The organism is Pseudomonas imperatae, from assembly GCF_057128625.1.
This window is the reverse complement of record NZ_JBSKHP010000009.1, coordinates 26214-236318: the sequence shown is the minus strand read 5'-3', so window position 1 is coordinate 236318 and position 210105 is coordinate 26214. Positions and strand designations below refer to the sequence as shown.

Sequence of the window (210105 nt, the reverse complement as noted above, 5' to 3'; positions counted from 1 at the left end):
CGTCTCCCTCGGCTCCGCCGAGGCCCGCTTGATCAACGCCTCCGGTCGGCCCGGGCGCTTAACGGGGCCAAGATCAAAGTCAAAAGCTAGATCAAGATCAAAAGCACATCAAAAGCCAGATCAAAAGCAGATCAAAAGCAGATCAAAAGCTGTTGGATACGAAAAAGCCCCGGGTTCTCATCGAAGCCGGGGCTTTTTCTTGCAGCTTGCAGCTGCTGTTACTTCACCGCCTGCATCCGCATCTGCAGGTAATCCTTCTTGTCCACTTCCTTCGCATCACGCTTGCCCAGGTCCGCCATCGGAATCCGGTAGGTTTCCTTGGCCGCGTAGGCCGCGAGGGCTGCGATGATGGTGATGCCGAACGCCATTGCACCCACTGTCATCGGGATGTTGTCCGAGCCGGGCGGGGCGATGGCGGCGAACAGGGCCGGCAGCAGCGCGGTGATCATGGTGCCCACGTTCTGCGAGATGGCCATGGCCGACACGCGGTAGCGGGTCTGGAACAGTTCCGGGTAGAAGCTTGGGAAGATCGCGTTGTAGCCCTGGTAGACCACACCCCACATCAGCAGCGACATGGTGAAGGCCAGGGGCACGCTGTGGATGCTGATCGCGTACAGGTAACCGAAGGCCAGCAGGCCCGAGCCCAGGGCGCCACCCATGATCATCGGGCGACGGCCGATCTTGTCCGACCAGTTGCCCACGAACGGGATCACCACCACGGCGACGATGTTGCCGATCACCGGGATCCACAGGTACACGCTCTTCGAGAAGCCAATGCCGTAGGCCGGCTGCACCGCGTACGCCGCACCGAAGATGGTGGCCACCACCGGGATCACGTTCATCAGCGCCATGCAGGTCACCAGGCACATGTTGCGCCAGTTATTCTGGAAGGCCTCGACGATCGGGGCTTTCGGCAGTTCGGTGCTGGCTTCTTCCTTGACGAAGGCCGGGGTCTCGTGGACCTCTTTACGGATGATGTAGCCGGCGATCAGCACGATGGCGCTGAGCAGGAACGGAATCCGCCAGCCCCAGCTGTTGAACGCATCGTCAGGCATGAAGTAGGCCAGTGGCAGGAAGATCGCCGCGGCGAAGATCTGCCCCGCCTGCACGCCCTGCAGGGTGTAGCTGGCGTAGTAGCCCCTTCTGCCGAAGGGCGCGTGCTCCATGATCATGGAACTGGCCCCGGAGATCTCACCGGCTACCGCGAAGCCCTGGATCAGGCGCAGCACCACCAGCAGGACCGGCGCCAGCATGCCAACCTGGCTATAGGTAGGCAGCAGGCCCACGGCCATGGTCGCGAAGCCCATCAGGAACATGCACAACAGCAGCACGTTCTTGCGGCCGCGGGTGTCACCCCAGTGGCCCAGGAACGCGGCACCGATCGGACGGGCGATGTAACCCACGCCATAAGTAGCCAGCGAGGCGACGATAGCGATCTTGGGGTCGGTGGACGGGAAGAAGATTTGCGGGAATATCAGCGCCGCAGCCTGGGCGTAGATAAAGAAGTCATAGTACTCGAGCGCCGAGCCAATCCAGCCGCTGGCGGTCGCTTTCTTGGTCTGCTTTGAGCCGTGGGACTCGGTGGATACTTGATCCATGGGTGTCTCCGTTGTTTTTATTATAGAGCAATATCATTTTAGGTAACGCTGGCCGTCAGCTGGGGTCGAAACCAAAACTAACTGGATAGTTAACAAATATCAGCCGCCATGATCTGTGTCAATACGGCAACCCGGTGGCCCATGCGAACCTGTGCGATTGCCGGTCATTATTATGACACCAGTGAAAAAGTTTGTGCAGCGAATGGCATCAGTGGTGCGTCTGGCGCAAGGGTTGGCGCCCGGTTGGTCTGACAGAGCTTGCCTGAAGTAGTGGCACCGCGCTATATCTTCGTCTGGCCCTGCCGATAAGGGGTTCTGCGACTGTCCGTTCTGTTGGAGCACCTTCTTGAACTTCCCCGTTTTGCCCGATGACTCACGCCTGCCGCCGGGCGAACAGACGGCCGCGTCGATTGAAGTGGTGCTGGCCGGCGCGCGCGCCTGGCCCAAGGCTTGCGCGTGGGTGTGGTACCGGGATGGCGAGCCCATGCACCGGGCGGCCCAGGGCGGCGCCTTCTGCCAGTGGCCTGCGACACTGGCAGCTGACGACCTCGACGCGTTCTGCCGCACCGAGGGCTTGCATCGCTGGCCCACCGGCCAGGGCGAGCGTGCCCTGGGCTGGCTGCTGGCGCCACGCAGCGAGGCGCACAACCTGCAGTTGGCCGAGCTCGCCCGGGAGCTGGGCACGCGGGTGCAGAGCGAGGCCCTGGCGCGGGCGCAGATCACCCAGCGGGTGCTGTACGAAATCACCTACCTGGCCAGTTCCACCCGTGACCGGGCGGCGTTCCTCGAAGGCGTGCACCGGCACCTGGCCACGCTGATCGACGCCGAGAACTTCTACCTGGCGCTGTACGACCCGCAGCACGGCAAGGTCTCGTACCCTTATTACGTGGACATCATCGACGTCGATGCCATCGAGGCCGAAAGCCACGAATACCTGGACCCCGAGTGCCTGTCGCTGACCGGCTACGTGCTGATCAGCGGCCAGCCGCTGATGGTCGACGCCGTGGGCATGCGCCGCGCCGAGCAGGAAGGGCGCTTCGCCCCCCTGGGCCATCGCCCCGAGTTCTGGATGGGCGCGCCGCTGAAGAACGCCTCGGACGAGGTGTTCGGCATGCTTGCCATGCAGGTCTACGAGGTGTCGCGCATTTATAGCGCCGAGGACCGCGAGTTGTTCCTGGTGGTGGCCCGCCACGTGGCCATGGCCCTGGACCGCATCCTGCACCGGGTCGACCTGGAGGAGACGGTGTCGCGGCGCACCCAGGAGCTGTCCGAGCTCAACGATGCCCTGCGCCAGGAAGTGGTCGAGCGCGAGCGCGCCGAACACCTGCACAGCGCACTGTTCCAGATTGCCGAGCTGTCCAGCCAGCCGGGGGACATGGCCGAGCTGTTCCAGAGCCTGCACAGCATCGTCGGCGACCTGCTGTTCGCGCGCAATTTCTACATCGCGCTGTTCGAGGTGATGACCGGCGAGGTGACCTTCCCCTATTACATCGACGAACAGAGCGCCGCCGTGCCGCCGCCACGCCGTGGCCGCCGTGGGCTGACCGAGTACGTGATCCGCCAGCGCCGGCCGTGCCTGATCGACTACGACGACGCTACCGAGCTGATGGCCAGCGGCGAGATCACCCACAACCCCGGGCCGATCCGCTCGCAGTCGTGGCTGGGCATCCCGCTGTTCGAGGGCACCCAGGTGCGCGGCGTGCTGGTGGTGCAGAGCTATTCGCCGATGATCCGCTATAGCCAGCGCGACCAGGAGTTGCTGACCTTCGTCTCCCGGCACATCGACACCGCGTTGTCGCGGCGCAGCGCCGCCGAGGCGGTGCACGCCGCCAACCTGATGCTCGAGGCGCGGGTGCAGAGCCGCACCCGCGAACTGGACCACGCCAACGCCAAGCTGCAGCATGAAAACGCCCACGACGCCCTGACCGGGCTGCCCAACCGCAGCCACCTGCAGCAACGCCTGCAGCAGGCCTGGGAGGATTTCTGCCGGCAACAGCGGCCGCTGGTGGTGATGTTCATCGACCTGGACCGCTTCAAGATGGTCAACGACAGCCTCGGTCACCATTTCGGCGACCTGCTGCTGACCCAGGCCGCCACCCGCCTGCGCAACTGCCTGCGCCAGGACGACCTGCTGGCGCGCCTGGGCGGCGACGAGTTCGCGGTGCTGGCGCCCAGCGCCGACCTCGATGTGGCGGTGGACCTCGCCGAGCGCATCCTGCTGGCCTTCGACCTGCCGTTCAACATTGACGGCCACGGGGTGTTTTCCTCGTGCAGCATCGGCATCGTCAGCGCCGACGGGCAGTTCCACCATGAGCCGGCGGACCTGCTGCGTGACGCCGACACCGCCATGTACCGGGTCAAGAACGCCGGCCGCGACAGTTTCGCGGTGTTCAACCAGCAGGTGCGCCGCGAGGTTACCGACCAGATGGAGCGCGAGGGCGCCTTGCGCAACGCGCTCAAGCGCGACGACGAGCTGCTGGCGTATTTCCAGCCCATCGTCAGCGTCGAAAGCGGTGCGGTGGTGGCGCTGGAGGCGCTGATCCGCTGGCGCCAGGCCGACGGCCGCATCACCGCGCCAGGGCAGTTCCTGCCGGCGCTGGAAGGCCTGCGGCTGATTGGCCGGCTGGACCTGTACATGCTCAACCGCATCGCCGAAATCCTCGCCCGGCCCGAGCACGCGCACTGGCCGCCGGTGCACGTCAACTGTTCCAGCTACAGCATCACCCGGCCCGAGTTTGCCAGCGAAGTGCTGGCGCTGCTGCAGCGCCACGGCATCGACGCCCACCGCCTGTGCCTGGAACTGACCGAAGGCGGCCTGGTGGCCGAGCCCGAGCGCGCCCGGCAGACCATGCAGCAACTGGCCGAACACGGCCTGAGCGTGATGCTCGACGACTTCGGCGCCGGCTTCTCGTCGCTCAGCTACGTGCACCAGTACCGCTTCAGCGGCCTGAAGATCGACAAATCCTTCATCCTCGAACTGACCGCCAGCGAACGCAGCCGCGCCATCGTCCGCGCCATCGTGCGCATGGCCGACTCGCTGGGGCTGCCAGTGGTGGCCGAAGGCGTGGAAGACGAGGCCACCTTGCAGCTGCTCAAGGAGATGGGCGCGTCGCAGGCGCAGGGGTATTACTTTGCGCGGCCGATGGCGATGGAGTTGCTGGAGTTGCCGCAGTGAGGCAGTTACGGATGGTAGACTGCCAATACCGAGCCGACCAAAGGACCGATTGTCATGCGCCCATCCGTTGCCCTTCTTAACAAGGAAGCTGCTGTCCGTGAGGTCGTGGGGCGCTTCCGCACCGCCAATCCTCGGGTTTTTGGCTCGGTACTGCAGGGTACCGACCAGGATGGCAGTGACCTGGACTTGCTGGTAGACGCGTTGCCTGGTGCAACACTGTTTGACTTGGGTGGGCTGCAGGCCGAATTGGAAGACCTGTTGGGGGTAGCGGTCGATGTGCTGACGCCGGGTGATCTTCCGATCAAATTCAGGGAGCGGGTCGTCGCTCAGGCGCGCCCGGTATGACGGAGCAACGGCTTGATGACTACCTGGCGCATATCCGCGAGGCTGCCCAGGATGCCCTTGTCTTTGTCGAAGGGCTTCAGATCGAAGAGTTTCTCGAGGATAAGCGCACGCAACAGGCGGTAATCATGAGCCTCGTCATTCTTGGCGAAGCATCGACCAAAGTCATGGATAAATATCCTGAGTTTGCTGCGGCACATCCAGACGTTCCTTGGCGCAGCATGAGAACCATGCGCAACCGAATTGCTCATGGGTATTTTGACATCAACCTCGAAATCGTCTGGCAGACGGTGAAATCCGCGCTGCCCGATTTGCTTGGCGTGCTGCCTTCGCAAACCCAACGCTGACTCAGCCTTCGGCACGCGCTCCCTGTAGCAGCGGCCGCCAGGCCGCGTCAGGGGCGCCGCAGTTGACTGGGGACGCAGCCTGCGGCAGCTGCTACGGGGGTTAGATGACCGAACCGGGCACGCTGGCCTTGACGTGGTGGCGGGCGTCCACTGCGCCGGCCACGGTGAGGGCGTCGGCCTCGGCCTCGGTGATGGGCACACGATGGCCATTGAGCTCGGCGATGGACATGCGCAACTGGTCGTCGGTGGTGATGCGCACGTCGGTCGCCAGGCCTTCGCAACGCCTGTCGGCGTCGACCAGGGTGCAACGTTGGGTCTGGGCATTGATTTCCACGGGCATGGCTCCTCTCCTTGTTCTGTTGGGCACTCAAGGGTTGGACAACAGCCATGCGGCGCGGGCCCTTCGCGCTGATCAACGGTCGGCCGATTAAAGGTTCTTCAGGCTACTCCTCACAAACGTTTGCCGGGCCTACACTGATCCGGCGTGTGCCTGGTGGTGGCGTCCTGTCCTGCGTACGGAACAAACCCGATGCTTGGAATTGTGCGTGTCGCGCTGAACCGGCCCTATACCTTCGTGGTGTTGGCCATTTTCATCCTCATCGTCGGCCCCCTGGCGGCGTGGCGGACGCCTACGGACATTTTTCCGGAAATCCGTATTCCGGTCATCGCCGTGATCTGGCAATACACCGGCCTGCCGCCCGACCAGATGGCCGGGCGCATCACCTCGCCGTTCGAGCGGGTGCTGACCACCACGGTGAACGACGTGCGCCACATCGACGCCGAGTCGCTGAACGGCTTCGGCATCGTCAAGGTGTACTTCCAGCCCAACGTCAACATCAGCACCGCCAACGCCCAGCTGACCTCGGTAGCCCAGGTGATCCTGCGGCAGCTGCCGCCGGGTACCACGCCGCCGCTGATCCTCAACTACAGCGCTTCCACCGTGCCCATCGTGCAGCTGGCGCTGTCGGGCCAGGGCCTGAGCGAGCAGCGCCTGGGCGACCTGGGCCTGAACAGCGTGCGCCTGCTGCTGACCTCGGTGGCCGGCGCCGCCATGCCGTACCCGTTCGGCGGCAAGAGCCGCCAGGTGCAGATCGACATCGACTCCGCTGCCCTGCAGGCCCGCGGCCTGTCGGCCCAGGACGTGGCCAACGCCCTGGCCGGGCAGAACCTGATCACGCCGGTGGGCACCGAGAAAATCGGCCGTTACGAATACGTCATGCAGCTGAACAACGCGCCCTCGGCCATTGCCGACCTGGAAGCCCTGCCCATCAAGGCCGCCGACGGCACCACGGTGCTGATGCGCGACGTGGCCAGCGTGCGCGACGGCGCGCCGCCGCAAACCAACATCGTCCACGTCAACGGCAGCCGCTCGGTGCTGATCACCGTGCTCAAGACCGGTTCGGCGTCCACCCTGGGGGTGATCGCCGGCATCAAGGACAAACTGGCCGAATCCAAGGCGGCCTTGCCCGACAACCTCAAGATCGATTTCATCGGCGACCAGTCGCTGTTCGTCCGCGCCGCCATCAGCAGCGTGGCCCGCGAGGCGGTGATTGCCGCAGCGCTGACCAGCCTGATGATTTTGCTGTTCCTGGGCAGCTGGCGCTCGACGGTGATCATCGCCGTGTCGATTCCCTTGGCCATCCTGGCTTCCATCGCCACCCTGGCGGCGCTGGGGGAAACCCTGAACATCATGACCCTGGGCGGCCTGGCCCTGGCCGTGGGCATCCTGGTGGACGATGCGACGGTGACCATTGAAAACATCAACTGGCACCTGGAGCAGGGCAAGCAGGTGCGCGAAGCGATCCTCGACGGCGCGGCGCAGATCGTCACCCCGGCGTTCGTGTCGCTGCTGTGCATCTGCATCGTGTTCGTGCCGATGTTTTTCCTCGACGGCATCGCCCGCTTCCTGTTCGTGCCGATGGCCGAGGCGGTGATGTTCGCCATGATCGCCTCGTTCATCCTGTCGCGCACCCTGGTGCCGACCATGGCCAACTTCCTGCTCAAGCCCCACGAAGCGCACGAGGAAGGCGTGCACAAACAGCCCTCGCGCAACCCGTTGGTACGCTTCCAGCAAGGCTTCGAGGCGCGTTTCGAACAGATACGCGAGGGCTACCATGGCCTGCTCGAACGGGTGCTGCACCGGCGTGGATTGTTCCTGCTGGCGTTTTTCGCCTTCGTGCTGCTGTCGTTCGGGCTGGCGCCGTTCCTGGGGCGGGACTTCTTCCCCAGCGTCGACTCCGGGCAGATCCTGATGCACGTCCGCGTGCCGGTGGGCACCCGCATTGAAGACACCGCACAGGTGATCTACCGCGTCGAGCAGGCCGTGCGGGGCATCGTGCCCGCCGAGGAGCTGGGCGCGGTGGTGGACAACATCGGGCTGTCGGTGAGCGGCATCAACACCGCGTACAACAACACCGGCACCGTCGGTTCCCAGGACAGTGACGTGCAGATCTCGTTGAACGAGGGCCACCGCGCCACGGCCGACTATATCCGCCAGATGCGCGAGCAACTGCCCCAGGCGTTCCCCGGCGTGGTGTTCTCGTTCCCGCCCTCGGACATCGTCGGGCAGATCCTCAACTTCGGTTCGGCCGCGCCCATCGACCTGCAGGTGTCGGGGGCCAACCTGGCCGGCAACTTCGCCTACGCCAACAGCGTGCTGCGCGAGATTCGCCGGGTGCCGGGGGTGGTGGACGCGCGGCTGCAGCAGTCTCGGCAATTGCCCAGCTTCAAGATCAACGTCGACCGTACCCGCGCGCAACTGGTGGGCATCACCGAGCGCGACATCACCAATAGCCTGGTGGTGAACCTGGCCGGTTCCAGCCAGGTGGCGCCCACCTATTGGCTGAACAACGCGAACGGCATTTCCTACCCCATCGTGCTGCAGACGCCGCAGTACAAGCTGGACACCCTGGGCGCGCTGCATGACCTGCCGCTGAGCGCCAGCGGGCAGGGTGCCAACGGGCAACTGCTGGGCGGCCTGGCGACGTTCGAGCGCAGCCAGAGCAATTCGGTGCTGACCCAGTCGGACATCCAGCCGGTGGTGGAGGTGTACGCGTCGATCCAGGGGCGCGACCTGGGCGCGGTGGCGGCGGATATCCAGGCCATCATCGATGCCCACGGCAAAGACCTGCCCAAGGGCTCCAAGGCTACGCTGCAGGGCCAGGTGCAAACCATGAACAGCGCGTTCAACGGCATGTTCTTCGGCCTGCTGGGGGCGGTGGTGCTGATCTATCTGCTGATCGTGGTCAACTTCCAGTCCTGGCTCGACCCGTTCGTGATCATCACCGCCCTGCCGGCGGCCCTGGCGGGTATTGTGTGGATGCTGTTCGCCACCCACACCACGCTGTCGGTGCCGGTGCTGACCGGGGCCATCATGTGCATGGGCGTGGCCACCGCCAACTCGATTTTGGTGGTGAGCTTCTGCCGCGAGCGCCTCAACGAACATGGCGACTCGCTGAAAGCCGCCCTGGAGGCCGGCTACACCCGGTTCCGGCCGGTCTTGATGACGGCCCTGTCGATGATCATCGGCATGGCGCCCATGGCCCTGAGCCTGGGCGAGGGCGGTGAGCAGAACGCACCCCTGGGCCGGGCGGTGATCGGCGGGCTGGCCTTCGCCACCTGCGCCACGCTGTTCCTGGTGCCGGCCATTTTCAGCATTGTCCATGCCCGTGACGGGCGCGAGGCCGTTGCCCAGCGCAGCGGCCAGGAGGCCTGACATGTCAGCGCAGCATTCGGCAAGCTCCCGGCGCGACCGCCTGGCACTGATCGGGGGGGTGGTGCTGGTGATTGTGGTGGTGGTCGCCGGGGTCAGCACTCGCGCCACCGAGTCGCGCAACCTCAAGACCTGGACCGACACCCAGGCCATGCCCACGGTGGTGCTGATCGCGCCGAGCCGGCCGGACAAGGGCCCGGTGCTGAACCTGCCGGGGCGCCTTGAAGCCTGGTCGCGGGCCTCGATCTTCGCCCGGGTCAGCGGCTACCTGAAATCCTGGACCGTGGACATTGGCGGCAAGGTCAAGGCCGGGCAGTTGCTGGCCGAGATCGATGCCCCGGAGCTGGACCAGCAGTTGCTGCAGGCCCGGGCCCAGTTGGCCACCAGCCAGGCCAACGCGCAACTGGCGGCCACCACCGCCCACCGCTGGCAGGTGATGCTGGCGTCCGATTCGGTGTCGCGCCAGGACGTCGATCAACGCGTCGGTGACCTGGCGGCCAAACAGGCCGAAGTCGCCTCCGCCAAGGCCAACGTCGATCGGTTGCTGGCCACCAAGGGCTTCCAGCGGCTGGTGGCGCCCTTCGATGGCGTGGTCACCGCGCGCGCCACCGACGTCGGTGCGTTGATCAACGCCGGCAGCGGCGGCACCGGGCCGGAGCTGTTCGCGGTGTCCGACATCAGCCGCCTGCGCGTGTACGTGCAGGTGCCCCAGGCCTTTGCCGCGCAGGTGCGCGAAGGCACCAGCGCCAGCCTCACCGTGCCCGAATACCCCAAGGACAGCTTCCAGGCCAAGGTGGTGGCCCGTGCGGACGCCATCAACCCGGCCTCAGGCGCCACCCTGGTGCAATTGATGGTCGACAACAAGGCCGCGCGGCTGATGCCGGGGGCGTTCGCCAACGTGCGCTTCGACCTGCCGACCCAGGCCGACACCCTGCGCCTGCCGGCCAGCGCGCTGCTGTTTGATGACCAGGGGCTGCGCGTGGCGACCCTGGACGGCAACGACCACGTCAAATTCAAGACCGTGACCATCGCCCGCGATTTCGGCGACACGGTGGAGATCGGCTCGGGCCTGACGCCGAATGACCGGGTCATCGACACCCCGCCCGATGGCCTGGCCGACAACGACGCGGTGAAGATCAGCCCGCCGCCCCAGCAGGGCAGCAACCATGGTTAAGCGCCTTGCGGCCCTGTGCCTGGCCGTGTTGCCCTGTGCCTGTTCGCTGGCGCCGCCTTATAAAGTGCCACCCATCGACACCGCGGCGCAGTACCGCAACGTCGGGCCCTGGGCGCCGGCGCAACCGGCCGACCAGATGAACCGCGACGGCTGGTGGACGATTTACCACGACAGCCGCCTGAACGCCCTGCAGCAGCAACTGGCCGCCAACAACCCCGACCTCAGCGCCGCCGTCGCCCACTACGCCCAGGCCCAGGCGTTCCTGGCCCAGGTGCGCTCCGACCTGTTCCCCACGCTCAAGGGCTTTGCCAATCCCCAGCGTATCCGCCAATCCGACACCCGCCCACTGCGCGCCACCGGTGGGCCCAGCGACTACAACTCGGTGACCGTGGGCGTGGAGCTGGACTACGAGGTCGACCTGTGGGGGCGGGTGCGCAACTCGGTCGACGCTGGCGCCGACGAGGCCCAGGCCGCCGTTGCCGACCTGGCGTCGGCACGGCTGAGCCTGCAGACCCAGCTCACCGACGACTACATTCGCCTGCGCGGGCTGGACCAGCAGACCCAACTGCTGCGCGCCACCACCGACGCCTTCGCCAAGGCCCTGAACCTCACCGAAGGCCTGCATGGCGGCGGCATCGTCTCCGGCCTGGACGTGGCGCGGGCGCGCACCCAGCTGTCGTCGGCCAAGTCGCAGCTGTCGCAGAACCAGGCCCAGCGGGCGCTGATGGAGCACGCCATCGCCGCCCTGGTCGGCGCCCAGCCGGCCCAGTTCAGCGTGCCGGTGGACACCGCGCGCATCGAACTGCCGGTGGTGCCCGCGGGGGTGCCGTCGGCGCTGCTGCAACGCCGCCCCGACATCGCCGCGGCCGAACGCCGGGTGGCCGAGGCCAACGCCAAGATCGGTATCGCCCGCGCCGCCTATTTCCCCACCATCACCCTCAGCCCGCAAATCGGCTACCAGAGCGACCAGTACGCCGGCCTGCTGGCGGCGCCCAACCTGTTCTGGTCCATCGGCCCCTCGCTGGTGGCCACCCTGCTCGATGGCGGCAAGCGCAAGGCCGGCGTCGACGCCGCCCGCGCCGCCACCGACGAAGCCGCCGGCCACTACCGCAGCACCGTGCTCGGCGCCTTCCAACAGGTGGAAGACAACCTCACCCTGATCGCCGGCCTGGGCAGCGCCCTGCAGGACCAGCGCGACGCCGCCAGCGCCGCCCACGACTCGGAAAACCTCGCCCTGTCGCGCTACAAGGACGGCGCCGTGGGCTACCTCGACGTGGTCGAGGCCCAGACCGCCGCCTTGCAGGCGCAAAGCGGCGTGCTCGACCTGCAGACACGGCAGTTGAGCGCCAACGTACAGCTGGTAAAAGCCCTCGGCGGCGGTTGGAGCACAACCCTGTAGCAGCGGCCGCAGGCCGCGTCCGGGCTGAACGCGGTGCCCCAGGCATGGCGGCGGCGTTTGTGACGCGGCCTCTGGGCCGCTGCTACACGGAGTGCTGCCCGTAGCAGCGGCCGCAGGCCGCGTCCGGGGCCGAACGCGGTGCCCCAGGCATTCCGGCGGCGCCTGTGACGCGGCCTTTGGGCCGCTGCTACGGGGCCTTCCAATTCGTAGGCACGGCGAATGCCGGAGAAGCCTTGGTTGCCAAGGCAGGTTGAACCCAACGGCAGTTGCCCCTATCGTTCGGCCCTTCGCTGCACCTGCAGCGGTGTTCAATGGCGGCTGTGCGCGGGAGACCTTCGGGTCTGCCGGGTTTTCTAACTTACCGGTTCGCCAACCTGCGTACAGCTGCCACCCATTCGTTTGGCGACGAAAGGGTGGTTTGTTCAACCAAGTTAGGAATTCACCATGACGCAATTTCTTGCCGTAAAAGCTGGCTCCGCCGATTTTCCGGTCCTTCACATCGACACCGACGCCCCTTTAACCGCACTTGCGGATTGTGCAATGCACAGGATCGGCGCTGGCACCGGTCTGCTCGATAGCCTGCTATCCCTGAAGGTGGAAGGTGTCGACGATATTGATCTGAAGCGGATCGGCACCGCAGCGTATCTGTTGTGCCAGGACGGGATGGATGTGCTGGCGGTCATGCGCCACCGTCTCGGCTAGGCCGTCGATCCCGTAGCAGCGGCCGCAGGCCGCGTCAGGTGTTGAACGCGGTGCCGCAGGCATTGCGGTGGCGTTTGTGACGCGGCCTTTGGGCTGCTGCTACGGGGCGGTGTTACTGACGGGTTCGCGCTTGGTTGCGACTTCAGCGTTTTCTCCAAAAAAACCAGCTGTTCATCTTTTCATGTCGGGGGAACGACGCGGCCTGGAAAAAAATGCTGATAAACGCTACCCATTTAACCAAGTCATTATTTTCCAGGGCAACAACGGGGCTGAGAGAAAAGAGAAAGCTGCCATTGTCCGATACGCTCAACTGGGATGCGCACCAAAGCACCGAGAGCGCCACATGGGGCCACACCCAATGCTTCAATTTTTCAGAGCCGGAAATCTTTTCAGCAGCAAGCCGAAAAAGAAGGATTACACCGAGCGAAGTGAGGGCGTAAAGCGCTGCCACTATGGCGGTACTACTCATCATGTTTCTTTGCGTCGGTGTACAGTGTCTTTAGGGTGGCGGTGCCTGCCGCAGCATCCAACCCCAGCGCTAGGCCGCTTGACTGCCGGTAGCTCCTGACGTAATCAGCCCGCACATACCTGAACAGACGCCAGGCCTCAGGCCTTCGGACAAGTCGGGCTACTCCATAAATCGACATTCCCACATCCACTGCCCCGTATGCCATATTTCCTTCAAGCTCGCCGGCGCCCATGAACCGTGCGGCATGTTGATAAACCTTGCGCACAGGACCTTGTGTGCTCGATTGCCCTTGCAGCAGGTCTCTCCCATTTTCGTACACATTGTTCGCTCCGTGTAGCATCAGGGGAATTCCAAAAGTAGGACACAACCAACCAGCAGAGCCATAACAGATTCCAACGCCTGCCCCGACCTGAAACGCCCCCGCCAGCGCACCCACTCCTTTCAACGCAATAACCTTCGACTGCGCCAGCAAATCGCGCTGTTCTTCTTCCAGCACCTGCAAGCCTTGCGCAGGTGAGATTGTTGCGGCCTTCACCTGCCGAACGATATCGTCGACGTGATCGGCCATCTCGCGGTCAAACCCGCGTCGCAGGGTGGTGTCCCTCACGTGTCGGGCACTCAGCAGGCAGGCCTGGCTGGCCAGCAGGCGCGCGGCCTGGGCTACGTCCAGGCAGTCGCAGTGCTGGCGTTTGTGCGGCTCGATCAATGGCCTCATGGGCAGGCTTCCCGTCCTGTGCAATGAACGGCGCAGGGTAGAAACCGCAGCCGCTGCCGCGATAGCAGCCGTTTCCTGTAACGCTGTAGGAAAAGTCTCTGCTGGAGCTGCCGCATCCTTCGTAGCAGCGGCCGCAGGCCGCGTCAGGTGCTGAACGCGGTGCCCCAGGCGTTGCGGCGGCGGCTGTGACGCGGCCTTCGGGCCGCTGCTGCACGAAGTGCCGCCCGTAGCAGCGGCCGCAGGCCGCGTCCGGCGCTGAACGCGGTGTGCCAGGCATGGTTGCGGCGCCTGTGACGCGGCCTATGGCCGCTGCTGCGGGCACTTCCCGGGCGGGGGGAGGGTCAATAGCTCAAGTTCCCCCGTGAAGGCCCTTGCAATGAACGCCTGGTGGCATGAAGCCTGGAACACCCTGGTCGCCGAATTCGCCGACATCACCGACGCTTCGCAACTGACCCGCGTCGCCGTGCGCCTGCTGATGGCCGGGGTGCTGGGCGGCATTCTCGGTTTTGAACGCGAGCACAAGGGCAAGGCGGCCGGGGTGCGCACGCACATGCTGGTCTCCCTGGGCGCCGCGCTGTTCATCCTGGTGCCGCAAATGGCCGGTGCCGACCCCGCGGCCATCAGCCGGGTGGTGCAGGGGCTGGTGGCGGGCATCGGCTTTCTGGGCGCGGGGACGATTCTCAAGGGCCATGCCGAGGATGCCCATCACGTGAAGGGCCTGACCACCGCGGCGGGCCTGTGGATGACTGCCGCCATCGGCGTCGCCGCCGGCATGGGGCGCGAGGCCACGGCGTTGCTCAGCACGCTGCTGGCGCTGGGCGTGCTGGCAGTCATGCCGATCGTGGTGGGGCGCTACGAAGCCAAGGACCCGTCACCCCGCGACCCGTAGCAGGAATGTCTTGTGGGAGCTGGCTTGCCAGCGAGCTTTTATGGCCCCAACAGCTCGCTGGCAAGCCAGCTCCCACAGGACGCAGCCTGCGGGGGAGCGCGTTGTCGGGAAAAATTTCATGACCCTAGAGTCACGCTTATTCCCGGCGCATCTATGCTCTCTAGTCGCTATCGCGAAAAAATCCGTTCATGTCCGTTCACAGCTGCGCCGGCGGCTCCTGGCTGGGTGGATCGCCCACGGTAGGCGGCACGGTGGGTTTCACCGGCAGCTCGTCCGGGTCCACGTTGGGGTCGGGCGGCGGCAGGGTCGGGTCGTCGATGTTGGGGTCCGGCGTTTCGGCGGGGATAGGGATATTCATGGGGTTCCTCGCAGTTTTCGGGGTACTCAGGGATCTGGACAGCAGGCAGCCGCCGATGACTCCCGGGCATCACTGCTGCTGAACTTTCAGCACCCCCATGGCTCGGAACTTAAGTCAGGCGTTGGCACCCCTGTGCCGGCGTTAACGGTAATGGATGAGCGTCCTTGGGGCGTGGAGGAGATGCTCGATGACCGCGGATCAACCCTTCGAAACCGGCCAGGCGGCCGAGCAGAGCAATGAACAGGCGCTGAGCCTGTCCCAGGCCCTGCTGTTGCCACGAATCGTGATCGAAAACACCACGCCCGCCATCGACGGCGGCCAGTTTGCGGTGAAGGCCGTCACCGGCCAGACCCTGACGGTGAACAGCAAGGTCTACGCCGACGGCCACGACAAGCTGGCCGTGGTGCTGCGCTGGCGCGCCCTGGGCTCGGACAGCTGGCACAGCGTGGGCATGAAGGACCTGGGCAACGACAGCTGGCAGGGCCACTTCAGCGTCGGCCAGGTGGGCCGCCATGTGTTCAGCATCGAGGCCTGGATCGATCACTTCGCCAGCTACCGCTACGAGCTGGAAAAGAAATACGCCGCCGGCGTGCCCATCGGCCTGGAGCTTGAAGAAGGCCGCCTGCACCTGGTGCACAGCGCCGAGAAAAGCGAAGAGGGCTTGCGCCGCCAACTGCTGCACCTGCACGATCAGTTCCAGGGCCTGGACCCGGACGGCCAGGTGGCGCTGCTGCTGCAGAAGGACACCGCCGCGCTGATGAGCCTGGCCGACCCCCAGGCCTACCTCAGCAAGAGCCAGCTGTTCCCGGTGGAAGTGGAGCGCGAGCGCGCCCAGTTCGCCAGTTGGTACGAGCTGTTCCCGCGCTCGATCACCGATGACCCGGCCCGCCACGGCACCTTCAACGACGTCCACGAACGCCTGCCGATGATCCGCGACATGGGCTTCGACGTGCTGTATTTCCCGCCCATCCACCCCATCGGCCGCAAGCACCGCAAGGGCCGCAACAACTCCCTGGAGGCCGGCCCGGACGACCCCGGCAGCCCGTACGCGATCGGCAGCGCCGACGGCGGCCACGACGCCATTCACCCGCAGCTGGGCAGCCGCGAGGACTTCCGCCGGTTAGTGGCCGCTGCCGCCGACCACGGCCTGGAGATTGCCCTGGACTTCGCCATCCAGTGCTCCCAGGACCACCCCTGGCTGGTGGAACACCCGGGCTGGTTCAGCTGGCGCCCGGACGGCACCATTCGCTACGCGGAAAACCCGCCGAAGAAATACCAGGACATCGTCAACGTCGACTTCTACGCCGCCGACGCCATTCCCAGCCTGTGGCTGGCCCTGCGCGACGTGGTGGTGGGCTGGGTGGAGCAGGGGGTGAAAATCTTCCGCGTCGACAACCCGCACACCAAGCCGCTGCCGTTCTGGCAATGGCTGATCGAGGACGTGCGCCGCGACCATCCAGAGGTGATGTTCCTCGCCGAGGCGTTCACCAAGCCGGCGATGATGGCGCGCCTGGGCAAGGTCGGTTACTCCCAGAGCTACACCTACTTCACCTGGCGCAACACCAAGGCCGAGCTGACCGAGTACTTCACCCAGCTCAACCAGCCGCCGTGGGCCGACTGCTACCGGCCGAATTTCTTCGTCAACACGCCGGACATCAACCCGTTCTTCCTGCATGAATCCGGGCGCGCCGGCTTCCTTATCCGCGCCGCCCTGGCCACCATGGGCTCGGGCCTGTGGGGCATGTATTCGGGCTTCGAGCTGTGCGAGTCGGCGCCCATTCCCGGCAAGGAAGAGTACCTGGACTCGGAGAAGTACGAGATCCGCCCGCGCGACTACACCGCGCCGGGCAACATCATCGCCGAGATCGCCCAGCTCAACCGTATCCGCCGGCAGAACCCGGCGCTGCAGACGCACCTGGGCCTGCAGGTGCTGCAGTGCTGGAACGACAACATCCTCTATTTCGCCAAGCGCACCGCCGACCGCCGCAACTACATCCTGGTGGCCGTCAGCCTCGACCCCTACAACGTGCAGGAGGCGCACTTCGAACTGCCGCTGTGGGAGTTGGGCCTGGACGACAACGCCGCCACGTCGGGCGAGGACCTGATGACCGGCCACCGCTGGACCTGGTACGGCAAGACCCAATGGATGCGCATCGACCCCGGCTACCAGCCGTTCGGCATCTGGCGCATCAGCGCGGCGCTCTGAAAAGGACCTGACCCATGGCGAAGAAACCCCGCACGGCCGCGTTCATCAACGACCCCCTGTGGTACAAGGACGCGGTGATCTACCAGGTGCACGTGAAGTCGTTCTTCGACTCCAACAACGACGGCATTGGCGACTTTCCCGGCCTGATCGAGAAGCTCGACTACATCGCCGAGCTGGGCGTGAACACCATCTGGCTGCTGCCGTTCTACCCCTCGCCGCGCCGTGACGATGGCTACGACATCGCCGAATACAAGGCCGTGAGCCCCGACTACGGGACCATGGCCGACGCCCGGCGCTTTATCGCCGAGGCCCACGAGCGCGGGCTGCGGGTGATCACCGAGCTGGTCATCAACCATACCTCCGACCAGCACCCCTGGTTCCAGCGCGCCCGCCACGCCAAGCCCGGCTCGCGGGCGCGGGACTTCTACGTGTGGTCGGACACCGACGACAAGTACGACGGCACCCGGATCATTTTCCTCGACACCGAAAAGTCCAACTGGACCTGGGACCCGGTGGCCGGCCAATACTTCTGGCACCGCTTCTACTCGCACCAGCCGGACCTCAACTTCGACAACCCGCAGGTGATGAAAGCAGTGCTGGGGGTGATGCGCTACTGGCTGGACATGGGCATCGACGGCCTGCGCCTGGATGCCATTCCTTACCTGATCGAGCGCGACGGCACCAACAACGAGAACCTGCCCGAGACCCACCAGGTGCTCAAGCAGATCCGCGCCGAGATCGACGCCAATTACCCCGACCGCATGCTGCTGGCCGAGGCCAACCAGTGGCCCGAGGACACCCAGCTGTACTTCGGCGACGTCAAGGGCGACGACGGCGATGAATGCCACATGGCCTTCCACTTCCCGCTGATGCCGCGCATGTATATGGCCGTGGCCCAGGAAGACCGTTTCCCCATCACCGACATCCTGCGCCAGACCCCGGAAATTCCGCGCAACTGCCAGTGGGCGATCTTCCTGCGCAACCACGATGAGCTGACCCTGGAAATGGTCACCGACCGCGAGCGCGACTACCTGTGGAACTACTACGCCGCCGACCGCCGCGCGCGCATCAACCTGGGCATCCGCCGGCGCCTGGCACCGTTGCTGGAGCGTGATCGGCGGCGCATCGAACTGCTCAACAGCCTGCTGCTGTCCATGCCCGGCACGCCGACGCTGTATTACGGCGACGAGATCGGCATGGGCGACAACATCTACCTGGGCGACCGCGACGGCGTGCGCACGCCCATGCAGTGGTCCATCGACCGCAACGGCGGCTTCTCGCGCGCCGACCCGGCCAGCCTGGTGCTGCCGCCGATCATGGACCCGCTGTACGGCTACCAGTCGGTGAACGTCGAGACCCAGTCCAACGACCCTCATTCGCTGCTCAACTGGCACCGCCGCCTGCTGGCCGTGCGCAAGCAGCAGAAGGCCTTTGGCCGCGGCACGTTGAAAATGCTGTCGCCCAGCAACCGCCGCATCCTGGCCTATATCCGCGAATACACCGGGCCCGACGGCAAGACCGAGCTGATCCTGTGCGTGGCCAACGTCTCGCGCGCCGCCCAGGCGGCCGAGCTGGACCTGTCCCAATACGCCGGCATGGTGCCGGTGGAAATGCTCGGCGGCAGCGCCTTCCCGCCCATCGGCCAACTGAACTTTCTGCTGACGTTGCCGCCCTATGGTTTCTACTGGTTCTTGCTGGCGTCCGCCGCGCAGATGCCCAGCTGGCATGTGGAACCGGCGCAGCCGTTGCCCGATTTCCTCACCCTGGTGTTGAAGAAACGTATGGAAGAGCTCCTGGAAGAACCGTCGCGCAGCAGCCTGGAAACCAGCGCGCTGCCCCAATACCTGCCTAAACGCCGCTGGTTCGCCGGCAAGGACAGCGCCATCGAACAGGTCCGCATCGCTTACGGCGTGCGCTTCGGCACGCCTTCCGCCCCGGTATTGCTCAGCGAGATTGAAGTGCGCAGCGTCGGCACCGTCAGCCGTTACCAGTTCCCCTTCGGCCTGCTGGGCGAAGACCAGCCCAGCAGCGCGTTGCCGCACCAGCTGGCGCTGTCGCGGGTGCGGCGCAACCGCCAGGTGGGGCTGATCACCGACGCCTTCGTGCTGGAAAGTTTCATTCGCGCGGTGGTGCAGGGCCTCAAGGCCAACACCGTGCTCACCTGCGACGAGGGCGAGATTCGCTTCGTGCCCACGCCGGAGCTGGCGCGCCTGAACCTGGCGGACGAGCCGGAGATTCGCTACCTGTCCGCCGAGCAGTCCAATAGCTCGGTGGTGGTGGGCGGCAGCATGGTGCTGAAGATGATCCGCAAGGTCAGCGGCGGCATCCACCCGGAACTGGAGATGGGCGCCTACCTGACGGCCGCCGGCTTCGCCAACATCTCGCCGTTGCTGGGCTCGGTCAGCCGCGTGGACCCGGAAGGCCTGCCGCACCTGCTGATGATTGCCCAGGGCTACCTGAACAACCAGGGCGACGCCTGGGCCTGGACCCAGAACAACCTGGAACGCGCGGTGCGCGACGACATGGCCATGGCCCGCTCCGACCAGGAACAGCACTACAACGCCCTGGGCGAGCTGGCCGACTTTGCCGGCCTGCTGGGCCAGCGCCTGGGCGAGATGCACCAGGTGCTGGCGGCGCCCACCGACAACCTCGACTTCAAGGCCAGCCCCAGCCGCAAGGCCGACGGCCAGGCCTGGAAAGCCAGCGTCGGCGGCCAGTTGAAGCGCGCGTTGCAGCTGCTGGAGCAGCATTACGACGAATTGGTGGAAGACGACCGCGGCCTGGTGGACGACCTGCTCAAACAGCGTGAGTCGCTGCTGGCGCACATCGAGCACCTCAGCCAGCAAGCCGTGGGCGGCCTCATCATGCGCGTGCATGGCGACCTGCACCTGGGCCAGGTGCTGGTAGTGCAGGGCGACGCCTACCTGATCGACTTCGAGGGTGAACCGGCGCGGCCGCTGGAAGAGCGCCGGGGCAAATACAGCCCCTACAAGGACGTCAGTGGCGTGCTGCGCTCCTTCGACTACGCTGCCGCCATGGCCATGCGCGGTGCCGAGGAAGTGGACGACTCGGTGGAAGCCGAACAGGCCCGCCAGCGCGTCGCCAAGCGTTATTTGCATGAAGCCCGTCACGCCTTTATCGAGGCCTACGGGTTGGCTACCGCCAGCCTTGCCCATGCCTGGCAGCACAGCGACGGCGAACGCGCCGCGCTGGAGCTGTTCAGCCTGGAGAAGGCCTGCTACGAAATCGCATACGAAGCCGAGAATCGCCCGAGTTGGCTGGCCGTGCCTTTGCATGGGCTATTCGGGTTACTGAGCACCAGGGGAGAGTAGTCAATGAACGCGCACAAGGAACAGGGCAAGGTCGGGGCTTTTCCGCACAAGGCGGACATCGAGGCGCTGATCCGTGCCGACCACCGCGACCCGTTCGCGGTACTGGGCCCGCACCCGGACGGTGCGGGCGGGCAATATATCCGTGCCTACCTGCCTAATGCCCTTAGCGTGCAAGTGCTCGACAAGGACAGTCAGCAGGAACGTGGCGCGCTGGAACAGGGCGAGGTGCCCGGGTTCTTCGTCGGCCATTTCCACGACCAGCGCCCGTACCTGCTGAAGGTGCAATGGGCCGGCGGTGAACAGGTCGCCGAGGACCCCTACAGCTTTGGCGAGCTGTTGGGCGAGATGGACCTGTACCTGTTTGCCGAGGGCAACCACCGTGATCTGAGCAGTGCGCTGGGGGCCCAGTGCGTCACCGTGGACGGCGTCGACGGCGTACGTTTTTCGGTGTGGGCGCCGAACGCCCGGCGCGTGTCGGTGGTGGGTGACTTCAACGTCTGGGACGGCCGCCGCCACCCCATGCGCCTGCGTCATCCGTCCGGGGTGTGGGAGATTTTCGTGCCGCGCCTGCAGCCGGGCGAGACCTACAAGTACGAGGTGCTCGGCCACGACGGCGTGCTGCCGCTCAAGGCCGACCCGCTGGCGCTGGCCACCGAGCTGCCGCCGTCCACCGCCTCCAAGGTGGCGCGCCCGCTCAGCTACCACTGGGGCGATGACGACTGGATGCAGCGCCGCGGCGAGCACCACGGGGTCAACAAGCCGCTGTCGATCTACGAGCTGCACGCCGGTTCCTGGCAGTGCGAGGTCAACGAAGAGGGCGCCATCCGTGCCTACAACTGGCACGAGCTGGCCGAGCGCCTGGTGCCTTACGTGCAGCAGCTGGGCTTCACCCACATCGAGCTGATGCCGATCATGGAGCACCCGTTCGGCGGCTCCTGGGGCTACCAGCCGCTGTCGCAGTTCGCGCCGTCGTCACGCTACGGCTCGCCGGAAGACTTCGCAGCTTTCATCGACGCCTGCCACAAGGGCGGCATCGGCGTGATCCTCGACTGGGTGCCGGCGCATTTCCCTACCGACACCCACGGCCTGGCGCGCTTCGACGGCACCGCACTGTACGAATACGACAACCCCCTGGAGGGCTTCCACCAGGACTGGGACACGCTGATCTACAACCTGGGCCGCACCGAGGTGCACGGCTTCATGCTGGCCTCGGCGCTGCACTGGCTCAAGCATTTCCACGTCGACGGCCTGCGCGTGGACGCGGTGGCCTCGATGCTGTACCGCGACTATTCGCGCAAAGCCGGGGAGTGGATTCCCAACCGCTACGGCGGCCGCGAGAACCTGGAAGCCATCGACTTCCTGCGCCACCTCAACGACGTGGTGGCCCTGGAGGCGCCCGGCGCCCTGGTGATCGCCGAGGAGTCCACGGCCTGGCCGGGCGTGAGCCAGCCGACCCAGCAGGGCGGTTTGGGCTTTGCCTACAAGTGGAACATGGGCTGGATGCACGACACGCTGCACTACATCCAGAATGACCCGATCCACCGTACCCATCACCACAATGAAATGAGCTTCGGGCTGATCTACGCCTATTCCGAGCATTTCATCCTGCCCATTTCCCACGACGAGGTGGTGCACGGCAAGCACTCGCTGATCGACAAGATGCCCGGCGACCGCTGGCAGAAATTCGCCAACCTGCGCGCCTACCTGACGTTCATGTGGGCGCACCCGGGCAAGAAACTGCTGTTCATGGGCTGTGAGTTCGGCCAGTGGCGCGAGTGGAACCACGACACCGAGCTGGACTGGTACTTGCTCAAGTACACCGAGCACCTGGGGGTGCAGAAACTGGTGGGCGACCTTAACCGGCTGTACCGCGAGTACCCGGCGCTGCACGAGCAGGACTGCGTGCCCCAGGGCTTCCAGTGGCTGATTGGCGACGACGCGGCCAACAGTGTGTTTGCCTGGTTGCGCTGGAGCAAGTCGGGCGAGCCACTGCTGGTGGTGGCCAACTTCACCCCGGTGCCGCGCGAGGGCTACCGCATCGGCGTGCCGTTTGCCGAGCGCTGGGAAGAGGTGCTCAACAGCGACGCCGAGATCTACGCCGGTTCCAACGTCGGCAACGGCGGCGCGGTGGCCACCGAGCCGGTGCACAGCCATGGGCAGCCGCTGTCGCTGTCGCTGAATTTGCCGCCACTGGCGGTGCTGATCCTGCGTCCGCAGGTGTCATAGCGTCGACCCCATCGCGGCCAAGGCCGGCTCCTACGCCAATCGTGGTAGGAGCCGACCTTGGTCGCGATGGGCACAACGCGGCATCTCCCGCGTCACCAGCGCACCTTCACCCCCAGGTCACCAATCAACCCGTTCAGGTCATTCTGGTCGCTGGGGCTGCTGTAGTCGGCCGTCACGAAGAAACTCACCGTGGGCGTCATCCGCGCCACCAGCCCCAGGCCCACTTCCACGGTGGACGAGTTGCGGCTGCTGGTGATCTTGTCCACCGGCGCCAGGGCCACCGGGCTGTCGTTGCTGAAGGTGTAGGTCAGGCTGGTGCGCACGAACGGCTCGACGCTGGTGCTGCCCAGTTGGTAGTGGCCGGCCAGCCGCGCGCCTACCCGGCCGCTCCAACTTGGCTCGCTGTCGTCGCTCAGCAGCCGCGGCCCTTGCCCGGCGGCCCCTGGCACCAGTTGCTGGTTGATCAACTGCGCCTGGGGCTCGAACGACCAGTTTTCCCCCAGCACGAACGCCACGGTGCCGCCCAGGGCCACGGCCATGGCGCGGGCGTTGTCCGGGCGGCCGCTGTCCTGCACCTGGGAGCTGACGCTCCAGGCCACGCCCATGCCCTTGGCGAACACGGTGTACTGGCCGGCGTTGCTGGCCGGGTTCGACACGCCGGTGCTGGTGAAGGTGCGGTTGCTCAGGTCCAGCGGCCCGAGCGGGTCTTCTGCGGGCTCCGCCGCTACCGCACGGGCGGGGGCGGCCAGCAGCAGGGAGGCGCAGGCGGCGAAGAAGAAACGCTGTTGGAAGGTGTGCATGGCGTGGCTCCAGTGTCGTGGGTCTGGCAGGGGAGTCGCCGTGTGCGTCGCATCAAGGGCAGGGCAGCCGAAGCCAGCGCCCCAGGCTCTGCTGGGCGCGCTGAAAGGCGCGGAACAGAGGCTTGGGGCGGTGTTTTTTTGTTGTGTTGTGTTACCTGTAGCTAAGGAGAGGAGGGGGCCAGCGTCAAGAAAGCGGGGTTTTTCCTTAGCCAGCTAATTAGCACTGGCAAGTGTTTGAAAAACAGCCGCTATTGAAATTGCTAAGCAGCTGAATATCTATGCGCGCGCCGCGCTATTCCAAAACAATCCCTACAGATGCACTTCCACCGTCAATGGCAGATGATCGGACAGATGCGTCCAGGGCTTGTTGCCCAGGATTACCGGCTCATGGCTGGTGGCGTTGCGCAGGTACACCCGGTCCAGGCGCAGCAGCGGGAAGCGCGCCGGGTAGGTGCGCGCCAGGCTGCCATGGTGCTGCTCGAACGCCTCGTGCAGGTCCTGGGCGCGGGTGAGGGTAGCGTTGCCGCGCAGCTTCCAGTCGTTGTAGTCGCCGGCGATGATCACCGGCGCGTCCTCGGGTAGCGAGTCGAGCAGCTGGCGCAACAGCCCCAGCTGCTGCTGGCGATGGCTCTCCAGCAGCGACAGGTGCACGCAGATCGCATGCACCTCGTCATGCCCCGGTACCTGCAACACGCAGTGCAGCAGGCCACGGCGCTCGGGGCCGGTGATCGACACGTCGAGGTTGCGGTAGCGCAGAATCGGGTATTTCGACAGCAGCGCGTTGCCGTGGTGGCCGTCGGGGTACACCGCGTTGCGGCCGTAGGCGTAGTCGCTCCACATGCTGTCGGCGAGGAACTCGTATTGCGAGGTCTGCGGCCAGTTGTGGTGGCGCTCGGCGTGGCCGTCGTGCTCGCCCAGCACCTCCTGCAGGAACACCAGGTCGGCGCCGGTGCTGCGCACCGCTTCGCGCAGCTCGGGCAGGATGAAACGGCGGTTGAAGGCGGTGAAGCCCTTGTGGGTGTTGACGGTCAGGATACGCATCCGGTGCACCGCCAGCGGCTGCTCGGGGGGGCGGTTGCGGCGGGCCTGGCCGGTGGGGTCGGCGGTCACGGTCACTCCTTGGATCGGTGGGGCTTATTGGTTGGGACCGATGGCGTTCCTGCTCGGTTCCCCTTGCGCCACCGCGGCGCCTGCGGACGCGTTGTTTTACCCGCGTAGCAGCTGCCGAAGGCTGCGTCCGGGCGCCGCCGCGGTGTGTCTGGGCGAGCGCGGCGCCTGCGGACGCGGCCTGCGGCCGCTGCTGCGGGGGCGCGTTGTTTTACGCGCGTAGCAGCAACTGTCTTGAAATGGCGTCGTCTGCATCGCGACTAAAGTCGGCTCCTACACTATTCGTGGTAGGAGCCGGCCTTGGCCGCGATGCAGGCGACGCGGTCTATGGGGTATCCGCATTCGCGTAGCAGCTGCCGCAGGCTGCGTCCGGGCGGCGCCGCGGTGTGTCTGGGTGATGCGGCGGCTGCGGACGCGGCCTGCGGGGTTATCGCAGGCCTTGGTGCTCGGCCACCGACATCGGGTCGCGGCTCCACAGTTGCAGCACGAAATCCTTTTCGCGGTGTTCCAGCAGCGCGGTCATGCCCAAGCCCTCGTCCAACTGCCGGTGCACGCCGTCGCCGTCCAGGCTGCAGCCATCAATGGCGGCGCGCCAGTGGCAGGCCAGCAGCTGGCCGTCGGCGGTGAGGCTGTGGCGGCAGGCGCGGATCAGCTGGGCAAGGTCTGCCGGGTCGAGGTAGTAGCACAGCTCGTTGAGCACGATCAGGTCGAAGCGCTGGGCGGGCCATTGGGCGGGCAGGCGCCATTGTTCGACGCGGGCGTGGGGGGCGTCGGCCAGTTGCTGGCGGGTGAGGGCCACGGCGCGGGCGGCGGTGTCGCAGCACAGCAGGCGGTCGCAGCGGGCGGCCAGCATCGCGCTGGTGGCGCCGTTGGCGCAGCCGGGTTCGAACACGCTGGCGTAGCGGGCGCGTGGCAGGCAGGCGGCCAGCAGGGCGCGCTTGCGTTGTTCGTACCAGCGCTGGTGCATGGCCCAGGGGTCGTCGTTGCCGGCGAACAGCTGGTCGAAGACGCTGTCGTCGACGCTCACAGGAACACCACTTCAAAGGGCTGCAGCAGGCGCTCCAGCACGTCGGGCGGCAGCACCGGCGCCAGGCCGATGGCGGCGTCGCCTTCCAGCTGGCTGGTGAACGCCTGGGCGGCGTGGCGCTTGCGCGCGACCATGGCCGGGCTCAGGGCGATCTTGCGTGCCCGTTGCCAGGGCACTCGCGGGTCCTGGGGGCGGGCCCAGTGCCAGGTCCAGATCGGCACTTCGTGGCAGCAGGCGCCCACGGCCTCGGCGGCGGCGCGGCTGGCCTCGCCCACGGCCTCGTGGTCGCAGTGGCCGTCGTGGCGCCAGGTGGCGAACACCACGTCGTCGGGTTGCAGGTGCGCTTGCAGGAAGGCCTGCAGCTGAGTGCGGGCGGCGGGGACCTGACTGTCGTCCAGGCCCACCCGCAGCCAGCTCAATTGTTCAGTGTCGGCGCCCAGGCGGCGCAGGGCCTCGGCGCTTTCCAGCGGGCGCTCGGTGCCCAGCCGGGCCACCGGCCAGCGCTGCGAGCCGGGGTGGCTGGCGGTGCCGTCGGTGACGGCGACCAGCAGCACCGGCCGGCCCAGGGTGATCAGGTGCTGCAGCAGGCCGCCGCTGCCCAGCACTTCGTCGTCGGGGTGCGGCGCGACGATGACGGCCCGCGCGCCGGTCGGCACCAGGCGGTCCACTTCGATGCGCGGCAGTTGTGCCAGCAGCGGGCAGGCCTGCCAGGCGGCCAGCGGCGTGCCGTGGCCGACAATGGGATTGGCGTTCATAGGTTCCACTCGCTGGACAGGGCGTGGCGGGTCAGTTCGCCCAGGGCCGCCAGGTCACGTTCGGCGTGGCTCTGGCGCAGGAACACCGGCAGGTCGGCGGCCAGCCGGGCGAAGTGGCCGTCCTTGCAATAGGGGCTGGCGCCCAGGGCGCGGCCGACATGGCCCAGCACCTGTTCGCAGCCGTGTTCGATGACGGCGCGCGCGCGGCGTGCCAGCCATTGGCAATCGTCGGTGGGAGCGGTGTCAATGGTGCTGGCAGCCTGCTGCAGCACCGCGCGCATGGCCGCCAGGGCCGTGTCCACCGCACCCAGGTGCGCCAAGGCATGCGGGTCATCGCGTTGCAGGCAGTGGCCGTGCAGGCGCTGGGCCAGTTGCTGCGCGGCGCCGTACCAGCAGGCGGCAATGCCGATGCCGCCCTGCCAGAAGCCCGGCCGGGCGATGTATTGGCCGGGCGCGCCCACCGGGGTGCCCTCGGCCTGCTCGAACAGCACCTCGACGCTACCCGTGGCGGCCATGCCCACGGCGTCCCAGCCCAGGTCGGTGACGGTGACCCCCGGTTGCCTGAGGGCCACCGCCACCAGTTGCTGTTCACCGCCTTCGTCCCAGGCCGTGAGCAGCGCATGGCTGAGCTGGCTGGCGCCCGAGCACCAGGCCTTGCGCCCGTCCAGCCAATAGCGCCCCTGATGATGCCGCACGCTCAGGCGCGCGCTCGGCGGTTCCGCCGCCCACATGCCCCAGGTGGTGTTGGGCGCCGGTTGCAGCGCCGCCAGCTCGGCAATGATCGCCAGGGCGTCGGTGTGCCCTTCGTACAGCTTGCACAGCCCCAGGTCCTGCCCGGCCACCCAGGCCAGGCAGCGCCAGCGCTCCAGGGTGCGACCCGTGCCGGGGCGCGGCAGCTGGTCGAGGCCCTCGGCCACCAGGGCGGCGAGGGCGTGGTGCAGGGCACTGGCGTCGGGGTAGCCCCCGGGCGGACGCTTGAGCGTCGCCGCCAGCACCCGGTTCATTCCTCCACGTCCCGGTGCAGTTCGAACAGCAGCAGCGAGCGGCCGGTGACGAGGAAGTCACTGCCGAACGGCAGTTGCTCGCGCTCACGCAGTTCGGGGCGGTTGGTGTCGATCAGGCACGTCCAGTATTGCCCTTCCGGCACCTCGGGCAGCACGAAGTTGACCACGTCGTGGTGGGCGTTGACGATCAGCAGCAGGGTGGCGTCGGCCCCCGGCTTGCGGATGCCACTGGGTTGCGCGCGGCCGTCGAGCAGCATGCCCAGGCAGCGGCCATGGCTGTCGTGCCATTGCTCGGTGGTCATCTCGCTGGCGTCCGGGGCCAGCCAGGTGACGTCCTTGACGCCGATGTCCTCGTTGTAGGTGCCCACCAGGAAACGGTTGCGGCGCAGGATGGGGTAGGACATGCGCAAGCGGATCAGCCGGCGCACGAAGCGCAGCAGGCCCTTGCCGTCCTCGTCCAGGTCCCAGTTCACCCAGCCGATCTCGCTGTCCTGGCAGTAGGCGTTGTTGTTGCCGTTCTGGGTGCGGGCGAACTCGTCGCCGGCGACGATCATCGGCGTGCCCTGGGAGAACAGCAGCGTGGCGAAGAAGTTGCGCATCTGCCGCAGGCGCAACTCGACGATCTCGCGGTCGTCGGTGGGGCCTTCGACGCCGTGGTTCCAGGACAGGTTGTTGTTGCTGCCGTCCTGGTTGTTCTCGTCGTTGTCCTCGTTGTGCTTGTCGTTGTACGACACCAGGTCGCGCAGAGTGAAGCCGTCGTGGGCGGTGATGAAGTTCACCGAGGTGTAGGGGCGGCGGCCGCGCTGGTTGAACAGCTCGCCGGAGCCGGTCAGGCGCCCGGCGAAATCGGCCAGCTGGCCGTCGTCGCCTTTCCAGAAGGCGCGGGCGGTGTCGCGGAAGCGGTCGTTCCATTCCGCCCAGCCGGGGGCGAAGCCGCCCACCTGGTAGCCGCCGGGGCCGCAGTCCCAGGGCTCGGCGATCAGCTTGACCTGGCGCAGCACCGGGTCCTGGCGGCAGGCCACGAGGAAGCTGTGGCGTTCGTCGAAGCCCTCGTGGTAGCGGCCCAGGATGGTCGCCAGGTCGAAGCGGAAGCCGTCCACGTGCATCTCGGTGGCCCAGTAGCGCAGCGAATCGGTGACCATCTGCAGCACGCAGGGGTGGCTCAGGTCCAGGGTGTTGCCGGTGCCCGAGTCGTTGATGTAGAAGCGCTTGTTGTCGGGCATCAGCCGGTAGTAGCTGGCGTTGTCGATGCCGCGCATGGACAGGGTCGGGCCCTGCTCGTTGCCTTCGGCGGTGTGGTTGTAGACCACGTCGAGGATCACCTCCAGGCCTGCGTCGTGCAGGTGCGCGACCATCTCCTTGAACTCGGCGATCTTGCCATTGGCCAGGTAGCGCGGGTGCGGGGCGAAGAAGGTGATGGTGTTGTAGCCCCAGTAGTTGTTCAGGCCCTTCTGCAGCAGGTGCTGGTCGTTGACGAAGCCGTGGATGGGCAGCAGCTCGATGGAGGTCACGCCGAGCTTTTTGATGTGCTCCACCACGTCCGGCACCATCAGGCCGGCGAAGGTGCCGCGCACGTCCTCGGGCACCGAGGGGTGGCGCATGCTGATGCCGCGGGTGTGGGTCTCGTAGAAGATGGTCTTGTCCCACGGCACGTTGACGCGCTGGTCGCGGCCCCAGGTGTAGGCGGGGTCGATGACCCGGCACTTGGGCACGAAGGGCGCGCTGTCGCGTTCGTCGAAGCTGAGGTCGCCGTCGGGGTGGCCGATGGTGTAGCCGAACAGTGATTCGGACCATTTAAGCTCCCCCACCATCTGCTTGGCGTAGGGGTCGATCAGCAGTTTGTTGTGGTTGAAGCGGTGGCCGTTTTCCGGGTCGTACGGGCCGTACACGCGGTAGCCGTAGGTCAGCCCCGGGTGGGCGTCGGGCAGGTAGCCGTGGAAGATCTCGTCGGTGTATTCGGGCAGTTCGATGCGTTCCAGTTCGTGCTCGCCGCTGGAGTCGAACAGGCACAGCTCGACCTTGGTGGCGTTGGCCGAGAACAGCGCGAAGTTGACCCCCAGGCCGTCCCAGGTGGCGCCGAGCGGGAAGGGCAGGCCTTCGCGAATGCGGGTCGGGTCGGTACCTGGGGCGGGGGTAAAGGCTTTTTGGCGGGTCATGAGAAGGTCCTTGCACTGCGAATTCAGGGCGATAGCGGGCCGTGCCGGTACAGAGCCCGGTGAACGGGGGCGTTGAAGAGGTGGTGCACACGGGCACCCCGGGCAGCGCGTGGGCGCTAGCCGGGGGCCGGGAGCGTTGGTTGGATCAGCTGGCTGGCGGCTTTTTCGCCGCGGCCCGGGGCTTTTTCTCGGCCGCAGGCTTGTCGGCGGCGGCCTTCACCGCGGGCGCAGGCTTGGCTTTGGGCGCGGCGGCGGCAGCGGGTTTTGCAGCGACCGGCTTGGGCGCGGCAGCAGGCTTGGCCTTGGCCTCGGTGGCGCTGCCAGCCTTGGGCTTGGCGGTGGCGGCCTTGGCCTTGCCCGGCTTGGTGGGGGCCAGGGCTTCGGCTTCGGCGAGCTTGCGGGCCATTTCCCAGTGGCGCTCTTCATGCCCTTCGGGTTTGCCTTCCGATTCCCATATCTGGTAGGCGAATTCACGTATACGTTTGTCGTCAGCACTCATTTCAACGCTCCTGATCACAAGTCACTTTGTACTAAGAGATTGACCGGAAAATCCTTCAGCGCAGCGTTCAGCCACACTTCCTTATTGGGTGTGACTGCTACGTCCGAAAAAAGTCCCTTAAATGTAGGCAGAGTGTAGTTAGTCGGTAGCACCACGCGGGTATCTCCCCACTTGGGTGCCTCGATGAGCGGCTGGGCAGTGTCCCCCAGCAGCTCGCTGGCCAGGCGTGGCACGATGACGATGGCCAGTTCACCGGCATGAATCCGGGCGAAGGCCAACACGCGGTCGGCCTGTTCGCCCTGCACGGGCAAGGGTTGGTAACGGCCGCGGGCGAACAGCTCGACGTGTTCGGCGCGGCGGCGCAGGGTGCGGGCAATCAGTTGCTGCTTGATATGGCCGTTGGCCCACTCCTGCACCAGCTGCGCCGGGCTGGGGTTGGCCTGCAGGGCCTGCTCACGGGCAGCGTAGTCCACCGGGCGGCGGTTGTCCGGGTCTACCAGGCTCAGGTCCCAGAATTCGGCGCCCTGGTACAGGTCGGGAATGCCCGGCACGGTCATGCGCAGCAGGGTCTGCACCAGGCTGTTCAAGGCGCCGGTGGGGCTGATGCGCTGCACCGCGGCCACCAGCGAGGCGCGCAGCTGCTGGCATTGCGGGTCCAGCAGGAGCGTTTCCAGGTAGGCCTTGCAGGCCTGTTCGTAGGGCTCGTTGGGCGCGCTCCAGCTGCTGGCCAGCTTGGCCTCGCGCAGGGCTTTCTGCTGCCACTGGTACAGGCGTTCGGCATAGGCCTCGAGGCCTTCACGGTCATCGGCAGTGAGCCCCAGCGGCCAGCTGCCGAGCAGCGCCTGGAACAGGATCAGTTCATCGCCAGGGCTGGGCGCGGGGTTGTCGCCGACGCTGCCACGCAGCGGTTCGGCCAGCTCCAGCCAGTGGTTGACGCGGCCGGGGTACCAGCTGCTGCGCTCGCTGAGCACGGCCAGGCGCGCGCGGCTGTCTTCGCCGCGCTTGTGGTCGTGGGTGGCGGTGGCCAGCAGGTTGTCGGGGAAGTGCGCCAGGCGCTGCTCGCAGGCCTGGTGGAAGACCTGGGGCGGGGCGCTGAAGTGTTCGGCGTCGAAGCCCACGTCGTTGCGCGACAGCAGCACCGCGGAGCGATAGAACGCGGTGTCTTCCACGGCCTTGGCGGCGGTGGGCGAGGTCAGCTGCTGGAAGCGCACGCAGGCATGGCGCAGCAGCTTGCGTGGGCGCCCCGGCGGCAGGTCGCGCCAGGGTTCGCCGCCGAGCCAGCGCGCCAGGTAGTCGAGCACCGGCCAGTCGGCCTCGCTGAGGCTGGCGCGGGCGCCTTCCAGCGCCTGCTGGAAGAAACCCTCGTCCTGTGCGGGGCGCCCGCAGGCGTTGATGTAGGTGCGGTACACCGGGTAGTGCACCACCAGCGCCTGCAGGGCGCGGCGGATGGCGCCCAGGGTCAGGTCGCGGCTCATCAGGTCGCCACGGGCGACCTGCAGCAGGGCCTGGGCCACCGACTCGCAGTCGCCGGCCAGGGTGCCATTGATCACCAGGTGGCGGGCGGCGTGGGCCTCTTCCTCGAACACCGCCGGGCGCCCGCTGAGGCTGCTCCACAGCTCGGCCAGGGGCTCGGCGCCGGCCGGGTCGTGTTGCAGGCGCGAGACCTGGTTCATGAATTCGTAGCCGGTGGTGCCGTCCACCTGCCAGTCGCGGTGCAGCTGCTCGTCGGCGCCGAGGATCTTCTCCACGTAGATGGGGAAGTGCGCCAGGGCGGCCTCCGGCGGGCGCGCCGCCAGCAGCCCGTCGACCCGTCGGCGCAGCTTGCGGCAATAACCGCGCGGGTCGGCCAGGCCGTCCACGTGGTCGATGCGCAGGCCGTCGATCAGGCCCTGCTGCACCAGTTCGAAGATTTTCGCGTGGGTGGCGTCGAACACGGCCGCGCGTTCCACGCGCAGGCCGCCCAGCTCGTTGACGTCGAAGAAGCGCCGCCAGTTGATGTCATCGGCGGCGGTGCGCCAGCTGGCCAGGCGGTAGTGCTGTTTCTCCAGCAGCCGGTGCAGGCGCTTGAAGCCGTCCTCGGTGGTGGCGTCGAAGCGTTGCAGCAGGGCGTCCAGCGCGGCCTTGTGGCTGTGGCTCAGGGCCGCCAGTTCGCCGCGCAGCTCGATGGCCTTGTCGTAGGCGTGCGGGTCTTGCTCCAGGGCCCCGAAGCGGCCGCCCAGGCTGCTCAGCACCGGGTCGTCGGCGGGGCTGAGCAGGTCGGCATAGTCAGGCGGCGACACCGGGAAGCGGTGTTCGTAGTGCTCGATGTAGAACTGCCCCGCGCTGGCATCCAGGCGCACCGGGATCTCGCCGGCCTGCAGGCAGGCGCCGTAGTCGTTGCCCAGGAACGGCAGCAGCAGCTGGCCTTCGAGCAGCGGGTCGGGGGAGTGCCACTGGATGTCGAAGAACTCGGCGTAGGGGCTGCGCCGGCCCCATTCCAGCAGGTCCAGCCACCAGGGGTTGTGGCCGCCGCCGACGGCCATGTGGTTGGAGACGATGTCCAGCACCAGGCCCATGTCATGGGCGCGCAGGGTCTGCACCAGCCGCCGCAGCGCCGGCTCGCCACCCAGCTCGGGGTTGATGCGGGTGGGGTCGACCACGTCGTAGCCGTGCATGGAGCCGGGCCGCGCCTTGAGGATGGGCGAGGCGTACACGTGGCTGATGCCCAGCTGCTTGAAATACGGCACCCGGGCCGCGGCGTCGTCCAGGGTGAAGTCCTTGTGGAACTGCAGGCGAATGCTGCCGGTCATGGCCTTCATCGGTCACGCTCGCTGGCTTGTTGGCGGGCGCAGGCCAGCAGCTCCAGGCGCCGGGCGGCGTCTTCGTCGTCGAGCAGCGCCTGGCTGTCGCCGTTGAAACGCCGGCGCCAGTTGGGGTGGCTGTCGATGGTGCCGGGCAGGTTGGGCTGTTCCTCCACGCCCAGGGCGTCCTCTACCGGCAGTAGCACCAGCGGCGCGCGGGTGTGGCCGAGGAAGCGCACGCAGGCGTCGATGACCTGGTCGGTTTCTTCGCCTTCACCGCTGAAGTTCTGGCTGTCCTGCGCCAGCACATGGCGCAGGCCGCGGCGCTCGTGCTCGCGGGTTTCGCGCCAGTGGCGCTCGGTGTGTTCGTCGATGAGGTTGAGCTTGTGGTTCCAGTCGATGTCACGGGCCTTCCACCAGCCATGCAGGGTCGACAGGTCGTGGGTGGTGCTGGTGGCCAGGGCGTTGTCGGGCCAGTGCAGCACGGGGTGGAAGTGGCCGGGGTGAGCCTGTTCGAACAGCAGCACGCGCATGCCCAGCATGTGCCGGGCGCTGAGTTTTTCGCGCAGGCCGTCGGGCACGGTGCCCAGGTCCTCGCCGAGGACGATGGCCTGGTGGCGGTGCGATTCCAGGGTCAGCAGGCGCAGCAGGTCGTCGATGGGGTAGTGCAGGTACGCGCCCTCGCTGGGCAACGAGCCCATGGGGATCACCCACAGGCGCTGCAGGCCCATGACATGGTCGATGCGCAGGCCGCCGGCGTGGGCGAAGTTGGCCCGCAGCATTTCGATGAAGGCGCGGAAGCCGTTGCGCACCAGGCCTTCGGGGCTGAACGCGGAGATACCCCAGCCCTGGCCGGAGCGGTTGAGGATGTCCGGTGGCGCGCCCACGGTGAGGTCGGCCAGCAGTTCGTCCTGGCGGCTCCAGGCCTGGCTGCCGGCGCCGTCGGCACCCACGGCCAGGTCGGCGATCAGGCCGATGCGCATGCCGCTGGCCCTGGCGGCTTTTTGCGCGCGTTCCAGGCTGCGCGCCACCAGCCATTGGCAGAAGGCGTAGAAACTGACCTGGTCGCTGTGCTCGCGGGCGAACTCGGCGATGGCGGGGTTTTGTGGGTCGTGCCACTCGGCGGGCCACTGGCGCCAGTCCTGGCTGGCACCGCGCGCTGCGCAGTCGGCTTGCAGGGCCTCGAACCGGCAGTGGTTTTCCAGGGCTTCGCCGCCAGCGTGGCGGAAGCTGGCGAAGTCGGCGGTCAGCGGGTGGTCGCCGTGGCTGAAACCGTTGTACAGCGACCGCAGCAGGGCAAACTTGGCATCGGCGGCCGCCGGCCAGTCCACCAGCGGCAGCTGCTCGAGGTGGCCGAGGGTTTCCGCCAGGCCGGTGTCATCCAGCGCCACGCGCAGCGCGCGCTCGCCCAGAATGGCGCCGGGCGCGGCGTACAGGCAGTTGAGGAACAGCCGGCTGGACGGCGAATAGGGGCTGTAGCGGTGGGCGTCGCTGCTGAACATGGCGTGCATGGGGCTGATCGCCAGGGCGTCGCAGCCACGTTCGCCGGCGCTGCGGGCAAAGGCTTCCAGTGCCTGGGTGTCGCCGAAGCCGCCGTCGCCGCTGCGCCGCAGGCTGTACAGCTGCACGCTGAGGCCCCAGGCCCGCGGCGCGGCTTCGCCCACAGCGTCGCCGACGCTGTAGCAGCGCTGCGGGGCCACGGCCAGGGTGAACTGCTGGCCTTCGATGCGCACGTCCTGATAGCCGGGCGGCAGCAGGCCGGGCAGGGCGGCGTGGGCGTCCAGGCGCAGGTCCAGGGTGGCGCCGTCTTCCAGGAACACCTGGCACGGGGTGTGGGCCGGGAAGTAGCGGCCCAGGTCCAGGGGCTGGCCGTGGTCCACGGTCAGCAGCGGCGGCAGGTGCGTGTCGCGGCGCACCCGGTTCAGGTCTTCAAGGCTGGCCGCCACGGCCTCGTCGGTGTCGGCAGGGTGGCCGAGGCCGGCCAGCACCTTGCGCAGCACCGGGTCGGCCACAGTCTGTGGCCGGCCGTTGGCGTCGGTCCAGTGCACGGCCAGGCCAGCGTGTTGCGCCAATGTCCGCAGTCGCTCATCAGTCATGCATCATCTCCGGCAGGGGTCAGGCTGACCAGGGCGCTATAAGGGGGAAGGCGGTTTGTCGGGGCCGATTCGGCGGCTGCCAGGCGGCTGTCGAACAGGCGATGGCGTGGGTCGGGCAGTTCGGCGGCCACGGGCTCGGCGCTCAGGTTGAGGTCGATGCGCAGTTCGCTGCCATCGTTGAGCTGCCAGCGCGCGCTGACCGCGCCTTCGGCGAGCACCTGCGCGCCCAGCGAGCGGCTGCCGGGCAGGTGCTCGGTGAGGTACTCGCGGCGCAGGCCCAGCAGGGTCCGGTAGAGCACCGGCCAGGGCGCGTCCGCGTCGGGGACGCTGGGGCGCGAGGCGGCGAAGGTCTGTTCGGCGTTGGGGTCGGGGATGTGTTCGCGTTTTTCTTCGTCGGCGAATACCGCGAAGCTGGCGAATTCGTTGCGGCGCCCTTCGCGCACGGCCTTGGCCAGCTCGCCGTGGTGGTCGGTAAAGAACAGGAACGGCTCGCTGGCCGCGCCTTCGTCGCCCATGAACAGTAGCGGCACCATGGGCGACAGCAACAGCAGGGTGGTGGCCGCGCGCAGGGCGTCGCTGCTGCACAGCTGCGACAGGCGTTCGCCGAAGGCGCGGTTGCCGACCTGGTCGTGGTTCTGCAGGAACAGCACGAAGGCGTTGGGCGGCAGGTGGCCGCTGGGCTCGCCACGCGGCTCGCCGTGGCGGTTGCGCTCGCCCTGGTAGATGAAGCCCTCGCTGAGGCAGCGCGCCAGTTTCTGCGTGGGCTGCTCGGCGAAGTCGCCGTAATAGGCCTCGGTCTCGCCGGTCAGCAGCACGTGCAGGGCATTGTGGCCGTCGTCGTTCCACTGCGCGTCGTAGCCTTCTTCCAACAGGTGCGCCTGGTTCAGCTCGTTCTCCAGGGTCAGCCACACGTGGCGCGGGGCGTCGACCTGCTGGCGAATGCGCGCGGCCATCTGCTTGAGGAAACCGGGGTCTTCGATGGCGTGCACGGCGTCGAAGCGCAGGCCGTCGAAGCGGTATTCCAGCAGCCACATCAGCGCGTTGTCGATGAAGAAGTCACGCACCTGCGGGCGGCGGAAGTCGATGGCGTCGCCCCACGGGGTCTTCTGGTCGTGGCGGAAGAAGCCCTTGGCATAACGGCCCAGGTAATTGCCGTCAGGCCCGAAGTGGTTGTACACCACGTCGAGGATCACCATCAGGCCATGGCCGTGGGCGGCGTCGATCAGGTGCTTGAGCTGCTCGGGCGTGCCGTAGGAGGACTGCGGCGCGTAGGGCAGCACGCCGTCATAGCCCCAGTTGCGGGTGCCGGGGAACTGCGCCAGGGGCATCAGTTCGATGGCGGTCACGCCCAGCTCGGCCAGGCGCGCCAGGTGTTTCTCCACGCCGGTGAAGCCGCCCAGGGCGCCCACGTGCAGTTCGTAGATCACCGCCTCGTGCCAGGGGCGGCCGGCCCACTCGGTGAATTGCCAGGGGTAGGCGTTGGGGTCGACCACCAGGCTGGGGCCGTGCACGTCGCCCTGCTGGGCGCGGGACGCCGGGTCGGGTACGCGCAGTTCGCCGTCGATCTGGTACTGGTAGGCCGTGCCGGGTGGGCAGTGCGCCTTGATCACGAACCAGCCGTCGTCCTGGGGCAGCATGGGCAGTGACTGCCCATCCCCCAGTTCAACGCTGACGTGGAAGGCGTCGGGCGCCCACAGCGCAAAGCGCGTGAGGCCCGAATCCAGAAGCAGTGCACCATGTGACCAGGTTTCAGGTGTCGGTAGCGGCATCGATGAAACCTCTTCCGTTAGTGTCTACCTGATACGGCCACCGATTTGTGCACGAGTTCCGAGTAAAGCTTGGCGTAGGGTTCCACCGCCTGGCTCCAGTTGAACGGCTGGGTCATGGACAGGCAGCGCATGGCATTGAGCAGGTCGGGCTTGCTGAACACGTAGAAGGCCCGGCTCAGGGCTTCTTCGTAGCTGGCCACGGTGGACTCGTTGAACAGGAAGCCGGTGACGCCGTCCTCGATGGTGTCGGCCAGGCCGCCGGTGTTGCGCGCCACCGGCAGCGAGCCATAGCGCTGGGCGTACATCTGGCTCAGGCCGCAGGGCTCGTAGCGCGAGGGCATCAGCAGGAAGTCGCTGCCGGCGAACATGCGCCGGGCGTCGGTCTCGTTGAAGCCGATGCGCACGCTGATCTTGCCCGGGAAGCGTTGGGCCAGTTCGCGCATGGCCTGTTCCTCTTCCGGCTCGCCGCGGCCGATGATCGCGATCTGGCCACCCTGGTTGACGATGTACTCGGCCACGCCCTGGGTCAGGTCCAGGCCTTTCTGGTACACCAGGCGCGAGACCACGGCGAACAGCGGGCCGTCGGAGTCGTCCAGCTCGAACAGCTGGCGCACGTGGTCGGCGTTGACCTGCTTGCCTTCCCAGTCATTGAGGCTGAAGGGGCAAATCAGGTGCGGGTCGGTGGCCGAGTCCCAGCTGTCGTCGATGCCGTTGGGAATGCCGCCCAGCAGGCCCTGGTAGGCCTTGCTGCTGAGGAAGCCGTCGAGGCCGCAGCCAAATTCCGGGGTGGTGATTTCCTCGGCGTAGGTGGCGCTGACCGTGGTGATGTGGCTGGAGTAGGCCATGCCCGCCTTGAGGAACGACAGCTTGCCATAGAACTCCATGCCTTCCTGCTGCAGCGCATGCTCGGGCACGCCCAGCTCGGGGCAGCAGGCACGGCTGACCACGCCCTGGTAGGCCAGGTTGTGGATGGTGAACAGGGTCGGGGTGCTCAGGCCGCGCCAGTGCATATAGGCAGGGGCCATGCCAGCGGGCCAGTCGTGGGCGTGCACCAGGTCGGGCTTCCAGTGCACCATGCCCAGGCCGGCGGCGATGTCGGCGGCGGCCAGGCCCAGGCGGGCGAAGCGGATATGGTTGTCCGGCCAGTCGCGGCCGTTGTTGGCGCCGTAGGGGGTGCCGTCGCGCTCGTACAGCTCGGGGCAGATCAATACGTAGATGACCAGCCCGTCCTTGAGGTCCATGCGCCCGATCTTGCACGGCGGCAGGGCCGCGTGGCCGCCCAGTTCGCCAACGATGTGGATGGGGTTGTCACTGTTGAGCACTTGCGGGTAACCGGGGATCAACACCCGCACATCGTGCAGGGGGCTCATGGCGCGGGGTAGCGCCTGGGAAACGTCACCCAGGCCACCGGTCTTGACCAGATCAGCGATTTCCGACGTGACGAACAATACTTTCTGGCGCTGAGAATCATGACGTGCTTCGGGTAGAAGTACCTTGCCCGTCGATGCGATCTGCGCCAGTTCAGTCGGTTCGCTTTCCTGCTGTTTAAAACGCTCTCCATGGATTTCGACAGCGGCACTGATCATTGTTCTCTCCCGTGCATTAATGCATGTGTGGCAAGCACCTGATTTTGATCCAGCGACCCCACGGCCAAGCGCACAAGCGCGACGCACGCCGGCGATCCTGCCGGTGGCGAATTGACGGGGTGGGGTTGGCCAGCCGCTGAAATGCACTCCATATCCGCGGCCTACCTTTAACCTGACCTGCCGCTAATACGGAAGTTTCGACTTTTTACGGTCGCGCCTCCCGAGCGGTGTGCGGGCTGAGTTTTGAGTGTAGGAAAAAATTCAGACTCCGTGGTCACGGCACGACTGACGGAAGGTCGGGATGCTGTTGTGGGGTGGAGCGGTTGGGGGCGGGGCCTTGAAATACGCGGGTTTGGCGGGGTGGCGGGGTTAGAATGAAATTTCTAGAAACACATCAGAACGTTGGGTTGTACGACGTTGTTGTGGGAGCTGGCTTGCCAGCGAGCTGTTGAGGCCCTAAAAGCTCGCTGGCAAGCCAGCTCCCACAAAGACATCAGCCCTGGGGCATCAGTGACGAATGATGGCTGCCGATCAGCCACTGCTTGCCGTCCCAGTCCCAGGTGTAGCTGTAGCGCGCCTGCACGGTTTCGCCGGTGGCGGCGAAGGTGAACTCGTAGACCCCGGCGTCCAGCAGCGTGTCGCACTGGCTGCGTACGCTGCGGCTGATGACGCGGCCGCTGGGGCGCTTGTGCAGGAAATGCTGGAAGTACTCCAGCCGTTCGGCCGGGGTCAGGCGCACCTGGTTGGACAGGGTGGGCAGCAGCACCGCGTCGATCTGGTAGGTGGCTGCCACCAGGCCAGGGTCGCCGCTTTGCAGGGCGCTGTTCCAGCGCTCGAACAGCTGCGCAGCGTCCGCCTCGCTGGCGGTCTGGCAGGCCTGGGCGGCAACCGGGGTCAACAGCAGTGCAACCAATGCGAATCCTTTCACGTACCAATCCTCTGCAGCTGGCGGCCGCCGAATGCGGCGCGCCGGGGCCAGGCACTCTAGGTGCGGGGCAGGCAGGGTGGGTAGCGGGAAAGGGTTCCAGCGTTGGCCGGCAGGGCGAAACCCTGCCGGGACGAGGAGGGACAGCGAATCAGGCGATCTTGGCCTGGGCGCCACCGGCAAGGCCGGTGTCCTGCTGGGACTGCAAGAGCATCATGGTCAGGTGGGCGACCTTTTTCTGCAGCTGGTCGCGTTCTTCTTTCAATTCGCGCAGTTCGTCACGACGCACCGTGACATAGAGGGTTTGGGGGGGTGTTGCTGGCAGTAAAGTTCCCATTGCTCACCTCGCAAATGGCATGTCTCACAGTGAGGATAGCCGACCTTGAGCGTTTGCCAGGCCTGTCTGTACCTCTGTCGGCGCGGATTCTGATTTCTTTCACGCGCCAAGGGAACTTTTTTATTTTTCATGGTCGGCGTGTCTTTTTCTTCATGTGCCGGCAAGTGCCCGCAGGCGTTGAAGAACGCTTGATGACAGTGGGTTTGAAGAAAAAAGTGCAGCGACGAACGGCTAAAGTCGAAACTAACTCTGGCAACCCTGTACTAAGCTTTGAGACCATTAGCGCTTTGAAGGTGTGACACACCTATTTACGCATCAGTGGAGCACCGGCATGCAATTGGGAATCGTGGGACTGGGCCGCATGGGCGGCAATATTTCGAGAAGACTGATGCGCGGAGGCCATCAGACCGTGGTCTGGGACCGCGATCAGTCTTCCGTGGCAAAACTGGGTGAAGAAGGCGCCGTGACGGCGACTGACCTGGCAGACCTGGTGCGTCAGATGGACGCACCTCGTGCCGTCTGGGTCATGCTGCCTGCGGGCGCGCCAACCGAGGACACCATCCAGCAGCTGGCTGACCTGCTGGAGCCCGATGACGTGATCATCGACGGCGGCAACACCTTCTACAAGGACGACATCCGTCGCGCCAAGCAATTGGCCGAGCGCCAGCTGCACTACGTCGACGTCGGCACCTCCGGCGGCGTGTGGGGCCTGGACCGTGGCTTCTGCATGATGATCGGTGGCGAAGCCGCGATCTTCCAGCGCCTGGACCCGTTGTTCGCCTGCCTGGCCCCCGGCGTGGGCGACATCCTGCGCACCAAGGGTCGCGAAGGAGAGCACAACAACGCCGAACATGGCTACATCCACGCAGGCCCGGCCGGTTCCGGCCACTTCGTGAAGATGATCCACAACGGCATCGAATACGGCATGATGCAAGCCTTCGCCGAAGGCTTCGACATTCTGAAGACCAAGAACAGCACCGCGCTGCCGGAAGACCAGCGCTTTGACCTGAACCTGGCCGAGATCGCCGAAGTCTGGCGCCGCGGCAGCGTGGTCTCCTCCTGGCTGCTGGACCTGACCGCCGACGCGCTGGTCGGTGACCCGGCGCTGGATGGCTACTCGGGCTCGGTGTCGGACAGCGGTGAAGGTCGCTGGACCATTGACGCGGCAGTGGAGCAGGCAGTACCGGTACCGGTGCTGGCAGGTTCGCTGTTCGCACGTTTCCGTTCCCGCCAGGAAAGCACCTACGGCGACAAGCTGCTGTCGGCGATGCGCTTTGGTTTCGGCGGTCATATCGAGGTTCCTAAATGACACGGGCAAAGTCCAAGGTAGACGCAGCACCCCCCACCACGCTGTTTCTCTTTGGCGCCCATGGCGACCTGGTCAAGCGCCTGCTCATGCCGGCGCTGTACAACCTGAGTCGCGACGGTCTGCTGGACAATGGCCTGCATATCGTCGGTGTCGACCACAACGAGGTCAGCGATGCTGACTTCGCTGCCAAGCTGCACGATTTCATCATCGAGCAGGCCCGCGCGAAAAACCCGGAGGGGGCCGACAAGGCCCTCGACCCGGCGCTGTGGGCCAAGCTTGCCAAGCGCATCAGCTACATCAGTGGCGATTTTCTCGACGATGGCACCTACCAGGCGATTGGCGAGCGCATAGCCGCCAACCGCACCGGCAATGCCGTGTTCTACCTGGCCACCTCGCCGCGCTTCTTCAGTGAAGTGGCGCAGCGGCTGGGCCATGCCGGGTTGCTCCAGGAGCAGCCCGACGCCTTCCGCCGCGTGGTGATCGAAAAACCCTTCGGTTCCGACCTGCCCACCGCCGAGGCCCTCAACGCCTGCCTGTTGAGCGTCATGAGCGAGAAGCAGATCTACCGGATCGACCACTACCTGGGCAAGGAAACCGTCCAGAACATCCTCATCAGCCGTTTTTCCAACGGCATCTTCGAGGCCTTCTGGAACAATCACTACATTGACCACGTGCAGATCACCGCGGCGGAGACCGTCGGGGTGGAGACACGGGGCAATTTCTACGACAGCACCGGCGCCCTGCGCGACATGGTGCCCAACCACCTGTTCCAGCTGCTGGCCATGGTCGCCATGGAGCCGCCGGCCGCCTTTGGCGCTGATGCGGTGCGTGGCGAGAAGGCCAAGGTGGTGGGTGCCATCCGCCCCTGGTCCAAGGCCGACGCGCTGAAGAACTCGGTGCGCGGCCAGTACACGGCGGGCGAGGGCGGCAAGCCCGGCTACCGCCAGGAACCCAAGGTCGACCCGGAAAGCCGCACCGAGACCTTCGTCGCCCTCAAGGTGATGATCGACAACTGGCGCTGGGTGGGCGTGCCGTTCTACCTGCGCACAGGCAAGCGCATGAGCGTGCGCGACACCGAGATTGCCATCTGTTTCAAGCAGGCGCCCTACGCGCAGTTCCGCGATACCGAGGTGGAGCGCCTGGCGCCCAACTACCTGCGCATCCAGATCCAGCCCAACGAGGGCATGTGGTTCGACCTGATGGCCAAGCGGCCCGGGCCGGCGCTGGTGATGGAGAACGTCGAGCTGGGCTTCGCCTACAAGGACTTCTTCCAGATGCAGCCGTCGACCGGCTACGAGACGCTGATCTACGACTGCCTGACCGGCGACCAGACCCTGTTCCAGCGCGCCGACAACATCGAGAACGGTTGGCGTGCGGTGCAGCCGTTCCTGGACGCCTGGCGCGACGGCGGCAAGATCGACACCTACGCTGCCGGCGAGGACGGCCCGGAGTCGGCCGAGGAACTGCTGGCCCGTGATGGCCGCTCCTGGCATAGCCTGGGATGAGTGACGCGCCGAACGACCTCATCCGCCTGGTGCTCAGCGACATGGACGGCACCCTGTTGCTGCCCGACCACAGCGTCGGCGACCGCGTGCTGGCCGCCGTCCGGCAACTGCGCGAGGCGGGCATTGCCTTCAGCCTGGCCAGTGCGCGGCCGCCGCGGGCCATGCTGGCGATCGTCCAGCAGTTGGGTATCGACGTGCCGTTCGCCGCCTTCAACGGCGGCACCCTGGCCAACCCCGACGGCAGCGTGGTGGCGCAGCACTGCGTCGACCGCCGCGCCGTGGAGACCAGCCTGGCACTGTTCGCCCAGCACCCGGTGGCGGTGTGGCTGTTCGCTGACGACGAGTGGTACCTGACCAACCCCGACACCCAGTACCTGGGCAAGGAACTCGATGCCCTGGGCTACGGCTACGTGCAGGTCGATGACTTCACCCCGTACCTGGACCGCGTCGACAAGATCGTCGCCACCTGCGCCGACTTCGACCTGCTGGCGCGGCTGGAGCAGCAGCTCAGCGGGCTGATCAAGGGCCAGGCCCTGGCCGCCCGCTCGCAGAACTACTACCTGGACGTGACCGCGCTGCTGGCCAACAAGGGCGAGGCCCTGGCCGAACTGGCCGAGCACCTCAAGGTGCCGCTGGCGCAGACGGCGGTGCTGGGTGATGGCGGCAACGACGTGGCGATGTTCAAGCGCGCCGGGCTGTCCGTTGCCATGGGCCAGGCCGAGGACGCGGTCAAGGCCCACGCCGACCACGTCACCGCCAGCAACCGCGAGCAGGGGGTGGCCGACGCCATCCGTGACCTGATCCTGCCGAGGGCGCCGCACACCCGCTGAATTCTCCCGCACAAGGTTGACCCCACCATGGCCGCATTGATTGAAGACTATGCCTTGCTCGGCAATTGCAGGACTGCCGCGCTGGTCGACAAGCAGGGCTCGCTGGACTGGTTGTGTTTCCCCCGTTTCGACGCCCCGGCCTGCTTCGCCGCGCTGCTGGGCGATGAGCACAACGGCCGCTGGCGCCTGGCGCCCAGCGAGCCGTTCGAGGCCAGCCGCGCCTACCGCGACGGCACCCTGGTGCTGGACACCACCTTCACCACTGCCAACGGCCAGGCGCGGCTGATCGATTTCATGCCGCCGGGCGAGCACAGCAGCGTGGTGCGCATCGTCGAAGGGCTGAGCGGCGAGGTGGCGTTCGACATGGAGCTGATCATCCGCTTCGACTACGGCAGCAGCGTGCCGTGGGTGGAGCAGGCCCATGCGCAGATTCTCACCGCCGTGGCCGGCCCGGAAATGCTCGTGCTGCACAGCGCCACGGCGCTGGAGGCGGTGGATCACGCCACCGGCAGCCGCTTCAGCGTGGCCCCTGGCGAGCGCCGGGTGTTCGTGCTGACCTACCAGGATTCCATCCTGCCGGTGCGCGAGGCCTTTGACGGCGAGGCGGCGCTGGCGGAGACCGAGGCGTTCTGGCGCGCGTTCTCCGACCGCTGCCCCGACGTGGGGCCCTACACCGAGCAGGTCAAGCGTTCGCTGATTGTGCTCAAGGCGCTGACCTTTGAGCCCACCGGCGGCATCGTCGCCGCCGTCACCACCTCGCTGCCGGAGTTCCTGGGCGGCGAGCGCAATTGGGATTACCGTTTCTGCTGGCTGCGCGACGCCACCATGACGTTGCTGGCGTTCATGAACCTGGGCTATTTCGAGGAGGCCAGCGCCTGGCGCGAATGGCTGATGCGCTCGGTGGCCGGCAACCCGGAGCAGATGCAGATCATGTACGGCCTGGGCGGCGAGCGCCGCCTGCCCGAATACACCCTGCCATGGCTGAGCGGCTATGAAGGCTCGCAGCCGGTGCGCATCGGCAACGCGGCGGCCACCCAGCTGCAGCTGGACGTGTACGGCGAGGTGGCTGATGCCTTGACCCAGGCCATTCGCGGCGGCCTGCCACGGCACCCGCGCAGCCGGGCGATTTTCCAGGTGGTGATGCCGTACCTGGAAAGCATCTGGCAGCAGCCCGACGAAGGCCTGTGGGAGATCCGCGGCGAGCCGCAGCACTTCGTGCACTCCAAGGTCATGGCCTGGGTGGCGTTCGACCGCTCGGCGAAGCTGCAGGCCGGTGACGGCGGCGATGCCGAGCGCAGCCAGCACTACCGGGCGGTGGCCGACCGCATTCATGCCGACGTCTGCGCCAAGGGCGTGGACCCGCGGCACGGCGGCTTCGTGCAGGCCTACGGCTCCGGCCAGACCGATGCCAGCCTGTTGCAGATCGCCCTGACCGGCTTCCTGCCGGTGGACGACCCGCGCTTCCTGGTCACCCTGGCGCAGATCGAGCAGCGGCTGATGCGCAATGGCCTGCTGCTGCGCTACGACACCGCCACCGGCTGCGACGGCCTGGAGCCGGGCGAGGGGACCTTCCTGGTCTGTTCGTTCTGGTTGGCCGACGTCTACGCCATGCTCGGCCGCATGGACGACGCCCAGGCGCTGTTCGCACGCCTCAGCGGCCTGTGCAATGACCTCGGCCTGCTGGCCGAGCAGTACGACCCCCATGGCGGGCGCATGCTGGGCAACTTCCCCCAGGCGTTCAGCCACATCGGCATTATCAATACTGCGCTCAACCTGCACCGTGCCCAGTGCCCGGCCCAGGAGCGCGCCAAGGCCTCGTGAGCCCAAATGTGGGAGCTGGCTTGCCAGCGAGCTGTTGAGGCATTCAAAAGCTCGCTGGCAAGCCAGCTCCCACAACAGGGCATTTCGGCCAACCTGTGGAGCACGCTTTTCCTGACGCATTGTCTTGGTATAGTCCTACCCATCAATAACAAAGGACGCCCGCCATGACCGAGTACCAGGCCTTCCACGTCGAACTCAAGGGCCACGTCGCCCACGTGCAGATCAACCGCCCCGACAAGGTCAACGCCATGAACGCGGCGTTCTGGCGCGAGATCATCGAGATCTTCCAGTGGGTCGACGACACCGAGGCCGTGCGCGTGGTGGTGCTCAGCGGCGCCGGCAAGCACTTCTCCGCCGGCATCGACCTGAGCCTGCTGGCCTCGGTGGCCAGCGAACTGGGCAAGGACACCGGCCGCAACGCCCGCGCCCTGCGGCGCAAGATCCTCGAGATGCAGGCCTCGTTCAACGCCGTGGACCGCTGCCGCAAGCCGGTGCTGGCGGCGGTGCAGGGCTACTGCATCGGTGGCGCCATCGACCTGATCGCCGCCTGCGACATGCGCTACGCCGCCGCCGACGCGCACTTCTCGATCAAGGAGGTGGACATGGGCATGGCCGCCGACGTCGGCACGCTGCAACGTTTGCCACGCATCATCGGTGATGGCATCCTCAGGGAATTGGCCTACACCGGGCGCAAGGTCGATGCCGAGGAAGCGCGCAGCATCGGCCTGGTCAACCGCGTGTACCCCGACACCGCGAGCCTGCTCGATGGCGTATTTGCCATCGCTGCCGACATCGCCGGCAAGTCGCCTATCGCCATCGCCGGCACCAAGACCATGATCGGCTACATGCGCGATCACAGCATTGCCGACGGCCTGGAATACATCGCCACCTGGAACGCGGCGATGCTGCAGAGCACTGACCTGCGCGTGGCCATGGCCGCGAGCATGAGCAAACAGACACCGCAGTTCGATGACTGACATTCGATAAGGAGCCCCTGATGTCTCAACGCTGGACCACCGCTGTACTGGATACCAGCCTGCCCGGGGGCTGGGCCGTGGCCCGCTGCGCCCAGGGCTTTGCCTTCGACGCCAACGGCGTGCTGTTCCCCCGTGAATGGCTGAAGAAACAGGGGCTGGACCTGCTGGCCGAGCACGGCATCGGTCACTTCGACGGCGAGCCGGTGTACCTGCTGGAGCTGCACGGCCCCGCCGACATCGACGGCGTGCAGTGGCAGGGCCTGCGCCAGTTCATGCTGCAGGGCGACTTCGACACCTACAAGCTGCTGGCCTACGCCGCGCAGATCGGCACCTGGGCCCGCGAGCACCGCTTCTGCGGCAGCTGCGGCCAGCCCATGAGCCAGATCCACTGGGAACGCGCCATGTACTGCCAGCCGTGCGACCTGCGCAGCTACCCGCGCATCTCGCCGAGCATGATCGTGCTGATCACCCGTGGCGACGAGATTCTGCTGGCGCGCTCACCGCGCTTCGTCACCGGCGTCTACAGCACCCTGGCAGGCTTCGCCGAGCCGGGCGAGTCGGCCGAGGACTGCGTGCGCCGCGAGGTGATGGAAGAGGTGCAGGTCAAGGTTCGGAACATCCGCTACCTGGGCAGCCAATGCTGGCCGTTCCCGCACTCGATGATGCTGGGCTTCCACGCCGAGTATGAAAGCGGCGAGATCGTGCCCCAGGTCGACGAGATCGAGGACGCCCAGTGGTTCAACGTGCATGAACTGCCGCCGTTGCCGGCGTCGCGGTCGATCGCGCGGTACTTGATCGACCACTACGTGGCAGAGCGTTTAGGCCTGGCTGAACCAGTGCTGCCAGGCTAGGCGCACGGTCAGCCCCAGCACCACGGTAATGAACACCGGGCGAATGAACTTCGCCCCACCGCTGATGGCGCTGCGCGCGCCAAAGAAGGCACCGACCATCAGGCAGGTGCCCATGCTCAGGCCGATCAGCCAGTCCACGCTGCCATTGATGATGAACACCGCCAGCGCCGCTGCGTTGCTGACGAAGTTCATGGTGCGCGCCACGCCGCTGGCGCGGACCAGGTCGATGGGGTACATCAGCATCGAGCTGACCGTCCAGAACGCGCCCGTGCCCGGGCCCGCCACGCCGTCGTAGAAGCCCAGCGCCAGGCCTTGGGGCACCTGGCGTTTCTGCTTGATCTGCGCGTGGCTGTCCACCGGCCCCTTGGGCGTGCCGCCGAACAGCAGGTACACACCGCAGGCAAAGACGATCACCGGCAGCATCTTGTTCAGCCATTCCGAGGGCATGTAGTGCGCCGCCACGGCGCCCAGCAGCGAGCCCACCAGGGTGAAAATGATCGCGGGCCACCATTCCTTGGGGTGGAACAGCTTGCGGCGGATGAAGGTGAAGCTGGCGGTGGCCGAGCCGAAGGTGGAGCTCAGCTTGTTGGTGCCCAGCACCAGGTGCGGCGGCAGGCCAGCGGTCAGCAGGGCAGGGGTGGTCAGCAGCCCGCCGCCGCCGGCGATGGCGTCGATGAAGCCGGCCACGAAGGCAACCACGGCAAGGATGGCGAGGGTGGTGGGGTCGGTGCTCAGTTCGAAAGGCATGGGGCAGATCGTTGTTTTTGGCAGGGCGCGCATTTTAGCCCTTTGAGTCCCAAAAAGCTCGCTGGCAAGCCAGCTCCTACCTTTGTGGGAGCTGGCTTGCCAGCGAGCTTTAACAATCTGAAGCACAACCGATGTTTCCCGCACCAGGCACCTGTGGTTACCGTTGCCATTTTTCCCAAGGAGGCAATGGAATGCCTTGTTCAGTGATATTACGCAAAGGCCGCTTTTCAGGAGAGGGGCAAATCTACGTCTTGACTACCAATACCTTTGACCGCGAAGCGTTCTTCGCTGATTGGCGGGTGGGGCGACTGGTAGTGCGTGAGCTGATGCGAACCGAGGAAGAAGCGTGGCTGGATTCTTTGGCATGGGTGGTGATGCCGGACCATTTTCATTGGCTGGTTCAATTGCGTACAGGCAGTTTGGCGGCAGTCATGCGCAGGACTAAGTCACGATCAAGCCAGGCTGTAAATCGATTGCTGGGTCGCTCGGGGCAACTTTGGCAGCAGGGGTTTCATGATCGGGCTATTCGCAAGGAGGAAGATCTGCTGGCTTTGGCACGGTACATTGTCCGAAATCCAGTGCGGGCGGGGCTCGTGAGTCGCGTTGGGGACTACCCGCTGTGGGACGCGGTGTGGGTTTAAGAGCTCGCTGGCAAGCCAGCTCCCACAAGGGCCAGTGCAGCCTGCTGGTCTGGTGTGAATGATTGGCTCGCAGGATAGCTCTCTTACCAAGGCCAGTGCAGCCTGCCAGTTTGATGTGAAGCGCTCGCTGGCAGTGCGCCCATGTGGGAGCTGCTTGCCAGCGAGCTGTTGGGGTCAGGACAGGAAGCCGCCGTCCACGTTCAGTGCCACGCCGGTGGTGTAGCTGGAGGCGTCGCTGGCCAGGTACAGCACGGTGCCGGCCATTTCGCTGGGGGCGGCCACGCGCTTGAGCGGGATCTGCGCCAGGGCGGTGTTGAGGATGGCGTCGTTCTTCACCAGCGCCGAGGCGAACTTGGTGTCGGTGAGGCCCGGCAGCAACGCGTTGCAGCGGATGCCGAACGGCGCGCATTCCTTGGCGAACACCTTGGTCATGTTGATGACCGCCGCCTTGGTGACCGAATAGATGCCCTGGAACACGCCCGGCGACACGCCGTTGATGGAGGCGACGTTGATGATGCTGCCACCGCCGTGTTCGCGCATCAGCTTGCCGGCTTCCACCGACATGAAGAAGTAGCCGCGGATGTTGACGTCCACGGTCTTCTGGAACGCGCCCAGGTCGGTGTCCAGCACGTTGCAGAACTGCGGGTTGGTGGCCGCGTTGTTGACCAGGATGTCCAGGCGGCCGAACTCTTCGCGGATGCGGCTGAACACCTGGTGGATCTGCTCCATCTCGCCGATGTGGCAGGCGATGGCGGTGGCCTTGCCGCCGTCGGCGATGATGGCGTCCGCCACCTGCTGGCAGCCGTCCAGCTTGCGGCTGGAGACGATGACATGGGCGCCCTGTTGGGCCAGCAGTTTGGCGATGGCCTCGCCAATACCGCGGCTGGCGCCGGAAACGAAGGCGATCTTGCCGTCGAGGTCGAACAATTGCGTCTTGGACATCTCGGTTTCCTTACAGGGTGGAGTGCTTGATGACGTTCAGGCTCATCTGTTCCAGCAGCTTGTTCATGTGGATGAACTGGGCGAAGCGCTTGTCCTGGGTCTGGCCGTGGAAGAAGCGGTAGTAGATCTGTTGCACGATGCCGGCCAGGCGGAACAGGCCATAGGTGTAGTAGAAGTCGAAGTTGTCGATGCGGATGCCCGCACGCTCGGCGTAGTAGTCGACGAACTCGCGGCGGGTGAGCATGCCCGGCGCGTGGCTGGGCTGGCGGCGCATCAGTTGCACCGGCGCCGGGTCGTCGGCCTGCACCCAGTAGGCCAGGGTGTTGCCCAGGTCCATCAGCGGGTCGCCGAGGGTGGTCAGTTCCCAGTCCAGCACGCCGATGATCTGCATCGGGTCGCGGGCGTCGAGGATGACGTTGTCGAAGCGGTAGTCGTTGTGGACGATGGCCGGCTTGGCGTGGTCGGCCGGCTGCTTGTCGGCCAGCCAGGCCTTGACCGTGTCCCAGGCCGGCGCGTCAGGGGTGCGGGCCTTGTCGTAGCGGTCGCTCCAGCCGCTGATCTGGCGGGCCACGTAGCCCTCGGGCTTGCCCAGGTCACCCAGGCCGCAGGCCTGGTAGTCCACCTGGTGCAGGTCGACGAACTTGTCGATGAAACTGTGGCACAGGGCGCGGGTCTTGCCGGCGTCCAGGCCCAGTTCGGCGGGGATCTCCGAGCGCAGGATGATGCCGTTGACCCGCTCCATCACATAGAACTCGGCGCCGATCACTGCCTCGTCGGTGCAGTGCACGTAGGCCTTGGGGCAGTACGGGAAGCCGGCGTTTAGCTGGTTGAGGATGCGGTACTCGCGGCCCATGTCGTGGGCCGACTTGGCCTTGTGGCCGAACGGCGGCCGGCGCAGGACGAATTCCTGTTCGGGGTATTTCACCAGGTACGTCAGGTTCGACGCGCCACCGGGGAACTGGCTGATCACCGGTGTGCCGGCAAGGCCGGGGATGTGCGCCTTGAGGTACGGGTCGATACGTGCGGCATCGAGCTCTTCACCGCTGCGCACGGCAGTGGACTGGTCGGTAAGCGCCATGGTTATCCCTTTTGCTTATTCTGGAGGCGTCAGATCATTGAACAATCTAATGCGCGGCAGGGCAGCGGACAAGGGGAGGAGGGCGTTATAGGCGGGGGTGTTGCAGGGGGATCAGTAAGGCAGATTGTGGGAACTGGCTTGCCAGCGAGCTTTTCAGGGTCAACTAAAAGCTCGCTGGCAAGCCAGCTCCCACAATGGCCCCTGCCCAGAGGGAGGGGCCGGTGCAGGGCTTAGTTCAGGCCCAGCTTGCCACGCAGGGTGGACAGGTCTTCGGCCAGGGTGTTGACCGGGCCGATCAGCGCCTTGCGGTCAGCGTCCTTGACCTTGTCATAGGTCTCGTAGCCGCCGTCCTTGGTCTTGTACTTGGCCAGGATCTTGTCCACGGTGGCGAAGTTCTTGTCGACCTTGCTCACGAAGGCCGCGTCTTTCTTGGCTACTTGTGGGCGGAACAGGTCGAAGATTTTCTTCGCGCCGTCAACGTTGCCCTGGAAGTCGTACAGGTCGGTGTGGCTGTAACGGTCTTCTTCACCGGACACCTTGGTGGCCGCCACTTCTTCCATCAGTGCGGCAGCGCCGCCCACGACTTTCTCAGGCGGGAAGGTCAGGCCGGCCACACGGGCCTGCAGGTCCTTGACGTCGGTGTTCAGCTTGTCGGCCAGGCCTTCCAGGCCCTTGGTGGTCTTTTCCGAGTACAGGCTGTATTCCAGGCGGTGGAAGCCGGTGAAGTCTTCGGCGGTCACGCCTTTCTCGTGGTCGTCGACGCGGGAGTCGATCGAGGCGTCGAGGTCGCTGAACAGCTCGGCGATCGGCTCGATGGACTCATAGTGCACGCGAGTCGGGGCGTACAGCTTCTTGGCCGTTTCCAGGTCGCCTTTCTTGATGGCGTCGGTGAACTTCTGGGTTTCGGCGCCCAGTTTGTCCAGCTCTTCGGTCACGTAGATCTTGTAGTCCGAGATCGGCTGAACCAGGTCCAGCGGGGAGTTGTCGGCGGCGAAGGCCGAGACCGGTGCGTGGAGCAGGCCAAGCGACAGCAGCAAAGCGAGTGGCGACTTCTTCATGAAAGGGATCCCCGATGGTGTCAAAGACTTAAGCGTTTTTGGTTTTGGTAGCTTGCAGCAGCGAACGACCGATGTAGTCCTGGTCGTCTTTTACCCCCGGCAGGGTGAAGAAATAACCGCCGCCCATGGGCTTGAGGTATTCCTCCAGCGGCTCGCCGTTGAGGCGGGTCTGCACGGTGATGAAACCTTTTTCCAGGTTGGCCTGGTAACAGATGAACAGCAGGCCCATGTCCAGCTGGCCGTTCTTGTTCACGCCGTTGGAGTAGTTGAACGGGCGACGCAGGATCAGGTTGGCCTGGGACTCGGGGGTGCGCGGGTTGGCCAGGCGGATGTGCGAGTCCAGGCGCGTGAGCTTGCCGGCCGGGTCCTTGTGGTAGTCGGGCACGTCGTGCTCGGTGGCGCCGTCGAACGGTGCACCGGTGGTCTTCTTGCGGCCGAAGATGCTTTCCTGTTCCTGCAGCGGGGTGCGGTCCCAGCGCTCGACGAAGTTGCGGATCAGGCGCACGGCCTGGTAGCTGCCGTTGGCGGCCCAGGCCGGCTCTTCGCTGCCCGGTTGCACCCAGACAATGGCGTCCATGGCCTTGTTGTCGTTGGAGTCGGGGTTGGCCGAGCCGTCGCGGAAACCGAGGAAGTTGCGCGCGCTCTCGGCGGGCGCGTCGGCCTTCTTCGGCGCCTGCGCAGGCACGGTGCCTTCTTGCTTCCAGCGCACCAGCAGCAGGTCGGGCATGTTCTTGACGATGTCACGCAGGGCGTGGATGTTGGTGTCCGGCGTGTTGGAGCAGAACTGCAGGGTCAGGTCGCCGTGGCACAGGCCCGGCTCCAGGGCGTCGTTGGGGAAACCGACCATCTGGATCAGGTGCTTGGGCTTGGCGTGTTCCAGGCCGAAGCGCTCGTCGAACAGCGAGGCGCCCACCGACACGGTGATGGTCAGGTTGTCCGGGGTCACGACCGGGCCAAGGATGCCCGAGTCCACCGGCGGCAGCTTGGGGTCTACCTGCTCGACTTCGCCGCCGGTCATCAGGAACTTGATGCGGCTGTCCAGCAGCTTGAACATCCGCTCCAGGTCCTTGCGGTCGCTGGCCAGCACGTCGAAGGCCACCATCATGCCAGCTGCCGGGCGCGGCGTGACGATGCCGCTCTGGTGCTGGCCATGGTAGTCGTGGCGGTCCTGGGTCTTTTCGCTTTTCGGCGCTTCGGCCACCTGCGCCTGGGCGGCGGCCATGGCCGGGCAGCTCAGGGCGCTGCCGGCCAGGGCGACGCCGGCGGCGCCCATGCCCATCAGCACGCGACGGCGTTGCGCGTCGACCGGGGTGTTGCTGTTCTTGGTATCGCTCATCAGTGTCGTCGTCTGTCTTTACAGGGCCGAAAGGCCGAGGGCGGGATCGATTCCGTCGAGTGCGTCGGCCAGTGCCTTGGCCTTGTCGGCGATCTGCTTGCGCTGATCCGGGCCGACCTTGTCATACGAGAGGTAGCTGTCGCCGTCGCGCAGGCTGGCCAGCTGGCTGTCCAGGTCAGCGGAAGCGGCGTCAATCTTCACCAGCAGGTCGGCGGCGGACTTGGCCAGCACCGGGCGTAGCAGGTCGACCACCTTGCGGGCGGCAGCCAGGTTGGCGGCGAAACCGTTCAGGTCGGCGTGGCTGTAGCGCTCTTCCTCGCCGTTGGTGCGCACGTCGGCCAGGCTGTGCAGGTTGCGCGCAACAATCCCGACAAGCTGCTCTGGCGGCAGGTTCTGCGCCAGCAGCTGGGTTTTCAGCTCGGCGACGTCGCTGGCCAGCTTCTGCGCCACCGGCGCCAGGCCGTCCAGGCTCTGCTGCTGGAACAGGCCGTATTCAATGCGGTGGAAGCCGCCGAAGCCTGGGTCCTGCTCGCGTTTCTCGTAGTAGTCGGCGCGAGCGTTGATGCCGTTGTCCAGCTCGGAGAAGCGCTGGGAGGCGGCAGCCAGGCCCTGGTAGGCAACGCGGGCCGGCACGTAGGCGGCGCGGGCCGCGGCCAGGTCACCGGCGGTAATGGCCTGGTTCAGGGTGTCCACGGCGCGCACCAGGGCGCTACCCTGCAGGCTCAGGTACACGCGGAATTCAGACAGCGGGCCGACGAACGCCACCATCGACGGACGGGCCTTGGCGTTGGCGTCGGACTCGGCGGTAGGGGTGACCTTGAGGGTGCCGCGCGGGTTGCTCAGCAGGCCGCAGGTGATGGCGTAGTCGCCGGGCGCCAGGTTGGCGTTGATCACCTGGCTCATGCCCGGGGTGATGTTCTCGCGCTCTTCCACCACCAGCACGCCGTCGAGGATTTCCCATTCCACGGCGCGTTCCGACTTGTTGACGATGCGGAAGCTGGCGCGGCCGGCCGGCACGGTCAGGGCGTTGGGCTCGCAGCTGTGCGGGTGAATGTTGACGACGATTTCGTCATGGTTGGCCTGGCGCTTGGACGAGGCCACCTGGGAGGCGTAGTAGAACAGTGCGCCGGCGGCGAGCATCACCACCACGGAGCCGGCCACGGCCGCGCGCAGGACGCGCGGCGACAGGCCTGGGGCTTGATTGGACATTGACTGAAAAAGCCTTAGGAGTGAGTAGCGGGAGCTGGCTTGCGGCCCACGGGGGCGCTGGCCGGCAGGAAGAAGATCACCAGGGCGAAGACCAGGTAGAACAGGTAGGCGCCCAGCACGCTGACGGTTGGCGCGTCCTGGTAGCCGAACATGCCGGCCAGCACCGAGCCGGTCGGGCCGTCCATGGGCAGGATGGCGCTGATGTCGAACACCACGTCCTGCAGGTGGTTCCACAGGCCGGCCTCGTGCAGCGAGCGCACCGAGTTGGCGAGGATGCCGGCGGCCACCACCAGGATGAACAGGCCGGTCCAGCGGAAGAACATGGCCAGGTTCAGGCGCATGCTGCCGCTATAGATGGCCATGCCCACGGCCACGGCGACGATCAGGCCCAGCAGTGCGCCCAGCGGCGCGCCGGCGCCTTCGCTCTGCTGGAACACGGCCAGCAGGAAGAACACGGTTTCCAGCGATTCACGCGCCACGGCGAAGAACACCATGGCGATCAGGGCGAAGACCTGGTTGTTGGAGCCGGCCAGGGCCTGGTCCAGGGACTCGTGCAGGGCGTGCTTGATGGAGCGGGCCACCTTGCGCATCCAGAACACCATGGAGCTGAGGATGGCCACGGCCACCAGGCCGACCACGCCTTCGAACAGCTCCTGCTGCTTCTGCGGGAACTCGGCGCTGACCATTTCCAGGCCGCCGCCGACCAGCAGCGCCAGGGCGGCCGCCAGGAACACGCCGATCCACACGGCAGGCATCCACTGACCGCGACCGGTCTGCTTCAGGTAACTGGCAATGATGCCAACGATGAGCGCGGCTTCAATCCCTTCGCGCAGCATGATCAAAAATGGAACCAGCACTTCGCACCACAATCTTAAGAAGGATGCTAACTTGTAACATAATGAGACTTATTATTGAATACAGGGGCCATCATTTTGGATAGTTTTCCCCGAAAATTTATCTCCGCAATTGGCAAAGCCCTTGCATTGAAATGCGCCCCGTAACAGCTGCCGCCAGGTGGCGTCTGATCTTTTTTGCGCCCTGAATATCGGGGTGAGGCGCTGGAGGGCGACGCAGCCTGCGGCAGCTGCTACGCGGTTGTGGCGGGCAAAAAGAACCCGGCTATTGAGCCGGGTGCTTTTTTGTTACCAGAGATGTATCAGCCTGGAAACAGTTCGCTCAGTTTCATCGCCAGCATCATGTCGCCTTCGGCGCGCAGCTTGCCGCCCATGAAGGCCTGCATGCCGTCGGTCTCGCCGCTGACGATGCCCTTCAGGGTTTCCTCGTCCATCACCAGGGTCACCTGGGCGTCAGGGTTTTCGCCCTGCAGCAGTTGGCAGGTCTTGTCCTTCACCACCAGCGAGAAGTTCTTGGTGTCGTCGATGCGGAAGCCGAAGACCAGGTCCAGGCCGGCAGCGGCGGACGGGTCGAACTTGGCCTGCATTGCTTCTTGGGCTTTCTCTAGGGTGCTCATGCTTCGATCCTTTTTCTCAATGGGGCTAACGACAGGTATTGCAGTGGGCCGGGCTCATCGGTAGGTAATGAACTCCGGCGCCTTCAGCAGTTGCAGGTGAGTGTGACTGTTGAAGGAAGCCAGGGCTACCTCGCGGCCGCGGAATTTCAGCTGGCTGAGCGAGGTGTTGACGATCTGCCAGTTCAGCTCGAAAGCCTGGGCGGCAGACACGCCGGTAATCAGGTGCAGCAGGGCGGCGATGGTGCCGCCCGAGGTGAACACGGCGATGTTGGTGCCGCTACCGGCCTGGGCCAGCAGGCGCTGCAGGCCGGCCTCGACGCGGGCGACGAAGGCCGCCCAGCTTTCGGTTTCCGGGGTGGGGTGCTGGCCGCCGTGCCAGCGGCCCATCAGCAGCGCGAACAGGCGCTGGAACTCGCCGCGGTTGTGCGCCGCGTTGCGCAGGATGTGCAGCGCCTCGGGCTCGTCGGGCAACAGGTCGGGCAGCAGCGCGCGGATCACCGCCTCGGCGTCGAATTCGTTGAAGGCCGGGTCGGTCTCCACCACCAGGTCGGCCACGCCCATGGCTTCCAGCGCCAGGTGCGCGGTGGCCTGCTGGCGCCGCAGGCTGCCGGCCACGCAGCGGTCCAGGTGCAGGCCCAGGTCGGCCAGGTGCGCGCCCAGGACCTGCGCCTGGCGCATGCCCAGCGGCGACAGCACGTCGTAGTCATCGGCGCCGAAGCTGGCCTGGCCATGTCGAATCAGATAGATGCTGCCCACGTCCGCGTCGTCCCGGTACGTTGAAAGTGCCTTGGAGGTTATGAGGATGCCGGGGGCCTGTCAATGAAAAAACATACGCTTGTTTGAATTGCCATTCTGCAGCCCCTACGCCAGGCAATCAGAGGCGGCGAAGGCAATGCCACGGGCATGACTGGCCCGAAACAAACGGTAGGAGCCGAGCTTGCTCGCGATGCGCCGCGTGGGCGGCGCTCGATCTTGAGATCGCCACCACAACATCGACAGGCACCTCTGGAACCCTCCGTCGACGGCAGTGCCGACAGGCTGCACGTCTTGGGGGTGGTCGGCGCTCTCGAGACCGCGCGCCGCCCGCGCGGCGCATCGCGACCAAGGTCGGCTCCTACGGTCTGTTTCGGGCCAATCCATGCCTGTGGGATCACCTCGTACGCCTTTGATTGTCCGAGCGAAGATTCGCGTCGCGACCACCTGATTCCAAGAGTTAGACACCCGCCAGATCCTCCCCGTAGAATGACCCTTTGAAGCCTTTGAGGTACCCCCCGTGGAGTTTCTCTCCGAGTACGCGAGTTTTCTCGCCAAGACCGTCACCCTGGTCCTGGCGATCATCGTGGTGTTGACCGCCATCGCCGCCCAGCGCGGCAAGGGGCGCCGCAAGACAGCCGGCCAGTTGCAGGTGAGCAAGCTCAACGATTTCTACAAGGGCCTGCGCGAGCGCCTGGAATCGACCCTGCTGGACAAGGACCAGCTCAAGGCCCTGCGCAAGCAGGAAGCCAAGGCCGAGAAAAAGGGCAAGAAGAAAGCCGAGGCCAAGCCGCGGGTGTTCGTGCTCGACTTCGACGGCGACATCAAGGCCTCCGCCACCGAGAGCCTGCGCCACGAGATCACCGCGCTGCTGACCCTGGCCACGGCCAAGGACGAAGTGGTGCTGCGCCTGGAAAGCGGCGGCGGCATGGTGCACAGCTATGGCCTGGCCAGCTCGCAACTGGCGCGCATCCGCCAGGCGGGCGTGCCGCTGACCGTGTGCATCGACAAGGTGGCCGCCAGCGGCGGCTACATGATGGCGTGCATCGGCGAGAAGATCATCAGCGCGCCGTTCGCCATCCTCGGCTCGATTGGCGTGGTGGCGCAGTTGCCCAACGTCAACAAGCTGCTGAAGAAGCATGACATCGACTTCGAAGTGCTGACTGCCGGCGAATACAAGCGCACCCTGACCGTGTTTGGCGAAAACACTGAGAAGGGCCGGGAGAAGTTCCAGGAAGACCTGGACATCACCCACCGCCTGTTCAAGAACTTCGTGGCCCGTTACCGCCCGCAGTTGCCGATCGACGAAGTGGCCACCGGTGAAGTGTGGCTGGGCGTGGCGGCGCTGGAGAAACAGCTGGTGGACGAACTCAAGACCAGCGACGAATACCTGGCCGAGCGCGCCAAGCAGGCCGAGGTGTTCCACCTGCACTACGCCGAGCGCAAAAGCCTGCAGGAACGCGTAGGCCTGGCGGCGAGCCATTCGGTCGAGCACGTGGCGGGGAAGGTGTGGGAGAAGGTCAGCCAGCAGCGGTTCTGGTAAAAGTCCGCTTGTGGTAAAGCCGGCCTTGGCCGCGATGTGCGCTTACGGGCGTCATCGCGGCCAAGGCCGGCTCCTACCGGGGGTGTTGCGGTTAGCGACGACGGAACAGCGGCAGCGGTTCGTCAGTGGCGGCCTGGTAGGTCACCGAGAAGTCTTTCAGGCTTTCCAGCGCCTCGTACGGGTCTTTGTCCGCGCGCAGGGCGAAGGCATCGAAGCCGCAACGGGCCAGGTAGAACAACTGGTCGCGCAGCACGTCGCCAATGGCGCGCAGCTCACCCTTGAACTGGTAGCGGTCACGCAGCAGGCGCGCGTTGGAGTAGTTGCGCCCGTCGGTGAAGGCCGGGAAGTTCAGCGCGATGACCTGGAACTGGTCGACGTCCTCGCCGATTTCCTCGGCTTCTTCATCGCTGTCCAGCCACACGCCCAGGCCGCCGTCGCGGGCCTTGAGGGCGTGAGCGTGCTCGCGCCACAGGGCCAGCGGCACGATCAGGTCGTCGCAGTTGCTGATGCCGTCCAGCGTCGCGTCCTTGGGCAGCAGGTGCCAGGTTTCGTCGACGACGGCGTTGTTCTTAATGATTCGCTGCATAGACGCGTTCCTTGAACAGATCGATACCGATGCGCTGGTAGGTGTCGATGAAGCGTTCATCTTCAGTGCGTTGTTCGATGTAGACGTCGATCAGCTTGCTGATCACGTCGGGCATGGCTTCCTGGGCGAACGAAGGGCCGAGGATCTTGCCCAGGCTGGCGTCGCGGCTGGCGCTGCCACCCAGGGACACCTGGTAGAACTCCTCGCCTTTCTTGTCCACGCCCAGGATGCCGATGTGGCCCACGTGGTGGTGACCACAGGCGTTCATGCAGCCGGAGATGTTCAGGTCCAGCTCACCGATGTCGAACAGGTAGTCCAGGTCGTCGAAGCGGCGCTGGATGGATTCGGCGATCGGGATCGACTTGGCGTTGGCCAGCGAGCAGAAGTCGCCGCCCGGGCAGCAGATGATGTCGGTCAGCAGGCCGATGTTCGGCGTGGCGAAACCACCTTCGCGCAGTTCCAGCCACAGTGCGTGCAGACGGCTCTGCTCGACGTCGGCGAGGATGATGTTCTGCTCGTGGGAGGTGCGCAGCTGGCCGAAGCTGTAGCGGTCGGCCAGGTCGGCGACGGCGTCCAGCTGCTTGTCGGTCAGGTCGCCAGGGGCAACGCCGGTTGGCTTGAGCGACAGGGTCACGGCCACGTAGCCGGGCTTCTTGTGCGCCAGGGTGTTGCGCACGCGCCAGCGGGCAAAGCCTGGGTGCTCGGCATCGAGGGCGCTCAGTTCGGCGGCGAAGTCAGGCAGTGCCTTGTACTCGGGGTCGACGAAGTGCTTGGCCACGCGTTGCAGTTCGGCTTCGGTCAGCGTGGTGCTGCCGCCGCGCAGGTGTTCCATTTCGGCATCGACCTTCTGGGCAAACACCTCGGGGGTGAGGGCCTTGACCAGGATCTTGATGCGCGCCTTGTACTTGTTGTCCCGGCGGCCATAGCGGTTGTACACGCGCAGGATGGCGTCCAGGTAGCTGAGCAGGTCTTGCCAGGGCAGGAATTCGTTGATGAACGAACCCACCACCGGGGTACGGCCCAGGCCGCCACCCACCAGCACGCGGAAGCCCAGTTCGCCGGCTTCGTTGTGCACCGGCTCAAGGCCGATGTCGTGCACTTCGATGGCGGCGCGGTCGCTGCTGGCGCCGTTGACGGCGATCTTGAACTTGCGCGGCAAGTAGGCGAATTCAGGGTGGAAGGTGGTCCACTGGCGGACGATTTCACACCATGGGCGCGGGTCGATCACCTCGTCCGCGGCGACGCCGGCGAACTGGTCGGTGGTGACGTTGCGCAGGCAGTTGCCGCTGGTCTGGATGGCGTGCATCTGCACGGTGGCCAGCTCGGCCAGGATGTCGGGGATGTCTTCCACCGCCGGCCAGTTGAACTGCACGTTCTGGCGAGTACTGATGTGGGCGTAGCCCTTGTCGTAGTCGCGGGCGATCTTGGCCATCATGCGCGTCTGGCGCGAGGTCAGCTGGCCGTAAGGCACGGCCACCCGCAGCATGGGCGCGAAGCGTTGGATATAGAGGCCATTTTGCAGGCGCAGCGGGCGGAACTCTTCTTCGCTGAGCTCCCCGGCCAGGTAGCGTCGGGTCTGGTCACGGAACTGCTTGACGCGGTCCTCGATGATCCGTTGATCGTACTCGTCGTAAACGTACATAGGTGTCCTGTTCTCAGGCTGCTTACAGCAAATCTGCGCGCACGGCCGCGCACTCCCAGCGGAGCCGACGAAAGATACCAGTTTCGGGTTATGCGCAAAAGTGATGTTTGAATATAAGGAAAGAACCAAAAGTACTAACCTTAGTACTTTAGTCTCAAGTCCTTACTTGCCGTGGGGGCAAGGCTGAACTTTACTGCACAAGCGTCCTGATAAAAATCATAAAGAGGCGAACGCACCATGAGCAACCCCGTGAAAAGCCGCAAACCCGACAGCAGCGTCGATGCCTGGGCGATTCTGTTTTTGATTATCCTCGTTGTTTCTGCCGCCGTGTTCTGGGTCAGCCACCAGTAACTTCCCCGTAGCAGCTGCCGCCAGGCGGCGTCAGGCCCCGGACGCGGCCTGGCGGCCGCTGCTACGTGGCCAGGTGGATGACCAGCTTTACCAGGCCGAACAACGCCAATGCGAACACCGCCGTGCAGACGATGCCCAGCGCAATGAAGTGCGCAGGCTTGCCGTGGGTGAAGTCGCGTTCGCGGTTCTTGTGGCTCTGCACGCCGAAGGCGGCAGCGATGATGCTGTGCAGCATCTGCCAGAGGGTAGGGGGCTTGGAGTCGGCCATGACGGGCATTCCCGGACGGATATGCCCAAGCGTAGCAGCAACTCTCCTGTGGGAGCTGGCTTGCCAGCGAGCTTTTAGGGCCTCAACAGCTCGCTGGCAAGCCAGCTCCCACACCTGTAGCAGCTGCTACAGGGGAGCAGGGCTTACGCGTCGTAGCCCAGGTTCGGCGACAGCCAGCGTTCGCTGATGGTCAGGTCCTGGCGCTTGCGCGCGCTGTACGCCTGCACCTGGTCCTTGTCGACCTTGCCCACGGCGAAGTACTGCGCCTGCGGGTGGGCGAAGTACCAGCCGCTGACGGCCGCCGCCGGGAACATGGCGAAGTGCTCGGTCAGTGTCACGCCGCTCTGGCCGTTGTGGTCCAGCAGCTCGAACAGGGTGCCTTTCTCGGTGTGATCCGGGCAGGCCGGGTAGCCCGGGGCAGGGCGGATACCCTTGTACTGCTCCTTGATCAGCGCCTCGTTGTCCAGCGCCTCGTCCTTGTCGTAGCCCCAGTGCTCCTTGCGCACCTGCTGGTGCAGCCACTCGGCGCAGGCCTCGGCCAGGCGGTCGGCCAAGGCCTTGACCATGATCGAGTTGTAGTCGTCGCCCTTGTCCTGGTAGGCCTTGGCCACTTCCTCGGCGCCGATGCCGGCGGTGGTGATGAAGCCCCCCACGTAGTCGGTCACGCCGCTGTCCTTGGGCGCGACGAAGTCAGCCAGGCTGAAGTTCGGCTTGCCGTCGGGCTTGATGGTCTGCTGGCGCAGGTGGTGCAGGCGTGCCAGGGCGCGGCCGTCGTCGGCGTACACTTCGATGTCGTCGTGGTCCACCTGGTTGGCTGGCCAGAAGCCGAACACCGCGCGGGCGCTGATCAGCTTCTCGTCGATCAGCTTGCGCAGCATCACCTTGGCGTCCTCGTACAGGGCCGTGGCCGCTTCGCCCACCACCTCGTCTGTGAGGATGCGCGGGAACTTGCCGGCCAGGTCCCAGGAGATGAAGAACGGCGTCCAGTCGATGTATTCGGCCAGCACGTTGAGGTCGATGTCATCCAGCACCTTGGCACCGGTGAAGGTCGGCTTGACCGGCTGGTAGCTGGCCCAGTCGAAGGTGGCCTTGGCGGCGATGGCCTGTTCGTAGCTCAGGCGCTCGGTGCGCGCGCTGCGGTTGGCGGTGCGCTCGCGCACGTCCACGTAGTCCAGGCGGGTGCGCTCGACGAAGCCGGGCTTGAGTTCCTTGGACAGCAGCTGGGTGGCCACGCCCACGGCGCGCGAGGCGTCGGTGACGTAGACCACGGCGTCGTTGCTGTACTTGGGCTCGATCTTCACCGCGGTGTGCGCCTTGGAGGTGGTGGCGCCACCGATCATCAGCGGCAGGTGGAAGCCCTGGCGCTGCATCTCGCGGGCCACGTGCACCATCTCGTCCAGCGACGGCGTGATCAGCCCGGACAGGCCGATGATGTCGCACTTCTCTTCCTTGGCCACTTGCAGAATGCGTTCTGCCGGCACCATTACGCCCAGGTCGACGATGTCATAGCCGTTGCAACCCAGCACCACGCCGACGATGTTCTTGCCGATGTCGTGCACGTCGCCCTTCACCGTGGCCATCAGGATCTTGCCCTTGGCTTCGGGCTTGTCGCCCTTTTCCGCTTCGATGAACGGGATCAGGTGCGCCACCGCCTGTTTCATCACGCGGGCGGACTTGACCACCTGCGGCAGGAACATCTTGCCGGAGCCGAACAGGTCGCCGACGATGTTCATGCCCGACATCAGCGGGCCCTCGATCACCTCGATCGGGCGCTTGAACGACTGGCGCGACAGCTCGGTGTCTTCGACGATGTGGGTGGTGATGCCCTTGACCAGCGCGTGTTCCAGGCGCTTGTTGACGTCCCAGGTGCGCCACTCTTCGGTCTCGGCTTCCTTGACGCTGCCGTCGCCCTTGTACTTGTCGGCGATGGCCAGCAGGGCGTCGGTGCCTTCCGGGGTGCGGTTGAGCACCACGTCTTCCACGGCGTCGCGCAGTTCCTGCGGGATCTGGTCGTAGATTTCCAGCTGGCCGGCGTTGACGATACCCATGGTCAGGCCATTGCGGATCGCGTACAGCAGGAACACCGAGTGAATCGCCTCGCGCACCGGGTTGTTGCCACGGAACGAGAACGACACGTTGGACACGCCGCCGCTGCTCAGGGCATAGGGCAGCTCGTCACGGATGAAGGCGCAGGCGTTGATGAAGTCGACGGCGTAGTTGTTGTGCTCCTCGATGCCGGTGGCCACCGCGAAGATGTTCGGGTCGAAGATGATGTCTTCCGGCGGGAAGCCCACCACGTCCACCAGGATGTCGTAGCTGCGCTTGCAGATCTCTTTCTTGCGCGCCTCGGTGTCGGCCTGGCCGGCTTCGTCGAAGGCCATCACCACCACGGCGGCGCCGTAGCGCTTGCACAGCTTGGCGTGATGAATGAAGGCCGCTTCGCCTTCCTTCATGCTGATGGAGTTGACGATGCCCTTGCCCTGGATGCACTTGAGGCCGGCTTCGATCACTTCCCACTTGGAGGAGTCGATCATGATCGGCACGCGGGAGATGTCCGGCTCGCCGGCGATCATGTTGAGGAAGGTGACCATGGCCTTCTTCGAGTCCAGCATGCCCTCGTCCATGTTGATGTCGATCACCTGGGCGCCGGCTTCAACCTGTTGCAGGGCCACTTCCAGCGCCTCGGTGTAGTTCTCCTCGCGGATCAGGCGGGCGAACTTGGCGGAGCCGGTGATGTTGGTGCGCTCGCCGACGTTGACGAACAGCGAGTTGCGATCGATGGTGAACGGCTCCAGGCCCGACAGGCGGCAGGCCCGCGGAATCTCCGGAATGGCGCGCGGCTGGTGCTTGGCCACGGCCTCGGCGATGGCCTGGATATGGCCCGGGGTGGTGCCGCAGCAACCGCCGATGATGTTCAGGAAGCCGCTGGCAGCGAACTCCTCGACCACCACGGCCATCTCGGCCGGGGTCTCGTCGTACTCGCCGAAGGCGTTCGGCAGGCCGGCGTTGGGGTGCGCGGAGACGTGGGTGCCGGCCTTGGTCGACAGCTCTTCCAGGTACGGCCGCAGGTCCTTGGCGCCCAGGGCGCAGTTGAGGCCCACCGAGATCGGGTTGGCGTGGCGCACCGAGTTCCAGAAGGCCTCGGTGGTCTGGCCCGACAGGGTGCGGCCCGAGGCGTCGGTGATGGTGCCGGAGATCATGATCGGCAGTTCGAAGCCGATTTTCTCGAACACGCCCTGCACGGCGAAGATCGCCGCCTTGGCGTTGAGGGTGTCGAAGATGGTCTCGATCAGGATCAGGTCGGCGCCGCCCTCGATCAGGCCTTCGGTGGCCTCGGTGTAGTTTTCCACCAGCTCGTCGAAGGTGACGTTGCGGTAGCCGGGGTCATTCACGTCCGGGGAAATCGAGCAGGTGCGGCTGGTAGGGCCGAGCACGCCAGCGACGAAGCGCGGCTTGTGCGGGGTTTCCAGGGTCTTGGCGTCGGCCACTTCACGGGCGATGCGCGCGCCTTCCACGTTCAGCTCGTACACCAGCGATTCCATGCCGTAGTCGGCCTGGGACACCTGGGTGGCGTTGAAGGTGTTGGTTTCGAGGATGTCGGCGCCGGCGTCCAGGTAGGCCTTCTCGATGGCGGCGATCACGTCCGGGCGGCTCAGCAGCAGCAGGTCGTTGTTGCCCTTGACGTCGCTGGGCCAGTCGGCGAAGCGCGTACCACGATAGTCGGCTTCCTCCAGGCGGTAGCTTTGGATCATAGTGCCCATGCCGCCATCGAGAATCAGGATGCGCTCTTTGAGGGCTTGCTGAAGTGCTTGGAGACGAGCGCTGCGGTCAGACATAGGGCTACCTGTCAGGACAAAAACAAAAAGAAAGCGGATAGATAAGGTGCGAAATCATAACAAACCTGCGCGCTTTTAAACGCTTCTACCTTTTACATGAATTCGGCTCATGTTGAAGGGGCGCCGCCACAGGTAGAATTGCCACTGCTATTACACAATCAGGACACCGCCACATGGTGCATCGCCTCCTTGCCGCCGCAGTCATCTTTTTTGCCTGCCTGACTGCCCACGCGCAAGCCCCCGTCGCCAGCCCGGCGATTTCGTACACCCGTGACATCCAGCCTATCCTCACCGAAAAGTGCGTGGCCTGCCACGCCTGCAACGACGCCGCCTGCCAGCTCAACCTGGGCAGCGCCGAAGGCGCCACCCGTGGCGCCAGCAAGGTGCCGGTGTACCAGGGCGACCGCAGCACGGCCGTGGCGCCGTCGCGGATCTTCTATGACGCCCAGGGCGAGGAAGCGTGGCGCCGCAAGGGCTTCTATTCGGTGCTCGACGCCCAGGGCAGCCAGGCCGCGCTGATGGCGCGCATGCTGGAGTTGGGGCACAAGAACCCGCTGCCGGCCAATTCCAAGCTGCCGGACAACATCATGCTGGGCCTGAACCGCACCAACATGTGCCCCATGCCCGGCGAGTTCGACGCCTACGCCGCTGCCCACGTGCACGAAGGCATGCCCCTGGGCGTCACCGGCCTCACCGACGCCCAGTACGCCACCGTGCAGCGCTGGATCGCCGCCGGCGCGCCGGTCGACCAGCAGGCCGTGAAGGCCAGCCCGAAAGAGGCCGCGCAGATCGCCGAGTGGGAAGCGCTGCTCAACCGTCCCGGTTCCACCGAGGCCCTGGTGGCCCGCTGGCTGTATGAACACCTGTTCCTGGCGCACATCTATTTCGTTGGCGGCGAGCCTGGTCACTACTTCCAGTGGGTGCGCTCGCGCACGCCCAGCGGCAAGCCCATCGACCTGATCGCCACCCGCCGCCCCGACGACGACCCCGGCGCCGTCTTCTATTACCGGCTGATGGCGGTGCAGGGCGTGATCGTGCACAAGACCCACATCACTTACCCCATGGGCCCGGCCAAGCTGGCGCGGGTCAAGCAGCTGTTCTACAGCGGCGACTGGCACGCCACCTCGTTGCCCGGCTACGGCCCGCGCCACCGCGCCAACCCGTTCGAGACCTTCCAGGCCATCCCGGCAGTGGCGCGCTACCAGTTCATGCTGGATAACGCCGAATACTTCGTGCGCACCTTCATTCGTGGCCCGGTGTGCCGCGGGCAGATCGCCACCGACGTGATCCGCGACCACTTCTGGGCGCTGTTCCAGGAGCCGGCCCACGACCGCTACGTCACCGACGCCGTGTACCGCGCCAAGGCCACGCCGTTGCTGGAGATGCCGGGCCAGGACGACAACGTCGGCAGCATTTTGTCGCTGTGGCTGGCCTACCGCGACAAGCGCAACGCCTATGAAGACCTGCGCCGCGACGCCTACGCCGACATGCCGCCGCCCAGCTGGTCGACCCTGTGGGCCGGCAACGACAACGCGCTGCTGACCATCTTTCGCCACTTCGACAGCGCCTCGGTGAACAAGGGCCTGATCGGCGACGTGCCGACCACGATGTGGCTGTTCGACTACCCGCTGTTGGAGCGCACCTATTACCAGCTGGCGGTGAACTTCGACGTCTACGGCAACGTCGCCCACCAGGCGCAGACCCGGCTGTACTTCGACCTGATCCGCAACGGCGCGGAAATCAACTTCCTGCGCCTGATGCCGGCCGACAAGCGCGGCAAGCTGCTGGACAGCTGGTACCAGAACAGCGGCAAGGTGAAGATGTGGCTCGATTACCAGAAGATCGACACCAGCACGCCTAGCGCCATGAAGCTCAGCGAGCACGACCCCAAGCGTGATTTCGGCCTCAAGCTGATCCAGCGCGCCGGCAGCCTCAACGCCAGCCCCGACCCGATCAACCGTTGCACCGGCGCCTACTGCTCGCGCGAGGGCATCAGCGAGGAGTTCAAGAACGTCGAGCAGTCGCTGAGCCGCCTGGTCTCGCGCCCCGAGGCCGGCCTGCCGGTGATCGAGCGCATGCCCGAGGCCACCATGTTGCGCATCCAGGGCAAGAGCGGGCGCATGGTCTATAGCCTGCTGCGCAACCGCGCCCATACCAACGTGGCGTTCCTGCTGGGCGAGGCCTACCGCTACATCCCGGGGCTGGACACCCTGACCCTGTGGCCCGGCGTGCTGAGCAGCTACCCCAACTTCATGTTCAACGTGCCGGCCGACCAGGTGCCGGCGTTCGTCGATGCCATGCAGCAGTCCAGGGACCAGGCCAGCTTCGACAAGATCGTCGAGCGCTGGGGCGTGCGCCGCACCAACCCGCAGTTCTGGGATTTCTTCCATGACCTGACGCGCTACATCCAGGAGACCGAGCCGGTGGAGGCGGGGGTGCTGGACATGAACCGCTACGAGAACCTGTAACGTCTTGAAATCGCGTTGCCTGCATCGCGACTAAAGTCGGCTCCTACGCCGTCCGTGGTAGGAGCCGGCCTTGGCCGCGATGCAGGCGACTCCATTTCAGGGCAGTTGCTGCTCCGGGGATGGTGCAGACCGCCCGTCAATCCGGATGACCTTTGCCCCTTTTTTGAAGTCCGACCCTTTGAGAGTGCACCGAAAGTGCGCACGGTCAGGTTCCAAAATAGGCGGTAAACAATGCTGATTTCGCTTCAAGCCCTCCGGGCACTGGCAGCCTGGACGGTTGTCTGCCATCACTTCATGCAGATTTTCTTCGACTTCCATGCCAGCGGCCCCATCGGCCAATTCTTCGTTGATCGCGGCGCCGTGGGCGTGGACATTTTCTTCGTCATCAGCGGCTTGGTGATCTACCTCTCCACCCAGGACAAGGACATGCCCGCCGGGCGTTTCCTGCTCAATCGCGCCATCCGCATCGTCCCCGCGTACTGGTTCTACACCCTGCTGATGGGGCTGATGATCGTCGCCGTCGGCCAGCAGATGCCGCACCAGGTGGTGGACCTGCCGCATTTCATTCTGTCGCTGCTGTTCATCCCATCGGAGAACCCCGGCGGCTACGGCCTGTACCCCACGCTGAACGTCGGCTGGACCCTGAACTACGAAATGTTCTTCTACCTGATGTTCTCGCTGGTGTTCGTGGTGCCCAAGCGGCATCGTCCTTTAGTCGTAGGCCTGGCGCTGTTCGCGGTGTGCGAAATGGTCAGCCACTATGGGGTGCTGAGCCGCTTCTACGCCAACAACATCATCTATGAATTCCTGCTCGGCATCGCCATCGGCTGGGCCTACCGTCGCGGCTGGATCGCCCAGGCGCTGTGGGTGCCGCTGCTGGTGATCGGCGCCTCGCTGGTGGCCATCTACAACCTGCCGGCCAGCGACCGGCTGTTGAACTGGGGCGTGCCCAGTGCCTTGATCGTGCTGGCCTGCGTGGCCATGGAGCCGTGGTTCAAGGGCAATCGCGTGCTCAAGACCCTGGGCGACTGCAGCTACTCGGTGTACCTGATTCACGTGATGGTGCTGTACACCGGCTGGTTCGCCAGCGAGCGCCTGAACATCAATCCGTACCTGGTTTTCGCCGTTTGCGTGCCGGTCATCGCCCTGGCTTCGTGGGCCAGTTACGTGTGGATCGAGACCCGCCTGTACCGCCGCATGAAGGGCTGGGCGGAGGCGCGCCTGGCGCCGGTGGAACGCCCATCCATAACCTGACAAAAATACTGGGACTTTGTGCCGCGCCCGGTTTGGCGTAAACTGCCGGCAAGTCTGTGAGGAACTTACATGAGCGCCATAACGATTACCGACGCGGCACACGATTACCTGGCCGATCTGCTGGAAAAGCAGAACACCCCGGGTATCGGCATTCGCATTTTCATCACCCAGCCGGGCACCACCTACGCCGAGACTTGCATTGCCTACTGCAAGCCGGGCGAAGAGAAGCCGGAAGACACCGCCATCGGCCTGAAGAACTTCACCGCCTGGCTGGACGCGGTCAGCGTGCCGTTCCTGGAAGATGCCGTGGTGGACTACGCCACCGACCGCATGGGTGGCCAGCTGACCATCAAGGCGCCGAACGCCAAGGTGCCGATGGTCAATGAAGACAGCCCGATCAACGAGCGCATCAACTACTACCTGCAGACCGAGATCAACCCCGGCCTGGCCAGCCACGGCGGCCAGGTGACGCTGATCGAAGTGGTCGAGGACGGCATCGCCGTGCTGCAGTTCGGTGGCGGCTGCCAGGGCTGCGGCCAGGCCGACGTGACCCTGAAGGAAGGCATCGAGCGCACCCTGCTCGAGCGCATCCCGGAACTCAAGGGCGTGCGCGACGTGACCGACCACTCGCAGAAAGAAAACGCCTACTACTAAGGCGTACGCTGCGAACCAGAAAAACGGCGCCCCGTGAGCGCCGTTTTTGTTTCCTATCTATCTGATTTAAAAGTAAAAAAATTACTCATTTGATCCCTGCCCATACTTTGGCCCATACCCTGGCGGCGCGCTAGAACCCGTTTGCGATGCTGAATTCTTCAGACAGGTGGTCATCTGGGGCCTAGTTGATCTTTGTTATTTCCTGGGTAAGGGGGTTTTCAGTCTCTGCGAGGACGCTCTCCCTCCAACCCACTCTTCTCAGAATAAATGCGTGAGGCGGCTTGCTCGGTTCGAAACGTGGGATAGCGATTTGCCCTGGAGAGGAGGCGCGTTCCTGCAGTGTGATACCGCCAGGCCGGTTAGGATCATGCAGTGCATTCAGAGGCTCGGCTGGAAAAGGCGGGGCGAGCGTCGTCGCTTCTCGGAGGTGATCAAGGACCGTAGATGCAGTTTTGGGCGAGATAGTGAATTCTACTCATATGGTGATGAAGAGAGGGACACGCGAGCGCAATATTGGGTACATGCACACAGCGCGTGTGGCATTTCCATTTCCACCAGGTCCCAGACATTCCTGAGGGGCTTACGAGAGGGCGAAATGCCTTTTGTCTGGAACGCATTTGGCACGATTGCTTGCGACGCCGGCGCCATTGGTACAGCGACCAAATCTGAATATTTCGCTTGTTTTCAAGGTCCAGGGGGGATGCGGGCTGGATTTGAACTCTATAGAACGTTCAAGACGGATGCGGCTGCAAACCGAAAGCTGCTGGCTGAGGAAGGCTTGCTCCGTATCCTTGTGCTGGCGATCTCTGGAAAATCGAGCGCGTTCGCTCCGATCATGGAGGGCATGATGAAGGAGCTCGCTCAGTCTGTAACTTTCACCGTGATCCCGCGATCAGGCCATTGGATACCAGAGGAGAACCCGTTGGAGCTTGTGGCTGAATTGGTGGCGTTCGACTCTGCCATTGCCATGAATAGTCGATGCTTACCTTAGACACGAGGATGGTGCTCGCCAAGGGCACCGCTTCATTTGTTCTCAGCATGGAGGTTAGCCTTGATTGGAGTCTTGTTATTATGAGTAGTTTAGCCGGCCACATCCGGCATCCCCCCAAGCGCACCGAGCACCAACACGGTGGGAGTCGCCGGCTTTTTTGATCGGCAGCCGATGGGCGAAGAGTATCCCATCCAAGTCGAGTCACGCTTGAAGGACGGTCGAGCGGGCTCGCAGAAAAGTAAGGCCCCAGCTAACGATTTGGCTCAAAACCGCGGCAGATCGACGATATGGCCAACGTGCTGGTAGACACGACATGAGGTGCATCCGGATTGCGCCACCGAAACAGATCTCACCTCTGCTCGGTGCACGCAGGGAAGCATTCAGTGGATCAAGCCGGCTCGACGGCGACGATGAAGTTGTCGCTGAGCAGGTCGTCGATAACATCGAAAGGCTCCTACAGGGGAAGCCGCTCTTGAACCAGGCCGAGGCTTCTGGAGGGCACTAGGTTCGGTAACGCATAAACACCTTCACACCAAGTGCTTACGGGCGGCTGTGGGGGGAGGGCGTCACCACGTCTGCGGCTTCCCAGGGCCTTCATTTTGAAGCCAAAGCGATGAGTCGCCAAATGAACAAAAGCTTTAGTCCTGCATGTCGACTATGAATGCAGAACCCTTTTCCTCGGCAGGCCTGAGGGGCAAGCCCTCCCATCTGTGACGCAAGGTACAGTGTGCGGTCGTCTGTTTTTCGAGGATGGCACTCTGTTATCATTGCAGCGCTGAAAATTGGATCACATGTTGCGAGGCAATGGTTCGGGTGATGAATAATGCAGAATCAAACACGGTTCACGACGCGACGCCGGCCGCCTTGGGATTTTACTATCAAAGTCAGTTTGCTCTGCTGACTCTGATGTCCCACAGCGGTGATGAAGTTGGTGTGGCCGTGGAGAGACTGGACGATGTGGAGCTCAGGGCTAACGGACAGACCCTGCTCTTTCAGCTCAAGCATTCCGTGCAAGACAATCCCCCGCCAGTAACGCTAGCTTCCGTATCGCTGTGGAAGACGATTAAGGTATGGATTGATGCCTTACCGCTGGTCTCTCTGGCCGATACGACCTTTCACCTCGTTTCGGTAGGGAAGGTACCAGACAAGTCCCCGTTGGTGGCGCTATGCGATTCGAAAACGGATCGCGATTCGCTGCTCAAGGCGATGGTGGAAGAGGCCACCCGGGTGCTTGACGAGCGCGCCAGTGCAAAGGTTGCTAAGACCAACCTCCCCCATGCGGCACGGGCCCAAGGCTGTGAGGCGTTCCTGGCTCTCGATCCTTCGCTAAGGTTGAGTCTACTACGACGAATTTGCATTCAGCAGGACAGCATCACTATCGATCGAATCCCAGAAGCAGTCTCCAAGCGGCTGCATCTGCTACCCAAGGAACACCGCGGTAAGGCCGCAGAGCGCTTGTTGGCATGGTGGGATCAGCAAGTCGTCTACACGCTGTGCGATAAGCGCCCTCGGGTCATCCATCGAAGTGAGATGGAACACTCCATTTCTTCAATCATCGCACAGTTGGAAGAAGACAGGCTCGTAGCCGACTTCGACTCGGAGATGCACCCTGAGGACTATGAGGCGGACGGCATGTTGTACCGCCAGATAGCGTTGGTCGAGGGAAGACCATCGGACGTGACGAAGGCTGTTCGCGAGCAATGGCGCGCGAAGGAACAGCGGTCGAAGTGGATCATCGACAACCCCCAAATGCGTTCGAAGATTGCAGGTTACGACACCAAGCTCATCGAGTTTTGGTCAGACCGGCATGAGCAAATGGTCGAGGTCTGCGACGATCTGGACGACGCACAAAAGCGGGCCAAGGGGCTGGAGCTTTTACGGTGGACTCACGATTTAGCACCTAACCAGGTCGAGCCTATTGCCCCCAGTTGGCAAGGGCACTACTACGTTCGAGGCACCTACCAGGTACTGGCTATCGACCTGCAGGTGGGCTGGCACGCGCAATACCGCTCGCGACTCAAGGAGTAGAGCATGCCCATCGCTCATGACATTTTTGCCGAAACCAATCCCGCCTATTGCGCTGCGCTGTTGGCCTCCTTCGTGGAGGCTTACCGTTCTCGCGCAGGGGTCGATCCAGATTTTGTTCTTTGTTACGCAGCCCTGCCGCTGGCGTTGTCTGGCGACCTGGCGGCCACGTTCGGTGGTACCGACCGCCGGACAGGTTTGCTGGAATGGCTTAGGCGAAGTCCGGGTATTCAGATCCGATTGGCGGATCGCGTGAATGGTTCTCTGGATATCGTGACAGAGGCGATTCGGTTTGCCTGTTTGAGCCAGCTCCTGACGATCAGTGACGCAGGCCGAGTGATTCCTGGTTTGTCCGCCGCGCCAAAGCATCTCACTAAACAGCTGAGTGAGAACACGCAGCAAACTTTTAAGAACATCGACCGGCTGGGCAGCTGGCTTGCTTTGGCAGGCTCAACAAAGACGGTATTCGACATGATGGGGCTGGAGTTATGAGCCGCTGGAACATTTCAAGCATTTTCTTCATTGGCGAAGGCGGACGTATTCGCATCCTCGATCTGAAGCCCGGTGAGGTAAATATCTTTACCGGTGCGTCCGGTACCGGTAAGTCTACTTTGATCAAGGCCATCGACTATTGCTTGGGTTCAAGCAAGTGTGAGCTTGCAGCTCACGTCAAGCGTCACAGCGTTGCCGTGGGGGTGAAGTGGGTGTTGGGTGACGCTCAGATGATCACCGGAAGGCTCATCCCGCCCGTGGGGCAGGGGACAAGTACCCGAATGTTCGTGAGTGCCGGGCGCGACCTTCCCATCCCGAACACCGTGGAGCGATTCGAGGGCGCGACGACGCTTGAGGCTGGCAAGTCCTTCATTGAACGCGCATTTGGCATCGGTGGAGTGCCGGATGCTTCCGATGACAAGACGGCGCGTAAGTGGCGGCCAACGGTACGTCATTCAACGGCCTACATGTTCGTCCCCAAGGATGTCATCTATAACGAAACTGCCTTGCTACATGGGCTGGATAAGGCTGATGAGGCTCCGGCGATCATCGAAACGATGCCCTACTTCCTGGGGGTTGTAACCGAGGATACCGTGCTGCAGGAGCGCAGGCTGCGTGAGCTTCGCAAAAAGCTTGAGCGTGAAGATCGACAGTTGCGCACTCGCCAAGCTGCGGGCACCGATTACAGGAAACATGCGATGCGGCTGCTTCTGGATGCCCACCGCAGCGGCCTGTGCGACCTTCCATTGGACACCGCCTCCGAAAGTGATCTTCACTTCGCGTTGGCGCGGCTCAAGCAGCTCAAGGCCAGCTCTGCCAAGAATCCAAATGAGATCGAACTCTCCAATCTGTATACGCAGCGGCGTAGCTTGCTGTCCGACATTGAAAGGGCACGTCGTAAGTCGCGTGCGACCCGGACTGCTTTGCAGGATATGAGTGGCTTTGAGGGGGCCGTGCGGCGTCAATATGACAAGCTGAAAATCGCGGAGCACCTCCAACCAGTAAGCCAGGTCTGTCCCGTATGCGAAACTCCCACTGAGCGCGGGGCTGCGATATCCGAGGCTATCCGTCACTCAATGAGCATCATTCGGGCGGAAAGCGTGGCAGTGGAGCACGTGCGGCCACGCCTGGTGGAGCATGAGGATTCGTTGCAGATCGAGCTCTCTCGGCTGAACCTCAAACTCAACGAGGTCGATGAGCGCATCAAAACGTGGGTTCGGCAGAGTGACGAAATCAAGCGACTGGACAGCCTGGCCCAGTATCACACCCACCTGTTGGGCAAGGTGTCCCAGTTCATTGAGATGAACCCGGTAACGCCTCAGCCCGGCCCTGATCTGAACGTGTTGCGTGATCAGATCCAGGGGCTGGAAGCGCTCGTTGACAGTGAGGCCAAGAAAGTACTGCTCTCTCGTGCTGAGCGTAAGGTATCCCAGTACTTGTCGGAGGCGTTCGGCAAATTACCCACCGGTGAACCTTGCATCGGTGCTGACTTGGAGTTTTCGTCCAAGCCTCCGGCAGTCGCGATTATCGAGAAGGATTCCGGGGCAGTGTTGCGGCTACCAGACGCGGGATCGGATGAAAATTATTTGGCAATCCACATCGCGTTGTCTTTCGCGCTCCAGAAGTACCTGAAGGAAATCCACGCCCCGGTACCTGGTTTTCTCGCCTTCGACCAAATCAGCCGTCCTTACTACCCGCAGCGCGGGGATGACGAAACGAATATTGGAGAGAACGAAGAGATCTTGGCGGTGCGCCGGCACTTGAACTTCCTGTTCAATGAGACAGCAGCGCAGCAAGGGCTCCAAGTGCTGCTGATCGAGCACGCCTACTTCGCGGACGACTCCCGTTACGTCGCTGCAACCCGCAAACGCTGGAACAAGCAGTCCGGGGACGCGCTGATACCAAGAGATTGGCCGAGGAGGGTGGATACCCAGTAATGCATCGGCCTAAGTCCCACCGCTTTCTGCGGGTTCGGAGCTAAAGCTGGTTCGGACCGTTTCGTTGATCACGAATCGCTGAAGGATCCTCTGCGCCTTTGGTACCCGAATGTGAGGCGAGCTTAGTGTTCGCCTCTTTTTTTTGCACGTACGTCGCACTGGAGCTTTGAGGCTTAAGGGCCGCTCTGACAATGAGTTTTATCCACCCCCTCACTACCATTCTCCCCACTTGCTCCCCGTCCGGCTAGGCTCGTAGCCACGAGCCTAGCCGGACGGGGAGCAAAGCGCCAGCACTTTCGTACGTACATTACCCGTACCTATTGACAACCCTCCAACCTAGCGCTATCGTATGCCTTGTACGGCTGATGTACGTATGAAATTGACGAGTAAACAAAGCCGATACTCAACCACAGATGCTATTAACCACGAAGGAGTCGTAATGGAAACTACCCAAGAAGGAGCTCAGCTCGTAGAGAGCTGGACGTAAACCAGAAGAAGGAAGCGCATCACTTTATATATCGATACACACAGAGGAAAGCACTATGTCTTTTGTAGCAGAGACACTACAGGGTGCAAAAACTGCAAGACTTGATCTTAAAACCACAGAATTCGCAAAAGAATTTATACGTAAGGCAGCGACAATTTCCGGTTTGGATATGACCTCTTTCATATTGGCATCGGCTTTCGAAAAAGCTGAAGCAGTTATGGAAACATACCAACGAATTGAACTTTCGGAGAAAGCCTTTGCTCGAGCGCACGAACTAAGTCGAGCAAGCTCCGAAGCCCCGAAAGCCCATAAAAATCTAGTAAAACTATTGAGGAGTAAAAATGAACGATCCAGACCTAACATACGCCCAGGTGAATCTCAATGATGCGTTGGAGGATGTAAAACTTCCGAAGAAATTTAGTTGCGGGGACTCTATCCTCGACAAATATGTAAATTCGGGCAATCTCAAACGTGCGATTCAGTCTGAGAATCTTCACGCAACCGGCATGTTTGATGAGACACAAGAACTCATCGGCTTCATGACGGTGGGTTTTGCGATCTTAGATAAGACCCGGGTGAAGACATTCACTAAAGGAAACCAGCCTCCACAGCTTCCTGTGGCGAAGGTCATCATGATCGCTGTTGATGAGCGCCATCAAGGTCGTGGGCTTGGCACAGACCTGATGCTGGAAGCGTTCACCAAAGCAGTTACCGTGCACAAAACGATACCGTTGAAGGGCGTTTACCTTGATGCAGCCCCTGGCAAGGAAACGTTTTACTCTGAGATGTTTGGGTTCGCCGCACTTGAAGGGCCAGGCCCCGCCGGTAGTACTCCGATGTATATCCCGATTGAGGACGTCATCGCCGCCCTTTTGGAGGCCGACGATCCCGAGTAATGAGACGAGGCCATGCCCAGCTCACCATAATGGCTAGCAGTAAATCTGCTAGCCATTTTTTTCTGCTTGCCTATCTTAATTAAATGACGAGCAACTCAAGGTGCTGCCGCGTCAATTTTAGCACGCAGTAGCTTTGCGTACTTGATTCTACGCCTATCCTCCCAGTATCCAAAGCCAACTGTGGTCGCCATGACTAAAACGCAAAAGCCACCAAATCGTTGCATATCTACGGCTGAGGCGATGTAGTCATCATGACGACCCGAAATCAGGTCACAGGACACTTTTTTATCCCAAGGGTCTTGGAATGGATACTGTGACTTCACGAGTAGGCATACTTGTCTATCCAGCTTCCAATGGCCGGAGGCCGAGTTGAGACCAAACGCTGGCGGATTGAAAGAGAGCGCTGTGTCACTGGTTACCCACATAAGAGTTTGAGTTTTCTTTACAGTAATAAGTGCGAATGGATTGGCCGCTGTGGCAAGCCCGAACAATGCGAAAACAAACAGGCAAATTTTTGCTATTTTCTTAAGCCAAGAGCGACGCCTCTCTGGAATGTTAAGGTGAAGTGTTTCTGGATGGAAATGTGGGCGAGCTCTCCGCGCATCGTGGAGGTTGATGTCATAGATCTTCGACCACATATGAATATCGAACATGGCTTTTGTTGTTTTTATTCCAAGTCGATACCTGATATTGAAAGAGTTAAGATCATCTTCTAGCTCGGCTTGCTTCTGTAGGCGGAGGTCGTTAAATTTCCGTCGCGTACCTATTTTGTCGTGGATGCGATCTCGCAATACTTGCGTCGAGCGTGTATGACCCCAAATGCTGATGAGCGTCCCAGCAACTGCGAAAAATCCTATGACCTTCTGAAACGACTTCAGCGACTGGGAAAGGGCGCTGATTAAATGTTCTTCCATGAGTTATTCCTGGTCTTCCTCAAGTGATAAAGTTGAACGCTGTTCTTGCGGTATCGCGTGGATTTTAAACCGGCCGAATGTAATGGGGCACCCAAGAAAGCATGAGCGGCAGACTGGGACAGAATAAATGCGTAGCCAATGATTTCACCTCAGATCCGGCTCGCACTCAGCGCGAGATCTAGGGCTAGTAGAACGCTGCCTTACTAGTCTCGTTGTTACCTATCAGCACCTTCACATTAGCATCAAACTCAGGTGCCATCGATGCGAATTTGTTGGAATTATGTAGCGCTACATTCTTGATGGCAACCCACCATAGGCATAGCCCCTAAACCGGTACCGGACAGCCTAGGGCTAGCACCAAAGTGGTGTTGCCGTCCATCCTCGAAAAGGTGAAGGAAGCTTTGCTCGGCGATAACATAGTTCTTTATTTTAAAGTGAGAAATGGATTGTTCGCCGGTAGTTGCTCCGCAATCACCGTTGCGGCACTGAGCAGGTAGCCATTCAACTCAGCGCTCTTGCGCGGGCCTTGCACGCGGCAGACCCAGATATTCTGGCCGTTGGCACTGCGCTGGTGGAGGTTGAGTTTCTCGAAGGCCTTCTGTACCGACAGCCAGTGTTCGACGTTATCTGTTGAGGGATGCCGGGGCGGGTGCTCCTGGGCGAACGATTGGAAGATACCTGGGGTGACCAGGAAGAAGGTGCCGTTGACCGTGTGCACCTTGGCCCGGCTGTCGTTGATGATCAGCCTGTGGTCCGTTATTCCCGCACGCAGCCAGTTCACGAAGTGTTCGCCCAGGTTGTTGGGGATATTGGTTTCGCTGGGCGGCGGGGCGGACGTTGTGGGTTCCTGCTCGGGGGCTGCAGGCGGTGCAACCGGTTCAATCCAGTCCAACAAGGTGCTGAGGTAGTCAGCGGCGTCAGCCTCGGAAGGGGTAACGCATGCTGGGTCCGCTGGGTCCGCTGGGTCCGGAGGGACGGGCGGTGCTGCGCAGCCGTTGCGCGTGGTGGTGTTAGGGGCCGCTGCGGTATCCGTTGTGGCGTCTGGCCCACCTGGTTGGCTGTCGTGCTGTTCGGCGTTGACGACGTCGACGGTCCCGCTGAAGGGCTCGGGGCGCACCTCATCGGCCCAGATCAAGGCCGGCTGCAGGCGCAGGAAGGAAAAGCGTTGCTGCCAGTCGCCGTCGGTGACCGTGGCGCTCCAGATCGCCTTGTTGGCGGCGGTCGCCTCGACCAGACCGTGCGATTGCAGTTCATCGAACAGGGCGATATTGGACGACGGAATGCCGTCCACCGCTTGCGCCAGCAGGTAGGCGCGCAACTGGTCGGTGGCGGTCTTGCTCACCAGCCACAAGGCCTGGTCGGTGAGCCAGCCGGCGGCCCCGGGCTGGTTGAGCTTGAACTGATGCTTGACCAGGTGGCGCAGGCCCATCAGCAGGTGGTGCTGCAAGCTGTGCACCGGGGCCTGCGACGCTTTGGCCGGGTTGGCGCCGATGTTCTGCGCGGTGGAGATGCGGTCCGCCTGCAGCACCAGTTCGCCGAGCAGGCCGGCGTGCTCGTAGTGGTTGGCCAGCAGATAGAGCAGGGCGCTCCACAGCGGTGGGTACTGGCTGAGCCAATCGAGCAGGGGGGTGTCGAGGATACGGGTGTACAGCAGCCCCGCCGCGGCGCCGTGCAGGTGGTAGTCGCGGCCGGGGCGATAGCGGCAGCGGTAGGGCTGCTCCAGCGGGCCCTGCCAGGGATGCCAGGTCTGGCCATCGAGGCCTTCGACCTCCAGGTCCACGGCCAGCTTGCCGATGTCGTGCAGCAACGCCCCGTAGGCGATGCCCGCGCTCCAGGCATCGGCCTGGGCGGCCTGGTCTTCGGGGGCGGCGCCACTGGGTAGCAGGTAGGACTGACGCAGCTTAAGGCTGCAGGCGACCAGTTCCAGGCCATGGTCGAGCATGCCGCCGGGGTAGGCGTGGTGATGGCTTTCGCTGGCAGGCAACAGCTGCACGTAGCGGGCGTAGCGCTGCAGGGGCCCCAGGTACAGCGGCTGGAACTGTGCGGGCGACAGCGCGGTGTACTGCCAGATCCGCGCGAGCAGGCGCTGGCGGTGTTCGGCGCCCAGCAGCGCCTTGGCGCTCAGCGGTTCCAGGTAGCCGTCCGGAACGGCGGGCGTCGCAGGAGTGGCAGGCTCGACCTTTTGCCGCGTGAACCACAGACGCTTCATGACCTTCCTCCGCTGCCCGCCCCCGGGGTTCCTTTTGCCTTTTCGGGTAGGCCTCTTACCCTTGTCCCCCCGTCCCTTGATGCCCGTGCCCCATACCCTTTACCCGTTTGGCCTTTTGCATGGCAGGGCAATCGCGAAACTGCCCGCATCGGATAAGGCAGGGCTGGCGCTGGGCGGGTGTGCGGCTACACTGCCCGGTCTTGGCAGAGTGGGGCACGCGTTCGATGACGCTTACGGATGCGGTACTGATTGTGATGCTGGTGGACCGGCTGCTTGGCACGGACGTGGCCTTGCGCGCGGCGGACCGCCGCTGCGCCCAACAATTGCCGCCCGGGCATAGTATGGCGTTGTGCCAGATGGGCAACAGCCACTCGCCACGGCAGTTTCTCGCTTCGCTGTGGCCGTTACTGGAGGACTAGCGCTGGGTGCGCATGCTGCAGGTCAATACAATGACGAATATGCTGCTGGTTGAGGGGAGGGTGCGGAACTCCCGGCCGGGTTCACGGCCTCAGCTATTATCCTGGAGACTGTTTTCGCCACTTATCCAAAGGAATGTCCATGTCAAAACTTGCCGAGTTCAAGGCCCTCGAAGCGCAACTGGCCGCGCAGATGCAACAACTGGATGTCTTGAAGAACGATGCGGCGCTCAAGCAGGAGATCGAGTTCGAATCCAAGCTCCAAGCCTTGCTCGAAGAATACGGCATGAGCCTGAAACACATCATCGCCATCCTTGAACCCGCCCGCAGCGCCAATGGCGCGGGCGGGCACGTCGCACCTGGCCAGCGCAAGCCACGCGAGCTCAAGCGCTACCGACACCCGGACAGCGGTGAAATCGTCGAAACCAAGGGCGGCAACCACACACGGCTCAAGCAGTGGAAGCAGGAGCACGGCGCTGACGTGGTCGAGGGCTGGCTGCAGTAAGTCGCAGGCCACGCCTGCGGCCCCGTCAACACGCCGACACAACAAAGGCCCCAAGCGGGGCCTTTGTTGTATGGCGCCTGGGGTCAGGCGCTGAGTGGTTCGCTGTCGGTGACGACAGGCTGTGCTTGAAACGCCAGGAGAAACTCCGACGCCTCGCGCGCCTGGCCGCTGGCGCGGAAGATGGCGCGCTTGTCCTGCCTGAGCAACTGCAGCCAGGACGCCAGGTACTCCTCGTGCCGCAACTCTCCCGACACGCCGGTGACCGCGCAGAGGAAGGCGGCGCCCATCTCGGCGACCAACTCCTCGAAGGCGTATTCGACCGAGCCGAAGCGATGGCTGCAGATGATGCCCTCGCGTTGCAACCGTGAATGGTGACCCGACCAGTGCGTGAGCTCGTGCAGCGCGGTGGCGTAGTAGCTGCTGACGTCGTCGAACTGCGCCTTGGTCGGCAACAGGATCAGGTCGCGCAGCGGGTGGTAGCAGGCCTCGTCACCAAAGCGGTGGTCAATGCGTGCCCCGGACGCCTGCAGCAACAGTTCGGCCGGCGCGTGGTCGACGAAGGGAGTAGGGTTGACGTCGGCGTCCGACCGTTCAGCTTCCACGGCCAGACCTTCGGTCTGCTCCAGGTTGAACAGGTGATGGACGCGCAACAGGGCAAATTGCACCACCTTGATGTTGCCCTGCTCATCACGGAGCACCTGACCCTGCTCATCCTGAGCCTCCTTACTCATCGGTTTGTACAGCACCGCCAGGGCCGACTGCTCGCCCTTGCGGATGTGGCCGCCGGCCTGGCGCGCCTGGTGGAAGGTCAGCCAGCGATCCTGGCGAAAGCCTCGCAGGCGCGCTTCGGCCCACAGCAGCGGCACGTTGATGCCGGCATAGGGACGCCCAGTGATGGCGTTGGTGGGGAAGGGCGAGGCGCTCGCCTCGCCGGTAGACCAGGGCTTGATCCAGGGGACGACGCCTTGCTCAAGAGCATTGACGATCTTGTTCGTGACTTCAAGGTAGATATCGCTCATGACGTTCTCCAGGTGCGAAGGGGAACGCCGCCCCGACCGGGAAGGCATTCCCGGTGGGGTGAACAGGTGTCGAAGCGCTGAGGGTTCAGGCGTCGAGGTGGGGTTCGTGGGGCAGGCGAATCAGCAGGAACGCCGGCTCGCCGGCGGGCGTGATGCGGGTGATCTGCACCTGGCGCGCTGTTTGTGGCAACACGGCGTTGTAGGGTAGGCAAGCACCCAGGTCCAAGGTGATTAGGCCGCGGAAGGTGCGCTGCCCCGTGAGGGCCAGCGCCGTGCGTAGCAAGGCACTCAGGCGCGGTGATCCCGTTACCGAGGCGCTGATAATCTCCTTCTGGATAAGGTGGTGCCACACCCCCGCGCTCAGGACCACGGGAGGTGAGGCACGCTCGGCTGTGGACATGGTGTGCCTCCGCCGTGATAAAGCCGGGCGCCCCTGGTTATGCAAGGGCGCTGGGCTGTGGATGAAGCATCGACAACGATGCGGTTCTTCACGGTGTAGAGGCCGCACCGGGGCGGGTCAACCTGGCTGGCGATGCTCGGTTGGGCGGGGCGTCCAGCGAGCGCCGGTGAAGATAATGCCGAGCTGCTTTCGGACCAGCGGGCGTGGTTCGGTGCGCTTGACCATCGGCTCCCGAGTAGCGGAGGACGGTGACGGAGCGACGTTGGAGCGGGTGGTTTAGCGATGCCCCGCCAACGGTATTTCCGCCGCCAGGTACAAGTGCGTGGACGTGGCCTCGATGACCAGGCTGCCGGCGGTGCCGCGCAGGCTGGCCAGCACTGGGTCGTCGATTTCGAAGTATTCGGCAAAATCATCGCCACCGAATTCGTCCAGTGCTCGCTGCCACCAGCTCTCGAAGTCATCGAGTTCGGGGTTGCAACCTTGCGCGTAGGCCACGCGCTTGCGGGGACCGTCAGGATGGCTCTCGCCACGCTCGGCCATGAGGTAGACCCCATGGTCCTTGACCAGCACGACGCGGCAGCCGTGGATGCCGGCCTCGGCCAATACCGCGTGCAGTTCAGTTCCGCAAAAACGCATCATGGTGTGTTCCTCCAGCAAGGTGCAGGGGAACGCCGTCCGCACGGGAAGGGAGTTCCCGGCATTGGATCGGATTGAGGGTGTGCAGGTCGATGAGCAGCGCTTAAGGCATGCGGGTGGAAGAGCGTTCATCATCGCGGGAGGCGATGACCGTGCAAGCTGCCGAACGCGAATTGCACTGGGGAGCAACCATCACGGGAGTGACGTAGCCTTGAAGGTTGCGGCTACCTGGGGTGCTGGAAAACCAGCGGCTTGCAGAGATTGAATATCAAAGGGTATCTCGCAAGGCAAGGCCAAATTAATTGGGCGAACTGGAAGCAGGTCCGCATAGATCCATAGATGTAGCAGCATCAATTATGAACCGATCGATGGTAAGCAGCGACGGAAATAGAGGAGTAAAATATAATTGGATCCATCGGTAGCTTGAGAAGAAAATTTATGAATAGTCACCTCAAACCGACGTTAGGCCTCCGGGCCTTATCCTATCGCGCGGGTCATATAGTCGGACAGTGGAAAATAAGTTACAGCGCTCTCGAAGGAAAGCTATCCGCTAGGCAGGGGCTAGGTTCATCGGCTGGTCTGTGGCTTTTGAGGCTTTGTTTGTTTTCCGTGCTTGTTGTTCTATCATTATTCATCGGGTCGGCGATCATTACTGGGATCGCTGTAATGGTGTATCTTCTAGTCCTGGAACGCATCAATTCTAGCCAGAGTAGTAATGCACCTGGCCCGGATTACATGGGAGCGGATTTGTACTTGGGGGACTACGATGATAACGGGCACTATGTTGGTGACTGTAAATCATCGGATTAATTTTTTGACGGCACTGGTCAATTGGTCAGTACCCCTGCTTGCAGCGTCATGTCCAGCTTTCGCACCATTAGAAAGCATCCCCTGAATTCCTGTGCCTACCGCATGCCCTGTCCAGGTCATGGCGCCGAGAAATGCCATCGGGAGTACTAAAAACATCGCACCCATCACGTACTCGATCACCTGAGCCGTCACGGTGCCATCCATGACACCGGAGGTGGGCAGGGAGAGGAGGATTCTGTCCGAGGTCGTTATTTGATGGTAAAGCGTGTCGAGCATGCTGGAGTCGACCCATCGGGCCAGCTCCCACCAGAACGTGAGCATGTGCAGGGTGAACAGGGCAAAGGTCACCGTCATCAGCGTCTTGAGCTGGAAGCTGCTGATCAGCAGGATCAGAGGCAGGCTGATGATCGTCGCCATGATCAGGAAGGCCTGCACCATCGGCAGTGCGGCGCGCACGGCGTTCATGGCCGGGAAGTTGCTGAACGAACCCAGCGCCAGCCCGGTGTTGGTCGCCAGGTTGTTCAACCCCTGGGTCATCGAGCCACCCCGTGGGCTGCTGCCGTAGTCCTGGTACACCCGACCCGGGGCCATGCTCATCGACTGATGCCGTGGACTCACCAGCTCACGCAAGGCCGCATCCTCGATCTCGCTGGCGGAGCGGCCGCTGAGCCAATCCCCCAGGCTGGAGAGCAGCGACGGATTGAGTTGCGCGAGCAGCCGATCACGCAGGCCGATCTCGGCATCGCTCCACCACTGCCGGCATTTCGGGAAACCCGCTCCGCTGGGCAGACGAGCCAGCGCCATGTCGCGGACTTCATCGTACGGCCAGTTGATCCGCGGGGTTCTCGAGCGGTCGGTGTCGTAGTAGCCCGGGGTGTCGAGCAGGTAACTGGAGCCGATCCACGACGCATCGTAGCTCTGCGCCTTGGTCAGTTCCGGGCGCCGGGTGAACAGCCGCGAGCGCGAGTAGCCATAGCAGTCGCGGGTGAAGTCCGCCACTTCCTGCAGCAGCATCTGGTTGTCGATGCGCGCGGTGTCGATCTCCATGCGCATTTGGCGAATATCCGGCGCGCAGGGAATGGCGGCGGTTGTCGCCGCGGTGATCCCTTTGCTCAAGGCGTGCACCAGAAACCACCAGATCGGTACGTTGGCGGATTTGTCGCCGATCGTGTTGAAGGTGGTGCCCCAGGCCGTCTCGCCCGGTTGGGCCACGGAAATGCCGCAGCGTTGGCTGGCGCCAGTGTCGAAGCTCAGGGTGCTCAGGTTGACCGGCAGCATGGGCGCGCAGGCGAACAGGATGGTGACGTAAGCCATCCACAAGCGGTTCTCGATGCGCGGGATTGACAGCAGTCCCTTGTTGCCTTCGTCGGCGCCTTGCTGGCGGGCGGACAGCCACTCCTGGAGGATGATTGCGCCGAAGGCCACGGCGAACAGTCCGCTGTCCATCAGGGTGTTCCACAGGCCGTTATTAATGATCCAGCCCAGCAAGGACAGGTAGAACTCCAGGTAGCTGGTGGTGCTCAGGGTCATGATGATTACCTCAGGCGCGGGACAGTTCGAGGAGGGCGATGCTTGTCAAACCGATCAAGCCCAGGCGCAAGAGCCGCTGGCAGCCGGCGGCGGTTCGTTGTCGACGCCAGGTAGCGATCCACAGAGTCACGACCGGGCTGTAGAGCAACGCCCGCCATAGCGCCAAGTAGGGGGCTAGCGCCGCCTGTTGAGCTGACCAACTGTGCCAGTGGCCGTAAAACCTCACAGCGCTGATGCCCAGCAGGAGCAGCGCGCAGACCGCGACCAGGGTCAGCAGCAAGCAAAACAGCAGATGGGCCAGCAGCAATGCCCCTCGAGACAGCTTCATGGCGTGCTCCTCGTCTGGTCGGCCTGGTCCAGCCGGGCTGGCTCCGGATCCTGCTGGTCGACCGTGCGTGAGGCGTCCGCGCCGCCCGCGTGTCGATCAAGGACCAGGCTTGCGGTGTTGGTGGCCAGCGACTGGCGAATCTGCAGTTCGGTTTGCAGCAGGCGAATTTCACGATCCAGCGTCTCGACGTTGCCGTTGAGCGCCTCCTTCGCGGGCACGGCGGAGGCCACGTTGGGCTCATGGCTGCCGGCGAGCAGCGTGCGCTGCAATAGCATCGCCTGGTAGATCACGCTGGAGAGCGCTGTTTCGCTGGCCAGGCGGCGTGCCAGCAGATCCTGGTCGGGGTCGTCGTGCAGGGCGACGATCACCCCGGCGGACACTGGGAGCAGGGGGCTGGAGACCTTGGCCAAATTCTCCGCGGTGGGTTCATCCGCGCCCGACAGGAGGCGCTGCAGCCCCTGCAGGTGCTGGTCGTAGGTCTCCTGGATCAGCGGCGACAGCCCGGTACCGGCCGTGGCGCGCAGGGTTTCGCAGTCGTCGCAGGTGGCCACCTCGGTCTCGCCCAGCACGCGAGTGGCCCAGTCGGAGGCTTCTTCAGGACTGGCCCAGGCTTGGCAGATCGCGCCACCTTGGCAAGCGGTGCCCAGCGCCGAGGTGTCGTCCAGGGCACGGTTGTGCAGCAGATTGTAGCCGGCCTTGACCACGTCGCGGGTCACACGAATGGGCGCCTGGTCGCGCCCGCCCGCCTGCTGACCGCCGACCCAGCTGACACCCTCGTTGCCGCTGCGGGTCTCGGTGTTCTTGATCACGCTGACAGCATCGCCGCCTGACTGCTCCAGGCTGCTCTGCATCGCCTGGTTTTTCGCCAGGTCGCCCCAGCCGGCCTGGTCGACCTTGTCGGCCATCTTGCTGGCCATCGCCTGGCAGGTCAGCTTGGAGCGATCGAAGTCCAGTCGGCCCTGCAACACGCCATTGCTGAGCAATTCGTACAGGCCAGGGTTGGCTCGTTGGATGATCATCGCCGGTAACGACATCACCGCCTGCGTGGCATTCTGCACCACGCTGCCCATGATCTGCTGGAAGCCCTGGGTGGCGCCGTTCAGCTGGTTCTGCAAGGTATTGGCGAGGTTCATGTTGCCGCACATCATGTTCGCCCGCCATGACACGCCCACACCCAGACCGCTGGGACGGTAGAGCGAGGAGGGCGCCCCGGCGGCTGAGCCACCGCCGAGGGTGTACATCACCCGATCGTCCAGCACCTCTCCCTGATCGCCCAGGTGGTAGCTGTCGTCGGCGGCGTGGCCGGGCGCCGAGCACAGCAGCCACAGCCCGAGCAGCACGCAGAGATGGGTTATTCTCCAAGGGAAAGTCATCACGCACCTCCGGCAAAGTCGATGCTGAACAGGAAGGTCTGTCCCATGCGCTGACAGCAGCGATAGGGGCGCCACAATGCCCAGGCGTAGGCACCGTCCTCGCTTTCAACGGTGGGGCTAGGAAATACCGCACAGATGGTCTGGAGCTGTGGGGACACCAGCTGCCAGCGGTGGTTGTTGAAGTCGTTTTCCATCACCGGCAAGGGCGGCCAGTAGCCGTCGTAGGGCAGGGGTAGCAGCGGCAGGTACACGTGTGGCTGTCCCGGACGACTAATGAAGTCACTGGCGCGCTGGGCCATGACGGCTGCGGCCTTATAGTCGTCGGGCTGCACCAGAAAGCCGTGGCGCGGGTAGACGTTGCCCCACATCTCGCCCACGGCCTGGCTGCCAATCTCGCGCGTCCCCGGCAACAGCGCCTGCGGATAGACGGCCTCGGGCACGGCATGACGCCAGCCCAGCGGGTCCAGCGTGCTCAGGTAGTAGGGCCGCAGCGCGTTGGCGCCGTTGGGGCAGGCATACCCCAAGCCCTGGGCCACGGCGCTCAGTGCCAGTCCGCCCGGATGGCCGATGGCGTCGACGTTCTTGAAGCGTGTCTGGCTATCGCGCTGCGGGGCGGGCGTGAGCAGGTTGCCGCCGCCTTCCGACCCTGGGATCGGTGTGGACAACGCCGCCATGGCTTGCCAGGGATTGGCACCGGTTTCTGCGTAGCTGGAGACCACCAGTTCGGGGCTGAAGTGACGAACCTTGGGCGAGGTCTTCACCGTGCAGCCAAAAGGCGTGCACAGCAGCCAGTAGCAGATGCCGACGATGCGGTATTCCAGGCATTGCAGTGACTGCACCGAGGCGATGAGGCTGGGGGTGGTCAACGCCAGGCAGTGCCCGGCCATGCCTAGCAACAGCAGGATCCCGAGCACGTTGCGCCATCGTGTCTTGATGCAAGCGGGCTTCCGAGCGAGTGGCGGGTGGCGAGATGAACGGGCAAGACTTGAATTCATGGCGGCTACTCGGCATGACGCATGCTTTCGGCGGTCCTTGCACGGGATGCCAGCAGCATCAGTCATTTCTTTGCTGCGGACATGAGGCAAAGCGAACAAGGCGCCATCGCTTTATGTACGGGACGCAGCCGTGGTTGAGGTTGCCGAAAATGGACAGAAAATTGGGTGGAGTACATTTGTGCTCTTTGCCGAGCGCGGTCATTTGCTGTCAGGGAAAGAAGCCAAGGCTGGCACCCGGTTCGCACGCTGTGGTAAAAGCCTGCGCGGTCCTGTTGCGTCGCCGCGCAGGACAGTCGATCAGTCACCTGCATTAAGGACGATGAAGTGAACATCCAGGAGAACACCCGCAGCGAAATCCTGCGGGGCGTCAAAGCGGCGCTGCCGATTTTGTTTGCCGTGGCGCCCTATGCGTTGGTCCTCGGCGCGCAGGCCTCCCAGGTGGGGCTGTCAGTGGTCGAGGTTGGGACCATGACGGGATTGAATTTTGCGGGGGGCTCGGAGTTTGCCGCGATCCAGCTGTGGGGTTCTCCACCCTCGGTACTGATGATCGTGCTCATCACGCTGTTGATTAACAGTCGGCATGTGGTCATGGGGGCGGCGCTGGCGCCTTATCTGCGGCATTTGCCGACGCGCAAGGTGCTGCCTGCATTGTTCTTCATGGCCGATGAGGGCTGGGCGATCAGTTACGGCGATACCTTGCGCCGTTCGGTGAGCCAACGGACACCGGCCTTCAGTTGGCCGTTTTACTGGGGCGCATGCGTGTCGGTTTACCCCGTCTGGGTGGGCAGCGCGCTGGTGGGCGCCATGGTCGGCCCGGTGCTGGGGGACATTGACCGCTACGGTTTCGCCATGGCCTTTCCGGCCGTGTTCATCGTGCTGTTGCGGGGCATGTGGAAGGGCCTGCGGTTTGCGCACCCCTGGCTGGTGAGTTTGCTCATGGCCGCCCTGACGTATTTGATGATACCCGGGGCCTGGTTCGTGCTGGCAGGTACCCTGTCCGGCTTGCTGGCGGCGTGGTTATGGGCGGTGGTTGAATGATCAGCACCGCCTCGCTGTTGACCTGCCTGGGCATGGCGGCGGCCACCTACACCACACGGGTGTCTGGCTACTTGCTATTGCGCAATCGCAAGCTGAGCCCACGTGCTCGCGCCGTGCTCGATGCCGCCCCCGGCTGCGTGCTGATTTCTGCGATCGCGCCGCATTTTGTCTCGCCGCATCCAGAAGAACTGATTGCATTGGCCATCACGCTGTTGGCGAGTTGGCGTCTACCGATGCTGGCAACCGTGGCGCTGGCGGTAGGATCGCTTGGACTGCTCAAGTATCTCGTTGCCCCCTGACCTGCAGGTCGCCGCTCAGTGGCGAGATAGAGAGCCTATCCCCCTGGGCTTGTGCCTCGTCAGCACGGTCAAGGGAAAGGCCACCTGCATGCTGGCATCCAGGGCGGGCTCGATATCGCCAGCTAAACTGCGGACAAAAAAATGCCCGCGATGGGGGTAGCGGGCAGGTGAATCAAAAGGAGTGGATTCACCTTACGTGGGCCGATGTGAAAGGTTCGTGATTTTTCAGCTACTTGCGGTCGCGGCTGCTGACGTCTAACAGGCCGGGTGGTAGATCCTGCAATGTGGGCAGCGTGGGTGGCAGCGGGCTCCAGGCTGTCAATGGGATTTGACGGGCATAGTCAGGTCGGGCGCTAAAGTAGCCGTGCAGATAGCGCACTTCCTGCATGACCAGCACGCCGGCATAGACCACGCCCAGGCAGATGGCCGTGATCTGCAAGGCGTGACGGATACGATGGAAATCAGGCTGCACTAGGGCCATCTCGAGGGGGAGGTGGTCGATGGTATGACGTTGGCGGCCAAAGGCAAAGACTGGCCGACGAGCGATGTGCCTGTCACGCCGGGATTTCGGCCAAGCCCAAGGACGTGATCAACAGGGCCAATGCGCCGACGCCAGCAGCGAACAGCCCCACGATCCGAAACAACCGACGATGTTTGGCGAAACCACTATCTTGCAGGCCATAGGTAGCCAGGTATTCGAGAAGAAAAGCGCCCAACGCGATCAGCAGCGGTACCGCCAGAAGCCCAAGAACAATAAAACCGTCCAGCAAACCATATCTCCTTGGCAGGGTTATCCTTTGGAAGGCTATTTTGCCACAGGGTGCCGATCGATATGAAGGAACGTCCGTCTAGAAAGGGGCGACAGCACTTGGAGCAGTCGAACGGTGGTTCTGAGTGATCCTTTAAGCGATACGCCACACACCAGCTCCACCCTGAAGCGGACTTGGATCGAGACAGCCTTATGTTGATACCTGTGAAGCAGTTTCGCTCACTGGGTTGGCTGAAAGTCAGCAAAGGTTTTCACAATTGCCTTGGTCGCAGGGCTCGACTCGATGTTGCGAAATCGCTTGCGCGAGTTCCACTTACAAGCGGCGATTTCATTTTGAGGGCGTGGTGACTTGCCCGGCTGCAGCAACGTGATGAACACGAAGTGCGTTGTATCGTTTTGCTCGAAACGAGCGAGGTAGGTGAGATTTTCAGCAACCAAAGCCGTCTCTTCCTCAGGTTCACGTACAGCGGCTTCCGCGGGCGTTTCACCGGGCTCGATTTTGCCTCCCGGAAGCGACCACTTCGACTTTGACTTGCGAACATACAGCACTCGGTCGTCCTTTCGGCAAATCACTGTGGCTCTGGTCTTCATTGTGACCTCCGCTGCCAATCAGTTAATTCCAGGCGAGCCGTCATGCCCGCTTTCCTATGAGACTAAAATGTCACAAAATAGTCACAAACCAGTAAGCATCTTGCACGGACGTGGCCTGATGCGATTAGCGCAGGATAGCACTGGCCATCCCTTTGCATTCAGCTTAACCCATCATACCCCAGCATCTGACCAGTCATTCTGCTTACCGATCTTACCCAGATAAGCCACGGCGAACCCTGATATGGGTTTCAATCCGTAGCCCAGCATTCGGTCGAAACCCTCATGCGCCAGCCAAAGTGCTCGCAGTGGAATCAGGACGACTGGTGAAAATTGAACTCCAGCCACAATTAGCGCAACGCCAACTGAATACTGGTGAGCTGCGTTATTGCCCCCCCCACTCGGCGTCCAAACACGTACCCTAGTAAAATGAGTTTTGGTAGTAGAAACAGTAGTGTCGAGAATCGCCAGCCCCACGGGCGCAATGAGCAATATAAGAGCAGGTAGCTTGTAAATACGATTGCCCCTTCACGGCGCTGCCAGTGAACTACCTCTGTCGCCACTGATTTCGCCCACCGGGGGGAATTTGCTCGCGCTCGTAGTGAACTCTTCCTAATAGCTCCTCCTCCTGGAATTTGGCGAAGAGTCCTTGGATCAATGCTTGGGCGCGCAAACTGCCGCTGGGCATAGCCAGAGCTCTACGGGCCTCGTGAGCCATCGTACAGAGCAGGCGGTATTCATGATTGTGTCGTGACATGGGTTAAAGGTCCGTCACCCGGGTTGATTAACCTACCCAGAGCTCATCGGCATTTATCTTTCGTTGGTTGGGAATTGAGTGCGATGGTCTTGAAGTCGTTGGCTGTCTGCTCGTCTGCCGCTGCCAGGTGCCGATGGTCAACATATCCAGGCTTGACCATTTCAACAGGTGATGAAGCGCACGACTACAAAAAACCACTAGTAAAAGGCCGATGGTACTTCCCGTGGGTTCGACCCTGCTGCCTGCGGACAGGACAGCGTGATCGTGGTGCGCCAGCACGGACGAGTGCACATCTATCGCAATGCTTGCCCGCACCTGGACACGCCGCTGGCGTGGCGCAAGGACGCGTACCTTAACGGCGCCCGCGATCATATTGTCTGTTTTGCCCATGGTGCTCTCTTTGAAATCGCCACCGGCGAGTGCGTGCCGGGCCCGTGCCTGGGGCAGCGCCTGCCGGCGCTGGCCTATCACGTCAATGCCCACGGATACATTGTGCTCGATTGACCTGCGGCCTGCCGGCCGCCAAGGAATAAACAACATGAAATTGGCTACGCTTCGCGACGGTACCCGCGACGGGCATTTGGTGGTGGTGGTGTGTCGGCAGCTGCGGCTTGCGGTCTCCGCACACCCCATCGCGCGCACCCTTCAGGACGCCATCGAGGCTGGTCCTGTGTGCGGGCACCCCTCCAAGCGCTGTATCAGGCTCTCAATCAGGGCTGCGCGCCTCATGCGTTTGACTTTACCGCAAGCGACATCGCCGCACCTTTGCCCCGCGCGTATCAGTGGTGCGATGCGTCTGCGTTCCTGGCCCATGGCGAAAGCATGCAGCGCGCCTTCGGCCTGCCGCCCATCCCCGGCGTGGACGAGACACCCCTGATGTACCAAGGGGCCTCGGATGATTTTTTTGGGGCGCAGGATGACATTCCTTTGCCGTCCCAGGCCCATGGCATCGACTTCGAAGGCGAATTCGCGGTGATCGTTGATGATGTGCCGATGGGCTGCCGGGTAGACCAGGCGCTGGGCCACATCAAGCTGGTGGTACAACTGAACGATGTCAGCCTGCGAACGCTCGCGCCACGTGAAATGAATACCGGTTTCGGCTTCATTCAGGCCAAGCCCGCCACCAGCTTCGCTCCCGTAGCGGTAACGCCTGATGAGCTTGGCGCGGCGTGGTGCGAGGGCAGGGTAAAACTGCCGCTGGACGTACAGCTCAACGGTGACCGCATCGGTCGCCCGCATGGCGCCGAGATGCATTTCAGCTTTGCCCAACTCATCGCCCATGCCGCACTGACCCGACGCCTGCACGCTGGCACGGTGATCGGCTCAGGCACTGTTTCCAACGCCGATCTGGGTGCAGGAGTGAGTTGCCTGTCCGAACGCCGTGCGCTGGAAATGATCAGTGATGGAAAGCCGTTGACGCCGTACCTCAGTTTTGGTGATCGCGTGCGGATGGAAGCTCGTACTGCTGACAACCAATGCCTGTTTGGCGCCATTGACCAGTGTGTCGTTCAGGCCAGCGCCTGAACGCTTAAAACAACAAGTGGAGTAAAAAGCGATGGATGTCACCCGCCGTCGCCTGATCGATCTGTCCGTCACCCTGGACAACAACCCGTATACCGCCCCCCCCCTCTGCTACCGCGCATTGATTACATGGATCACCAGCAGGGCTGGCCGGAAATGGCCGCGCTGTTTCCCGGGCTTGAGTTGCAGCAATTGCCAGGCCAGGAGGCCTGGGCGGCTGAACGCTTGCAGATCACTACCCACAGCGGCACGCACATGGACGCGCCCTGGCATTATGCATCCACCACGGATGGCGGCCGGCCTATGGCATCGATGAGCTACCTTTGGACTGGTGTCTCAAGCCTGGCGTGAAACTGGACTTTCGCCATGTGCCGGATGGCCACGTGGTGACCGCCGAGGAAGTACAAGCCGAACTCGAACGCATCGAGTATCGGTTTCAACCGTTGGACTGATACTCAGCCTGAGTTTGGCAGCCTGCTTGTCGCCCGCGTGACGTCCATTAGCTCTTCACTGGCCAACTGTTTCCGCATCGGTGTACAAGCCAGCTCAAGACCGGAGGGCGAGGTATAGATAGCTTGATTATCTCCGTGATAGCCACACCGACGGTAGAACGCGGTTGCGTTAGGGGTAGCATCTAAATGGATGTCGACGATTCCGGCTTTAAAGGCCAGTCGCTCAAGGTATAGGAGCATTGCCTTGCCAATCCCCTGTCCCATGAATGCAGGCAAAACGAAAATAGCGCCTATCTCTCCAGACTGGAAATCAATCAGACCTGTTGCGACCGGTGTCTCGCCCAGCCAGGCAACGTGGTACTCCTTTTCCACCCAAGCCCGATATCGGTCTGTGAGCGGCACATCAGTCCACGCCATTACTTGCTCAGCCGTATAGACGGTAATGCATTGATGCCGGATCGCCTGGAGGCGTATATCAAACGCGGCCTCGGCGTCAGTATGTTTGGCTGGGTGAATCAACAGCATCTTCACTCTCCTTGTCATCAATGAGTTGGAAGGGGAATGAAAAAGCCCCATCCATTTCTGGCGGGGCTTCTGGTCAATGCTTCTGTTCTAAGCGCGCATCGCCCTATGGCCCGCCAAAGGCAGTCATCAAGGGGCGCATCATGCTAACGAGATTTGTAGGGGTCATTGATTGATAATCTGGAGATTTGAGCGCTGTGTCAATAACCGAAAATGCAAACTGGCGAGTCGCTCTTTCGTGATCTGATCGTATTTATACCGCTGCCCAGCCGGCAACGTATTGCGCAGCGAATGGCGAGCCTTCAAGAACGAGCGTTCGCACGTCAGCCAGCACCATTATCTACCGATCCAGACAGGCCGACTGCGCGACATGTCCGATGAAAGCTAAGTGCTGCCCGAACACTTCGATTCGCAAGATCGTCCGCAGCGTTCATGAACCCGCTCGTGATGTGGCTCGACGCATCGCGGCGACGCCGGAGTAGGTGCGCTCTCGTCACGAACGTAAGAAGGTCGAAATGTTGTTTGCCCACCTTAAGCGCATTCTGAAACTGGATCGCTTGCGACTACGCGGCATGAGTGGCGCGGCCGATGAGTTCACGCTGGCCGCCGCGGTACAGAACCTGCGACGGCTGGCCAAACTTACCTCTCAAGGGCCACCAACCACGGGATAGGTGCGCCCGGAATCAGTAAAAAACCTCAATTCAACCCACTGACCAAGCTGCAACGATTAACGCAGAACCGAAAAGCCACTCAACGTAGTGAATAGGTTCTGAAATGACGGTCTGCCTCGACCTCTGCCAGGCTAAAATTCCGACTTTTTCAACAGAATCGGTCGAAAGCCGACGCCTAAATCTGAATTCTGTTCAGGCGTCCCGATTGTCCCCTCATCTCCTTCGTCAGGAAAAGGCCAGAGGCAGGACGCCTTTCTCAATCGGCTAACGCGAGGCGAAGGGCCTCCTTCTGAAATGCACGATTCCCCAGAGCAGCCCAACCACTGCGGACACGGTTGAAGCGCAGAGCACACTCAGTTTTGCTACTGCCAGCAACTGCTCATCATCGAAAGCCAGCCCGGCGATAAAAATAGACATGGTGAAACCGATGCCCGCGAGTAGGCCTACGAGCATTACCCCCGCCCAATCCACTTGCTCGGGCAATCTGCAAAGGCCAGTACGAACCAACACGAATGTGGCCAGAACGACACCTATGGGCTTGCCGAACACCAAGGCCATCACCACACCATAAACAACGGGAGCCGTAACAGCGTCACCGAAGTGAGCGCCACCAAGGGTAACCCCCGCGTTTGCCAGTGCAAACAACGGCATGATGACGAACGCCACCCACGGGTGAAGGCGCTCCTGGACTCTCTGTACAGGAGGAAGCACCTCTCGCTCAGCGAATCTGATCTGCTTAAGTGGCGCTGATACTTTTTTCTGTCCCTCATGAACTCGATGAGCAAGCTCGCGAAACGCTTGCGTCATGATGTCCAGCGGCCGTTCCGAAGAAGGCGCCGACCTGACGGGTGTGATAAGCCCTAGGACGACACCCGCCAGCGTTGGATGCACGCCAAACTTGAGCAGGCCGCTCCACATGACCACGCCTGGCAAAACATAGAGCCAAGCTGAACCTATCCCCATCCGTTGCATTGCCAGGACAAGCGCTAAACCACCGACCGCGATGCCCAGACCAGCAAAATCCAGGCTAGTCGTATAGAACAGCGCAATGATGAGTATCGCCGCAATATCGTCAATGATGGCGAGCGCCAACAAGAAAACCCGGAGGTTGCCGGGTATGGATTTGCCTAGCAGGGCAAGTACACCCACAGCGAAAGCGATATCAGTGGCTGTGGGCACCGCCCAACCATGCGCAGATTCAGCCCCAAAGTTGTAGGCAAGGTAGATCCCAGCAGGAACCAGCACGCCACTCAAGGCAGCCCCTAGAGGCAAGATCGCCATCTTGGCATTGGATAAGGCTCCGTCTTGAATTTCTTGCCGGATCTCCATCCCTACCACGAGAAAGAAGATAGTCATCAGCCCGTCATTGACGAGAAAGTGCAGCGACTCACCGATGCTGAATGAGCCAAAACTTAGAACAACGCGGGTATTCCAGAACGCTTCGTAGGACAGGCTTGCCGAGCTGTTGGCCCACAGCAGCGCGGCGATAGCGGCGAGTACGAGGACGATGCCGCTCACCGCTTCGATATGGCTAAATCGCTCGACGGCCGCTAGCGCTTTGGCAGTCAAAATTTGCGGACGAGGGATTACGTTTGATGCGGGCGTATTTGGCGCAGGCATGCCGACTCCTCACTGGCGGCCCGACCTGTGCTGGAATTTAACCTGCGGATTGGCGAAATGCCGTACGCACCCAACCTCATTGTACTCATTACGGAACGCGTACGGCAAAGCCTGCGGGCCTTCGCTCCAAATAGCATCGACGTGGAATCGACAGAAGCCAAATATACTTGCATGTCACCATCTGCTGTCGGCCATCAACGGTCGATGGGGGCGGGGCACCATGCGCCTGGCCGGCGTGCCGACCAATCCTGATTGGGGGATGCGTCGGGAGATGATGAGTCAGAGCTTCACCACCCGGCTGGACCAGTTATGGACGGTGAGTTCCAGGTAGCAAGGCAGACCTGAAGCAGGTGCGGTGAATTAGAAGCCGCGCAGGCGGTCGATTTCGGCGGCCACGTGCAGTGCGGCCTCCAACTCGGAGATTTGCTGTTCTTCCATCAGTCGCCAGCGTTCGGCTTTTTCCTCGGGCTCGGTCATGGCCAAGGCCAGGTAGAGGCTCGGGGGCACGGCGCGGAACAGTGTCTCCCTATTTTTGGCCAGCACCACCCCCTCGGTGTACTTGCCCGATGCCTTGCTCGCCGACAACAGCAACGCCTTCTGCGCCGGCGTCAGCTTCTTGAACCGGGCGATCTCCTCGATTTCCGCCGGTGGCATGTTCAGGCAGATCCACCATTCGATCATGTTGAGCATGGTCTGCGCGGCGCTGGGGAAATCGGCCAAATTTTGCGTGGCCAGCCAGAACCAGGCCCCCAGCTTGCGCCACATCTTCGTGCCCTTGACCACGAACGGCGCCAGCAAGGGGTTCTTGGTGATGATGTGACCTTCGTCCGTCACCATGATCAACGGCCGGCCCAGGTATTGATCGCGTTCGGCCAGGTTGTTCACAGTGTTCATCAGGCTGATGTAGCTGATCGACATCTGCGCCTCGTAGCCCTCGCGGGCATAGGTCGCAAGATCTACGATGGTGACGTCACTCTCGGGCCACGGCGTGCCGGTCCGGTCAAACAGCGTGCCCTCGAAGCCCTGGCAGAACAGGTCCATGGACTCGGCCATCTCCTGGGCGCGCTCGCGGCGCTTGTCGGGCAGATGTGCATCGCAGGCAACCCGCTGCAGCGCATCCCGCACGTCATGGGTCATGACCTGCTGCTGGGCGTTCGCGCAGGCCTTGGCGGCATCGAGGATGCATTCTCGGATCAAGCTGCGGTCCGCGCGGGTCAGGCGCGCTTCTTCCTTGGCTTCGCCGCCGGTGATCATCAGTCGCGCGGTAATCTCCAGCTCGCCCAAGACGTCGCGTTGCTCATCGTTGTCCGTGTTGCTGTCGTCAAGGTCATCGGTGGCGAGGCTGGCCACCTGGTCGGGGCGCTCGACCAGCCGCCGGGCGTCGGCGAACGGCGCCAGGCTCAACCCGCTGCCCGGCTTGAGTTGGACCTTGTTGACCGATAGCCCCAAGGTGGCGAAATAGTCACCTTGCAGGCCAAACGAATTACCGGCCTCGACGATGAACAGACGGGGCCGGTAGACGGCCATCACCTGCATGAGGATCGAGACCAGGGTGGCCGACTTGCCCGCGCCGGTGGGCCCAAACAACAACAGGTGACCATTCATGGACCGGTCAAAGCGGGACAATGGGTCGAAGGACAACGGAGCACCGCCGCGGTTGAAGAACGTGATGCCTGGATTGCCGGTGCCGACGCTGCGCCCCCACAGCGGCAGCAGGTTGGCAACGTGCTGCACGAACAGCAGGCGGGTGTACCAGTTTCGTTTGTCGCGGTTGGCGTTGTACACCATGGGCAACCAGCGCAGGTAGCTGTTGCAGGCGGCGACTTCATCGCCGTCCCGCACCGGCTGCAGGCCGGCACCGAGCAGGACATTGGCGGCTTGGATGGAGCGCTGGTGCAGCTGCTGCTCGTCCTTGCCGCACAAGTAGAACGCCAGGGTGCCTCGGTACAGCTTGTGCTGGCGGCCGATCAGCGAGCGAGCTTCCTCGACATCCTGGCGGGTCTGGCTCGAGGCCAGGTTTTCGCCGATGGCCTTGCGCGCGAGCCGGTTCAGCTGTTCCTCCAGTACGTCTTGCGGCGTCACCACCAGCGTCAAGCTCATGACCGTCGCTTCCGGCATTTGGTCGAACAGCGCATTGAGCGCCTCGCCCTTGCGCGTCTCTCCGGTGAGTTGGCCGATGTGGGGCGGCTTGCGCAGCTTGTCGACCACCATCACCCGGTGGGGTTGCTGGTCGAAGTACCACAGCCCCTGCTCAACGTCAGAGCGCGGTTCTTGGTAGAACAGGCGCTCGGCAAAATCGTGGTCGAAGGGCAGTTGCAGAGAATCTGCCTCCCCATCTTCGGGATAGGGCACACGCCGGTAGAACTCGGCGGGTGATTCGCCGGTCAGGGCTGGGGCAGGGTTGAACCAGGGCAGAAGCCAGGCATAGAAGTCGCGTCCGTTCAACCGCCGGGGGCTGACGCCGCAAGCTTGCAGGGAAGCGGTGATGCGGTCGCAGGCCCTTGCCAGCAGTTGGGTGGGCGCTTGTTCCTGGCTGTCGGCCGAGGCTTCCAGCCAACGATAAATGACCAAGCGAATCCGTCGATTGCTGCCGCGCCACGGCAAGTGCGACACCACGTGGTCGTCAAACAAGCCCCCGGGTTTGGCCACGGCGGCCAGATGTCGGCGCATCAAACCGAGAAACGCCTCGGTGAATGGCGTGCCCGCCGCCCGAGGGACGATATAGCGCTCCAGGCGCTCCAGGTAAGGCGAGAAGTCGCTGTCGTCCTGGCAGTAGAACTGCACCACCCACGGCGCCTGGTCGAGCTCATCGAAGCTGTCCTGCAGTGCATCCTCCAGCGCATCACGTGCGGCCAGCAGCCATTCGGGCTCGCGGCCTTCGGTACCGATCGGCTGCAGCTCGAACGCCGCACCGACCGAGCGATTGTCGTCGAGCAGAAAACAGCGCTCGGCCTCTAGGTACTCCACCCACGGCAGGTGGTCGGTGAAGCTGGGGTTGTGCGCGTAGTGCGCGGCTTCATCGGCCTGCGTTGCACGTCGGCGCTGGGTGGCGCGCCATGCTTTCCAGCGCGGCTGCCCCTGATCGCGATTCTCGGCCATCACAGGTCGTCCAGGCGTTCGCCCGGCAGCGCGTATTGGACCTTCTCGTACAGCGGAAACACCGTCGAATAGCCTGGGACAGGAGCCTGTTGGGTACCGCTCAGATGCGGGTAGACGTACATCACCAGATCGGGGTTGGGCAGCCGAGGAAATTGCGCGCGGATCTCATTGGCTGCGGTACGGGTGTAGGAGGCCTGATCACTGATCAGCCGCTGGGGTTCGAGAACCGGCCGGCGCAGTTCGCTGCGGGCCTCCTGCAGTTGTGCCTGGGTGCCCACGGAGCCGGCGCCGTTCCAGATGTCGAGCATCGTCTGGTCGCCATGGGGCAGCAGCGTGTCCTTGTCGGTGCTGCAGCCAAGCAGCGCCAGGCAGAGCAGGCTAATCCAGCTCCAGCGTCGAAACGGATGAGTTTTCATGATGGACTCTCCGGCCTTTGGGCTCGTAGTCGATGGTGATCTCGTGGTCCAGGTGCAGCGCTACCTTGGCGGAGGGCGGCACGTAGATGGCGGCGAAAGCCTCGCCGTAGAGTTTGTTGACCCAATCACGGATATCGCCGATGCCGCCGCTGATGACCGTGTTCAGCGCGCTGTTGCCACTGCTCTGGCTGACGCCCAGCGAGCTGCTGCTTGAACTGATGAAAGAGGCGCTGTTCTGCTCGCTGCCCAAGGCTGCCGCGAAGGCGGCTCCGGCGGCGGTGATCAGGCTCTGGCTGCCTAGGTACTGCTGGGCGTTGGAGCGGCGCTCGCCGGAAATGCAGGGAATGCCGTAGGGGTCGGAGATATAACCCAGGCCGCCGCGAATCTTCTCGGTGTTCGAGGACTGGCTGGTGGCGCTGTTGCGGTTGACCAGGGCCTGTGGCTGCGGCACGGTGCGCACGGTGCCGTCGGCGAAGACGAAGGTGATCGACTCGACCTGGCCCCGCACGCAGGACAATGTCCAGTCGCCGGAGGCGGTGCCGCTCATGACCGCACCCACCACCTCGGGCAGGTCAATGCCGTTGGCCGTGAGGTTATCCGCTCCGACCAGGACCTTGAAGGGGTAGGGGTCATTGACCGTGCCGTCCACGGGGACCCGGCCGATCAGCGCGGTCATGGCCACGGAGCCCATCAATGTGGCGTTCTCCGGGATAGTGTAGACGGGTTTGGCGCCTTCGCTGCGATCATGCTGAGCCGGGAGGTCGCGCTCGCCCTTGGCCACGGCACGCAGCTGTTTCTGACCACGGTCGATGGCGTTGTCCTGCAGCCCCTCCAGGCCATTGAACTTCGAGGACAACTTGGACAGCGGGCTGTCAGCTTTCGCGGAGCCGTCGTTCGCCGCGCGTGAGGACGCTGGTTCAATCCATTGCAGCGCATCCGCCGTTGGCTGCACACCCTTGATGGCCTGCTCGTCACCGGGCTCCAGGCCGAAACCCACGGGTAAGTCGGACTTGGGTCCTGACATCCCGGCAATCTGATCTTTGAGCTTCGACAGCAGCCCTTGGGTTTCCCGGTGCTGTTGTTCGGCTTTCTGTCGAGCATCATTGGCTTGCTGGCGCTGCTCGGTCACCTGCTGGGTGACGCTGCCCAGGGTGCTCTGGATGCGGTTGTTGATGCTGCCCTCGCGCGTACGCAGCCGATTGTTCTCGGTCTGCAGCGAGTCGTTGCTTTTCTTCAGCGTCAGCATGTCGCTGCGCATGGCTTTGACCTGGCCGACCAGGGTGGCCACGGTGTCGCGCGGGGTATCGCCGGCAATGCCCAGAGACTTGGCCTGCTCGGCAGTGAGGGTGGCGTTGTCCTGAGGTTGAGGGTGCTTTTCTCCCTGCGGTGCAACCCACGACCTGAAGATGATCAGCACCACGGCAACCAGCAGGCCGGGCACCAGCCACTTCAGCAGCACGTTAGCTTTCATGGTCGGCACCCTCGGGCTTGGGTGGGGGCAGTAGCAATGCCTGTTTCAGGCCTCCACCCCGCGTGACCAGGTAGGCCACCGTGGTGTCTTCAGGCGTTCCGGAGCGCCCCAGCGAGTTGTGCTGGAAGGTGGCCGCAAACAGGGTCGCCTGTAGATGACGTGGGTCGAGCAAGATCTCGCCTGGCCCCTGGTTGACCAGCTTCACTGCGGTGACCCAATAGTCGCCCAGACGCCAGGCGGCCAGGGCTTTGACGGTAATGGGTTCGGTGGGCAGCAGGGAGCTCAGTGCAGCGGACTTACCAACCGGTACGCGGCGGACACCAGGCAGCGGCGCAACCATACGCAAAGGCGCATAGAGGTTTTGCGCGGCATAGCGGGTGAGCACCACCGGGATCGGCGTAGCTGGTACCGCAGGCGTGGTGCTTGAGTCAGCTTCCGCTTCCGGTGCCTTGGCGTCCGCGACGATCTTGATAGGTTCTAGCGCGGCAGTGCCGGCCCCGGCCTCGATGTCGACCAGCACCATATCGCCGGACTTCACCGACTGCAGATGCAGGCGCGTCGGCGGAATCGCGTCGGACGCCAGCAAATACACGGTGCTGCCAACCGATTGCACGCGCACCTTGGCACTGATCGCATTGGGTACGCCCACGCGAACGTCCTCGTCGAGCATCAGGATGCGTTCCTGGCCGACCACCAGTGGTACGGCCAAGGGTAGGCGATCCCAGTGCTTGACCTCAACGGCGCTCGTGGTCGCGCACCAGGTAGCTGAGCATGCGAAGGCCAAGATCAGTATGTGTCTGTTCATGACGCACCTCCCGGTAGGGACAGCTTCTGCGGCGTACCTTCGTAGCAGTCCAGGGCCAACCCCCACTTGTTGTGCTCGGGGTCGACATCGAAGCGCACCACGCGCAGCGGGTACCGCACGACGACGCGCTTGACCGGTTCGGCCGCGTAGTACTCATCGGCGTTGAGGTCGAGCTGCACCAGCCAACTGTGCGTATCCAGCTGCTTCACCCGCAGGCCGGGGTCATCGCTGTACCCGCGGCCGAGCACTTCATAGACGCCCCGGACGCGACCGCGCAGCTCCCCGGCGACTTTGCGGTACTCGAAGTCACCGTCGAGGAAGGTCTTGCAGGCCGGCGTGAGGTACGGCTGCAGGGCATAGATCGCCCGGGGGTAATCGGCCTCGCCATCGGTCGGCCAGCGATTGAGCTGGCCAAAGATGTACAGGGCGAAGGAATAGATGTTTTCCGGCGGCACATCCCACCATTTTCGAGTGCTCCCCGAGCGCAGATCCGGCGGTACATGGATGGTCAGCTGGCTGGGGGCGGTCTGCCAGCCATACCAGAGCGCGGCACTGACCAGCGCCAGCGTTCCTACGGCCAGGCGCAGGCTGAAAATATGCACTTGTTGCGCGTCGACCTTGTTGCGGAAGCGGCTCATGGGTTGCCCTCCCGATGACGACGGGTGCGCCTGACCGTCCAGGGACCTGAGTGCAGGATCAGGTGCTGGGCGCCGACGCCCCAGTACAGGGCCAGATCCCATTGCAACCTTCGGTACAACCAAGTCTCGGGCCGGGCGCGTTTGGCTCGTCGTAGCAGCTTGCCGCCGGCAAACAGCACCAGTGCCATGCTGGCGATCATGCAGGTGGGCAGCATGGCGATGGAGGCAGTGGCCAGCGCCAGGGGCGCACCAACCATGAGGCCAACGCTGGCACCGATGGCCAGGGCCAGCCACATCTCGTCGTTGGTCAGGCCACGCAGCACGGCAGGGTCACGATTGAGCCGTTCGGGCAGAAAGCTCAGGGTGCCGTCGGGCAGAGTCGCGATGGGATCGGGCATGGCGACCTCACAGGATGGCGGCGGCTTTGGTCAGGAACCAGATGATGACCACCACCAGCAGCGCACCGACACCGACGACCGCGCCCAGATCCTTCCAGGTTTTGCGCTGGTTCTGTACGTCGGCGTAGACCGTCAGTGAGTGCCAGGCGACGCCCAGGAAGGCGAGGAGGGCGATCAACAAACCGAGCAGGATGCCACCGTCATAGGCGTAGTTCTTGATGGTCTCGATCAAGCCGTTTCCTTCGCCGCGCGAGGGCGCTTCCATGGTTGGCAAATCTGCGAAGGCCCGGCTCGATATCAAAATCAGCAGGCTACCCAGAAAGCCTTGCTGCAGGCGCTGGCGTAGATGGACGAGGCGGATGGGTCGAAATAGGCGAAGGGGCATGGCTAGGGTCTCCTGTGATCAGGACAGCATGAAAAACATCAGCACGATCAGGGCTAGCGCAAGGCGCGCCGTGCTCCCGCCGAGGGCACCGAAGCTGAGGTTGCCGGCCGCCCAGCCGCGGTAACCGGTCCATAGCGCCCAGCTGCACCAGAGCAACGCGAGAACCAGGACCGCCGAGCGCCACATGACCGAGCACAGCTGCGGGGTAAAGCCGGCAGCCGCGGTAAAGGCGGTGATTTGGCTGTCAGTTATGCTCATGGGCATTCCCCACGGAAGTGGTGTCATGGCGGTAGTCAGCCGGCAGCTCGATCAAATCGGCCGGCTGTGCGCGCGAAGGTGATAGGTACGCATGGATACCTTGGCGGACTCGCTGTAGGTCGTGAGTAAACCGGAGGTAGTCAAAGCGATAGCGGGCGGAGTCGGATGCGCCAACAGCCATTTGAGCGCGATCTGCCGACTGCTGGATGGAGTCGAACTGTCGAACGATAAGGGCAAGTTCAGCTCGTTCCTGGCTTTCTACTGCCCAGACGGAAGTAGAGAGTACGATCGCGTAGGTAAACAGCCAGAGGCGGGGAGCAAGGGTCATGTCGGCAGCCCTGTAGAGGTCTGCAGTCACCATGCTCAATTCGAACGGGTTTTACCGGGGCAAAAGCGAAACCGCCGACATCGCATAACCACGCGGCCCCCTCGCGTTGCTTTAACTCAAATTTTTATCAGGCGGCTAGAGCGTTGCACTCCCTCACGCAGGCTGCACATGAATCAGCGCAAGCCTTGCATTCCTCATGCTGGGTTTCGTATTTTCGGCATTGCTTTTCGCAACTTGCGCACACATCGGCGGTGACTTCGGCCTGCGCAGGGGTAAATTTCGACTTCTGGGAGGCTAGCTTCATCAAGGCGTCACAGCTTGCCAGCAACTCGCTTACCGATTCTGCGCAGGCAGCCATGTCTTTGTGGCCCTGGCCAAGCAATGTAATGCAGTGAGCCAGGCAGGCTTGACCTGTCTTCAGGCAATCAAGGCTGGTATTGATAAGTCCTGTAAAGTCTTTGCCTCCAGGTGCGCCGTGCTCGTGGTGGTGTTCGTGGTTTTCGGTGGCCGCCATGACAGACGTGGTCATGGCCACTGCAACTGCTCCCGCGACGGTTTTCAGCATTTCACGTCGTTGCATCGTTCGTTCCTTCGATTGAATCGCAAAGTGGGATAACGGAGGTTCATCCGCCGTATCGGTCATACAAAAAATAGTAGGCTTTGGCGAAAACTGAAAGTGGCGCTCTAGCAAATCTTAAGTGGGGCGCCAAGTTGGGTGGCGGGTTCCTCCCACTCACCCATGCGGCAAGTGGGAGGTTCAGGGTTATTACCGCACGATCGTCAATGGAACGGTGATCGTCTGTCCCGAGGCCGATCGGATGGTCACGGTCGCCGGCGTTGCCGGGCCGCTCCCGGTAGTCGAGACCGAAATCCGCCACCGGGAACCAGTGCTGCTGGCCGTGACTGTCGCATTGCCCAGATTCATTGCTCCCGTAGTGGTGGCAGCCGTTACGCTGATACTGTTGGCGCCTGTTTTGGACGTGGTGCCGGCAACATCCCAGGTGTAGCGGTTGTTGCTGCGGACCGCCACAGTTGCGCTACTCACTTGCAGGTTCTCACTGGCGACAGGCGCTGCGACGGCAATGCTGACGGTAGCCGCAGTTGCAGAAACAGCCCCCAGCGCATCACGAACGTCATAGGTGAAGGTCGCGATGAACGATTCTGCTACCGTGGCTGGTGGCGTGTAGGTGATGCGGGTACCGTCGGTGCTCACCGAGCCCTTGCCAGAGTCAGGTTGACTGACGCCCACTATGGTCAGCGGTACATTGCCATCGGGGTCACTGTCGTTGCTCAGGACATTGACCGTGACGGCGGTGCCCGCCACCGTGCTGGCGCTATCGGCCATTGCCACAGGCTTCTTGTTTGTGGTGTCATCATCACCATCGTCAGGCTCGTTTTCCTTGTTATCGCCGGTTCTGAAGGTAGGAAGGGCCACCGAGTTGACGTAGGTGACGCCATCCCAAGTAGGCAGCGGAGTCGGCATCAATTGGAATTGGCCAGGGTGCTCGATGTCCCACCGAAGCAACATGGAATTGTCTTCGTGCTGGGTGTTGTGACAATGCTCCATGTAGGTTCCCGCAAACTCGCGGAAACGAATGGCCATTTCGACATCGACTGAACTGTCGTCCTCCGACCCTATCCGGTAGACATCCTTGCGGGCCCATTTTTCCCACTCAGGTGGTGTCTTGCCATCGCGGCTGAGGATGATGCCTTCCTCGAAATGAACGTGCACTGGATGGCTCCAGCCATTGCCACCATTCTTGATCTTCCACACTTCCAGAGTCCCGTCACCGCTGAACCCCGCATCGGTTGGCCCCGTGGAAAGCTGGGGCGCTGCGCTGATGCGTCGAGGGTCCATGTTGTAGCCCGCGCCGCCGTCGGTTTTGACGGTCCATGGCATGGAGTCGGTACCGTCGGAGCGGCCGAATATGAATTCGCGATGCCGTGAAGCATTGAGTGTGGCCTGAACGTTAGCGTCATCCCGATTGAGAGTCAGTGGAATCATGACTTTACCGGCTTGCTTGCCAGGCTTGGCCGGCTCGTAGGCCGCCGGATCCATACTGACATCTTGGCCGGCATAAGGCTGCACAAGCAGCTGCAGGAACTTGCCAACGGCCGGGTCGCCCTTGTCCCATTCAGCTCCCTTGCTGGTTTGCTTGATGACGGCCTTGTATTTTTCCGAGAGAACGTCGGCCAAGCTGATCGTTCCTTTGGGGCCTTTGCCCGTGTCATGCTCCATCAAGTTGACGACGTAGATCTTGTCCCCAACCGACACGCCATTTTTTGCGAAGTTAACGATGATGTCGTAGCGTTCGGCGATTGCTTGGGTTGGCAAGATAGCATTGTTGTCCTGTCGATCACCGTCGCCGTTGAGGTCCATGGTGCCGTCAAACGGGATGGCGTGTTCCATGATGTTGCCGTCATTGGCAATCATGTGGAAAGGCACACGGGCGTAGGAAACATTAGAGCCCGAGGGCCCTTTGAACTCGCCACTGTTGCCGGCAATTTCCCGCACCACGGCAAACTTGAAATAGCGTGAGACTGAGCCGTTAAGAATGCGGAAGCGATAGCTGCGTGCACGCACCTTGAGCACGGGTTGGTACTGCCAGTTGACCAGGATTTGGTCGCCAAGAAATCCATCGGTATTGAACGGGTTGAACCATAGCTGACCGTTCTCGTCCCAAGCCTTGTCGGCAACGACCAAATTGACATCGTAGTCGCGGTTTCCCCACGGCATTGCTGCGCCGCTGGGCAGGCGCAGGTTGACGCCGTCCTCCAGCGCCTCGTTGCCGCGATCTAGGGCGCTGTAGTAATTCATCATCACCGCATTGCCCTTGTAGACGTTTTGGGCGGTGAAATCGAGCATATGGTCATGAAACCAGTGCGTGCTCATGGTTTCACGCCAGTCGCCGCGAATCTTGATGCTGCCGTTCTGGCAGGTTTTCACGCCGGGGCTCAGGTCATTGACGTACAGGGTTTCGCCTGGCGCGCAAGGGAAGGCGGCGCGCGGGTCTTGGGCCGTGGTGTTGATGGTGTCGTAGCCGGCCAGTTGCACCGGCCACCGATAGTCATAGTACTGGCCGGGGAAGAAGAACGCATTGGCGTAGCCATCACTTTCTGCGGGGGAATGGCCATTGTGCTCATGCGTGCTGATGGTATGCAGGCCAAACCCGGCGTTGGCTGATGGATCGATCGGCAGCGCGTTGTAGTGCCGCATCAGGACGGGTTGACCGTAGCGGACCATCAGCAGCTTTGGCGGAAAGGTACCATCGAAGGTCCACAAGGATTTGTGGTTCTGCAGCGGGAAATTGGGGTGAAAGCGGGTGTCGATTCCTTTGGTAGTTCCCAGGGTGGTGGGAATGTCAGAGGTTTTGTAATACAGGCCGCCCGGGGCAAACTCGCCTTTGGCGTAGCCGTGCAACTGCTTGCTGTCGCGCAGGCCTTGGTTGATGCGCGCTCCAGCCTGGACTGTCTTGAACCCTGCCTGCGGGTAGAACTCGTTCCAGCGTTGGTGCGACCAGCCTTTTCCTGGTGGACGTCCTTCGGCCGGGGAACCGACGGGGCTGCGGTTGAGGAACATTTCGATCTGCGCTTTCCAGGGATTGCGGTCCAGCACGTTGGAAAACTGTGAAGGGAACGGGTAAAGCCCCGGCTGCCTCATGAACGCTTCCAGTGCCGCGCCGGAGGGGCTGCTACGAGCAACGTTGTTGGGATCTTGCGCCGGCGCGGGCCCGGTGCTAGGGCTGGGGAAGATCAATGGTGGTTGCGGTAGGGTCGGATCGAGCTTTTCCGGACCGAACTCTTCAAAGAGTAGGAGCTGTTGAGTAAACGGCGATGCGCCGAACAAGGGGCTGGGCTTGCCGTTTGTGGGGTATTGCCGGGAATTTTGCAGCGTGGGCGGCAAAACATTATCGACTTGGGTGGATGACTTGTCGCCGACTACGCCATTGGGCAGTGAGAGTGCGCCTTCGTTCGCCTCCGGAAGGGCCTTAAGGGCTTCGTTTGCGGCCTTGGGATCTGCCGGCGGGTTGGTGAATGCGGACACGTCAGTAGGGGGCGGCGGGCTGACGTCATCGATGGGGACGCCTACTGCCGTGGCACCACCCAGGACCGTCAGCACACCTACGGCAAGGCCCGATAACCAGGGACGATTGAATGCTGAAATTACAATGGAGTGTTTGGCCATGATGCTCTACCTCTTGAAATCGCCTGGATAAGGGCATTGCTTTCAAGGGAGCTGCGCAAAAATTGGACCATTTGTGTAAGGTTCTAAATAACCAATTAAAACTATACGGTTAGGTGTACTTGGTAAGGGAATGCGTTTTAAGCGAGGCGTGGCTTCACCCAACGTTGGGGATTTAGGCCCACTCACTGCCCTGACTGCAGGTTCCCGTCCTCAGGTTCGAAAATTGACATTGCTGAGTGCTTACCTTTATCCACGTCGAAAAATTTGCTCTGATTGGGGTTGCTGATAATTGACCGCCAAATGGCATCGAGCTCCAGCCAAGGATACTGCTCAGCATACTGAAGTGGGCAGGCATCAGCATGAGGGAATGGTAGATAAGCTCTATTAAATGGGTGGGCGCGTCCACACGTCGCACAGTAGACAAAGTTGCCTATTATTCGCCAGGTACGGTCCCAGTCATGGAGGCATGTTTTTTCAGTTTCCATAGGCAGAAGCTTTCCTCAGTATGCCCATCTGGACCAACTATAGGGAAGATTTCAAAACAATGTGGATCCAGAGAGCATCAGGCGACATCGGATGTGGTGGGGATCGAAGTCACCGCCCCAATTCCTGCGTATACAGCTGACGCACCTGACCCCTGCCCGAGAAGGAAGATGCACAGATTGATCGCTAGAGACGGAGTGGACACTTCAGAGCATGCTGGAGTGTCCATGGCGTTATTTGTGTTTGAGGCTAGTAAACGGATTGACGTCTGAGGAAAAGCCAAAAACTCTCAGGAACTCCCGGCAGCGGGCGGTTCAAGATTCTCATCGTTAAGTTCTCATGGATGTCGCTACCTATTGGCTGATCGTGGGCAGCCAGAGCGAAACCTGGGTACCTTCCTCTGGTTGCGACGTAATGCTAAAACAGCCACCGGCTTGCAACGTCATGCCGTGCACGGTTGAAAGGCCTAATCCTGTCCCGTTACCCACCCCTTTTGTTGAAAAGAACGGGTCAATGCATCGGGCACGGGTGTGTTCGTCCATGCCTCGCCCCGTATCGCTTACGACCAGGCGCACATAATCGTGTTTCGCCCCTGGCGATCTTGGTTCGATAATTGCGCTGATGGTCAGCACGCCATCAGCGGGCATTGCGTCCTGCGCGTTCATGGCAAGGTTGAGAATGGCCAGTTCCAAATGGTGCGGATCGATCCACAGAGCTGGTAATGCCTGTGGTACGTTGATCTGCAGCGTTGTCCCTGGGGCCAGGAACTGCCGGATTCGAGGAATCAAGTCGTTCATCAGCGTCGTCAGGTCCACTGCTCGGGGATGCATGGGTTGCCGTCCTGCAAAGGCCAGCAATCGGGCAATCAACTCACGTGCCCGCTCCGCCGCCTGGAGCGCGATATCGATTAGCTTAATCGAGCGCGGTTCATCACAGCGGCGACGAAGCAGTTCCAAAGCACTGATAATGGGCGTCAGCAAGTTATTGAACTCGTGGGCAACACCGCCACCCAATCGTCCCACCGTTTCCATCTTGCGGGCTTCTTGCAATTGCGCGATCGCCTGGGCTCGCTCATTGACCAGGGCCCGTACCCGTCGTTCCAGCTCATCGTTGAGACGGTCGGCAGTCGGCGTGGCGCTGCCGGTTGCTGGAACGAAGTCTACTTGCAGCAACGTCGCCTGCCGGAGCTGGGATTTCACGCGCTCGGTCGTTTCCGTAACCACGCACAGCACGCCGCCCACTGTGCCATCGGCCTCGGGCACAGCAGAATAAGAGACGTCGAAGTACACGGTCTCACCCCCGCCGTGACGCTCGATGTAAAACGGCCTATCCCTGGCAGAGAACGTCTGACCTGTGTCACGCACGCCTTGCAACAAAGGCCACAGATCCGCCCATAGCTCTGTCCAGTGTTCACTGGCCGGCCGGCCTAGCGCGTGCGGGTGTTTATCGCCGATGCTAGGGGCATAAGCATCATTGTACAGGGCGACAAAATGCTCCCCCCAAAACACGACGATCTGAGCGTGCACTGGCAGTACCGTGGCCAGCAGCGCCTTGAGGGCGCCGGGCCATTGCGCGGGTGCGCCTAGCGGCGATTCCGCCGAGCTGAGCATCTTCAGCCTATTGCCTGTTTCCCCGCCGTTGGCGAGGAAAGCTAGTTTGTCGGGAGCTGCGGCGCCAACCGCGCTGCCGTGGGATCGCTTCATGCTGAGGGGGCTCTGAGTGGTGCGAAAGGGGCGGACTCGAAAGCTTCGAGTGGCTGCTATTCACCCTTGACCTCGCAGCAGTCGTTAAAATTCCCCATGAGCGCCGGCTTATTCATCCAGAACGTTGGAGTTGATTGAGACCCTGTATTCCCAAGGCCGATGATCATCATCGGCGATTGGAGCGGTATCAGTCGGCGATCGGGGCTACGGTTCGTGGTTTGGTACTCGGGCGATCGATGCAGTTGCGCAGGCCCAATCGAGTGTTGGGCGCCTCCTTCCTGGTTGCCAGCGCCGCGATTTTTACCATCGGCCATACGATTGGCACCGCATCGCTGGTGGCACCGTTTATTTTTATCGCTGGATTTTGCGTAAGCGGCACGATGGTTGGGGTGACTGGTGTGGTGGCTACGTACTACCCGACGGCTAGTCGAGCGACATGGGTTTGCTGGGCCTCTGCTGTTGAGCGGATAGGCTCCATGTTTGGATCTGCCACGGGAGGATACTTGCTTGCGTGCGGATTAGGTTTCACAACCCTGTTCATGTGCGTAGCTATCCCAGCATTGGTAGCTGCAGTATGCATGTGGATGATGCCAATGGAGAAGGATCAGGCTAAAGCGAATGATGCTTTGGTCACTAGGACTGAACATTCTTCCGCCTAAAGTCTTCAGTCGTCGGTATCAATTAACCGGCGCTCTCTGAGGCGCCCAACTGCTTCCGGTGTACTTATGCCTGCACGCTCGTTGAAGGCCAACGATCAATTGCGTTGATCTGTCAATCGAAGCCAAGTGGTTGAGCATGCCATTACCCATCTGATGGAAGAGAGCATTGCTTTTGTAGAAGGCTCCCTTATTCGAGTTTTGTACTGCCCACCCTGCCGTCCGCCACTCGGCTGTGCTCGAGTTGCTGCGCTGGCTGATACCCAGATCCGCCGCAATGTTTTTACTGGGGTACCCGGTTAACACCATGTCCATGATCTGGCGCTAGCGTGCCGTCAGGGTAGCGATGTAATCGATCGCCTCCTGACGGCTGGCTAGGATTTTGTGACTGTGGTGTGAATGGCCTACCGCGCGCTGGATGCTGTCTAGCATTTCGTTGCGGTTAAACGGTTTTTCGATAAAGTCCCAGGCGCCAGCCTTGATGGCCTCCAGGGCAATGGAGATGTCACGGGTGCTGCTGATGATGATGATGATGATGATGATGATGATGGAGGATAACAGGTCGCCGTGTTGGCGCATGTCGATAGCGTTCATGCCCGGCAGGCGGCCTCCTATTGACTCCCTCAGAGATATTTTTTAAATGTTGCTGTGGTGATGGCCACCATAAATCCAAGAAGTCCCGCGCACGGCAGCAGAATGATCAAGGGATTGATCGACCACGGCAGTGACAGATAGATCAGCCAAGGGGACAGCAGCAGCGGCAAGATCAAGCGCCGCGCCCGATGATAGATGAAGCTGCTTTCTCGTCCGGCGCCGAACCGGCGCAGGTCACGGCGCATCAAACCGTCGACGCCACCGGTTAGCCCCGCCAGGAGAAACAGCGGGGTGGCCAGCCCTAGCACGATCATACGCACGACGAAGGTCAACATCGTGAACAGCGCGGCTATCAAGTAGTTCTCACTATCCAGGTAAAGTTGGGCGAGTAGACCCTGGAGACTGTCCTCGCGACTGAGGTTTGGCACATGCTCGTGAACATATGCCCAGCCAGTCTCGACCATCAGCCAGTGATTCAGGTAGCCGAGAAGGTTTGTGGTGGTCTGCGCGGGCTCTGCGACCAGCAGCGAGTGCGTGAAGTGCTCGCCGAGCCAGCCGAGCTCCGCGATCAACATGGCTTCGGCGTGGTGCCAGCCTTGCTCCGGCCAGATCAGCAGCAGGCCAAGCATCTCCAGCAGGATCGAGCATAGCAGCGAAGCCAGCATCAGCCCGAGCAAGCGCAAAGTCAGCCCGATCATGCCCAGAATCAGGCCGTGCTTGCGTTGGACGGGCGCTGGGTTGCTGGACGTAGTGGGCATGCGGGACCTGCGGCTCGATGGCAGTCAGGGTGACGGCGATGATGGCTTCCGGCTGCCACGCACCGGCAGCGGCCGCTCGGGGTCGAAGTCCTCGGTCGGTGCGCCGCCGGCGCTGGCCCACCACTGGCCGGCGTTGGCGTTGTAGCGCTCGCGCATGTGCCGGGCCAGCGCCTGCAGATCCTTAGGCATGGCATCGTCAGCGGCTGCCAATGGCAGCGGCATGCGCACCTTCCACAACTGGCCACCTTCCTGAAAGGAAAACATCTGCCCCTTCGGCAGGCTGACGATATGCGCGGGCTCAATCAGCGGCACGGCGGTACTGCTGACACGGTCCTGGGACGATGAGGTGAAGTCGGTATGGGCGTCCGGGTCGGCGGTGTCGGTGGCCCCGGACACCAGTGTGCGCGTCTGCACGTTGACCTTGGGCAACTGGTTGGTGAGCAGCTCGGCCGTCGCGGTTTCCCGCACCCGCAGCATCTGCAGGGTGTTGAAGTTGCCGATCACTTGGCCGGCCTTGGCGCGGTTGCCGATACGCGCCTCGATATCACTGAGTGTCTGAGTGTAGGCGGTAACCTGGATGCCCGCGCCGCCGCCCTTGTTGATCAGCGGGATGAACTCGTCGCCCATCAACTCATTGAATTCGTCGGCGTGCAGGTTGATTGGCAGCTTCTCTGCCGAGCTGTAGACGTCAGGGAGGCCATGGTCCACGCCATGCTTGTAGATGTGCCCCGCGACTGAAACCAGGTCGGCGAACATCGAGTTGCCCACGGCGGCGGCGACCTCGGCATCGGTCAGTGCATCGAGACCGACGTAGACGATGCCGCGTTTGCGGATCACCTGCAGCCAGTCGAAAATTGGCCGTGGATCGTCGAGTTCGGTGTAGTTCGGGGCCAGCAACTGCGCGGTCTTGCCGCTGGTGAGCTTCTCCAGCAGCGGCAGCAGCGAGGCGACGATCTTGTCGAAATAGGTGCGGTCGTAGCGCACCGCCGAGCGCAGGCCATCCATCACCGGATCGAAGATGCGCTTGGCGGCCAGGTACTGCTCGATGGCGACTACACGCTTTTCCCGGCCGATCATGTGCCGGGGGATGCTCTTTTCATTGAGCCGTCCCTCGATCTGCACGATGGTGTCCCACGCCTGGGGATCATGGCGGGCGAAAAACTGCTGCGCGTACTCGATGAACAGGGCGTCGATGTTGACCACGTGGCGCTGGATCTGCAGATAGTCCGGGCGCCGGCCCAGCTCGATCAGCGCGCGAGCAATGATGTTGACGAAGCGCCAGGCGAATTCGCGAAAGGCCGCGGAGTTGCCTTCGCCGCTGAGCTGCCCGGCGATGCGGGTGGCGACCTCGGAGATACGCCCGAAGCGGCCGATGGCGTTGTAGCGCGCGGAGATCTCCGGCCAGCCCAGGTGAAACACGTAGAACTCGCCCTCGCGGCCGGCGCGGCGGGCCTCGACGTACATGCGCTTGAGCAGGTCGGCATCGCCCTTGGGATCGAAGACCACCACCACTTCCGGCTTTTGCCGATGGATGTCCTGGGTGATGTACACCTCGGCCAGGCGGGTCTTGCCGACTCGCGTGGTGCCGAGCACCAGGGTATGGCCGACGCGCTCACCCAGCGGCAGGCTGGCCTCGCACTCATGGGGCTCGACGCCGTGCAGCAGCGGGGAACCGCCCACCGGGGGCAGTGGCCGTACCGGGTTGAACGGACTGTCCCAGGCGGTGAACTGGGCCAGGCGTGAAAGGGCAAAGGGCGCTTTTTCCAACGCCCGCTCCAGCCGGCGAGCGCACTGGTAGGCGGCGGACTGATTCACATAGCGAGCAAGCGCGGGGTCCTGGGCTTCCACCAGGCGCTGGGTGTGCAAACGTGTCCAGCGGAAGCCACGGCCCATGAACAAGCGCTTGTTGCTGACCGGTATCTGCCGACTGGTGAGCGAGTAGCGCGGCAGGCGGCGGATGTTGCGCCGATAGCGCAGCACGACGCGGGCTTCATTCAGGCGCTTGAGGCCAAAGGCGGTGTAGGCCATCGCCATACCGGCGCCAATCTCGGGCGAGAGCGCCACCGCCCAGGGCGAGTGCAGGCACAGCGCCGCGGCGCCCGCGCATACGCCCACGGTGTACAGCTCCACGGCAGGGCGCAGCAGGGACTCCATCGCGTGATCGGTCATGGGCTGCCCTCACTGTTCCAGCGCGGTTGGTGTAATCAGCACGGGGTAATGCTCCAGTTGCAGGCGCGCAGCGATGTCATCACCGCTGACCGGCCAGATCGGTAGCTCCGGCGCTGTTGCCTGGATGCGCTGCAGCGCTCCGCTGTCCGCGACTTCCACGGCCAGACCGCTAGCGCCCAGCGTTTGCAGGGCTTGGGCATGTTCAGCCAGCCACTGCCGGGAAAGCGGGTCCTGACCGACCAGAAACAACGGTGTCATTCCCGGCATATCCAGCACTCGGGGCGGAACCGGACCTGGGTTCAATCGAGCGCTGTGGATAGGCAGGACCCAACTCAATTGACGTGGGTCGTGGGTCGCAGACGTTGGTTCGTCGGCTTGGGCCGCCACGCCGTGCCACAGCCAGCACAAAGTGATCTGGGCAATGATCCGTACAGGCGTCATGGTTAGTTCTCCAGGGTTAGAGCACCCGATGCGTCGACCCGCTGCCAATGGCGGATGAACTGCACGCGATAGCGGGCGGCAGGCGCGCCTCCTGCTGGCCGGTGATAACGGCCGGCGGCTTGCACCCAGCCGCCGGCCGCGTCGAAGTGTTCCTTGAGCAGGGCGGCGGTGACCGCCAGGTTGGTCCGCGGGTCAAGGGCTTCACAGGCGCTGGCATAGCGCTCGGGGTGGTAGCCGAGGTTGGTTTGGCCCAGGCCAACGTCGATGCGCCGAGGATCCTGGCGGGTGAGCTCGAGCATCAAGGCGGTGCACGCCTGCTGACGATTGGCGAAGCGCTGCGGATTGCCGGCGACATTCAACGTCCAGGGCCAGGGGATGATCTGGCCGCGCAGCTGAGTGCCACTTTCCTGCAAGGCGATGGCGAACAGCACCGAGGAGGGAATGCCGGCCTGCGCGGCAATCATCTGGTAAGCCGGCGGGGGTATCACCTGTGCGCTGGCCTGAGTGACAAGACCCAGCGCCAGGGCGCAGATCAGTCGACGCGCTGCCATTGTCCGTCCACCTGTTGATAGCGTGCCGGTAGGGGGCGGCTGGCACCCAAACCGAACCAGCGGCCGCGGTCATGGTTGAGGGTGACTTGCCCACTGCTGACCTGCGCCGCGGTGATGCCCGCTTGGCGCGCCCAGTGCCGGATCACTTCATCCTTGCCCTGGCTGCCGACCAGGTACACATCCAGCAGCACGCCCTGTTTCGCCAGTTGCAAGGCTCGGGTTTGGCAGGCCGAACACTGCTCTTCGACGAACAGCGCGTAGCGGGTCCCGGCTGACGGAGTGTTCGCGCTACTCATACCTTGCACGGGCTGCAGACCGGGGAACAGCCGCGCCCACGCGGCGGTGTACGCCTGCTGGTAGGCCAGCTCGCGCTCGGCCCGCCTGGCTTCCAGGCGCACTTGCAGCTCGGCATAGCGCTGCCGCTCCTGGTCGGACTCCGCCTCCACCCCCAGGGTGGTCAGCGGGTCCAACTGCGGCGACCAGTAGCGCCGGGGGCCGTTTTGCAGGTGTTCGAACTTGGCCCATTCATCGTCAGTCAGCCCCCACGCCTGCGCGGCAGTGGTCTGTTTCTGCTGCAGCGGGGAGACATCGCTGTTCCGTGGGGTGGATTCAGAGACTTCCTGATCCGTCGCAGCAACAACGGCAGCGTGCAGGTAGACGGGCAGCAGGAGCAGGTTGAAGAGAGCGAAAAGGCGCATGGCAGCGTCCTCAGGGCAGGGGCAGGCTGCGCTTGGCATGCCCCGCGACTTGAAATACGGCACGGTCGCTTTCGATTGCGCGCAATTGCCAGCCATCCAGGCTATCGCCTGGCTGCAGCAGCTTCAGGGCGGACAGCGAACGTGCACCGATGGGCAGCACTGACAGGAACCGGGCGCTGCCACGTGTCTCAATGCCCAGCACCGAGAACGGCGGTTGGGCAGGGCGCAGTGATTTCACCTTGGGCTTTGGCATCGGGACGGGCTCAGCGCGGGGTAGGGGTTGAGCTTTTACCGCGAGCTGGGCCTGCACATGGGCAAGCTCACCCTCAGCTTTGTCGAGTCGTTGCTGCCACGCCGTAAATACCTCGCTGCTGGGGACATTGGCTGTTGATCCCGACTGCTCGGCAACGACAGCATCGAGCCGATCCAACAGCTGCCGGGTTGCCGCCTGGCTGGCTGTGACTGCCTGCTGCTGGCTGGTTAGGTCGTGCAGCTGTGCCTGCAGCTTTGCCTGACCTTCGCGAAGCAGATCGAGGTCCCGCCGTAGGGCCGGAGCAGGATCGGGCTGTGCCTGTGCGGCCGTCGCGACCATGGCCGCGAGTTGCTGATGATGGTTGTAGGTCACCGCTGCCAGCAAGGTCGCGGCGATGCACAGGGCGCCGATCAACAGGTGATGGAAGGTCTGTATTTTCATGGGGCGAGCCCCAGCGTGCCGACCAGTGCTGCCGGCGATGGCGACCGCAGCGCATAGCAGACCGAGCGATTGAGCGGGTCGACGCTGAGCTCCCAGGCAGGCCCACCGAGGATGGTCAGCGCATCGATCAGGGCCATCGGGCCAATCTGATAGTGCACCGCCGGCAGCGGCCGGCTGAACAGCAGCGCCTGCGGCGGAACATCCGGGCACAGCGAAAAGCCCGAGCGCTGCAGCACATGGCGCAATGCCTCGCCGACATCACTGTGCAGCGCCGGCGGGATACTGACTTCGACCATCTGCAGCAGCGGTTGGCGTTGTTCCAGTGTCGGCCGGGTGCTGACCAGCGTATAGCGACCTTGCCTAACCCAGTCAGGTGCCTGGAGTGTTTCTGGCACCCGCGGCTTGGCGGGTGTCGCGGGCTTTTCGGGGGGAGGTGTTGGGCCGGGTGGGGCCGCAGCATGGCTGCAGCCTACCAGGAGGGCGGCAATGACCAGCGTGAGCATGAGTGGGCGATGCATGGCGATGTCTCAGATAAGGTTGTCGCTACCATGGCGAAAAGGGCGGCTGTCGCCCCACCCATAAAGCGATTCCCGCCCACGGCTATTCGCGCCCAATAAAAAAGGCGCCCGTAGGCGCCTTGCATCAATCATCGGGAAAGATAGGTAGCTCGGGCAGCCGTCGAGCGTCTGGATCAAACACCAGAAAACGCACGTCGGCTTGTCCGGCCAGCAGCAACAGTTCGGTCAGCACCGGCGGAATTTGGTCGTCATGCATGCGCGCCAGGACTTCTGCGCGGCTGGCGACACAGTCAGGGCAGTGGCCGCCATCTTGCCAGGGCGTCGAATACAGCTTGCAGCCGATGGCATGGCTGTCGAACAGCTCGAAGCACTCGAAGAAGCTGGATGCGATGCCCCGCCAGGTACGCTCCTCAAGCAGTTTGAACTCCGCGGGAGGCAGATGGGCGGAACTGATCTCCCAGCTACGGCTGTAGTGCCCTGTGGCAAAGGTCAACTGCGTGATCACCGCTTGCGCTGCCTCATCGCTCGGATAGTCCCCCAAATGGGCAGACTGGCCAAAATGATCGGCGATGACCGTGTAGACCACCGCCACCACCGTGCCGTGGTCAGTGCATCGCTCGACGGCTTCCCTGGCCAGGGTTTGTCCCCGGGTGATCAGCACGAAGTCATCGTTGAATATGCAAGGCTGGCGACTGATGTCATGGTCCAGCAACGGCACCTGAGAGTCGTGCAGGGGCCGGTAGCAGGGCTCGCAGTAGTCTTCGTAGAGGATCTGAATTAGGCGTTCACAGCGAAAGGATTGGTAGCCGCGAACGAAGGGGGTGGACGTAAGGGAATGCATGGCTGCTCTCCAGTGAAGATTGAGGCCACCCCAGGCAGGCGGTGGCGTCGGGACGACGGTTCAGATCCAGCCGAATTCGGCCAGGGACAGCGGGCGGCCTTCGCCGATGATGATGTGGTCCAGGACGCGGACTTCAACCAGGGCCAGGGCCTCGGTCAGGCGTTGGGTCAGCACGCGGTCGGCATTGCTGGGTTCCGGGCAGCCGGAAGGGTGGTTGTGGCTGAAGATCACGCTGGCGGCGTTATGCTCCAGGGCCTTGATGACTACCTGGCGCGGGTAGACGCTGGCGCCATCGATGCTGCCGAAGAACAGCTCGTCGAAACCAAGCACGCGGTTGCGCGAGTCCAGGCAGAGCAGGGCGAAGACTTCCTGCCGGTGGGGGGCCAGGCGCAGCTTGAGGTAAGCCGCGGCATCGGCAGGCTGGATCAGCAACTCGCCGCGCTGGAAATAGCGATGATCGAGCAACTGCAGGGCCTGTTCGATCAGCGCATCCTCGTTGACGCGCTGGATCACCGCGGGATCGACGGAGTCGACCAGGTTCAGGGTGGTGTTCATGGGAGATTCCTCTTAAAGCAGGAGCGCCCCCAGGGGGAGAGCCCCCGTTGGGTAGTTATCAGCAGTTCAAAGCCGGGTGAAGCGATGCCGCGTGCCGTGCAAGCAGCTACAGCAGGCTTCGCAGGGCGAGGTGGAAAAGTCCTCGATGCCGATGCCGGTCTCAGGATCAAAGTCGGCACTCAAGGGCAGTAGGGCTTGCAGGGCGGCGCGCATCTGGGCGATGCGCTGGTCGACCTCAGCCTCGCTGTAATACAGCGACAGCGCGCTGAAGTCCTCAAAGGCCACCGCCTGCAGGCAGTCCTCGCAGAGCCAGTAGCTCTCCATGGCAACCTCCGACACAGGTGAAAAAAAAGGCGCTCGTGCGAGCGCCTGGTGGGTGGGTCAATCGCCTTAGGCAGACTGACGCGCCGGAGTGGCGGTGCGACGGCTGTTGGCAGCCGGGGCTTGACGACGGCCGGTGCTGGCGCGGGAAGTGTCGGCTGGCGCTTCCTGTTCAGCATCGGCCTCATCAGCCTGCTGCTCCGGTTCAGCTGGAGCAGGGGCTTCAGCACGGGGTGCTGCCTTGTAGGTCAGTTGGCCATCGACCTTGATCCACTCGATGAAGATCAACCGACCCTTGAGGCTGGCCCCCGGCAGGCCTTTGCGCTCACCTTTTTCGTAGGTGAAGGCGTCGACCCACAGATCGCCAATGCGAAAGGCCAGCAGCACCTTGCGATCGGCCTTGACGTCTTCCAGGTGCTCGCGGATCAGACGTTCCGCTTCACCGCCGGCGACCTTGCAGTCGAAGCGAGTGTACTCGACGTCATCCGAGGCACCGTGCAGAGCGGCGATGTCGCAGGCCATGAACGGTTGCCCGCGACGTACCGGGACCTCGCGAATACGGTTCAGGTAGCCAATGCCTTGGGTGTGCAGGTTGAAGTAGCTGGTGGGTGCAGCGTTGTTTGCAGTAGTCATGGTGAATCTCCTGTTTGCAAGAAACGCGGATATCCACCAGCCCTGGCGGGAGGTGAGTTCCGCAAGGGGAGGCAAGGGTGGTCACAGGACCTGTTAAGGAGCGCTCATCACCGAGGGGGCGGTGACCGTGCGAGCTGCCGAGCGCTGATCGCACTGGGGAAGAACCACCCGCAATGGGCGTAGCCTTCAAGGTTCTGGCTACCTGGGTGCTGTCATCGACAGCGAGGTGCAGTTCATCTATAGATCGAGGCGAACCCCGCGTCAACAGGGGCTTGAGCGAGTCTTCGGCGGCCGGAAGCCGATGGTCTTCAGTGGAAAGTTACCGGCGAAAAAATAGCCCGACGGTCATCAGGCTAGGATGAGGAGGACCACCTTTGACCCGGTACCCTGACCGCGAAGTCCATCGCAAAACTGTCGCCGGTCATTCACCTGGTTCAACCGACCCTTGTCGTGGCCTGGATCGGAAACTGCAGGCACGCATCCGCGCACAAAAGGCGCCCAGTCTTTCGCCGGCGGGCACCGGTGCTGAGCATCATCGCCGAGGCGGATGACCCCTGGGGCCTGCTGCAAGCCGCAGGGGTCATCCGCCTGGAGGATCTATGACGCCGAAAAGCATTCACGGGGAAGAGGTGTGGCATGGCTCCGAACACGACGGTTCGACCGAGCTGCCCGGAGCGTATCGGTCTTGGTTCGCCAACTGGCGATGGGGCACCCTTACTACAACAGCCTCCGCGAGGAGCGTCAAGGTGCCGTGCGCTGCTCAGGAGGAGCGGGGCTTGCGGGTGCGCTTGGCTGTGGCCATCGGCTTGGTGCCCGTGCAATCCGGATAACGCGAGCATGACCAGAAGGTACCGGTGCGGCCCTTGCGCTGGCGCATGGCGCTGCGGCACACCGGGCACGCGGGGCCTTTGGCGGCGGCTGGCACGCGTAGGGTCAGCGAGGCGTGGCTCTGCACCAGTTGCGTGAGCCAGGCGGCCTGCTTGGCCAGAAAGGTCTCGACGTCCAGCTGCCCCGATTCGATGCGGTCCAGCGCCTGCTCCCACAGGGCAGTCAACACCGGGTCGGCCACCTCCGGCGGTACCGCCTCAATCAGCGTGTGCGCGGCCGCGGAGGCCGCAAGGCTGCGTTTCTTCTTCGCCAGGTAGCCGTGATCGATCAGTCCCTGGATGATCGCCGCGCGGGTGGCCTCGGTGCCGATGCCGATGCTGTCCTTGAGCTTTTGTTTCAGGCGCGGGTCGGCAACCTGGTTGGCAATGGTCTTCATCGCCTTGATCAGGGTACCTTCCGTGTAGGCTTTGGGCGGCTGGGTGCGGTGCGCGTTGACCACGGCGTCGAGCACGGGCAGCGACGTACCCTCGCGCAGCGTCGGCAGTCGCTGGCTCGGCTCGCCCGGTTCGCTGTCGTCGGCCTCATCGATCACCGCCTTCCAGCCGCGCTCCTGGATCTGTTTGCCGCGAGCCTGCAACTGGTCTTCGTCGCTTACGAGCAGCACCTGGGTTTTCAGGTATTCGTGGTCGGGCAGGAACTGCGCCAGGTAACGCGCGCGAATCAGCGCGTAGACAGCCTGCTCGCGCTCGGACAATTGCCCCTGGTCGAGGGTCACCGCCGTGGGGATGATGCCGTGGTGGGCGGTGATCTTGCTGGTGTTCCAGGCGCGTGAGCGTCGGCTCGGGTCAGCGGCCTTAAGCCATTGCCCCAGCGACGGCGCGCTGGCCGCCAGGGCGTGCAGCACGCGCGGCACCTCATTGAGCATGCTCTCGGGCAGGAAGCCACAGTCAGTGCGCGGGTAGGTCGTGGCCTTGTGGGTCTCGTACAGCGCCTGCGCCGTGTTCAAGGTGTCCTGGGCGCCGAGTCCAAGCTTGGCCGAGCAGATCTCCTGCAAGGTCCCCAGGTCGAAGGGCAGCGGCGGTCCTTCACACACACGCTCCACCTCGATAGAGGACACCTGCGCCTGGGCGCGTTGCACCAGCCGCCGCGCCGCCCTTTGCCCGACCGCCTCATCGATGCAGCGCCCGCTGTCGTCGCAACTCACTGCTGGAGGCTGCCAGCGCGCCAAAAACGCCATGCCCTCGGCCTGCAGCTGCGCATCGACCGTCCAGAAAGGGCGGGGCACGAAGCTGGCGATGGCTCGATCGCGTTCCACCACGAGGCGCAAGGTCGGCGTCTGCACGCGGCCCACCGGCAGCAGGCCATCGAAGCCGGCACGCCGGCCGAGCAGGGTGAACAGCCGGCTGAGGTTGATGCCCACCAGCCAATCGGCGCGGGAGCGCGCCAGCGCACAGTGATACAGTGACAGCGTCTGCTCGCCCGGGCGCAGTGCGGCCAGTGCCTTGCGGATCGACGCCTCGTCCAGCGCTGAGAGCCACAGTCGCAGGATCGGCCCCTGGTAGCGACAGCGCTCGATGATCTCGCGGGCGATCATCTCGCCCTCGCGATCGGCGTCGGTGGCCACCACCACCTCGTTGCAGGTTCGCAGCAGCTGTTCGATGACCTTCAACTGCGCCGCAACTTTGGGCTTGGCAACCACTTGCCAACGGCTTGGGATGATCGGCAGGTCCTCCAAGGTCCAGCGCTTGTACTGCGCACCGTAGCTCTCCGGTGGCGCGGTCTCCAGCAAATGGCCCACGCACCAGGTCACGGTTACCGCATTGCCTTGTAGGCAGCCGTCACCGCGGCGATTGGCCTGCAGCACGCGGGCGATATCGCGGGCCTGGGAGGGTTTTTCGCAGATGTACAGGCGCATGGCTAGGCTCCCCTGATCAGATAGCGACAGGGTGCGGGCGGGGTGAGAAAGAGCCAGCGGAAAGCTGAAACGGTGTGCCCTTATTTGCGCGCCAGGTGCGCGGCCAGGCGCTCGACGGAATCGAGGGCAAATTGCCGGTCCTCGGCGCTGAGCTTGTCGAGCAACGTCGCGAACGTCTGGGCCTGATCCTGAGCGCGGGGCCTGATGGCCACCAGCAGCTCGGCAGCCGAGCACTGGAAAATGTCCGCCAGCTGCAGCAGCTTGGTCACTGACAGGTCGACCAGGCCGCGTTCCAGGCGCGAGACCGCTTCGGCGCCAATCTCCAGGCGTTCGCCGAGGTCTTCCTGGGTCAGTTGGCGGTCGCGGCGCAGCTGGGCCAACTGGCGACCGATGTAACGTAGGCTAGGCTGTTTGGCGGGCAACGGGGCACTCTCCAATTCGACCCATATGGTTGACCATCAACTCGCGCATATGAGCGCCCTATAAGGTTGACTAGCAACCTGATAGGGCGCATTTAACTGAGAAAGTGCGGTATACCTGTCAGCACGAGGAGGCAACATGGACCGTTCCGATGACGCCGACATGACGGCGCTGGAGATCAAAGCCTACGAGCTGTTCCTGGCGACTCACGTGGAGCCGGACAACCTGCAAGCAAGGGAGACGTTGGCCAGTTGGGTCCAGCAGAGTCCGGCGCATTGGCGGGCATTCCGTGCCCTGGACCAGCACCTGTACGAGGTGGCCCTGCTGCTGGCGCATGCCCAGCACGAGCTAGCCCGCCAGCAGTAATCAAGGGTTGCAGGAACCGCGGTGGCTGCAGGCCGGGCAGGTGGCCGGCCCAGCGTGAGTCTCGCGTTGAGTCGGCGCGATTCCACTGACGTCCACCTTCAATCCGCTTTGCGCGCGCCTTTCCTGCCGCCAGTCTTGCGCGCCGAGCCGTCGCCCTTGGTCGGCTCGCTGGCTTTCTCGCGCATGATCACCGAGGCCAGGCGATGTGGCAGGATACCGATGCGCCGTGCTTCCACCTTGAACGTCACCCGCGCGTTGTCCTCGCTGTCCTCCCACTCGTCCTTAACCGTGCGGCCCTCGACCAGGATGCGCATGCCCTTCTGAAACAACGTGCTCCAGTGCTCGGCATCACGGTGCCAGAGCTCCACCGGCGCCCAGTAGCCGCCGCGATCCTCGTAGCCGCCCTCGCGCGGTACCGGGTTGTCGAAATACACGTTCAGCCGCAGCAGGCGCCGTGGCTCATCGGGGTTGGTGTTGAATTCCTGGAATTCGGGGACGCTGCCGATGTTGCCTTCGCCGACAAACAGAGTGCTCATGGTTGCTGCTCCACGGTGGGGGTAGGGGAGTGATCGAAGAGGGTCTCGGCAGCCTGCAGCTTGGCCGCGCTCGCCGTGGCGTGCCGGTGCAGCGAATGCAGGCTGCTCATCTGCAGGTTCAGGGTGATGCGGTTGACCTCCAGCTGCAGCAGCGCCTCGCGCACCGACTGCGCCAGCTGTGGCTGTGCCATCGCCCGTTGCCACACCAGCGCGCCCATGCGATTGAAGTCACGGCTGCGCCAGCGCAGGAAGTTCGTGCCGGCCGCGCTACGCTGCACCACCAGGCGCAGGTCCAGCAGTGAGAAGGGTGGTTGCGCCACGATGGCCAGCAGCACGCTCATCAGCTCGGCGACCTGGGTTTTCAGGCGCAGCGCAGTATCGGCCAGTTGCTGCAGCTCCCCCTTACCCTTAAAAGGCTTTAAAAGGCCTTTTAGGGAGGCACCCTGTTCGAACTGCCGATAGGCATCCGTTGACAGGCGTCGGGCGATCGCCTCGGCGAGGGTCATGCCACACCGCCTTGGGGCTGGACGGTCGGTTCAGCCGCCACTTGCTCGTCTGGTACCTCGTCATCGAGCTCCGCCTCATGGATTACGGCGGGATGGCGCACGGTCGGCGGGGCGAACTGTGAACGCCGCAGGCCTTCGAGGATGTCCTGTGGCGGCAGGCCGAATTTTTCCACGGCCTCGCGGGCGCGGGCATTGTTCGCCGCCATGTCATCGCGGCTGACGCCGGCCAGGCGGTAGCGCTGCGCCAGGCCAAATAGGCTACGCAGCAGGTGCGCACCGCGATCTATCCAGATCTCCATGTCGCTGCGACCGATCAGCGCCGTGTGGTGGGCCAGCAGCACCCGCCGCACCAGGGTGTCGTAGTCGGTGAGCAGATAGACCGCAAGAAACCCCAGCTGGCTGCCGATGAACAGCGGCAAGGTCACTGGGTGGATGTTGAGGTTGTCGCCGATGTCGACTTGGCTGGGCAGGTCGCGCTCCAGGCGGCCTACTTGCTCGGACAGGGCAAGCATTTCGGCCTTGGCCAGCAGCAGTTTCTCTTCCAGCTGCAGCATGAACCAGTCGGCGAACGGATCATCCTGGCTGCTGGCCTGCTTGAGCAGGTTGGTGACGCTGATGTAGCCGGCCATGCCCATGATCGCATGCACGCCTTCACGCGCGAGGCGCCCCTGCCACAGGCGGGCGGCGTGATGGGTGTGCAGCGTCAGGGTGATGCTGCTGCGCAATGAACCCAGGTTGAGTTGGTAGTGGTCGACCATCGCCGGTTCCTCGCCGTGGAGATGGCGCTACCTTGGTTGGTCTGGCAACGGTCGACAGCGATCAATGCGAAGGCGATCGCTTCGGATTGCTCGGCATCGCTGGACGTCGCTGGAGTGATGCCATCAGCATCAGTTCCACCGGGAGCCATCGAGGATGCCACTTCGTGGCGGTGGTTCAGGGAGGCACGCTACTGACTCATGCCATGTCGGCAGGCGAGCACGGCGGCTCGGTTGCGCTGATCAGTGCCCCGGCCCTTCCGAGATGGCTTCACCGTGGCAGACGTGGGTGATCGATCGCATCGTTGGTCCTGATCGCCTTCATCGGTCTCCTTGCCATTCGAGCACCTGTGACGACGGCAGCAGGGCCAGTTTTGCGCGGCGATCAATGCGAAGAAGCGCTCCGGATCGCCCGCTATCAGTGGACCTCGCTGGACGTGATGTCGTTGGCATCAGATCCGTCAGCTGGCGCTGACCACGCGGCATCGTTGCTTCAGCTCGCTGAGACACGCCAGTGCCAGTGGCGAAGCCTCGCGGGGTGGCTTGGACGTCTTCGTCGGCTCGTGCGATGTCGAGGAGCGGTGGCAAGCGGCCTCCGGTTCGCCGGTGAGTGCCCGCGCCGCCCAGAGGGTGAATTCGCCGTTGCAGGCACGCTTGATCAGCCCCATCAGGTAGGCCGCAGGTTTTCGGACAGTGCCGCGGATGCAGCGGGCGACTGCCTCATTGATCACCGCTTGGCGTTGTTCGGGTTCCAACCGATGCAGCGCCTGCTGCGCCATCTTGCGCTCACCCAGGCTCAGTTGCAGTGTTTCCGGCCACTGCGCCGCCGCGTCCGCCAGCGCCGCGCGCGGTACTGTTTTTTTATTGCTTTGGCTTTTAAGTACTGTACAGGTCGCGTTCGGATTCCGAACATCAGCCAAAACCAGGGGCTCGCTGACATCGACGCTCCCTGCCGATCTGACTGCAGAATTCCGAACGTTGTCCGCTACCTTCCGTTCGGAACCCTCACGCTTCGACGGGGTATCGAACGGCAATGCTTGTTGTACCGCACGCTCCGCTGCCTGGTCGAGGCCCCTGAGGACATCGGCAGGCACCTGTACATCATCCCGTAGCTCCTGCAGCACGTGCCGCGCCAGGTCGCGCACGCCCTTGGTGGCATGGCTGAGGTTCTGCCGGATCAACGCCAGGTAGCCGCTGTCGACGTTGAGCGCCTGGTGCGGTGGCAGCGGTTCGTCGTAGAGCACGTAGACGCTGCCACGCAGGCAGCCTTGCTCATCGCGCGCACGGTCGGCCAGACTCAGCCAGCGGGTGCTGCGCAGCACGTTCAACGCCCGGGCGATGGTCTCGCGTGAGGCTTGCGCGCCGCAGGGGCTGGTGGCCAGGTACGGTTGCAGGTCCTGGTAGCGCGGGGCCTCGACGCGGCGTTCGATGATCAGCCAACGTAAAACTTGCCAGGTGTTGCGCTCCAGCGGCGTCAGGCGAGTGTCGAGCAGCAACGCCTGGGGCATCGGATTGTCCTTGCCTGCGTAGACAAAGCGCGGGGCTGCTGCTTCGAGCGCAGCCAGACGCAGCGCTTCCTGCTTGGCCAGGTACTGATTGTGTCGCTCCAAGGCTGGAAGGCTTTGTCGTACGACGTCGGCCCAGTCTATGTCGTAAAAACTCAGCATGGTGCACCTCCGTAGAGATCGATCTGCTGCCACACCAGGGTCAGGCTGATGTGCTGCTCCTCGGCGAGCATCATCATCGCGTCCAAGCGGTCGAAGTGCTGATCGTCGTCGCGCAGTTGGCACCAGCGTTGCCACACCGCATGCTCCTGGGCTTCGCTCAGTTGTACCGGACGTCCACGGTGAGTCTCGATCTTCAGCACGCGCCGCCGCAGCGCGGTTTCCGAATGATCCAGCCCGAAACAGCGGTACATGATGCTGGAGCTGGCACCCAGCTTGAGTGCGCGATTGATCAGCCGCTCGTTCTGTTCGTCGCGTTCGGCCTGGATGATCAGTCGACGCAGGACAGTGATGTCGACCTTGACCTCAACCCAGGAAATATTTGAGTGCGCCAGGTGGGAGAGGGTAGTGGGCGGCAGTGACTGCAGCACTTCGATATCTTCGTCACCCAAACCGAGGGCCTTGCAGCGCTGCACGTGGCCATGACGCAGCTCATGCAGCACTTGGTTGAGCATGGCGTGATTCAACAGATTGAACGTCGTGCCCATGGGGCACCTCCGAGTGTTAGCGAGTGGACGATAGCGAGAGGTCGATCAACTGGCGGGACAGGCGGACAAGGCAGAACAGTTGCAGCAACTGCTCGTCAGGCAGGCGTTCGAGCTTCACCGGCAGGGGGCGGTGGTCCTCCAGCGGCTGGTCGTAGACCCCGGTCAGCAACTGACCGAATAGCGCGGCGGGCAGTTGCTGTTGATGCTCCCAGAGCACCTCATCGTGAAGCCGCAGCAGGCCGCCCAGTAGCAGCTGGATGCCGACGCTGCGCGGTTCAGAGGGAGGTTCGATGGCGGGTGTCAGGGAGAAGCCCAGGTGCGTGTTCATCGGGAGGACCCAGTCGCCGAGGTTGCCGTATTCGGCCAATTGCAAGGCTAACTGCGCGCAGGCCTGGCGCAGGTGCTCAGGGTTGGCGTGATCGGCTCTAAACAGCCACAGCTGGTCGAGTGAAGTTGGCAGCATGATCTCTGGCGAGCTTGCTGGCGAAGCGGCGGCAGGATGATGTGCCGGTTGATCCTCATTTTCATACTCTGCCTGGGGCGTCGTAGGGTGGGCATCGGACAGCAAATTATGCTCACTCGTCTTCGCCACGGGATTGTGGTCGGGCGTCGCGTCATAGCTGAGCGATAATTCCGATAGCGGTGCGAGGGAATGGTCTGTCACTCCAGCCCCGTCCACCGCAGCCTGCGGCGGCGCACTCACGACGCTACCTTCCTGAGCCAAGTCCAACGCAAGTGTGCGGGGCGACTGCCGCAGGATGTCGGCCATGCGGGCGAGGAGTTCATCCTGCACCTGGAATAGATCGAAATCGCCAGCGTCGCCGTCAAACTGAGACAAGGTCTCCAACCACAGGGGTTCAAAGTCTCCGACGTCGAACGCATAGCGGTTCCAGACTGCTTCGCTCCTGCGTCGCAAACTGATAGTGCGCTCGATGAGTTGTTTGCCAAGTCCGGTGTATAGCACTTGAGGAATGGCGGGCAGAAGGTGCTCCAAGGTATCGAACATGCGGCTGATATGCGGTTGCGAGATGGGATAACCTCCCTCGCCCAGGCGCTTTGCCAGCTCACGCTGGCTTAACCGGGCGCTGCCGGCTTCCAGCATGTCCTTGAGCTTCGCCACCGCCAAAGCGCGTTCAATGAAGGTCAACTGGCCATGCAGGTCGCTTTCGGCCAAATGCCCCAGCAGCGCGTGTGGCTCGGTTGACCAGGGTCGGAACAGGCAGGCAATGCGGAAGAACTGCTGGTCGCGGGTTTCCTGCCAGAGCTCATTGAGGATCGCCAGGCGCGTGTTGCCGCCGTTGCGGATGATGAAATGAGCCTCGCCGGGACGTCGGGTGATGGCCGGCGGCTGGTCCAGACCGCGTTCCCGGATCGACTCCTTGATTTCAGCATACAGCGGATTGCGGATAAACCGGGGGTTGTGATCGTAAGGTCGCAACTGCTCCAGCGTGACCAGCATCGGCGTATCGCAGGCAGGATCTACCGGTTGCTCCAGGCTAGTCGTGCTGGGAAAGTGGGAGTGCTGCAGCTTGCGGGTGATTTCCTCTGAGGTGGGTGTCTTCATGAGGGCTGCCCGGGTCAAGCCACGCCCTGGATGGGGCACGGCGGGGTGGTTGGAGATTACTCAGGAAGCAGTCCTGTGCCTGTCCGAGCCGGAGCAGTCTTGATCAGTTGTTGGCGCCAGTGGGGAAACAATTCCAAGGCCAAGTCGCGCATCACCTGGGCGGCTGGACGGCCACGGCCGCCCCTCACGGGGTGTGGCTCGACACGGTGTACGGGCATCCCCAGCGTGGCCGCATTCAGATAGGCCACGCGGTCGGGAATAACCGTGTCGCAGAGGCTGACGTGCGCATCGTCCGCGAAGGTCGTCCGTAGACTCTGCATGATCAGGCGCGTATCCCGGCGGTTGAAATTCACCTGGTTGAGCAACAGTTTCACCGGCGGCAGTGACACCCCCAGATGTCGGTAGGGCTCCAGTTCTTCGAACAGCCCCAGGGTGCCGCGGCGCAGCTCTCGCGCCGCCAGCATCTCGGGTGGCAAGGGGCACAACGCGCAGCCCGAGGCGAGGATGGCCATTTCCACGACGACGCTGCGTGCGCCCTGGGTGTCCACGACCATCACGTCGTAGTCATCGGCAAACGTCGGCAGCAGGTTACGCAGGCGCAGGCGCCCATCGGGTGCGTGCAGTAGCAAGGTATTGAGGTGACCTGCACGATCGTTGGAGACAATCAGGTCAAGACCGGGCATCGCTGTGGCCGTGATGATCTGCTCGGCCAACGTCAGATTCTGCGCGATCAGCTCGTAGGTGCCGGCAGCGCGGGGCTGGGGCAGGGCATAGTAACTGGACAGTGTCGGCTGGCTGTCCAAATCCAACAGCAGAACCCGCAGGCCGGCATCAGCCAACAACCCACCCAGATTGGCGGCGACGGTCGTCTTGCCAGCGCCGCCCTTGGTCGAAATCAGCGAGAGCACGTCCATGGCGTCAGTCCCGGAGCGACAGGCGATCTTGCACCCACTGCTCGATTTCCAACGAGTCCCAACCCACCGCGCGGGTGCCGATGCGCCGGCATTGCGGGAACAGCCCGGCTTTCATCAGGTTGTAGATGTGCGAGCGCTTGAAGCCGGTTTTCTGTTCGACCTCGTCACGACGCATGATGTGGCGATCGGCAGAGGGGGCGATGGTGGCAGATTGCATGATGTCACTCCTTAGCGTCGTTTGGCGCGTGGTGGGATGTGACATTCAGTCAATAACCAGAATGGGGGATTGTCATTGCCAGGCAATTGCACCAATTGCCTGGCAATCGCTGGCAAGGCTTACCCCGCTTGCTTCAGACAGCGCCGGGCCTGCGCAAATTTCCGATCAAGGGTGCGTTTGCTCAGTCCTCGAATATTGGCGAAGCGGCGCAAAATCTCAGCTACGATGGCGCTCTGGTCCTTGTAGATGGATTGCACCTGGCCTTCAGGGGATTTACCGGCGCCAATGGCCAGTAACGCCCCGATGATCACGTAGTGCAGCAGGCTGGAGTCGTTGCTTGGCGTCTCCGACAGCCCCATGTGATCAATCACTACCTGCAGCTCGCTGACCTGCGACTCCAGCTCTGCGGTCCGGCTGGCAAGCGTTTGGCGAACCTTCTGCAGTTCACGAGCAGTGGCCTCCAGCTCTGACTTCTGCGCCAAGTGTGCACCGAGGCTGACGTATTGGATGTGCTGAGCATTGCAGTCGAACAGAAACCCAGGAATGTCGTCGGGGTAATCACGGGCTACCCAACCCCTTAGATCGGTGCGTCGGACCGTGAGGTAGGCACGATTAACTTCACTATCGGGACGGACCTGGTGCCCCAGATACCAGGCAGGAAGTTCGCCGCAGAGAATAGCGTCGTAGATCCGTTCGGTATAAAAGTGAAGAGAAGGCCATTGAGGGAACAGCGCAAGAAGTTTGTCAGGGTCATAAAAGGCCACCGCCAGAATTTCAGTCGCATGGTCAGCAAGGTTACACCAGTGCAGGGCAACCTCAATGGGGTGGTAGTCAGTTTTGAACGAGAGCATTTGAGTATCCTCCCTAGATATTTCAGTCCATAAGCAGGGGTCTCCCACGAACTGCTATTGGTGGATGACCTGCAGCCGGGACCTGATCCTCGCAGCGAAGTTCATATTAGGGTCCCAGATACAATCAAGACTGGAATGCAGGCTTATGGTTCCTGCATTTTCGGTATCGAGCGCGTTACACAGCGTCTTATTAATTTGACAGATTAGTCAACTAGCGGGAAGGACAGGGAACGGAAACCTTTGATTTAAGCGCTGTTGGATCCGAAAAGAATCGCGCTTGTCTGAGAGTCATCACACTAATGATAGTGAAATATTTAGTTACGAAGTCGTGGGCACTGAGTCTTGATGGGCAACGGGATGCACATTTGCTCTCGGTATGATTACCGCGATCAGCGTCGGTGCCTAAGCTCCGAAGGGCATATAGATGAGCTTTAGGGCGAGGGTTGATGGGAGAAACTAAAAAAGATGTCCCCCGGATTTATGCCCCGGCCGTACGTCGCGAATCCTGGAATGAGATAGGCGATTTCGCCCGTCGCCTTCTAAAATGCGGAAAGTTTCCAGTCTATAGCCAAATCACGGATAAGATCGAACAGGCGGCGGCAGTCACGCTGAGATTGAAGGACCAATCTTGAAGATGTGGCTTCAATCAACTGCATTTGGTTTCTCTTGTCAGCGGCTCGATACCGGGCTGATTGCACAGGTTTATCACCCCGACCGCCCCATGCGAGACTGGTCCGCGGTGTTCCCCCCGCCTATCGCCGATGAGCAGTTACAGTTTTGCGACAACCTGCTACTTCATGGGCAGTTCTTCGACAAATGACTGACAAGGCACACCAGTTTCGACAGGACTCAAAATGCTGTGGATTCTATATTGGCCGCGGTCTGGAGCTGTCCGGCAAGGGGTAGCAGTTATGAGTATCAGCGAGAATGGCACTGCGCGGTCAGCGCCGAACGGCCTGGCGACCACACCGTACGGTGTGCTGGTTTTTGCCCTGCAATGCTGATCGCGTCGTCCTGAGCCTCTCTCCCCGTTGTTGATCGCGTGACTGTGCTCTTAACCCGTGCATACAGCCATGCCGCAATTGCCCATATCGTCACCGTATCCCGTGGCCACGTCTCTGGCCACGGCGGTGCCGCATGCCAGTAGTAGGTCTGCGATAACCGCATGATCGATCCTATTTTACACGGAGCCTTGTTGTGCAACTTTCCAAAGCGCACCACATTCCTTGCATACTTGTTTTTTCGACGCTGCTCGGCGCCTGCCATCAGGAGCAGCCCGTGGCCAGCACCGCCCCTGTCGAAGTGGGTGTCTATACCATCACTGCGGCCCCTTTGACGCTCACAACCGATCTGCCAGGTCGGACCTCGGCTTATCGCGTAGCTGAAGTACGTCCCCAGGTCAGTGGCATTCTTGAACAACGGCTTTTCACTGAAGGCGCAGAGGTCAAGCAGGGGCAGCAGCTGTACCAGATTGATCCTCGCACCTACGTAGCCCAGCAGGCCCGCGCGGAGGCCAATCTGCGTAGCGCCCGAAACCTTGCCGAGCGGTACGAGCGCCTGTTGAAGACCCGCGCGGTCAGCCAGCAGCAGTATGATGACGCCCTTGCGGCCTGGAAACAGGCCGAGGCCGATAAACAAGTTGCCGATATCAATGTGCAATACACCGAGGTAATGTCCCCGATTTCCGGGCGCATCGGCCGTTCGGCCGTCACCGAAGGGGCGCTGGTGACCAATGGCCAAAGCAGTGCCATGGCAACTGTTAATCAGCTCGATCCGATCTACGTCGACGTGACTCAACCCATTACCAGGATCCTGGCGCTCAAGCGCGCACTGAGTTCTGGCGCGCTCAAGTCCGCAGGTGCCGATCAGGCAGAGGTCAGCCTTACCCTTGATGACGGTAGCGCCTACCCACTGACGGGCACGCTGAAATTCTCCGAAGTGAGCGTGGACGAGGGGACGGGTTCCGTGACCCTGCGGGCGGTGTTCCCCAACCCCGACCGAGCGCTGCTGCCCGGTATGTTCGTGCATGCCCAGTTGAAGGAAGGCGTGCGTGAGGGCGCCATGCTGGTGCCCGAGCAGGCGATCGTTCGCGATAGCCGCGGCATGGCCACTGCCTGGGTTGTCACCGCCGACAATCACGTCGAGCACCGCGACCTGTCGGTGGTTCGCACCATGGGCAATGCCTGGCTGGTAGACAGCGGCGTGAAACCCGGCGAGCAAGTGATCACCGAAGGTCTGCAGCACCTCGGTGCCACCAGCGTAGTGCACGCCACGCCGGCGCAAAACGTCGATCTCGATGCGCTGACCGCGTCACGATAAAGGTACTTTCCCCATGTCTCGTTTCTTCATTGACCGGCCGATTTTCGCCTGGGTCATTGCGCTGGTAATCATGCTGGGTGGTGGGTTAGCGATTCGCTCGCTGGCGGTCAACCAATACCCGAATATTGCCGCGCCTGCTATCCAGATCAGCGTAACGTACCCAGGGGCCTCGGCGCAGACCGTCCAGGACACCGTGGTGCAGGTGATCGAGCAGCAACTCAATGGCCTCGATGGCCTGCGCTACATCACCTCCAACTCCAACTCCGATGGCAGCCTGCAGATCATTGTGACGTTCGATCAAGGCACCAACCCGGATATCGCCCAGGTTCAGGTTCAGAACAAGCTCCAGCTTGCCGAGCCCATGCTTCCCGAAGAGGTGCAGCGCCAGGGCATCCGAGTGGTCAAATACCAGATCAACTTCATGTTGGTGATGGCGTTGGTGTCCAAGGACGGCCACCTCTCAAATTTTGACCTGGGCAACCTGATCGTCTCCCAATTCCAGGACCCCTTGGCGCGCACCAAGGGCGTGGGCGATTACCTGATCATGGGCGCTCAGAATGCCATGCGCATCTGGCTGGATCCGGCCAAGCTCAACAGCTATCAGCTTGTGCCCGAGGATGTTGTCGACGCCGTATCGGCGCAGAACGTGCAGGTGTCATCCGGCTCCATTGGCGGCTTGCCAACCCGTGGCGGTGTGCAGCTCAACGCCACGGTCATCGGCAAGACGCGTATGCGTACCGTAGATGAATTCAAGGAAATCCTGGTCAAGGTCCAGCCTGATGGCTCGCAGATTCGTTTGAAGGATCTGGGTGAGGTCACTCTGGGCAGTGAGAACTACTCGATCAGTGGCGAATACAACGGTAAGCCCGCCGCCGGTATCGCGCTGCGTCTGGCCACGGGTGCCAACCTGCTCGATTCGATTTCCCGAGTACGGGCCACGGTCGATAAGCTCAAGCCCTACCTGCCCGAAGGGGTGGAAGTAGTGTTCCCGTATGACACCTCACCGGTGGTCAACGCCTCGATTCACGCGGTCATCCACACCCTGTTCGAAGCCATCGCGCTTGTGTTTGTTGTCATGTTGCTGTTCCTGCAGAACATCCGCGCCACGCTGATTCCGTCGCTGGCGGTACCGGTGGTACTGCTGGGTACGTTTGGGGTGCTGTTCGCCTGCGGTTTTACCATCAACGTGATGACCATGTTCGCCATGGTGTTGGCAATCGGCTTGTTGGTGGACGACGCCATCGTGGTAGTGGAAAACGTAGAGCGGCTAATGGTGGAGGAACACCTCTCGCCTAAGGAGGCTACCTACAAGTCCATGGAGCAGATATCTGGCGCCCTCGTCGGTATTGGCCTAGTGATCAGTGCCGTGTTTTTGCCGATGGCTTTCTTCGGCGGGTCGGCAGGTATTATCTATCGCCAGTTCGCTATCACCATCATTTCCTCCATGGCGCTGTCGGTGCTGATTGCACTGGTGTTCACCCCGGCGCTCTGCGCCACGCTGCTCAAGCCGCATGCCTCCGGCAGCGGTCCCAAGAAGGGGTTTTTCGGCTGGTTCAATCGCACCTTTGAGAGCAATGCTGCCCGCTACGAACGTGGGGTCGGCCGATTGCTGCGAGCGCCCAAACGCACTTTTGCGATCTACGTGTTGCTGTTGGTGGGTGTGGCGCTGCTGTTTCGTGAACTGCCATCTTCCTTCCTGCCCGACGAGGACCAGGGCGTGATGATGGTTCAGGTGCAGACCCCTCCTAACAGCAGCGCGGAACGCACGCAGGTGGTCATGGACCAGGTGCGCGACTACGTGCTGGCGCATGAGCAAGGTGCGGTAAGTTCGGCCTTCGAGGTCAACGGCTTCAACTTCGCGGGCCGTGGTCAAAGCTCTGGTCTGGTGTTCATTGGCTTCAAACCCTTTGATGAGCGCACCACACCTGACCAAAGCGTGGCTTCGGTGGCCGCCCGCATTGGCCGGTTTGCGGCGGGCATCAAGGACGCCAACGTAGTCCCGATTGTGCCACCGGCCATTCAGGAAATGGGTAACGCCATCGGCTTCGACTTGTTCCTGCAGGACAATGCTGGCCTTGGTCATGCTGGGCTGATGAAGGCCCGTGACCAGTTTCTGGCACTGGCAGCCAAGGAGCCGATGCTACGCCTGACTCGCCCCAACGGGCTGAATGATGAAGGTCAGTATCAAGTCACCATCGATGACGAAAAAGCCCGCGCGTTGCAGGTATCCATTACCTCCATCAACGACACCATGTCCGTGGCGTGGGGGTCGTCGTATGTGAATGATTTCATTGATAAGGGGCGGGTCAAGAAGGTCTATGTACAGGGCCAGAAGGACTCCCGTCTGGCACCCGAGGACTTTGACAAGTGGTACGTACGTAACGATGTTGGGCAAATGGTACCGTTCTCGGCCTTCGCCAGCGGCAAGTGGATCTACGGTTCGCCAAAACTTGAGCGCTATGGTGGTATCCCTTCGGTGGAACTGCTAGGCCAGCCGGCTGACGGTTACAGTACTGGCGATGCGATGGCTGCGGTCGAGCGTCTGGCCGCGCAGCTCCCCAATGGTGTAGGGCTGTCCTGGACGGGACTGTCGTACGAGGAGCGTGCCGCAGGTTCTCAGGCACCCATGCTGTATGGGTTATCGCTGTTGATCGTGTTCTTGTGCCTGGCGGCGCTGTACGAGAGTTGGTCGGTACCGGTATCGGTTATGTTGGTAGTGCCATTGGGCGTGCTGGGTGCATTGGCGGCGACCTTGGGTCGCGGGCTATCCAATGACGTGTTCTTCCAGGTGGGCATGTTGACCACGATGGGTTTGGCGGCGAAGAACGCGATCCTTATCGTGGAGTTTGCCAAGGACCTGCACGAGAAGCATGGTCGTCCGTTGAGGGAAGCAGCCCTGGAAGCAGCGCGCCTGCGCTTGCGTCCAATCATCATGACGTCCATCGCTTTCGTGATGGGTACCTTACCCTTGGCCCGCGCGCACGGCCCTGGCAGTGGCAGTCAGCACTCGATCGGCACTGGCGTGGTCGGCGGTACGCTGGCGGCGACTTTCCTGGCGATTTTCTTTGTCCCCCTGTTCTACGTGAGCGTTATGAAACTGTTCACCTCCCGACGTTCGGCCAAGGCCGAGCACGCACAAGGAGCAAGCCATGAGGCATAAGCCGCTGTTGCTCGCTGTGGCTGCTTGCCTTGCAGGCTGCAGCTTTATCCCGACCTATCATCGCCCGAATATGCCCGTCCCCGGTGCCTACCCCCAGGGTGCCGCGTACGCGGCCCCGCAAGGGGGCGATGCGGCTCCGATCGACTGGCAGCGCTTCTTCAAGGATCCGGCCTTGCACCGCCTGATCGACCTGTCGTTGGCCAACAATCGCGACCTGCGCAAGGCTGCGCTGAACGTCGCCGCGTACCGGGCGCAGTTCCAGATCCAGCGTTCGGCACTGTCGCCGGAAATCGGCCTTGACGGCGAAGGGGGGCGCTCGCGTACCCCCGCCGACCTGTCCGACACGGGCAAACATTTGACCACCGGTGACAACGGCGTCTCGGTGGGCCTGACCAGCTATGAGCTGGACGTGTGGGGGCGGATCCGCAGCCTGTCGAAAGAGGCGCAGGAAACCTACCTGGCCAGTGAGGAGACCCGTCGCAGCGTGCGCATTGGCCTGGTGGCCGATGTAGCAGTTGCCTACCTGACCTGGCAAACCGATCAGCATCTGCTGGAGGTCACCCGTTCGACCCTGGATAATTATGGGCATAACCTGTCGCTGATCCAGGCCAGCAGCGATGCCGGTACCGCGTCGGACCTTGATGTCCGCCAGGCACGCACCTTGGTGGACAGCGCCCGTGGGCAAGTCCAGGCCTATACGCGCCAAGTCGCGCAGGACATCAACGCCTTGCGATTGCTGGTGGGCACTGATCTGCCGATGGGCATGCCGGTCATCTCGCTCGAAGCCCCGGTATTGGCACAAGTGCCAGCAGGTCTGCCTGCCAACCTGTTGCTGCAACGCCCGGATATTCGAGCCGCTGAGCATCAACTGTTGGCGGCCAACGCTGATATCGGCGCGGCCCGGGCAGCTTTTTTCCCCGCCATCACGCTGACCGCCAGCGCTGGTACGGCAAGCAGCCAGCTCAGTGGGCTGTTCGATCCTGGCTCGGAGAGCTGGTCCTTTGTACCGCAGATTCGCCTGCCCATCTTCACCGGTGGCAGGCTATCCGCCAGCCTGGACTACGCCAAAATCCAGAAAGACATCCATGTTGCCGATTATGAGCAAACTGTCCAGACCGCATTCCGGGAAGTCTCCGATGGCTTGGCAGCGATGGGCACCTGGGAGGAGGAACTCAAGAGCCAGCAGGACTTGGTACGTGCCTCGGACGAGTATGCGCAAATGGCCCAACAGCGTTATGACGAGGGGGTGGACAGCTATCTGACGTTGCTCGATGCCCAACGGCAGTTGCTGTCGGCTCGTCAGCAACTGTTGACTGACCGCCTTGCCGAACTGATCGCACAAGTCCAACTCTACAAGGCTTTGGGCGGGGGCTGGACTGAGGTTGATCAGGCTCCAGCCGTCGCGCACAACTCTCCTTAGACATCACCGGTTCCGGGCAGCGCAGTATGACGCCGCGTTGCGCCGGATCACGCCTTGGGAAGGCTGATACGGGCATTCATGCCGTGCGGGGAATTATGCAGCGTGACGTCCCCCCCGTGCTGCCGGGCAATGGACCGTGCGGTCGACAAACCCAGCCCCACACCACCGGTGTGGCGGTTGCGCGAGTGCTCCATACGGTAGAACGGGGTGAACACATGCTCCATTTCCTGGGCCGGTATTCCGGGGCCTTCGTCCTTGATATCGATCAGCACGTCGCTTGAGGTTTGCGACACCCTGATATGGGCTTGCGTACCGTACCGCACGGCGTTTTCAATCAGGTTGCGCAAGGCCCGCCGCAGTGAGTCAGGGCGGCAGGGGAGCGCTACTTTACCATCGCCATGGTAATTGACCTTCAGTCCCAGCTCCGCCAGATCTTCGCACAAGCTTTCCACCAGTGCCGTTATGTCGATCAACCGGGTGGACTCGCTAATGTATTCCCCACGTGCGTAGTGGATGGCGGCCTCGGTCATGGCACTGATTTCAGCAATGGTCCCCAGCATTTTTGCTTGCAGATCTGCGTCGCCCACGAACTCGGCACGCAGGCGCAAGGAGGTTAACGGTGTGCGCAGATCGTGCCCAATGGCAGCGAGCATGCAGGTTCGGTCCTCGACAAATCGGCGTATGCGCAGTTGCATGCGATTGAATGCCTTTGCCGTTCGCCTGATATCGGTAGGGCCGGTCTCTTGCAAGTCATCAGTGACTTCCCCGCGTCCCAGCTTTTCGGCGGCTTCGGCCAAGCGTTTCAATGGTCGGCTGATTTCACGGGCAATCAAGGCGGCGATGGCGGATAGGGCCAGGGCGGTGACCAGCCAGGAAAAAACTGCTTTTTTCTCAAAAGGCGAGCCTTCAACTGGTTTTGCATAGACAGCCTGCAACCAGCTGCCATCCTTGAGTGGGGTGGCAATTCCCATGACGTTCAGGGGAGCAAGATAGACGAACTTGGCCGGGCGCGGAGAAGGCCAGAGGTTGGCAGCCGGTGTGCTCCAACTTGCCAGCGTATCAATGCGTTCGGCCGGCAGATTCTCGCTGGCTACCTTGGCGTTCAGGCGAGCGTCCTCAAGGTGATCATTGCCCGACAGTGGCTCAAGCAGATGCTCGCGTGCCGATGCCCACCATTGGGAGGGCGTGCGTGGCTCATTGCTGTTGACCCAGAATCGCCCATAGGTGGTGTTGCTGACATTGAGAATACCGTCGCGGGTTTCGACAGGCATGCTGTCCAGCAATAGCGCAAGGGACGCCGAGCGGTTCAGGAACTCGCCCTTGGCCACCTCGCGCAGAGCACTGCCGCGCTCATCCCATGAGATGCCCAGCGTCAATAATTGCGAGGTGATCAGTGCTAGCAGCAACAGAAAAATGAACCGCGCCGTGAGGTTGGTTTCCCACGGCTTTTTCATGAGCCGCAATCCAGCAGCGAGAACGAATAGCCACCGCCCCAATGGGTTTTGATGTGCCTGGGTTGCCTGGGATCGGTCTCTATTTTCTTGCGCAGCCGGCTGACCTGGTTGTCGATGCTGCGGTCGAAGTAGTCCTGCTGGCGCCCTGCGACCTGCTCCAGCAATTCGTCACGGGTGAGCACTTGCTCCGGATGGTCGACAAATACACATAGCAGCTTGAATTCCGAAGCGCTCAATGGTGTGGAGATGCCATCGGCTCCGACCAGTTCGCGCAGCTTGCGGTTAAAGGTCCATTGGCCGAATTGGATTGACTCCGTTACTTGGGGCGTGGGCGCCTCAACCGGACGTTGCACTCGGCGCAGGATGGCCTTGATGCGTGCCAGCAGTTCGCGCGGATTGAAGGGTTTGGCCAGGTAATCGTCGGCACCCAGTTCAAGGCCCAATATCACGTCCAGATCTTCGGTCATCGCACTTAAGAAAATAACCGGTATATCCGTATGAGTGCGCAGGTGTCGGCACAGGCTCAGGCCATCTTCTCCGGGCATCATCACGTCGAGAATTACAAGGTCGGGTGGTTGAACTTCAAGTAACTGGCGAAGTGACAAGGCATTTTCACAGGTCGTGACGTGGTAGCCATGTTGGCGAAGATATTGGCCGACCAAGTCCCGAATGTCTTCGTAGTCATCGACGATGGCAATGTGCGTTGCGCTGTTCATGAGGTGCGATTCGTCAGTTTTTTAAGCTTTCAGGGTAGAGGAGAGCGCCATAAAAGGAAAGCGTGGCCCCGCCTCGCAGGGGGTGTAAGCGATGTTCGCAGCGGTGGATACAGTTTTGCGACAAGGTTCTACAAGAGGGTGATAAGCCCGACAACACAGCGACAAAATTCGCTTGTTTCGGGAGGATTCAGATTCCTTGGCGGCCTATATTCGCCGAAGTGAAAATTACCCCTATCCAAGGAACAAATGAAATGAATAACTCATCCAAGATGTTGTTGCAGTGTGCCTGTTTGGTGCTTACCGTGGCCGCTGGCACACCGTTGGCGACTGCCGGTGAATATCACTACGGCGACAATATGGATATTGCCAAAGTAGTGAGTATCGATACGCCAACTTCCCCTACCTGCAAGGTGGTGACCTCTACCATGCGCTACATCGATTCGACCGGCGCTGAGAAAACGGTCGAGTTCCGTCAGCTTGCGGATTCCTGCACGGCGTCCGATTAAGCACCAAGGTGCTGGCCCATCAGTTAGCGTTGCTGGTGACCCGCAGCCCCTGTGCTTGCCGGTCAAGTCAATTTATTCTCTGCGTTTGAGTTCGTCGAGTGCGTGCCTTGCGCATAGCGCCCAAAAAAAGCGAAGTAACCTATGGACAAGCAACTTATCAACGACCTGCGCAGTGCCTTGGTGCGTCTGCAGGCTCATCCTGGCCAACTACGGGAAACTGACCACCCGGTAAATCCCAAGGCGCAACTGGCCGGCGTGTACCGCCGCATCGGTGCTGGCGGCACGGTCCAGCGCCCAACCCGGCTGGGCCCGGCGATGATCTTCAACAACATCGAAGGCTACCCCCATTCCCGCGTGCTGGTAGGCCTGATGGCCAGCCGCGAACGCGTCGGCCTGCTGCTGGACAGCGCCCCGGAAAAGCTCGCCGAACGCATGGGCGAAGCGGTGAAAAACCCCATCGATCCCGTGATCATTGACCACGCCGACGCCCCTTGCCAGGAAATAGTCTTTCACGCCCAGGACCCCGACTTCGACATTCGTACGCTACTGCCCGCACCCACCAATACCGCCCAGGACGCCGGACCGTTCTTCTGCCTGGGCCTGGTGCTGGGCAGCGACCCGGAGTTGGGCCACACCGACGTCACCATCCACCGCCTGTGCGTGCAGGACCGTGACAAGCTGACCATCTTCTTCGCCCCCGACCGCCACATCGACCACTTCCGCCAGAAGGCCGAAGCCGCCGGCAAGCCGCTGCCCATCACCATCAACATGGGCCTGGACCCGGCGATCCCCATCGGCGCCTGCTTCGAGGCACCCACCACGCCTCTGGGCTTCGATGAACTGAAGATCGCTGGCGGCCTGCGCGGCCAAGGCGTGGAACTGGTGGACGCGGTCAGCGTAAATCAGAAGTCCATCGCCCGCGCCGAGATCGTCATCGAAGGCGAGATCCTGCCCTACGAGCGCATGCGTGAAGACATCAACACCAACACCGGCCACGCCATGCCGGAGTTCCCCGGCTACAACGGCCCGGCCAACCCGACGCTGCCGATCATCCGCGTTACCGCGGTCACCATGCGCCGCGACGCTATCCTGCAAACCCTGGTAGGCCCGGGCGAGGAACATACCAACCTGGCCGGCATCCCCACCGAAGCCAGCATCCGCAACGCCGTGGACCTGGCCATGCCGGGCTTTCTGGTCAACGTGTATGCCCACACGGCGGGCGGCGGCAAGTTCCTGGCGATTTTGCAGGTGGCCAAGCGCAAGGCAGGCGACGAAGGCCGTCAGCGCCAGGCGGCGATCATTGCCCTGGGCGTGTACCGCGAATTGAAAAACGTGATCCTGGTGGACGAGGACGTCGACCCGTTCGACTCCGACGACGTGCTGTGGGCCATGCAGACCCGCTATCAGGGCGACATGGACACGATCTTTCTACCCGGCGTGCCAGGCCATGTGCTCGACCCTTCCCAAGGCCCGGAATACAACCCGGCGCTGCTGGTGCGCGGCAACACCTGCAAGACCATCTTCGATTGCACGGCGCCGTTCCATCTGCGCGAGCACTTCACCCGCGCCGAATTCGTCGACGTCGATCCGCACCCCTATGCCCCTGAACTGTTTCCCCGGAGGCCAGCATGAGTGACCCAGGTCGGTACCAGGATAGCGCTTCACCCGCCGGGTTCTCCTGCTACATCTTTGACTTGCAGGGTAGAGTGCTGATAACCCGCCGGGCCCTGGGCAAAGAAACCTGGCCAGGCGTATGGAGTAATTCGGTATGCGGCCACCTCGACGCAGACGAGCCGCTGGAGGCAGCAGTAAAACGACGCTGTGCCTTTGAACTGGGTGTAGTGGTGGATCAGGTTGAGTTGCTCATGGAGGATTTCAATTATCACGCCGACGGCGCTGACAGCACCCTGGAGCAGGGGTATCGCTCCGTGCTCAGGGCAATGACGTACGGAACGCCCCGTCCCGAGCCAGCCGAAGTCATGGAATGGCAGTGGGTCAATGCTGAGGCCGTGCTGGGCAGTGCCAGGGCTGCGCCGTTCGCATATAGCCCATGGATGGTCGCGCAGTTGCAGGCAATCCTGGTTCGCGGGCTTTACCTACGTTGGCTCGGCAGACGAAAAAGCCGAAGGCTAGGTCCGTTGCCCCAGCGTTGGTAGGCGCAATGGCTGACACCAAGGGCAAATCTTGGCAATTGCAAATATCCGGGCATAGGTGTTACGTGAATTCAGGGGGGGCGCCACTTGCCCCCACAGTCGGGATGAGCCTCCACCACAACAGGGTGGAGGCTTGTGCGGGTAACGGCAATCTATCCTTTCTTGGGGAACAACTCCGGCGCCCAAAGGCTGGGATCTACGTCCTTGAATTGGGCTCGTTCGAAATGCTGTTTCAGGTGGAAAGGGACCGTGCAGTCGAAGATCGTCTTTGTGGTCGTACCCTTGGTCGCAACCCGCGGGTCATACTCGGGTGTTTGCGACGGATCGAGCACGTGCCCGGCAATCCCTGGCAGGAATGTCGTGTCCAGGTCACCACTGTAGCGGGTCTGCATGGCCTATAGCACATCATCGCTGTCGAACAGTGGTGGGCCTGCTCGCCGGCACCGGCTTCACAATGTCAATATTCATCGCAGGCTTGGCTTTCGAGGACGGACATCTGCTAGCGGCAGCTAAGCTGAGCGTGCTTTGTGCCTCGTCAGCCTCCGCAGTTGTTGGGCTGTCGTGGGGACTGCTGCACTTTAAGGGGAAACGTACCTCTAGGTAGGGCTTTCGGCCAAGTCCGGAGTATCACCGATGCTTTGATACGAAATCTGGGAGGGGGTATCTATCCGCCTAGGCGACGCGCGCCACCAGGTTAGCCGCCAGTAAATGATCTAAGAGCCACGCTCTGGTACGGTAAGCTACCAATTTCGCTCTGGTCGGTACGATGAGCTACACACTTCCTGCCCAGCACATGCTCGAATCCCTATTGGCCGCGAGGCGCCCCTGTTTCTGCTCGACAGTAGTGTCAAGGTGGTAGGCACCGATGCCTGGAACTGGGGCGCGCGATTCAAATACACCCGCGAGCGCTTCGGGCAGACCGGTGACCCGTTAGCCATCTGGGAAGGGCAAAATGCAGGCCGCGACATCGGCTGTGTGCAGATGGAAAAATTGTCCCATCTGAAGCAGCTGCCTCCGTTCGGTTTCATGATCTCGTGCTTTCCGTACAAGATTGAGAGAGCCTCGGTCGGTTCGTCAGGGCGGTGGAAATTTTCGAAGAGTAGGTTAGCGGTCGTCAGACTGCACCCGGGTTAGCCTCCAAACTGAGACGGGGTCTGGCCGCCGCTGCTATGAAGCTGTGGAGTCAGATCTTGCTGGCTTCTTCGGCCACAACTTGCCGCAGCCAGGTCAGCCCTACATCGCTGGAGCGGTTTTTGTGCCACTGCAGCATCTGACTCAAAGGCGGCATCACCACCGGTGTTGGCAGCACCCTGAGCGGAAGGTAGGCGGCCGCTCTAGTTGCCAACCGGCGGTGAACCGTGGCGATTCGATCTGTCCCCACCACTAGCAATGGTGGGAAGGTGAGGTTGGAGGTGATGACCCCCGATTTGCGTTCTGCCCCATAACGTTTCAGGAACCAGCCGTCGAAGGCGGGAAGGTGATTGGGCCCCTGTTCTACCGTGACATGTGATGCCTCGATGTACTCTTCGAAGCTCAAGGTCTCGCCGAACCTGGTGCTTTCCGACCACACCACGCAGTCGTAACTTTCCTCGTAAAGCTTCTGGCTGGGGTGTTCTTCTGCCATGAACTGCTCGGGCAGCAGCATCAGGTCAGCGTCGCCGCGTTCGAGCATTTCGAACGCCGTGTGCTGGGCGATCAACTCGATCTTCATGTGAGGGGCTTCGTGCGCCAGGCGGCGTACCAGCGCGGGCACTAGCAACAGCATGGTCAGCTCCGAGACCAACAGGCGATAGGTACGATCATCCGTGGCTGGATCGAAGTTGGGGCGGGTGACAATGGTGGTGTCGATGGTCATCAGCACCTCTCGAACCGGTATCACCAAGGACTCCGCCAGCGGTGTAAGTACCAGGTTGCGGCCAAACAGTACCAGCAATTCATCGTCGAAATACTCGCGTAACCGCGCCAGTGCGCCGCTCATGCCCGACTGGCTGAGATTCACCGTGTCGGCGGCCTGGCTAATGTTTTTCTGTGCGAGCAACACGTCAAGTGCGACCAGCAAATTCAAATCCAGGCCTTTGAAGCGCATGCGTTGACTCCGTATCCATGGGGGCGATGAGCATCTACCGAGGTATCGATGTTACCGCTGGGTGCGGGGGCGGACAATCCTGCCATGAACGGATGCGGTTGAGCTGAAACGACAAACAGACCCTCCCTTCCAGCTACCGGTTTTAGCGATACATAACATCCTTACAAGCGATTTCCCAAGCAACAGCGATTAAGACAAGCTGATTTCAACCAGGCACTGAACCGCTTGGACGCTAACCGCGATTCAGGACAACCGACTGAAGAACTGAAGATTGGAAGCGATACACAGTCGTCCTGCATGAAGCGATAGCACCCACAAAAATAACAAGAGGGTACATCGATGGCTTCTCGAAAGACTGCCGCGTCGCGGCATGCACCCGTGACCCTTACCCTTGCGGCAAGTCTAGTTTTCGGCATCCATGGCGTCCAGGCGTTCCAGATCGAAACGGATAACCAGGACCTCACGCTGCACTGGGACAACACGATCAAATACAGCGCGGCCAGCCGCCTGCAGAACCCCAGCGCGCAGTTGTCGAAAACCCCGACTGCACTCAACCAGGATGACGGTGATCGCAACTTCAAGAAGGGGCTGATTTCCAATCGCCTTGACCTGCTCTCTGAGTTCGACGTCAGCTACAAAAACTACGGTGCTCGCGTCAGCGGTGCTGCCTGGTATGACACCCAGTATCAGAAAAACAACGACAACACTGACCCCTCTCGCTCCAATCAGGCCTCGGTAGCGTATAACCATTTTACCGATGACACCCGCCATCTGCATGGTGGCGATGGCGAGCTGCTGGATGCGTTCGTGTACTGGAACGGTGACCTGGCTGACCACTCGACCTCAGTACGCCTGGGCCGCCATGCCCTGATTTGGGGGGAAAGCCTGTTCTTTGGTGCCAACGGCATTGCCGGCGGCATGGCACCGGTAGACGTGGTCAAGGCCCAGTCGGTGCCCAACACCGAGTTCAAGGAATTGATCCGGCCAGTCGATCAGCTGTCGGGCACCTTCCAGCTGAGCAATGATCTCACCATGGGTATGTTCTACCAGTTTGAGTGGGAAGCTACGCGCCTGCCGGGTGCGGGCAGTTATTTCGCTGTCAGCGACACCATTGGAACTGGCAACGAACGTCTGATCGTGGGTGATCCCTTCCCTGCATTCCTGGGAGGTAACGCAAACAGCCCCCAGGCTTTCTACCATGGCAGCGATGAGCAGGCGCGCAATACCGGGCAGGGCGGTATTCAGCTCAAGTACAACGCTGACACTGTCGAGTACGGTCTGTATGCATTGCAGTACCACGACAAAACCCCACAGCTGTATTTGAAACCCGTCACCGGCTCGCCGGACTTCAGCACCGGCAACATCGGTGACTACTACTGGGTATACCCCGAAGACATTCGCGTCCTGGGCACCAGCTTTTCCACGACGGTAGGCGCCTACAATTTCGCCGGTGAAGCTTCCATGCGTTGGAACATGCCATTGGTGTCGGACGCACCCACCGTGCTGGCCGGGATGAGCGCCGACAACGATGACCATCCACTGTATGCCGTGGGGCACACCGCCCACCTCAATCTCAACGTGCTGGCTTCATTCGATCCCAACTTCTTGGCAAACGAGTCGGCACTTGTGGCGGAAATCGCCTGGAACCGTTTGCTCAGCGTGACTCGAAACCCCGATGCGCTGGACCCGGGGGCTACCCGCGATGCGGTGGGCCTGAAGGCGGTATACACCCCTACGTACCGCCAGATGTTCAGCGGCGTGGATGTCAGCGTCCCGGTGGGCTTGAGCTATTTCCCCATGGGGAAATCTGCGGTGGTCAGCAACTTCGGCCCCACCCGAGGTGGGGACATGAACATCGGGATTTCGGCCACCTACCTGGACCGAATCACCGCTGGGTTGACGTACACCCATTACTACGGGCCCGCCGCTACCTACCTCAACGCGTCGAACCAGTACAACTTCGAACAGACGCTGAAAGACAGGGATTACCTGTCGTTTTCCGTGAAGACCACGTTCTGACAGGACCTTGCGCATGAAGACTCGATTTGCATTGAAGACGTTGTGTGTCGCCGTGTTGAGCGTGGCCGTCATGGCCGGCCAAAACAGTTTCGCCAGCACCGCCCAAGAGGCCGCCAAACTTTCCACCACCCTGACCCCATTGGGCGCCGAGCGTGCTGGTAATTCCGCCGGGACCATCCCGCCCTGGGACGGTGGCTATGCCAAGGTAGATGCTGGTTTCCAGGCGGGCGGCAAGCGCCCTGATCCTTTCAGCGCTGAAAAACCACTGTTCAGCATCACCGCCAAAAATCTCGCTCAATACGCTGACAAGCTCACGGACGGGACAAAGGAGATGTTCAAGCGCTACCCCGATACCTATCGCGTCGACGTATACCCCACTCACCGCACGGCAGCGGCACCGCAATGGGTGTACGACAACACCCTGAAAAACGCTACCCGGGCCAAGCTGGTCGATAGTGAGTCGGGGCCAGTGCCTCAGGGTGCCTTCGGTGGCATTCCCTTCCCGATTCCGCAGAACGGCGCCGAGGTGATCTGGAACCACTTGCTCAGCTGGCGGGGTACTTCGATCTCCATGCGGCCACGCCACTACCTGATGACGGCAGACGGTGCCCAGGTATTGACCGCCGATGGCAAAGCCATCCAGGAAATGCCTTATTACTTCCAGGACGGCTCGCCGGAAACCTTCAATGGCAACTATTGGAGTTTCCGCATGCTCGACGTGGGTCCACCCATCCGTGCGGGGGAGCAGATCCTGGGGCAGGCCAATATCGACGACGAAAAGTCTCAGTCCCACGTGTACCTGACCGGTCAGCGTCGGGTGCGCAAGTTGCCCAATGCGTGTTGCGATACGCCGACGCCGGCGACCGCCGGGGTCATGTCATTCGATGAACTGAGCGTTTTCACTGGGCGTATCGATCGCTTCACCTGGAAGCTGATCGGCAAGCAGGAAATGTACATCCCATATAACAACAACAAAGTGCTCAACGCCGACAAGCCCGAACCGGTACTGGCTGCTCACCACCTCAACCCAGACTACGTGCGTTGGGAACTGCATCGGGTGTGGGTGGTTGAGGCTGATTTGGCGCCCGGCAAGCGCCATCAATTGCCCAAAAGCCGTTACTACATTGACGAAGACAGTTGGCAGGCTGTGCTGGGTGACCGTTGGGACGCCAGTGGAAAGTTGGCCAAGACCCTGTGGACGCTGCCGGCGCTTCTGCCCGAAATTCCTGCACAAGTCACGCTGACGGCGGGGTTCTACGACCTCACTTCTGGCGCCTGGTTTGTCCAAAGTCTCTACGCCGGGCAGCAGGATCGCTATCGCATCGTCGATCGCTTCAAGCCGTCGGAGTTTTCCCCTGAGGCCATGGCCGGTCAAGGGGTGCGTTAACGCAGTCCCGGATAGGTCGTGCCTTGGGCACTGGCCTTTCCGGTTGTCCATTTCGAGGTGAGCAATGAACAAAAACAACATGCTCCTGACCCTGCCGTTGCTGCTGTTATCGATCATGGCCAGCGCTCAGCCAGTTGCCACCGTGGGCCCGGTACTGAGTACGCCGGCCATGTCGATGGCTGACCGTCAGGCGGTGGTGATGATCGATGTGACGCGCGCCGGCGATCGCCTAGTTGCGGTGGGGGAGCGCGGTGTCGTGCAGGTGTCGCAGGACAACGGGCAGCACTGGCGCCAAGTACCGGTACCGGTGTCGGTGACACTGACGGCGGTGCGCTTCGCGGATGCGTCCCACGGCTGGGCCGTGGGCCATGGCGGCGTGGTGCTAGCCACGATCGACGGTGGAGATCATTGGCAACTGCAACTGGATGGCGCCCGCGCGGCGCAGCTGGAACTTGAAGCTGCGCAGAAGCCAGCGGCCAATGTGGAGCAGGACGCACAGGCAGCACGCCTGCGGAGCGCCCAGCGCCTAGTGGCCGACGGTGCTGACAAGCCATTTCTGGCGTTGGAGTTCGTCGATGCCCGTCAGGGCATGATCGTCGGCGCCTTCGGTCTGGCCTTTCGCACTGCCGATGGTGGCGCTACCTGGCAGTCGGCAATGGGCGACATCGTCAATCCATCGGGTCTGCACCTGTATGCGGTCACCCATTTGGCACACCGTTGGTTTCTGGCCGGTGAGCAAGGTTTTTTGGCGCGCTCCGACGATGGAGCGGGACATTTCTCTATGTTGCAAAGCCCCTACGCCGGCACCTTCTTTACCTTGCAGACCCGTACCGACGGTGCGCTGCTGGTGGCTGGCCTGAAGGGCAATGCTTTCATCAGCAGCAATGGTGGTGACACCTTCACAAGCATGCCCGTACCCGTGCCGGTTTCCATCGGCAGTGCGACTCAATTGGCCGATGGCAGGGTGGTGCTGGCCAATCAGGGTGGGGTGTTGTTCAGCAGCGATGCCCGCCACGGCGACACGTTGCTGCCCTTGCAGGTACCGCCGGGCGTGCCCGTATCGGGCTTGGCCCAGGCGGCTGATGGCAGTCTGATCGTTGCTGGATTCACCGGCCTGTCGCGTCTGCCGCAGTCGACCACAATCGCCCCGGAGTGAGGCTATGAAGATGGATTCCGTACAACCACGCCCGCTACCCAGTGGTGAATTCGACCCTCGTTCGGGGTCAGTGGTGGAGCGCGCCTTGTTCAACCACAGGCTGTGGGTGCTGCTGATCTGCCTGGCCACCACGCTGTTCCTGGGGTTCAACGCCACCAAGGTCCAGCTCAACGCCAGTTTCGAGAAGATGATCCCTACCCACCATCCCTACATTGCCAACTACCTGGATCATCAGAAAGAACTCAGCGGTCTAGGCAATGCTTTGCGCATTGCCGTGACCAACGAGCACGGCGACATCTACGAGCCTGGGTACCTGAAAACGCTGCAGGCGCTCAATGATGCTATTTACCTGATCCCCGGCGTTGACCGGGCCTACATGAAATCGCTGTGGACACCGGCGACTCGGTGGGTAGCAGTGACCGAGGATGGCCTGGACGGTGGTCCCGTGATCCCGGATGCGTATGACGGCAGCCAAAAAAGCCTGGCACAGCTGCGCGTGAACGTGCAGCAGTCCAACGAAGTCGGGCAGTTGGTCAGTTTCGATCAGCGTTCGAGCATCATTTACGTGCCCTTACTAGCCACGACCCCGGACGGCAAACCGCTAGATTACGCCCATCTGTCCGAGCAACTGGAAGACTTGCGCAAGACTTACCAAAGTGACGCAATTGGCATTCACATCACCGGCTTCGCGAAAAAAGTCGGAGACCTGATCGACGGTCTGCGCCAAATCCTGTTGTTTTTTGCGGTGGCCATCGCCATTACCACCGTGGTTCTGTATGTCTACACCCGGTGCCTACGTAGTACGCTGCTGGTGGTCAGCTGCTCAATGATCGCGGTGCTGTGGCAGTTGGGCCTGTTACCGCTGTTGCATTACCAGCTCGACCCGTATTCGGTGCTGGTGCCATTCCTGGTTTTCGCCATCGGTATGAGTCATGGCGCCCAAAAAATGAATGGCATCATGCAGGACATCGGCCGAGGTATGCATCGGGTGGTGGCGGCTCGTTTTACCTTCCGGCGGCTGTTCCTGGCAGGGTTGACGGCTTTGCTGTGTGACGCGGTAGGCTTTGCTGTGCTGATGATCATCAAGATCCAGGTCATCCAAGACCTGGCGTTGATCGCCAGCATCGGTGTGGCGGTGCTGATCTTCACTAACCTCATCCTACTGCCGGTCCTGCTGTCCTACATCGGCGTCACTCCACGGGCTGCCCAGTTGAGCCTCAAGAGTGAGCATGCAGAGCGCGATGGGCAGCGTCGCCACGCCTTTTGGCGCTTGCTGGACCTGTTTACCCGTCGCCGCTGGGCTACGGCCTGTATCCTGGTGAGTATCGGGCTGGCCGGCATTGGCTTCACCGTGGGCTTGGGCCTGAAAATTGGCGACCTGGATGCCGGCGCCCCTGAGCTGCGCGCCGATTCGCGCTACAACCAGGACGATGCCTTCCTCACACAGCATTACGGGGCCAGCAGCGACTTGTTCGCGGTGATGGTCAAAACCCCGGTCGGCGGGTGCGCCAACTACGCGACCTTGGCCAAGGTTGATGCTCTGGATTGGCAGCTGCGCGCTCTGCAGGGCGTGGACTCGACCAACTCCCTGGCGTTGCTAAACCGCCGCATGCTGGTGGGGCTGAGTGAGGGAAGCGCCAAATGGTATGAGCTGCAGAACAACCAGTCGATGCTCAACATGGTCACCGCTGGTGCGCCTCGCGGCCTGTATAACGAGGATTGCAGCCTGCTGACGGTGTACGCCTACCTCACAGACCACAAGGCTGAAACCCTCAGCCGTCTGGTGGACCACGTGGCGCAGTTCGCCGCGGCTAATGATACCGACGACGTCAAGTTCCTGCTGGCCGCGGGCAGCGCCGGCATCGAAGCAGCAACCAACATCGTGGTCAAGCAGGCCAATCGCGAGATGCTCGCTTGGGTCTACGCTGCGGTGATCGTTCTTTGCCTGATTACCTTCCGTTCCTGGCGCGCGACATTGTGCGCAGTGATCCCACTGATGCTTACCTCGATTCTCTGCGAGGCGTTGATGGTGTGGCTGAACATTGGCGTGAAGGTCGCGACTTTGCCGGTGATCGCCCTGGGCGTGGGCATTGGCGTGGACTACGCGCTCTATGTGATGAGCATTCTGCTGGGCCACTTGCGCCAGGACGCAAGCCTGTCTGAAGCCTATTACCGGGCGCTGGTGTCGACCGGGAAGGTCGTAATGCTGACCGGAATCACCCTAGCAGTGGGGGTGGCTACCTGGATGTTTTCCCCCATCAAGTTTCAAGCCGACATGGGTGTGCTGTTGGCGTTCATGTTCGTGTGGAACATGGTGGGCGCGCTGTTCCTGGTGCCCGCGTTGGCCTGTTTCCTTTTGCCTTCTGCTAAACGCACTGGTGGCTCCCTGACACAGCCGCACACTGCGGCTGGCTTGGTGACGCCGTTAGTGATGCACAAGCCTGAGCCTGATTGTGTACCGACCCCGCAGCGTTACATCGGCTAGCGGGGGTTATCCACCATCCATAAGGACAACAATAAAAATGCTTATGTCGATGATCAAAGGTTTTCTGATGGTGTTGGCCGCTGGCCTCATCAGTTATGGCGCAGCGATCTGCGCCGCCGAATTGCGTGCCGTCCAGGAGCAGGATCAACCATGAAGCTGGCCAGTCTGAAAAATCAACATCGTGATGGCCGTCTGGTCGTCGTCTCGCGGGATCTGCAGGTGGCGGTGGATGCATCCGATATTGCCGCCACGCTTCAGCAGGCCATTGAATCGTGGACGCAGGTAGAGTCAATGCTGCAGGTCCGCTACCAGCAGCTCAATGCGCGGGTGTTGCCGGGCGCCTTTGAGTTCGATCCGGCCCAGGCACTGGCGCCATTGCCTCGCGCCTATCAGTGGTGCGACGCCTCGGCGTTTTTGAGCCACGGCGAGTTGATGCAGAAAGCTTTTGGCTTCGCGCCCATCGACGGCGTCGAGCACACGCCCTTGATGTACCAAGGCGCGGGGGACGATTTCATCGGCGGTCGTGACGACATTGCGTTGCCTAGTGAGGAGCAGGGTATTGATTTCGAAGGTGAGTTCGCTGTCCTGATAGATGACGTCCCATTGGGCTGCAGCGCCGCCGAGGCAGCGTCGCACATCAAGCTAATCCTGCAAGTCAATGATGTGAGCCTGCGTGCATTGGCACCGCGGGAAATGAAAACTGGCTTCGGTTTTCTTCACGCCAAACCTTCGTCCAGTTTCGCTGCAGTAGCTGTTACTCCAGATGAACTGGGCGATGCCTGGCACGATGGGCGGGTGCATTTGCCCTTGAACATTAGCTGGAACGGCGAATGGTTTGGCCACCCCCATGGCGGGGCGATGCATTTCAGCTTCTTCGAGTTGGTAGCCCATGCGGCGCTCACTCGGCGCCTGGGGGCGGGCACACTGATCGGTTCGGGCACCGTGTCCAACCATGACCGGAGCGTCGGCTCGGCCTGTATTACCGAGCGGCGAGCCATCGAAATGATTGCCGACGGCAAGCCGCGCACTGGTTTTATGCGCTTTGGCGACCGCGTACGCATGGATGTCATGGGCCGCGATGGCGGCTCAATCTTCTCTGCCATTGATCAACGTGTCGTGCGTACCAAGCACGTTTGAGAGGTCGCCCATGCGAATACTGGTCACTGGGGCGGGAGGGTTTATCGGCAGTAGGCTGGTGGAAAGACTCCTGGCGCAAGGCGTGCTCAGAGGACAGGCGATCACCCGATTGCTGCTGTTAGATCATGCTATCGACAGAGCGCCTGATGACTCACGGGTTCGCCTGCACCTCGGTAGTTTCAACAATGCCGCATTGCTGCGTCGAGTGCTGGCAGATGGTGTCGATGTGGTCTTTCACCTGGCTAGTACTGGTAATGAGGTGGCAGAGGTGGATTTCGAGAGGGGTTACCAGGTCAACCTGCTGGCCACGCTGGAGCTGTTTTCACAATTGCGCGCACTGCCCAGGCCGGCACTCGTTGTGTTCGCCAGCAGCACGCTGGTGTATGGGCAGCCTGAGGCGGCCGGCAGGTTCAAGGAACCTCATGCCCCAAACCCCGACCAGTCCTATGGCGCGCACAAGCTGATGGTGGAAACAGCCCTGGCCGACTTGTCCCGTCGAGGTGACCTGGACGGACGTGCGGTGCGCCTGCCACCCATTATCGCCCGGTTACCTGAACAAGGCGGAGGGACTTGTGCATTCATGGGCGAGCTGCTGCTGGCGATTGACCGGCAACGGGCCTTCCAGTGCCCGGTGTCGGCCACTACCACGGGCTGGTGGATGTCGCTTCCCTGTTGCGTGAACAACCTGGTGCATGCTGCTGAATTGCGCATCCGCCCGCGAGACAGCCAGCGCGTCTGGCAGCTGCCGTTGCTGCGGCTAACGGTTAACGCCGTGGCTACCGCCGCTGCGCGCGCCTGTGGCACCGACCATACGCAGTGGGTGAGCTACCCACAGGAGACTGGCAGCCAGACGCTGCCCAGCTTGCCGGCTTTTGCCACTCCTCAGGCCCGGCGCTGGGGGTTTCAACACGATGGCAGCGCGGCACGTCTGGTGCGCGCTGCGCTGAACATCCCAAGCCAATCACAATAATCATTCATCACCGGAGCCTGCCCATGGCCAAGCATTTCGTGGACCTATCAGTCACGTTGGAAAACAACCCTTACACCGACCCTCCGCCGTTGCTGCCCAAGATTGAATACATGGACCACCAGCAAGGTTGGCCGGAAATGGCCGCGATGTTTCCGGGCCTCACCCTGGATCAGATGCCCGGCCACGAGTCCTGGGCTGCCGAACGCCTACAGATCACTACCCACAGCGGCACGCACATGGATGCGCCCTGGCACTATGCCTCGACCACGGATGGCGGCAAGCCGGCCTGGGGTATTGATGAGCTGCCGCTGGACTGGTGCCTGCGCCCCGGAGTGAAACTGGACTTTCGACATTTGCCAGACGGGCACGTGGTCAGCGCTGCCGAAGTGGCCGCTGAGCTTGAGCGTATCGGGCACCGCCTTCAGCCGCTGGACATCGTCCTGGTCAATACCCGCGCCGGGGCGATTTTCGGCCAGCCGGGTTACCTGGATGCCGGCGTCGGCATCGGCCGCGAAGCCACGCTCTGGCTGCTGGAGCAAGGGGTGCGGGTGGTGGGTACAGATGCCTGGAGCTGGGACGCACCGTTCAAGTTCACCCGTGAACGCTTCGCTGCCAGCGGCGACGCGTCAATCATCTGGGAAGGGCACAAGGCGGGGCGAGACATCGGTTATGGGCAGATGGAGAAACTGGCCAACCTGGACCAATTGCCTGCCCATGGCTTCGAGGTGTCCTGCTTTCCCTACAAGATAAAGCATGCCTCGGCGGGGTTCGTGCGCGCCGTGGCCATCTTTGAATCGTTTTGAATGCAACGGAAGTGTCGGAGGTTTGCATGAGTCAGATTGAGCTTTACAACGCCGCGGTGTCTACCTGCAGTCAGCGGGTACGGTTCGTTCTGGCGTACAAGGAACTGCCCTACGTCAACCGATGGGTGGCGCTGGAGCGCAGCGAGCATTTGGCCCCTGAGTATCTGGCGATCAACCCGAACGGGTTGTTGCCGGCGTTGAAACACGATGGGCGTGCCATCGTTGATTCGAGTGTGATCAATGAGTACCTTGAAGAAGTCTTTCCCGAGCGTGCGCTGATGCCAGGTACGGCCTACGAGCGTGCTCAAGTACGGGCGTGGGTCCAGTATCTGGACGAGGTCATGACGCCGTCCATTCGCTACCCCTCCTTCCAGACGTTCTTCGGCGGTTTTCTGCGGGGGATGACGACGCAGCAGCGTGAGGCATTTGCTGAACGCTTGCCCGTGCGGAAGTACTTCGCCCTGGAAGTGAGCAGTGAGGGGTTCTCCCAGCAAAAACTGGACGATGCCAGGGAGCGCATCGTGGCCTCGCTGCTGCGTATGGAACAGGCGCTGGCCAACAGCCGCTGGATCGCCCACGACAGCCTGACGCTGGCCGACGTGGCGATGATGCCCAGCGTGGTCCGTCTCCAGGATTTGGGGCTTGCGTCGCTATGGGCTGACCTGCCGGGTGTGAGCCGCTGGTACGAAGCGTTGCAAACGCTGCCGGCATTCGCCAGCGCTTACGGGGCAGGGTCTCGGCTGGGACACGGGGTGAGCCAGTGACGCTTGAAGTCAAGGTATTGAGCAAGTGCGACGAGGCCGAGGGCATCTGCAGTTTTGAATTAGTTAGCGCAGAGGGTGACCAGCTGCCAGCCTTCACAGCTGGCTCGCACATCGACGTCCACGTGGCACCGGGGCTCACGCGGCAGTACTCACTGTGCAACCACCCGGAGGAGCGCCACCGCTATGTGATTGCCGTGTTGCGTGAGCCGACGTCGCGGGGCGGCTCAAAAGGCATGCACGAGGGCATCCAGGTCGGCGACACGCTGGCCATAGGCGAGCCGCGCAACCTGTTCGAGCTGGCGCCGGCTGCGAGCAAGTACCTGCTGTTTGCCGGCGGCATCGGCATCACGCCGATCCTTGCCATGGCCTATTCACTGTCCCACCAAGGGCTGGATTTCGAGCTGCATTACTGCAGCCGCTCGGCCGAACGGGCGGCCTTCGTCAAATTGCTGGCCGCGTCGCCGTTTGCCGCTTGCGTGCAGACGCATTTCGATGATGGCGCGCCCGAGCAGAAGCTCGACATCGCCAATGTGCTGCGAACGCCGGCTCCAGGCGAGCATGTGTATGTGTGCGGCCCGGGTGGATTCATGGATTTCGTCCTGGGTTCGGCGGCCAAGTTTGGCTGGCCGGTCGAGCAGGTGCACCGTGAATATTTTGCCGCGCCGGTGGTAGAGCACGATGCCAATCAGGCCTTTGAAGTGGAACTGGCGCGTTCTGGCCAGGTGTTTGTGATTCCTGCAGAGAAAAGTGTGTTCGAAGTACTGGATGCTGCAGGCGTTAGCCTTGAAACCTCGTGCGAACAGGGGATTTGTGGCTGCTGCTTGACCCGTGTGCTGTCGGGTATTCCCGACCATCGAGACCAGTTCATGACCGATGCCGAACACGCGCTCAATGATCAGTTCACCCCGTGTTGCTCACGCTCCCGGTCGCCGCGGCTGGTGCTGGACCTCTGACAACGACAAAAATAGCCTGAGAGAAGCAAAATCATGAGTGTCGCGATTGTCGACCCAAGCGTTTCGGCGCCGCTTGCGACCTATCCGGTCAATCAGTGGTACGTGGCAGCCCTTGGTTGGGAGCTCAAGGACAAGCCCCTGGGCCGTACACTGCTGGGCCAGCCCTTGGTGTTGTTCAGGGATGCCCAAGGCCAAGTCGCCGCGCTGGAAGACCGCTGCTGCTACAGGGCGCTGCCGTTGGCCAATGGCACCCTGGAACATAGGCATCTGCGCTGCGGGTACCATGGCCTGCTGTTCGACGGGCAGGGCCTGTGCGTCGAGGTGCCTGGCCAGGCCAAGGTACCCAGCAAGGCCAAGGTGCCAACCTTTGTGGTGCGCGACCGGGATCAGATCATCTGGCTGTGGTACGGCAGTGAGGCGCATCCGCAGCCCACCGTCGAGCCCCCGGCATATGAAGTGCACAGCAGCGGCCAATACCTGTTCGACGGCGACGTCTACCATTACGACGCCCCTTACCAGCTTATTCACGACAACCTGCTGGACCTCAGCCACCTGGGGTATGTACATCTGCGCACCATTGGCGGCAACGCCAATATCCACATGAACGCCGATATGCAAGTCCTGGGGGACGGTCATACGGTCAAGGTGGTGCGGCACATGCTCGATTCTGCGCCACCACCCACCTACACGGCCGCATACCCATTCAAGGGCAATGTGGATCGCTGGCAGGAAATTGAATTCCACGTCAGCCACCTGCGCATCTGGACTGGGGCTGTCGACGTCAACACTGAGTCGGTGGCAAACCCAGGGCGTGTTGGTTTCCACATGCGTGGCTTTCATGGGGTGACACCGGAAACCGAAACCACCAGCCACTACTTCTGGACCATGGCCACCAACCCTGTCAGCGACCCTGAAGCGGTCAAGGCGAAGGTCATTGAGCAGACGCAACTGACGTTCGACGAGGACAAGGTGGTTATCGAAGCGCAGTATCGCGATATGTGCCGGTTTGGCGCTCGGCAGATGATCGATATCCATGTGGACGTTGGCGCCAACCGCGCTCGCAAGATTGTCGAGCAACTGCGCGCGGGGGATTGAGTTTCCAGCAGAGCACAAAACACTTTGGGACCGGGCGAAGCTCGGGAAGCGAACGACTCTTTGGTCCAGGTCTGCCGCTTCCCGGGCTTCGCTGTGTCCTGCAGAGAGGGGCGCAGTGGGTGGCGTGTGCTTATGGGAGATCTATGGTGTTGGATAGCCCGTAGCAGCGGCCGCTAGGTCGCGTCACAGACGCCGCGCATTGGTTGATCTACCGCGCCGCTTTTGACGCCGCCTTCGGCAGTTGCTACAGAAGGACGGGAACATTGTGGCGCACAGCTTGCTCGCGAGAGGGCCCCGCAGGCCTATTGAGTAGGTGTGCCAGGAGTAGATAGAGCGCCAAAAAAGCCGCTGCCGTCAGGACGACAGCAGCGACTGGAGGGAGCGACAGTGACCGTTCTCAGGCCTTGCTGAAGGTACGGTGCGAGTCAATGACAAACTTTTTCGGTGCGCCGGCATCGAATTCGCCATATCCTCGCGGGGCTTCGTCCAACCCTATCACTTGCACGCCCACCACATCCGCGATGTTGATCCGGTCCCACATGATGGCCTGCATCAGTTGCCGGTTGTACTTCATCACTGGAGTCTGGCCGCTGTGGAAGCTGTGTGACTTAGCCCAGCCCAGGCCAAAACGAATGCTTAGCGCACCGACTTTCGCCGCACTGTCGGTGGCGCCCGGGTCTTCGGTAACATACAGCCCTGGAATGCCGATCTTGCCCGAGACGCGAGTCACCTGCATTAGCGAATTGAGCACGGTCGCCGGCGTTTCATGTTGCGCCCCTGCATGGCCATGGCCGCGTGCTTCAAAGCCTACAGCATCGATGGCACAGTCCACTTCAGGCTCGCCCAGCAGGGCGGCGATCTGTTCGAGCAGTGGGGTGTCCTGGGACAGATCGGCGACCTCGAAGCCCTGGGACTTGGCATGCACCAGACGCACCGGATTCACATCACCGACGATGACGACGGCAGCACCCAGCAAGCGTGCGGAAGCCGCAGCGGCCAGGCCCACCGGACCTGCGCCCGCCACGTACACGGTGCTGCCCGGGCCAACGCCGGCGGTTACCGCGCCGTGGTAGCCGGTGGGCAGGATGTCGGACAGGCAGGTCAGGTCGCGAATTTTTTCCATGGCCTTGTCACGGTCGGGCAACTTCAACAGGTTGAAGTCGGCGTAGGGCACCATCACATAGTCGGCCTGGCCGCCGGTCCAGTCTCCCATGTCGACGTATCCGTAGGCACCACCGGCACGGGCCGGGTTGACAGTCAGGCACACACCGGTGTGCTGCTCCTTGCAAGAACGGCAGCGGCCGCACGCCACGTTGAAGGGTACTGACACCAGATCACCGATGCTCAGGTGCTCAACGCCGGTGCCTTTTTCGATCACCTCGCCGGTGATCTCGTGGCCCAATACCAGGCCGACCTGGGCCGTAGTGCGGCCGCGCACCATGTGTTGGTCAGAGCCGCAGATATTGGTCGAAACCACCCGCAGGATAACGGCATGCTCGATCTTGCGGCCACGTGGGTCCTGCATTTTTGGCTAGTCGATGGGCCTGACGTCTACCTTGCCTGCGCCCAGATAAACGACACCGCGATTGTCTGCCATGATGAACTCGCTTTTGTTGTTGGAGGGGAGGTCTACGCCAACGTGGTGTTCGAAGATTGCTCCAGCACCACTGGGGCGCCGATTGAGGTCGCCTGGAACGACACCAAGCGCCAGTGTTGATCGACCTCGCGGGCCCAGATCTGGGTAGCCCGCGAACTGATCTGCAGTACCTGGCCCTCACCTTGACGCAGGCGGGCGGTATTGGTTTGCGGGCCCGTCACCACTACGGTGTCGCCGTAGTGCCGTACCCGCAGCTCGCCTCGTTCGACCTTGAGCAGTTGCAGCGTGGTTTGCACATACTTCAGGTAGCTGTCGTACGTATCAGTGTTGCCACGGGTATGGATGTGGATCAGGTCCTTGGACAGCAGGTCGGCCAGGGTGGCGAAATCATCCGTCGCCAGCGCCGTGCAACGTTGCGCCTCCAACGCTGCGATCTGTTCGATATCAGTATGTTGAGTTTGAGTCAGGCTCATGATGGGCTCCAGCACTCAGGCTTTGCTTATGATCTGGTTTTCGTCGGCGATCAGTTTTGCCAGCACCCGGCGTGCACGTACGGCCGCCGAGTCACCAGCAAGCAGCACCGGCTTGAGTGACATCAGGTCGGTGGTACCCATCATTTGCTGGCAGGCTTCGATCATCACTTCGTCCTCGTTGACGAAAACGTCGGTAATACCTGTGTGGATTTCCGCAGAGAACGCCGCGTCATCCTGATGCCGGTTGCGCGCCTGTGCCCAGAAGTAGTGGGTGCTGGTCTGTGTTTCCGGGGTGAGCAGGTGTGCGATGGGTACGCACGGACCTTTCTCTTCGGGCTCGCCGCTGCGCGTCATGCCCACATCCAGGTATAGGTTGGCAGGCGCCGACCAGCGCATGTGCGAGCGCAGATCGCCGGATTCGACCTGCTCGGCGCCCCACAATGCCTTGAACAGCGGGGTAGTCGGCATGTTTACCACCAGGTTGCGGTGGTAAACGAAATCACCTTCTTGTTCCATGCTGGTATGCACCTGGAAGCCCGGCGGAGGAGGGCCGTCGAACGACAGGAACGGGTGCAGGTACTGCACGTGGCTTAGGTCCAGCAGGTTGTCGGTCAGCAGCTCGTAATGCGCCTCGACCTTCAATTGCCCCCACACCTGGGTCCAGCCCGGGCGCTGGGTAATCTCGTGAAGGTCGGCTATCAGTGTCGGGTCGGCCAGCGCCGGATCGCCCATCCAGATCCATAGCGCGCTGTGACGTTCTACCAGCGGAAAGCTGGGCACATGCGCCGCTCTGGGTATGCTGCCGTCACCGTGAGGGTTATGCACGCATTTTCCGTCTTCACCGAAGCGCAGACCGTGGTAGGGGCACTGGATGCTGTCGCCCACCTGGGTGCCCAGATGCAGGGGCGCGAAGCGATGCGGGCACCGGTTGCCGATGGCTACGGCGGTGCCGTCTTCCTTGCGGTACAGCAGTACCGGCTTTTCCAGAATGGTGATTGGGATTAGGTTGTCCGTCAGGTCAGCTGACCAGCCGGCGCAATACCAAGTGTTGTAGAGATAGCTCATGCTCGATACCTCATCAGTCGAATTGTTATTGTTGTGTTTAGAGGCGGCTAGATTGGTTGGGACGTGATCTCGACCATCTGCCGCGTCAATCCGATGTAGTCGAAGTTCGTCGCGCGGCTCATTTCCCAGTCACCGATCTGGACGGAGGCTTGCACCACGAATTTGCAGCGTTCGAAGCGTCGTTCCATGTAGTGCTCGAAGGCTTGCTCCACCGGCCCCTTGCTCAATTCTTCGGCCAGTACTACCGCATCCTCTACGGCCATGCCCGCGCCTTGCCCCAGGTGTGGGGTGGTCGCATGTGCGGCATCGCCGATCAGCATCACGCGTCCACTGAACCATGGCTGGTCAAGGAAAATGGTCTCGAAGGGTTTGTAGATCACCTGGTCCGGCGAGGTGATATAGGTGTCCCGGGCCTTGGCCACCGGCCCTTCGAACTCGGCCAGGCGCTCACGGAACAGTACATCAAGCTGGTCGGCCGGCATTTTCGGGTTGCCGGGTTCTTCAGTGGTTTGCAGGAGGTACATCAGGTCTTCGCGTAGCGGGCAGAAGCCGGCTTGTCCGCCGTTCTTGCCCTTGTACATCGTCAGGCGATCAATCTCGGGCATGCGGGGCATGTTGCAGCGCCAGCCACCCTGGCCGGTGAAGCGCGGCTGCAAGTGATCGCCGAACAGCTTGGCGCGCACTTTCGAGTAAATGCCGTCGGCACCGACCAGCACATCATAAGTAGCGGTTTCGCCATTGCTCAGGCGTACCCAGACGTCGCTGTCGCTTTGCTCGAAGGTCTCTACCGTCAGGCCCAGGCGAATGCGCGCGCCCAGCTTTTCGGCCTGCGCCAGCAGGATGTTGTGCAGATCGATACGCGGAAGCGCCATGTTCACCGGAAATGCGGCTCCGGCCAGGCGCTTGCCGGGCACCACCGCCAGTTCGTTGCCCGCGCCGTCGCACAGGCGCACCGAGTCTGAGGCGTAACCATGACGAAGGCATTCATCGGCGACGCCCAGTTGGGCCATTGCCCTGACGACGTTGCCTTGCTGGATGATGCCGACGCCGTATACTTTCCACTGCGATGACAGCTCGAGTACGTCAACGTCGAGCCCTTTCTGACGCAGGGCAATGGCGGCGGACAGGCCGCCGATACCAGCACCCACGATGAGTATTTTTTGCGTTTTGTTGCCCATGGCCATGTCCTTGTTGTTTTGATGGGTGACAGTGAACGACGACTAGATCTGCGCGCTCCACTGAACGGCAATGCTTTCAAGCGTGGCGGGCGGTTGCAGCAACAGCCGGCTGGCGAACTCGCGAACACGGTGTTTGTCGGACTCGACGGTGATGTATTCCACAGGCGACTTGCCGTCGATGCGAGCCAATAGCAGCGCGGGCAGCAGCGCTGCTGCGCGCGTCAGGATCGCTGCCTGGCGAGCTTCGCTGAAATAGTTGTGCTCGAAGGCCCGGAAACATTGCAGATACAAGTCCTTGAATCCTGGGTTCACCACGCATTTGAGCAGCAAGTGGTTCAGGAAGAACGCCACATCGAACGCAGGGTCGCCATACCAGGCACATTCAGCGTCGAGAATGACCGGGCCATTTGGGCCGACTAGGATGTTTTTCGGGCTGATATCGCCATGCACCAGCGCGATTCGAGTGGTGGCGGTGATGCGTGCCAGCTCTTCAAGCCGTGGGGCAAGCGCGGGATGGCGGCGCGCCGTGGCGAGCAGGTACGGGTCAATCCGCAGGGCGTGAAAGTTGTCATCCGTGGCAAAGGCTTGCGCAAGGCTTGGAGAGTCGGCGCTGGCTCGATGCAGGGTGGCCAGGACCGAGCCAATGGCACCGGCCACCTGTGAGTCGATATCGCCATCCATCAGACGCTGCTTCCACAGGCCAAATTGCTCCGGTGGCAGGAAGGCCATGGCGAACAGGCCAGCCTCCAGGTCTTGGGCGATGGGAGTGGGCACCGCGCCCGGTACCTGCAGAGCAGCGAACTTCATCCACTCCCATTCGTAGGCATTGCGCGACAGCGGCGCCTCCCAATCGGCAGCCACCTTGAGTTTAGCCAGAGCGCGTTTGATGCAGAGCGTGCGGCCTTGAGTCTCGACCTTCCAGATCTCGGACGACACGCCCCCGGTGAGCGGTGTCCAGCGCGCTGTGGCGCCGTGCGCCATCAGCCCGGCAGAGACCAGGAATGCTTGTAGCTGGGGAGCGACGTCTTGCTCGGGCGCTGTCATAACCGGCTGGCTCATGATTGCACCGTAATCGCCGAAAGGCCGGCGAACACGGCCGCGCTTTGTTCTTCGATGCGCAGCAACTGGTTGTACTTGGCCAGGCGATCGGAGCAGCGCACTGAGCCGATCTTGATTTGCCCTGCGCCCGTACCCACCGCGAGGTCGGCGATGAAGCTGTCCTCGGTTTCCCCGGAACGTGCCGAGACCACCGGCGAATAGCCGTTGTTGCGCGCCGCTTCGATCACCGCCAGGGTGCCGCTGAGCGTGCCGTTTTGGTTGACCTTGACCAGCACGCCATTGCCGACTTGGGATTCAATCCCGCGCTTCACCCGCTCAAGGTGGGTGGTGAACAGGTCGTCGCCAATCAGCCGTACCCGATGACCCAGGCGCGCTGTGAGCCTGGCCCAGCCGGCCCAGTCTTCCTCGTCCAGGCCGTCCTCGATGGACGCAATAGGAAAGTCGTCGACCCAGCCTTCGAGCATCTCAATGATGTCGTCACTGTGGTAGTCACGGCCTTCGCGGGCGAAGCGATAGCTGCCGTGCGGGCCTTTGAGGGAACTGGCGGCCACGTCGATGGCAATCAGCATGTCCTTGCCCGGCTCCAGGCCTGCTTCCTCAGTGGCGGCGACCATCAGTTCCAACGCCTCGCGGCCGGTGGCGAAGCCCGGGGACAGGCCACCTTCGTCAGCCAGCAGGGTGGTCAGGCCGCGACGCTCCATCACTCGGGTAGCGGCGCTGCGAATACGCGATACCTGGTGGATGGCCTCCTCGATGGAGGTTGCACTGGCGGGGATGGCCAGAAAATCCTGCACATCCATCCCGCAGCCCGCGTGCAGGCCACCGCTGAGGATGTTGACCATGGGCATTGGCATCGAGATCGCGTTGACGTCGGCCAGTTGCGCAATGCGTTGGTACAGCGGTTGCCCGCTGGCGGCGGCGCTGGCGCGACAGATGGCCAGCGAGCAACCGAGGATCGCGTTGGCGCCCAAGTTCTTGAGTTGCGGCGTGCCGTCCAGCTCCAGCAGCAGGTTGTCCAAGGCCTGCTGATCCATGCAATCGCGGCCCACTAAGGCCTTCTGCAACGGACCATTGACGTTTGCCACGGCCTGACGCACACCGCGACCTTCGTAGTAACGGTGATCGCGGTCACGCAGCTCGTGGGCTTCGGCAGCACCGGTGGAGGCGCCGGACGGTACCGCAGCGCGGGCCAGGGTGCCGTCTTTCAACTGTATGTCCACCTCAACGGTGGGGCGGCCACGCGAGTCGAGAATCTGTCGGGCGTGAACGGTTTTTATAAGTCGTGTAGACATAATTTTTCTCGGTCGTTCAGTGTTGAGGGGTGTTTCGAGGTTGTACAGGCCGCTCGCCGCGCAGCACGCGGACCACTTCTTCGCTGGCACGCCTTCTGAGTTCCAGCAGCGAGGCGTCGGACGAAAAAGCCACGTGCGGTGTCAGGATCACGTTTGGGTTGCGCAGCAGTGCCTGAGGCACTTGTGGCTCGCTGTCCAGAACATCCAGGCCTGCGCCCGCTAGATGGCCGCTTTCCAGGGCCTCGATCAGCGCCTCGTTCTCGACGATGGCGCCGCGGCTGACGTTGATCAGGAAGGCCCCAGGCTTGAGCTGCGATAGGGTCTGGCGATTGATCAGGTGGCGGGTGCTGTCGATCAGTGGTGCGTGCACGATTAAAATGTCCGACTGCTGCTGCAGGCTCGTCAGGTCGACGAACTCCACGCCGGGCTCGGCTTCAGGCGGAAAGGGGTCGTAAGCCAGTAGGCGAGCGTTGAACGCCGCCAGCTTTTGCGCAGTACGGCGACCAATACGGCCATAACCCAGAATGCCGCAGGTTAGGTTACCCAAGCGGCGTAACTGTGCGCCGGCTGGGTCCCAGGCGCCGCCCTTGACGTTGCGGTCGAAGCTGACCAGCCCGCGGGTCCAAGCCAACGCCAAGCCCACGGCGTGATCGGAGACTTCCTCAACGCAATAATCTGGGACATTGGTCACCCAGATACCGCGGCGTGAGGCTTCAAGCACGTCGATATTGTCCAAGCCCACGCCCAGGCGGGCGACGATGCCCAAGTTACTGGAGGCCGCGATGGCGTCGGCGGACACCGGCGCCCAGCAGGTGAGGATCGCGGCGGGCTGGTGCTCGCGTACCAAATCCTCGATGACGTCGGTGGCAGCCGGTTTGGCCGGTCCGCTGACCAGTTTGAAGCCGGCGCCTTCGATGATGCTGCGCTCGACGCTGTCGTCCGGCCAAGCGAAGTCGGTCAATAGCACGATGTGAGGTTGTGTGCCCATATCAAACATTCCTTGAAGAAGCTGCCACGGTATTGGCCTGGTGGACGCTGACCTGCTGATGGCCAAAGCCCTCGATGCTGGCGGTCACGCAGTCGCCATCGCGCAGGAAGCGCTGGTGATGAACCCCGAAGCCAGCCGGCGAACCGGTGCAGATGACGTCTCCCGGCAACAGGCGAACATGCTGGGAGATATAGGCAACCTGCCGGGCGATACCGAAAATCATGTCGGCGCAGTAGTCGTCCTGCATCGCCGTGCCATTGACGCTCAACTGCAGGCGTAGCTCGGCCGGTGTCGGTACGAGCGAGGCGGGTAGCAGGTACGGTCCCAGGGGTAGGAACCCCTCGGTGCACTTGGACTGCAGCCAGTCGGTGCCGAACCCTGCTGGTGCTGCGCGAAACACACGGTCGCGGTGGGTGATGTCGTTGGCCACGGTGTACCCGGCCACATGGGCCAAGGCGTCGGCTTCGCTGATTTGGTAGGCGGAAGTGCCGATGACTACGGCAAGCTCTACCTCCCAGTCCACCTGCCCGGCCTCGACGCCTAGATATAGCGGATCATGAGGGCCCGCCACGCAGGCGGGCGCTTTCAAGCAGATATAGGGCTCACCTTGACGGCGTGCTTCCACGAAGGCTTCGGCTTGCGCTCGCACCTGTTCGACCTCGTGCTGGCTGCCGCCTTTGGTTAGGTGCGCATCCACGGTGGCTTCGATGACCTGGGCGCGGTAGTTGCCGATGGTGCAGAACACCTGGGTGGGCTGCACGGGCGCCTCGATACGCAAGGCGCTCACTGGCGTGGCCAGTGGATGTGTCGCCACGTCCAGGTGCTGGGCCACCTGCTGCAGCGCAGGCTGGTTGACTGCCCAGTGGCCCAACAGCGCTGCCATGTCGTCCACACCCACCAACGGGTAGCCCAGTTGCAGCGCCAAAGGCCGCAAGGCCCTCAGCGCAATGGCGTGCTCATCCTTGACCAGCGCAGGGAAGGGCGGGCAACCGGGCTTGGACAGCGTGGCCAGACGGTAAGGGTAGGTGCTCATCGGCTTAACCCTTGTTCGCCGAGACTTCGGCCTGGTGCTGGTACTGGCCCGCAGTCAGTTTCTTTTCCGGGGTATAACCGGGGGCGTACTCGTACTCCCACGGCGCCGCATCCAGCATGAACGGCGCCATGTTGGTGATGAAGCTGAAGAAGCCAAACATGGGGTTCCATACCCGCGGCACCCAACTGTCGTCGATGTGATCAGAGTCGGCGCCGTATTCAGCTTGCCCGCCAGTGGGGCACGGTAGGTAGCAGAACAGTGACGAGGCAATCCGGTGGCGGCCCAGGCCCCACGCCGATTGCGGCCAACCTTGGCGCTGCATGTAGTTGGAGCCGACCATCACCTCGTCAACGTCGTCCACGCCGTAGTTCACGTGGTCGAAGCGGATCTGCCCATCCATGCCCCAGACGTCAGGCCCCTTGAAGGGCAGGTTGGCGTTGAGGAAATAGATGTTGTGGTGGTCGTGGGCAGCTGGGGCGCGACCGAAGATACCGAAACCCTTCTGGATGTCGGACAGGCGGAAACCCAGACGGTCGCGATAGAACGCCCAGCCCTTATCGACATCCGGGGTCTGGAACACCACGTGCTGGATGGTCTTTGGGCGAGCCTTGACGATCCACTTGCGGTGCTGGTTGATGCGGTTGATGTTGCCCGGCGAGTTGCTGGGGCTGGGGGCCGAAACGACTGGGTTTTTGGTGAATACCTTGAGGCCGATGGCCAAGCCGTCGTCGCTGTAGAAGTGTGCGCTGCCATCGGCGTCGATGCGCACTTCTCGGTCGCTGCGCAGGCCGTTGACCAGTCGCTGGAAGTTGTCCTGGGTATCCACGCCCCAGATCACTTCCTGAACGCCGGTGCCGACGATGCTGTTCTTGGGAATCTGCGCGTCATCGATCGAACGGATAATCACGTTCGAGCCTTCGTCCAGGCGGAAGTGCGCGTGATGCTCGGAGCTTTCCAGCAACGGCAAACCGAAGTCGACAAAGTAGCGGGTGCACAACTCGACGTCGTCGACGCCATACAGGAGTGTTTCGATACCGTTGATCATTGCTCTTGTCCTTCTTGTTTGCAGACGTTGCGTTGAGTGCCGAGCCCGGTGATGGTCGATTCGATGACATCACCATTGCGCAGGAAGCGTTGGTAATGGGCGCCGTTGCCGGCCGGCGAGCCGGTACAGATAATGTCGCCGGGGTAGAGTTGAACCAGGCTGGACAGGTATTCGATCTGCTTGGCTACGTCGAACAGCATGTCGGCGGTGGTTTCGTCTTGTTTGACTTCACCGTTCAACTTCAGGGTGAGGCGAAGGTTCTGCGGGTCGGGTACGAAAGCGGCCGGCACGATGTAGGGGCCCAGCGGCAGGTAGGTGGGGCTGCCTTTGCCGGCGACCCAATCAGTACCCATGGCCTTCATGTCGTCGCGTCGCCAGATCTGGTCGCGGTTGGTCAAGTCATTGGCGATGGTGTATCCGGCCACATGGCTCAGGGCGTGTTCACGCTTCACGTGGCGGGCAGGCTTGCCGATCACCACTGCAAGCTCCAGCTCCCAGTCGGCCTTTTGCGTGTGGCGCGGAATTTCGATGGGGTCGTGCGGGCCGTTGATGCAACCGGTGGGTTTGGTGAACATGTAAGGCGAGCCGTGTTGCTTGCGCTCGTGCATCAAGTTCTCCACGTATGCGCGTACTTCAGACTTGCTCATGCCTTCGGTATCGGGCATCTCACCGGGCCCGGCCGCCACCAGCAGGTCCACGACGTGTTTGAAGTAGTTGGCCCCGGTGCAGAAAACCTGCCGGGGACGATCTAGGGGAGGGTGTACTTTGAGCTCGGACACCGGCGTCGCCAGTTGCCGTAACTCGGTCCGAGATGCCTCATCCCCCAGCCATTGTTTCATGGCAGCTTCCAAGGCAGTGCCCACGGTAGGCCAGTCCTGGAGCAGTTCGAAGAGGTCGTGAACGGGCGGAACAGCGAGGTTCATCTCTGCGCACAGCGGCGACAATGACGCGATCGAGACAACATGGTCGCCGAACACGATACCGGCAAAGGGCCGGGCACCGGCGATTGAAAACGTGCCCAGGGCAAAAGGTGGTCGAGAGTCCGCGAAGTGGGTCATCACCGTTACTCGTTATGGTTGTTGTTATTGTTTTCCCGCCCAGGCGGTGGGCTTGAGCAGGGAGTAACTTGAGACTACTGAGGCGGGAATGTGGCTGTAAAATGGTTAATAAGGATGCCGGCTATCGCTTTCATGGATACCCAAGTGAAGTCGCCTTTTAGACAGATTTGGCCGCGGCAAGGTGTTCTTAAGAACAGGGCAGGGAGAGGCGATCTAGCCGAAAACCGCACCTCAGAAAGGCCTGTCTGTGATGCCCCGCCGTCTTTGAATTGTACGGGCATAGGAACCGCCTCGACGGCAAGCTTGGTCATCAGCCTTGTATCGTCCGTGAGATAGGGCAATTCGACGTTGACACCGTTAGCGTACTTAGCCTCATCGGGATTGAAGAACCCGGTACGAATGCTCATCCGGATCTTCTTGCACAGCGACTGCTGAATGCATACGGCTGGGATCGCCGTTGACCGCGCAGAGGACAGCTTTTGAAGCTGCGGAAGCGCAAAGCGGTACAACATTGGTAAGTATGGGAAAAGATTGTTAGTTTTTTATATGTAAATCAACGCGTTGTAGAGTTATTGGTCCCATCCATCATTCAGGCAGCCCAAAACCGCCTTGCGATCAGGGGCGAGATTGCGTGCTGGATTATCATGGAGCGCCTGGTTTGGCAGCGCCGCCAGACCACCTTCCTTGGATTGCTGAAGGCTAAACGCTACTACGACCCGCGCTTTGTCGCCACTGACGCTTTGACTAGGGGAGCAGTCCCTAGTCCTGTAAGCTGCCGCCAAGCTGTGTCCGGGGCCCACGCCAAATCCCAACTGTATCGCGGCGGGCATGACGCGGCGTGGCGGCCGCTGCTACTGGATTACATTCACCTCAATCCATAGCCGCTGCCGCAGGCTGCGCTGGCCATCAGCGGCGCAGCTTGGTCCAAGTGTATTTTCTTGGGGTTACGCAAACCTCTCGTGCGCACGTTGCCACAAACTGAGCGCATCATTGAGCAAACCTACCGCAATAACCTCCCGGGTTTCCGGGTCGCGAAGCAGCGCGAGATCCTCATTCGATGGGGTGTGCAGATTCACATTGAGCGCTGGGTACTTCCAGAAAAGTGCATCCGAACCGCGAGCTGCGGGCGCAATTTCCCGGCTCAGCTCCAGCAAACGTTGACGGTCTTCCGGAAACTCCTCTCCGTCACAGTAGTAGCCGCAGTAAAGGCGATGGTTAAGCTCGATATACACTCCCCCCTTCATGAAGGTGAAGGGGAAATAGGCGCCAATGTACTTACTGTTTTTGGCCCGCTTGTAATAAGCGCAAACTGCCTCCTTGGTAGCGGTAATTTCTGGATTGCCCATCTGTGAGTACTTGCTCGCCTGCTGCGCCGCCATGCGTTCCCAGATATCCAACTGCAAGTCAGCGAGCACCGCCCTGAACGCATGATTGAGGTCCGCGATCAGGAAGAGGTTGTCACCCTGCAAAATTTGTTCTTTCAGTTTGTTCATGTACGTCTCGTCCTGGTCGCTCGATGTCAGTTTCTGAAGCAGCTCGATGTACTGAAACAGGCTTTCCCGAACCCCCGGCTCGCGGGCAACCAGTGGAATACAGTCCTTGAGCCAAGCGATGATCTCGGCTTCGTAGCTCACAAGAATGACAGGCAAGCCCTTGCTGCTTTGCTCATCAGGCTCGGAACCGTCGAGTGTGAGGTATGTGGTCCAGACCTCGCTGCTGCCTTCAGCCTGCATGCGTTGGTGGTAGCGCCAGAGTTGTTCCTCCTGGTCGCCTGCGTAGATCTTGTTCTCGATGATGACGGCTTGCCCGGCACGGTTGCGGACGAGGATATCGATGTTCTGATATTCGACGTCGACCCTCGCATGCGCCATATCGAAGTTTTGGATGCCCAGGCGCTTCAATAACAGACCAAGCAGGGCTGAACCTTGATTGTGGGTAGCCTTGGGGTCGAGCAGGAAGGCGAGGAACCGCGAGTGGAGGCGGACTTCGTCGCTGGAGCTGCGTAGCACCGAGAAGAGGTTGAAGCCGGGTGGGCGCTGATACTTGGCGCGGAGGAGGGCTATGGTTTGGAGAAAGTCGTCCATGAAGAGGCGTTCCTGGTGCGGGCGGGGACAGGGTTCAGTATCGGCTACATCAGAGTTTGCGATAATGGCCATCTGATGGTGATGGGCCCCAGGGTAGCCCATGATAAGGTTAGCCGATAACGGAATTGATAAAAACGCGAATGATCACTGACCATCTGACGCCGCTGCGCTGCGCAATTCATGATCGAAAGATAACCCCGCCCCCCAGCCCGTGGATCGAGGCCGCACGAGATTGCGTAGCCGGGTTGTTTGACATCGGCTTTCATCGCGACTCAGAGCTGCTTTTGGTGGTGTCGAGTTCAGGGCGTGGCGTATTCGATTGCCTTACGGGAGCGAAGATCGCGCGCGATTATGCCGACGATGTACTGACCGATGCCTACCTGGAGTGCGAAGGAATAGGCCCGCTCGCCGGCATGAATATACGAACGTCAGGGATCAGCGGGGGCGGGCTGCCCGTTGCGTCACCGGATGGGTGGTGTGTTGAGACCGTGACGCTGAGTTGGCCGGAACATCATCTGTTGTTGGTGGAACCGGGGTCTTGGCTGTATGGGGAACGTTATAAACAGCCCTGCGCTTTTCATAAGTTGGCGGTCGAGCGCGAGTTGAGGGCGTTTGGGTTTTCCTGGTCGGGGAATAGCTTGGTGATTGCTACGTCCGGGGAGTTGGTGGTTTATCGTCGGTAGCGCTTGGCCTGCCCCAACCATGCCGGGTCATCTGCTAGAGAACACGCGTCCGACGACCAAAGGCTGATTACCACCCCACCCAAGAAGCGCTATCATCGCGCCACTAGCCTGAGCGGGGCCTACCAAGATCGGGCGCTCGTCCGCACTCCCTTGGGCACCATGACAAGGATGGTTGCACATGGACGATTCCGTTCAGCCTGTTCCGGCACCTGAAGCCCCGCTGCCCAAAGAACTCAAAATCCTCGCCACGCTGGTTTCCAAACTTAACCTGGCAGATTTCCAAAACGCTATCCCGGTCATTCGCGAACTGCGGATTTTGAACGAAACGGATAAGCGTTACTTGAATGCAACGCTTACCCTGACTTCGTCGCCAGCGGTGTTCAAACCCAAGATCTGGCGCATTGATGAGATCAGTGCAGGAGCATTCCAGATCATCCCTGGCCTAGACCTGGTGCTCGACGGCGCATTGCTAGGGCGTCTGACAGAAGCAGAAAGCTCAACCTTCACTTTCTTGCTCGAAGCCGACGACCGTGAAGCCGGCGCTGGCCGCACAGAGGTGCTGCGCACTGAGCATGTGGTTGAACTGTTACCTCGCAACCAGTGGGGCGGTCTGGCACACATACCCGACATGACCGCCGCCTTTGTGCAGCCGAACGACAGCGCCGTTGAACGCTTGCTCAAGCAGGCGGCGGATGTGTTGCGCAAAAGCGACAGGCCGTCGGCTTTGGATGGCTACGAAGGGGGCGCCAAGCGGGCGTGGGAGTTGGCTTCGGCGATCTGGGCTGCCGTGGCGCGCATGAAGCTGGATTACGCGCTACCGCCCGCCAGTTTCGAGCAGTTTGGTCAAAAGGTCCGCAGCCCCAGCCAAGTCACCGATACCGGCTTGGCCACGTGCCTGGATCTGGCGCTGTTTTTCTGTGCGGCACTGGAGCAGGCAGGCCTGAACCCGGTGATGGTCTTTACCCATGGCCATGCTTTCGCCGGCCTGTGGCTCAAGTCCGAGGAGTTCACCACGGCGCTGGTCGACGACGTCACCACTATCCGCAAGCGGGTAAAGCTGAAAGAGCTGGTGTTGTTCGAGACGACCCTCATCACTCAGCACCCCATTTGTTCATTCTCTTATGCGGCGGAGCGGGGATCCCTTCAGGTTGCCGAAGACGCGGAAGTGCCATTCCAAATGCTGTTGGATATTCGGCGAGCACGGCTACAGCGCATCAAACCGCTTGCTAGCGCGGAAGCGCAAGTCGCGCGCCCGGTTGACACTGATGAGGCCGGGATATCGAATCTTGGTGTTGAAAGTAACGCGGATCTGCCAGTCGATAACGCTCAGGTAGCAGACGTCGATGTTTCCAGACTGGACCCGGCAGACCGCCTGGGCCGCTGGCAGCGTAAGCTCCTGGACCTCTCCCTCAAGAATAACCTGCTCAACTTCAAGACCGGCAAGCGCGCCCTCAAGCTCGAAGCGCCAGACCCGGGTGCGCTCGAGGATCTTTTGGCCAGTGGCCAATCACTTCGCCTGCTGACCCGCCCAGACTTGATGGACGGCGCGGACCCTCGCGAGCGTGCGCTCTACGAACAGCGTGAGCGGGAAGATGTGCGGCGTCGCCATGCCGAGGATGCGCTGAAGCGGCGGGAAGTCTTCGTCGCGCTGTCGGGTGTGGAAATGGACTCACGGCTCACCGAACTCTACCGCGGCGCCCGAACCGCGTTGCAAGAGGGCGGGGCTAACACACTATTCCTGGCACTCGGCTTCCTCAGCTGGACACGCGAGGATCGTGCCGACCAACGCTACCGCGCTCCCCTGGTGTTGATCCCCGTTACGCTTGAACGCAGGAGCGCCCGGTCTGGTTTCTCCATCGTGTTGCACGATGATGAGCCACGCTTCAACCCCACGCTTATCGAGATGCTGCGCCAGGACTTCGAGCTTGGGCTTGGGTCGCTCGAGCACGAGCTGCCGCAGGACGACTCAGGCCTGGATATCGCTGGAATCTGGCGGCATGTCGGTCATGCGATCAAGGACGTACCAGGTTGGGAGCTGAATGAAGACGTAGTGCTGTCGATGTTCTCGTTCGCCAAATACCTGATGTGGAAGGACCTGGCGGAGAACGAGGCGCACCTGCGGCAAAGTCCGGTGGTTCAGCACCTGCTGGACACGCCGCGAGACTCGTTCGCTTCTGACCTGACGTTCCCTGAGGCCCAGGCACTGGACCGTGACTTCGGTCCGGCCGACGTGTTCTGCCCGCTGCCGTCCGACTCCTCGCAGCTTTCCGCCGTGATGGCCGCCTCCAAGGGCAAGGATTTCGTGCTGATCGGCCCGCCAGGCACGGGTAAAAGCCAGACCATTGCCAACATGATCGCGCAGTCCATCGCCCAGAACCGCCGCGTGCTGTTTGTTTCTGAGAAGATCGCAGCGCTGGATGTGGTGTATCGTCGGCTTCGGGAAATCGGGCTTGGGGAGTTCTGTCTGGAGGTCCACTCCAGCAAGGCCCGGAAGACCGATGTGCTGGCTCAGCTGCAATCTGCCTGGGAAGCCAAGGGGCAGGTCGACACCGCCGCGTGGGAGGCCGAAGCCCTGCGTTTGAGTGCGCTGCGCGACAGCTTGAACCTGTATGTGGAACGTCTGCACCGTCGCCACCGTAACGGTTATTCCATCTATGAAGCCATTGGTGTCGTCACTGACGGCGTAGACGTGCCGCATGTTTCGTTGGCGTGGCCGACCCCGGAGTTCCACGACCACAAGGCGTTGCTTGACCTGCGTGAAGTAGGCGACCGGCTGGAGGTCAACGCTCAGGCTGTCGGGTTCGACCAACTGGCAGGCCATGCACTGTCTGTAGTCGGGCAGACAGATTGGTCGCCCCACTGGCAGCAGCATTTTGTACAAGCTGCGCGCGACGCCATTCCGGCAGCTGAGGCCGTCCAGCGCGCCGCAGATAAGTTTATCGAGTTGACTGGGTTACCTTCGGCAGCTCTCACACACACTGGCTTGCAGGGCTTGTCAGCCTTGTCCGAGGTTCTGCCTGAAGCGGCAGGGCATGATTGGCGCTTCGCCCTGAGGCCCGATGCCCGTACCTTGGCCCAGCGGTTGGGGGACGGCTGTGAGCACATCGAGCAACATCGTCAACTGAGCGCCGGCCTTTCGGCACCCTGGCCGTCAGCCGTAGTCACCCAAGCGAAGCACGCCTTGGACTTACTCCAGCAACGCCGTGAGACGTTGGAGCAGGTGGGCCCGGTCTGGTCCGAATCGACCCAGACGGTACTGACCCAGGCGATTGGCTTGTTGGCGCAGATAGCGGCGCTCAAGCAGCAGTTGTCGGTGAGCTATGCCGACTCCGTCGAAGCGTTGAATATCGACCAGCTACAGCAGCAATGGAATGCGGCCGAAGCCACCTTTTGGCCCAAGTCCTGGTTTGCCAAGCGGCAAATCACGGCCGTGCTGGCGGCTACGCAAGCAGCGCCTGGTGAACTGGATGCGGGCAAGGACCTGGATACCTGGAGCCAGATTCGCGCCGTACGCAAAGCCATCCATGCGCTTGAACCGACCGGCGAAGCGGCTGCGGTTTGGAAGGGCGCCGAGTCGAATGCCCTGCATTTGGAAGTCAGCCTTCGATTGCAGCAGGCGATCAGCGCGCAGAAGGCCAACAACACTTGGACGGATGAAGGATTCGAAGCGGTAGATCAAGGCCACCTGGGCGAAGCGTTGAAAGCAGAGCTCAGCCGACTGCGAAAAATAGTGCGGCTCGATGGTGAAATGGTCGAACTGGGTTCCCTCGACCAGCAAGTGCACGGCTTGTGGAAAGGGCTGGATACTTACGTCGATGGGCTCCGTGCGGCGCTTAAATTCCAGGCCGACAAGCATGAAATCGTCGAGCGCGGCAAGCTGTCGGACGAGCACTCACTGGTTGAGGCCGGTACTTGCGGTGCCCTGCTGAAGGCTGACTTCGAGCTGCTTCGCCAGAGGGCGGGGGTCGAACGACAGCTGGCTGATCTGGTGGATTTAAAAGAGTTGATTCCGTTGTGGAGCGACCTTAAAACCAAGCTCGAACACGTCCATCAAGCCATCGCATTCCAGGCGCGGCTGGCCACTGCGCTCGCCAAGCTGGCGCTGAATCCTGAGCAGATATCGGCCTACAAAGCGCCACTGAACACATTGCTTGGCGATGGCAACGCGCTTCTCGAGCCCGAGGGTGCCATTGTCCTGGGCGGGGTAGCCTTGCGCGAAAAGCTCACGCAATTGGCGGAGCGCACCGACCAGTTCGTCACGGTAGGGCATTTCACCGGGCCAGGAGCGGCGGCCGTCGTCGAGCAGACCCTGGACTCGTTCAAACAAAGTTGCCATACCGTCGTCCTGTCCGAGCCGCGTCTCAAATCCTGGTGCGCCTGGCGCAAGGTTAGGGATGAAGCCTATGTGCTGGGCTTGGGCACCTTGGTGGAATCCATGGAAGTCGGCAGCACCGGCGTCGCCAGTGTCCGCCGCCACCTCGAAGTGAACTACGCCCGTTGGTGGTTGAACGCGACGGTCGACAACGAAGCCGTCATTCGTACCTTCGTCAGCGTTGAACACGAACAGCGCATTCGCGATTTTCGCGTGCTGGATGAACGCTTTACCGCGTTGACTCGTGATTGGCTACGGGCACGGCTGTGCGCGGACCTGCCCAGCCAGGACAGCGTCAGCCGATCTTCGGAATGGGGGCTGCTGCGCCATGAGATGGGCAAGAAAACCCGGCACATCCCTTTGCGTGAACTGATGAGTCGGGCTCCCGAGGCGTTGACCAAGCTGACGCCTTGCCTGTTGATGAGCCCGCTGTCGATTGCCCAATACCTGCCGCCTGGTACTGCGCCCTTCGATCTGGTGATTTTCGATGAGGCCTCACAGATCCCCGTGTGGGACGCTATCGGCGCCATGGCGCGCGGGCGCCAGGTGGTGATGGTCGGAGACCCGAAGCAGCTGCCGCCGACCTCGTTCTTTGATCGCGCTGAGTCCACGGCTGAAGATGAAGATGTTGAAGCTGATCTGGAAAGCATCCTCGATGAATGCATCAGCGCCAACCTGCCCACTCGCAACCTCAACTGGCACTACCGCAGCCGCCACGAGAGCCTGATCGCGTTCTCCAACCAGCGTTACTACAACTCGAAACTGGTCACGTTCCCATCGCCCCACACGGCTGACAAAGCGGTCAAGCTGTGTCCGGTGGCGGGCGTGTACGAGAAAGGCGGGTCCCGCACCAACCCCGTTGAAGCAAGGGCGCTGGTCGCGCATCTGGTCGCCAGGTTGAAATCTCCTGAATTCCGGGCGTCTGGCCAAACCGTGGGCGTAGTGACCTTCAACGGCGAGCAGCAGAAACTCATCCACGACCTGCTGGATGACGCCTGCCGCAAAGACCCGTCGCTGGAGCCGTATTTTGCCGAATCGGAACTTGAGCCGGTGTTCGTCAAGAACCTGGAAAGCGTGCAGGGTGATGAGCGTGACATCATTTACTTCTCGATCACCTACGCCAAGGATGCAGCGGGTGTCATGTCCATGAACTTCGGCCCTCTGAACCGTCAAGGTGGCGAGCGCCGGCTGAACGTGGCCGTTACCCGGGCTCGGCATGAACTGTTGGTGTTCTCCAGCTTGCGTCCCGAGTATATCGACCTGGCACGCACACAAGCCGTCGGCGTCAAGGACCTCAAGCACTTCCTGGAATTCGCCGAGCGCGGTGCAGCCGCATTGGTCGAGGCCAACTCCGGCAGCGTGGGCGGCTTCGACAGCCCGTTCGAAGAAGCAGTGGCCGCAGTACTGGCGAAGAAAGGCTGGCAGGTTCACACCCAGATCGGAGTGTCGTCCTTCCGCATCGACCTGGGGGTCGTCGACCCCGACGCGCCTGGCCGCTACCTGGCGGGCGTGGAATGCGATGGTGCCACTTACCACCGCAGTGCCACGGCTCGTGACCGCGACAAACTGCGTGAACACGTGCTGCGCGGCCTGGGCTGGGACATCGTACGCATCTGGTCGACGGACTGGTGGGTTGACGCGGCCGGTACAGCGGAAAAAGTGCATCAGAGCCTTTCGGCGCTGCTGGCGAACGCTCGCGCTAAACAGGCACAGGTAGATGCCACGCAAGAAGCCGCCCGGCAGCAGGTGGACGCTGCGGTGGCCGAGGCTATCGCCATTGCCGATGAGGTGGGGCAAGTACTGGCGCCAAACGTGCAGGCGCCGGGTGCCAATGATCCGGACGGCGCATTGCCACAGGTGCTTTATGCAGGCGCCGCGGCGCCTGCACCAGCATCTGCGGCGACTCACGCGCCAGCGTTGCACGCGCTCACGGTTCCCCGGCCGATTTACCGCGAAGTAGACCCGGCCCAGGCGGTGGACGGCGTGGACCCGGATCGGTTCTTCGATGCGGGATATACCCCGATTCTTGAGCAGATGATTGCCTATGTAATCGATCAAGAAGGCCCCGTGCTCGATACGGTGCTGGCGCGCCGTATCGCACGGGCCCATGGCTGGGTGCGTACAGGGTCGCGGATTCGGGATCGTGTCGACCAGTTGGCGAAAGGACGTTTCCGCTCTCATGAGGAAGAACAGGTGGGCGTGTTTTATTGGCCGGCAGCGCTGGAGCACGATGGGTTGGCTGTGTTCCGGGGGGCCGATGAAGAGGATGCTATTCGGAGTTTGATGGAGATTTGCTTGCCTGAGCTCGGAGTGCTGGTAGGGGAGATGGTGGCGCGTGGGTTATCGGGGGAGGCGTTGGTATATGCGGTGTCGCGCGAGGCAGGGGTGCAGAAATTGACGCATGCGGGGCGGGCGCGGATTGAGCGGGCAGTTCGGCGGCTAGGGGACTAGTCCTTGTTGGCGCCGATGTTGATTTGACCCAAATGCCAAGAGATCCCTGCCCCAGTCTGAAGTCTCGCGAACCATGCCTGTGCGAGAGGGACACCGATCTAACCGTAGGTTAGTCTGGCGTCGGCACACGGGTAAATTCGGCATCGGCCTCAACACCCTGTCGAATCTGTGGATGGTGCGCCGGCAATTATTGCCTGCTGCGGGAGAGGTGCGCCCGTGAGGGCAGAAAACGAAGACTGTGCCTTGGTTCTCCAATAAACAACGGCTGAAAGTCGGGCTTTTCGGCATCCTCAAGCCGTCCATTTCCGGCTGATGAGCAACTTATTCGGAGTTTCCCTAATAGCCACATAGGCCGCTGACGCGGCTCATATGGCATTACAAAGGGCTTGGCCTCTGAGTAGGGCAACCCGCGCTTTCGCCTCTGTTTTCATAAACAACCCGGGCGCTTCTCAGTTTTCGATGTGTTGACTGCATTTCCCTCTACCTGAGTGGTCTCGGACTCGGCGTAAGCGAACTCGTGTAGGCCATCGAAGTCCAGCGCCACGCTATTAAGTTTCGACCTGAATAGATCCTTGCTGAGGCCTGACTTGGTGAGTGATTTTATGGCCTCGAAGTAGGCGTCATCGCCTTGGATGTCATCGAGGGATCCAGCGTTGGCCAGGGTTACCGAAACTTTGCGAGTTAAGGGTGTGATATCAAAACCTTCAGTGGCAGAGGTCAAGTGAAGCGTTTTCATCAAGCTTTTGACAGGGATTTGCCCTTCGAGGAAGCGGTTGAAGGAGTCGGTGAATCCGAAGTAGCAACTGAGCTCAGCGAATTTCTTGCCGTCCTCGGATTCGACGGCGTTGGCCAGTGGCTGATCAATCAATTCTGCGATGGCGATATCTTTCGACGTCTGGAAATGCACCTGCAGGATCTGAATGGGCCAGCCTGTGTTCACGTCCTCCCCATAAAGCCCTGTCAGAAGCTCGCGCGTTTTGCGCAGGTTTTCCGGGCTCGCCGGATCGTCTGCTTTCAATGGTGGGGTGGTGCCCTCGTCCGTGTTAGGGGTATCGATTGCGCGCAGCAGCGTTTCGATTGGAACGCTGTTGTACTTGCAAATCGAAATGTAGGCCGCGATCACCTCTATCCCTGGATCGCCGGCAGTCACCAAAAGGGTGGTGGCCAGGTCGTTGATGAAGCGCTTCTGAAGGCGCGGAGTAACTAGGCCATCGGCCATAGGGCTGTGGCGTTTCAGAATCAAGCTGCAGCCATCAGCCTGCTCAAGAGACAGCGATCCGAAGCTCTGCGTCCAGAGCGTACGAAACGCATCCTTCCAACCGGAGGTAATGATGGGAGGGGCTCGAAACACCACTGGGAATTTTTTCGCAATGAAGTCCTTGGAGTCGTAGCTTTTTTCGTTGTCGCCATTCAAATACTTCGAAACCTTCGTTGAACAGAAGGGCACGATGATGCTCAGGTTCTGGCTGTTGCTGACTGAGGTGAAAATCTCCAGATCGCTCCAGACGGTGCGCAACGCTTCACGCGGGAGCCTGTCCAGGTTATCGATCACGATGATGAAATTGGTGCCTGATACGGCCTCAAGGTGTTGAGCCAGCGTTCGCTTCAAATCCAGTGGGCTGACTTCCTTGCTGATCTCTATGGTCTCAGTAATGTGGTCATCTGAGCTCCCTTTCAGAATGCTGGAAAGGTTCCACTTCTTCCTCCCCTTGTTGCGATTCGCAATCATCGCTGCGGCCAGGGTGATGCCAGGGAAGGTGATGCCCAGCAAGTAGAGAGCATGATTCCAACCCGCTAACGCGTCAGGCTGGTGAAGCTGCGAAAGATAGTCCCGCAGAAGGGTGGGGCTAAGTACCCCGCCGGCGATCAGGAGGATGGCCCAGATACTGATATGGCTGCGGGTATCCTTGGTGTAGCTGACATGGCGCCCCAAGGCGATGTCCCGGTTCCTCAGCACGTTGTGCGTTAGCGAAGCCTTGGCGCTAGGTGGAATTGCCTTGAGCACCTGCTCAGTGAATAACTCGATGAAGTTGCTTTTGATGGAGCCTTGGTAGTTCTGCTCACAGTCAAATAGCCAGAGCCTCGTCGCCGGGTCTACTGCGACAATCTTTCTCTCAAGCATCTGCAAAATGGAGCTTTTGCCCGAGCCAAATTCGCCGTCGAGACCGATGACCTTATGGTTCTTGTCGTTGCGCAGATAATCGTGGATGGCCGTCGCTACTCGATCATGGCTGCCCCCCTTGAATGCATCAACCTCGGCGGGGTTTTCGCTTTGGAAGCTCAGAATATCCATACAGTCCGTCGCACCAGATCCGGGTGGGCCTGGAAAGGGCGGCCCAAGAAAAGAAAAAACAGTCGGGGAGCCGGGCCGCAAATCCTGGGTGCTCGGTGAGCCACCTTACGCCTGATTGATCACCGCTGATGCCAAAGGGCTATCTTACTTTCTAGTGTCCAGATGGTCACGCACCGATGTATTCGGGCGGAAAGCAGCGCATGTTGGCACTGCTGTTGAATTGACCCAAATGCCGAGAGGTCCACGGCCCAGTCTGAATCCTCGCCAACCATTGCCGGTGTTGGAGTTGTGCCGATGCAAAGGTTGGTTAGTCTGGCATTGACACATGGGTAAGTTCGGCCTCGGCCTCGGCCTCGACAGCGACGGGAAAACGAGGGGGATGCAGTCAATAGCGGGTGCTTTACTGGCTTTGGGCGTTACCGGCTAGGCATGCCTACAGTTTTAGCTTAGTGGCACTCAAATAGTCAGCCCAGTCTTGCATCAGTTTTCGCCGCTTTTCTAAGTAGTCAGTGCGCGAATAGGCTGCTTCTGTAAGGCTGCGGTCATCATGGGCGAGAGCCAACTCGCAGACCTCGCGCGGATAGTTGGTCTGCTCAGACGCCCAGTCGCGAAAACTTGAACGAAATCCGTGGCGGGTTATTCCAGCGTGCGCCATATCGTGGAGAAGGTTTCGTGCCGCATTTCTGTGCATTACTCCAGATTTCCCCTGGCCGGGAAACAGGTAATCAAGCCCTTCTGCCCGTGGCATGGCGTTCAAAAGATCTACTGCTTGAGTGGCCAAGGGGATTTTAAACGGACGGCGCGTTTTCATTCTCGCGCTGGGTAAGACCCAAAGTGCGTTCTCAAAATCAAACTCGGACCAAGCCGAAAATCTAACCATATGCAATCTAGCTGCAGTGAAGATCAGAAGGCGCAGTAATGCCGCTGAGGGTTCCGTCCGATTAGCTAGGTTTTCCATGAGAGCAGGCAGTTGATGCCAAGCCATGGCGGTATAGTGCGTCGTGCTCCTGCCTCGACGTTTATCTGCTGTGCTCAACAATTTGTCGAGATGTCCACGCCACGTCGCCGCGTTCCTATCCTGTCTCATGCCGCGGGCTGAAGCTGCATCCAGCACATGTTCAATCTGGCGGCGCGTCTCGTCCGCTGTTCGAGGTATCCTTCCCCAGATGGGTCTGAGCACATCCAGGACGTGCGCAGTAGTTATTTCTGCTGGTGGCAGCGTTCCAATAAGCGGGAAGGCATACGTCTTCATTTTGCGAATCCACTTTGTTCTCCACCCGTCAGTCCAGTCCGCGCCATGAGTCTGCAGGTAATCATAAGTCATTGTTTCAAAAGTAATTTGTGCTCTTTTTTGACGTTCAAGAGCCTCAGCAGCTGACCGCTTCTCTTCCTGCTTCAGATCAAGGGGATCGACTCCAGATGACCTCGTTTTACGACAATCGGCAGCCTTAATTCTCGCTAGAGCTAAAGAGGTATCTGGATAAGTACCAAGCCCCATGTCACGAGTTCGGCCCGCCATTTTGTAACGGTAGATCCAGCTGGCCCCTCCCGTTTGGCTTACTTTGAAGTAGAGCCCGTCGCCGTCGCTGGTCATCCCACCCTGCTTGGCGCGTAAAAGGGACTCGATGGTTTTCGCAGTCAGCTTAGCCATGATGACCTCTTCACGAATAGTTACCCGTATATCTGACCCTTACCCTAGCCCATACTCCAGCCCATACCTTGGCCCATACCTTGAGTGTTGGTTCTAGGAACCCTTTGCTGGAACACAATAGAAGAATAGCCCGTTCTAGAGCCATCGGGAGTGGGTTATCGAAACGTTGGTGGCTTTCCAAAAACATTATAACGGCGCCCCGTGAGCGCCGTTTTTTTATGCCTGCACGCCGAAGCGCTCGGCGTAATCCTGCGGGCTGACGCCCAGGGCCTTGTGAAAGCTGCGGCGCATGCTCTCGGGGTGGCCGAAGCCGCACAGCCGCGCCACGCTCTGCACCGAGGCCTGGCCGCCTTGCAGCAGGGCGCGGGCTGATTCCAGGCGCACCTGCTCGACGTAGCGCGCCGGCGTGACCCCCAGTTCGGCCATGAACACCCGGTACAGGGTGCGCGGGGCCATGCACGCCCGTGCCGCCAGGGCTTCCAGCGACAGGTCGCCGCCTAGCTGCCCGGGTATCCACTCCAGCAGCGCGCCCAGGCGCGGCGCGCGGCAGGCCTGGGGCGCCAGGTGCGGGCTGAACTGCGCCTGGTCGCCGGGGCGCTTGAGGAACATCACCAGGCGCCGGGCCACGGCCAGGGCGATGGGCCGGCCGAGGTCGTCTTCCACCAGGGCCAGCGCCAGGTCGATGCCGGCCGTGACCCCCGCCGAGGTAAAGCGCTGGCGGCTGGCGCGGCTGTAAGTGTGCAGGCGTTCGCCCTGTACATCGATGGCCGGGAAGGCCTTGAGCGCTTCCACGTCGGCCCAATGGGTGGTGGCGCGGTGGCCATCCAGCAGGCCGGCGTGGGCCAGGATCAGCGCGCCGGAGCATACCGAGCCCAGGCGTTGCACCTGCGCGGCGGCGCGGCTGAGCCAGTCCAGCAGCGGCTGGTTGGCGAATTGCGCCGCCTCGCCGCGCCCGCCGGGCACCAGCAGGGTGTCGAGGCTGGCGGGGTCGGTGTCGTGGTAGCGCTGCTCGGCATACAGGCTGAAACCTGCCGAGGTCGCCACCGGGCCGGCCTGTTCCCCCAGCATCAGCAGGGTGTAGGCGGGCGCCCGGCCCAGGCGCGCCAGCTCCTCGTTGGCCGAGGCGAACACCTGCATCGGCCCGGTGACGTCCAGGCTCATCACCTCGGGATAAATCAAACAGGCAATCCGGCGCATAAAAACTCCTGGCTGAATTCTCCGTAGCAGCAGTCGTCTGTGGGAGCTGGCTTGCCAGCGAGCTTTTAGGGCCTCAACAGCTCGCTGGCAAGCCAGCTCCCACAGGGCTGCCGCTGCTACAGGGGTTGTCTGTAAAGGTGCGCGTGGCCGGCGCGGTACAGCGCCGACTCGCCGAAACAGTCAGTGTCCAGCACCCGCCCGACCAGGATCAGCGCCGTGCGGCGGAAACCCTTGGCCGCTACCTTGGCTTCAATGTCCGCCAGGCTGCCGGTCACCCAATCCTGGTCCGGCCAGCTGGCCTTGTGGATCACGGCGATGGGGCAGTCGGCACCATAGTGGGGCAGCAACTCCAGCACGATTTTCGACAAATGCTGCACGCCCAAATGAATGGCCATGGTCGCGCCGTGGCGCGCCAGGTCGTGCAGGGCTTCGCCTTCAGGCATCGGCGACTTGTCGGCATAACGGGTCAGGATCACCGTCTGCGACACCCCCGGCAGCGTCAGCTCGGCGCCCAGCAGGGCAGCGCAGGCGGCAGTGGCGGTGACGCCAGGGATGATTTCGAAGGGAATGCCGCGTGCGCGCAGGCAACGGATCTGCTCGCCGATGGCGCCATACAGGCTCGGGTCGCCCGAATGCACCCGCGCCACGTCCTGGCCGCGGGCGTGGGCGGCGGCCAGCAGGTCGATGATCTGCTCCAGGTGCAGCTCGGCGCTGTTGACCACCTGTTCGGCCTGGTGGCCTTCGAGCACGGCGGCGGGCACCAGGGAGCCGGCGTAGATGATCACCGGGCACTGGCGGATCAGCCGCTGGCCCTTGACGGTGATCAGTTCCGGGTCGCCGGGGCCGGCGCCGATGAAGTAGACGGTCATGTGCAAATCCTGAAGAAAACGAATGCTGCTTGAGCGAAATTCAAGTGCGAGGCGGTGATTATCCGGGAATCGGGCCCGCTTGTGCCAATGCGAGGGTGGCCTTGGGGCTTTTTTGCCGGCTGACGCGCAGCTGGCTGCCGGGCCCGGCCAGTGCCAGCGCGGCGCTTTCGGCCACGCCGTGGCAGCCGGTGTGGCTGAAGGCGACGGCGGAGCGGTGGGTCAGCCGGGGCTCGAAAGGCGCGAGCTGCGCGGCGCTGAAAAGCGTCAATGGCACGTCCAGCGCCTGCGCCAGTTCCAGCAGCCCGGCCTCGTCGGCCTTCAGGTCAATGCTCGCCACGCCCGTCACGTCGCCGCGGCTCAGGCCGTGGTGGGCGAGGGTGGTGTCGAGCAGGTCGGCCAGCACGCTGGCGGGGCAGCCGCGCTGGCAGCCGAAGCCGGCGTAGAGGTCAGGCATGGGAGGCGTCCGCACATTGCAAGCCACCACTATACCCGTAGCCGCTGCCGCAGGTAGCGGCTACGGGGCGATGTTGACCTTCCCCCCCACACTGCGTAGCCTTGCACCTTCGAGGTTCTCCGCCACGCGGAGCCAAGATGGGAATGCGGTCCAAGCCGCAGCTGCCCCCGCAACTGTAAGCGGTGCGCGCCCCGGCAATGCCACTGCGTTCCACGCGGGAAGGCGCCAGGGTCGGCTTTCGAGCCCACGCCGCAAGCCAGGAGACCTGCCTCGACAGACTTCCACTACAACCGGGCGGGGTGATCCGGTGGCGAATGCACCCGCGTGCCCGGCACCCGCGGTTCTCGTCCCGTTTGCCCGCCATATTGCCAAGGGCATCCGATGAAAACACTGGCCAAGCTTCCCGTCACCATCGTCACCGGCTTCCTGGGCTCGGGCAAGACCACCTTGCTGCGCCACATGCTGGACAACGCCCAGGGCCGCCGCATCGCGGTCATCGTCAACGAATTCGGCGAGCTGGGCATCGACGGCGAAATCCTCAAGCAGTGCACCATCGGCTGCACCGAGGAAGAGGCCACCGGCCGCGTCTACGAACTGGCCAACGGCTGCCTGTGCTGCACCGTGCAGGAAGAATTCTTCCCGGTGATGCGCGAACTGGTGGCCCGCCGTGGCGACCTCGACCACATCCTCATCGAGACCAGCGGCCTGGCCCTGCCAAAACCGCTGGTGCAAGCCTTCCAGTGGCCGGAAATCCGCAGCGCCTGCACCGTCGACGCGGTGATCACCGTGGTCGACAGCCCGGCCGTGGCCGCCGGCACCTTCGCCGCCTTCCCGGACCAGGTCGACGCCCAGCGCAAGCTGGACCCCAACCTGGACCACGAATCGCCGCTGCACGAGCTGTTCGCCGACCAACTGGCCAGCGCCGACCTGGTGATCCTCAACAAGGCCGACCTGATCGAGCCCGAGGCCCTGGCCGCCGTGCGCCGCGAAGTGGCCGAGGAACTGCCGCCGGCGGTCAAGGTCATCGAAGCCAGCAGCGGCCGCCTGCCGCTGGACGTGCTGCTGGGCCTGGGCGCCGAGTCGGAAGAACACATCGACGGCCGCCTGACCCACCATGATCATCACCACGACGACGATGATCACGACGACCACGACCACGATGCCTTCGACTCCATCTCCATCGAGCTGCCCGAAGCGCCGGAAGCCCAGCTGCTCGACGCCCTGACCACCCTGGTGGTCAAGCACGGCATCCTGCGGGTCAAGGGCTTCGCGGCCATTCCGGGCAAGCCGATGCGCCTGCTGATCCAGGGCGTGGGCACCCGCTTCGACAAGCACTTCGACCGCGCCTGGCGCGCCGAAGAAGCGCGTAGCACGCGCCTGGTGCTGATCGGCCAGGAGCTGGACGCGGCCCTGCTGGAAAGCCAGCTGCGCGCTGCCCTGAACGGTTAAGCCATGCACCTGCTGAGAACCCAGCCCGGCGGTTTCGTGCCGGACGACAGCATCGCCGACCTGGGCCAGACACCGGCCGAGCTGGTGATTCTCTGCAGCGGTGACTCGCACCTGGCGCTGCTGGCCGAGGCCGCCCGGCAACTGCCGGACGACTTCCCCAGCCTGCGCCTGGCCAACCCCATGCAGGTACAGAACCACGCCTCCGTGGACCTGTACGTGGACGAGGTGTTGCGCCACGCCAAGGTCATCCTGATTTCCCTGCACGGCGGCATCGGCTACTGGCGCTACGGCGTCGAGCAGCTGGTGGCGCTGGCGGAACGCGGCGTGCAACTGATCCTGGTGCCCGGCGACGACCGCCCCGACCCCGAGCTCAGTGACCTGGGCACCGTGGGCCGCGAGGTGGGCGAACGCCTGTGGCACTTCCTGCGCCAGGGCGGCATGGGCAACGCGTTGTCGTTGTTCAACTGCCTGGCCAGCCAGTTTCTCGGTCGCGACTACGCTTGGGCAGAACCCCAGGCGCTGCCGCGCACCGCCATCTATCATCCGGCCCACCATGATGCCGGCCTGGCTCAGTGGCAGGCCGACTGGCAACCCGGCCAGGCTGTGGTGCCGCTGATTTTCTACCGCTCGCACCTGCAGGCGGCCAACACCGGTTTCGTCGACGTGTTCTGCCAGCGCCTGCTGGCGGCCGGCCTGAACCCGCTGCCCATGGCCGTGGCCAGCCTCAAGGAGGCCGGCTGCCTGAGCCAGGTGCAGGCCTGGATGGACGAAGTCGGCGCGGCGGTGATCCTCAACACCACCGGCTTTGCCCAGTCCAGCCCGGAAGCGCCGCACCTGCGGCCGTTCCGCCGCGACATCCCGGTGATCCAGGCCATCTGCGCCCAGGACAACCAACCCGGCTGGGAGGCCAGCGAGCAGGGCCTGGGCCCGCGCGACCTGGCCATGCACATCGCCCTGCCGGAGCTGGACGGGCGCATCATCAGCCGCCCCATCAGCTTCAAGGACCTGGCCTGGCGCAGCGAGCGCAGCCAGTCCGACGTGGTCTGCTACCGCGCGCACCCCGAGCGCATGGATTTCGTCGCCGAACTGGCGCGGCGCTGGGCCGAGCTGGCGCGCCTGCCCAACGGCCAGAAGCGCATCGCGCTGATTCTGGCCAACTACCCGACCCGCGACGGCCGCATCGGCAACGGCGTGGGCCTGGACACCCCGGCGGCGGCGCTGAACATCCTGCGTGCCCTGCACGTCGAGGGCTACCCAGTGCAGGGCCTGCCCGCCAGCGGCACGGCGCTGATCCAGCAGTTGCTGGGTGGCGTCAGCAACGACCTCGACAGCCTCGACCTGCGCCCCTGCGCCCAGAGCATGGCCATGGACGACTACCTGGCGGCGTTCGCGCGCCTGCCGCTGGCCAACCAGCAGGCGGTGCGCGAGCGTTGGGGCGAGCCAAGCGCCGACCCCATGTGCCGCAGCGGCCGCATGATGGTCGCCGGCCTGCGCTTTGGCCTGACCTTCGTCGGCATCCAGCCGGCTCGTGGCTACCAGCTGGACCCCAGCGCCGTGTACCACGACCCCGACCTGGTGCCGCCCCACGGCTACCTGGCGTTCTATTTCTGGCTGCGCCACGCCTATGGCGCCGACGCCGTGGTGCACGTGGGCAAGCACGGCAACCTGGAATGGCTGCCGGGCAAGGGCGTGGGCCTGTCGGAACACTGCTGGCCCGACGCGCTGCTGGGGCCGATGCCCAACGTCTACCCGTTCATCGTCAATGACCCGGGCGAGGGCGCCCAGGCCAAGCGCCGCACCCAGGCGGTGATCATCGACCACCTGATGCCACCGCTGACCCGTGCCGAAACCTATGGCCCGCTGCGCGACCTGGAGCGCCTGGCCGACGAATACTACGACGCCCAGCTGCTGGACCCGCGCCGCGCCCGCGAGCTGCAACGCGAGATCCTGGCGCTGGTGCGCGACGCGCAGATCGACCGCGAGCTGCAACTGGATGCCGGCTGGGACAGCGACGCCGACGCTGCGCTGTGGCTCCCGCGCCTGGACACCTACCTGTGCGACCTGAAGGAATCGCAGATCCGCGACGGCCTGCACATTTTCGGCGAGTCGCCCACCGGGCGCCTGCGCATCGACACCCTGGCGTCGCTGTTGCGCATCCCGCGTGGCGATGGCCGCGGCGCCCACGCCAGTCTGATCCGCACCCTCGGGCGGGCGCTGCAGCTGGGCTTCGACCCGCTGGACTGCAACCTTGGCGACAGCTGGGACGGCGCCCGACCGGCCTGCCTGCAGGCGGTCAGCGCGGACAGCTGGCGCACCGCCGGCGACACCCGCGAACGCCTGGAGCTGTATGCCGCGCAACTGATCGAACAGGCGCTGCACACGCCTGCCGCCACTGGTTGGGCTGACGTCGACCTGATTCTCGACGGCCTGCGCGACACCGTGGCGCCACGCCTGGACGCGTGCGGCCCGGCCGAGATCGGCGGCCTGCTGGCGGCCCTGGGCGGGCGCTTCGTGCCTGCTGGCGCCAGCGGCGCGCCCAGCCGGGGCCGCCTGGACGTGCTGCCCACCGGGCGCAACTTCTTCTCGGTGGACGTGCGCAACCTGCCCACCACCACCGCCTGGCGCATCGGTTTCGCCTCGGCCAACCTGATCCTCGAACGCCACCTGCAAGACCACGGCGACCACCTGCGCCAGTTGGGCCTGTCGGTGTGGGGCACGGCCACCATGCGCACCGGCGGCGACGATATCGCCCAGGCCATGGCGCTGATGGGCGTGCGCCCGGTGTGGGCCACTGGCAGCCAGCGCGTCGACGATTTCGAGATTCTGCCGCTGAGCCTGCTCGACCGCCCGCGGGTGGACGTGACCCTGCGGGTGTCGGGCTTCTTCCGCGACGCTTTCGCCAACCTGCTGCGCCTGTTCGACGCCGCCGTGCAGGCGGTGGCCGCGCTGGACGAACCGGACGACCTCAACCCGCTGGCGGCCAAGGTGCGCAGCGAGCAGCAGGCCCTGCTGGCCCAGGGCATCGACGCCGAACAGGCGCGCCGCGAAGCCGGCTGGCGCATTTTCGGCGCCAAGCCCGGCAGCTACGGCGCCGGTGTGCAGGGCGCCATCGACGGCCGCCTGTGGCAGACTCGCGAAGACCTGGCCGAGGCTTACCTGAACTGGGGCGGCTACGCCTACGGCGGCACCGACGACGGCACGCCGGCGCGGGCGCAGTTCGCCCAGCGCCTGGGCCAGGTGCAGGCCGTGGTGCAGAACCAGGACAACCGCGAGCACGACCTGCTCGATTCCAACGACTACTACCAGTTCCAGGGTGGCATGCTTGCCGCGGCCGAGACCCTGGGCGGCAAGGCTGCCGCCAGCTACCACGGCGACCACAGCCAGCCTGACCTGCCGCGCATTCGCACCTTGAAGGAAGAACTCAACCGCGTGGTGCGCGCCCGGGCGGTGAACCCCAAATGGATCGACGGCGCCAAGCGCCACGGTTATAAAGGAGCGTTCGAGCTGGCGGCGACGGTGGACAACCTGTTCGCCTTCGACGCCACCACCCATTTGATCGACGACCACCAGTACGCCTTGCTCGCCGATGCCTACGTGCTGGACGCCGACACCCGAGGTTTCATGCAGCAGCACAACCCCCATGCCCTGCGCGACATCACCGAGCGCCTGCTGGAGGCCCAGCAACGCGGCCTGTGGGGCGAGCCGGGCGACTACCGCCAGGCCCTGGAAGAACTGCTGCTGGATATAGAAGAAGATGCCTGACATGCGCGATACCCCGCATTTTCCCCTGGCCGCCGTGGTTGGCGCCGACTCGCTGAAACTGGCCCTGTGCCTGAGCGCCATCGACCCGAAGATCGGCGGCGTGCTGATTGAAGGCCCGCGCGGCATGGCCAAGAGCACTTTGGCCCGTGGCCTGGCCGACCTGCTCGCCAGCGGCCAGTTCGTCACCTTGCCCCTGGGCACCACCGAGGAACGCCTGGTGGGCACCCTGGACCTGGACGCGGCGCTGGGCGAGGGCCGCGCGCAGTTTTCCCCTGGCGTGCTGGCCAAGGCCGACGGCGGCGTGCTGTACGTGGACGAGGTCAACCTGCTGCCCGACCACCTGGTGGACCTGCTGCTGGACGTGGCGGCCAGCGGCGTCAACCGCGTGGAGCGCGACGGCATTTCCCACCGCCACAGCGCACGCTTCGTGCTGATCGGCACCATGAACCCGGAGGAGGGCGAACTGCGCCCGCAACTGCTCGACCGCTTCGGCCTCAACGTGGCCCTGGACGGCCAGCCGGCGCCAGAGGAGCGCAGCCAGATCATTCGTCGGCGCCTGGCGTTCGACGCCGACCCTTACGCGTTCTGTGACGAGTGGGCCAGCCGCCAGGACGCCCTGCGCCAGCGCTGCCAGCTGGCGCGGGAGGTGTTGGAGGAGGTGCCGCTGGACGACCAGGCGCTGGCCGTCATCACCGAACGCTGTTTCGCCGCCGGCGTCGACGGCATGCGCGCGGACCTGGTGTGGCTGCGCGCGGCACGGGCCCACGCCGCCTGGCGCGGGGCCCTGGGTATCGAGGCCATGGATATCGATGCAGTGGCCGAGTTCGCCCTGCGCCATCGCCGTCGCCAGCCCCCCGAGGCGCCCCAGGGCGAGCAGCCGCCGCCTGCCGGCGCGCAAGCGTCCCAGGCCGCCAGCGGCGAAGGCCAGTGGGGCGGCCTGCCGCCCCAGGCCACGCCCATGGGCGCGCGGCGTGACGTGCCGAGCTGGCCAAAAAAGCCCTGAGCATTCGCCCGCGCCCCGGGGCGGGTGCCAGACCCCAGGCCGGGCAGCAGCAGGGGCGCCGTGGCGCCGTGCGGGCTGCGGCTTTCGGCCGGGTGGACTGGGCCGCCACGCTGTTGCAGGGGCGGCCACGCAAGGCTGTCGACCTGCGCTGGCAGCAGCGCCGGGCCAGCGCCCATGAGCTGTGGCTGGTGGTCGTCGACGCCTCGGCGTCCACCCGCAAGCACCAGGCCCTGGCCGACGCCAAGGGCCTGCTGGCCGAGCTGTTCGACCAGGCCTACCGCCGCCGCGCGCGCCTGGCCCTGCTAACGGCCAGCGGCGAGCAGCCGCGCTGGCAGCGCCATGGCCTGAAAGCTTCCCAGGCCTTGCAGCCCTGGTTGCAGGCCCTGGGCGCTGGCGGCGGCACGCCGCTGGTGGCCGCGCTGGCCCAGGCGGGCGAGTTCCTCGCACGCCGGGCCAAGGCCTTCCCCCATGAGCAGCAGCGCTGCCTGGTGATCACTGATGGGCGTATCAAGCGCGCAGAGGGCATCGAGCCGCTGCCGTGCCCGGCGCTGCTGATCGATATGGAAAGGGGGGCGATTCGCCTGGGCCGTGCCGTTGAATTGGCGAAACAGCTAGGCGCGGAGTATCGACATATAGACAGTTTGCCAGGCACTTTATAAGTGCTGCGCTGTTATGCCGCAGGCAAGGCAACTCGGATTTTAATTAATTAGCCAGCTATCCGTAGTTGCCACTACTGCCACGGTGCAAAGTGCCACTTATTGTTGTGGCATGCTCCAGGGTTGCAGGTCGTAACCGTCCTGGCGCAGTTCGGCGCGTACTTCTTCGAGCAGGTGGGCCCATTGCGCAGGGTCCGAATAAGTGCTGCTCGGTACTTGCTTGCGACCAATGCTGTTGCGGGTGCGGTCTACCACGGTCAGGCTCAGTTCGCCGTTGCCATCCTGTGGGGCCCAGGCCACGCACTGGAAGGGTTCGAAGGCGTGGCCGGCAATCAGAAGTGCTTCGTTGACACGCAGTGGGGCGTTCATGGGGTCAGTCTCTCTAGTGTGCCCGAAAAAGTGTGCAGGGCGGCGGCAAGGTCATTACCGATTGCGTCTGCTTGTCTGTACTGATGCTGCCAACCGGGCAACAAGTCACACGCGGGCAGGAAAATGATCAAACTTTTTTGCTCATGGCCTTTTTAGCGTTCGTTTTGACGTTGAAAAATCAACGAAATTCCCGATCGTAAAAACGTGTAACAGTTTTGTAGACCAACGGTCCTTGGCACCGTCAAGTTAATTGCTACTGTTACAGACGGGGTCGCCAACTCGCTGTTTCTAATAACTTTTATATTATTGGCGCCAAGGAGCCGGTCATGCTCGATATGGCAAACACGCGACGCCTGCTAATTGTCGACCCTTGCGACGACTGCCATCAGTTGTTGCCCGGCCTGCGCACCGTGGGCTGGGAGGTGGACAGCTGCGAGCTTGACCAGGCCTGCGACCACCCTTGCGACGTGGGCTTGCTGCGCCTGCAACCCTTTCACCTGGAGCGCCCGGAGGCGGTCAAGGAGCTGATCAGCCGCAGCAACACCGAGTGGATCGCGGTGCTCAACCAGGACGTGCTGCGCATGCAGAACGTCGGTGATTTTGTCTGCGAGTGGTTCTTCGACTTCCATACCCTGCCGTTCGACGTGTCGCGGGTGCAGGTCACCCTGGGCCGCGCATTCGGCATGGCGCGCCTGCGCGGGCAGGGCGCGGTGCACGTCAACCAGCCCGAGCACGAACTGCTGGGCGACAGCCGCCCGATCCGCGACCTGCGCAAGCTGCTGAGCAAGCTGGCGCCCACCGAGTCGCCGGTGTTGATCCGCGGCGAGAGCGGCACCGGCAAGGAGCTGGTGGCGCGCACCCTGCACCGCCAGTCCCAGCGCCATGCCAAGCCGTTCGTGGCGATCAACTGCGGGGCGATTCCCGAGCACCTGATCCAGTCGGAGCTGTTCGGCCACGAGAAGGGCGCGTTCACCGGCGCCCACCAGCGCAAGGTCGGGCGCATCGAGGCGGCCAACGGCGGCACGCTGTTCCTCGATGAAATCGGCGACCTGCCGCTGGAACTGCAGGCGAACTTGCTGCGCTTCCTGCAGGAAAAACACATCGAACGGGTGGGCGGCAGCCAGCCCATCGCCGTGGACGTGCGGGTGCTGGCGGCGACCCACGTCAACCTGGAGTCGGCCATCAGTGCCGGGCGTTTCCGCGAAGACCTGTACTACCGTCTGAACGTGTTGCAGGTGGTGACTGCGCCGCTGCGCGAGCGCCATGGCGACCTGGCGATGCTGGCCAACCACTTCGCCCATTTCTACAGCCAGGAAACCGGCCGGCGGCCGCGCAGCTTCAGCGAGGACGCGCTGATTGCCATGGGCAAGCATGACTGGCCGGGCAACGTGCGCGAGCTGGCCAACCGCGTGCGCCGTGGGTTGGTGCTGGCCGAGGGGCGGCAGATCGAGGCCCAGGACCTGGGGTTGGCCAGCCAGACCGCGGTGGTGGTGCCCATGGGCACGCTGGAGGACTACAAGCACCGTGCCGAGCGGCAGGCCTTGTGCGACGTGCTGAACCGCCATTCCGACAACCTCAGCATTGCCGCGCGGGTGCTGGGCATCTCGCGGCCGACGTTTTACCGGTTGCTGCACAAGCACCAGATTCGTTGAGTGTGCCGGGACGCGGCCTGTGGCCGCTGCTACGGGGTTTCGTAGCAGCGGCTACAGGCCGCGTCCATTACCATCAGAAGTAATACGGGAATTTCAGGCTGAAGGTGAAGTCCGGCGCGTCATCGGTCATGCCGATGGACAGGTTCGGCACGATGGTCAGCGCATCGGTGGCCGCGATGGTCATGCCGATGTTGAAGTACCCGGCGTTGGCGTCGCTGGACGGCACGCCCTGCCAGTCGCCACCGTCCTGCTTGATCTTGGCGCGGCGCTGGATCAGGTCGGACAGCGAGAACGACATGCTCATCTTCTCGTTCAAGGCGAACGCCACGCCCATGCCTACCTGGAAGCTGTCGCCCAGGTCCACCTTGCCGCCGATGCTGGTGCCGACGTTGGGGTCGATGTCGCCGAAGCTGTTCACGAAGTTGTGGGTGTAGGAGAAGCTGCCGAACAGCACGGCCGGGTCGAAGCTCTTGATCAGCGAGATGCCCGGGGTGACCGACCACATGCCGTTGCCGGTGGGCAGTGAGTCTGGCACGGCAAGGTTGTCGTTGTTCGCCGATTTTACCAGTTTGATGCCGTATGGGTCCTTGCCGGTAGGTGCTTTCACCCGCACGCTGAATACCGCGTCGGGGCGGTAGGGGCCCTCGTCCATGAATTTGTAGGCGACGCCGGCGTTGATGTCGCCGATGGTGGGGTCGCGGCTGACCGATTCCTGGGAGATGGCAGTGGTGGAACCGCCTGCGCCTGCGGACTGGAAGGTGGAATCGCGGTAGATGACCGGCACGTTGACGTCGAACTGCCAGCGGTTGTTGATGTTGTAGCGGCCGGTCACGTCCAGGGTCCAGCTGTCGGCCTTGATGCGGTCGATGTTGATGTTGCCGAGGAAGATCGAGTCCAGGGCCAGGAAGCCGTTGAGCACCAGTTGCCGGGTGTCGTAGTGCGAATAGGTGATGCCGGTCTCGAGGCTGAACTTGCCGCCGCCGAAGAAGCCGGTGTTCTCATCGTACAGGTTGTTGACGCTCTGGGCCGGCGTGGAGTCGTCCTTGAGCGACTGGCCGTACGACGCGCCGCCTGCGGCACCACCACTGCTGGTGCCCGGGGCGCCGGTGGCGATGGTCTGGGCCTTGCTGGGCTCGGCCGGCGACTTGCTCAGGCGCTTGGGCGGTGGCGTGCCGGGGGTTTCCTCGACCTGCTTGACCCGTTGTTCCAGCACCATCAGTGCCTGTTGCTGTTGATCGTAACGTTGCTTGAGTTGCAGCAGTTCTGCCTTGAGTTCCTCGACCTGGGGGTCGGGGGCTGCCTGCAAAAGCGTTGCGGGAAGCAGAGCGCTTAAGCAGACAACCGCATTGAACGAAAACGATCGTTGCATGGTGAGCCGTCCCTGTTGACTGCATTATTTTGAGACGAAGCGTAGTCCAGATTTTCATGCAGCGTAGGTCAGTACCCCATGTTACGCAGGCCTCTGAGCTGGCTCAGGCCCGAGTCGATATTGCCGCTGGCGGGCACGTTGTTACGCATCACCACGTTGAGCTGGGTCAGGTTGCTGACCTGGTTGGAGCCCCCCAGCAGGGTAGTCAGTTGCGACAGGCCGCCCTGGCCCAGGGCTTGGCTGGTGGTGCCCTGGTTGTTGTTGGCCTGGATCGACATCTGCACGCCGCTGCCATTGCTGGCCACGGTCAGGCTGCCCGCCCCATTGGTGCCGGTAATGGTGCTGCCCGGGGCCAGGACCTGCCCTTGCGGCGCCGCCGGGGTCGGGGCGGCGCTCGCTTGGGAGACGTTGATGTCGACGTTGTTGTAGGCGCTGTTGTTATCGCCTGCGGCGCGCACCGACTGGGTCACGCCCTGGGTGGTGGTCAGGCCGGCGCCCCCGGTGACAATGCCGGTGCCGGGGTTCTGCGCCAGGTCAGCGGTGCCGCTGCCCTTGCTATTGAAGGTTTGCACGTAGAACTGCGGGGTGATGGTGGTGGACTGCACCTGCATGTTCGCCCGTGCGCCCAGCATGTCGCCGTTGGCGTTCTGCCAGGTGGTGGACATCACCACGCCGAAGCTGATGATGCGCCCGGGCATGACAAAGCGGCCGCGCAAGGTGGAAAGCTCGGAGTCCTTGACCTCTATCGGTTGGAATGCCGGCGCGGCGTGCACCGGCACACTGGCAGCCAGGCACACGGCCAGCAGCCACTGTTGAGTATTCATCGGGTGCTCCTGGAGCTTCATGCCCCTATTTATTTAGAAGAAATCACTCTGGATGAAGCCGAAGTCCATGAGATCCGCGTCTTGCACGGGCTTGAACTGATCCAGCTGGCCCTTGGCGGTCAGTGGCACGGGCGGGGTGAGCAAGGTGTTGGTCTTGTCGTAGCCCTGGCCAATGACGGCGAAAATGATCCCGTTCCAGCCTTTCACGAAGTCTTCACGGGCGTAGCGCTTGTGGCCCAGCACCGGGTCGCCGACGTAGACCCAGTCGCGTTGCACGCGCTGCATCACAACGAAATGCTTGTAGCCACGAATGTCCATCAGCACCACGACGGGAATGTTGACCTTGTCCAGGCTGTCGGCGGGTATGCGGTAGCCACGGGCACGCATGCCGATGCTTTCCACATACTTCTTCATGTCCAGCATGGAGAAGCCCTGCACCTTGACGGTGTCCTGGTCGGAATGGGCCAGCATGCCTTCGATCACCTGTTTCTCGTCGACGTCCAGCCAGTAGGCTTGGCGCAGGACCGTGGCCAGCGCGGCGGCGCCGCAACTGAAGTCGGTCTTCTGCTGGACCAGGTCGGAAAAGTGCCGCTCACGCATGCTCTGGATCGACTTGTGAATCACCGTACCGCCAGGCAGGGCGGGTATGGACATGTTCGAGGCCCAGGCAGGGCCAGCCAACAGCAGCAGTGTCAGGAGGGCAGAAGTGCGCATGGTCGAGTCGCCTTGCTTGGTGGAGCTGAAAAAGAGCCCCCTTGCGGGGGCCCTCGAGACCGTCGTGATTACATGCTGGTTTTGCCGGCAGCAATCGACAGCGAGTTGCTTTGTTGGTTGCCGATACCTGCCGAGACGTTGGCGCCGACGTTGCCGGACACGTTGTTCAGCGAGTTGTTCAGCGAAGCGGTGTTGGTCACAGGGTTGGCCCAGCCGCTTGGGGTCAGCACTTGATAGGAGGCTACGCCGCCCAGCTCGAAGCTGCCGCTTTCCTTGAATTTCAGAGGCTCGACCTTGTCGTGGTCCCTGCCGCCGCGGTTGTCCCAGCCACCATGGGAGTCGTCGCCCACGGTGCCGGTGCCGGTGCCTTTGTAGGAGCCAGTGGCACGGAAGGAGGCGGTGAGGGTGTCCTTGGTGTAGGTACGGTCGGCGGCGTTGGCCACCACGGTGCCAGTCGAAGTCTGGTTGGCCGAGGCGCTGGCGCCGGCTACACGACCGCCGGAGACGGCGATGGCCAGGTTGTTTTTCTGTTGGTTGTAGTCGCCCGAGGTCACGTTGATGCCAATGTTGCCCGAGCTGCCGTTGGCGGTACCGTTGAGGCTGGTGTTGGTGCTGGTGGAGTAGTTGGCCACGGCGTTGCCGGTGTTGCTTTGAGTGGCCGAGGTTTGCGAGAGGGCGCTGCCGAAGATAAAGCTTTCATCGGCGGTGGCGATGGCAGCGGCGTTGTCTTGTTGGTTGGCGTCGCCGCCAGCCACGTTGATACCCAGGTTGCCGTTCGAGCCGCCAGCGGAGCTATTGACCGATGCCGAGTTCTTGGTGCCTTGGTTGACCACGGTATTGCCCGAGCTGGTTTGCGCGTCGGACACCACGGCTGCAGCACCAGCGGTCAGCTGGATTTGCAGCATGGGATCGGGTTGCTGCTGATGACCACCATGGTGCGGATCGCCATGCCCACCTTGGTTGCGATCGTCGCCCGCGTGAGCGGCGACGGCCATGACGGCAGCAAGGGCGAAGACCAGAGGCTTGAGGGCCATTGTAGGTTTCATGGTGTTTCTCCGTACTTATTTTATTTTAGTTAAGTGTTGTTTCTGTCTTGGAGGGTCAGTCAGCGACCCTTACGCTCAGGGTGTTGCCCATGCGGTTCCCCACCCCGGCGCTCTGGTTCAGCTGGATCAGTCCACGGCTTCCGGTGAAGGCCTGGTCATCGGTGTTGACCTGGCGGGAGCCGAGTGAACCTGCTGAGTCGGAGCCTCTTGCCAGCGCCACGTTCTGTTGTGACAGGGCGCTGTCGTCAACGCTGAGCGGCTGCGCACTGGTGGTCAGGCGCATGGCGTTGGCTTGCTGGTTGTTGGCGCCGGCGGTCTGGTTGATGCCCAGGGCGCCGTTGCCGTTGCTGAACGAGTTGCCTTGTATCGACGACCGGGCGTTCATCACCGGGTCGACCACGGCCTTGGAAACCTGCTTGATGTGCGTGGTGGCGCTGGCCTGGGTGCCGCTGGCGATGGCCCGGGCATTGGCCTGTTGTTGCTGGTCGCCGGCGGCCTGGTTGACGGCCATGTTGCCGTTGTAGCCGACGCCGGCATTGCTGATCACGGCGTTGTTGACCACGGGTACGCTGCTGTCGGCGAAGGCGCTGGTGCAGCCCAGCAGGGCGATGAAGAGCAGGGTAGGTTTCATCTCACTTGCCTCCGGTCATCATCTGCAGCGGGGCCAGGCCCTGGCTGAGCGCCGAGTTCACGGTGTTGGAGATACCGCCGCCAGCGCCGCCGGAGTGGCCGGCGGAGACGCCCGGCAGGGCGCTGCCGGTGACTGCGCTGAGGCCGCGCAGGTTGCCATCGGGCATCATCAGGCGGGTGACGCTGCTGCCGGTGTTGATGCCGGCGATGTCGCCGTCGCTCAACTCGGTGTTGACCGCAGCGTTCACTTCGCGGGACATGTTGGTGTTGACGGTGACCGGGTTGGGGTCGGGGCGCATGGTCGGGCGTGTGGCGATGCGTGGCTGCACTTCGCGCTGGATGACGATGACGCCGTCGCCAGCGGCCTGGGCCGCCAGGTTGTAGCAGCATCCCAGCAGGAGCAGGCAGGCAATGCCTTGTTTGGTAGTCCCGATCATGGCCATCCCTCTTCTTGTGTTCGCCGGCCTGTTGGCGTTGCGAGGAAGAGAGCAGGGCGTGTGCCAGTTTTGAGAATGGCTGTTAAATCAAGGTGTTGGCCTTTTAAGCGGGCAGTGCCGGATTTTTGCTGTAACAGCGCTGAGACAGTTCCAAATGAAAAGCGGTCTCAGACAATGGCCAGTGGCCGTTGTTCCCCCCAAACCTGGGTGTAACGCTGGCCTAACAAGTGGGCTGGCGTTTTGCTGCAACCGCTGCCGGCGGGCCTTGCACCTGCGGCATGTGTTTCAGAAGTGGACACTTGTTGCCGTCAGCCCAGCAATCTTTCCACTCGGGCACTGGCGGCGGCCAGCCGTTGTGGCCAGTCTCCCTCGATGACGGCGTAGGGACGCTGGTGAGCTTCCAGCCACTGCTGGCAGTCGGCGAAAAACGCCAGGCGCTGCTCCAGGTCAGGCTGACAGCGCTGCCCATCATCCACCCAAGTGATGCCCTGGGGCGACAGCAACAGGTGCAGGTGGTAGTCGCGCTCCAGCAGCGCGGGTTCGATCCAGGCCGGGCAAGCGCCGAACAGGGTGTGGCTCCACAGCAGGTTGCTGAGCAGGTGCGTGTCGAGGATCAGCAGCGACGGTTGCTGGGCACGGGCGGCATCCTCCCAGGCCAGCTGGCCACGGGCGATGGCGGTGATATCGGCCAGGCAGGTGTCGCGGCCGCCCTGGCTGTCGATGAAGTGGCGCACGTATTCGCCCACCACCAGGCCGCCGAACCTGGCCTGCAGGGCCTGGGCCAGCACGCTCTTACCGGTGGATTCGGGGCCGGTCAGTACCAGGACTTTCATGGGCCGGCGGACCGGCGTGGGCGTGGGGTGGGGAACATTTACCGATTCCGTGGGACAAACGTGGCGATTGTAACCGTGGCCGGGCCAACGAGGCAGGCTTTGCTCGCACCTTGATACACGAAAGTGCGGCAATAGAGCGGTTTTCATCGATTTGTCAGCGGAGTGGGCTACTGTCTTCTGATAGCATTTCGCCGCTTTTTCGGCGTGTTGTTTCACTTATAAAGAAAATCAGGAACCTGCCCATGAGCAGGCGTCCATTTGGGGGAATTGATGGATTTATGGACCGCCGCACAGGCATTGATTCTAGGGATAGTCGAGGGGCTCACGGAGTTTTTGCCCATTTCCAGCACCGGGCACCAGATCATTGTCGCTGACCTGCTGAACTTTGGTGGTGAGCGGGCCATGGCCTTCAACATCATCATCCAGTTGGGTGCCATCCTGGCGGTGGTCTGGGAGTTTCGCCAGAAGATCATCGAGATCGTCACCGGCCTGCCCACCCGGCCCCAGGCGCGGCGCTTTACTGCCAACCTGCTGATTGCCTTCCTGCCGGCGGTGGTGCTGGGGGTGATCTTCGCCGACGCCATCCACCAGTACCTGTTCAACCCGGTGACCGTGGCGGTGGCGCTGGTGGCCGGCGGTATCGTCATGCTGTGGGCTGAAGAGCGGGAGCACGTGGTGCGCGTGGAGCACGTGGACGACATGCGCTGGCACGACGCGCTGAAAATTGGTTTCGCCCAGTGCCTGGCGATGATCCCCGGCACCTCGCGTTCCGGTTCCACCATCATCGGTGGCCTGGTGTTCGGCCTGTCGCGCAAGGCGGCCACCGAGTTTTCGTTCTTCCTGGCCATGCCCACCATGGTCGGCGCAGCGGTGTATTCAGGGTTCAAGTACCGCCACCTGTTCCAGGCCAGTGACCTGCCGGTGTTCGCCCTGGGCTTCGTCACCGCGTTCGTGTTCGCGATGATCGCGGTGAAGGGCTTGCTGAAGTTCATCGCCAACCACACCTACGACCTGTTCGCCTGGTACCGCATCGGTTTCGGCATGCTGATCCTGGCCACCTGGTGGTTCGGCTGGATCGATTGGGACCATGTCCAGCCGTAGCGCCGGCGCCCAACGGGCGTCGCAACCGGTGAAGGGGCCTGGGGTGCGTTACCTCAAGTTGAAGCTGCTGGCGCTGGTGGTGCTGTGCGCGCTGCCGGCCAGTGGCGTGGTAATGCAGTTGCTACGCGGTGGCCGGCCGGTGGTGCTGTTGGTGTATCTGGTGATGAGCCTGGTGACCTTCGGCCTGTATTGGCGCGACAAACACCAGGCCCGTCGCGAAGGCCAGCGCACCCCGGAGAAGCTGCTGCATGCCGCCGAGCTGCTGGGCGGCTGGCCCGGCGCGCTGCTGGCGCAACAAGCGTTCCGGCACAAGACGCGCAAGGTCAGCTACCAGGTGGTGTTCTGGCTGATCGTGGCGGCCCATGAGCTTGGCTGGTTGTACGTATTCACCCAGCACGCGCTGTGACGCCGCCTTGGGCAGCTGCTACGCGTCGTGTGCATCGCGGCCAAGGCCGGCTCCTACCACGCACCGCGTAACGCGGTTGCTGTAGCAGCGGCCGCAGGCCGCGTCCCAGGCGCCGCCGCGTCACAGGTCCAACAACAACCCCACCTGCGTCTTCTTCGGCAACCGCCGCACCACCAGTTGGTGCGAGCGGCGCAGCAGCTCGCGCACCTCGTCGTCGCTGACCGCCAGCGGCAGCGCCAGGCTCACCCAATGGGCCCGTGCCAGGTACGGCGCCGGGCGAAAGCCGGGGCGGTCAACGTAGCCCAGGAACAACTCCTTGCCCACCTTCAACGACAGGCTGTCACCGGCCAGGCCGAACACCGCGAACATCTTGTTGCCGGCCACCGACAGCACGCGGATACCGCCCCATTTGTAGTCTTCCTGCGCGCCGGGCAGGCCCAGGCAATACGCGGCCAGCTGTTGCTCGTTCATCATATGAAGCGCTCCCCACATTCCTCGAGTGTCTTCACCAGGTGGTCAATCCACGCCCGCACTGCCGGCAGCACGCCGCGCCGGTGCGGGTACACCGCCTGCAGCCAGCCACCGCCCAGCGACCAGTCGGGCAGCAGTTGTACCAGCTCGCCGCTGGCCAGCTCCGCCTCGCAGTGCATCAGCGGCAGCATGGTAAAGCCCAGGCCGGCGATAGCGGTGGCCTTGCGCACCACGAAGTCCTCGATGCCCAGCCGCGCCTCCAGCACCAGGTCGCGCTTGTTGCCCTGTTCGTCCAGCAGGCGCAAATGGACCATGCGGTCGGCCTCCAGCGCGCCCATGACCGGCAGCACCACCAGGTCGTCGGGGCTGGCGATGGTGTTGCCGGCCAGCAGCGCCGGGCTGGCCACCAGTATGGCGCGGGCCTCGCGCAGGCGCCGGGTGACCAGCCCCGGGTCTTCGTCCCACGGCTCGCGCACGCGCAGAGCCACGTCGATGCCCTCGGTGATCAGGTCGACCCGGCGGTTGAGCAGCACCATGTCCAACTGCACGTGGGGGTATTCCTGCAGGAAGCTGCTGATCACCTTGGGCAGGAACTCGTGGGCCAGGCCCACCGGGCACGACACCCGCAGGCGCCCGCGCGGCTCGCTGGACAGGCTGGCCACCACCTCGTCGGCCATCTCCGCCTCCAGCAGCATGGCCTGGCAGTGGCGCAGGTAGCGCTCGCCGACGCTGGTGAGCTTCAGTTGCCGCGTGGTGCGTTGCAGCAGCCGCGCGCCCAGGCGCTCCTCCAGCTCGGCGATGCGCCGCGACAGGCGCGACTTGGGCACGCCCAGCTGGCGCCCGGCGGCGGCGAAACCGCCGGCCTCCACCACCTTGGCGAAGTAGTACAGGTCGTTGAGATCTTGCATGGAGCGTTTCCCGACTGTCTCATGTGTGGGACAATCTAACGCATATCAATGGACTAATCATCTATTCCACTTCCCGGTAGGATGATCACCATTCCAGCTGCCACGGCGGCTTCATAGACAGGAGATTTCCATGAAACTGTTGCACATCGATTCCAGCATTCTCGGCGACAATTCCGCTTCCCGTCAGCTGAGCCGCGCCGTGGTCCAGTCCTTCGAAGGCGCTGAAGTCACCTACCGTGACCTGGCTGCCGAAGCCCTGACTCACTTCTCGTCCGCTACCCTGGCTGGCGGCGAAGTGGAAGCCAAGCTGTCGGCTGACACCCTGGGCGAGTTCCTGGCTGCCGACGTGGTTGTGATCGGCGCGCCGATGTACAACTTCTCCATTCCTACCCAGCTGAAAGCCTGGATCGACCGCATCTGTGTGGCCGGCACTACTTTCCGTTACACCGAAGCCGGCCCTGAAGGCCTGTGCGGTGGCAAGAAAGTGGTGATCGTCTCCACTTCGGGCGGCATCCACGCTGGCCAGCCATCGGGCGTGGCCCACGAAGAGTTCCTCAAAGTGCTGCTGGGCTTCATCGGCATCACCGACATCGAAATCGTTCGCGCCGAAGGCCTGGCCTACGGTGACGAAGTTCGCACCAAGGCCCTGGCCGGTGCCCAGGCCAAGATCGATTCGAAATTGTTCGCTGCCTGATTACAACGAAACACGCTGAACCCCGGCGCCCGTGGTTGCTCAAAGCACCACGGGCGCTTTGTTTTGCGCGGCATTCGCGTATGATGCGCGGCTTTTGGCCCGGGTTATGCTTGTGCATAGCTGACTAACCTTTCATTCGGTGGCGGCCCAGACTGGACGTACACTGTGATCACTGCGAAAGGTTCCTATCAGGCGGGTAGCAAAGGTGGGCATCCCATGATGCGTCTTTGTGCAAATCTTCTCATGTGCCTGGCCATTGGCCTGGTTTCGGTGCAAGTGTCCGCGGCCCCTCCTGTGCATTGGAGCGTGGGCTTCCATCGCCTCACGTTCCTTGACCCGCTGGACCACAAGCCCATGCAGGCGCTGGCCTTCTACCCGTCGAACCAGCGCGAGCAGGTCACGGCCATCGAAGGCTACAAGGTCGAGGCCACCGAGGATGCGCGCATCGCCATGGGGCGTTACCCGCTGCTGATGCTCTCCCATGGCAACGCCGGCACGCCGCTGGCGCTGCATGACCTGATCACCGCGCTGACCCGCAAGGGCTTCGTGGTGGTGGCCGTCTACCACCCCGGTGACAACTACAAGGACCACAGTCGCCTGGGCGCGGTGAGCAACCTGTACGGCCGGCCGCTGCAGATCTCCGAGGCCATCAGCTCGGCGCTGTCGGCGCCGATGCTGTCGCCCTTCATCGACCCGGCCCAGATCGGTGTGATCGGCTACTCGGCAGGTGGCGAGACTGCGCTGATCCTCTCCGGTGCCCAGCCCAACCTCGACCGCCTGCGCAAATACTGCGCCGAATTCCCCAACGACGCTGACGCCTGCCAGACCCATGGCGAGCTGGTGGTGGACCGCGACGACCTGCACGCCGCCGCCGACCCGCGGGTGAAGGCGCTGCTGCTGATGGCGCCGCTGGGCCTGATGTTCAACCGCCAGGCGCTGTCCCAGGTGCAGGTGCCCACGCTGATCTACAGTGGCGATAGCGACAAGCTGCTGGCCTTGGACAAGAACGCCGCCGCCCTGGCGCGCAAGCTGCCCAAGGTGTCGGATTACAAGCTGTTGGCCGGGGCCGGGCATTTTGTCTTCATGGCGCCCTGCGATGACGAGCAGAAAGCGCGCATGCCAGGCCTGTGCAACGACGCCGAGGGCGTCAACCGCGTGGACATCCACCGCGACCTGGTGCGCCAGGCCGGGCAGTTCTTCAGCCAGACCCTGAACGAACCGAGCCACGCCGGCATGCAGACCGCCGATCAGTGAGCCGCTGAGCGGCGCGCCAGCAACAGCACCAGGCCCAGGCCGCCCAGCGACAGCAGCGCTGCGCAGCAGAAGATCCACGGGTAGCCCAGGTGCAGGGCGATCATGCCCATCAAGGGCCCGGCCAGCGCCAGGGCCAGGTCGAAGAACACCGCGAACGCGCTCAGCCCGGCCCCTCGGCTGGTGCTGGGCACCTGGCTGATGGCCAATACGCCCAGGGCCGGGTACACCAGCGACAGGCCGAACCCCGCCAGGCAAGCGCCCAGCAAGGTGACCGCCGTCGATGGCGCCAGCCACACCAGGGCCAGGCCCAGGGTCTCGATGGCCATGCAGGTAACCGCCACGGTAAACCCGCCCAGGCGGTTAATGGCGTTGATGAACACCAGCCGCGATACGATAAAGCTCAAGCCGAAGGCGCTCAGGCAATAGGCGGCGCCGGTCCAGCCGCGGTCCAGGTAGTACAGGGTGATGAAGGTGGTCAGGGTGCCGTAGCCGATGGACGCCAGGGTCAGGCTTACCCCATACGGCGCCACCCGGCCGAACGCTGCCCAGAACGGCAGGCGCTCGCCGCGCACTACTGGCACCGAGGGCTTGCGGCGGATGCACAGCAGGGCCAGCACCGCCAGCGCCGACAAGGCCACGCCCAAGGTATTGAAACCGCCGATGTCGACCATCCACACCCCTAGCGGCGCACCCAGGGCGATGGCGCCGTAGGAGGCGATGCCGTTCCAGGAGATCACCCGCGCCGTGTGCTCGCTGCCCACCTGGCCGATGCCCCAGCTGATGGTGCCCACGCCAATCAGTCCCTGGGCAATGCCCAGCAGCACCCGCGCCAGCACCAGGATGCCGAGGCTGGCCAGGGGCAGGGCCTGCATTAGCGTCGACACCAGGGTCAGCAGCCCGCTGACGGCAATGCCGCCCAGCCCCAGCACGATGGCGCGCTTGGTGCCCAGGCCGTCGGCGGCACGCCCGGCCATGGGCCGGCTGAGCAGGGTGGCCAGGTACTGCGAACCAATGGTCAGGCCGGCCACCACGGCGCTGAAGCCCAACTGGTCGTGGACATAGCCGGGCAGCACCGCGATCGGCAGGCCGATGCAGAGGAAGGCGATGAAGGTGTAGAACACGATCGAGACGATCTTGAGGGTGATGCTGAGGTTGCTGGCGGGCGGGAGCGGTTCGGCGGCAGTCATGGCAACTCGTTCGCGGGCGGGCGGTTGGAGAGTTGGCTCATGATGGCGGGGTGGGGCAGGAAATGGAAGCAGGCTAACGAATCAAGCAGTGTGGGAGCTGGCTTGCCAGCGAGCTTTTGGGGTGGCCCAAAAAACTCGCTGGCAAGCCAGCTCCCACAAACGGCTTAGAAGGTCACGCCCTGGCTGCGCAGGTAGTCGTCGTAGGTGCCGCTGAAGTCCACCACGCCGCTGTCGCTCAGCTCGATGATGCGGGTGGCCAGGGACGACACGAACTCGCGGTCGTGGCTGACGAAAATCAGCGTGCCCGGGTAGTTCTCCAGCGCCAGGTTCAGCGCCTCGATGGATTCCATGTCCAGGTGGTTGGTCGGTTCGTCCATGATCAGCACGTTCGGCTTCTGCAGGATCAGCTTGCCGAACAGCATGCGGCCTTGCTCACCACCGGAGATCACCTTCACCGACTTCTGGATCTCGTCGTTGGAGAACAGCATGCGGCCCAGGGTGCCACGGATCATCTGCTCGCCCTGGGTCCACTGGCCCATCCAGTCGAACAGGGTGACGTCGGCTTCGAAGTCGTGGGCGTGGTCCTGGGCGTAGTAGCCCAGCTCCGCGCTTTCAGTCCATTTCACGGTGCCGGCGTCCGGGGCCAGCTCGCCCACCAGGGTACGCAGCAGGGTGGTCTTGCCGATGCCGTTCGGGCCGATGATGGCCACGCGCTCGCCGGCTTCGACGGTGAAGCTGAAGTTCTTGAACAGGGTCTTGCCGTCGAAGCCCTTGGACACGTGTTCCAGGGTCACGGCCTGGCGGTGCAGCTTCTTGGTCTGCTCGAAGCGGATGAACGGGCTCACGCGGCTCGATGGCTTGACCTCGGCCAGCTGGATCTTGTCGATCTGCTTGGCGCGGGAGGTGGCCTGCTTGGCTTTCGAGGCGTTGGCCGAGAAGCGGCTGACGAAGGTCTGCAGCTCGGAGATCTGCGCCTTCTTCTTGGCGTTGTCGGCCAGCAGCTGTTCGCGCGACTGGGTGGCCGCGGTCATGTATTCGTCGTAGTTGCCCGGGAACAGGCGCAGCTCACCGTAGTCCAGGTCAGCCATGTGGGTGCACACGCTGTTGAGGAAGTGACGGTCGTGGGAAATGATGATCATGGTGCTGTTGCGCGCCGTGAGGATCGTTTCCAGCCAGCGGATGGTGTTGATGTCCAGGTGGTTGGTCGGTTCGTCGAGCAACAGCACTTCCGGGTCCGAGAACAGCGCCTGGGCCAGCAGCACGCGCAGCTTCCAGCCTGGCGCCACTTCGGTCATCGGGCCGAAATGCTGTTCCAGGGGAATGCCCAGGCCCAGCAGCAGTTCACCGGCGCGGGATTCGGCGGTGTAGCCGTCCATCTCGGCGAACTCGGTTTCCAGCTCGGCCACGGCCATGCCGTCTTCTTCGCTCATTTCCGGCAGCGAGTAGATGCGATCGCGCTCGGCCTTGACCTTCCACAGCTCCTCGTGGCCCATGATCACGGTGTCGATCACGGTGAATTGCTCGTAGGCGAACTGGTCCTGGCGCAGTTTACCCAGGCGCACGTTCGGCTCCAGCATCACCTGGCCAGCCGACGGCTCCAGGTCGCCACCGAGGATTTTCATGAAGGTCGACTTGCCGCACCCGTTGGCGCCGATCAGGCCGTAGCGGTTGCCGTTGTTGAATTTGACCGAGACGTTCTCGAACAGCGGCTTGGCGCCGAACTGCATGGTGATGTTGGCTGTGGAGATCAAAAGACTTACCTATCAATAACTTGGGGCGCAAACGTCAACAGCAGCATCAGGCCGTGGGGCCGAGCTGCGGGGAGAGGAGTGCGGGAGTCATACCGGACGTTGTGGCCATTGTCTCATAGCTGGGGCGTCAGCGCAGCGCCTGCCGAGCGCAAATGTGCCGGACGTGAAGCCGGATCAACTCACGGGCAGCGGTCAATTTCCTTGTGGGTGCCGATTCGCCGCAGCTCGGCCGTCGTTCCGACCAACTCGAAGCTGAGCTTGTGGCTGTGATTCGCGGTGATGTGGATGGTGTAGATGCCTGGCCGTTTCAGGCCGGAAAGCTTTTCAAGCCGAAGCTTTTTGGGCTGCAGGTCGGTCATCAATTGCCGATAGGCTTGCTTGAATGCTGCTTTTACGTCATCCGGAAGCCCGCGGTAGGAGTTCTGGAATGATGTCCGGCCGACGTCAATGGCGGTGATGTTCAGCCTCACAGCGAGTCGAGAAAACTGTCTATTTCCTCAGGTTTACTGAGCACCTTGGGGGTATGACCCTTTTCAGCCTCTGCGTTGCTCTCCAGCACGCTCCAGCGCAGCGTTTCGGTGGCGCTATTAAGGGCGTCAAGCGCTTGGAGCAGGGCGGCGTACGCGTCGGCAACGCCATCTTCGTCACAGAGTCGCGGGTCCGATATCGCAGCCTTCATCTTGCGTGTGCAATCGGCATGCGACGCGACGAGGCTGTTCTGCAGTTTTTCCAGCACGGGGATGAGCTCTGCTTCGGGAATGACGTTTTCCGAGCTTCCCGACTGAATCGCATGGGTGATGTTCGTGAATGCCTGCTCGGCCGTTTCGAACAGCCGAGTGTGGTGCAGGAGGCTGTCGAGGGTGCCATCGATGACCCGGAGCAGGTCCAGTGAACGCACCGCTCCGGCGCCCATTAGCTCTGCGGTAGAGAGCGCATAAGCCAGTGGGTGGTGGTTTGCCGGATTCATCGTTGGCTCCTGGGGTATCCGTAGGGCTGGACCGCGATTATGGATGACTGAGGGGTAGTGTCAACGCGATTGCCGCGCCACGACACGTCTGGTCACTCATTTTATTGCAAGGTGATAGCCAGAGTTTAGATGGTCTTGGCCGTGACGCGGCCTGGCGGCCGCTGCTACAAAGAACCTGTAGCAGCGGCCGCAGGCCGCGTCCAGCACGCAGGCCTCAGACGAACGGCTGGGCGTTCGCGCTGCCGCGCGGCAGGCGGCAGGTGTTGGGCAGGGCGGTCAGGCGCTGGCGCCAGTTGGCGTGGAAGCAGAAGCCGGGCTTGGGCTGGGCCTTGGCGGCGGCCTGGGCCTGCATGCGCTGCTGGCGGATCTCGGCCAGCGAGGGGGTGGTGTTCTTCGCCGCCTTGGGCGCTGCATCGGTCTTGCCCAGGGATTTCAGGCAGGATTTGCAGGAAACTTCCTCAGGGTTCGCGCAGCTGACGACGTTGGGGGTGTTGCGGCCACAGGCGATGTCGCTGCCGTTCGGTGAGTAGTGTGTAACCAAACCGTGTTTCTCCAAGCATTTGAAATCAATGCTGATTTTCTCACATAAAGAGGTCGCCTGCCGAGTCGGGCGTGCTCAACGGTGCAATCAGCCCGGGGCCTTCGTTGCGCACGTTGCCTACCTCGCGGCCCACGCGGTACCACTGGAAGTCAGCCACGGGGCGGCCTTCGTGGCGCAGCAGGGCCTCGGCCTGGGCGGCGTCGAGCCGGGGGTCGAGCCAGGCGCGGGCGGCGTCGGGGGCCAGCACCACGGGGCGGCGGTCGTGGATGTCGACCATGCCCTGGTCGCTGGCGTCGGTGATGATGACGAAGCCGTCATGGTCGCCGCTCACCTGCGCAAGGCCGGCGAAAAACAGCGGCGCGCCGTTGTTCAGGCGGATAAACCAGGGTTGCTTGAGCTTGGGCTGCGCGGGGTTCTTCACCCATTCGTACCAGCCGTCGGCGGGCACCAGCACGCGGCCGGACGGCCACAGGGCCTTGAAGAAGCGGCTGCTCGCGACGGTCTCGACGCGGGCATTGATAGGGGCGGGGCGCTTGTCGGCTGCCCAGGCCGGGGACCAACCCCAGCGGGCAGTGTCGATGTGCAGCCCTTGCGCGTCGGCGCGCAGCAGTGGCACCCGGGTGGTGGGCGCCACGTTGTAGCGCGCCGTGGCCGGCGGGTCGCCGTGCACGGCGCGGGTGATGAATTCCAGTTCCAGCAGGTACTGGTCCATCCGTGCTGCCTGTGAGAAACGTCCGCACATCGCCTGGGCCTCCTTTATGGAGTCAAGCGTAGCAGTGCGGCGCGTCGTTCACGCTCAGGGGTTCAGCGAGACACCCTGGCTGGCGCCCTTGGGCTGGCGATACAGGTCCAGCAGCGCCTGGTCCAGCACCGAGGACGCGCCCCAGGGTTTCGGGTCATTGAGGATGGCGACGACTGCCCAGGTGTTGCCGTTGTCGTCGCGGCTGAAGCCGGCGATGGCGCGCACGGTGTTCAGGGTGCCGGTCTTGACGTGGCCTTCGCCGGCCAGCGCGGTGGTTTTCAGGCGCTTGCGCATGGTGCCGTCGGTGCCGATGATCGGCAGCGAGCTCATGAACTCGGCGGCGTAGGGGCTTTTCCAGGCCACTTGCAGCATGGTCGCCAGCTCGCGGGCGCTGACGCGCTCGCCACGGGACAGGCCCGAGCCGTTCTCCATCACCAGGTGGCTGGCGGGGATGCCCTTGCGCGCCATCCAGGCGCGGATCACGCGTTGGGCGGCCTTGGCGTCGTCGGCGTCGGCATCGGTGCGGTAGCGCGCGCCGATGGTCAGGAACAGCTGCTGGGCCATGGTGTTGTTGCTGTATTTGTTGATGTCGCGAATGATCTCCGCCAGGTCCGGCGAGAACGCCCGGGCCAGCAGCTTGGCGTCCTTGGGCACCACGGCCTCGCGGTCGCGGCCGGCGATGCTGCCGCCCAGCTCGTTCCAGATGGCGCGCACGGCGCCGGCGGTGTAGGTGGGGTGGTCGAGCAGCGACAGGTAGGTCTGCGAGCTGCAGCCTTCGCCCAGGTTGCCGCTGACCACCACGCTGATGCCGTCCGGCGCGGTCACCGGGTTGTAGCGTACGTCGCCGCCGCAGTCCTTGCTGGCCAGGGCCTTGACCTGGTTGTCGACGTGGATGCTGGCGATCGGCGGTTCCACCGACACCGACACCTTGCCGCCGTCGTTGCGGGCCACGAAGCGCAGGGCCTTGAGGTTGACCATCAGCGCGTCCGGGCGCACCAGGAACGGCGCGTTCTCGTCGCCGCCGTCGTCGTCGAACACCGGCAGGGTCGGCTGGATGAAGTAGCTGCGGTCCAGCACCAGGTCGCCGGTGACCTGCTGCACGCCGTTGGCGCGCAGGTCACGCATCAGCAGCCAGAGCTTTTCCATGTTCAGCTTGGGGTCGCCGCCGCCCTTGAGGTACAGGTTGCCGTGCAGCACGCCGTTGCTCAGGGTGCCGTCGGTGTAGAACTCGGTCTTCCACTGGTAGTTGGGACCCAGCAGTTCCAGGGCGGCGAAAGTGGTGATGGTCTTCATGGTGGAGGCCGGGTTCACCGACACGTCGGCGTTGAACACGGTGGGGGTGCCGGGGCCGTTGAGCGGCACCATCACCAGCGACAGCGAGTTGTCGCCGATCTTGCTGGTCTTCAACGCCTGGGCCACCTTGGGCGGCAGGGTGGTGTTCAGCGCGGCGGCGTGGGCGGGCAGTGCCAGGGGCAGCATGAGACCTGCGAGCAGAAGGGGGCGGAACGATTTGATCATGACGAAAAAGACCCTGCGGGCGAGGGGTGAAAAAAATGAGGGCAGGAAAAGATGAAGGCCCCCGGACATAAAAGTGTCGGCATTATGCCCCAAGGTTTTAGTGCGTTGGCCCGGGCTGACCGCTAATTCATGTTTTTTTCGACGCTTGGGCGGGTTTGGCCGCAGGAAACGGGGCAGGCGGCTGCCGAAACTGGTAAAGTGCCGCGCGTTAATACTCAAGAGGATTGTTTCATGGCCACTAACCGTTCCCGCCGTCTGCGCAAAAAACTCTGCGTGGATGAATTCCAGGAGCTGGGTTTCGAACTGAACCTGGGCTTCAAGGAAGACCTGGACGACCAGGCAATCGACGCTTTCCTCGACGCCTTCCTGGCTGAAGCCATGGACGCCAACGGCCTGGACTACGTCGGTACCGATGACGTGGGCCTGGTATGCACCGTTCAGCGTGGCTCGGTCAACGAAGAGCAACGCGCTGCCGTTGAAGCCTGGCTCAAGGGCCGCGACGAGCTGACCACCATTGAAGTCAGCCCGCTGCTGGACGCCTGGTACCCGGAAAAGCCGATCAATCCGGTCGCCTGATCCGAGTCAACGAAAAAGCCGCTGCCAGCCAGCGGCTTTTTTGTGCCTGGCGTTTGCCTGCCCTTGGCCGCGACGGGGTACACGCCAGGCGGCGTCCGGGTTCACCGCAGCGCCTTGGACGCGGCCTGCGGCCGCTGCTACAGGAGTTTTGCGTAGCAGCTGCCGCAGGCTGCGTCCGGGTTCACCGCAGCGTCTTGGACGCGGCCTGCGGCCGCTGCTCCAGGAGTTTTGCGTAGCAGCTGCCGCAGGCGGCGTCCGGGTTCACCGCAGCGCCTTGGACGCGGCCTGCGGCCGCTGCTACAGGAGTTTTGCGTAGCAGCTG

The 210105-nt window shown here is 62.7% G+C and carries 177 protein-coding genes, 11 pseudogenes and 1 riboswitch; of the genes and pseudogenes, 69 read left to right on the top strand and 119 right to left on the bottom strand.

Annotated elements, in window-relative coordinates; genetic code table 11:
* Positions 1–218: 218 nt before the first annotated feature.
* Positions 219–1598 (bottom strand): MFS transporter, encoded by a 1380-nt coding sequence (locus ACWKWX_RS14115; protein ID WP_483828089.1) that lies wholly within the window; start codon positions 1596–1598, stop codon positions 219–221.
* Between the two features lie 346 nt (positions 1599–1944).
* Between ACWKWX_RS14115 and ACWKWX_RS14110 the strand changes: the two genes are divergently transcribed.
* From ACWKWX_RS14110 to ACWKWX_RS14100, 3 genes are read left to right on the top strand one after another with little or no spacing between them, the layout of a single operon-like run.
* The gene (locus ACWKWX_RS14110; protein WP_473003392.1) at positions 1945–4773 is read left to right on the top strand and encodes a bifunctional diguanylate cyclase/phosphodiesterase; all 2829 of its coding nucleotides are present in this window, start codon (positions 1945–1947) and stop codon (positions 4771–4773) included.
* Positions 4774–4827: 54 nt separating this feature from the next.
* A complete protein-coding gene (locus ACWKWX_RS14105) occupies positions 4828–5118 on the top strand; it encodes a nucleotidyltransferase family protein (protein ID WP_416425457.1) in 291 nt (96 codons plus the stop codon).
* Positions 5115–5462: a HepT-like ribonuclease domain-containing protein gene (locus ACWKWX_RS14100; RefSeq protein WP_483828088.1), complete on the top strand. Its 348-nt coding sequence runs from the start codon at positions 5115–5117 to the stop codon at positions 5460–5462. Before ACWKWX_RS14105 ends, ACWKWX_RS14100 begins: the two co-directional genes overlap by 4 nt.
* Before the next feature lie 100 nt (positions 5463–5562).
* Here ACWKWX_RS14100 and ACWKWX_RS14095 read toward each other — a convergent pair whose 3' ends face one another.
* Positions 5563–5802, bottom strand: coding sequence for a DUF3203 family protein (locus ACWKWX_RS14095; RefSeq protein WP_416425456.1), 240 nt, complete (start codon positions 5800–5802; stop codon positions 5563–5565).
* A gap of 189 nt (positions 5803–5991) precedes the next feature.
* Here ACWKWX_RS14095 and ACWKWX_RS14090 point away from each other — a divergent pair, with 189 nt between their 5' ends.
* The 4 genes from ACWKWX_RS14090 (at position 5992) to ACWKWX_RS14075 (ending at position 12449) form a co-directional block, all read left to right on the top strand.
* The gene (locus tag ACWKWX_RS14090) at positions 5992–9177 is read left to right on the top strand and encodes an efflux RND transporter permease subunit (protein ID WP_483828087.1); all 3186 of its coding nucleotides are present in this window, start codon (positions 5992–5994) and stop codon (positions 9175–9177) included.
* Position 9178: 1 nt separating this feature from the next.
* Positions 9179–10348, top strand: coding sequence for an efflux RND transporter periplasmic adaptor subunit (locus ACWKWX_RS14085; protein WP_483828086.1), 1170 nt, complete (start codon positions 9179–9181; stop codon positions 10346–10348).
* A complete protein-coding gene (locus ACWKWX_RS14080) occupies positions 10341–11747 on the top strand; it encodes an efflux transporter outer membrane subunit (RefSeq protein ID WP_483828085.1) in 1407 nt (468 codons plus the stop codon). Before ACWKWX_RS14085 ends, ACWKWX_RS14080 begins: the two co-directional genes overlap by 8 nt.
* A gap of 444 nt (positions 11748–12191) precedes the next feature.
* Positions 12192–12449 carry a hypothetical protein gene (locus tag ACWKWX_RS14075; protein WP_483828084.1) on the top strand — a complete coding sequence of 86 codons (258 nt, stop codon included), beginning with the start codon at positions 12192–12194 and terminating at the stop codon, positions 12447–12449.
* Positions 12450–12591: 142 nt separating this feature from the next.
* Here ACWKWX_RS14075 and ACWKWX_RS14070 read toward each other — a convergent pair whose 3' ends face one another.
* Together ACWKWX_RS14070 and ACWKWX_RS14065 are read right to left on the bottom strand one after the other, a co-directional pair.
* Entirely contained in the window at positions 12592–12918 is a 327-nt protein-coding gene (locus tag ACWKWX_RS14070) for a hypothetical protein (RefSeq protein WP_483828083.1), read from the bottom strand.
* A complete protein-coding gene (locus ACWKWX_RS14065; protein WP_483828082.1) occupies positions 12911–13633 on the bottom strand; it encodes a DUF4225 domain-containing protein in 723 nt (240 codons plus the stop codon). The genes ACWKWX_RS14070 and ACWKWX_RS14065 overlap by 8 nt, the downstream gene beginning before the upstream one ends.
* Positions 13634–14009: 376 nt before the next feature.
* Here ACWKWX_RS14065 and ACWKWX_RS14060 point away from each other — a divergent pair, with 376 nt between their 5' ends.
* Positions 14010–14522 (top strand): MgtC/SapB family protein, encoded by a 513-nt coding sequence (locus ACWKWX_RS14060; RefSeq protein ID WP_483828081.1) that lies wholly within the window; start codon positions 14010–14012, stop codon positions 14520–14522.
* Positions 14523–14718: 196 nt separating this feature from the next.
* Here ACWKWX_RS14060 and ACWKWX_RS14055 read toward each other — a convergent pair whose 3' ends face one another.
* Entirely contained in the window at positions 14719–14880 is a 162-nt protein-coding gene (locus ACWKWX_RS14055; protein WP_416425451.1) for a hypothetical protein, read from the bottom strand.
* Between the two features lie 187 nt (positions 14881–15067).
* Here ACWKWX_RS14055 and ACWKWX_RS14050 point away from each other — a divergent pair, with 187 nt between their 5' ends.
* The 3 genes from ACWKWX_RS14050 to glgB are packed head-to-tail and all read left to right on the top strand — an operon-like array spanning position 15068 to position 22644.
* Complete coding sequence (locus ACWKWX_RS14050) at positions 15068–17086, top strand: alpha-1,4-glucan--maltose-1-phosphate maltosyltransferase (RefSeq protein WP_416425450.1); 2019 nt, start codon at positions 15068–15070, stop codon at positions 17084–17086.
* Between the two features lie 14 nt (positions 17087–17100).
* Complete coding sequence (gene treS / locus ACWKWX_RS14045; protein WP_483828080.1) at positions 17101–20418, top strand: maltose alpha-D-glucosyltransferase; 3318 nt, start codon at positions 17101–17103, stop codon at positions 20416–20418.
* 3 nt (positions 20419–20421) lie between these two features.
* Entirely contained in the window at positions 20422–22644 is a 2223-nt protein-coding gene (gene glgB, locus ACWKWX_RS14040) for a 1,4-alpha-glucan branching protein GlgB (RefSeq protein WP_416425448.1), read from the top strand.
* A gap of 92 nt (positions 22645–22736) precedes the next feature.
* Here glgB and ACWKWX_RS14035 read toward each other — a convergent pair whose 3' ends face one another.
* The 13 genes from ACWKWX_RS14035 to ACWKWX_RS13975 all read right to left on the bottom strand — a co-directional run bounded on the left by ACWKWX_RS14035 (position 22737) and on the right by ACWKWX_RS13975 (position 39485).
* Positions 22737–23444, bottom strand: coding sequence for an autotransporter domain-containing protein (locus tag ACWKWX_RS14035; protein ID WP_483828079.1), 708 nt, complete (start codon positions 23442–23444; stop codon positions 22737–22739).
* A gap of 309 nt (positions 23445–23753) precedes the next feature.
* The gene (locus ACWKWX_RS14030) at positions 23754–24485 is read right to left on the bottom strand and encodes an endonuclease/exonuclease/phosphatase family protein (RefSeq protein ID WP_483828095.1); all 732 of its coding nucleotides are present in this window, start codon (positions 24483–24485) and stop codon (positions 23754–23756) included.
* Positions 24486–24978: 493 nt separating this feature from the next.
* On the bottom strand, positions 24979–25578 hold the full coding sequence (locus ACWKWX_RS14025) for an SAM-dependent methyltransferase (protein ID WP_483828078.1): 600 nt from the start codon (positions 25576–25578) through the stop codon (positions 24979–24981).
* The gene (locus tag ACWKWX_RS14020; RefSeq protein ID WP_416425445.1) at positions 25575–26333 is read right to left on the bottom strand and encodes a PIG-L deacetylase family protein; all 759 of its coding nucleotides are present in this window, start codon (positions 26331–26333) and stop codon (positions 25575–25577) included. The genes ACWKWX_RS14025 and ACWKWX_RS14020 overlap by 4 nt, the downstream gene beginning before the upstream one ends.
* Positions 26330–27337 (bottom strand): acyl-CoA dehydrogenase, encoded by a 1008-nt coding sequence (locus ACWKWX_RS14015; RefSeq protein ID WP_483828077.1) that lies wholly within the window; start codon positions 27335–27337, stop codon positions 26330–26332. Before ACWKWX_RS14015 ends, ACWKWX_RS14020 begins: the two co-directional genes overlap by 4 nt.
* On the bottom strand, positions 27334–29493 hold the full coding sequence (glgX, locus tag ACWKWX_RS14010; protein WP_416425443.1) for a glycogen debranching protein GlgX: 2160 nt from the start codon (positions 29491–29493) through the stop codon (positions 27334–27336). Before glgX ends, ACWKWX_RS14015 begins: the two co-directional genes overlap by 4 nt.
* 145 nt (positions 29494–29638) lie before the next feature.
* Positions 29639–29992, bottom strand: a complete 354-nt coding sequence (locus tag ACWKWX_RS14005) for a DUF2934 domain-containing protein (protein WP_416425442.1) — start codon at positions 29990–29992, stop codon at positions 29639–29641.
* Positions 29993–30006: 14 nt separating this feature from the next.
* A complete protein-coding gene (locus tag ACWKWX_RS14000; RefSeq protein ID WP_483828076.1) occupies positions 30007–32790 on the bottom strand; it encodes a malto-oligosyltrehalose synthase in 2784 nt (927 codons plus the stop codon).
* On the bottom strand, positions 32787–34868 hold the full coding sequence (gene malQ / locus ACWKWX_RS13995; protein ID WP_483828075.1) for a 4-alpha-glucanotransferase: 2082 nt from the start codon (positions 34866–34868) through the stop codon (positions 32787–32789). The genes ACWKWX_RS14000 and malQ overlap by 4 nt, the downstream gene beginning before the upstream one ends.
* A complete protein-coding gene (gene treZ / locus ACWKWX_RS13990) occupies positions 34865–36637 on the bottom strand; it encodes a malto-oligosyltrehalose trehalohydrolase (protein ID WP_483828074.1) in 1773 nt (590 codons plus the stop codon). Before treZ ends, malQ begins: the two co-directional genes overlap by 4 nt.
* Positions 36638–36654: 17 nt before the next feature.
* Positions 36655–38223, bottom strand: a complete 1569-nt coding sequence (gene glgA / locus ACWKWX_RS13985) for a glycogen synthase GlgA (RefSeq protein ID WP_416425438.1) — start codon at positions 38221–38223, stop codon at positions 36655–36657.
* 493 nt (positions 38224–38716) lie between these two features.
* On the bottom strand, positions 38717–39151 hold the full coding sequence (locus tag ACWKWX_RS13980; protein WP_483828073.1) for a DUF4440 domain-containing protein: 435 nt from the start codon (positions 39149–39151) through the stop codon (positions 38717–38719).
* Positions 39152–39299: 148 nt separating this feature from the next.
* Positions 39300–39485: a DUF6026 family protein gene (locus ACWKWX_RS13975; protein ID WP_416425436.1), complete on the bottom strand. Its 186-nt coding sequence runs from the start codon at positions 39483–39485 to the stop codon at positions 39300–39302.
* Positions 39486–39780: 295 nt separating this feature from the next.
* On the opposite strand from ACWKWX_RS13975, the gene gnd reads away from it, so the two are divergent.
* The 6 genes from gnd (at position 39781) to nudC (ending at position 46778) form a co-directional block, all read left to right on the top strand.
* On the top strand, positions 39781–40794 hold the full coding sequence (gene gnd / locus ACWKWX_RS13970; RefSeq protein WP_416425435.1) for a phosphogluconate dehydrogenase (NAD(+)-dependent, decarboxylating): 1014 nt from the start codon (positions 39781–39783) through the stop codon (positions 40792–40794).
* On the top strand, positions 40791–42299 hold the full coding sequence (zwf, locus tag ACWKWX_RS13965; protein WP_416425434.1) for a glucose-6-phosphate dehydrogenase: 1509 nt from the start codon (positions 40791–40793) through the stop codon (positions 42297–42299). The genes gnd and zwf overlap by 4 nt, the downstream gene beginning before the upstream one ends.
* Positions 42296–43129 carry an HAD family hydrolase gene (locus ACWKWX_RS13960; RefSeq protein WP_483828072.1) on the top strand — a complete coding sequence of 278 codons (834 nt, stop codon included), beginning with the start codon at positions 42296–42298 and terminating at the stop codon, positions 43127–43129. The genes zwf and ACWKWX_RS13960 overlap by 4 nt, the downstream gene beginning before the upstream one ends.
* 27 nt (positions 43130–43156) lie before the next feature.
* A complete protein-coding gene (locus ACWKWX_RS13955; RefSeq protein WP_483828071.1) occupies positions 43157–44950 on the top strand; it encodes a glycoside hydrolase family 15 protein in 1794 nt (597 codons plus the stop codon).
* A gap of 164 nt (positions 44951–45114) precedes the next feature.
* The gene (locus ACWKWX_RS13950; protein ID WP_416425431.1) at positions 45115–45927 is read left to right on the top strand and encodes a crotonase/enoyl-CoA hydratase family protein; all 813 of its coding nucleotides are present in this window, start codon (positions 45115–45117) and stop codon (positions 45925–45927) included.
* A 20-nt stretch (positions 45928–45947) separates the two neighbouring features.
* Positions 45948–46778 (top strand): NAD(+) diphosphatase, encoded by an 831-nt coding sequence (gene nudC / locus ACWKWX_RS13945; protein ID WP_483828070.1) that lies wholly within the window; start codon positions 45948–45950, stop codon positions 46776–46778.
* Here the strand turns inward: nudC and ACWKWX_RS13940 are convergent.
* Positions 46746–47525, bottom strand: coding sequence for a TSUP family transporter (locus ACWKWX_RS13940; protein ID WP_416425429.1), 780 nt, complete (start codon positions 47523–47525; stop codon positions 46746–46748). The two genes, nudC and ACWKWX_RS13940, sit on opposite strands and share 33 nt — an antisense overlap.
* A 191-nt stretch (positions 47526–47716) precedes the next feature.
* Between ACWKWX_RS13940 and ACWKWX_RS13935 the strand changes: the two genes are divergently transcribed.
* Positions 47717–48166 (top strand): REP-associated tyrosine transposase, encoded by a 450-nt coding sequence (locus tag ACWKWX_RS13935; RefSeq protein ID WP_416425428.1) that lies wholly within the window; start codon positions 47717–47719, stop codon positions 48164–48166.
* Positions 48167–48340: 174 nt separating this feature from the next.
* Here ACWKWX_RS13935 and ACWKWX_RS13930 read toward each other — a convergent pair whose 3' ends face one another.
* The 8 genes from ACWKWX_RS13930 to ACWKWX_RS13895 all read right to left on the bottom strand — a co-directional run bounded on the left by ACWKWX_RS13930 (position 48341) and on the right by ACWKWX_RS13895 (position 56016).
* Complete coding sequence (locus ACWKWX_RS13930) at positions 48341–49108, bottom strand: SDR family oxidoreductase (protein WP_416425427.1); 768 nt, start codon at positions 49106–49108, stop codon at positions 48341–48343.
* A 10-nt stretch (positions 49109–49118) separates the two neighbouring features.
* Positions 49119–50186 (bottom strand): phosphotransferase family protein, encoded by a 1068-nt coding sequence (locus tag ACWKWX_RS13925; RefSeq protein ID WP_483828069.1) that lies wholly within the window; start codon positions 50184–50186, stop codon positions 49119–49121.
* Positions 50187–50416: 230 nt separating this feature from the next.
* The gene (gene efeO / locus ACWKWX_RS13920) at positions 50417–51244 is read right to left on the bottom strand and encodes an iron uptake system protein EfeO (RefSeq protein WP_416425425.1); all 828 of its coding nucleotides are present in this window, start codon (positions 51242–51244) and stop codon (positions 50417–50419) included.
* A 28-nt stretch (positions 51245–51272) separates the two neighbouring features.
* The gene (gene efeB / locus ACWKWX_RS13915; protein ID WP_416425424.1) at positions 51273–52580 is read right to left on the bottom strand and encodes an iron uptake transporter deferrochelatase/peroxidase subunit; all 1308 of its coding nucleotides are present in this window, start codon (positions 52578–52580) and stop codon (positions 51273–51275) included.
* Positions 52581–52598: 18 nt separating this feature from the next.
* Positions 52599–53789: an iron uptake system protein EfeO gene (efeO, locus tag ACWKWX_RS13910; protein ID WP_416425423.1), complete on the bottom strand. Its 1191-nt coding sequence runs from the start codon at positions 53787–53789 to the stop codon at positions 52599–52601.
* A 14-nt stretch (positions 53790–53803) separates the two neighbouring features.
* Positions 53804–54646 carry an iron uptake transporter permease EfeU gene (gene efeU / locus ACWKWX_RS13905; protein ID WP_416425422.1) on the bottom strand — a complete coding sequence of 281 codons (843 nt, stop codon included), beginning with the start codon at positions 54644–54646 and terminating at the stop codon, positions 53804–53806.
* 299 nt (positions 54647–54945) lie between these two features.
* Positions 54946–55260 (bottom strand): SCP2 sterol-binding domain-containing protein, encoded by a 315-nt coding sequence (locus ACWKWX_RS13900; protein ID WP_416425421.1) that lies wholly within the window; start codon positions 55258–55260, stop codon positions 54946–54948.
* A gap of 54 nt (positions 55261–55314) precedes the next feature.
* Positions 55315–56016, bottom strand: coding sequence for a histidine phosphatase family protein (locus ACWKWX_RS13895; protein ID WP_473003336.1), 702 nt, complete (start codon positions 56014–56016; stop codon positions 55315–55317).
* Positions 56017–56533: 517 nt separating this feature from the next.
* On the opposite strand from ACWKWX_RS13895, the gene sohB reads away from it, so the two are divergent.
* Positions 56534–57556 (top strand): protease SohB, encoded by a 1023-nt coding sequence (sohB, locus tag ACWKWX_RS13890; protein ID WP_416425419.1) that lies wholly within the window; start codon positions 56534–56536, stop codon positions 57554–57556.
* Between the two features lie 91 nt (positions 57557–57647).
* Here the strand turns inward: sohB and ACWKWX_RS13885 are convergent, their stop codons facing one another.
* From ACWKWX_RS13885 to metH, 4 genes are all read right to left on the bottom strand, one after another.
* Positions 57648–58142, bottom strand: a complete 495-nt coding sequence (locus tag ACWKWX_RS13885) for a DUF934 domain-containing protein (RefSeq protein WP_473003333.1) — start codon at positions 58140–58142, stop codon at positions 57648–57650.
* Positions 58126–59784 (bottom strand): nitrite/sulfite reductase, encoded by a 1659-nt coding sequence (locus ACWKWX_RS13880; protein ID WP_416425417.1) that lies wholly within the window; start codon positions 59782–59784, stop codon positions 58126–58128. The genes ACWKWX_RS13885 and ACWKWX_RS13880 overlap by 17 nt, the downstream gene beginning before the upstream one ends.
* Before the next feature lie 412 nt (positions 59785–60196).
* Positions 60197–60403, bottom strand: a complete 207-nt coding sequence (locus ACWKWX_RS13875) for a DUF2970 domain-containing protein (protein ID WP_483828068.1) — start codon at positions 60401–60403, stop codon at positions 60197–60199.
* Positions 60404–60546: 143 nt separating this feature from the next.
* Positions 60547–64239 carry a methionine synthase gene (metH, locus tag ACWKWX_RS13870; protein WP_483828067.1) on the bottom strand — a complete coding sequence of 1231 codons (3693 nt, stop codon included), beginning with the start codon at positions 64237–64239 and terminating at the stop codon, positions 60547–60549.
* A 173-nt stretch (positions 64240–64412) separates the two neighbouring features.
* Between metH and ACWKWX_RS13865 the strand changes: the two genes are divergently transcribed.
* The 9 genes from ACWKWX_RS13865 to ACWKWX_RS13825 all read left to right on the top strand — a co-directional run bounded on the left by ACWKWX_RS13865 (position 64413) and on the right by ACWKWX_RS13825 (position 75443).
* Positions 64413–66707, top strand: coding sequence for a fatty acid cis/trans isomerase (locus ACWKWX_RS13865; protein ID WP_483828066.1), 2295 nt, complete (start codon positions 64413–64415; stop codon positions 66705–66707).
* Positions 66708–66938: 231 nt separating this feature from the next.
* Entirely contained in the window at positions 66939–67961 is a 1023-nt protein-coding gene (locus tag ACWKWX_RS13860; protein ID WP_416425413.1) for an acyltransferase family protein, read from the top strand.
* A gap of 69 nt (positions 67962–68030) precedes the next feature.
* Positions 68031–68615 (top strand): Fe-S biogenesis protein NfuA, encoded by a 585-nt coding sequence (gene nfuA, locus ACWKWX_RS13855; RefSeq protein WP_416425412.1) that lies wholly within the window; start codon positions 68031–68033, stop codon positions 68613–68615.
* 595 nt (positions 68616–69210) lie between these two features.
* Positions 69211–69606 carry an alpha/beta fold hydrolase gene (locus ACWKWX_RS13850; protein ID WP_483828065.1) on the top strand — a complete coding sequence of 132 codons (396 nt, stop codon included), beginning with the start codon at positions 69211–69213 and terminating at the stop codon, positions 69604–69606.
* 816 nt (positions 69607–70422) lie between these two features.
* On the top strand, positions 70423–71634 hold the full coding sequence (locus ACWKWX_RS13845) for an ABC-three component system protein (RefSeq protein WP_483828064.1): 1212 nt from the start codon (positions 70423–70425) through the stop codon (positions 71632–71634).
* A gap of 3 nt (positions 71635–71637) precedes the next feature.
* Positions 71638–72123, top strand: coding sequence for a three component ABC system middle component (locus ACWKWX_RS13840; RefSeq protein ID WP_483828063.1), 486 nt, complete (start codon positions 71638–71640; stop codon positions 72121–72123).
* Positions 72120–74060 carry a DUF3732 domain-containing protein gene (locus ACWKWX_RS13835; RefSeq protein WP_483828062.1) on the top strand — a complete coding sequence of 647 codons (1941 nt, stop codon included), beginning with the start codon at positions 72120–72122 and terminating at the stop codon, positions 74058–74060. The genes ACWKWX_RS13840 and ACWKWX_RS13835 overlap by 4 nt, the downstream gene beginning before the upstream one ends.
* 542 nt (positions 74061–74602) lie before the next feature.
* The gene (locus tag ACWKWX_RS13830; RefSeq protein WP_483828061.1) at positions 74603–74932 is read left to right on the top strand and encodes a type II toxin-antitoxin system TacA family antitoxin; all 330 of its coding nucleotides are present in this window, start codon (positions 74603–74605) and stop codon (positions 74930–74932) included.
* On the top strand, positions 74889–75443 hold the full coding sequence (locus tag ACWKWX_RS13825) for a GNAT family N-acetyltransferase (protein ID WP_483828060.1): 555 nt from the start codon (positions 74889–74891) through the stop codon (positions 75441–75443). Before ACWKWX_RS13830 ends, ACWKWX_RS13825 begins: the two co-directional genes overlap by 44 nt.
* 95 nt (positions 75444–75538) lie before the next feature.
* Here the strand turns inward: ACWKWX_RS13825 and ACWKWX_RS13820 are convergent, their stop codons facing one another.
* Both ACWKWX_RS13820 and mobH read right to left on the bottom strand, forming a co-directional pair.
* On the bottom strand, positions 75539–76357 hold the full coding sequence (locus ACWKWX_RS13820) for a DUF6216 family protein (RefSeq protein WP_483828059.1): 819 nt from the start codon (positions 76355–76357) through the stop codon (positions 75539–75541).
* A gap of 424 nt (positions 76358–76781) precedes the next feature.
* On the bottom strand, positions 76782–78566 hold the full coding sequence (gene mobH, locus ACWKWX_RS13815) for a MobH family relaxase (protein WP_483828058.1): 1785 nt from the start codon (positions 78564–78566) through the stop codon (positions 76782–76784).
* A gap of 558 nt (positions 78567–79124) precedes the next feature.
* Here mobH and ACWKWX_RS13810 point away from each other — a divergent pair.
* Positions 79125–79487 carry a histone-like nucleoid-structuring protein, MvaT/MvaU family gene (locus ACWKWX_RS13810; RefSeq protein WP_483828057.1) on the top strand — a complete coding sequence of 121 codons (363 nt, stop codon included), beginning with the start codon at positions 79125–79127 and terminating at the stop codon, positions 79485–79487.
* Between the two features lie 83 nt (positions 79488–79570).
* Here ACWKWX_RS13810 and ACWKWX_RS13805 read toward each other — a convergent pair whose 3' ends face one another.
* The 7 genes from ACWKWX_RS13805 to ACWKWX_RS13775 all read right to left on the bottom strand — a co-directional run bounded on the left by ACWKWX_RS13805 (position 79571) and on the right by ACWKWX_RS13775 (position 86470).
* Complete coding sequence (locus tag ACWKWX_RS13805; protein ID WP_483828056.1) at positions 79571–80506, bottom strand: ArdC family protein; 936 nt, start codon at positions 80504–80506, stop codon at positions 79571–79573.
* Positions 80507–80591: 85 nt separating this feature from the next.
* Positions 80592–80906, bottom strand: coding sequence for a hypothetical protein (locus ACWKWX_RS13800; RefSeq protein WP_483828055.1), 315 nt, complete (start codon positions 80904–80906; stop codon positions 80592–80594).
* Between the two features lie 276 nt (positions 80907–81182).
* A complete protein-coding gene (locus ACWKWX_RS13795; protein WP_483828054.1) occupies positions 81183–81545 on the bottom strand; it encodes a DUF3085 domain-containing protein in 363 nt (120 codons plus the stop codon).
* A gap of 795 nt (positions 81546–82340) precedes the next feature.
* The gene (locus ACWKWX_RS13790; protein WP_483828053.1) at positions 82341–83882 is read right to left on the bottom strand and encodes a conjugal transfer protein TraG N-terminal domain-containing protein; all 1542 of its coding nucleotides are present in this window, start codon (positions 83880–83882) and stop codon (positions 82341–82343) included.
* Positions 83883–83892: 10 nt separating this feature from the next.
* The gene (locus ACWKWX_RS13785) at positions 83893–84210 is read right to left on the bottom strand and encodes a hypothetical protein (RefSeq protein WP_483828052.1); all 318 of its coding nucleotides are present in this window, start codon (positions 84208–84210) and stop codon (positions 83893–83895) included.
* The gene (locus ACWKWX_RS13780; protein WP_483828051.1) at positions 84207–85583 is read right to left on the bottom strand and encodes an integrating conjugative element protein; all 1377 of its coding nucleotides are present in this window, start codon (positions 85581–85583) and stop codon (positions 84207–84209) included. Before ACWKWX_RS13780 ends, ACWKWX_RS13785 begins: the two co-directional genes overlap by 4 nt.
* Positions 85583–86470 carry a TIGR03756 family integrating conjugative element protein gene (locus tag ACWKWX_RS13775; RefSeq protein WP_483828094.1) on the bottom strand — a complete coding sequence of 296 codons (888 nt, stop codon included), beginning with the start codon at positions 86468–86470 and terminating at the stop codon, positions 85583–85585. Before ACWKWX_RS13775 ends, ACWKWX_RS13780 begins: the two co-directional genes overlap by 1 nt.
* Before the next feature lie 432 nt (positions 86471–86902).
* Here ACWKWX_RS13775 and ACWKWX_RS13770 point away from each other — a divergent pair, with 432 nt between their 5' ends.
* Complete coding sequence (locus ACWKWX_RS13770; protein ID WP_483828050.1) at positions 86903–87616, top strand: AzlC family ABC transporter permease; 714 nt, start codon at positions 86903–86905, stop codon at positions 87614–87616.
* On the top strand, positions 87613–87915 hold the full coding sequence (locus ACWKWX_RS13765) for an AzlD family protein (protein ID WP_483828049.1): 303 nt from the start codon (positions 87613–87615) through the stop codon (positions 87913–87915). The genes ACWKWX_RS13770 and ACWKWX_RS13765 overlap by 4 nt, the downstream gene beginning before the upstream one ends.
* A gap of 229 nt (positions 87916–88144) precedes the next feature.
* Here the strand turns inward: ACWKWX_RS13765 and ACWKWX_RS13760 are convergent, their stop codons facing one another.
* The 4 genes and pseudogenes from ACWKWX_RS13760 to ACWKWX_RS13745 form a co-directional block, all read right to left on the bottom strand.
* A complete protein-coding gene (locus tag ACWKWX_RS13760; RefSeq protein WP_483828048.1) occupies positions 88145–88387 on the bottom strand; it encodes a hypothetical protein in 243 nt (80 codons plus the stop codon).
* Between the two features lie 82 nt (positions 88388–88469).
* The gene (locus ACWKWX_RS13755; protein ID WP_483828047.1) at positions 88470–88685 is read right to left on the bottom strand and encodes a hypothetical protein; all 216 of its coding nucleotides are present in this window, start codon (positions 88683–88685) and stop codon (positions 88470–88472) included.
* Positions 88686–88903: 218 nt separating this feature from the next.
* The gene (locus ACWKWX_RS13750; protein ID WP_483828046.1) at positions 88904–89275 is read right to left on the bottom strand and encodes an NUDIX hydrolase; all 372 of its coding nucleotides are present in this window, start codon (positions 89273–89275) and stop codon (positions 88904–88906) included.
* A gap of 171 nt (positions 89276–89446) precedes the next feature.
* Positions 89447–89835: pseudogene (locus ACWKWX_RS13745) on the bottom strand (DUF4260 family protein).
* 446 nt (positions 89836–90281) lie between these two features.
* On the opposite strand from ACWKWX_RS13745, the pseudogene ACWKWX_RS13740 reads away from it, so the two are divergent.
* The 3 pseudogenes from ACWKWX_RS13740 to ACWKWX_RS13730 form a co-directional block, all read left to right on the top strand.
* Positions 90282–90533: pseudogene (locus tag ACWKWX_RS13740) on the top strand (Rieske (2Fe-2S) protein); the annotation flags it as partial.
* Between the two features lie 34 nt (positions 90534–90567).
* Positions 90568–91553: pseudogene (locus ACWKWX_RS13735) on the top strand (fumarylacetoacetate hydrolase family protein).
* 31 nt (positions 91554–91584) lie between these two features.
* Positions 91585–91999: pseudogene (locus ACWKWX_RS13730) on the top strand (cyclase family protein); the annotation flags it as partial.
* Between the two features lie 6 nt (positions 92000–92005).
* Here the strand turns inward: ACWKWX_RS13730 and ACWKWX_RS13725 are convergent.
* Complete coding sequence (locus ACWKWX_RS13725) at positions 92006–92527, bottom strand: GNAT family N-acetyltransferase (RefSeq protein WP_483828045.1); 522 nt, start codon at positions 92525–92527, stop codon at positions 92006–92008.
* Positions 92528–92780: 253 nt separating this feature from the next.
* Here ACWKWX_RS13725 and ACWKWX_RS13720 point away from each other — a divergent pair.
* Positions 92781–93195: pseudogene (locus ACWKWX_RS13720) on the top strand (transposase); the annotation flags it as partial.
* 264 nt (positions 93196–93459) lie between these two features.
* On the opposite strand, the gene nhaA reads toward ACWKWX_RS13720, so the two are convergent.
* Positions 93460–94815 (bottom strand): Na+/H+ antiporter NhaA, encoded by a 1356-nt coding sequence (nhaA, locus tag ACWKWX_RS13715; protein WP_483828044.1) that lies wholly within the window; start codon positions 94813–94815, stop codon positions 93460–93462.
* A gap of 193 nt (positions 94816–95008) precedes the next feature.
* Between nhaA and ACWKWX_RS13710 the strand changes: the two are divergent.
* Positions 95009–95146 (top strand): annotated as a pseudogene (locus ACWKWX_RS13710) (DUF4113 domain-containing protein); the annotation flags it as partial.
* A gap of 29 nt (positions 95147–95175) precedes the next feature.
* Here the strand turns inward: ACWKWX_RS13710 and ACWKWX_RS13705 are convergent.
* From ACWKWX_RS13705 to ACWKWX_RS13645, 13 genes and pseudogenes are all read right to left on the bottom strand, one after another.
* Positions 95176–97914 carry a conjugative transfer ATPase gene (locus ACWKWX_RS13705; protein WP_483828043.1) on the bottom strand — a complete coding sequence of 913 codons (2739 nt, stop codon included), beginning with the start codon at positions 97912–97914 and terminating at the stop codon, positions 95176–95178.
* The gene (locus ACWKWX_RS13700; protein ID WP_483828042.1) at positions 97914–98330 is read right to left on the bottom strand and encodes a TIGR03751 family conjugal transfer lipoprotein; all 417 of its coding nucleotides are present in this window, start codon (positions 98328–98330) and stop codon (positions 97914–97916) included. The genes ACWKWX_RS13705 and ACWKWX_RS13700 overlap by 1 nt, the downstream gene beginning before the upstream one ends.
* Entirely contained in the window at positions 98293–99801 is a 1509-nt protein-coding gene (locus tag ACWKWX_RS13695; protein WP_483828041.1) for a TIGR03752 family integrating conjugative element protein, read from the bottom strand. Before ACWKWX_RS13695 ends, ACWKWX_RS13700 begins: the two co-directional genes overlap by 38 nt.
* Positions 99791–100606 (bottom strand): TIGR03749 family integrating conjugative element protein, encoded by an 816-nt coding sequence (locus tag ACWKWX_RS13690; RefSeq protein WP_483828040.1) that lies wholly within the window; start codon positions 100604–100606, stop codon positions 99791–99793. Before ACWKWX_RS13690 ends, ACWKWX_RS13695 begins: the two co-directional genes overlap by 11 nt.
* A complete protein-coding gene (locus ACWKWX_RS13685) occupies positions 100603–101244 on the bottom strand; it encodes a PFL_4703 family integrating conjugative element protein (protein ID WP_483828039.1) in 642 nt (213 codons plus the stop codon). The genes ACWKWX_RS13690 and ACWKWX_RS13685 overlap by 4 nt, the downstream gene beginning before the upstream one ends.
* Entirely contained in the window at positions 101241–101642 is a 402-nt protein-coding gene (locus tag ACWKWX_RS13680) for a TIGR03750 family conjugal transfer protein (RefSeq protein WP_483828038.1), read from the bottom strand. Before ACWKWX_RS13680 ends, ACWKWX_RS13685 begins: the two co-directional genes overlap by 4 nt.
* Before the next feature lie 7 nt (positions 101643–101649).
* Positions 101650–102027 carry a TIGR03745 family integrating conjugative element membrane protein gene (locus tag ACWKWX_RS13675; protein ID WP_483828037.1) on the bottom strand — a complete coding sequence of 126 codons (378 nt, stop codon included), beginning with the start codon at positions 102025–102027 and terminating at the stop codon, positions 101650–101652.
* Positions 102028–102045: 18 nt separating this feature from the next.
* A complete protein-coding gene (locus ACWKWX_RS13670) occupies positions 102046–102285 on the bottom strand; it encodes a TIGR03758 family integrating conjugative element protein (RefSeq protein ID WP_483828036.1) in 240 nt (79 codons plus the stop codon).
* Positions 102272–102613, bottom strand: coding sequence for an integrative conjugative element protein, RAQPRD family (locus ACWKWX_RS13665; protein ID WP_483828035.1), 342 nt, complete (start codon positions 102611–102613; stop codon positions 102272–102274). Before ACWKWX_RS13665 ends, ACWKWX_RS13670 begins: the two co-directional genes overlap by 14 nt.
* Before the next feature lie 127 nt (positions 102614–102740).
* The gene (locus ACWKWX_RS13660) at positions 102741–103193 is read right to left on the bottom strand and encodes a four-helix bundle copper-binding protein (RefSeq protein WP_483828034.1); all 453 of its coding nucleotides are present in this window, start codon (positions 103191–103193) and stop codon (positions 102741–102743) included.
* Between the two features lie 186 nt (positions 103194–103379).
* Complete coding sequence (locus ACWKWX_RS13655; protein WP_483828033.1) at positions 103380–106799, bottom strand: Ig-like domain-containing protein; 3420 nt, start codon at positions 106797–106799, stop codon at positions 103380–103382.
* 836 nt (positions 106800–107635) lie between these two features.
* A pseudogene (locus ACWKWX_RS13650) lies at positions 107636–107974 on the bottom strand (ATP-binding protein); the annotation flags it as partial.
* A 3-nt stretch (positions 107975–107977) separates the two neighbouring features.
* Positions 107978–108985 (bottom strand): annotated as a pseudogene (locus ACWKWX_RS13645) (histidine kinase dimerization/phospho-acceptor domain-containing protein); the annotation flags it as partial.
* A 134-nt stretch (positions 108986–109119) separates the two neighbouring features.
* Between ACWKWX_RS13645 and ACWKWX_RS13640 the strand changes: the two are divergent.
* On the top strand, positions 109120–109644 hold the full coding sequence (locus ACWKWX_RS13640; RefSeq protein ID WP_483828032.1) for an MFS transporter: 525 nt from the start codon (positions 109120–109122) through the stop codon (positions 109642–109644).
* A gap of 321 nt (positions 109645–109965) precedes the next feature.
* Here the strand turns inward: ACWKWX_RS13640 and ACWKWX_RS13635 are convergent, their stop codons facing one another.
* The 14 genes from ACWKWX_RS13635 to ACWKWX_RS13570 all read right to left on the bottom strand — a co-directional run bounded on the left by ACWKWX_RS13635 (position 109966) and on the right by ACWKWX_RS13570 (position 121579).
* Positions 109966–110235: a response regulator gene (locus ACWKWX_RS13635; RefSeq protein ID WP_483828031.1), complete on the bottom strand. Its 270-nt coding sequence runs from the start codon at positions 110233–110235 to the stop codon at positions 109966–109968.
* A 29-nt stretch (positions 110236–110264) separates the two neighbouring features.
* Entirely contained in the window at positions 110265–110993 is a 729-nt protein-coding gene (locus ACWKWX_RS13630) for a TIGR03747 family integrating conjugative element membrane protein (RefSeq protein WP_483828030.1), read from the bottom strand.
* Positions 110994–111017: 24 nt separating this feature from the next.
* Positions 111018–113162 carry a type IV conjugative transfer system coupling protein TraD gene (gene traD, locus ACWKWX_RS13625; RefSeq protein WP_483828029.1) on the bottom strand — a complete coding sequence of 715 codons (2145 nt, stop codon included), beginning with the start codon at positions 113160–113162 and terminating at the stop codon, positions 111018–111020.
* A gap of 9 nt (positions 113163–113171) precedes the next feature.
* Positions 113172–113603, bottom strand: a complete 432-nt coding sequence (locus ACWKWX_RS13620; RefSeq protein ID WP_483828028.1) for an integrating conjugative element protein — start codon at positions 113601–113603, stop codon at positions 113172–113174.
* Positions 113604–113605: 2 nt separating this feature from the next.
* A complete protein-coding gene (locus tag ACWKWX_RS13615; protein WP_483828027.1) occupies positions 113606–114154 on the bottom strand; it encodes a lysozyme family protein in 549 nt (182 codons plus the stop codon).
* Entirely contained in the window at positions 114136–114852 is a 717-nt protein-coding gene (locus ACWKWX_RS13610) for a TIGR03759 family integrating conjugative element protein (RefSeq protein WP_483828026.1), read from the bottom strand. Before ACWKWX_RS13610 ends, ACWKWX_RS13615 begins: the two co-directional genes overlap by 19 nt.
* Positions 114853–114862: 10 nt before the next feature.
* Positions 114863–115546, bottom strand: a complete 684-nt coding sequence (locus ACWKWX_RS13605; protein WP_483828025.1) for a hypothetical protein — start codon at positions 115544–115546, stop codon at positions 114863–114865.
* Positions 115543–116049 (bottom strand): PFGI-1 class ICE element type IV pilus protein PilL2, encoded by a 507-nt coding sequence (pilL2, locus tag ACWKWX_RS13600; protein WP_483828024.1) that lies wholly within the window; start codon positions 116047–116049, stop codon positions 115543–115545. Before pilL2 ends, ACWKWX_RS13605 begins: the two co-directional genes overlap by 4 nt.
* A 139-nt stretch (positions 116050–116188) precedes the next feature.
* On the bottom strand, positions 116189–116905 hold the full coding sequence (locus tag ACWKWX_RS13595) for a DUF5983 family protein (RefSeq protein ID WP_483828023.1): 717 nt from the start codon (positions 116903–116905) through the stop codon (positions 116189–116191).
* Between the two features lie 60 nt (positions 116906–116965).
* The gene (locus ACWKWX_RS13590; protein ID WP_483828022.1) at positions 116966–117460 is read right to left on the bottom strand and encodes a JAB domain-containing protein; all 495 of its coding nucleotides are present in this window, start codon (positions 117458–117460) and stop codon (positions 116966–116968) included.
* Between the two features lie 66 nt (positions 117461–117526).
* Entirely contained in the window at positions 117527–117784 is a 258-nt protein-coding gene (locus ACWKWX_RS13585) for a hypothetical protein (RefSeq protein WP_483828021.1), read from the bottom strand.
* 66 nt (positions 117785–117850) lie between these two features.
* Entirely contained in the window at positions 117851–118414 is a 564-nt protein-coding gene (locus ACWKWX_RS13580; RefSeq protein WP_483828020.1) for an STY4534 family ICE replication protein, read from the bottom strand.
* 760 nt (positions 118415–119174) lie between these two features.
* Positions 119175–121157 (bottom strand): DNA topoisomerase III, encoded by a 1983-nt coding sequence (locus tag ACWKWX_RS13575; protein ID WP_483828019.1) that lies wholly within the window; start codon positions 121155–121157, stop codon positions 119175–119177.
* Between the two features lie 80 nt (positions 121158–121237).
* Positions 121238–121579, bottom strand: a complete 342-nt coding sequence (locus ACWKWX_RS13570) for a helix-turn-helix domain-containing protein (RefSeq protein ID WP_483828018.1) — start codon at positions 121577–121579, stop codon at positions 121238–121240.
* Positions 121580–121715: 136 nt separating this feature from the next.
* Between ACWKWX_RS13570 and ACWKWX_RS13565 the strand changes: the two genes are divergently transcribed.
* A complete protein-coding gene (locus ACWKWX_RS13565; protein WP_483828017.1) occupies positions 121716–121943 on the top strand; it encodes a hypothetical protein in 228 nt (75 codons plus the stop codon).
* Positions 121944–122041: 98 nt separating this feature from the next.
* Here the strand turns inward: ACWKWX_RS13565 and ACWKWX_RS13560 are convergent, their stop codons facing one another.
* The 9 genes from ACWKWX_RS13560 to ACWKWX_RS13520 form a co-directional block, all read right to left on the bottom strand.
* Positions 122042–122479 (bottom strand): single-stranded DNA-binding protein, encoded by a 438-nt coding sequence (locus tag ACWKWX_RS13560; RefSeq protein ID WP_457362266.1) that lies wholly within the window; start codon positions 122477–122479, stop codon positions 122042–122044.
* On the bottom strand, positions 122476–122985 hold the full coding sequence (locus tag ACWKWX_RS13555; RefSeq protein ID WP_483828016.1) for a DUF3158 family protein: 510 nt from the start codon (positions 122983–122985) through the stop codon (positions 122476–122478). The genes ACWKWX_RS13560 and ACWKWX_RS13555 overlap by 4 nt, the downstream gene beginning before the upstream one ends.
* Entirely contained in the window at positions 122982–123743 is a 762-nt protein-coding gene (locus ACWKWX_RS13550) for a PFL_4669 family integrating conjugative element protein (RefSeq protein ID WP_483828015.1), read from the bottom strand. The genes ACWKWX_RS13555 and ACWKWX_RS13550 overlap by 4 nt, the downstream gene beginning before the upstream one ends.
* Positions 123744–124201: 458 nt before the next feature.
* Positions 124202–125407 (bottom strand): STY4528 family pathogenicity island replication protein, encoded by a 1206-nt coding sequence (locus tag ACWKWX_RS13545; RefSeq protein ID WP_483828014.1) that lies wholly within the window; start codon positions 125405–125407, stop codon positions 124202–124204.
* Complete coding sequence (locus ACWKWX_RS13540) at positions 125401–125952, bottom strand: DUF2857 domain-containing protein (RefSeq protein ID WP_483828013.1); 552 nt, start codon at positions 125950–125952, stop codon at positions 125401–125403. Before ACWKWX_RS13540 ends, ACWKWX_RS13545 begins: the two co-directional genes overlap by 7 nt.
* Before the next feature lie 16 nt (positions 125953–125968).
* Positions 125969–127516, bottom strand: coding sequence for a ParB family protein (locus tag ACWKWX_RS13535; protein ID WP_483828012.1), 1548 nt, complete (start codon positions 127514–127516; stop codon positions 125969–125971).
* A gap of 56 nt (positions 127517–127572) precedes the next feature.
* Positions 127573–128430, bottom strand: a complete 858-nt coding sequence (locus ACWKWX_RS13530; protein WP_483828011.1) for a ParA family protein — start codon at positions 128428–128430, stop codon at positions 127573–127575.
* Positions 128431–128434: 4 nt separating this feature from the next.
* Positions 128435–128647: an AlpA family transcriptional regulator gene (locus tag ACWKWX_RS13525; RefSeq protein ID WP_483828010.1), complete on the bottom strand. Its 213-nt coding sequence runs from the start codon at positions 128645–128647 to the stop codon at positions 128435–128437.
* Between the two features lie 119 nt (positions 128648–128766).
* A complete protein-coding gene (locus tag ACWKWX_RS13520) occupies positions 128767–129498 on the bottom strand; it encodes a hypothetical protein (protein ID WP_483828009.1) in 732 nt (243 codons plus the stop codon).
* Between the two features lie 628 nt (positions 129499–130126).
* Here ACWKWX_RS13520 and ACWKWX_RS13515 point away from each other — a divergent pair.
* The 4 genes from ACWKWX_RS13515 to ACWKWX_RS13500 all read left to right on the top strand — a co-directional run bounded on the left by ACWKWX_RS13515 (position 130127) and on the right by ACWKWX_RS13500 (position 136397).
* On the top strand, positions 130127–130318 hold the full coding sequence (locus ACWKWX_RS13515) for a hypothetical protein (RefSeq protein ID WP_483828008.1): 192 nt from the start codon (positions 130127–130129) through the stop codon (positions 130316–130318).
* 401 nt (positions 130319–130719) lie between these two features.
* The gene (locus ACWKWX_RS13510) at positions 130720–131817 is read left to right on the top strand and encodes an efflux RND transporter periplasmic adaptor subunit (protein WP_483828093.1); all 1098 of its coding nucleotides are present in this window, start codon (positions 130720–130722) and stop codon (positions 131815–131817) included.
* A gap of 13 nt (positions 131818–131830) precedes the next feature.
* A complete protein-coding gene (locus tag ACWKWX_RS13505; protein WP_483828007.1) occupies positions 131831–134977 on the top strand; it encodes an efflux RND transporter permease subunit in 3147 nt (1048 codons plus the stop codon).
* Positions 134967–136397, top strand: a complete 1431-nt coding sequence (locus ACWKWX_RS13500; RefSeq protein WP_483828006.1) for an efflux transporter outer membrane subunit — start codon at positions 134967–134969, stop codon at positions 136395–136397. Before ACWKWX_RS13505 ends, ACWKWX_RS13500 begins: the two co-directional genes overlap by 11 nt.
* A gap of 47 nt (positions 136398–136444) precedes the next feature.
* Here ACWKWX_RS13500 and ACWKWX_RS13495 read toward each other — a convergent pair whose 3' ends face one another.
* Both ACWKWX_RS13495 and ACWKWX_RS13490 read right to left on the bottom strand, forming a co-directional pair.
* Entirely contained in the window at positions 136445–137851 is a 1407-nt protein-coding gene (locus ACWKWX_RS13495) for an ATP-binding protein (RefSeq protein WP_483828005.1), read from the bottom strand.
* On the bottom strand, positions 137848–138567 hold the full coding sequence (locus ACWKWX_RS13490; protein WP_483828004.1) for a response regulator: 720 nt from the start codon (positions 138565–138567) through the stop codon (positions 137848–137850). The genes ACWKWX_RS13495 and ACWKWX_RS13490 overlap by 4 nt, the downstream gene beginning before the upstream one ends.
* A 251-nt stretch (positions 138568–138818) precedes the next feature.
* On the opposite strand from ACWKWX_RS13490, the gene ACWKWX_RS13485 reads away from it, so the two are divergent.
* From ACWKWX_RS13485 to ACWKWX_RS13465, 5 genes and pseudogenes are all read left to right on the top strand, one after another.
* Complete coding sequence (locus tag ACWKWX_RS13485) at positions 138819–139073, top strand: DUF2790 domain-containing protein (protein ID WP_483828003.1); 255 nt, start codon at positions 138819–138821, stop codon at positions 139071–139073.
* Positions 139074–139214: 141 nt separating this feature from the next.
* Positions 139215–140705: a UbiD family decarboxylase gene (locus tag ACWKWX_RS13480; RefSeq protein ID WP_483828002.1), complete on the top strand. Its 1491-nt coding sequence runs from the start codon at positions 139215–139217 to the stop codon at positions 140703–140705.
* Positions 140702–141229, top strand: coding sequence for an isopentenyl-diphosphate Delta-isomerase (gene idi, locus ACWKWX_RS13475; RefSeq protein WP_483828001.1), 528 nt, complete (start codon positions 140702–140704; stop codon positions 141227–141229). Before ACWKWX_RS13480 ends, idi begins: the two co-directional genes overlap by 4 nt.
* A gap of 418 nt (positions 141230–141647) precedes the next feature.
* Positions 141648–141830, top strand: a pseudogene (locus ACWKWX_RS13470) (Na+/H+ antiporter NhaA); the annotation flags it as partial.
* Positions 141831–142021: 191 nt separating this feature from the next.
* Positions 142022–142329, top strand: a pseudogene (locus ACWKWX_RS13465) (cyclase family protein); the annotation flags it as partial.
* Between the two features lie 80 nt (positions 142330–142409).
* Here the strand turns inward: ACWKWX_RS13465 and ACWKWX_RS13460 are convergent.
* Complete coding sequence (locus ACWKWX_RS13460) at positions 142410–143312, bottom strand: LysR family transcriptional regulator (protein WP_483828000.1); 903 nt, start codon at positions 143310–143312, stop codon at positions 142410–142412.
* A 339-nt stretch (positions 143313–143651) separates the two neighbouring features.
* Here ACWKWX_RS13460 and ACWKWX_RS13455 point away from each other — a divergent pair, with 339 nt between their 5' ends.
* The 10 genes from ACWKWX_RS13455 to ACWKWX_RS13410 all read left to right on the top strand — a co-directional run bounded on the left by ACWKWX_RS13455 (position 143652) and on the right by ACWKWX_RS13410 (position 156081).
* The gene (locus tag ACWKWX_RS13455) at positions 143652–145331 is read left to right on the top strand and encodes a DUF1302 domain-containing protein (RefSeq protein ID WP_483827999.1); all 1680 of its coding nucleotides are present in this window, start codon (positions 143652–143654) and stop codon (positions 145329–145331) included.
* 13 nt (positions 145332–145344) lie between these two features.
* A complete protein-coding gene (locus tag ACWKWX_RS13450) occupies positions 145345–146718 on the top strand; it encodes a DUF1329 domain-containing protein (RefSeq protein ID WP_483827998.1) in 1374 nt (457 codons plus the stop codon).
* 64 nt (positions 146719–146782) lie between these two features.
* The gene (locus ACWKWX_RS13445; RefSeq protein ID WP_483827997.1) at positions 146783–147874 is read left to right on the top strand and encodes a WD40/YVTN/BNR-like repeat-containing protein; all 1092 of its coding nucleotides are present in this window, start codon (positions 146783–146785) and stop codon (positions 147872–147874) included.
* Positions 147875–147884: 10 nt separating this feature from the next.
* Entirely contained in the window at positions 147885–150359 is a 2475-nt protein-coding gene (locus ACWKWX_RS13440) for an efflux RND transporter permease subunit (protein ID WP_483828092.1), read from the top strand.
* A gap of 150 nt (positions 150360–150509) precedes the next feature.
* A complete protein-coding gene (locus tag ACWKWX_RS13435; protein WP_483827996.1) occupies positions 150510–151496 on the top strand; it encodes a fumarylacetoacetate hydrolase family protein in 987 nt (328 codons plus the stop codon).
* Between the two features lie 10 nt (positions 151497–151506).
* Positions 151507–152466 (top strand): NAD-dependent epimerase/dehydratase family protein, encoded by a 960-nt coding sequence (locus tag ACWKWX_RS13430; protein WP_483827995.1) that lies wholly within the window; start codon positions 151507–151509, stop codon positions 152464–152466.
* 23 nt (positions 152467–152489) lie between these two features.
* The gene (locus ACWKWX_RS13425; RefSeq protein WP_483827994.1) at positions 152490–153269 is read left to right on the top strand and encodes a cyclase family protein; all 780 of its coding nucleotides are present in this window, start codon (positions 152490–152492) and stop codon (positions 153267–153269) included.
* A 26-nt stretch (positions 153270–153295) separates the two neighbouring features.
* Positions 153296–154033 (top strand): glutathione S-transferase family protein, encoded by a 738-nt coding sequence (locus ACWKWX_RS13420; RefSeq protein WP_483827993.1) that lies wholly within the window; start codon positions 153296–153298, stop codon positions 154031–154033.
* Positions 154030–154986 carry a PDR/VanB family oxidoreductase gene (locus ACWKWX_RS13415; RefSeq protein ID WP_483827992.1) on the top strand — a complete coding sequence of 319 codons (957 nt, stop codon included), beginning with the start codon at positions 154030–154032 and terminating at the stop codon, positions 154984–154986. The genes ACWKWX_RS13420 and ACWKWX_RS13415 overlap by 4 nt, the downstream gene beginning before the upstream one ends.
* 33 nt (positions 154987–155019) lie before the next feature.
* A complete protein-coding gene (locus ACWKWX_RS13410; protein WP_483827991.1) occupies positions 155020–156081 on the top strand; it encodes a Rieske 2Fe-2S domain-containing protein in 1062 nt (353 codons plus the stop codon).
* Positions 156082–156478: 397 nt separating this feature from the next.
* Here ACWKWX_RS13410 and fdhA read toward each other — a convergent pair whose 3' ends face one another.
* The 12 genes and pseudogenes from fdhA to ACWKWX_RS13350 all read right to left on the bottom strand — a co-directional run bounded on the left by fdhA (position 156479) and on the right by ACWKWX_RS13350 (position 168953).
* Positions 156479–157606, bottom strand: a complete 1128-nt coding sequence (gene fdhA / locus ACWKWX_RS13405) for a formaldehyde dehydrogenase, glutathione-independent (protein ID WP_483827990.1) — start codon at positions 157604–157606, stop codon at positions 156479–156481.
* A gap of 104 nt (positions 157607–157710) precedes the next feature.
* The gene (locus tag ACWKWX_RS13400; RefSeq protein WP_483827989.1) at positions 157711–158151 is read right to left on the bottom strand and encodes a YybH family protein; all 441 of its coding nucleotides are present in this window, start codon (positions 158149–158151) and stop codon (positions 157711–157713) included.
* A 15-nt stretch (positions 158152–158166) separates the two neighbouring features.
* On the bottom strand, positions 158167–159216 hold the full coding sequence (locus ACWKWX_RS13395; protein WP_483827988.1) for a Rieske 2Fe-2S domain-containing protein: 1050 nt from the start codon (positions 159214–159216) through the stop codon (positions 158167–158169).
* Positions 159217–159263: 47 nt separating this feature from the next.
* Complete coding sequence (locus ACWKWX_RS13390; RefSeq protein WP_483827987.1) at positions 159264–160394, bottom strand: FAD-dependent oxidoreductase; 1131 nt, start codon at positions 160392–160394, stop codon at positions 159264–159266.
* Positions 160395–160436: 42 nt separating this feature from the next.
* Positions 160437–161453, bottom strand: coding sequence for a phosphotransferase family protein (locus ACWKWX_RS13385; protein ID WP_483827986.1), 1017 nt, complete (start codon positions 161451–161453; stop codon positions 160437–160439).
* The gene (eno, locus tag ACWKWX_RS13380; protein WP_483827985.1) at positions 161450–162745 is read right to left on the bottom strand and encodes a phosphopyruvate hydratase; all 1296 of its coding nucleotides are present in this window, start codon (positions 162743–162745) and stop codon (positions 161450–161452) included. The genes ACWKWX_RS13385 and eno overlap by 4 nt, the downstream gene beginning before the upstream one ends.
* Before the next feature lie 16 nt (positions 162746–162761).
* Positions 162762–163733, bottom strand: coding sequence for a C-terminal binding protein (locus tag ACWKWX_RS13375; RefSeq protein ID WP_483827984.1), 972 nt, complete (start codon positions 163731–163733; stop codon positions 162762–162764).
* A gap of 1 nt (position 163734) precedes the next feature.
* The gene (locus ACWKWX_RS13370; protein ID WP_483827983.1) at positions 163735–164766 is read right to left on the bottom strand and encodes a fumarylacetoacetate hydrolase family protein; all 1032 of its coding nucleotides are present in this window, start codon (positions 164764–164766) and stop codon (positions 163735–163737) included.
* Between the two features lie 4 nt (positions 164767–164770).
* Entirely contained in the window at positions 164771–165811 is a 1041-nt protein-coding gene (locus ACWKWX_RS13365; RefSeq protein WP_483827982.1) for a VOC family protein, read from the bottom strand.
* Positions 165808–166869, bottom strand: coding sequence for a fumarylacetoacetate hydrolase family protein (locus tag ACWKWX_RS13360; RefSeq protein ID WP_483827981.1), 1062 nt, complete (start codon positions 166867–166869; stop codon positions 165808–165810). The genes ACWKWX_RS13365 and ACWKWX_RS13360 overlap by 4 nt, the downstream gene beginning before the upstream one ends.
* A 284-nt stretch (positions 166870–167153) precedes the next feature.
* A pseudogene (locus tag ACWKWX_RS13355) lies at positions 167154–167303 on the bottom strand (DNA polymerase V subunit UmuC); the annotation flags it as partial.
* Between the two features lie 510 nt (positions 167304–167813).
* Positions 167814–168953: a PDDEXK-like family protein gene (locus tag ACWKWX_RS13350; RefSeq protein ID WP_483827980.1), complete on the bottom strand. Its 1140-nt coding sequence runs from the start codon at positions 168951–168953 to the stop codon at positions 167814–167816.
* A gap of 140 nt (positions 168954–169093) precedes the next feature.
* Between ACWKWX_RS13350 and ACWKWX_RS13345 the strand changes: the two genes are divergently transcribed.
* Together ACWKWX_RS13345 and ACWKWX_RS13340 are read left to right on the top strand one after the other, a co-directional pair.
* Positions 169094–169636 carry a hypothetical protein gene (locus ACWKWX_RS13345; RefSeq protein WP_483827979.1) on the top strand — a complete coding sequence of 181 codons (543 nt, stop codon included), beginning with the start codon at positions 169094–169096 and terminating at the stop codon, positions 169634–169636.
* A gap of 178 nt (positions 169637–169814) precedes the next feature.
* The gene (locus ACWKWX_RS13340) at positions 169815–176459 is read left to right on the top strand and encodes an anti-phage protein ProA (RefSeq protein WP_483827978.1); all 6645 of its coding nucleotides are present in this window, start codon (positions 169815–169817) and stop codon (positions 176457–176459) included.
* A gap of 427 nt (positions 176460–176886) precedes the next feature.
* Here ACWKWX_RS13340 and ACWKWX_RS13335 read toward each other — a convergent pair whose 3' ends face one another.
* From ACWKWX_RS13335 to ACWKWX_RS13315, 5 genes are all read right to left on the bottom strand, one after another.
* Positions 176887–178752: a P-loop NTPase fold protein gene (locus ACWKWX_RS13335; RefSeq protein ID WP_483827977.1), complete on the bottom strand. Its 1866-nt coding sequence runs from the start codon at positions 178750–178752 to the stop codon at positions 176887–176889.
* A 433-nt stretch (positions 178753–179185) separates the two neighbouring features.
* Entirely contained in the window at positions 179186–180403 is a 1218-nt protein-coding gene (locus ACWKWX_RS13330) for a tyrosine-type recombinase/integrase (RefSeq protein WP_483827976.1), read from the bottom strand.
* Positions 180404–180619: 216 nt separating this feature from the next.
* Entirely contained in the window at positions 180620–181600 is a 981-nt protein-coding gene (locus ACWKWX_RS13325; protein WP_483827975.1) for a GlxA family transcriptional regulator, read from the bottom strand.
* A 116-nt stretch (positions 181601–181716) separates the two neighbouring features.
* Positions 181717–182469 carry a precorrin-4 C(11)-methyltransferase gene (cobM, locus tag ACWKWX_RS13320; RefSeq protein WP_473003325.1) on the bottom strand — a complete coding sequence of 251 codons (753 nt, stop codon included), beginning with the start codon at positions 182467–182469 and terminating at the stop codon, positions 181717–181719.
* A 58-nt stretch (positions 182470–182527) separates the two neighbouring features.
* On the bottom strand, positions 182528–182923 hold the full coding sequence (locus ACWKWX_RS13315) for a cobalamin biosynthesis protein (protein WP_483827974.1): 396 nt from the start codon (positions 182921–182923) through the stop codon (positions 182528–182530).
* A gap of 95 nt (positions 182924–183018) precedes the next feature.
* Positions 183019–183210: riboswitch (cobalamin riboswitch) on the top strand.
* Positions 183211–183304: 94 nt separating this feature from the next.
* On the opposite strand from ACWKWX_RS13315, the gene cobW reads away from it, so the two are divergent.
* Genes cobW through ACWKWX_RS13295 form a run of 4 tightly spaced genes read left to right on the top strand, consistent with a single transcriptional unit; the run spans position 183305 to position 189796 of the window.
* Positions 183305–184372 (top strand): cobalamin biosynthesis protein CobW, encoded by a 1068-nt coding sequence (cobW, locus tag ACWKWX_RS13310; protein ID WP_416425408.1) that lies wholly within the window; start codon positions 183305–183307, stop codon positions 184370–184372.
* Between the two features lie 3 nt (positions 184373–184375).
* Complete coding sequence (cobN, locus tag ACWKWX_RS13305; protein WP_483827973.1) at positions 184376–188134, top strand: cobaltochelatase subunit CobN; 3759 nt, start codon at positions 184376–184378, stop codon at positions 188132–188134.
* A gap of 1 nt (position 188135) precedes the next feature.
* Positions 188136–189137, top strand: coding sequence for a magnesium chelatase ATPase subunit I (locus tag ACWKWX_RS13300; RefSeq protein ID WP_483827972.1), 1002 nt, complete (start codon positions 188136–188138; stop codon positions 189135–189137).
* Positions 189119–189796, top strand: a complete 678-nt coding sequence (locus ACWKWX_RS13295) for a vWA domain-containing protein (RefSeq protein ID WP_483828091.1) — start codon at positions 189119–189121, stop codon at positions 189794–189796. The genes ACWKWX_RS13300 and ACWKWX_RS13295 overlap by 19 nt, the downstream gene beginning before the upstream one ends.
* A gap of 96 nt (positions 189797–189892) precedes the next feature.
* Here ACWKWX_RS13295 and ACWKWX_RS13290 read toward each other — a convergent pair whose 3' ends face one another.
* Positions 189893–190162: a hypothetical protein gene (locus ACWKWX_RS13290; RefSeq protein WP_416425405.1), complete on the bottom strand. Its 270-nt coding sequence runs from the start codon at positions 190160–190162 to the stop codon at positions 189893–189895.
* Positions 190163–190488: 326 nt separating this feature from the next.
* Here ACWKWX_RS13290 and ACWKWX_RS13285 point away from each other — a divergent pair, with 326 nt between their 5' ends.
* Positions 190489–191814 carry a sigma-54 dependent transcriptional regulator gene (locus ACWKWX_RS13285; RefSeq protein WP_416425404.1) on the top strand — a complete coding sequence of 442 codons (1326 nt, stop codon included), beginning with the start codon at positions 190489–190491 and terminating at the stop codon, positions 191812–191814.
* 73 nt (positions 191815–191887) lie between these two features.
* Here ACWKWX_RS13285 and ACWKWX_RS13280 read toward each other — a convergent pair whose 3' ends face one another.
* The 7 genes from ACWKWX_RS13280 to ACWKWX_RS13250 form a co-directional block, all read right to left on the bottom strand.
* Positions 191888–193183 carry a coiled-coil domain-containing protein gene (locus ACWKWX_RS13280; protein WP_416425403.1) on the bottom strand — a complete coding sequence of 432 codons (1296 nt, stop codon included), beginning with the start codon at positions 193181–193183 and terminating at the stop codon, positions 191888–191890.
* Positions 193184–193251: 68 nt separating this feature from the next.
* Entirely contained in the window at positions 193252–194007 is a 756-nt protein-coding gene (locus tag ACWKWX_RS13275; RefSeq protein WP_473003319.1) for a hypothetical protein, read from the bottom strand.
* Between the two features lie 33 nt (positions 194008–194040).
* Positions 194041–194721: a C39 family peptidase gene (locus ACWKWX_RS13270; protein ID WP_416425401.1), complete on the bottom strand. Its 681-nt coding sequence runs from the start codon at positions 194719–194721 to the stop codon at positions 194041–194043.
* A 68-nt stretch (positions 194722–194789) separates the two neighbouring features.
* Positions 194790–195767: a heme utilization protein gene (locus tag ACWKWX_RS13265; RefSeq protein WP_416425400.1), complete on the bottom strand. Its 978-nt coding sequence runs from the start codon at positions 195765–195767 to the stop codon at positions 194790–194792.
* A 55-nt stretch (positions 195768–195822) separates the two neighbouring features.
* On the bottom strand, positions 195823–196398 hold the full coding sequence (locus ACWKWX_RS13260; RefSeq protein WP_483827971.1) for an adhesin: 576 nt from the start codon (positions 196396–196398) through the stop codon (positions 195823–195825).
* A gap of 1 nt (position 196399) precedes the next feature.
* Positions 196400–196834 (bottom strand): hypothetical protein, encoded by a 435-nt coding sequence (locus ACWKWX_RS13255; RefSeq protein WP_416425398.1) that lies wholly within the window; start codon positions 196832–196834, stop codon positions 196400–196402.
* A 308-nt stretch (positions 196835–197142) separates the two neighbouring features.
* Positions 197143–197667, bottom strand: coding sequence for an AAA family ATPase (locus ACWKWX_RS13250; RefSeq protein ID WP_483827970.1), 525 nt, complete (start codon positions 197665–197667; stop codon positions 197143–197145).
* Between the two features lie 270 nt (positions 197668–197937).
* On the opposite strand from ACWKWX_RS13250, the gene ACWKWX_RS13245 reads away from it, so the two are divergent.
* Together ACWKWX_RS13245 and ACWKWX_RS13240 are read left to right on the top strand one after the other, a co-directional pair.
* Complete coding sequence (locus tag ACWKWX_RS13245; protein ID WP_416425396.1) at positions 197938–198768, top strand: undecaprenyl-diphosphate phosphatase; 831 nt, start codon at positions 197938–197940, stop codon at positions 198766–198768.
* Positions 198755–199174, top strand: coding sequence for a DUF1294 domain-containing protein (locus ACWKWX_RS13240; RefSeq protein ID WP_483827969.1), 420 nt, complete (start codon positions 198755–198757; stop codon positions 199172–199174). The genes ACWKWX_RS13245 and ACWKWX_RS13240 overlap by 14 nt, the downstream gene beginning before the upstream one ends.
* Before the next feature lie 120 nt (positions 199175–199294).
* Here the strand turns inward: ACWKWX_RS13240 and ACWKWX_RS13235 are convergent, their stop codons facing one another.
* A complete protein-coding gene (locus tag ACWKWX_RS13235; RefSeq protein WP_483828090.1) occupies positions 199295–199645 on the bottom strand; it encodes an MmcQ/YjbR family DNA-binding protein in 351 nt (116 codons plus the stop codon).
* The gene (locus tag ACWKWX_RS13230; RefSeq protein WP_416425394.1) at positions 199645–200553 is read right to left on the bottom strand and encodes a LysR substrate-binding domain-containing protein; all 909 of its coding nucleotides are present in this window, start codon (positions 200551–200553) and stop codon (positions 199645–199647) included. The genes ACWKWX_RS13235 and ACWKWX_RS13230 overlap by 1 nt, the downstream gene beginning before the upstream one ends.
* A 130-nt stretch (positions 200554–200683) precedes the next feature.
* Here ACWKWX_RS13230 and ACWKWX_RS13225 point away from each other — a divergent pair, with 130 nt between their 5' ends.
* Entirely contained in the window at positions 200684–201247 is a 564-nt protein-coding gene (locus ACWKWX_RS13225; RefSeq protein WP_416425393.1) for an FMN-dependent NADH-azoreductase, read from the top strand.
* A gap of 216 nt (positions 201248–201463) precedes the next feature.
* The gene (locus tag ACWKWX_RS13220) at positions 201464–202501 is read left to right on the top strand and encodes an alpha/beta hydrolase family protein (protein WP_483827968.1); all 1038 of its coding nucleotides are present in this window, start codon (positions 201464–201466) and stop codon (positions 202499–202501) included.
* Here the strand turns inward: ACWKWX_RS13220 and ACWKWX_RS13215 are convergent.
* The 7 genes from ACWKWX_RS13215 to dacB form a co-directional block, all read right to left on the bottom strand.
* On the bottom strand, positions 202495–203688 hold the full coding sequence (locus ACWKWX_RS13215) for an MFS transporter (RefSeq protein ID WP_483827967.1): 1194 nt from the start codon (positions 203686–203688) through the stop codon (positions 202495–202497). The genes ACWKWX_RS13220 and ACWKWX_RS13215 overlap by 7 nt on opposite strands.
* Before the next feature lie 164 nt (positions 203689–203852).
* Positions 203853–205439 (bottom strand): ABC-F family ATPase, encoded by a 1587-nt coding sequence (locus ACWKWX_RS13210; protein WP_416425390.1) that lies wholly within the window; start codon positions 205437–205439, stop codon positions 203853–203855.
* 179 nt (positions 205440–205618) lie between these two features.
* The gene (locus ACWKWX_RS13205; protein ID WP_483827966.1) at positions 205619–205909 is read right to left on the bottom strand and encodes a hypothetical protein; all 291 of its coding nucleotides are present in this window, start codon (positions 205907–205909) and stop codon (positions 205619–205621) included.
* Complete coding sequence (locus tag ACWKWX_RS13200; protein WP_483827965.1) at positions 205906–206406, bottom strand: hypothetical protein; 501 nt, start codon at positions 206404–206406, stop codon at positions 205906–205908. The genes ACWKWX_RS13205 and ACWKWX_RS13200 overlap by 4 nt, the downstream gene beginning before the upstream one ends.
* A gap of 214 nt (positions 206407–206620) precedes the next feature.
* Complete coding sequence (locus ACWKWX_RS13195) at positions 206621–206947, bottom strand: hypothetical protein (RefSeq protein WP_416425375.1); 327 nt, start codon at positions 206945–206947, stop codon at positions 206621–206623.
* A 40-nt stretch (positions 206948–206987) separates the two neighbouring features.
* Complete coding sequence (locus tag ACWKWX_RS13190; RefSeq protein WP_416425374.1) at positions 206988–207689, bottom strand: SOS response-associated peptidase; 702 nt, start codon at positions 207687–207689, stop codon at positions 206988–206990.
* Positions 207690–207743: 54 nt separating this feature from the next.
* On the bottom strand, positions 207744–209207 hold the full coding sequence (gene dacB / locus ACWKWX_RS13185) for a D-alanyl-D-alanine carboxypeptidase/D-alanyl-D-alanine endopeptidase (RefSeq protein ID WP_416425373.1): 1464 nt from the start codon (positions 209205–209207) through the stop codon (positions 207744–207746).
* Positions 209208–209438: 231 nt separating this feature from the next.
* On the opposite strand from dacB, the gene ACWKWX_RS13180 reads away from it, so the two are divergent.
* Positions 209439–209783: a YggL family protein gene (locus ACWKWX_RS13180; protein ID WP_473003295.1), complete on the top strand. Its 345-nt coding sequence runs from the start codon at positions 209439–209441 to the stop codon at positions 209781–209783.
* Positions 209784–210105 lie beyond the last annotated feature (322 nt).

What these genes read in the sequence shown, in the direction of transcription:
- glgX (WP_416425443.1), bottom strand. Translation starts at nt 29,493, where the DNA reads ATGACCCGCCAAAAAGCCTTTACCCCCGCCCCAGGTACCGACCCGACC.
- ACWKWX_RS13545 (WP_483828014.1), bottom strand. Translation starts at nt 125,407, where the DNA reads ATGCTGAGTTTTTACGACATAGACTGGGCCGACGTCGTACGACAAAGC.
- ACWKWX_RS14050 (WP_416425450.1), top strand. Translation starts at nt 15,068, where the DNA reads ATGACCGCGGATCAACCCTTCGAAACCGGCCAGGCGGCCGAGCAGAGC.
- ACWKWX_RS13795 (WP_483828054.1), bottom strand. Translation starts at nt 81,545, where the DNA reads ATGATGCGTTTTTGCGGAACTGAACTGCACGCGGTATTGGCCGAGGCC.
- ACWKWX_RS13365 (WP_483827982.1), bottom strand. Translation starts at nt 165,811, where the DNA reads ATGATCAACGGTATCGAAACACTCCTGTATGGCGTCGACGACGTCGAG.
- ACWKWX_RS14065 (WP_483828082.1), bottom strand. Translation starts at nt 13,633, where the DNA reads ATGAGGCCATTGATCGAGCCGCACAAACGCCAGCACTGCGACTGCCTG.
- ACWKWX_RS13595 (WP_483828023.1), bottom strand. Translation starts at nt 116,905, where the DNA reads ATGCATTCCCTTACGTCCACCCCCTTCGTTCGCGGCTACCAATCCTTT.
- ACWKWX_RS13280 (WP_416425403.1), bottom strand. Translation starts at nt 193,183, where the DNA reads ATGCAACGATCGTTTTCGTTCAATGCGGTTGTCTGCTTAAGCGCTCTG.
- ACWKWX_RS13460 (WP_483828000.1), bottom strand. Translation starts at nt 143,312, where the DNA reads ATGCGCTTCAAAGGCCTGGATTTGAATTTGCTGGTCGCACTTGACGTG.
- ACWKWX_RS14100 (WP_483828088.1), top strand. Translation starts at nt 5,115, where the DNA reads ATGACGGAGCAACGGCTTGATGACTACCTGGCGCATATCCGCGAGGCT.
- ACWKWX_RS13940 (WP_416425429.1), bottom strand. Translation starts at nt 47,525, where the DNA reads ATGCCTTTCGAACTGAGCACCGACCCCACCACCCTCGCCATCCTTGCC.
- nudC (WP_483828070.1), top strand. Translation starts at nt 45,948, where the DNA reads ATGTCTCAACGCTGGACCACCGCTGTACTGGATACCAGCCTGCCCGGG.
- ACWKWX_RS13800 (WP_483828055.1), bottom strand. Translation starts at nt 80,906, where the DNA reads ATGTCCACAGCCGAGCGTGCCTCACCTCCCGTGGTCCTGAGCGCGGGG.
- ACWKWX_RS13500 (WP_483828006.1), top strand. Translation starts at nt 134,967, where the DNA reads ATGAGGCATAAGCCGCTGTTGCTCGCTGTGGCTGCTTGCCTTGCAGGC.
- ACWKWX_RS14030 (WP_483828095.1), bottom strand. Translation starts at nt 24,485, where the DNA reads ATGCGTATCCTGACCGTCAACACCCACAAGGGCTTCACCGCCTTCAAC.
- ACWKWX_RS13680 (WP_483828038.1), bottom strand. Translation starts at nt 101,642, where the DNA reads ATGCCCGATCCCATCGCGACTCTGCCCGACGGCACCCTGAGCTTTCTG.
- ACWKWX_RS13375 (WP_483827984.1), bottom strand. Translation starts at nt 163,733, where the DNA reads ATGGGCACACAACCTCACATCGTGCTATTGACCGACTTCGCTTGGCCG.
- nhaA (WP_483828044.1), bottom strand. Translation starts at nt 94,815, where the DNA reads ATGCCTGCGCCAAATACGCCCGCATCAAACGTAATCCCTCGTCCGCAA.
- glgA (WP_416425438.1), bottom strand. Translation starts at nt 38,223, where the DNA reads ATGATCAGTGCCGCTGTCGAAATCCATGGAGAGCGTTTTAAACAGCAG.
- ACWKWX_RS13695 (WP_483828041.1), bottom strand. Translation starts at nt 99,801, where the DNA reads ATGAAAGCTAACGTGCTGCTGAAGTGGCTGGTGCCCGGCCTGCTGGTT.
- ACWKWX_RS13400 (WP_483827989.1), bottom strand. Translation starts at nt 158,151, where the DNA reads ATGAGCCTGACTCAAACTCAACATACTGATATCGAACAGATCGCAGCG.
- ACWKWX_RS13930 (WP_416425427.1), bottom strand. Translation starts at nt 49,108, where the DNA reads ATGTCCAAGACGCAATTGTTCGACCTCGACGGCAAGATCGCCTTCGTT.
- ACWKWX_RS13630 (WP_483828030.1), bottom strand. Translation starts at nt 110,993, where the DNA reads ATGCCCACTACGTCCAGCAACCCAGCGCCCGTCCAACGCAAGCACGGC.
- ACWKWX_RS13830 (WP_483828061.1), top strand. Translation starts at nt 74,603, where the DNA reads ATGTCTTTTGTAGCAGAGACACTACAGGGTGCAAAAACTGCAAGACTT.
- ACWKWX_RS13835 (WP_483828062.1), top strand. Translation starts at nt 72,120, where the DNA reads ATGAGCCGCTGGAACATTTCAAGCATTTTCTTCATTGGCGAAGGCGGA.
- ACWKWX_RS13410 (WP_483827991.1), top strand. Translation starts at nt 155,020, where the DNA reads ATGAGTGTCGCGATTGTCGACCCAAGCGTTTCGGCGCCGCTTGCGACC.
- ACWKWX_RS13580 (WP_483828020.1), bottom strand. Translation starts at nt 118,414, where the DNA reads ATGACTACTGCAAACAACGCTGCACCCACCAGCTACTTCAACCTGCAC.
- ACWKWX_RS13340 (WP_483827978.1), top strand. Translation starts at nt 169,815, where the DNA reads ATGGACGATTCCGTTCAGCCTGTTCCGGCACCTGAAGCCCCGCTGCCC.
- ACWKWX_RS13620 (WP_483828028.1), bottom strand. Translation starts at nt 113,603, where the DNA reads ATGACGCCTGTACGGATCATTGCCCAGATCACTTTGTGCTGGCTGTGG.
- ACWKWX_RS13820 (WP_483828059.1), bottom strand. Translation starts at nt 76,357, where the DNA reads ATGGAAGAACATTTAATCAGCGCCCTTTCCCAGTCGCTGAAGTCGTTT.
- dacB (WP_416425373.1), bottom strand. Translation starts at nt 209,207, where the DNA reads ATGATCAAATCGTTCCGCCCCCTTCTGCTCGCAGGTCTCATGCTGCCC.
- ACWKWX_RS13330 (WP_483827976.1), bottom strand. Translation starts at nt 180,403, where the DNA reads ATGGCTAAGCTGACTGCGAAAACCATCGAGTCCCTTTTACGCGCCAAG.
- ACWKWX_RS13550 (WP_483828015.1), bottom strand. Translation starts at nt 123,743, where the DNA reads ATGGTCGACCACTACCAACTCAACCTGGGTTCATTGCGCAGCAGCATC.
- ACWKWX_RS13875 (WP_483828068.1), bottom strand. Translation starts at nt 60,403, where the DNA reads ATGGCCGACTCCAAGCCCCCTACCCTCTGGCAGATGCTGCACAGCATC.
- ACWKWX_RS13725 (WP_483828045.1), bottom strand. Translation starts at nt 92,527, where the DNA reads ATGCTGTTGATTCACCCAGCCAAACATACTGACGCCGAGGCCGCGTTT.
- ACWKWX_RS13200 (WP_483827965.1), bottom strand. Translation starts at nt 206,406, where the DNA reads ATGAATCCGGCAAACCACCACCCACTGGCTTATGCGCTCTCTACCGCA.
- ACWKWX_RS13935 (WP_416425428.1), top strand. Translation starts at nt 47,717, where the DNA reads ATGCCTTGTTCAGTGATATTACGCAAAGGCCGCTTTTCAGGAGAGGGG.
- ACWKWX_RS13370 (WP_483827983.1), bottom strand. Translation starts at nt 164,766, where the DNA reads ATGAGCACCTACCCTTACCGTCTGGCCACGCTGTCCAAGCCCGGTTGC.
- ACWKWX_RS13810 (WP_483828057.1), top strand. Translation starts at nt 79,125, where the DNA reads ATGTCAAAACTTGCCGAGTTCAAGGCCCTCGAAGCGCAACTGGCCGCG.
- nfuA (WP_416425412.1), top strand. Translation starts at nt 68,031, where the DNA reads ATGAGCGCCATAACGATTACCGACGCGGCACACGATTACCTGGCCGAT.
- ACWKWX_RS13335 (WP_483827977.1), bottom strand. Translation starts at nt 178,752, where the DNA reads ATGGATATTCTGAGCTTCCAAAGCGAAAACCCCGCCGAGGTTGATGCA.
- traD (WP_483828029.1), bottom strand. Translation starts at nt 113,162, where the DNA reads ATGACCGATCACGCGATGGAGTCCCTGCTGCGCCCTGCCGTGGAGCTG.
- ACWKWX_RS13430 (WP_483827995.1), top strand. Translation starts at nt 151,507, where the DNA reads ATGCGAATACTGGTCACTGGGGCGGGAGGGTTTATCGGCAGTAGGCTG.
- idi (WP_483828001.1), top strand. Translation starts at nt 140,702, where the DNA reads ATGAGTGACCCAGGTCGGTACCAGGATAGCGCTTCACCCGCCGGGTTC.
- ACWKWX_RS14005 (WP_416425442.1), bottom strand. Translation starts at nt 29,992, where the DNA reads ATGAGTGCTGACGACAAACGTATACGTGAATTCGCCTACCAGATATGG.
- zwf (WP_416425434.1), top strand. Translation starts at nt 40,791, where the DNA reads ATGACACGGGCAAAGTCCAAGGTAGACGCAGCACCCCCCACCACGCTG.
- ACWKWX_RS13535 (WP_483828012.1), bottom strand. Translation starts at nt 127,516, where the DNA reads ATGAAGACACCCACCTCAGAGGAAATCACCCGCAAGCTGCAGCACTCC.
- fdhA (WP_483827990.1), bottom strand. Translation starts at nt 157,606, where the DNA reads ATGCAGGACCCACGTGGCCGCAAGATCGAGCATGCCGTTATCCTGCGG.
- ACWKWX_RS13780 (WP_483828051.1), bottom strand. Translation starts at nt 85,583, where the DNA reads ATGACTTTCCCTTGGAGAATAACCCATCTCTGCGTGCTGCTCGGGCTG.
- ACWKWX_RS13790 (WP_483828053.1), bottom strand. Translation starts at nt 83,882, where the DNA reads ATGACCCTGAGCACCACCAGCTACCTGGAGTTCTACCTGTCCTTGCTG.
- ACWKWX_RS13300 (WP_483827972.1), top strand. Translation starts at nt 188,136, where the DNA reads ATGCGCGATACCCCGCATTTTCCCCTGGCCGCCGTGGTTGGCGCCGAC.
- ACWKWX_RS13230 (WP_416425394.1), bottom strand. Translation starts at nt 200,553, where the DNA reads ATGCAAGATCTCAACGACCTGTACTACTTCGCCAAGGTGGTGGAGGCC.
- ACWKWX_RS13825 (WP_483828060.1), top strand. Translation starts at nt 74,889, where the DNA reads ATGAACGATCCAGACCTAACATACGCCCAGGTGAATCTCAATGATGCG.
- efeB (WP_416425424.1), bottom strand. Translation starts at nt 52,580, where the DNA reads ATGAGCGATACCAAGAACAGCAACACCCCGGTCGACGCGCAACGCCGT.
- ACWKWX_RS13860 (WP_416425413.1), top strand. Translation starts at nt 66,939, where the DNA reads ATGCTGATTTCGCTTCAAGCCCTCCGGGCACTGGCAGCCTGGACGGTT.
- ACWKWX_RS14075 (WP_483828084.1), top strand. Translation starts at nt 12,192, where the DNA reads ATGACGCAATTTCTTGCCGTAAAAGCTGGCTCCGCCGATTTTCCGGTC.
- ACWKWX_RS14035 (WP_483828079.1), bottom strand. Translation starts at nt 23,444, where the DNA reads ATGCACACCTTCCAACAGCGTTTCTTCTTCGCCGCCTGCGCCTCCCTG.
- ACWKWX_RS13245 (WP_416425396.1), top strand. Translation starts at nt 197,938, where the DNA reads ATGGATTTATGGACCGCCGCACAGGCATTGATTCTAGGGATAGTCGAG.
- ACWKWX_RS14060 (WP_483828081.1), top strand. Translation starts at nt 14,010, where the DNA reads ATGAACGCCTGGTGGCATGAAGCCTGGAACACCCTGGTCGCCGAATTC.
- ACWKWX_RS13455 (WP_483827999.1), top strand. Translation starts at nt 143,652, where the DNA reads ATGGCTTCTCGAAAGACTGCCGCGTCGCGGCATGCACCCGTGACCCTT.
- ACWKWX_RS13880 (WP_416425417.1), bottom strand. Translation starts at nt 59,784, where the DNA reads ATGTACGTTTACGACGAGTACGATCAACGGATCATCGAGGACCGCGTC.
- ACWKWX_RS13290 (WP_416425405.1), bottom strand. Translation starts at nt 190,162, where the DNA reads ATGAACGCCCCACTGCGTGTCAACGAAGCACTTCTGATTGCCGGCCAC.
- ACWKWX_RS13495 (WP_483828005.1), bottom strand. Translation starts at nt 137,851, where the DNA reads ATGAAAAAGCCGTGGGAAACCAACCTCACGGCGCGGTTCATTTTTCTG.
- ACWKWX_RS13260 (WP_483827971.1), bottom strand. Translation starts at nt 196,398, where the DNA reads ATGAAACCTACCCTGCTCTTCATCGCCCTGCTGGGCTGCACCAGCGCC.
- ACWKWX_RS13270 (WP_416425401.1), bottom strand. Translation starts at nt 194,721, where the DNA reads ATGCGCACTTCTGCCCTCCTGACACTGCTGCTGTTGGCTGGCCCTGCC.
- ACWKWX_RS13315 (WP_483827974.1), bottom strand. Translation starts at nt 182,923, where the DNA reads ATGCCTGACCTCTACGCCGGCTTCGGCTGCCAGCGCGGCTGCCCCGCC.
- ACWKWX_RS13705 (WP_483828043.1), bottom strand. Translation starts at nt 97,914, where the DNA reads ATGGCCGAGAATCGCGATCAGGGGCAGCCGCGCTGGAAAGCATGGCGC.
- eno (WP_483827985.1), bottom strand. Translation starts at nt 162,745, where the DNA reads ATGTCTACACGACTTATAAAAACCGTTCACGCCCGACAGATTCTCGAC.
- ACWKWX_RS13360 (WP_483827981.1), bottom strand. Translation starts at nt 166,869, where the DNA reads ATGACCCACTTCGCGGACTCTCGACCACCTTTTGCCCTGGGCACGTTT.
- ACWKWX_RS13685 (WP_483828039.1), bottom strand. Translation starts at nt 101,244, where the DNA reads ATGAGCCGCTTCCGCAACAAGGTCGACGCGCAACAAGTGCATATTTTC.
- cobM (WP_473003325.1), bottom strand. Translation starts at nt 182,469, where the DNA reads ATGACCGTCTACTTCATCGGCGCCGGCCCCGGCGACCCGGAACTGATC.
- ACWKWX_RS13665 (WP_483828035.1), bottom strand. Translation starts at nt 102,613, where the DNA reads ATGACCCTTGCTCCCCGCCTCTGGCTGTTTACCTACGCGATCGTACTC.
- ACWKWX_RS13480 (WP_483828002.1), top strand. Translation starts at nt 139,215, where the DNA reads ATGGACAAGCAACTTATCAACGACCTGCGCAGTGCCTTGGTGCGTCTG.
- ACWKWX_RS13605 (WP_483828025.1), bottom strand. Translation starts at nt 115,546, where the DNA reads ATGAAAATACAGACCTTCCATCACCTGTTGATCGGCGCCCTGTGCATC.
- ACWKWX_RS13845 (WP_483828064.1), top strand. Translation starts at nt 70,423, where the DNA reads ATGAATAATGCAGAATCAAACACGGTTCACGACGCGACGCCGGCCGCC.
- ACWKWX_RS13265 (WP_416425400.1), bottom strand. Translation starts at nt 195,767, where the DNA reads ATGAAACCTACAATGGCCCTCAAGCCTCTGGTCTTCGCCCTTGCTGCC.
- efeO (WP_416425423.1), bottom strand. Translation starts at nt 53,789, where the DNA reads ATGTCCAATCAAGCCCCAGGCCTGTCGCCGCGCGTCCTGCGCGCGGCC.
- ACWKWX_RS13975 (WP_416425436.1), bottom strand. Translation starts at nt 39,485, where the DNA reads ATGGGAACTTTACTGCCAGCAACACCCCCCCAAACCCTCTATGTCACG.
- ACWKWX_RS13485 (WP_483828003.1), top strand. Translation starts at nt 138,819, where the DNA reads ATGAATAACTCATCCAAGATGTTGTTGCAGTGTGCCTGTTTGGTGCTT.
- ACWKWX_RS13420 (WP_483827993.1), top strand. Translation starts at nt 153,296, where the DNA reads ATGAGTCAGATTGAGCTTTACAACGCCGCGGTGTCTACCTGCAGTCAG.
- ACWKWX_RS13885 (WP_473003333.1), bottom strand. Translation starts at nt 58,142, where the DNA reads ATGCAGCGAATCATTAAGAACAACGCCGTCGTCGACGAAACCTGGCAC.
- ACWKWX_RS13255 (WP_416425398.1), bottom strand. Translation starts at nt 196,834, where the DNA reads ATGATCGGGACTACCAAACAAGGCATTGCCTGCCTGCTCCTGCTGGGA.
- ACWKWX_RS13345 (WP_483827979.1), top strand. Translation starts at nt 169,094, where the DNA reads ATGATCACTGACCATCTGACGCCGCTGCGCTGCGCAATTCATGATCGA.
- treS (WP_483828080.1), top strand. Translation starts at nt 17,101, where the DNA reads ATGGCGAAGAAACCCCGCACGGCCGCGTTCATCAACGACCCCCTGTGG.
- ACWKWX_RS13555 (WP_483828016.1), bottom strand. Translation starts at nt 122,985, where the DNA reads ATGACCCTCGCCGAGGCGATCGCCCGACGCCTGTCAACGGATGCCTAT.
- ACWKWX_RS13560 (WP_457362266.1), bottom strand. Translation starts at nt 122,479, where the DNA reads ATGAGCACTCTGTTTGTCGGCGAAGGCAACATCGGCAGCGTCCCCGAA.
- ACWKWX_RS13240 (WP_483827969.1), top strand. Translation starts at nt 198,755, where the DNA reads ATGTCCAGCCGTAGCGCCGGCGCCCAACGGGCGTCGCAACCGGTGAAG.
- ACWKWX_RS13450 (WP_483827998.1), top strand. Translation starts at nt 145,345, where the DNA reads ATGAAGACTCGATTTGCATTGAAGACGTTGTGTGTCGCCGTGTTGAGC.
- ACWKWX_RS13220 (WP_483827968.1), top strand. Translation starts at nt 201,464, where the DNA reads ATGATGCGTCTTTGTGCAAATCTTCTCATGTGCCTGGCCATTGGCCTG.
- ACWKWX_RS13655 (WP_483828033.1), bottom strand. Translation starts at nt 106,799, where the DNA reads ATGGCCAAACACTCCATTGTAATTTCAGCATTCAATCGTCCCTGGTTA.
- ACWKWX_RS14020 (WP_416425445.1), bottom strand. Translation starts at nt 26,333, where the DNA reads ATGAACGCCAATCCCATTGTCGGCCACGGCACGCCGCTGGCCGCCTGG.
- ACWKWX_RS14090 (WP_483828087.1), top strand. Translation starts at nt 5,992, where the DNA reads ATGCTTGGAATTGTGCGTGTCGCGCTGAACCGGCCCTATACCTTCGTG.
- ACWKWX_RS14055 (WP_416425451.1), bottom strand. Translation starts at nt 14,880, where the DNA reads ATGAATATCCCTATCCCCGCCGAAACGCCGGACCCCAACATCGACGAC.
- ACWKWX_RS13785 (WP_483828052.1), bottom strand. Translation starts at nt 84,210, where the DNA reads ATGAAGCTGTCTCGAGGGGCATTGCTGCTGGCCCATCTGCTGTTTTGC.
- ACWKWX_RS14115 (WP_483828089.1), bottom strand. Translation starts at nt 1,598, where the DNA reads ATGGATCAAGTATCCACCGAGTCCCACGGCTCAAAGCAGACCAAGAAA.
- ACWKWX_RS13615 (WP_483828027.1), bottom strand. Translation starts at nt 114,154, where the DNA reads ATGGCAGCGCGTCGACTGATCTGCGCCCTGGCGCTGGGTCTTGTCACT.
- metH (WP_483828067.1), bottom strand. Translation starts at nt 64,239, where the DNA reads ATGTCTGACCGCAGCGCTCGTCTCCAAGCACTTCAGCAAGCCCTCAAA.
- ACWKWX_RS13440 (WP_483828092.1), top strand. Translation starts at nt 147,885, where the DNA reads ATGGATTCCGTACAACCACGCCCGCTACCCAGTGGTGAATTCGACCCT.
- ACWKWX_RS13590 (WP_483828022.1), bottom strand. Translation starts at nt 117,460, where the DNA reads ATGAACACCACCCTGAACCTGGTCGACTCCGTCGATCCCGCGGTGATC.
- ACWKWX_RS13670 (WP_483828036.1), bottom strand. Translation starts at nt 102,285, where the DNA reads ATGAGCATAACTGACAGCCAAATCACCGCCTTTACCGCGGCTGCCGGC.
- ACWKWX_RS13390 (WP_483827987.1), bottom strand. Translation starts at nt 160,394, where the DNA reads ATGGGCAACAAAACGCAAAAAATACTCATCGTGGGTGCTGGTATCGGC.
- ACWKWX_RS13275 (WP_473003319.1), bottom strand. Translation starts at nt 194,007, where the DNA reads ATGAATACTCAACAGTGGCTGCTGGCCGTGTGCCTGGCTGCCAGTGTG.
- ACWKWX_RS13750 (WP_483828046.1), bottom strand. Translation starts at nt 89,275, where the DNA reads ATGAAGACCAGAGCCACAGTGATTTGCCGAAAGGACGACCGAGTGCTG.
- mobH (WP_483828058.1), bottom strand. Translation starts at nt 78,566, where the DNA reads ATGAAGCGTCTGTGGTTCACGCGGCAAAAGGTCGAGCCTGCCACTCCT.
- ACWKWX_RS13250 (WP_483827970.1), bottom strand. Translation starts at nt 197,667, where the DNA reads ATGAAAGTCCTGGTACTGACCGGCCCCGAATCCACCGGTAAGAGCGTG.
- malQ (WP_483828075.1), bottom strand. Translation starts at nt 34,868, where the DNA reads ATGACTGATGAGCGACTGCGGACATTGGCGCAACACGCTGGCCTGGCC.
- ACWKWX_RS13575 (WP_483828019.1), bottom strand. Translation starts at nt 121,157, where the DNA reads ATGCGCCTGTACATCTGCGAAAAACCCTCCCAGGCCCGCGATATCGCC.
- ACWKWX_RS13445 (WP_483827997.1), top strand. Translation starts at nt 146,783, where the DNA reads ATGAACAAAAACAACATGCTCCTGACCCTGCCGTTGCTGCTGTTATCG.
- ACWKWX_RS13540 (WP_483828013.1), bottom strand. Translation starts at nt 125,952, where the DNA reads ATGGGCACGACGTTCAATCTGTTGAATCACGCCATGCTCAACCAAGTG.
- ACWKWX_RS14105 (WP_416425457.1), top strand. Translation starts at nt 4,828, where the DNA reads ATGCGCCCATCCGTTGCCCTTCTTAACAAGGAAGCTGCTGTCCGTGAG.
- ACWKWX_RS14085 (WP_483828086.1), top strand. Translation starts at nt 9,179, where the DNA reads ATGTCAGCGCAGCATTCGGCAAGCTCCCGGCGCGACCGCCTGGCACTG.
- ACWKWX_RS13660 (WP_483828034.1), bottom strand. Translation starts at nt 103,193, where the DNA reads ATGCAACGACGTGAAATGCTGAAAACCGTCGCGGGAGCAGTTGCAGTG.
- ACWKWX_RS14070 (WP_483828083.1), bottom strand. Translation starts at nt 12,918, where the DNA reads ATGAGTAGTACCGCCATAGTGGCAGCGCTTTACGCCCTCACTTCGCTC.
- ACWKWX_RS13520 (WP_483828009.1), bottom strand. Translation starts at nt 129,498, where the DNA reads ATGCTCTCGTTCAAAACTGACTACCACCCCATTGAGGTTGCCCTGCAC.
- ACWKWX_RS13700 (WP_483828042.1), bottom strand. Translation starts at nt 98,330, where the DNA reads ATGAAAACTCATCCGTTTCGACGCTGGAGCTGGATTAGCCTGCTCTGC.
- cobW (WP_416425408.1), top strand. Translation starts at nt 183,305, where the DNA reads ATGAAAACACTGGCCAAGCTTCCCGTCACCATCGTCACCGGCTTCCTG.
- ACWKWX_RS14000 (WP_483828076.1), bottom strand. Translation starts at nt 32,790, where the DNA reads ATGAAGGCCATGACCGGCAGCATTCGCCTGCAGTTCCACAAGGACTTC.
- ACWKWX_RS13190 (WP_416425374.1), bottom strand. Translation starts at nt 207,689, where the DNA reads ATGTGCGGACGTTTCTCACAGGCAGCACGGATGGACCAGTACCTGCTG.
- ACWKWX_RS13215 (WP_483827967.1), bottom strand. Translation starts at nt 203,688, where the DNA reads ATGACTGCCGCCGAACCGCTCCCGCCCGCCAGCAACCTCAGCATCACC.
- ACWKWX_RS13850 (WP_483828065.1), top strand. Translation starts at nt 69,211, where the DNA reads ATGCCTTTTGTCTGGAACGCATTTGGCACGATTGCTTGCGACGCCGGC.
- ACWKWX_RS13435 (WP_483827996.1), top strand. Translation starts at nt 150,510, where the DNA reads ATGAAGCTGGCCAGTCTGAAAAATCAACATCGTGATGGCCGTCTGGTC.
- ACWKWX_RS13285 (WP_416425404.1), top strand. Translation starts at nt 190,489, where the DNA reads ATGCTCGATATGGCAAACACGCGACGCCTGCTAATTGTCGACCCTTGC.
- pilL2 (WP_483828024.1), bottom strand. Translation starts at nt 116,049, where the DNA reads ATGCTCACGCTGGTCATTGCCGCCCTCCTGGTAGGCTGCAGCCATGCT.
- ACWKWX_RS13225 (WP_416425393.1), top strand. Translation starts at nt 200,684, where the DNA reads ATGAAACTGTTGCACATCGATTCCAGCATTCTCGGCGACAATTCCGCT.
- ACWKWX_RS13950 (WP_416425431.1), top strand. Translation starts at nt 45,115, where the DNA reads ATGACCGAGTACCAGGCCTTCCACGTCGAACTCAAGGGCCACGTCGCC.
- glgB (WP_416425448.1), top strand. Translation starts at nt 20,422, where the DNA reads ATGAACGCGCACAAGGAACAGGGCAAGGTCGGGGCTTTTCCGCACAAG.
- ACWKWX_RS13925 (WP_483828069.1), bottom strand. Translation starts at nt 50,186, where the DNA reads ATGGCGCTTACCGACCAGTCCACTGCCGTGCGCAGCGGTGAAGAGCTC.
- ACWKWX_RS13385 (WP_483827986.1), bottom strand. Translation starts at nt 161,453, where the DNA reads ATGAGCCAGCCGGTTATGACAGCGCCCGAGCAAGACGTCGCTCCCCAG.
- ACWKWX_RS13805 (WP_483828056.1), bottom strand. Translation starts at nt 80,506, where the DNA reads ATGAGCGATATCTACCTTGAAGTCACGAACAAGATCGTCAATGCTCTT.
- ACWKWX_RS13490 (WP_483828004.1), bottom strand. Translation starts at nt 138,567, where the DNA reads ATGAACAGCGCAACGCACATTGCCATCGTCGATGACTACGAAGACATT.
- ACWKWX_RS13565 (WP_483828017.1), top strand. Translation starts at nt 121,716, where the DNA reads ATGGACCGTTCCGATGACGCCGACATGACGGCGCTGGAGATCAAAGCC.
- ACWKWX_RS13395 (WP_483827988.1), bottom strand. Translation starts at nt 159,216, where the DNA reads ATGAGCTATCTCTACAACACTTGGTATTGCGCCGGCTGGTCAGCTGAC.
- ACWKWX_RS13425 (WP_483827994.1), top strand. Translation starts at nt 152,490, where the DNA reads ATGGCCAAGCATTTCGTGGACCTATCAGTCACGTTGGAAAACAACCCT.
- ACWKWX_RS14095 (WP_416425456.1), bottom strand. Translation starts at nt 5,802, where the DNA reads ATGCCCGTGGAAATCAATGCCCAGACCCAACGTTGCACCCTGGTCGAC.
- ACWKWX_RS13585 (WP_483828021.1), bottom strand. Translation starts at nt 117,784, where the DNA reads ATGGAGAGCTACTGGCTCTGCGAGGACTGCCTGCAGGCGGTGGCCTTT.
- ACWKWX_RS13505 (WP_483828007.1), top strand. Translation starts at nt 131,831, where the DNA reads ATGTCTCGTTTCTTCATTGACCGGCCGATTTTCGCCTGGGTCATTGCG.
- ACWKWX_RS13675 (WP_483828037.1), bottom strand. Translation starts at nt 102,027, where the DNA reads ATGCCCCTTCGCCTATTTCGACCCATCCGCCTCGTCCATCTACGCCAG.
- treZ (WP_483828074.1), bottom strand. Translation starts at nt 36,637, where the DNA reads ATGCCGCTACCGACACCTGAAACCTGGTCACATGGTGCACTGCTTCTG.
- cobN (WP_483827973.1), top strand. Translation starts at nt 184,376, where the DNA reads ATGCACCTGCTGAGAACCCAGCCCGGCGGTTTCGTGCCGGACGACAGC.
- ACWKWX_RS14015 (WP_483828077.1), bottom strand. Translation starts at nt 27,337, where the DNA reads ATGAACCGGGTGCTGGCGGCGACGCTCAAGCGTCCGCCCGGGGGCTAC.
- ACWKWX_RS13690 (WP_483828040.1), bottom strand. Translation starts at nt 100,606, where the DNA reads ATGAACAGACACATACTGATCTTGGCCTTCGCATGCTCAGCTACCTGG.
- ACWKWX_RS13525 (WP_483828010.1), bottom strand. Translation starts at nt 128,647, where the DNA reads ATGCAATCTGCCACCATCGCCCCCTCTGCCGATCGCCACATCATGCGT.
- ACWKWX_RS13765 (WP_483828049.1), top strand. Translation starts at nt 87,613, where the DNA reads ATGATCAGCACCGCCTCGCTGTTGACCTGCCTGGGCATGGCGGCGGCC.
- ACWKWX_RS13960 (WP_483828072.1), top strand. Translation starts at nt 42,296, where the DNA reads ATGAGTGACGCGCCGAACGACCTCATCCGCCTGGTGCTCAGCGACATG.
- ACWKWX_RS13235 (WP_483828090.1), bottom strand. Translation starts at nt 199,645, where the DNA reads ATGAACGAGCAACAGCTGGCCGCGTATTGCCTGGGCCTGCCCGGCGCG.
- ACWKWX_RS13900 (WP_416425421.1), bottom strand. Translation starts at nt 55,260, where the DNA reads ATGAGCACCCTAGAGAAAGCCCAAGAAGCAATGCAGGCCAAGTTCGAC.
- ACWKWX_RS13350 (WP_483827980.1), bottom strand. Translation starts at nt 168,953, where the DNA reads ATGGACGACTTTCTCCAAACCATAGCCCTCCTCCGCGCCAAGTATCAG.
- ACWKWX_RS13325 (WP_483827975.1), bottom strand. Translation starts at nt 181,600, where the DNA reads ATGCGCCGGATTGCCTGTTTGATTTATCCCGAGGTGATGAGCCTGGAC.
- ACWKWX_RS13530 (WP_483828011.1), bottom strand. Translation starts at nt 128,430, where the DNA reads ATGGACGTGCTCTCGCTGATTTCGACCAAGGGCGGCGCTGGCAAGACG.
- ACWKWX_RS13180 (WP_473003295.1), top strand. Translation starts at nt 209,439, where the DNA reads ATGGCCACTAACCGTTCCCGCCGTCTGCGCAAAAAACTCTGCGTGGAT.
- ACWKWX_RS13840 (WP_483828063.1), top strand. Translation starts at nt 71,638, where the DNA reads ATGCCCATCGCTCATGACATTTTTGCCGAAACCAATCCCGCCTATTGC.
- ACWKWX_RS14080 (WP_483828085.1), top strand. Translation starts at nt 10,341, where the DNA reads ATGGTTAAGCGCCTTGCGGCCCTGTGCCTGGCCGTGTTGCCCTGTGCC.
- ACWKWX_RS13635 (WP_483828031.1), bottom strand. Translation starts at nt 110,235, where the DNA reads ATGAACGCTATCGACATGCGCCAACACGGCGACCTGTTATCCTCCATC.
- ACWKWX_RS13865 (WP_483828066.1), top strand. Translation starts at nt 64,413, where the DNA reads ATGGTGCATCGCCTCCTTGCCGCCGCAGTCATCTTTTTTGCCTGCCTG.
- efeO (WP_416425425.1), bottom strand. Translation starts at nt 51,244, where the DNA reads ATGAAGAAGTCGCCACTCGCTTTGCTGCTGTCGCTTGGCCTGCTCCAC.
- ACWKWX_RS13610 (WP_483828026.1), bottom strand. Translation starts at nt 114,852, where the DNA reads ATGCGCCTTTTCGCTCTCTTCAACCTGCTCCTGCTGCCCGTCTACCTG.
- ACWKWX_RS13775 (WP_483828094.1), bottom strand. Translation starts at nt 86,470, where the DNA reads ATGGCCGGGCACTGCCTGGCGTTGACCACCCCCAGCCTCATCGCCTCG.
- ACWKWX_RS13955 (WP_483828071.1), top strand. Translation starts at nt 43,157, where the DNA reads ATGGCCGCATTGATTGAAGACTATGCCTTGCTCGGCAATTGCAGGACT.